Raw genomic sequence first — 224,123 nt, 5'->3', positions numbered from 1 at the left:
AGTCCGCGGCCTTCCTGCTGCTCCGCGAGCACCTGGAGGCCGTGCTGTCGACGCTCGGCGAGCGCGAACGCAAGGTGGTGCAGCTGCGGTACGGACTGGCCGACGGCCGCCCGCGCACGCTGGAGGAGATCGGCCGGATCTTCGGGGTGACGCGGGAGCGGATCCGCCAGATCGAGTCGAAGACGCTCAACAAGCTCCGCGACCACGCCTTCGCCGATCAGCTGCGGGGCTATCTGGACTAGCGCCGCCGACCCCGCCGAGGCGGCCCGGGCCTCACGGGGCCTCGTACCCACCGGCCTCGTACCCACCGGCCTCATACGCGCCAACCTCATACCCACCGGCCGCCGCATGGCCCGCGGCCTCCTGATCGCCGGCCCCGGGCTCGAACGCGCCCGGCTCGAACGCCCCGGGGTGGATCTGCTCCCGCACCGCCACGTACTGCTGCCGCACCGACTGCCCCACCGGCAGGTCCTCGCCCGGCTCGAAGACCTGGCTCGCCGCGGCCGGCCAGCGCGGCGGCTCATGCGGCGAGAGGGTGCCGTGCGAGACGCCCAGCGCCCACGCGGCCTGGCGGGCCGCGCCCAGTGCGGCGTAGTCGGCGGGCTGGGGCACCACGACCCGCGCGCCCAGCACCGCGGGCGCGATCGCGCGGACGGCCTGGAGGTCGGCCGCGGGCCCGAGCAGGAAGACGCGCCGCACCTGGACGCCGCGCCCGCGCAGCACGTCCAGCGCGTCCGCGAGCCCGCACAGCATCCCCTCGAACGCGGCCCTCGCCAGATGTTCGGGCTTCATCGACTCGCGCCGCAGCCCGGTCAGCGTCCCGGCCGTGTGCGGCAGGTGCGGGGTCCGCTCGCCCTCCAGATACGGCAGCAGCACCAGCCCGTACGAACCCGGGGTGGACTTCATCGCGAGCGCGGAGAGCCCCTCGAGATCCGTGCCGAGCAATTCCGCCGTACCGCGTAGGGCCCGTACCGCGTTGAGCGTATGCACCACCGGCAGATGCATGCCGGTGGCGTCTGCGTACGACAGGATCGTGCCGGTCGGATCGGCCAGCGCCTCATGGTGGACGGAGAAGACCGAGCCGGAGGCGCCCAGGGAGATCACCGCGTCGCCGACCCCGACCCCGAGCCCGAAGGCGGCGGCCATGGTCTCGCCCGTACCGGCGGAGATCAGCAGCCCCTCGGGGGTGTGCCCGGCGGCGTCGGCCGGGCCGATCACCTCCGGCAGCCGCACCTGGTGACCGAGGGCCAGCTGGACCAGATCGGGGCGCCAGGACCCGCTCGCCGCCGACCAGTAGCCGCTGCTGGAGGCCGTACCGCGGTCGGTCGTACGCCGCGCAGGGCGTCCCAGCAGCTGCCACACCAGCCAGTCGTGCGGCTGCATCAGCTCGGCCACGCGGTGCGCCGCGTCCGGCTCGTTCCGCGTCAGCCAGCGCAGCTTGGCCACCGGCTGCGAGGCGGTCGGCACGGCGCCGACCGCCTGGGCCCACGCGGTGCGGCCGCCGAGCGCCTCGGTGAGGTCGGCGGCCGCGGACTGGGCGCGCTTGTCGTTGCCCACCAGCGCGGGGCGCACCAGCACCCCGCCCGCGTCCAGCGCCAGCAGCCCGTGCTGCTGCGCCGAGACGCCGATGGCCTGGACCCCCTCGAGCAGCCCGCCCTCGGCGGCCTCGCCGAGGGACATCAGCCACGCCTGCGGGTCCACATCGCCGCTGCCGCCGACCGGATGCGGGGCGTACCCCTGTTTGATCACGGCACCCGTATCGGTGTCACAGACGACGATTCGTGTGCTCTCGGACGAACTGTCCAACCCGGCGACTATCCCCATGGATCAGATCATGCCACCGCCGGGTCTAGGTGTTGCTGGTGCCCCAGTCGTCCTCGCCCACCGCGCGGGGCTCGCGCTGCCCGATCTTCTCGCGCAGCGGCCGGACCTTGTCCAGCGCCCGCACGGCGGCATGCCGGCCTCCTTGCGCGGCCGATTCGGCGGTATTGCGGACGGCCGGGTTCCGTGCGAACTTCTGCGCGCACGCGCGCAACTGCTCGTACCGCTCGCGGCCGGCCCGCGTGCCCAGCACGTAACCCACAGCCATCCCGGTGATGAACGTCAGCCGGTAGCGCATCGACCTGCCCTTCTCGCTGTCCTTCACATCTGGACCCCGGGTCGTGCCGCACGTCTACCCGCCCGTGCCGCAGATCACCCAGGATCGCCGAGAAGATCATCCCTGGATCGGCCGAGGATCGCCCGGGGATCGCCCGAGGGCGGACGCGGCGAACCGATTGGCGGAGCACCCCCCTGCTTGCGCTAATGTATGTGTCGCAGCGAGCGCACGCCGTCCGGGAGATCCGGTCGGGGTCACGGTCGCGGCACACGGAGCAATCCCCTGTAGCTCAATTGGCAGAGCAGCCGGCTGTTAACCGGCAGGTTACTGGTTCGAGTCCAGTCGGGGGAGCTCGGTCCCCTGTAGCTCAATTGGCAGAGCATTCGGCTGTTAACCGGAGGGTTACTGGTTCGAGTCCAGTCGGGGGAGCAGGGAGGAGGACCCCGCACCGGGGTCCTTTTTCATTTCCGGCCCCCTCCGGACGTGATCTACGTCATGATCGCAGCCAGGGGGCCCGGCCCTCCGAAGCAGCAGATCGTATGAGCGGCTATGCTGCGGCAGACGGCGCGCGCAGATGTGTACGACACGCCGTTACGGGGCGGTAGCTCAGCCGGTTAGAGCAGCGGACTCATAATCCGTCGGCCGTGGGTTCGAGTCCCACCCGCCCCACCAGGGCACTACGCGGGCAGACCCATCCTGACCTGCGAAGACACAAGAACGGGAGTCGCCGCGCTGACGCGGGGGCTCCCGTTCATCCGTTCAGACCAAGATCCAGGGGACACGCAGGGGCCCGGAGGGTCCCGCTCGGGGCACGATGTCGACGTCTGAGCAGGGTCGGGGACCGGCAGAGCGTCTGCCGCCGCGCCGGTCCCCGGTCCTCCTCAGGGCGTGCGTCCGCTGTCAGCGGGCAGCGTTCCACACCGTGATGTGGCCGGCGTAGTTCCCGCTGTCCTCGTCGAACGCTCCTGCGGTGACCGCGGCGATGCGTCCCTTCCTGGACTTGACGCAGTATCGCTGACCAGCAGCGATCGGCAAGGTCTCCGAGCCTTGTGTAGTGATCAGCTCCGAGCACTGTTGCCGCGTCGGCTTCGCGGTTCCGTCCCAGCGGGCGACAGTCGGTTTGGTTGTGAAGAATCCACCCCCGACTCCGAATATCTCGTCTTCGCGGACATCGCCGGTCTGGTCGTAATGGATCCAGAAGCTGGCTCCGGTATTGCTCGACAGCACGGACGGTGGATCCGAGTCGAGGTTGATGTAGGTCAGTCTCATCCCGCCCGACCACAAAGGGGTGTCTGCCCGCGGACTGGGCGACTCGGTAGACTTTGGCGCGTTGGTCGATGGCGCGGCGGACGCCGGGGTGGGTGTGCCGTGGGACTGGTCGTGGGACTGTGCGGAGTCGCTGGGGCGTGGTGATCGTCGGCTCTCTGTATCACCTGCCGTCGATGACCCGGCGAACTTGACCACCAGCACCGCGACGACGGCGACCAACACGCCACTGACGAGCACCATGATCTGATTCACCGGGTAGTGATGGTGATGTTCAGTGTGCTGGTCGATCTGCTGGTCGCGACCCGCTTGATTGACTTGTCCGTGCCCGGACGCACGTCCATGGCTGCGAACCGAGCTCTTGGGGTGTTTTCCTTGCCCTTCTGGCTGCGGACGGCTCATCGCTCGGTGATGTGCTGGTCGCGACCTGCCTGGTAAACGCGGCCCTTTCCCGTCGAGCGGGCGGTCATACGAACCTCTCCGACATCCGCGCTCCTGCCCGAGGGCGCCGGGTTCAGTTCGTCCAGGAGCTCACGAAGCGTGGCGGCGATGTCGGGTCTGTCCACGAGCAGGCGTCGCACGCGCCCCTGCCATTCCGCACGCAGTTCCGCCTCGGACAGCTCATCACCGTTCTCACGGGCAGCGAGCAGGTCCGCACGCCCGGCTTCGAGTTCGGCCCCGACGGTTTCGGCGCGTTCGGGATGAACGCGCCGCCACAACGCGACGAATCCATCCCGCGTCTGGTTCCAGGTATCTGTTGCCATCGCACCGACGAGCGCCGCTCCAGCTGTGCGCGCCAAGTCCATGGCCATCTCCGGGCCCATCATGCCCCCTGTCTCCCTAGCGCTACGTTGCACAGTTGACATAGTCAATGAGAGATAGTAAGGCGTTTCCGCCTTACGAGGGGCGGAAGTTGACTTGGACGTCGCCGCATGTGGCGTGCTCGGTAGTCCGGGCTGGTGCTGATCGTGGAACGCTTGGTGCCGGACGAGTTGTACGACCTGTTCCGGGTAGCCATCACGGGCCACACCTGGCGGCAGCTGCCGCCGGTCAGCCTGCTATTCCGGTTTGCGAGCCATGAAGCTGGCGATCGTTCCCTTGATCCCTTCGCCGGGCGCTTGCACTAGTCGCGCGGTGACAACCAGCCCGGCGTCCTCCAGCAGTTCGGAGATTCGATCCGCCGGCAGCCGGTAGGACTCGAAGTGCGCCGGGTGGTTCCCATAGGCAAGGGTCCGACGCAGGTGCTCAGCCTTCCCAACGCGGCAGACGAGCATCAGGCGGCCCCCAGGCGCCAGGGTGCGGTGGAACTCGGCGAACACGACCGGCAGCAACTCCGGGGGCGTGTGGTGAGTGGAGTAGTACGCCAGAATGCCGCCCAGCTCGTCGTCGCCGATCTCCAACGCCGTCATAGAGCCCACTGCGAACCGCAGGTTCGGATGAGCCTCCCGGGCCAGTTCGATCATCTTCGGCGACACATCGATACCGAATGCCGAGAGCCCCAGCTCCGTCAGGTGCGCTGTCACCTTGCCAGGACCACACCCCACGTCCGCGACCGGTCCGCGCCCGGTTGCCCGCACGAGTTCAGCGAACGCGGCCAGCATCGCGCGCGACAGCGGATCCAGTTCGGCAGGGGCCTTGACGCTTGCCGCGTAGTCGGCGGCCACGGTGTCGTACGACTCCCGGACCGCGGCGAGGTAGGGGGTGTCAGTCACCCCGCAAACCTAGTCGCAGGTTCACCGAGGACGCGCGGGAATCTGCCAACCCTCATGGTGGCGACGTCTCCGGCGGAGTCCATCAGTCGAAGGGCGGCCCGGTATGCGAGATCTCGTGCTTGAGTACCTGGTCGTCCTTGATGTCGACGGATACGGAGGGGCGCGGGGCCACCGCACGGAAGGCGTCGAGGGCCTCCTGCGACTCCCAGTGCTCGAAGTTGTTCACGCGGCCCGGCTCGATCGGGTCGGGCGAGATGGACAAGTCGAGGCAGCCCGGGCGGCTGCGGGCCGCCTCCACGATGGGGCGGTGCCCCTCGATGAAGCGGTCCCTGTCCTTGGGATCCACGTACAACTTACCGGCAACGATCAGCGACATGCCGCTCTTCCCTTTCTCTGGGTTCCCGTATATGGACTTCCGGCATCCGTGAAACTCATCGCCCGACATGGTCAGCGGCTTGGGCAGCTTGCGGCCTCAAGGCGGTCGCGTTCTCACCTGCCGGACGGCTGCTGGCGAGCGCCAGTGCCGGGCAGGAGCCGACGGCTACGGGTCCGCCCTGGCCTCCTACACTCACGGCATGGACAACAACACGTGCACCCATTGCGGCACCGTCGGCCTGGCGGAAGGTTTCATCGAGGACGCCGGCGAGCACTCGCGTGGGTACGCGCGCTGGATCGAGGGCGCGATGGAGCGGGGATTTTTCGGGGGTGCCAAGCGGACGGGCCGGCCCCGGCGGCAGATAGTGGCGTACCGCTGCCCCGAGTGCGGGCACCTCGAGCTGTTCGCGACCGGCGAGGTGTAGCCGGTCCTCGTTGCCCCGGACGCACGGACACCCGGACGCCCGGACGCCCGGACGCACGGACACCCGGACGCACGGACACCCGGACGCACGGACACCCGGACGCACGGACACCCGGACGCCCGGACGCCCGTGCGCGCGGTCGCGCGTCGCGCACCGGGGCCTCATCCGTGCTGCTCGTGGCGCCGCCACTCGCATCGGTCAGGGGCTGGTCCAGGCTCCGGGCCGTGCCCCGTTCGCCGACGGCGAGGCGGATGGCGTGGTCCGGCACCCCGGCCGGGGCGCCACGGTGCGCGTGGCGGGGCGGTAGACGAGGGTCGGCTCCAGCCCGGCGGGCAGGACATCGCCGGGGCGGGTGCGCAACGGGGCCTCGGCGATGACGGCCTTATACGGCTTGCCGCGTACGTCGAGGGCGTACGCTCCCTCCGCTCCCTCTCCCGGCGGCACCCGCACGAAGCCCCCGCGCACCCCCTTGAACGCGGCCGGCGCCAGCGCCGCACTTGCCGCAGCCATGCGTCCGGCCGTCCGCCTTCCGCGCTTCCTCGGCCACGCCATCGCCACATCCTCGCGCATGAGGCGGCGGACGCCTTGGCGGGAGCCTTGAGAGAACGTGCGAAGCGCGTCCAGAGTGAACGTATGGGTATGGGTGAGGAGGTTGACGGCGCGTCGGCAGTGGTCGGACGCTTCGGATCGGGGGCGGGACGCGATGAGTGAATCGGGGGCGGGACGCGATGAGTGACGCACCACTGCGGGGTGCCCTGCGGCTGCCTGACGGCTGCTGGGTTCGGGGGCGCGGTCTGCGGCATCCGCGGCCGGAGGGGCCGCTGCCCGGGTTCGGGCTGTATCTGGGGTCCACCCGGTTGCGTCAGCGGCATGACGGGGAGTTGGAGTGGGAGCGCGCGTGGGTCGAGTGGCCCGATTTTCGGCTGCCCCGTGACCGCGACCTGGCCGTGCGGTGGATTCGCGCGCTGCATCAGCGGGCCCGGGCGGGCACGCCCGTCGAGGTCGCCTGCGGGGGCGGCGTCGGCCGGACCGGGACCGTCGTCGCCTGCCTGGCCGTCCTGGCGGGAGTGGCCCCCGCCGACGCTGTCGCCTGGGCGCGGGCCCACCATCACCCCCGGGCCGTCGAGACGCCTTGGCAGCGGCGTTGGGTGGCTCGGTTTCCGGTCGGCTGACGTAGACGTAGAAAGACACGCGGCCCTCGGCGGCCGCCGGGCCCGGCGCGTCCAGTGGACAGCGGAGCCCTGGCGGGGAACGGCGCGGGTCAGTTCGCAGCCGGGGAAGCGGTGTCGTCCGCCTTGACGTCGAAGTTGACCTGGTCGCCGTCGACGGAGGACACCGTGACCGATACGCCCAAGGTGCTGCCGTCGTCCGCGGTGAGCTCGCATCGGGTGGTGTTGCCGACCTTGCCGACGAGGTCCTCGGGACAGGCGATGTCCGGCTTCGGCCGGCCCGTCGTGGCGGCGAGCTTTTCGGCGACTACGGTGGCCAGCTTGTCCGCCGACACTTTCGGCGTGGACTTCTCGACGCTGACCGAGGCCGAGCAGCCGACGAGCAGCACGCCGGCGGCTACGGCCGAGAGGATCGAAGTCGCCGCGGGCAACCGGGTTGTGGTCATGGTGGGCTCCGGCCTGGTGGGATCATGACAAGAACAGGCAGGAAGCATACGTCGCGGTGCGGACCGGTTGTCTCCAGAGATGCCGGACCGGCATCAGCCTGGCGCCGCTCGCGGCGAACTCAGTTCGCGTGCGGGCGACCGTCTCGGACCCATGTCACCACGACCAGAGCCGCGGTGACGTACATCAGGACGCTGAAGGTGGCCACGGATTCGACGTACTGCTCGTAGCCGTCCGCGCGCAGTTGGAGCGCGAGGGAACCAAGCGCGGTCCCAAGCGCCGCGGTAGCGGCGGACATGGCGACGAACGGGGCCTTCGTCATGGGCCCCGCGGCGGCCCCCGTTCTCCCGTTTGGTCCTATGGCGCGGTCAGCCCTTCACCGCGCCCGAGAGCATGCCGGAGATGAAGTGCCGCTGCAGGAAGACGTACGAGGCGACGACCGGCAGGGCGACGATGATGGACGCGGCCGCCAGCACGGAGTACTGGGTGGTGTGCTCGCTCTGGAAGAAGGCCAGGCCGAGCGGCGCGGTGCGCTTGCCCTCGTCGGTGATCATGACCAGCGGGAGCAGGAACTCGTTCCAGGTCCACATGAACACCAGCATCGCCATCGTCACCAGCGCCGGACGGCTGGTGGGGACCAGGATCCGCCACAGCAGCCGCCAGTCGGACGCCCCGTCCAGGCGCGCCGCCTCGATGACGCTGACCGGCACCGAGCGGAAGAAGTTGCGCATCCAGAAGACGCCGAAGGCGAGGGACTGGGCGGTTTGCGGGAGGATCAGCGACCAGTAGGAGTCGGTGAGTCCGGTGTCGCGCAGGTTGAAGTAGAGCGGGATGACGAAGGCCTCGGGCGGCACCATCAGCCCGATGAGGGTGACGTAGAAGAGGACTGATCGGCCGGGGTAGTCGAAGTGCGCGAAGGAGAAGCCGGCAAGGATCGCCAGGACGGCCGTCAGGACCACCACCGACACCGCGACCAGCAGGCTGGAGGTCAGATAGGTGGCGAAGTGGCCCTGGCGCCAGGCGGTGGAGAAGTTGCCGAGGTCCAGGTGGCGAGGCCAGGTGAAGGAGGGCCCGGACTCCGCGGCGGGGGTCAGCGCGGAGGACACCACGCCGATCAGCGGCAGCAGGGCCAGCGCGGCGAAGAGGGTGAGGATGGCGTAGTTGAGCGCCCGTTCGCGGCCGGAGATCACGTCTCGTCCTCCTGTGGCTGGACCTTGGTGATCAGGAAGGTGAGCAGGAGGATCACCACGGTCAGGGTGACGGCGATGGCGCAGGCCGAGCCGACCTGGCCGGTGCCGAAGGCCCGGTTGTAGACCTCGTAGGCGGGCAGGCTGGTGGCGTTGCCCGGGCCGCCGTGGGTGGCGACGTACACCAGGTCGAAGGTGCGCAGGGCGGCGATCACGGTGAGGGTGAGCGCGACGGTGATCTGCCCGCGCAGCCCGGGCAGGGTGACGGCGAAGAACTCCCGCACCGCGCCCGCCCCGTCCAGCTTCGCCGCCTCGTACAGCTCCGCCGGGATCTGCCCGATGCCGGCGATGAACAGCACCAGGCAGAGGCCGATCTCCAGCCAGGTGCCGATGAGTCCGACGGCGGGCAGGGCGGTGGAGAAGTCGCCGAGCCAGGGGCGGGCGACCGCCTCCAGGCCGATGGCGCGCAGTGCGGTGTTGAGCACGCCGTCGGGCGCGTAGATCGCCGTCCAGGCGGTGGCGGTCACGACCATGGCGACCACCTGCGGCAGGAAGATCATCGCGCGGAAGACGGAGACGCCGCGCAGCCGGCCGGCCCGCGTGGTGACCGCGGCCAGCACCAGGGCGAGCGCGATCGGGATGACGGAGAAGAACAGGATGAGGACGAAGGAGTGGAGGAAGCCCGCGCGTAGCTGCGGGTCGCGGGCGATCTCGGTGTAGTTGTCGAACCCCGCCCAGGTGGAGACGGAGATTCCGTCCCAGTGGAAGAGGGAGATCTGCACCAGCTGGCCGAGCGGGACCAGCAGGAAGACCGTGAGGACGATCAGGGCGGGAAGGGCGTAGAGGTAGCCCTTCCACTGGACGACGCGGCCGCGGCGCCGGACCGGCTCCCGGGTGGGGGCGCCGGCCGGGCGCTTGCGTGCCGTCGGGCGGTGTGCGGTGGCGGCCATGAGGTGGGGGTCTACCTGCTGTTCTGGAAGGACGAGTAGTCGGACTGGAGCCGGGTGGTGAACGCCTTGGGGGTGAGGTGTCCGGCGGTCAGCTCCTGGACGGCGGCGGTGAGGGTGTCGTAGAAGGTCGGGGTGGTGTAGTCGAGGTAGGGAAGCAGTCCATCCTTCTCGCTCACGGCCTTCCACCGGGTGAGGATGTCCGCGTCGACGGTGCCGGGTGCCGGCTTGTAGTCGGCCGGGGGAAGGGTCGGCAGGTTGCCGTGGGCGGCGGCGACCTTCATGCCGTTCTTGTTGACGAGGAAGTCGATGTACGCGCCGGCGACGTCCGGGTGCTTGGACTTGGAGGTCACGGACCACGCGAGGCCCTCGCCGCCCTGGGTGAGCGGGGGCTGCCCGGCGGCGGGGCTGAGCGCGGTGAAGCCGACGTTCTTCTTCATCTTCGGGGCGAGGACGGCGGACTGCCAGGTGCCCTCCAGGAGGAACAGGGACTTGCCCTGGCCGAAGGAGGCGACGGCCTGGTCCTTGCTCTTGCCGTTGAATCCGGAGCCCAGATACCCCTTGTCGGCCCAGCGGCGCAGTGTGGTCGCGGCCTTGAGGGAGCCGGAGTCCGTCCACTTGGCGTCGCCCTCGTCGAAGACGAGCTTGCGGACCTCCGGCTTGCCGGCGGTGAGGGCCTGGATGACGCCGAAGATGTGGATGCCGGGGCTCTTGTCGGCGTCGCCGTAGGAAAGGGGCTGCAGGCCCGACGCCTTGGCCTTGGCCAGGGCGGTCTCGAAGCCGGTGAGCGTGGTGGGCAGGGGCAGGCCGAGCGACTTCAGCTTGGCCTTGTTGTAGTAGACGCCGATGATCTCACCGGTCTGCGAGACGCCGTACAGATTGCCGGTCTCCCAGGTCTTGCCGTCGGGGGAGAAGCGGTTGAGGTCGAGCAGCTGGGACGGGAAGGCGGTGTCCCAGCCGTAGGCCTTGGCGTAGCGGTCCACCGGCTGGAGCAGCCCGGCCTTCACGAAGGCGCCCATGTCGGGGTAGCCCTGGTTCGCCTGGACGACGTCGGGTGGGTTGGCGGAGGACAGCGCGAGCTTCAGGGTGGTCTTGAGGTCGGCGAAGGACCGGGAGACGCGCTTGATGGTGACGTTCGGGTACTTCGCCATGAACGCCTTGTTGAGCGCCTCGGTGGAGGCGTTGGCGCCCGGGTCGGTGTTCTGGTCCCACACGGTGAGGGTGACCTTCCCGGCCTTGGCGGGGTCGGTGGAGACCGGGCCGGAGGTCTTCGCGCTGGTGGCCGATCCGCCGCTGGGGCCGGGGGAGCAGGCCGCGACACCGGTCAGGACACCGGTGGCGAGCGCCGCCGCGGCGATGAGGCGCCGACGGGGGTGTCGTGGGGTTCTCTCGGCCATGGGGTGGTCCTCCTGGTGCTGGGGGTGCTGGGGGTGCAGTGGGTGCCGGGGGTGCTGAGGGTGCCGGGGGTGCGGCCGTCCGGGGCTGAGGGTGTGGCCGCCCGGGGCCGGGGCGGTGGCTGTCGGATGTGGGGGGCGCGGTCCTCCGACCCGGACCGGGTCGCGGGAGCTAGGGGGCGTCCGGCGGATCTTTCCCCTCCCCGCCCCTTCCCGTTACTGGGGCTCCGCCCCAGACCCCGGGGTCCAGGGGCGAAGCCCCTGGTAACGGGAAGGGGCGGGGAGGGGAGCAGCCCGCCGCAGGTGTCAAGGTCTGTCGGACACCCCCTAGGGCTTGATCGCACGGATGCGGATGAGGTCCGCGTCCGGAATCCCGGGGGTGCGTTCGAGGAAGGCGTCGATCGCCTCCCACCGCGGTGCGCTGTTCGCGCCGCCCAGGCTCTGCACCGACAGGGCGGCGCACAGTCCGCCGAAGCGGAGCCGGGTGGCGAGGGGCCAGCCGTGGCTCAGGCCGGTGATCAGTCCCGCGGTGAACACATCACCGGCGCCGGTGGGATCGACGGCCGCTACCCGGGGCACGGCGACCCGGACCAGCTCGCCGGTGGCGCCGTCCACCGCCACCGCGCCGTTCCCGCCATCGGTCACGACGACGTCGGGCACGTGGTCGGCGAGGACCTTCACGGCCTCCTCGACCGTGCCGGTGCGGGTGTAGCTCGTCGCCTCGACGGCGTTGCAGACGAATACGTCGACCTCGGCGAGCCGGGTGAGCAGATCCCGTGACCACCGGCCGGTGGGGTCCCAGCCGACGCCGCCCACCACCCGGGTGCCCCGGGCGCGGAACTCGGCCGCCCAGGCGGGCAGCGGCCGTCCGATCCCGAGCTGCAGGAAGCGGACGGCGGGCAGCTCGCCCTCCCACACCTCGGGGCGCAGCGCCCCCTTCTCCTCGTAGGTGAGGAAGGCGCGGTCGTGTTCCTGGGTCGCCGCGACCGTGACCGGGGTGTGGACGGCGGGATCGCGGCGCAGCCAGGTGAGTTCCAGGTTCTTCTCGGCTTCGAGCCGGGTGGCGAGGTGCGCGCCGAAGAGGTCGGTGCCGATCACTCCCAGGATCCCGGTCCGCAGGCCGAGGCGGGCGGTGGCGACGGCGCGGGTCGCGGTTCCGCCGGGGGAGACGGCGAACCGGTCGGCGTACACCTCGGTTCCCGGGGTGGGCAGGTGGGGGATGCCGCCGAAGACGAGGTCGCAGAAGACCTCGCCGGCGAAGAGCACGTCGAGCACGGAGACCGCCTCTTTCCGGTGCGACCACGGTGAAGTGCTCAACTATGAGCACCACCCCTACTGAATGACAAGAGTCGATCAGCAACGAGAATGTCTCTTGTCTTGATGACTGACTTCAGTCATGCGGTGCTATCTTCGATGCGTGACTTCACGCAAACGCCATGCGAAGATCGTCGAGTCACTCCGGTCGACCGGAGTGGCCTCGGTACGCGAGCTCGCCGAAAACCTCCAGGTCAGCGAGTCCACGATTCGCCGGGACCTGACCCTCCTCGACCGCAACGGCGAACTGCTCCGCACCTACGGCGGAGCGGCCCTGACGCCGCACGGGGTCGCGGAGGCCGCCGGTGCGGAGGTGGACGAGACCCCGTTCGACCTGGTCATCTCGCGTGACGAGGCACTGAAGGAGGCGATCGCCGAGGAGGCCGTGAAGCTGGTCGAGGACGACAGCGTGATCGTCCTCGACATCGGAACCACCCCGCTGGCCATCGCTCGCCGACTGCGGGGCCGTCCCGTCACCGTCATCACCAGCAGCCTGCCGGTGCTCGACGTGCTCCGCGACGACGACGCCGTACGGCTGGTGATGCTCGGTGGCGTGCTGCGCCGCAACTACCAGTCCCTGGTGGGCTCCCTCACCGAGCAGGCACTCCGCCAGGTCAGCGCCGACCTGCTCTTCCTGAGCTGCACCGGGGTGCGGCCCAACGGTCATGTCGTGGACAACATGGCCGTCGAGGCCCCCCTGAAACAGGCCATGATCGAGACCGCCGGAAAGGTCGTCCTGGTCGCCGTCGAGACCAAGTTCCCCGGCACCGGATCGCTGCGCGTGTGCTCGCTCTCCGACGTCGACGTCCTGATCACCACCAGCGGTGCCGACCCCAACACGCTCCAGCTCTGCCGCGAGGCGGACGGAAAGGTGATACTCGCATGAAGTTGACCGTCCTCGGCGGCGGCGGGTTCCGCGTGCCCTATGTCTACCAGGCCCTGCTGCACGATCAGGGCTCCCCCCGTATCGACGACGTGTGGCTGTACGACACCGACCCGGCCCGGCTCAAGGCCATGGCCGAAGTGCTCGCCCAGTTCGCCGACGGCCATGCCGACGCGCCCAGGGTGACGGTCACCACGTCGCTCGACGACGCCCTGGAGGGCAGCGACTTCGTGTTCGCCGCCATCCGCGTGGGCGGTCTTGCGGGGCGGGTGTGCGACGAGCGGGTCGCCCTCGACCTCGACGTCCTCGGCCAGGAGACCACCGGCCCCGGTGGCCTGGCCTATGGGCTGCGCACCATACCCGTCATGCTCGACATCGCGCACCGGGTACGGCGCCTGGCCCCGCACGCCTACGTCATCAACTTCACCAACCCGGCCGGCATGATCACCGAAGCGATGCAGAGCGTCCTCGGCGATCGGGTCCTCGGCATCTGCGACACGCCGTCAGGTCTGGGACGCCGCATCGCCACGACCCTCGGCCTCGACCCGTCCCGGGCCCAGTTCGACTACGTCGGTCTCAACCACCTCGGCTGGATGCGCCGGGTTCTGCACGACGGCGAGGACATCCTGCCCCGGCTGCTCGCCGACGACCGGCGCCTCGGCGACCTGGAGGAGGGCGTGGTCTTCGGGCGCGAGTGGCTGCGCGACCTCGGCGTGATCCCCAACGAGTATCTGTACTACTACTACTTCAACCGGGAGGCCGTACGGTCCATCCTCGACGCTCCGCAGACCCGCGGTGAGTTCCTCGCCCGCCAGCAGCGGGAGTTCTACCAGCGGGTGACGGAGGCCGCCGGGGGCGCGGCCGTGTCGCTGTGGCGGAAGACCATCGCCGACCGCAGCGCCAACTACATGGCCGAGGCCAAGGGCGCCGTCCAGGGAGAGGCCCAACCGGACGCGGACTTCCGGCCGGACCCCGCGCACCAGGGGTACGCCGGGGTCGCCCTCGCGGTGATGGCCGCGATCAGCCGCAATGAACGCGCCACGATGATCCTCAATGTGCGCAACGGAACCACCGTCTCGGCCCTTCCGCATGACGCCGTCGTCGAGGTGCCCGTGACCGTGGACGCCAATGGGGTCCACCCGCTCACCATCACCCAGCCCGACCTGCACCAAACCGGCCTGATGCAGCAGGTCAAGGCGGTCGAGCGGCTGACCATCAGCGCCGCCGTCACCGGCTCCCGGACCGATGCCGCGAAGGCGTTCTCCCTCCACCCGCTGGTCGACTCGGTGACCGTCGGCCGCAAGCTGCTCGACGGCTACATCGACCGCATCCCCGAAGTGGCCGAGGTCTTCGGCGGCCGAACGTCCTAGGTGTCCCTAGCGGCGAGAGGGCCCGGCGGCCGCCTTGGCCGCCGGGCCCTGGGCGCAGCCTGCGGCACACCGCTTCCTTTCGCGGCGCCTTCCGCCGCGTCGATCCGTGAGGTCACTTCACCATGGGCACTGACGTCCAGAGTTTCGCCGTAGCCAACCTCCGCCGCCGCCCCGTGCTGGTCGAAACCGGGGGCTTTGTGGCGGGGTTCGAGCCCGGCACCACCAGCCCGTACATCAACTACGCGACCCCTCTCCCCGGCGCCCGGCCCACCGCCCGGGACGTCAGGGAGCTGATCGAGGCGTTCCGGGTGCGCGAACTCAAGCCCCGGCTCGAGTTCGCGCCGGACGCCGCGCCCGCCGTGGAGCCCGCGCTGCGGGAGGCGGGGTTCGGCGTGGAGGCCACGCACGCGTATCTGGTGTGCACTCCGGAACGGCTCGCCGTTCCGCGGGGCACGGCGGCCGTTCCGGTGGCGGTTCCGGCCACGGACGAGGACTACCGGGCGATCGACGCCGCGCTGTCCGAGGCGTTCACCAGCGAGTTCACCGCCTCCCCGGAGGGGGCGGCCCGGCTGCGCCGCGTCCAGGAGGACGGGGGCGCGGTGCGGTTCGTCCGGGCGCCCGACGGGGGCTGCGCCGGTGGGGCCACCTGCTCGGCTCCCGCCGTGGGCACCGCGGAACTGGCGGCCGTGGGCACCCGGCCCGCCTTCCGCGGCCGGGGCATCGCCGCCGCGGTCACCGCCGCGCTGGCCGAGACGATGTTCGCCCGGGGAGCTCGGTCGGTCTGGCTGGAGTACTCGGGGGAGGGCTCCCGCCGGGTCTATGAACGCGTTGGGTTTCGGCCGCGGGGGACTCGTCTGTACATGAGTCTCGAGAGCTGAGGTCCAGGGGGGCGGATCTTTCCCCTCCCCGCCCCTTCCCGAAACTGGGGCTCCGTCCCAGACCCCGGGGTCCAGGAGCGGAGCGCCGGACTCGGCGGAGCCCCGGGCTCGGGGGAGCCTCGGACTGGGGGGAGCCCCGGGCTCGGGGGGCGCCGGACTTGGCGGAGCCTCGGACTCGGGGGCCCCGGGCTCGGGAAGCCTCTGGGTCGGGGGAGCCCCGGGCTCGGGGGCGCCGGGCTCGGGGGAGCCCCGCCACGTGGCGGAGCCGCATATCGATGCTGTGGGAAGGGGCGGGGTGGGGAACAGCCCGCCGCAGGCGTCACCATCCGTCGGACGCCCACTACCGCGGGGCCGCCGCCTCCAGTTCGTCCACGCTGCCGGACATGATCGTGCGGACATGGGCGGTGAGGTGCTCGATCGGCCAGTCCCACCAAGCCACGGCCAGCAGCCGGGCGATGTCCTCGTCGTCGTAGCGGCGGCGGATGAGCTTGGCCGGATTGCCGCCGACGATGCCGTAGTCGGGAACGTCGTCCACGACCACGGAACCGGAGGCGATGACCGCGCCGTGGCCGATGCGGACGCCGGGCATCACCATCGCCCGGTATCCGAACCAGACGTCATGGCCCACCACGGTGTCGCCCCGGCCCGGCAGGCCGGTGATCAGGTCGAAGTGGTCGGCCCACGAGCCGCCCATGATGGGGAACGGGAACGTGGACGGGCCGTCCATGCGGTGGTTGGCGCCGTTCATGATGAACCGCACCCCTTCGCCCAGCGCGCAGAACTTCCCGATGACCAGCCGCTCCGGCCCGTAGTGGTACAGCACATTGCGGGTCTCGAACGCGGTGGGGTCATCCGGGTCGTCGTAGTACGAGAACTCCCCGATCTCGATCAGCGGCGAGGTGATCAGCGGCTTGAGCAGCACCACCCGTGGCTGCTCGGGCATCGGGTGCAGCACGGTCGGGTCGGCGGGTATGGCCGGCATCGCGCATCGCCCTTTCTCGTCCAGGGGCCGGGGGCCGGGGCCAGGGGCCAAGGTTCAGGGGTCATGATCGCAAGGTCGGCGCGCGGTGTCGCGGGCATTCCGCGGCGGCCGCGCCGCGAGGCAACCCGAGCGCGCTCCCTGGAGTCCTTGACCGGTGAAGCCCGTCCGCCCGATCCGCCTTGCGAGGTGTCGCCGTGCGTTCGTCCGTTCCCGTTCCTGTTCCCGTCGCCGCCGTGGCCGTGTCCGTGCTGCTGCTCGCCGGGTGCAGCGAGGGCGGCCACGAGGGGCGGAGGCCGGTGGAGGGGGCCACCAAGGGGGCCGCCGGTGCCTCGCTCGGGGACTTCAACGGCGACGGTTACGACGACTTCGCCACCGCCATCCGTCCCACCAGCGCCTCCCGGGGACCGCTGCCCGCCCGGCTCGCGGTGGTCTACGGCGGGCCACACGGCCTCGACCCGCGCCACCGCCTCGTCGTGAACGGCGCCGAGGACGACTACGTGGGGCCCCTGCTGCGCACCGATCTCGACCGGGACGGATTCACCGACCTGGTGACGGCGCGGTTCCGGCACGGCAGTTCGCCGCGGGCCGAGCGGACGGGGGAGACAGTGGTGCTGCGCGGCGGCCCCCGAGGGCCGGCCGTGCCACGCCCGCTCGGCGGCGGCGCGGCCGGATTCCTGGCGCTGGCCGTGGGGGACTTCGACGGGGACGGCGCGGCCGACCTGCTGGCCTCGGCGGCGGACGGCCGGGGTGACGGCCGGGGTGCCGTCCGCGTGCTGTACGGGCCGTTCGGCGCCAAGGCGCACCCCGCCCGTACCGCCCCGCTCCGCGGCGGCCCCACCGACCGACCCCGCCGTACCGCACCCGCCACCGCCACGGCCGGGGACTTCAACGGCGACCACCGCACCGATGTGGTGCTGACCTACCGCTACGGCGTCGGCCCGGCGGATGAGCCGCTACACGCGGATGAGCCGCTACACGCGGATGAGCCACTACGCGCGGACGAGCCGCTACACGCCGATGAGGCGCAACGCCCGGACGAGCCGCAACGCCCGGATGAGCCGCTTCGCGCTGACGGCCCCGAACCCGGCGTCACCGCCCCCCTCGACACCCCCGTCGCCTACTACCGCGGCGGACCCGAGGGCCTGGTGCGGGACAGGCGGCCCGAGGCGCGCCTGGCCCACGCCCTCGGCACGGAGGACGGTCCGCGCGAGCCCGCGGCCGGGGACGCCGACCACGACGGGATCGACGATCTGCTCGCGCCCGGCCAGGGCACTCTCGGCCCCGGCCGCCACCGCGGCTCCGGGCGGCTGACCGTCGTCCACGGCGCGAAATCCGGCCTGGGCCGGGGGCGTTCCGACCTCACCGTCGATCAGTCCGGTCCGGGCATGCCCGGCGACGCACGGCGCGGCGACGGCTTCGGCGGCTCCCCGGCCGTCGGCGACATCACCGGCGACGGCCGCCCCGACCTCGTCGTGGCCACCCCGGAGAAGAACAACGGCAACGGCCGGCTCACCCTGCTGCCCGGCTCACGGCACGCGCGCGGCGGCGAGTACGCCCCCCACCCGGCCAAGGGCCCGCACAGGGAGCACGGCCGGGAGCGCGCCGGGATCCAGTCCCTGGACCTGGACACCCCGGGCGTGCCCGGTCGGCACACCCCGTACGGCTTCGACGCTTTCGCCCCGCAGCCCCCGCTGCTCGACGTCGACGGGGACGGACACGACGATGTGATCGCCGCCGCGCCCGGGTACGGCCACGGCAGGACGGGCGGCTTCTGGATCTTCCGGGGGACCGATCACGGGCTCTCCACCAGGGACGTACGCCGCTTCACCCCGGCCGACCTGGGCATACGCTTCCGGACGGGCTAGCTGGCGGGTGTCCGGCGGTACGCGTACGCCTGCGGCGGGTCGGCCCCCACCCCGCCCGTTCCCGATGCCAGAGGCTCCGCCCCTGGACCCCGGGGCCTGGGGCGGAGCCCCGGTTGTGGGAAGGGGCGGGGAGGGGAACGGCCCGCCTGCAGGCGTACGCGTACCCCCGGACACCCCGTAGCGCTCCCGTAGCGCTCGAAGCGGCCGTGCGGCCGCCGCAGCCCCGAGCCCCGCCACCGCCCAGGAATATCGGTGGGCGGTGGCGGGGTTACCGTGCATGTGGCATCTGCCGATGTACGGAAGCGGGTAACGCAGGCATGAGCACTAGCACCGTCGAGCTCACCAAGGACAACTTCGACGAGATCGTGTCCGGGAGCGAATTCGTTCTGATTGATTTCTGGGCCTCCTGGTGCGGGCCGTGCCGGATGTTCGCGCCCATCTACGAGAAGGCCGCCGAGCGCCACCAGGATCTGCTGTTCGCCAAGGTCGACACCGAGGCCCAGCCCGAGCTGGCCGCCGCCTTCGACATCCAGTCCATCCCCACGCTGATGATCGTGCGGGAGAACATCGCGGTCTTCGCCCAGCCCGGCGCCCTCCCCGAGCCGGCCCTGGAAGACCTCATCGGCCAGGCCCGCGACCTGGACATGGACACGGTGCGCGCCTCCATCGCCGCCGCGGCGAACGAGAAGCACGCCATCGACGAGGAGAAGCAGCAGGGCGCCGCGGGCGAGGAGAAGGCATCCGGCGGCCGTGGCTGAGCTGCTGCTGGTCCGGCACGGCGAAACCGAGTGGAGCCGGTCGCACCAGCACACCAGCTGGACCGATCTGCCCCTGACCCCGCGCGGTGAGGAGCAGGCACGCGCCCTGCGCCCGCTGCTCGCCGCGCGGAAGATCGGGCTGGTCCTGGTCAGCCCGATGGACCGGGCGGTGCGGACCGCGCGGCTCGCCGGGCTCGAGGACCTGACGCTCGAGCCCGACCTGCGCGAATGGGACTACGGCGGCTACGAGGGCATCACCACCGACGAGATCCACCGCACCCGCCCCGACTGGAACCTGTGGACCGACGGCGTGCCACCGGCCGGTCCCGACCACCCCGGGGAGTCACCCGAGCGGATCGGGGCCCGGGTGGACCGGGTGCTCGCCCGGATCGCCCCCGAGCTAGAGGCGGCGGACGGCGCGGACGGCGCGGACGGCGCGGACGGCGCCGATGTGGTGCTGGTGGCGCACGCCCACGTACTGCGGGTGCTCACCGCCCGGCGGCTGGGCCTGCCCCCGTCCGCCGGTGCGCTCTTCCGGCTCGACACCGCGACCGTCAGTCGACTGGGAAGTGAGCATGGTCGCCCGGCCATGGTCGCCTGGAACGTAGGCTCGGAGGCGATCTCCGGACAGGGTGCGAACGCACGCGGTGGCACCCCCGCCGGTTGATCATCTCCGACCGTATACGCATACCGCACATCCGACAGGAAGCAGGGAACAGCGAGCATGGCTACGACGCGTACCGCGCACACCGTCTGGCAGGGCAATCTGGCCGAGGGCAAGGGGACCGTCACCTTCGACTCCTCCGGCATCGGCGAGCAGCCGGTCTCCTGGCCGTCCCGCGCCGAGCAGGCGAACGGCAAGACCAGCCCCGAGGAGCTGATCGCGGCGGCCCACTCCAGCTGCTTCTCGATGGCGCTCTCGCACGGCCTCACCCAGGCGGGCAACCCGCCCACCCAGCTGACCACCCAGGCCGAGGTCACCTTCCAGCCCGGCACCGGGATCACCGGTATCCACCTCACCGTCGAGGGCACGGTGGAGGGCCTGGACGAGGCCGCGTTCGTCGCGGCGGCCGAGGACGCCAAGAAGAACTGCCCGGTGAGCCAGGCGCTCGCCGGTACGGAGATCACGCTGTCGGCGAAGCTGGCCTGACGTCCTCCATACGCTGCAGCAGTCCCCAGGTGAACTCCGCCACATAGTGGCGGAGTTCACCGTTCTCCGCCTCCGGCGCGTCGAAGGCGAGCCGCCAGCGGGTGGGCGCCGAGCCCTCCATGGGCCGCGCGGGCGCGAAGGCGCGCGCCACCTCGTCCACCGTGCAGGACCAGGGCAGTAGATCGGCGGCCGTACGCAGCCGCGGCCCGGGCGCGCCCGGAGCGCGCACCAGCCACTCGTTCCACACCGCCCCGTTCGGCGCGGTGAGCACCTCGAACCGCAGATCCGGCCACAGCGGCACGGACCAGCTCAGCGCCTCGCAGGTCAGATCGCCGATCCGGCGGGTGGCGGTGGACTCGGGCGGACCCAGCACGGCGCGGTAGCGGGCCACCGCCGAGCGCCGCCGCGGCGAGCGCCGCATGGCCTGCCAGCGGCGGTTGGCCTCGCGCATCACCGCGCGCCCGAAGCCCAGCTCGCGCAGCGCGTCCTCGACCAGCCCCGGCTGGTGGTCGGCCATCCGGCGCAGCAGCACGAGGACGAAGGGGAAGGGGGAGGGGAACGAGTCGGGCTGGGCGAACGAGTCGGGCGCGGAATCCATGGCTCCTATCGTGGCGTACGGGCTCGCCGTGCGGTGGCGTACGGGCTCGCCGTGCCGTGGTGTGCCGTGGCGTACGGGCTCGCCGTGCGCCACCGTACGGGGCGTCCCCGTACGGTGGCGCAAGCGCTTCCCGGCACATCGTGCCTTTGCCGGACCATTGCCGAGGGAAGTCCCCTCCGCATAACCTGTGTTCGCGATACCGGCCACCGGCCGGAATCTCGAACGCTTGCCATCTGAACCAGAAGGGGAGGGCGAGCACTATGGGACGCCTGGTGCCCGCGGTGACACGGGCTCTGGACATACTCGAGCTCTTCCTGGACGGAGACGGCACACTCTCCGCGCCCGAGATCACCCGTCGACTCGGGCTGCCCCGTACGACGGTCCATGAGCTGGTGACCACTTTGGCCGCCCGCTCCTATCTGGTCCAGGTCCCCGACCAGCCCGGCCGCTATCGGCTCGGGGTGCGGCCGTACCAGCTGGGCAGCCGCTACGCCGAGCAGCTCGACCTGGCCGCCGAGGGCCAGCACGTGGCCCGGAGCGTCGCGGAGACCTGCGACGAGACCGTGCATGTCGCGATCCTCGAGGGCAGGGACGTCATCTACATCGCCAAGGTCGACTCCACCCACGCCGTCCGCATGGTCTCCGCCGCGGGCCGCCGGCTGCCCGCGCACTGCACCTCGGTCGGCAAGATGCTGCTCGCCTCCCTCCCGGAGGACGCCCTGGCCACGCGGCTGTCCGGTGATCAGCCGCTGGCCGCGATGACGGACAACAGCATCACCTCCCCCGACGAACTGCGCCGCCACCTCGCCACCGTGCGCGAGCGCGGCATCGCGGTCGAGCAGCGGGAGTCCAACCCGGATGTGAACTGCGTGGCGGCCCCCGTACGGGACTCCACGGGGAAGGTGGTCGCGGCGCTGTCGATCTCGGTGCCGACGATCCGCTGGAGCGATGAGCGCCAGGCCGAGCTGGAGGAGCTGGCGGCCAAGGGCGCGGGTGAACTGTCAGCGCGGCTGGGTCATCGGAGGCGGGACATATGAGCACACGGCCATTGAGCACACGGCCATCGCTCGAGATCGCGGTGCGCGCGAGCGCCGTGCTCGGTGAGGGACCCACCTGGGATGCCGCCGCCCAGCGGCTGATCTGGGTGGACATCCTCTCCTCCCGCGTCCACACCTATGACCCCGCCACCGGCCGCCGCACCACGCTGGGCACCGAGCAGCACGTCGGCGCGGCCAAGCCCCGCGCGGGCGGCGGCCTGGTGGTCAACCTCCGCGACGGCATCGGGGTGTACGGCGCCGACGGCGGCTTCGACTGGCTGTTGCGCGAGGCGGTCCCCGGCCGCCGGGGCAACGACGCCGCCGTCGCGCCCGACGGCTCGCTGTGGGCGGGCACCATGCGCTACGACGAGGGGACCGGCGGCGGCACGCTCTCCCGGATCGGGTCCGACGGCTCCCATACGGAGTTCCTGCCGGAGGTGACCGTCAGCAACGGCATCGGCTGGAGCCCGGACGGCCGCCTGATGTACTACATCGACACCCCCACCCGCCGTATCGATGTCTTCGACGTCGATGGCTCCTATGACCCCGATGGCCCGGTGGTCTCGGGCCGGAGGCCGTTTGCCGAGGTCGAGGAGGGTGCGGGCTTCCCGGACGGGCTGTGCGTGGACGCCGATGGCGCGGTGTGGGTCGCCCTGTGGGACGGCGCCGCGATCCGTCGCTACGCCCCTGACGGGACACTCGATCGGGTGGTGGAGCTGCCGTTCCCGCGTCCGACCGCGTGTGCCTTCGGCGGTGCGGACCTCACCGATCTGTATCTGACCTCGGCACGCGTCGGCCTCGGCGCCGCCGCGCCGCCGCTCGCCGGGTCGCTGCTGGTCATCCCGGGTGTGGGGCAGGGTCTGGCGCAGCCCGCCTTCGGCGGCTGAGCGAGGCGGGTCGGACCCGGGCCGTCCCCGGGGCAGCGGCCTGACGAGGGCTTTCGTGCCGTTCTTTGCACAGGATCCTCACACCCCGCGTCCTGCTGGCCCTCCTGTTGGTCACATAACCTGCCCGGCGAAATGGATTACTGCTCTCCCTGCCGCCGCCATCTCAACGGTGCCGTCTCCTGCCCTGGATGCGGGAGGCCCGTCGAGGACCTCGGGCTGCCCTCTGCCGTGCCGGATGCGGCGGGCGGGGCGGGCGGGGGCGGCGGGTTCGAGGTGCCCGCAACGCGGGCGGAACGGCGGGCGGACCGGCGTACGGCGCAGGCGTCCCGTGCCACCGGCGCCGCGCGCGCCTCGCGCCGGAAGCCCAAGTCCCGCGGTCTCTTCGGCCCCCGCGCCCGCCGGGCCCGCCGGGGCCGGGGACGCCGGGTGGCGATCCTGGCGTCGGTGCTCGGCCCGGTGCTGGCCGCGGTGTTCGTGGCCGAGCTGGCCACCGAGGGGCACTGGCGGGAGTCCTCCCCGGCGCCCAGGCGGCAGGCGCCGGTGGCCGACCGCGACGGCGGGGTGACGGAGTCCGCCGAGACGATCGTCCAGGACACGACCGCCCCGGGCGCGGGACCCTCGGCGGCGGACGGCGAGGACGGAAAGCCGTCCAAGGGCAAGGGCAAGGGCAAGGGCAAGGACGGCGGGGCGTCCAAGGGCGAGGAGGACGACGGGCCCGCGCCCGATCCGGACGACGCCTCGCCCTCCGACCCGTCGGACGACTCCCCGTCGGCCCCGGGCGGCTCCGGGGCGACCCACCGGCCCACCACCCCGCCGAACCCGAGGCCCACCGCCCCGGCGACGGTCGTACCGACGCCGACCCCGACGCCTACGGAGACCTGTCAGCGCTTCCTGTGGTGGTGCACGTAGGGGGTGTCCGGCCGGTCGTGCCGCCTGCGGCGAGCTTTTCCCCTCCCCGCCCCTTCCCGAACCCGGGGCTCCGCCCCAGACCCCGCCGGGGCTCCGCCCCGAACCCCGGCGGGGCTCCGCCCCAGCCCCGGGCCGGGCTTCGCCTCAGACCCCGATCGGGGCTCCGCCCCGAACCCCGGCGGGGCTCCGCCCCAGCCCCGGGCCGGGCTTCGCCTCAGACCCCGATCGGGGCTCCGCCCCGAACCCCGGCGGGGCTCCGCCCCAGCCCCGGGCCGGGCTTCGTCTCAGACCCCGGGCCGGGGGCTCTGCCCCAGGCGCCGGACTGGGGGCTCTGCCGCCCCAGACCTCGGGCCCGGGGCTGCGCTCTAGACCTCCGGCCCGGGGCTCCGCCTCAGACTCCGAACCCGGGGCTCCGCCCCAAACCCCCGGCCGGGCTCCGCCCCTCCCGCTGCATAGGTATGCGGCCCCGCCAGCGTGGCGGGGGCTCGGCTCCAGACGTCGGGGCCCGGGGGCGGAGCCCTTGCCACGCGGCGGAGCCGCATACCCACGTGGCGGAGCCGCGTACCCGCGCTGTGGGAAGGGGCGGGGAGGGGAGAGATCCCGTACCCCGGTCTCCCGGCGATGGGCATGACGCGACGCGCCCCGCGGCGTCGGCCTTACGGCGTGGTGCCCAGCATCCGTTTGAGCAGGTCGCGCAGGACCGTCCGCTCCTCGTCCGAGAGTTCCGCCAGCGGTTCGCGGGCGAAGTCGAGTGAGCCCCGGAGTCGTTCGGAGGTCTCCCGGCCCGCCTCGGTGGCCGCGGCCAGCTTGACCCGGCGGTCGGCCGGGTCCAGGCGGCGCTCGGCGAGGCCGCGCGACTCCAGGCGGTCCACGATCCCGGTGACGTTCGACGGCTCACACTTCAGCTGCTGGGCGAGCCGTCGCATCGGCGTCGGACCGTCGGCCAGCAGGCCCAGCACCCGGGCCTGTGCCCCGGTCAGGGAGTGCTTGGCCGCCGCCTCCTCGTATTCCTCGTGATAACGGGCCACGATGGTGCCAATGAGCTCGACGACCTCGAGGGTCAGCGGGTCGATGCGGGACGTCATGCCCACCAGGGTACCCATTTACTTGACAGCATGAAATATCCAGCAGCATGATTGTTTCATCTGCTGAAACGTAGGAGAGGCCCCTTCCATGTCCGTCATCCCCCCCACCGGCCGTGAATGGCACCTGGTCGCCCGCCCCCAGGGGTGGCCGAAGCCGGAGGACTTCGCACTGCGCGAGGCCCCGGTCTCCCAGCCGGGCCCCGGGCAGGCGCTGGTCCGCAACCTCTACATGTCGGTGGACCCGTACATGCGCGGCCGCATGAACGACGTGAAGTCGTACACGCCGCCGTTCCAGCTGGACCGGCCGATGGAAGGCGGCGCGGTCGGCAAGGTCGTCGCCTCCAACGCGGAGGGCATCTCCGTCGGCGACCACATCCTGCACTTCGGCGGCTGGCGCGAATACGCGACGGTGGACGCCAAGAGCGCCGTCACCGTCGACCCCGAGGTCGCCCCCCTCCCCGCCTATCTCGGCGTCCTCGGCATGCCGGGCCTCACCGCCTACGCGGGGCTGCTGGAGGTCGCGTCCTTCAAGGAGGGCGACGCGGTCTTCGTCTCGGGCGCGGCGGGCGCGGTCGGCAGCGAGGTCGGCCAGATCGCCAAGCTCAAGGGCGCCTCGCGGGTGATCGGCAGCGCCGGTTCGGACGAGAAGGTCCGGGTGCTGCTCGACGAGTACGGCTTCGACGCGGCGTTCAACTACAAGAACGGCCCGGTCGCCGACCAGCTCAAGGAGGCCGCGCCGGACGGGATCGACGTCTACTTCGACAACGTCGGCGGTGAGCACCTCGAGGCCGCCATCAGCCGCCTCAAGGTGCACGGCCGGGTCACCGTCTGCGGCATGATCTCGCAGTACAACGCCACCGAGCCGACCCCCGCCCCGCGCAACCTCGCGATGGTCATCGGCAAGCGGCTGCGGATCCAGGGCATGCTGGTCGGGGACCACCAGCACCTTCAGGAGCAGTTCTTCCAGGAGGTCGGCGGCTGGATCCGCGAGGGCAAGCTGCACTACCGCGAGACCGTCGTCAAGGGCGTGGACAACGCGGTGGACGCCTTCCTCGGGATGCTCCGGGGGGAGAACACCGGCAAGATGATCGTCGCCTTCGAGGACTGACGGTCTGACGGTTCGTGGATCGATGGTTCGACCGCCCCCGCCACCCGTGTGGCAGGGGCGGTCCCGGCTATCGCAGCACCACCGTCGTCAGCGAACGCCCCGGCAGCTCCACCGCCAGCCGTCCGTCGCGCACCCGCGCGGTGCCGACGCGGCTGAGTGCGTGCGTCTCGTCCGTCCGGTAGACCGCGCCCCGCGCGTGCCCGCCCCCACTCGCTCCGCCACGCAGCGCGTAGTCCGCGCGCACCGCCTCCTCACCGGTGTTGAGGATCTCCAGGACCCGCCGGCCGTCCCGGTTCCGGAAGGCCGTCGTCCGCACGCCCTCCGCCCCGGAGTCCGCCGCGACCCGTACCGCCCCGGGCCGGATGAAACGGCTGTACGCGGCCAGGGCCCACAGCCGCTTGGAGACGTGGTAGTCCGGGCCGTCCAGCTGGATCAGCCCCCGGGTGGCGCCCACCGACGCGCCGAACCAGTACACATACCCACTCGCCCCCGCGTCCGCGAGCGTCGTGTGGATCGCCTCCGCCACCGCCAAGCCGTCATAGCCGGAGCGGTCGTCCCACGCCTCGTTCCACGTCGTCCCGTTGGGGCTCCACTCCGACATCCAGGTGCGGCGGCCCGTCGGCAGGGGCTGGTCGGAGGGGGTGACGTAGGGATGGCCCGTGTGCACCGCGACCTGGTGCGCGGCGGTGCTGTCGGCCTCGATCGCGGCGGAGAACGACGCCTGCTCGTCCCATCCGGCCGCGTCGCAGCACACCAGGTTGATCCCGGCCCGCCGCACCGTGGGGCCGATCGCCTTGATCACCTCGACCGCCTGGTCCGGGGTGAACCGCATCGAGGCGTAGGACGTGGCGAGGTCCGGCTCATTGGTGAAGCCGAGGTCGGTGATGCGGACGCCCTCCTGGCGGTAGAACGTCGCGTACTGCACCAGGTAGTCGGCGTACGCCCGTCGCCACTCCTCCTTCAGCGTCCCGCCGTATCCGTCCGTCCCGTTCGTCTTCATATAGCCCGGCGCGCTCCAGGCGTCGGCGTAGAAGCGCTTCACGCCGTACCGCCGCGCCTCCTTGGCCAGCCACACCTGGCCCCCGTCGTCGCCGTCCCACTCATAGCGCGGGGGCGCGTCCGGGCCGCCCGGGTCGGTGGGCTGGATGGACTTCATGTGGTCGTAGACCTCGTCGGAGGACGAGCCGATGCCGAGGCGCAGAATGCTCAACCCGGCGCCCGTGGTGCGGTTCAGCAGCAGGTCCAGCACTTCGCGCTGGTGCTCCGGGGTCAGCCCCTGGGCGCCGTGCATCAGATCGGCGCGCTGGAACGCCTGGGAGAAGCCGAAACCGTCGATGGGCTGGAGGTGCCGTCCGAAATCCACGGTGCCGCCGCGGAGTGGTTCCGCGGCGGCGGACGGTGTGGTGAGCGGGAGCAGTGCGGCGGCGAGCGCGCCGACGAGGGCCGTGCGGACCGAAGTGATCACGAAAACTTCCCTTCCCGGCTCCGAAAAGTTCCGGAACGTTTCCGTAACGTCGGCCGCACGGTAGAGGCGGCGGTGAGGCGGGTCAAGGGATCGCTCACGAGGTGATGGGCCGGGGGCGGGCGGGTACCCGGGGGCCGAAAGAGCTCGGAGCGACGGAAACGACGGGAAAGCGACGGGAAAGGTGGCCCCCATGTCCACGACGGCCGGTCCGGAACAGCCTCGGTCCGCCTCGCAGGTGCTGGTGGCGGTGAGCGGAATCTCGCGGGACGACGCCGAGGCCGTCTTCGGTGTGCTGCGCACGGCTTACGCGTCCGACCAGGCGACGGCGGAACTTCCGCAGGACGCGGGGGAGGGGCGGCCCACGGTGTGGACGTCCGTCTTCGAGGTGGCCGACCCACGCGCGGAGCCGCGCCCGGCCTCCCTGACGGCCCCCGTCACCGCCGACCTCCAGGGCGGCCCCCTCCCGGTGCGGCAGATGGCGGAGGTCCTGGCCCGCGCCTTCGAGGTACGCGAGCAGGGCGCGGTGGCGGGCGACCAGGAGCGGGAGCTCCGGCTGCGGCTGTCCAACACCGGCATCCGCCCGTCGTAGGGGGGTGGTGTCGCCGGGCGGGGCGAGGTGCCTGGGAGGCCGGTGGCGAGCGCATAATCGGTTGCCTGCCGGCGATCGCGGCGGATGCAATGTCCGGCATGGTCACCCAGGCGCGCCCGCCACGGCGAGACGGATCATCCATCCGGATCGGCGCTCTCGTTCCGCTGACCCGGCCCGGCTGGGTCGAGGCGGGCCAACACGTGCTCGCCGGACTCGAGCTGGCCGTCCGCGACGTCAATGCCGACGGCGGGATCGCCGGAAGGCCACTCGAGCTGGTGGTCCGCGACACCGCGGCCGATCCGCGGAAGGCCGCGGCGGCCGTGGACGAACTGGCCCGCCTGGGCGTGGCCGCCTTGGCGGGGGAGTACCACAGCGTCGTCGCTCGTGCCGCCGCCGCACGGGCCGACGCCCTCGGCCTGCCGTTCCTCTGCTCGTCGGCGGTTCTCGACGCGCTCACCGAACGGCCGACGGAATGGGTCGCGCGCCTCGCCCCGGCGCAGTCCCACGGCTGGCGGATCTACGCGGACTTCCTCCTCGGCGCGGGCCACCGTCGCATCGCCGTGGCGGCCGAGCCGAGTGTCTACTGGGCGTCCGGGACCCGTATCCTGCGGGACCACCTCGCTCCGCGCGGCGGCACCGTCATCGAACTCGACATGCGCGCGCTCGCGCCGGCGGCCGTGTGCGACGAACTCGTCGCCCATCGCGCGACAGCCCTCCTGCTGCTGGTCGGCCACCCGGAGCCGGCCGTGCCGATCGTCACGTCCGTCCGCCGCGACCAGCGCCTCGCCGAGATCATGGTGGGTGCCCCGGCCGGGCAGCCGGAGTTCACCGAATGGGCGGCGTCGCTGGGCCAGGACGGCGCCGCGATCCCGTTCCTGCGCTACCTGCCCCAGCGCCTCGGCCCACTCGGCACACGGGTCGAGGCGGCCCTCCGCGAGCGGCTGGCCGCGACGCCCTCCTTCGTCGCCTTCGAGGGCTACGACGCGGGCCTCGTCCTCGCCGAGGTGCTGCGTGCTCAGGGCACGGACCCCGCCGCCGGGCGCGCCATTCCGAGCCGGGCGGGCATCGCCGCGTCCTGGCCGCGCGTCGCGGTCGAAGGCACCCGCGGGCGGATCCGCTTCTCCCGCACGCCAGGCATCAGCGTCTGGCAATGGGCTTGGCCGCCGGTCCAGGTCGTCGATCGGGATCCGGCGGAGCCCGATCGCTTTCGGATCCTCCACACCAGCTGAGCGAACACGGAGGTCCGGCCGCCCGGCGCCTCCGCTCACCGGGCGCCGGGGCTCCCGGCGCTCCCCAGCGCGGACCGCTCGGCTCGGACACCCAATGCTCGGCTCGGGCGACCCAATGCTCGGCTCGGGCGACCCGACGCTCGGCTCGGGCGACCCGACGCCCGGCTCGCACACCCCGCCGCTCAGCTCGGGCAACGGGCAACCCGGCGCCGTCCTGCCATTGACGCACGCCATGGCGAGATCTTACGGTCGCGTTCGAAGAAACGAGCGCTGGTCGATATGTCGAATAGTCGCGTGCTCGCGCGCTCCCGCACCCGCGTGGCCGCGACACCCGAAGAGATGGGCCGTCATGCCGCAGACCGATTCCGCCCGGTTCACCCTCGACCCCGCCTTCGCCGTCGGCGACGTCAACCCCCGCCTCTTCGGCTCGTTCGTCGAACACCTCGGACGCTGCGTCTACACCGGCATCCACGAGCCGGGCCACCCGGCCGCCGACGAGGCCGGGCTGCGCACCGATGTCCTCGCGCTGATCCGGGAGTTGGGCGTCACCGTCATCCGGTATCCCGGGGGCAACTTCGTCTCCGGCTACAAGTGGGAGGACGGGGTCGGGCCGGTCGAGGAGCGGCCGCGCCGGCTCGACCTGGCCTGGCGTTCCACCGAGACCAACCGGTTCGGGCTCTCCGAGTACATCGACTTCGTCCGTAAGGTCGACGGCGAGCCCATGATGGCGCTCAACCTCGGCACCCGCGGCGTCGCCGAGGCCCTTGAGCTCCAGGAGTACGCCAACCACCCGTCCGGCACCGCCCTCGCCGACCTCCGGATCGGCCACGGCGACAAGGATCCGTACGGCATCGGGCTGTGGTGTCTGGGCAATGAGATGGACGGCCCCTGGCAGACCGGCCACAAGACGGCCGAGGAGTACGGACGGCTCGCCGCCGAGACCGCCCGCGCGATGCGGCAGATCGACCCGGGCGTGGAGCTCGTGGCGTGCGGCAGCTCCAACCAGTCGATGCCGACGTTCGCCACCTGGGAGGCGACGGTCCTCACACACACCTACGACCTGGTGGACCACATCTCCCTGCACGCCTACTACGAGGAGCGCGACGGCGACCGCGACTCCTTCCTCGCCTCGGCCGTGGACATGGAGTCCTTCATCGAGAACGTCGTCGCCACCTGCGATCACATCGGCGCCCGGCTGAAGTCGAAGAAGAAGATCAACCTCTCCTTCGACGAGTGGAACGTCTGGTACCAGACCCACTTCCACAACGCCGAGCCGCCCAACTGGGAGGAGGCCCCGCGCCTCCTGGAGGACAACTACTCCGTCACCGACGCCGTCGTGGTCGGCTCGCTGCTGATCGCCCTGCTCCGCCACGCCGACCGCGTCACCGTCGCCTGCCTCGCCCAGCTGGTCAACGTCATCGCCCCGATCATGACCGAACCGGGCGGCCCCGCCTGGCGGCAGACCACCTTCTACCCCTTCGCGCAGGCGTCGGCCCACGGGCGCGGGCGGGTGCTGCAGGTCAACGTCGACAGCCCGACGTACGAGACCTCCGTCTACGGCGAGGTGCCGCTGCTGCACGCCACCGCCGTCCTCGACGAGACCACCGGCGCGGTGACGGTCTTCGCGGTCAACCGCGACCAGCGCCGGCCGCTCCCGCTGGAGATCGCCCTGCACGCCCTCCCCGTGACCCGCGTGGTCGAGCACACCGTCCTCGCCGACGCCGACCCCGAGGCCCGTAACACCCTCGCCGACCCCGAGCGCGTCACCCCGCGTCCCGGCGCGGGCACGGAGCTCGCGGACGGCGCCCTGCGCACCACGCTGGACCCGATGTCCTGGAACGTCATCCGCCTGGCCTGAGCGTCAGGGCGTGCCCGTCAACCTCTCGAACGGGCCAACTCCCTTGAACCGTAACGGGTGTTGACAGCCCCACAAGCGCTTACTAGCTTCTTCCGGGACGGCCGCTGGCCGCCGGGGCGATCCCGACCACATCGCCTGGCGCCAGGGCCCCGCACCGTCAGAGCCGCAACCTTTGGCGATCTCCACCGGCCTTTGTGATCAGCGTGCTTGCCGCTCACCCCCGCTCATCCCGCAAGCGATTACCCCTCCCGTGTGGAGATCCTCCGAATGAGAGGACTCCCCCTTGCGCTCGACGCACGACCACGGCACCACGGACGGCACCACGGACGACACCACGGACAGCACCGTGGACGCCGACGACGTCATGGACGCCACCCGCGTCACCCCCCGCGACCGACGCCGGCTGACCGCGGTCGCCGCGGGCGTCACCGCGGCGCTCGCCCTCGGCGGCCTCTCCACCGTCTCCGCCCACGGCGCGGACGCGGCCGACTCCGCACGCTCCGCCACGGGGGCACGTCCCACCGCCGAGACCACCCCCATCGGCTTCGGCGCCGGCACCACGGGCGGTGGGAACGCCACCGCCACCACCGTGACCTCCCTGGCCGCCTTCACGTCCGCCGTCACCGGCGACAAGGCCAAGGTGGTCAAGGTCTCCGGGCTGATCTCCCTCACCGGCCAGGTGGACATCGGCTCCAACACCACCGTGCTGGGCGTGGGTTCGGGCTCCGGCTTCACCGGTGGCGGACTGCGGCTGAAGCAGGCGACGAACGTCATCGTCCGCAACCTCACCATCAGCAAGCCCCGGAAGCCGTCCGACGGCATCACCGTGCAGAAGTCCACCAAGGTGTGGATCGACCACAACACCTTCTCGGCCGACCGCGACCACGACAAGGACTATTACGACGGACTGCTGGACATCAACCACGGCTCGGACGACATCACCGTCTCCTGGAACAAGTTCGCCGACCACTTCAAGGGCAGCCTGGTCGGCCACAGCGACAACAACGCGAGCGAGGACACCGGTCACCTCAAGGTGACGTACCACCACAACTGGTTCTCGGACGTGTACTCCCGCATCCCCAGCCTGCGCTTCGGCACCGGGCACTTCTACGACAACTACGTCCAGGGCGCGGAGACCGGTGTGCACTCCCGGATGGGCGCGCAGACGCTGGTCGAGAACAACGTCTTCCGCGACACCGAGGTGGCCGTCACCACCAGCCGGGACAGCGATGTCGACGGCTACGCGGTGCTGCGCGGCAACGACCTGGGCGGGGCGGCCACCGAGATCTCCCGGACGGGCAGCTTCACCACCCCGCCGTACGCGTACACGGCGGAACCGGCGTCCTCCGTGGTGGCCACGGTCACCGCCCAGGCGGGCGTGGGCAAGCTCTGAACCGCGTCAGCACCGGCCCCCGGTCATGCTCGTGGCCGTGGTCGTGGCCGTGGCCGTGGCCGTGGTCGTGGTCGTGGTCGTGGTCGTCAGGACGGCAGCACCCACATCGGGTTGGCGTAGAACCACAGGTCGCGCCACGGATCCGCATCGCCCGGCACATCCATCGCCGGGCCGTGCGGATCCACCGCCGCGCCCCGCGCGCCCACCGCCACGCGGTTGCCGTCGGTGCCGCGCAGCCGTACGTACAGCGGGCGGTCCACCGGGCCGAGGTCGTAGGAGAGCCGGACCGTTCCCGTCGTGCGGCCGACCTCGAAGGACTTCACCACCCGGGTGCGCGGCGCCGCGAACGTGTCACGGTCGTCCACCGCGCCCGTGACCTCGCCCTGGATGACGTCCACCCGCGCCAACTTAGGTACGAAACCGGCCCAGTTGGGGCCGTTCGCCAGGGCGATGTCCAGCTCCAGCCGCACCCGGGTGCCGCGCTCCACATGCAGTGTGCCGCCGAGGGTGACCGAGCGGCCACTCCCGCCACCGCTGAGCCGCGCGTCCAGGCCGCTGATCAGCCCGCCGTGGTCCACCCAGACCCGGCCCGCCCGGATGCCGTCCATGACGGCGGCGTACGAGAAGTCCTCGGCGCCCACATGGGTGCGGCTGTACTGGCCCGGCCAGTAGTCGTTCTCCTCCAGGTCGAGCCCACCGCCGTACACCGGGTCGTTCTGCCGCCCGTTGGTCTCGTAGTCGCTGCCGGGGCCGCGCACCGCGGTGTCGGCGTAGACGTTGTGGGAGTCGGAGTTGGCGGTGATCCACCACGGCTTGCCCTCGCTGAGCAGACTGTCCCACAGCCCGCCCACCGTGGCCGTCATCCAGTCGAAGCCGCCCCAGGTGCGGTACGACTCGGCCGGGTACGCGGCGAAGGACTGCGGCCCCGGCGCGTTCTCGTACAGCCCGCGCGCACCGCCCGGGCCGTGCGCGGAGGCCGGGATCCCGGCGGCCTGGTGGCCCGGCGCGCCCTCCATGCCCACGGCGATGTGCGGCTGGGCGTCCCGCCACCCGCGGATCTCGTGCGGGGAGTCCAGGCCCTTGCGGGCGGGGTGGTTGGCGAGCATCAGCGCGGCCCGGACGCGCCGCCGGCGCACCGCGTCGGAGAGGAAGTCAAGACCGGCGATGGCCAGGGCCTCGTTCCGCGGGGTGGAGTCCCCGGCGTTCTTGACCGATCCGTCGAAGGAGGCCTCGAACTCCTTGAGCACCGCCACCTCGTCACGGCCGGGGTGGACGAAGACCGTGCCGTGCTCGGCGCCGGGGATGTTCCACTCCAGCCCCTGGAAGACCAGCGCGTCCCGGTGGGTCGCGCGCGCCTCGCGGATGTCGGGGTTGACCTTCTCGACCCCGATCCGGGCGTGGGTGACGTTCCCGTGGTCGGTGATCACCATCCAGTCCAGGCCGTGCCGGGCACCCTGCCGCACCTGGTCGATGACCCGGTACTTGCCGTCGTTGCTGTACTGGGTGTGGATATGGTGGTCCCCGGCCAGCCACAGATAGCCGCCGCCGGGCCGGGAGCCGGGCGTCGCCGCGCCGTTCGCCGCGACGGCGCGCGCGGTGCCGCCGTCCAGTACGGTCACGGCGCCGAGCCCCGCGCCCAGCAGCCCCGCGCGGCGCAGCATCGAGCGCCGGGAGAGCTGGTCGGGGGTCAGCTCGTCGTCCCGTACGGACAGGTCGAGAGCCGGGGGCAGGCTGTGCACCGCGAGTTCATCGTGAGGGTGGTGATGTCCGGGGGCCATGAGCGCGAAGGTAAGGACCGCGGTTGAACACCAGCCGAACACCGCACGCCCAACAGCCCATCGTCACCGGTCAACAACTGAGAGGACGCTCCCTTGAGACACATCGGACGCTCGGCCAACACACGCTCGGCCAACACACGCTCGGCCATCACACGCTTAGGCGTAGCCGCCGCGGCGGCGCTCACCCTCTGTGCCATGACATCCGGCGCCACGCCCGCGGTGGCGGACACCGGGGCCCACCTGGCCACCTCGGGCACGTTCAACGTCCTGACCTACAACGTGGCGGGGCTCCCCGAGGGCCTGTCCTCCAGCCACCCCGCCAAGAACACCCCGCTGATATCGCCCCGGCTCGGCGCGTACGACATCGTCAACGTCCAGGAGGACTTCAACTACCACGCCGCGCTCTACGCCGGTGACGACCACCCGTACCGCACCCCCACCAGCGGTCCCGCCGTTTTCGGCGATGGTCTGAACACCCTCTCCGACCTGCCGTACGACGGCTTCGAGCGGGTGAAGTGGAAGCGGTGCAACGGCACCGACTGCCTCACCCCGAAGGGGTTCACCTTCGCCCGGGTGCGGCTGACCGAGGGCGCGTACCTCGACCTGTACAACCTGCACCCCAACGCGGGGACGACGGACGCCGACCTGGCCGCCCGCCGCGCCAACATCACCCAGCTCTCCGACTACATCGCCGCCCACTCCGCCGATAACGCGGTGCTCGTCATGGGCGACACCAACACCCGCTACACCCGCGCCGCCGACAACATCCGCGACCTCGCCACCCGCAACGGCCTCACCGACGCCTGGGTGGACCTGGTGCGCGGCGGCTCGGCCCCGCCCGCCGGTTCCGACGCCCTCGTCTGCGACCCGGACAACGTCACCGACACCTGCGAGGTCGTGGACAAGGTCCTCTACCGCTCCGGCCCGCGGCTCTCCCTCACCGCCACCCGCTACCACAACGCGCACACGGCCTTCCTCGACACCGACGGCAAACCGCTGTCCGACCACTATCCGCACACCGTCGACTTCACCTGGCGGACCGAGCAACCCGGCGTCGCTTTCGGGCCACGCTAGGCCAGTAGGCTTCGGCCCATGCGTGATCTTGTGAGCGGCTTCGGTTATCTGATGAAGGGGCAACGCTGGGCGGCCCGGCACGGGAGATGGTGGGGGTTCGGGATGATTCCCGCCCTGATCACCCTCGTCGGATACGCGGCGGCCCTCGTCGCCCTCTTCTTCTGGACCGATGACGTCATCGCATGGGCCACGCCCTTCGCCGACGACTGGTCCTCACCCTGGCTCGGCGTCTTCCGCGGCGCGCTCTCGATCCTCTTCGCCGCCACCTGCCTCTTCCTCGCCATCATCACGTTCACGGCGGTCACGCTGCTGGTCGGCCAGCCCTTCTACGAGTCGCTCTCCGAAGCGGTCGACCGCTCCGAGGGCGGCGCGGTGCCCGAGTCCTCCATGTCCACCTGGGCGGAGCTGTGGATCGGCCTGCGCGAGGCCATCGCGCTGCTCATCCGCGTCACCCTCTGGAGCGTGCTGTTCTTCGCGCTCGGCTTCATCCCGGGGGTCGGCCAGACCGTGATCCCCGTCCTGGCCTTCTGCGTGACCGCCTTCTTCCTCACCGAGGAGTTGACCTCGATCGCCCTGCTGCGCCGCGGCATCCTGCTGAAGGAGCGCCGCCGCCTGCTCCGCTCCCGCCGCCTGCTCTCCCTGGGCTTCGGCGTCCCGCTGTCCGTCCTCTTCCTGATCCCGCTGGTCGCGGTCTTCCTGATGCCGGGCGCGGTCGCGGGCGCGACCCTGCTCGTACGCGACCTCACGGGCGAGGACGAGGAGCCCGCGCCCTCGCGGGGCGAGACGGCGGCGGGCCCGGCGGGGGCCTTCAACGGCGCGTCGTAACGGCGTACGCCCGAGTGGGCTACCAGGCCATCTTGGGCGTGGGCCACCAGCCAGCCCGCTCGGCCGGGGTCGCAGACGAGCCGGTGACCGGCGCCGCATTGTCACGGAGCTCGTGGCCGCACCGAGGACGTCGAGCGCTCCCGCTCCTCGTGCCAGACCCCGGTCAGCAAGTTGACCATGACCCACCACTTCAAGGTCCTGTCCGACTCCGGCCTCATCCGCACCACCGACTACGGCAACCGCAAGGGCGTGACCCTGCGCCGCACCGATGGAACACCCGCTTCCCCGGCCTCCTCGACCTCCTGGCCTCCTAAGCGACCCGTTAGCCCTACGGCGTCATCCTCCTCATCACGCGGCGCGCCGGACGGCACTCACGTGCGCTTGCCGTCCTGCTCCCCCCACTCCTCGCGAAGAACCCCATAGACGATGGAGTCACGCCATGCGCCGCGCACGTGGACATGGCCGCGAATGCGCCCTTCTTCCGTCAGGCCGGCCGCGAGCAGTGTCTTCTCCGAGGCGACATTGAGAGGAGCTCGGGCCGCCCAGACACGGTGAAGGCCGAGATCGGCGAAGGCGAGGCCGAGGAGAAGGCCGACTGTCTCCCGTCCGTATCCCACTCCCCAGGTGTCCGGACGCAAGGCGAATCCGATGGTCGCCGCGCTTTGTTGGTGGGGGTCCAGTGCAAGGCGGGCAAAGCCCACCAGTTCACCGCCGCTGCGCTCGGCCACTGCGAGCGCGTACTCGTCGCGTGGGGTTGCCGACGCCGAGGCAACGGAGCGTGCGACGATGCCTCCGACTTCGGTACGCGAGCGGGGTGTGAAGCTCAGGTGCTCGGTGGCTTCCGGGCTGCCGTAAATCATGAGAACGGCATCCACGTCATCGATGGTGAGTTCGCGCAGCGAGAGGCGAGCGTCGTCGCGAAGGACCGGATACATGGCGGGACTCTACCTCTGGCTGTTCAGCTGGGCAGGGCGAGCGCGGGACGGCTACTGAAGACCGCGATCTCCGCACGCAACTCCCGCGCCGCGCTGGCATCCCGGACCATTCCGCGCATGAGCGATGAGCGCACGCGCTGAACAGAGCCGATGATGCCGGCGTTGCGCTGGTTGGGCGGGAGGTCGAGTACTGGCTGGACCGCTTCAACGGCTCCGTCCAGATCACCCGTGGAGAGGCGGGCGAGAGCCAGGTCCGACTGCGTTCCGGCCAGGTCGCCGAATGCCCAGTACGGGTCGTTGGGGTCGCTGAAGCCGTGTACGGCTTCCTCGGCACGGGCGACGAGACGTGGGTTGCCATCACCGAGCAATACGCACGCTTCGACTTCGTAGTAAGCCTGCTTGACCTGTGGAAAAAAGAAGTTTCCGCCAAGCGCGTCCAAGTCGTCCGGCAGGGTGCGTTCCCGCAGGTCTTCTGCGCGGCGGTTCGCCGCGTGGACGGATTCCGCATCGCCCAGCAAGCCCGCCGCTCGCGCTTCCAAGCCCGCCAGCCACACATTGACACTGCCGCGCAGGTTGCCTCCGGTGGAGGTTCCCTTACGGGCATAGTGCAGGGCGTCCTCGGGACGATCAGCCCAATAGGAGATCAATGACTGGAGTCCTCGGACCCATGCGGCCATTCCTTGGTGCTCGGCCTGGTCGGCGCAGACAGCGGCAGTTCGGGCCTGCATCATGGCCGACTGGGGATCACCGAGGTCGTGTGCAGCCTTGGCCAGCATGCCCGACTGGAGTGAAGCGAGAAGGTACAGGTCACGGATCTGTGAGGGCCTGGCGTGGCCGCTCTCCAGCAGACGGAATGTCTCGTCCTGCAAGTGGGTGAGATCATCCAGGATCATTCCAAGGGGGACACGAACGTAGATCTCAGCAATGCGGCGAACCTCGTCCTGGAGATGCGCCAGCGTTTCCTGCCCTACTTCGTTTCGTTCCGCACCGATGGCAAATCGGATTGCGCGCCTTGCGGCCATAGCTGCGTGCCTTTCCATCCAGGGAAGGTCCGCGTCGGGACCGACGCGGCATTCGACGTGCTGCGAGTTAGCGGCGATGCGCCCGCCTTCGGGAGGTACGGGTTCGACCGCAGGCGGTACCTCGGCGAGGAGTTGGGTGATGGGCCGTTTGAAAAGGTGACTGAGTACACGTCGTGCGTCGTTTTGTGGCGTCACCTTTCCGAAGTACCAGCGTTCGAAAGTGCTCTCCGAGAGGGTGAGCGTGGCCAGAGACGGCTCTTCTGTCTCCTGGGCCAGACTTCGAGCGGCCAGCCGGTACTGATAGGCGAAGGCCGCATAGTCCTTCCAGCCCTGTTCGTCCAACAGGACCCGGAGGAGCGTTGTCATCGGAGCCCCCTTGCGCCGTGGTTCCCAAGCCCGTGTAGCGACGGTACGGCCGTTATTCCCGCGACGTCGCGTGCTCACCGGTAAGTCAGTGACTCTGACCCAACTCTGACCGGAGTCTGCTCAAAGGCGTTCGTTCGGCTGCCCAGACTGACGGCGGTCTGACGGTGGATCTGCACCGGAAGTGGTTGCGACGCTCGGTCCAGTACCTCGTTACGTGCACGAATGGCGACTGACCGTAGTCGCCTTGGGGTCGTAACAAGACCGCAAGCAAAACGCCTGGAGAGGGCCATGGACCAGCCCGAACGCTTCGTCGTGTCCTGCGCGCGCACACCTCAGCAGGTGGCGCGGTTGCGTCGTCTTGGAGCCGCGCATCTCAGATTGTGGGGGCTCCGCGACTGTGTTGAGACAGCGAAGCTCCTCATCAGCGAGCTTGTCACCAACGCAGTCCGGTATGGAGAGGCGGATGAGATCGGCTTCTCCATTTTCCGTTGGAGGGGCGAACTCCGCATCGAGGTGAGTGACGGCAGCCCCGGCCACCCCAAGGTCAAACGCCCAAACCCGGGAGAGGAAAGCGGCCGCGGGATGCTCATCATCGACGCCCTTGCCAAGAATTGGGGTACCAGCCTGGATGGCACCCGGACCTGGTGCACTATCGCCGCGCCGGACCCCATCGCACTGTCGCCAGGGATCTGGTGCGAGTGGCGTTCGGGTGACGGAACACGGCTCGCCTCGAACGCATTGCCATCGCCGGACGCGGCGATCCACTGGGCTCGCGTTCAAGGGCGCGTCGTCGCGGTCGCTATAGGAGTACCGGCCGTCGGCTACTTCTGGGACTTGCTGTCCGATGCGTGGCGTGAGCCGACGGAGGCATTGAAGCGGGGCGAGGCATTCACGCTTCGCATGACGGCCGGGCCGTACACCTTCATCTGGCATGCACGCCCTGCGGTCTTCCTGCCGGTCGTCGAGGGCACACCGTCCCCTCATCATCCGCAAGGAGCGGTTGTCCTTCCTCCTCTGCACTCCCATTGAGTCCGCCCACCTTTACGGAGGTTGTCGTGGCCCACACGCCTGCCCCACTCGCCGCGTCCGACGTCGACTGGACCGCCTTACAGAACTTCGCCGCCCTTCGCGGCCAGTTGAGGGTCTCGTTCGGCCCTCGCTGCAACATTGCCTGCTGGTTTTGCCACAACGAGGGGGACGTTCCGCCCCCGCTGACCCGTGCGGATCGCTCGCGGCAGCCCCGGCCCCGCCGTCTCGACGCGGATGGGTACCTCACCCTGATCACCGCTTTGATGAGGGCGGGGATGAAACGGGTCTACTTCACCGGCGGCGAGCCGTTGACCTCGCACCTGGCCCGCCCCGTATTGGCGCGGCTTCCCGAGCCCGGCCCCGATGTCTCGTACACGCTGATCACCAATGGCACCCGTGTCCGCACACATCGGTCATGGCTCGCCAGGACCCACCTGGACAAGGTGAAGGTGTCCTTGCACTACTTCTCCGACGAGTCCCTGCACGCTATTGCGGGGACTCGCGTGGGGATCAAAGCGGTCCTCGACGGGATCGAAACAGCACGGGAGATCTTTGAGCGGGTCGAGCTGAATACACTCCTGCAGAGGGAGAACGCTCATGAGGTCCGACAAATCCTGGACTTCGCACTGGAGCGGCGGATGCCGGTGCAGTTCATCGAACTCGTCGGTACTGACTTCAATGAGAGCCGAGCCTCTTCGGCGCTGCCCGCTGACGAGATCATCGCGCATCTGCGCACACTCACCGCCGATGAGCACACCGAGGTGGCCGGCGTAGGGCAGGGCCGCCGCGTCTTTCGTATCGACGGTGTCGAGATCGACGTTATCCATCGGAACCTGGGCCGCCACCACGTCGGCCAATGTGGAACCTGTCCACTGCGCTCCAAGTGCGTCGAGGGCTTCTGGGCCTTACGGATTGACCATGACGGCGGCCTCCAGCCCTGCCTGCTGCGGGACGACCTGCGCTTGGACGTAAAGGCGAGCCTGGCCGATCCTGCGCGGCTCGCCGCGGTCGTGGCCCGGCACATCGCTTCGTTCACGGAGGGCACACTGTGAGCCTGCCATTCGCCTATCAACCCCTCGGCTCGGGCGGACCTCGAGGCCCGCTCGTCGTCCTCGAAGGTGTCTCCGGGATCGGCAAGTCGACGCTCGCCCAAGCGCTGACCAGGCGACTCGGCGGGACGGTGCTGCACACTCTGCCCCGCCCGCATTCCGGCTGGTCTGCTGCGGTGAATTCCCGACTGCGCTCTCTGCCGCAGTTCGCGTTCTACCTCTCCGGTCTCCTGCACGCTTCCGATGCGATCCGCCATTGCGGGGCGATCGGGCCGGTGGTCGCCGATCGCTATGTCTCGTCGGTGATCGCGTGTCACGCCGCCGTGCACGGTGTCGAGATTGAGACGGTCGCAACCCTCCTCGAACCTTTCCGCTCCTATCTGGAAACTCCGACACGCACCGTCTACCTGCGCTGCTCGGAGTCGGCTCTTCGGGAGCGGATGGCGAGCAAGGACGACGTGAAGCAGGACGACACAGAACTCTTTGCCGTTCCGGGTCGTCTGGCTCGCCTACTGATCAACTTCCAACAGATCGCCGACTCCGATCCCACAGCCGCACTGGTCGACACAGATGGCAGGACGCCCGACGACCTGGCCGACCAGATCATCGCTCAGCTGGAGGCGTAGGGTGCTCAATCCCATCGACGTCGCAGCCGTCATCCGTGACGGTGGTGCGATCGGCCGGTTCCCAGACGAGATCCACGAAGGGGTTGCCTGGTGGATGGGTGCCGGCCTCGTCGTCGTCACCCGAGCTGACCGGATCGTGGTCGCTCACGACGGTCATCCGACCAGCTCCAGGTTCCACGAGCGCTTTTGCCGGGGTGCTGTCAATGCCCGACACTTCGGCTGCGTTGTTGTGGACCTCCTCGTCACCGACGAGTCCGGGTTGATGCGGGCCAGGCAGGAATTCGGCGCGGTGCCCGGCGCCCTGATCACCACCACTGGAGACGGCGTCGAGACGGTCAGGATCTCGCTGTACGACGGCGGGGGGCATCCGCTCGGCGAAGAATCCGGGGTGGCTGCCATTCGCGACATGATCGCTGAGGATCGGGTTCCGATTCCCGTCAACGAACAGGCCAGGGGGCGAGTGGAACGGTATCGGTCGTCAGCAGCCGGAGGAGGGGCAGCGGAGTGATCAGCGCGGCAGAGATCATCCGTGCCGGTACCAGCATTCTGTTCGTCACTCTCGACTCACTGCGGTACGACGTGGCCCGCACTGCGTACGACGACGGCCTCACCCCAAATATGGGGAGCCTGCTACCGGAAGGGGGCTGGGAGCGTCGGCACACCCCTGGCAGCTTCACGCTCCCGGCACACATGGCGTTCTTCTCCGGGTTCCTGCCCAAGCTGCCACAGCCCGAGCAACCGCCTCGCCTGTGGGAATGCCGTCCACCCGCCTTCAAAGCCGTCGCCGAGGAGACGTTCGTCTTTGAGGCGCCGAACCTCCTTCGTGGCCTTGCCGGACATGGCTATCGAAGCGTCTGCGTGGGCGGCGTCACGTACTTTTCGCGCGAGACACCGCTTGGTTCCGTCCTGCCCGACCTGTTCGACGAGGATCACTGGCGCCCCGAGTTCTGCTCCCCGGAGATGAACTCGACCCGGCACCAGGTCGACCATGCCCTGGAGATCGCCGAGCGATACGGCCATCGCCCGCTATTTCTCTTCGTCAATGTCTCGGCCACTCACGTCCCCCACGGTCACTACATCGGCGAGAGTAGCGATACCTGCGCCTCGCAACGTGCCGCACTCGCGTACGCGGACGAACACCTGGGACGGCTGATCACCGTGCTCACGGCGAAGCGACGCTGGCTGGTCATCATGTGCGCCGATCACGGTGATGCCTTCGGCGATGACGGATTTCAGGGTCGGGGAATCGCTCATCCTGTCGTGATGAACGTGCCGTACGCGGCAATGGTGCGGTGACGGCCGCTACGCTCGCCGAGCATGAGCGACGACATCCGGGACCAGAGGCCGGTCCGCGACGCCTCCGTCGTGGTTGCCCGCGACGCCGATGGGCTGGTGGCCGTGTTGAGCGCGGACTTCCCCCGCCATGGCGGTGAGTACCTGTTCCTGCCGGGCGGGCGCACGGAGGCGGGGGAAACGGCGGAAGAGTGCGGGCGGCGGGAGCTGCGGGAAGAGGCGGGTATCACGGCCGAGACGTGGCGTTCGCTGGGGTCGTACGCGATGACCCTTGGCTCGACGGCTCGCGTGCATCTTTTCGAGGCCCGACGGCTGACCGTCGGGCCTCAGGAACTCACCCCTACTGAGGAGGACTTCAAGCTTTCGTGGTGGTCGATGGGCGACGCGATCGACGCGGTCTCGCAGGGCCGCTTTCTGCTTCCGGCCGGGCCCTTGGCTCTGCTGCTCGCCGAGCGCCCGGCCCGGGGCGTCAACGGGTCGTAGCCGCGACCACCGTGAGGATCGAGCGCACCTGGGCGGTGATGGCCTCGCGGTTGTGGACGAAGTCCGGGTCGGTGACCTGGCCCGTGGCGGGGTCGGTGTTGCCCGGGCCGAACTGGAGGACCGGGGTGTGGAGATGGCCGCCGGGGGCCTTCAGGCCGACCGCGTCGCGCAGCAGGGTGGCGCGGTAGGCGATCTCGTTGGAGAGGTAGTCGCCGCCACCGCCGGCGCGGGCCGTCGAGCCGGGGGTCGGGCCGTCCGGGCGGACCACGGGGGTGGTGCCGCCCGCCGGGATCTCGGTGACGGTGGTGTTGTCATAGACGGGGACCGGGCCGGTGTTCGCCGCGACGATCCGCTCGTAGGGGAGGGTCGTGGTCGTCCACTGCGGCTGCGGATGCGGGGTCGGCACACCGGCCGGGATGGGCACGGTCTCGGTACGGGAGATGTTCGCGTTGTCCGGATAGCCGCCCCGCCAGGCGCCGTTGGTGCGCTCGACGTCGAACCGGCCCACCCGCCCCTGGCTCACGGTCAGATACGCGTCCACCCGGCGCGGGCCCGGGCGGAAGGCGGGCAGCAGGGCGCGCTCGACCGTGCCGTCCGCGAAGTCCGCCCAGCGGACCGGGAAGACGGCCGTCTCGACGCGCGCCGGGCCGCTGTCCGTACGGATCGTCGTCCCGTCCAGCGCGAGTGCCGCCGCGCCGGAGGGGTTGGAGCGGCGTACGTCGGCGTCCAGCTGGAACGGGTCGAAGCCGGTGACCACGATGCGCTTGATGTTCGTACCGGCCGGGAGGTCGAGCGAGTCCTGTCCGCGTGAGGTGCGCTCCAGCGTGTCCACGAGCGCGGCGCGGCGGGCGTCGGTGAGCGGGAAGCCCGGCTGCCACTCGCCCAGCGCGCGGGTCATGCCGAGCCGCGCCCAGTACAGCGGCCGGTCGTCGTCCCGGCTGAGGTCCCCGCCCGCGGGCCCCCGGCCCTGTACCCGGTCCACCGCGTGCTTCCACAGCGCCCGGCCCTCGCGGGTGACCACGCGCTCGGCCTCGGTGGCGGAGTGCGTGCCCGCCAGGGCGCGGGCGAAGTCCGGCGCCACCTCGTCGAACCCGCTGCGCCGCAGGATCTCCTGCGGCGCGGCCTTGTCGAGCCGCTGCTCCTCGATGGTGGGGGTGGCGGTGGTGTCCGGCGCGGCCACGGCGGGGGTGGCGATGGCCAGGGGAGCGGTGGCGAGCAGGGCGGCGCCGAGCAGGGCGAGCCGGGGGCGTATCGATCTCATGCGGGGTCCTCTCGGGTGAGGAGTGACGGTGGTCGGAGGCCGGGGACTGGGGCCGGGGCCTGGGGGAAACGACAACCCCTCCCGTCCCGGGCTCTTGAGCTCGGGACGGGAGGGGAACCGGTGAGCTACGGGGCCGCGCGCGGCGGAGCCGCTCAGCGGGTCGAGAACGAGTGCACCGTCGTCGACCGGTACGTCTGCCCCGGCCGCAGCACCGTCGAGGGGAACGACGGCTGGTTCGGCGAGTCCGGGAAGTGCTGGGTCTCCAGGGCGAAGGCGTCGCCCTGCCGGTAGACCCGCCCCGACGTGCCCGCGAACGTGCCGGTCAGGAAGTTGCCGGTGTAGAACTGCACACCAGGCTCGGTCGTGGCGATCCGCATCACCCGGCCGGACTCCGGCTCGGTCACCGTCAGGAAGTGCTCCGGACGGCTGGTGATGCCCTTGTCCAGCACGAAGTTGTGGTCGATCCCCTGCCCGTAGAGCACCTGCTGGTGCGCCTCCCGGATGTCCCGGCCGATCTCCTTGGCGCGGCGGAAGTCGAACGGCGTCCCGGCCACCCGGGCGAGTTCGCCGGTGGGGATGAGGGTCTTGTCGACCGGGGTGTAGCGGCTGGCGGCGATCTCAAGACGGTGGTCGTAGATGGAGCCGCCGCCCTCCCCGGCCAGGTTGTAGTACGTGTGGTTGGTGAGGTTCACGACCGTCGCCTTGTCGGTCGTGGCCTCGTAGTCGATGCGGAAGTCGCCCGCCGCCGTGAGCGTGTAGTCCACCCGCACGGTGAGCGTGCCGGGGTAGCCCATCTCGCCGTCGGGGCTCACCCGGCGCAGGGTGAGCCCCACGTCCGCGCCCTTGCGGAACGGCTCCACGGACCAGACGTGCTTGTCGAAGCCCTTGTCGCCGCCGTGCAGGCTGTTCGGCCCGTCGTTGATCGGCAGCTGGTACTTCTTGCCGTCCAGCGTGAAGGTGCCGCGTGCGATGCGGTTGCCGTAGCGGCCGATGAGGGCGCCGAAGTACGGGCTGTCCGCCACATAGGAGTCCAGGTCGTCGAAGCCGAGCGAGACATTGGCGCGGCGGCCGTGGCGGTCGGGGATCTCCAGGGCCTGCACGATGCCGCCGTAGCTGAGCACGCGCAGCCGGGTGCGGCCGTTCTCGATCGTCCAGCGGTCGACCCGCGTGCCGTCCGCGAGCGTGCCGAAGTGCTCCTTCACCGCGCCTCCCTTTCCCGCGGAGTCCCCTCCGCCGGCTCCGTGGGCGGTGCCGGTCGTGGCGGCCGAGGCCGCCAGTCCGGCCGCCGCCGCCGTGATCACCGTGCGTCTGCTCGTGGTCATATGCGGCTCCGTAAGGCTAGATCCATGAGGGACAGCAGATGGGTTACGACCCGACCTTGCGCTTGTTCCAGACATCGAAGCCGACCGCGGCCAGCAGGACCAGACCCTTGATCACCTGCTGGTAGTCGGTACCGATGCCGACCAGCGACATACCGTTGTTGAGCACGCCGAGCACCAGGCCACCGATGATCGCGCCGAGCACCGTGCCCACACCGCCGCTGGCCGAGGCGCCGCCGATGAACGCGGCGGCGATGGCCTCGAGCTCGAAGTTGAGGCCCGCACTGGGGGTGGCGGAGCCCAGCCGGGCGGCGAAGACCAGACCGGCGAGGGCGGCCAGCACACCCATGTTGACGAAGACCAGGAAGGTGACGCGCTTGTCCCGGACACCCGACAGCTTGGCCGCCGGCTGGTTGCCGCCGAGGGCGTACACATGCCGCCCGACCACGGTGTTGCGCATCACGAAGCTGAACAGGACGAAGAGCACGGCCAGGATCAGCAGCCCGTACGGCGCCCCGTGCCAGCTGGACAGCGTCATGGTGAACGCCATCACCGCGGCCACGATCGCCGCGCACTTGACGAAGAACAGCCCCAGCGGCACCACGTCCAGCTCATAGGCCGTCCGCTGCTGCCGGGCGCGCCACTCCTGCCAGACGGCGGCGGCGCAGACGACGAGGCCGATCACCATCGTGGGGTTGTGGTACTGCGTGTACGGGCCCATCTCCGGGATGAAGCCGGTGCTCATCTTCTCGAAGCCGTCGGGGAACGGCGACAGGGACTGACCGTCCAGCAGGATCTGGGTGCCGCCGCGGAAGGCCAGCATTCCGGCCAGGGTGACGATGAAGGACGGAATGCCTATGTAGGCGATCCAGAAGCCCTGCCAGGCCCCGGCCACCGCGCCGAGCAGCAGACAGAGGACGACCGCGAGGCCCCACGGCATATCGTGTTTGATCATCATGACGCCGGCGGCCGCGCCGATGAAGGCGACCAGTGAGCCGACCGACAGATCGATATGCCCCGCGATGATCACGATCATCATGCCGATCGCGAGGATGAGGATATAGCCGTTCTGCTGCACCAGGTTGGTGACGTTCAGCGGCCGCAGCAGGATGTCGTCCGACCAGATCTGGAAGATGACGATGATCAGGGCGAGCGCGACCAGCATTCCGTACTGCCGCATGTTGGACCGCAGGCCCTGCAGCAGCAGCGTCCCGACGCTGGGCGAGCCCTCGGCCGGCGGTGGGGCCGGGCTCTCGGTCTTCTGGGTGGCCGTGCTCATCCTTCGTCTCCTCTGTCCCTCGTCATGTGGCGCATCAGAACTTCCTGCGTCGCCTCGGCCCGGGGAACCTCCCCGGTCAGCCGCCCGGCCGCCATCGTGTAGATCCGGTCGCACATCCCCAGCAGCTCGCCCAGCTCGGAGGAGATGAAGATGACGGCCTTGCCCTGGGCCGCCAGGTCGTTGATGACCGTGTAGATCTCGTACTTGGCCCCGACGTCGATGCCCCGGGTGGGCTCGTCGAGGATGAGCACTTCGGGACCCGCGAAGATCCACTTGCTGAGGACGACCTTCTGCTGGTTGCCGCCGCTGAGCCGGCCGACCCGCTCGAAGACCGTGGGGGCCTTGATGTTCATGGTGGTGCGGAACCGCTCGGCGACCCGCGACTCCTCGTGCTCGTTGACCACGCCGCGGCGCGCCACCTTGGTCAGCGAGGAGAGCGAGACATTGCGGCTGATGGTGTCGTCGAGGTTGAGCCCGTAGTGCTTGCGGTCCTCGGTGACGTACGCGATGCCGTGGTCGATCGCCTCCGGCACGGTGCGGGTACGGACCTCCCGGCCGTCCCGGAACACCCGGCCGCCCGCGTACCGCCCGTACGCCCGCCCGAAGACGCTCATGGCGAGCTCGGTGCGGCCGGCGCCCATCAGCCCGGCGATGCCGACGATCTCACCGCGCCGCACGTTCAGCGACACCCCGTCCACGACCTTGCGCTGCTGGTCGATGGGGTGGTGGACGGTCCAGTCCTCGACGGCCAGGGCCACCTCGGAGGCGTCCTCGCCCTCGTACGGGGTGCGGTCGGGGAAGCGGTGGTCGAGGTCGCGGCCGACCATGCCGCGGATGATGCGGTCCTCGGAGATCTCGGGGCTGGCCTCGGGGGTCTCCCGGACGGTCAGGGTTTCGATGGTCTGGCCGTCGCGCAGAATGGTGACGGAGTCGGCGACCCGGCGGATCTCATTGAGCTTGTGGGAGATCAGGATGCAGGAAATGCCCTGCGCCTTGAATTCCAGCAGCAGATCGAGGAGTTTTCCGCTGTCCTCGTCGTTGAGCGCCGCGGTCGGCTCGTCCAGGATGAGCAGCTTCACTTCCTTGGAGAGCGCCTTGGCGATTTCCACCAGCTGCTGTTTGCCCACGCCGATATCGGTGACGCGGGTCTGCGGCGAATCCGTCAGACCGACCCGCTTGAGCAGCGCGGTGGCGTGTCTGAGGGTTTCGTTCCAGCTGATGAGGCCGCGCCGGGAGTGTTCATTGCCGAGGAAGATGTTCTCGGCGATGGACAGATAGGGGATCAGCGCCAGTTCCTGATGGATGATGACGATGCCGCGCTGCTCGCTCGCGCGGATGTCCTTGAAGGCGCACGCCTGGCCGTCGAAGAGGATCTCGCCCTCGTAACTGCCGTGCGGATGGACCCCGCTGACCACCTTCATCAGGGTGGACTTTCCCGCGCCGTTCTCCCCGCAGAGCGCGTGGATCTCGCCCTGGCGGACACGGAGATTGACATCGGAGAGCGCCTTGACACCGGGGAACGTCTTGGTGATGGAGCGCAATTCGAGAATGGTGCTCATAGCCCGGTACCGCCCTACTTCAGCTGCGACGCGGTGTAGTAACCCTGGTCGACCAGCACCTGGGTGTTGGACTTGTCGACGCTGACCGGGTTGAGCAGGAAGGTCGGCACGACCTTCTCGCCGTTGTCGTACGACTTGGTGTCGTTGACCGGGGGCTTGCCGCCCGTCAGCTCCGCCTTGGCCATCGCCACGGTGGCCTTCGCCAGCTTGCGGGTGTCCTTGTAGATGGTCTGCGTCTGCGCGCCCCGCATGATGGACTTCACGGAGGCGAGCTCGGCGTCCTGCCCGGTCACCACCGGGTACGGCTTGGACTTGGTGCCGTAGCCGACGCCCTTGAGCGCGGAGAGGATGCCGATGGACATGCCGTCGTACGGCGACAGCACGGCGTCGACATCGCGGCTGCTGTACGCCTTGTTGAGCAGGTCCTCCATGCGGTCCTGGGCGGCGCTGCCGCTCCACTTCTCGGTGTAGAGCTGGTTGAGCTTTGTCTGCTTGGAGCGGACGACCAGCTCGCCCTTGTCCATGTACGGCTTGAGCACCTTCATGGCGCCGTTGAAGAAGTACTTGGTGTTGTTGTCGTCCGAGGACCCGGCGAACAGCTCGATGGAGAACGGGCCCTTGCGGCCCTTGGACAGCCCCAGCTTGTCGGCGATGTACTGGCCCTGGAGCCTGCCGACCTTCTCGTTGTCGAAGGTGGCGTAGTAGTCGACGTTCTTGGTGCCCAGGAGCAGCCGGTCGTAGGAGATCACCGGGATGTTGGCCTCATGGGCCTGCTTCAGGACGTCGGAGAGGGCCCCGCCGTTGATCGGCGCGATCACCAGCAGCCGGTGGCCCTTGGTGATCATGTTCTCGATCTGGGACACCTGGGTACGGACGTCGTCCTCGCCGTACTGGAGGTCCGTCTTGTAGCCCGCGGCCTGGAACTGCTTGGCCATGTTCCGGCCGTCGGCGATCCACCGCTCGGAGGACTTCGTCGGCATCGCGATGCCGATCGTGCCTCCCTTTTCCTTGCTCTTGTACCGGCTGCCGCCGACCGCCTCCTGGCCACAGGCCGTGGCGGTCAGCGAGAGCGCGAGGAGGCCGGCGCCTATCGCCGCGGCTCGTGCTCCTCTTACCGTGCGCATGGTGTTGGGGTCCTTCCCTGGGGCGTCGTTGCGTCAGGAACTGGGGAGGTCCGCGTCGGCGGTGAAGCGCCGCAGCGGACCCGGCAGCCGGGAGCCGAGCGGGGACATCCCGCCGTCCGCGCCCAGCCGGGTGAGCAGGTCGAGCACGAGCCGCCCGCGGCGCACCCGCTCGCGGGCGCTGCCCAGCGCCACGTCCCGCAGCTGGGCGCCGTACGGGTAGATCCCCGGGGATTTGCTGAGCCCGAACTTCAGATAGATGGGGGCGCCGCGCCGGATCAGCTCCGCCGCGTCATAGATCCGCACATAGCCGCCGAGGTCGTCCGGGGCCTCGACATAGAAGTCCATCGGGGCGCGGGAGACCCGGCGGATCTCGGTGAGGTGCTCCAGCGTCAGGTCCGACGGGATGTTGATGGAGTCGGCCCCGAGCTGCTCGTACACCGCGAACGAGGCCGGGTTGACCGGGCCGACCAGCGCGGACAGCTTGAAGGTGGTGTCCGCGGGCAGCTCGCCGCTCGCCCGCAGCCGGTTCAGCAGCCACAGCACCCCCTCGTCGGCCACCAGCAGGCACTTCACGCCCAGCGAGACCGCGCGCAGCGCGTCCTCCACGCATCCGGCCACCGCGTCATGGCCACGGGCGCGCAGCCCCCCGCCGCCGGAGTCGGAGCGGGTCGCGGCGCCGATGTCCCAGGTGCCGCGGGGGCCGGTGAACAGGCACAGCTCGGCGTTCCGCTCGGCGCAGGACTCGACCATCTCGGTGATCTCGGCATCGGTGAGCATCCAGACGCCGCTGCCCTGGCTGATCCGGTGGATCGGCACATCCAGCCGCCCGGCCTCCTTGAACACGGTGGCCAGCGCCTCCGGGCCCTCGACGGAGGGGATCTCGGTGCGCCAGGTGCCGCCGTCGGGGAAGGTGTGCGCGGAGGTGTCGGCGGGGTCGGGGGCGGGCGCGGCGTGGCCGAGCGACGCGAGGGCCGCGTCGGCGGGGCGGCGGGGACCGGAAGAGGCGGGTGAGGCGGCGGTCACGGTGCTCCCTGTGGAGTGATGGCCGGTGGTTCGGCGTCCGGCTGGTGCTGCCCAGGACATCGTTGTCCGGGTGGGGCTGGGGTGATGACTAGAGACGGTGCGGAGGGCTGGTGGGATGGCTGGAGTCGGGTCCGAAAGGCTGGTGGGACGACCGGAGTCGGGGGCGGGAGGCTTGCCACGAGTGCCCCGACGCGCTAGTTGGGGCCCTGTGGACGCAGCAGCACCTTGCCGACGCCCGGATCGCCGCTGCCGACCAGCTCGATCGCCGTGGCGAAGTCGGTGAGGGGCAGCTCATGGGTGATCAGCGGCCGCAGGCTCAGCAGCCCCGCGTCGAAGACCCGTACCGCGTGTGACCAGGCGGCGGGCGGGGCCCCGAAGACGGTCTGCACCTCGATCTGGCGGACCACCAGGTCGGTGGGGTCAAGACCCTCCGCGCCCGCCGCCGGGATGCCGGTGAGCACCAGCCGGCCGCCCCGGCGCAGCAGGGAGGCGGAGGTACGGGCGGCGGAGGCCGATCCGGCGGTCTCGATCACCACGTCATAGCCCGAGAGCTGGTCGGACAGCTGGTCCCGGGTGCGGAACTCGGTGCCGCCGAAGGACAGCGACAGCCGCTCCCGGTCCGGGCGGGTGCCCACCACCAGCAGTCGCGCGGGGGAGACGGCGGCGAGGAACTGCACGGCGATCATGCCGAGCGTGCCGGTGCCGACCACCGCGACCCGCTCACCGGGCTGGGCCCGGGCCTTGAGCGCGGCGGCGGCGATGCACGCGGCGGGTTCCAGCAGCGCGGCCGCGCCCAGGTCGGCGTCGTCGGACAGCGGGTGCAGCAGCCGGGCGGGCAGGGCCAGGGTGTCGGCCATCGCCCCGGGCTGGGTGAAGCCGGTCTCCTCGTACCCGGCCGTGCACAAGGTGGTGTCCCCGGCGTGACAGCGGTCGCACACCTGGCAGTTGCGGAACCCCTCGCCGACGACCTTGCGGCCGACGAGCGCCTCCGGGACGCCCGCGCCGACCGCCTCGACCGTCCCGGACCACTCGTGGCCGGGGGTGACGGGGTAGCGGACGTACCCCTCGGGCCGGTTGCCCTGGTACAGCTCGCGGTCGCTGCCGCAGATCCCGGAGGCGTGCACCCGCACCCGCGCGTCGCCGGGGCCGGGCGCGGCCGCCTCGGCGGCGGCGGGGGTCTCGACGAGACGGAACGCGCCGGGGGCGTCGAGGACGAGCGCGGTCACTGCCGTCCGCCCTTCGGGTCCCGCTTCTCCCAGCCCTCGGCCCACAGGTCGAAGTGGGCCTGCTGCTGCGGGAATTCGGCCGCCGCGTCGGTGTCCAGCTCCACGCCGAGACCGGGCTCGTGGGAGAGCTGGAAGTAGCCGTCCACGACCTGCGGGGCGCCCTTGACCACCTTCTTGATCTCCGCGTCGGCGAAGTCGTTGAAGTGCTCAAGGATCTTGAAGTTCGGGGTGCAGCCGGCGAGCTGGAGCGAGGCGGCGGTCAGCACCGAACCGCCCACGTTGTGCGGGGCGATCAGCACGTAGTGGGTCTCGGCCGTGGCGGCCAGCTTGCGCGCCTCGCCGATGCCGCCGATGTGGCCGACGTCGGGCTGGATGATGTCGGCGGCCTGCGACTCGAACAGCTCGCGGAACTCGATCCGGTCGTGGATGCGCTCACCCGTGGCGATCGGCAGCCGCGTCTTCTCCGCGACCTTCGCGAGCGCCTTGAGGTTCTCCGGCGGCACCGGCTCCTCCAGCCACGACGGGTGGAACCGCTCCAGCTCGCCCGCGATCCTCACGGCCGTCGCCGGGCTGAACCGCCCGTGCATCTCCACCAGCAGCTCGGTCTCCGGGCCGATCGCGTCCCGTACGGCCTCCACGAGGGAGAGCGAGTGCAGGGTCTCGGCGTGGTCCAGCTCGAAGTGGCCGGTGCCGAAGGGGTCCAGCTTCAGCGCCCGGTAGCCGCGCTCGACCACCGTGGAGGCCGCCTTGTGGAACGCCTCGGGGGTGCGCTCGACGGTGTACCAGCCGTTGGCGTACGCCTTGACCCGGTCCGTCACCTTGCCGCCGAGCAGCTGCCAGACGGGCACCCCGAGCGCCTTGCCCTTGATGTCCCAGCAGGCCATCTCCACACAGGCGATGCCGGACATCACGATCTCGCCCGCCCGGCCGTAGTCGCCGTACTTCATCCGGCGGACCAGGTCCTCCACCGCGAACGGGTCCGACCCTGCGAGGTGATTGGTCTCGGCCTCACGCAGATAGCCCAGCAGCGCATCGGTCCGCCCCAGCATGCGGGTCTCGCCGACGCCGGTGATCCCCTCGTCCGTATGGACCTGCACATAGGTGAGGTTGCGCCAGGGGGTGCCGACGACATGCGTACTGATACCGGTGATGCGCACAGCAATCGACCCTTCGCGATGTTCGATATTTCGTCACTCGTTCGAAATCTTGACGTGACGGTAATAAGGGGCCATCAGGGGTGTCAATGGCTGTGCGTCGAATGACGTGCGAACGTGACAACCCCTCATGACCGATCAAGAACCATCATGACCGATCATCTCGCCGGACAACATGCCTGCCGGAATGTTCGTTGGGGGCGCCTGTGTGGGGGCTCAGTCCCGGGTGTGCGGGAGCAAACGGGTCGGGGTGACCTCTTGGGCATGGAGGACGGCATCGCGCCAGTCCGCGAGCGATAGGCGTCCAGCGCGGTGCCTCCCAAGATCGCGTCAGCGAACTCCGCGGGTGGCGCCGGTAGCCTCGGACATGAACCGGGGTTGAGGTCGGGCCAAGGGGCGACGGCGGCTACGCACCGCTTCGCTCCAAGGGGCGACGGCGGCTACGCACTGCTTCGCTGCGCCTCCACCAGGACCTCGCCCGCCGTCGTCCGGTCGTACAGAACCGATCGCCCCACCCGGCGCCTGCGGACCAGGCGGGCCTCGCGCAGGACGCGCAGATGGCGGCCGACCGAGCCCAGCGTCTGGCCGGTGAGGGCCACCAGGTGGGTGGTGCTCTTCGGGGTGTCGAGGAGGAGCAGGACGCTCGCGCGGGCCGGGCCGAGGAGACGGGCGAGGGGGTCGGCGGCCGGTCGCGGGTCGGATGCGGCGAGGGCGCCGGCGCAGGGGTAGATCACGGCGTAGCGGTGCGGGGCGTCCCAGGCGACCCAGCCGGTGAAGGGGGTGACGGGGACGAAGAGCAGCTGGGCGCCGTGGATCGCGCGGGGCGGGTTGTCGTGGGCGTTGATCTGCAGTCGGCTGCCGCCCAGCCAGCGCATCCCCGGGCGCAGGTTGTCCAGCGCCGCCGCCCAGCCGCCCTGGCTCACCTGGCCGGTGCGCGCCACCACATCGGCCTCGATGATCCGGCGGCGGCGCGGCCATGTGGGCCGTACGGCTTCCGTCCACACCCACGCCAGCAGCTCCGCGAGCCGCCCCGGCAGATCGTCGCGGCGCAGCGCGGCCGGGAGCGGGGTGCGGCCCAGGGAGACCGTGAGGTCGCCGCGGGCGGCGGCGGGGGCCGTCGTACGGATGCGGGCCAGCTCCTCCTCGAAGGACGGCTCGCCCTCGCCGGGCGGCGCCTGGGTGAGGAAGTCCGCGAGCCAGGTCCGGCCGAGCGCGGCCCGGACGAGCAGCGCGGTCACCGGGTCGTCGGCCAACCGGGCCCGGTAGGCGGGCAGATGGGCGTCGAGCCAGGCCCGCTCGCCCGGGTGCGCGGCGCTCGCCCGCTCCAGGGTGATCAGGGCCGCGGTGGTCTCGGCCAGGGCGGAGCGGACGAACCGGCCGCCCGCGAGCGTGTCGGCGTCCACCAGCCACAGCCCCATCCGGCCACCTCCGCCGCCACCCCGTGGTCGCGCGTCGTCGCGCGTCGTTCCGTGTCGTTCCGGTCGTTTCGCGTCCGGGCGAAACATTAACGCCGTCGCGCGGCGACTCCCGAGCCTGAAGGCCATGCGCACGTATCGAGAAGTGTTCCGGGTCCCGGAGTTCACCCCGCTGTTCCTGGTCTCCGCCACGCAGGTGGCCGCCTCGACGGCGAGCGGCCTGGCCCTGGGCACCCTGGTCTACGCGGCGACCGGCTCGCCGCTGCTCTCCGCGCTCAGCATGTTCGGCCCCTCGCTCGCCCAGGTGGCGGGCGCGCTGGCGCTGCTGTCGGCGGCCGACCGGCTGCCGCCGCGCGCCGCGCTGTCCGGGCTGTCGGCGCTCTTCGCCCTGGGGACCGTCGCGTTGGCCCTCCCCGGGCTGCCCGTGGCGGCCGTCCTCGCCATCGTGTTCGGGCTGGGCGCGGCGGCCTCCCTCGGCGGCGCCGTCCGCTACGGGCTGCTCACCGAGATCCTGCCCAAGGACGGCTATCTGCTGGGCCGTTCGGTGCTCAACATGTCGAGCGGCACCATGCAGATCGGCGGATACGCGGCCGGTGGCCTCCTCGTGGCCACCCTCTCGGCGCGCGGCACCCTGCTCACCGCCGCCGCGCTGTACGTACTGGCCGGGGTCACCGCACGGTTCGGGCTGAGCAGGCGCGCGGCCCGGTCCGGAGGGCGGCCCTCGGTCGCCGAGACCTGGCGTGTCAACGCCCTCCTGTGGTCCTCCGCGCCCCGACGCCATGTCTACTACGCGCTCTGGGTGCCCAACGGGCTGATCGTCGGCTGTGAGTCCCTCTTCGTGCCCTACGCGCCCCGGCACGCCGGGCTGCTCTTCGCCGTCGGCTCCCTCGGCATGCTGATGGGGGACCTGCTCACCGGGCGGCTGCTGCCGCCGCACCGGCGGGAGCGGTTCGCGGCGCCCCTGCGGCTGCTGCTCGCCGCGCCGTATCTGGTCTTCGCCCTGCACCCGCCGCTGCCGCTCGCGCTGGCCGCCGTCGCGCTCGCCTCGGTCGGCTTCTCGGCCACGCTGGCACTCCAGCAGCGGCTGATGGCCCTGACGCCGGACGAGATGAGCGGCCAGGCCCTGGGGCTGCACTCCTCCGGCATGCTCACCATGCAGGGGGTGTCCGCCGCCCTCGCGGGCGCGCTGGCCCAGCCCACCTCCCCGGCGGTGGCGATGGCCACGCTGGCGGCGGTCTCCGTGGCCGTCACCCTGGCCCTGGCCCCGGGGCTGCGGGGCGATCCCGGGGCGCGTCGGCCTCAAGCGGCTCCGGCGGAGGGGACGGTCGAGGGGGTGGCCCGGGAGGGGTGAGCACCGTAAGGGCGGGGGCGGGCACTGGAGCGGTCTGGGTGGGCACCGTAAGGGCGGCGGTGAGCACCGTAAGGGCGGGACGAGTTCCGTATGGGCAGGGGCGAGTCCCGTAAGAACGCGGGTGAGCACCGTAAGGGCGTCACCGGGGTCAACCGGGCGCGGCGCTCCTCGGTCAACCGGACGCCCGGTGGCCACCCGTTGGGCGGTGCCGGACACGCCGCACGGGGGTGAGGTTCCCCCGGACGAGTTCGGGAGCCCGGTAGCTGTACGGGCAACTGAACTCCCGCTCACGGGCATCCGTTCGGCGACTCCGCTCGGGAGGACGCGGCGGAACCCGGGCGGGAGTCCGCTCCCGCCCCAGGAGGTATGTACGACCATGCGCAACCGCCGCCGCGCCCTCGGCGCCCTTACCGTTCTCCTCATGGCGGCGCCGGCCGCCCACGCCGCGCCCGCCGGGCACGGTGGGTTCGACCGGCCGCGTCTGCCCCTGCCCTGGACCGACGATCTGACCATCGACCGCACCGGGGACGTCACCCGGGACGGGTCCGTCACGCTGTACGGCAGCTACCGATGCGTCCGGGAAGGGATGGAGTACACGCGGGCGAGCGTGCTCGTCACCCTCACCCAGGGCCGGGAGCGGCACGGCCTCGGCGGCTATCACGCGATCTGCGACGGACAGCGGCACCGCTGGCTGATCGACGCGGTGGACGTGGGACGGTACGAACCGGGACCGGCGGAGGTCGAGGGCACGCTGTTGAGGTTCGACACCAACGGCACCTTCGTACCGGTGCCGAGGAACACGGCCGGGGTCGAGCGGGGGATCAGGCTGGTGGGCGGCGACGGCTGAGCCACCGCCACGAGACGGCCCGCCCGCGCGGCCGTCACCCCTCGGCCGCTTCGTCTCCCTGCCCCAGCAGGGAGACGAAGGCCCGGAAGAGGGCGGGCATGTCCACCGCGTCCCGGTCGTGCAGCCACTGGAACTGGAGCCCGTCCATCACCGCCACCAGCAGCGGCGCGGCGGCCTCCGGGGTGAGCCCGCCGGGGAGCCGGTCGCCGAACTCGCCGCGCAGGATGGCCGCCATGTCGGCGCGCACCTTGTCATAGCGCTGGGTGAAGAAGCCGCGCGCGGGGTGGTCGTCGGTGACGCTCTCGCCGAGGAGTGCGGAGAAGGTCTGGACGATGCCGGGGCGCATCGCGTTGTACTCCACCAGCGAGCCGAGCAGGTCCAGCGGCCATATGTGCCCTCCGTCGCGCCGCGCGGAGCCGGTGTCCCACTGGTCGCGCTCCTCGAGCACGGCGATGAGCAGCGATTCCTTGGTGGGGAAGTAGTGGAGCAGCCCCTGTTGGGTGAGGCCCACCCGCTCGGCGACCGCCCCGAGGGTCGCGCCCCGGTAGCCGCGCTCGGCGATCACTTCGAGCGCGCGGCGGACGATCTCCGCCCGTCGTTCCTCACCACGCCTGGTACCGCGCTCGGCCGCCCTCTCCATGCTCGTACCGTAGAGCATGTTTGGTAACGAGTCGATAACGGTACCTACCTGGCAACAGGTTCTCGGGTCCACGATGGCCTCGGACGAGAACCGGACGGGACCCGCACCGGGAGGGGCGAGCGATGGCGGACGCGATCGGCGAGGGCGGCACGGCCGGCGAGGGCGGCGAGGGCGGCGAGGTTGGCACGGCCGAGGTTGGCGAGGGCGGCACGGCCGAGGTCGTGGAGAAGGCCCTCGGGCTGCTGGATCTGGACACCAAGGCGCGGCTGCTGTCCGGGCAGGACATGTGGAGCCTGCCCGCCGTTCCGGCGATCGGGCTGCGCTCCCTGGTGATGTCGGACGGCCCGATCGGCGTCCGCGGCGTCCACTGGACCGCCGACGACCCCTCCATCGCCCTGCCCAGCCCGACCGCGCTCGCTGCGACCTGGGACCCGGAGCTCGCCCGGCGGGCCGGGCGGCTGCTCGCGCAGGAGGCGCGGCGCAAGGGCGTCCATGTGCTGCTCGCGCCGACGGTCAATCTGCACCGCTCCCCGCTGGGCGGCCGCCACTTCGAGGCGTACAGCGAGGATCCGTATCTCACCGGCGAGATCGGCACCGGCTATGTGACGGGTGTGCAGGACGGCGGAGTGGGCACCACCGTCAAGCACTTCGTGGCCAACGACGCCGAGACCGAGCGCTTCACCGTCGACAACCAGGTGGGCGCGCGGGCGCTGCGCGAGCTGTATCTCGCCCCCTTCGAAGCCATCGTCAAGAACGCCCGCCCCTGGGGCGTCATGGCCGCCTACAACGGGGTCAACGGCTCGACCATGACCGAGCACCGCGAGCTCCAGCAGGGGGTGCTGCGCGGTGAGTGGGGCTTCGACGGCTTCATCGTCTCCGACTGGATGGCGGCCCGTGACACCGTGCGGGGGCTCAAGGGCGGGCTCGATGTCGCGATGCCCGGTCCGCGGACCGTCTACGGCGAGGCGCTGGCCGCCGCGGTGCGCGACGGCCGGGTGAGCGAGGCGGAGCTGGACGCGGCGGTGCGGCGGCTGCTCACCCTGGCCGCCCGGGTCGGCGTCCTGGACGGCGCGGCCCCGGCCGTCGCCCCCGCCGACCGGCCCGGCCCCATCGACGGGGACGCGCTGGCCCGCGAGATCGCCCGGCGGTCCTTCGTCCTGCTGCGGAACGAGGGCGCGGGCGGCCGGGACGCGGTGCTGCCCCTGGACGCGGGCGCTCCCGGTGGTGTGCGGTCGCTGGCCCTGATCGGCGCCGCGGCGCGCGACGCCCGGGTGCTGGGCGGCGGTTCGGCGGTGGTCTTCCCCGACCATGTGGTCTCACCGCTCGACGGGTTGCGGGCCGCGCTGCCGCCGGGCGTCGAGCTCAGCTACGCCGTGGGCGCCGACCCCACCGACGAACTCGCCCCCGCCGCCCAGGGGTTCGCGCTGCGCGCCGTGGTCCGGGCCGCCGACGGGCGGGTGCTCGGCGAGTCCCGGCTGGCCGACGGGCAGGTGCAGTGGATCAGCGACTTCCCCGACGGGGTGAGCTTCGAGGAGCTGCACACCGTCGAGACCGTCGGCACCTTCACCCCGCGCGAGAGCGGCGCCCACTCCTTCGGCACCAGGGGGCTGGGTGGCCTCCGGCTCGCCGTGGACGGCAAGGTGCTCTTCGAGGGGGAGGAGCACCCGCAGGACGTCGGCGACCCCTTCGAGGCGTTCATGGGCGCGCCCGTGGCCCGGGGCCAGGTGGAGCTCACGGCGGGCGAACCGGTGGAGGTCAGCCTCACCTGCGCGGTGGTCCGCCCCGAGGACGCCCTCCTCGACGCCGTCTGCTTCAGTCTGCTGCACCGGGCGCCGGAGCGGGACGCCGAGGAGCTGATCCAGGAGGCCGTCGCCGCGGCCTCGGCGGCCGAGGCGGCCGTGGTGGTGGTCGCCACCACCGAGCGGGTCGAGAGCGAGGGGTTCGACCGCGGGCATCTGCGGCTGCCGGGCCGTCAGGACGAGCTGGTGCGGCGGGTCGCCGCCACCGGCACCCCCACCGTGGTGGTGGTCAACGCGGGCTCACCGGTCGAGATGGCCTGGCGGGACGAGGTCGCCGCGGTGCTGCTGAGCTGGTTCCCCGGCCAGGAGGCGGGGGCCGCGCTCGCCGACGTCCTGCTGGGCGCGGAGGAGCCGGGCGGCCGCCTGCCCACGACCTGGCCCCAGCGCCTCGAGGACGCCCCGGTCAGCGCGGTGACGCCCAGCGAGGGCCGACTGGTCTACGACGAGGGCGTGTTCATCGGCTACCGCGCGTGGGAGCGGCGGGAGGGGATCGCTCCGGCGTACTGGTTCGGGCACGGCCTGGGCTACACGGACTGGGCGTATGAGGCGATGGACGTCACTCCCGCGGAGGGCGACGGTGAGGCGCTGGGCACGGTGACCGTGCGGGTCCGCAATACGGGGGCCCGGGCGGGCCGTGAGGTGGTGCAGGTCTATCTCGCCGTGCCTGAGGACGAGGCCGAGGCCGGTGCCCATGACGGCGCCCATGACGGCGCCGAGGACCGCCCGGTGCGGCGCTTGGCGGGCTTCGCCTCGGTCACCGCGGCCCCGGGGGAGACGGCCGAGGCGACCATCCCCCTGCCCCGCCGGGCCGCGGAGATCTGGGACGAGGCGAAGGGCGCCTGGCGCCTGATCCCGGGCACCTACGCGGCGGAGGCGGGCCGCAGCGTCGCCGACCGCCGCCTGTCGGTCCCGGTGCCGGTGCGGACGACGGCCTGAGCTACGCCGTCCGGCGTGCGGTGGGGCTGCGGCCCGCTTCCGCCGGTCAGAGGGTGACCGCCGANGGGGCTGCGGCCCGCTTCCGCCGGTCAGAGGGTGACCGCCGAATCGTGACGCCTGCGGCGGGCTGTTCCCCTCCCCACCCCTTCCCGAAACCGGGGCTCCGCCCCAGACCCCGGGGCGGGGCTCTGCCTCAGGCCCCCGGGCGGGGCTCCGTCTCGGAGCTCGGGCCGGGCTGCGTCCCAGGTCCCCGGGGCCGGGGCGAAGCCCCTGCTATGCGGTGGAGCCGTATAGCAGATCCGCCGGACACCCCATGGCCCACCTCGCCCGGCCCGGAGGGCTCGCGCCTCGCGGCCCGCGCTCGGCTTCCGGCCCTTGGCCGGGAGCCGAGCGCGGGGCGGGGTCAGGGCGCGGAAGCGGTGATGCGGCGGTAGGCCATTTCGGCCAGTTGTGCCTGGCCCGCCTTGCTGGGGTGGAACCAGTCCCATTTGCTCAGCTCATGCGTGGTGAAGCGGTATTCGTGCACCGCCGGGTCGTACCGGCACAGCACATCCCGCCCGCATACGTCCTTCAGCACCTTGTTGTACTCGGTCACCCGGTCCGCCACCCGCTGCCGGCGGTCGTTGGAGGCCGCGTCCAGGTCCTGGGAGTCCTTCAGCATCGACGGGCAGATGCCCAGCTTCCAGATCTGCCGCCCGAAGACGTTCTTCCGCCCCTCCGACCACAGCCGCTTCAGGTCCGGCACGCTGGCCACGTACACCTGGGTCTTCGGCAGATCACGGCGCAGCCGGGTCAGCGCCGAGGTGAAGGTGGTGCGGAACTGCTCGGTGGAGGTCATGTCGTCCACCGAGTCCCGGCACGCGTCATTGGCGCCGATCATCACGGTGATCAGCTTCGGCTTGCGGGCCGCGGCCGCCTCGATCTGGCCGGGGAGGTCGGCCACGACCGCGCCGGTCTTGGCGAAGTTCCAGGCGTGGGTGCCCGCGCCGGCGGTGGTGGAGGGCAGCAGTCGCTGGGCGAGGCTCTTCACATCGGTGCCGGTGGACCACGACACCTCGGGGCAGTCGGAGAGCACCGAGCAGGCGTCGAAGCCGCGGGTGATGGAGTCGCCCAGGGAAGCGATCGAGGTCGGCCGGGTGTTCCAGACGATCGTCCGCTTGGCGCCTGGGGTCTTCCCCGCGCGGGTCGGCCCGTGCCGGGAGGGGTCGTCCGAGCTGCCGAAACAGCCCGCGGAGCTCAGTACGGCGGCGGTGGTGAACAGCACCACGCCGGTGCGCCCGGCGGAGCGCGAAAGAGCGCGCCCGGCGGTGCGCTCGGCGGAGCGCTCAGCGGTGCGCCCGGCGGAGCGCGATGTAGTGCGCGAGGACGGGCGCACGATCGTACGCGTGGTCGAGGAAGCGGCCGCCGATCGCTTCCGGCGTGTCGCGCTGACCCGCATGGCTGTTCCCCCTCCGGCTGTTGGGTGATATCTATCCGGACCGACGGTACGTCACTCCTCCGGCTGGATCGCACGGTACGTTTTTCTTGTGCCAGATGAGCGTCGTCCCCGCGACATGGCGCGCCATGCGGTACCAGCACATTACGCCCCGTCACATCCTGTCCACTTTCTTAAGAATTCTGCACGATAAATTTCACTGAAGGTGACGTCGAGACTGGTGTGGGAGTGATCACTAGGGCAGAATGTGATCCGATGTCCCGGGCGGGACCGGTACGGGCGCGAGGCCGCTGGGGAAGGCGCACCTCGAACCGCACAGGAGGCACCGGTGACGACCCGTGGAGTTCTGTATGTGCACTCCGCTCCGCGCGCGCTGTGCCCGCACGTCGAATGGGCGATCGCGGGCGTCCTCGGCGTGCGGGTCACTCTCGACTGGATCAAGCAACCGGCGGCGAACGGCACCTGGCGTGCCGAGTTCTCCTGGCAGGGCGAGGTCGGCACGGCCTCCAAACTGGCCTCCGCGCTCCGCGGCTGGCATCTGCTGCGCTTCGAGGTGACCGCCGATCCCTGCGCCACCGCCGAGGGCGAGCGCTACAGCTCCACCCCCGAGCTCGGCATCTTCCACGCCGTCACCGGAATGCACGGCGACATCCTGATCCCCGAGGACCGGCTGCGCGCCGCCCTCGCCCGCTCCGCCCGCGGCGAGAGCGACCTCGAGGCGGAGATCGCCAAGCTGCTCGGCAAGCCCTGGGACGACGAGCTGGAGCCGTTCCGCTACGCGGGTGAGGGCGCCCCGGTCCGCTGGCTGCACCAGGTCGTCTGAGCCCTGACGCGCCGCCAGCCCTTTGACCGGTAGCCCGCTTCGGGTTTTAGCGTGGCGGAATGACCGAACAACACCCGGCAACGTCCGTCGCGGTCCTCGGCACCGGCATCATGGGCTCCGGAATGGCCCGCAACCTCGCCCGCTCCGGGCTCGAGGTCCGTGCGTGGAACCGCACCCGATCCAAGGCCGAGCCGCTCAGCCAGGACGGCGTACGCGTCACCGACACCCCGGCCGAGGCCGTGGACGGCGCCGATGTCGTCCTGACCATCCTCTACGACGGCGCCGTGGCGCTCGAGACGATGCGGCAGGCCGTCCCCGCGCTGCGCCCCGGAACCGCGTGGGCCCAGGCCACCACGGCGGGTCTTGAGGCGCTGGAGTCGCTCACCGCGTTCGCCCGCGAGAAGGACCTCGTCCTCATCGACTCACCCGTCCTCGGCACCAAGCAGCCCGCGGAGAGCGGACAGCTGCTGGTGCTGGCCGCCGGGCCCAACCCCGTCCGTCCGGTCGTCTGGCCGGTCTTCGACGCCATCGGCAGCCGTACGGTGTGGGTCGGCGACAGCGCGGAGGGCGCCGCCGCCACCCGGCTCAAGCTGGTGCTCAACAGCTGGGTCCTCAACGTCACCCACGCCACCGCCGAGGCGGCCGCCCTCGCCAAGGGGCTGGGCGTGGACTGGCAGGGATTCCTGGACGCGGTCGAGGGCGGCCCGCTGGACAACGGCTATATGCGGGTCAAGTCGGCCCAGCTGCTCCGGGGCGACCTCGAGCCCAGCTTCGCCACCAAGACCGCGGAGAAGGACGCCCGGCTGATCGTGCAGGCCGGGGAGCGCGCCGGAGTGCGGCTGGACCTGGCGGCCGCGGGCGCGGAGCGGTTCCGCCGCGCGATCGAGGCGGGCCACGGCGACGAGGACATGGTGGCCTCGTACTTCGCCAGCTTCGACGGCGAAGCCCCCTGAGGCAGGCGAAGCCCCCTGAGGCAGGGGGAGCCCCCCGAGACGTAGGAAGCTCCCCTGACGCCCTGACGCCCTGTCGCCCTGACGCGGAAGCGGCCCGCCCCCGGCCGGAGCCGGAGGCGGGCCGCCCCCACATATCGGCGCCGCACGGCGCCGAGCGGTCAGACCGAGCGGAAGGCCAGCACCACATTGTGGCCGCCGAAGCCGAACGAGTCGTTCAGCGCCACGATCGGGCCCTCGGCCGGCAGCGCCCGCGCCTCGCCGGTCACGACGTCCGCGTCCGCCTCCGGGTCCAGCGAGCCGATGTTGATCGTCGGCGGGGCCAGCCGGTGGTACAGCGCGAGCACGCTGGCCACCGTCTCCACACCGCCCGCGCCGCCGAGCAGATGGCCCGTCATGGACTTGGTGGCGGAGACCGCCATGTGGTCCACGTCGTCGCCGAACACCTTGCGCAGCGCCTTGATCTCCGCCAGGTCGCCCTGCGGCGTCGAGGTCGCGTGCGCGTTGACGTGCGCGATCTCGGCACCGCTGATGCCGGTGTTCTCCACCAGGTTCTGCAGCGCGTTCCCGATGCCGTTGCCGGACGGCTCCGGCTGGGTGATGTGGTGGGCGTCGGCCGAGATGCCCTGGCCGATGGCCTGCGCGTACACCCGGGCGCCGCGCGCGGCGGCGTGCTCCGCCGACTCCAGGACGATGGCGCCCGAGCCCTCGCCCATCACGAAGCCGTTGCGGTCGACGTCGAACGGGCGCGAGGCGCCCTGCGGGTCGTCGTTGTTCTTGGACATCGCCATCATGTTGCCGAAGGCGACCATGGGCAGCGGGTGGATGGACGCCTCGGTGCCGCCCGCGACGACCACATCGGCGCGGCCGCTGCGGATCATCTCGATGGCGTAGCCGATGGCCTCGGCGCCGGACGCGCACGCGCTCACCGGGGTGTGCGCGCCCGCGCGGGCGTTGAGGTCGATGCTGACGTTCGCCGCCGGGCTGTTGGGCATCAGCATCGGCACGGTGTGCGGGGAGACCTTGCGGACGCCCTTCTCGCGCAGCACGTCGTACTGGTCGAGCAGGGTGGTGACCCCGCCGATGCCGGAGGCCACGACCGCGCCGAGCCGGTCGGGGTCGATCGAGGAGTCCTCGCCCGCCCTGGCGGTGAAGCCCGCGTCCGCCCAGGCCTCACGAGCCGCGAGCAGCGCGAACTGCGCGGAACGGTCGAGCTTGCGGGCCTGCGGACGCGGAATGATCGTGCCCGGCTCCACCGCGATCTTCGCGGCGATGCGGACCGGCAACTCGGCCGCCCATTCCTCCTCCAGGAGGCGGACGCCGGACCGGCCGGCCAGCATGGCCTCCCAGGTCGACGGGGCGTCGCCACCCAGCGGCGTCGTGGCACCAACACCGGTGACGACCACGGTGCGATTGGTCGAGTTCACAGGAATTCCTACTCCACGTGTAGAAGGTGCTGGACCTGCCACCGCACAGGTGGCGACGACCGGCCTTGATACGGGCTCAGCCCTGGTGCTTGAGGATGTACTCGACGGCGTCGCCGACGGTCTTGAGGTTCTTGACGTCGTCGTCCGGGATCTTCACGTCGAAGCGCTCCTCGGCGGCGACGACCACCTCGACCATGGACAGCGAGTCGACGTCCAGGTCGTCGGTGAAGGACTTGTCCAGCAGGACGTCCTCGGTCGGGATACCGGCGATCTCGTTGACGATCTCGGCGAGACCCTCGAGGATCTCTTCCTGAGTGGCGGCCATTGCGGCGCTCCTTCTTCGGTGTGTTGCGGTGGTGGCGCAGCGTCCGACTTCTACGGGGCTGCGTGGATATGGACTATGGAGCCTAAGGGAGGGTAACGACCGTCGCTGCGTAGACGAGACCCGCTCCGAATCCGATGACGAGCGCGGTGTCGCCGCTCTTCGCCTGCCCCGTCGCCAACAGCCGCTCCATGGCGAGCGGAATGGAGGCGGCCGAGGTGTTGCCGGTGGTCTCCACGTCACGGGCGACCGTGACGTGCTCCGGCAGCTTGAGGGTTTTGATCATCGAGTCGATGATCCGCATATTGGCCTGGTGGGGGATGAACGCGTCGAGCTCGTCCGCGCTGACCCCGGCCTCGTCCAGGGCCTGCTGGGCGACCTTCGCCATCTCGTAGACCGCCCAGCGGAAGACGGCCTGGCCCTCCTGGCGCAGCGCCGGGTAGCGCACGTCGGCGGCGTCCTGCCCGCGGTAGACGTCCCAGGGCAGCGTCTGGGTGATGGTGTCGGACTTGTCGCCCTCCGAGCCCCAGACGGTCGGGCCGATCGCGGGCTCCTTGGAGGGGCCGACCACCACGGCGCCGGCGCCGTCGCCGAACAGGAAGGCCGTCGCCCGGTCCTCCAGATCGGTCAGGTCCGAAAGCCGCTCGACCCCGATGACCAGCACATGCTCCGCCGTGCCGTCGGTGATCATGCCCTTGGCGAGGGTCAGCCCGTAGCCGAAGCCCGCACAGCCCGCCGAGATGTCGAACGCGGCCGGCTTGCCGGTGCCCAGCAGATGCGCGATCTCGGTGGCGACCGCCGGGGTCTGCTTCAGGTGCGAGACCGTGGAGACGATCACGGCGTCGATCTGCTCCGGCGTCACACCGGCGTCGGCGATGGCCTTGCCTCCGGCCTCCACGGACATGGCGGCGACCGTCTCGTCCGGACCCGCCCAGTGCCGGGTGGCGATGCCCGAGCGGGAGCGGATCCACTCGTCGGAGGAGTCGATGTGCTTGAGGATCTCCTCGTTCGGCACCACCCGGGTCGGACGGTAGCCACCGACGCCGAGAATGCGCGCGTACGGGGCGCCTTTACTGGGCCTGATCTTCGCGGTCATGCTTCTCGGAGCTCCTCTTCGGCCGGTGTGTCGACGGGAACGGCGTGCTCCTCGATCAGCGCACGGGCCGTGTCGAGATCATCCGGAGTCTTCAGCGCCACATTGGTGACGCCCGGCAGCGCGCGCTTGGCGATGCCGGTGAGCGTGCCGCCCGGGGCCATCTCGATCAGCCCGGTGACGCCCAGCTCCTGGAAGGTCTTCATGCACAGATCCCAGCGCACCGGGTTGGACACCTGGGCGACCAGCCGCTCGATCACCCCGGCCCCGGTCGTCACGACCCCGCCATCCCGGTTGGAGACGTAAGCCGTGCGCGGATCGGCCACCGGGACGCCCGCGACCAGGGCCTCGAGGGCGGCGACCGCCGGGGCCATGTGGCCGGTGTGGAACGCGCCGGCCACCTTGAGCGGTACGACGCGCCGCACCCCCTCCGGCTTGTCCTCGGCCAGCGCCGCCAGCTGCTCGGCGGTGCCCGCGGCCACGATCTGCCCGGCGCCGTTGACGTTCGCCGGGGTCAGTCCGTGCTTGTCGAGGTGGGCGACGACATCGTCCTGCTCGCCACCCAGTATGGCGGCCATTCCGGTCTCGGTGCGGCTCGCGGCCTCCGCCATGGCGAGTCCGCGGCGGCGGACCAGCACCATGGCCGCTTCGTGGTTAAGCACACCGGAGGCCGCGGCCGCGGTGATCTCGCCGACGCTGTGGCCCGCGACCGCGCCGATACGGTTCGGCAGCTCCGCGAGTCCGGTCGCGCCCTCGAAGCCCTCGCCGAACAGCGCGTGGGCGGAGACCAGACCGGCGGCCACCAGCAGCGGCTGGGCCACCGCGGTGTCGCGGATCTCCTCCTCGTCGGCCTTGGTGCCGTAGTGGATGAGGTCCAGACCGGAGACGGCCGACCACCAGGTCAAACGTTCGGTGACGCCGGGGAGGTCGAGCCAGGGGGTCAGGAAGCCGGGCTTCTGAGCGCCCTGGCCGGGAGCGACGAGTACGAGCACTCTCACACTCTCTCTTGTGGACGGTCCGGCTCGCCCGTGAGGACAAGGACGAAGAACCGTCAGGGGAATTGTGGGGGTCCAACAAACGGTCAGGGCAATATGTTCGCGTCGGCGAGACGTCCCAGGATCAGGGCTATGCGCAGAGTAAACGCCGACCTGACGTCGGAAGGTGACCATCCGGTGACGTCCGTCACACGTCGTAGCCGGTAGCGGACGGTGTTCGGGTGAACGAAGAGCATGCGGGCCGCCCCCTCCAGACTGCTCGCCTGTTCGAGGTACACACTCAGTGTCTCCAGCAGCGCCGAACCGGCTTCCTCCAGCGGTCTGTAGATCTCCTCCACCAACTGCTCACGGGCAGCGGGATCCCCGGCCATCGCGCGCTCGGGCAGCAGATCGTCGGCGAGCACCGGGCGGGGCGCGTCCGGCCAGGCGGTGCACGCCTTCAGCCCGGCCGCCGCCGCCCCCGCCGAGCGGGTCGCGGCCAGCAGGTCGGAGACCACGGGACCGGCCACCACCGGACCCGGGGCATACGGCCCGATCAGCGCCTTTGCCGCCTGGAGCGGATTGTCCGAGCCGCCCGCGACCACCACGAGACGGTCGCCCAGCACCCCGGTGAGCACCTGCAGCTTGGCGTGGCGGGCGGCCCGCCGGATCGCCTCGACGGTCAGCTCGCTGTCCCCGTCCGGGGCGGTGCCCAGCACCACGCACACATGCTCGGGGGAGTTCCAGCCCAGGGCGGCGGCGCGGGACAGCGCCCCCTCGTCCGCCTCACCCGACAGCACCGCGTTGACCACCAGCGACTCCAGCCGGGCGTCCCAGGCGCCGCGCGCCTCGGCGGCCTGCGCGTACACCTGGGCGGTGGCGAAGGCGATCTCCCGCGCGTACACCAGCAGCGCCTCGCGCAGCACCGACTCATCGCCCGGGGCCGCCACGTCGTCGATCGCCGACTCCATGACCTCGATGGTCGTGCGGACCATCTCCACGGTCTGCCGCAGGGTGATCGCCCGGGTCAGCTCGCGCGGGGCGGTGCCGAACACGTCGGTGCTGATCGCCTGGGGTGCTTCGGGGTGGCGAAACCATTCGGTGAAGGCCGCGATGCCCGCCTGCGCCACCAGCCCGATCCAGGAGCGGTTCTCGGGCGGCATCGCGCGGTACCACGGCAGCTGCTCGTCCATGCGCGCGATGGCGTTGGCGGCGAGCTTCCCGGAGGACTTCTCCAGGCGGCGCAGGGTGGCACTGTGCGGATGCGGGGTGTTCGAGGCTGGTTCAGGCACGAGGACAAGACTGCCTTATCGGGTGGTGAGCGCTGGGGGCGGGAGGCTACGCGGGGGTATACGCGGGGGTAGGGACGGGGCGGGGGCGGACGGTCCGGGGCGCACTACCGTGGACCGGGTGATGTGGATACAGCGGTCCGGTGCACGGTATCCGGGCGGGGAGGGCGCGGGCATCGAGACGCGCCACGCCTTTTCCTTCTCTGGGCACTACGACCCCGACAATGTCCGGTTCGGGTCCCTCGTGGCCTGCAACGAGGAGCGGCTCGCCCCCGGTGCGGGCTTCGCCGAACATCCGCACCGCGATATGGAGATCGTCACCTGGGTCGTCGAGGGCGAGCTCACCCACGAGGATTCCACCGGCGCACGGACCGTCGTGCGCCCCGGCGACGTCCAGCGGCTCAGCGCCGGAAGCGGAGTGCGCCACACCGAGCGCAACGCGGGTGCGGAACCCCTCACCTTCGTCCAGATGTGGCTGGTGCCGGGCCCCGGTGCCGCGACGGATCCGGCGTACGAGGTGGTGCGCGGCATCGCCGACGGCACCCCGTACGCACTGGAGCGCACCGAGGCGGTGCTGCATGTACGGCGGCTGGTGGCCGGTGAGCGCACCGCGCTGCCGGACGCGCCCTGGGTGTACGCGCACGCGGTGCGCGGCGCGGTGCGCATGGACGGGCAGACGCTCACACCCGGCGACGCGGCCCGGATCTCCGCTGCGGAGGGGTTGGAGGCGCGCGCCGAGGGCCCGGCCGAGCTGCTGATCTGGGAGATGCACGCGGAGCCGGGCTACGGCTGAGGGGTGCTGTGGGCTACGGGGCGGTCGGGCGGCTCCGCCGCGCGGCAGGGGCTGCGCCCCCTGGACCCCGGGGGCTGGGGCGGGGCCCCGGTTGAGGGAAGGGGCGGGGAGGGGAGCGGCCCGCGGCGGGCACCACGATCCGTTGGCGCCCCCTGGGCCCATGGCGACCCCTGGCCCGTGGCGCCCCTTAACCCGTGGCGCCCCCTAACCCATGGCGCCCCCTAACCCATGGAGACCTCTAGCGCAGCTCTAGCCCAACTCGGCCAGGACCGCGTCGGTGAACGTGGGCCAGACCTCGATCGCCCACGGGCCGAAGGCCCGGTCGGTCAGGGCCACACAGGCGGCGCCCGCGTCCGGGTCCACCCAGAGGAACGTCCCGGACTGGCCGAAATGCCCGAAGGTGCGGGGCGAGGAGGAGGCGCCGGTCCAGTGCGGCGACTTGCCGTCGCGTATCTCGAAGCCGAGCCCCCAGTCGTTGGGCCGCTGATGTCCGTAGCCGGGCAGCACACCCGTGAGACCCGGATGGACCACGGAGGTGGCCCCGGCCAGCGTCTCGGCCGCCAGCAGCCGCGGGGCCTGCAACTCCCCCGCGAAGCGCACCAGGTCGTCCACGGTCGAGACGCCGTCCTTGGCGGGCGAGCCGGGCAGGTCGGTGGCGACCATGCCGAGCGGCTGCAGCACCGCCTGGCGCAGATACTCCGGGAACGGGATGTCCGTGGCCTTGGCGATGTGGTCGCCCAGCACCTCGAACCCGGCGTTGGAGTAGAGCCGGCGGTTGCCGGGCGCGGCGACCGAGCGGTGCTCGTCGAAGGCGAGCCCGGAGGTGTGGGCCAGCAGATGGCGCACCGTGGAGCCCTCGGGCCCCGCCGGTTCGTCCAGCTCCACCGCGCCCTCCTCGACGGCGACCAGCGCGGCGTAGGCGGCGAGCGGCTTGGTGACCGAGGCGAGGGGGAACCGATGGCCGGTCGGGCCGTACGATCCGGCCAGGGTGCCGTCCGCGCGCACGACGGCGGCCGCCGCCGTCGGAACCGGCCAGTTCTCGATCATCCGCAGGCTCTCCATGCCCAAGAGCCTACGGGGTGCCCGGTGGGGCCCCGCGGCGGAGCCGCATATCGACGCTCCCCCTCCCGAACCAGGGGCTCCGCCCCTGGACCCCGGGGGGCGACGGGCCGACCGTCGCCCCGATCGGCTCGCCGGCCAGGGCCCCGACCGCGCCGCCTGCGACGCGGTGCTCCGCCCTGGGCCCCGGGGGCCCGCGCCGCCTGCGACGCGGCGGTCGAGCGGCGGCTGGCCGGTGCGCCCGGGTCCAGGGCGGCCGCAGGGCGGGCGCTGTTCGCGGCGGGCGGCGAGGGCCTGAGCACCTGCGTCAGCAGGCGGTCGGCGCGCCGGGGGCTGGGGCGGAGTCCCAGTTGAGGGAAGGGGCGGGGAGGGGAACAGCTCGCCGCGGGCGCCAAGGTTCCCCCAAATCTTCGCTTGCTTGGAGTGCACTCGAACTCCATAGCGTTGAAGACGTCGACGAGGTGTGCGGATCCGCGACCCGCGAGAGGTGAATCGGCATGACCGTGATGGAGAGCGCCCCCGTGAAGGCGCGGAAGAACTGCGCGGGGAGGAGCGGCCACCCCCGGCCCACCGGGCAGGACCGGTACTCGATCAGTGAGGTCGTCGCCCACACCGGGCTGACGGCCCACACCCTGCGCTGGTACGAGCGGATCGGGCTGATGCCCCACGTGGACCGCACGCACACCGGCCAGCGCCGCTTCACCAACCGCGACCTGGACTGGCTCGACCTCGTCGGCAAGCTGCGGCTGACCGGGATGCCGGTCGCGGACATGGTCCGCTACGCCGAGCTGGTGCGGGAGGGCGAGCACACCTTCGCCGAGCGCGAGGAGCTGCTGACCACGCACCGCGAGAACGTGCGGGAGCGGATCGCCGAACTCCAGAGCACGCTCGAAGTCCTCGACTTCAAGATCGATGTCTACGCTGACGCCCGGAGGGCGTCTGAGAGGTTTGACCGTTCCTAAAGACTGAGCGGCAGTGAGTCCTGTCGCCAGGACTCATGCTCAGCCGCGTGCCCCGAACGGTGCTGGGCACACTGGTCACCCGCGTTCGCTCCGCATCCGGCGCGCATGGATCGTGTCCGTGGTCCGGGGATGCGGGGGCGGGGTTCCTCACGCCTCGGAGCGCCCGGTCGGGCCTGGACGGTCCGATGCCCCACACGATCGCTCTGGTCGTGTGGGGGCGGTGTCGTCCGTCGCCGGATCGGGTGTCCCAGGGCGCGCCTGCCGATCGCCACGGCGGCTGCGTCGTGGCGGGTGGTGGTGCGGTTCTTACAGGTGAGTGGCTTCTGCCAGTGCTGGGCGCCCCAGCGGCTGGTGTAGGCCGGGTCGACGGCGATGACGGTGATGCCGAGTTCGGCCGCCATGCTCACGAGCCGGGCCCGCAGTCTGCTGACGGGCATGCCGGAGATGAGGTTGCGGAACTTCTTGCGGCGGCCGTGCTTCTCGCGGGTCTTGTCCGCGGTGAAGTCGAGGTCTTCGATCGCGACTGCGAGGCCGTGGCGTTTGGCCCAGTGCAGCAGGCTGATCAGGGCATGCCGGACCTGGGCGTCACGGTGGGCGGCTGGGCCGGACAGGTCGAAGCCGAACCGGACGGGCGCGCCGACTGGGTTGCCGTGTGTGTCCAGACGCCAGGCTGCGAGGTGATCGGCGTTGGTGTCGACGCCAACCAGGCCGCCTCTGTGGGCTGCGGCCAGGGGCACGGTCTTCACCGGGGGGACTGTCCACGATGCGGTGAGGTACCAGCGCCCGCATGATGTGTCTTCGTGGATGCGGTAGGCGACGGCGCGGTTGGCGGTGACCCGGTCGCGCCACTGCTCACCCCGGTGCGCGAACGCCACCCGCGCGGCGAGCACGTACCGGCCGCGCGGGGCGTTGGCCAGATGCGCCAGCGGGGCGGGCAGTTTGAGGGAGACCTCGCCGTCGGGAGTGACACGGATGGTCTCGTTGCCGAACCGCTTGCCGGACTCGCCATCGGCCTCAAGGAACCGGCGCACGGCCTGCCAGCGCGTGCGCCACCGCTCCTCGGTGAGCCCGGCGGCCCGCAGGTGGTGGCGGGCGTTCAGCAGCCCCTTCCCGCCCCGCACCACACGGACGACTCCCGCCTCCCAGTCCGCCCGCGCCGCCTGAAGCCGGTCTTCGAGCACGCGCAGACGGCGGGCCTTGGCATGCCACTCCCGCCTGCTGCGGTAGCCGCCCGGAGCGCGCTTGCCGCCCTTCTGCCCGATCGGCAGAGACAGCCGGTACGCGACCATGCGCACATCCGCTTCCAGGCTCTGGATGTATGCGAGCTGGCCGCGCCTGGCCAGCGCCCATTGATCATGGGTGGCCTTGGTGATCGACCCGGCCCATCGGGAGGAGGACTCCTGCGTCAGGGTCCTCTTGCGCGCGGCCCACTGGCCGGTGTCATGGTCCAGCCCGGCCGCGCACCGCGCTTTCAGATCCCGGGAGGCGAGCGTGCCCAGATGGTCACCGATCAGACGAAGAACCTCCTCATCCTCCACACTCAGGTGCTTGAGCCGGTCGCGGACCGCGACTCCGGACGGGCCAAGGGCGATGAACGGTGCCGCCATCTCCCGTAGCCCGCCCATCCCCTCACCCCCGTCCCCACGCCGGCTGAAAAACCCCTCACCACGCTCAACGACCACCACGGGCAAAGGTCACACATTCGACCAAGGAACCTTCGTTCTCACTCATGGGGCCGCACATGCCGCAGCCCGCACACGCACTCATGCACGCCAGAACACGCTATGCGCAGTCAATCGCCAGCAGTTCACAACCCCGTATGAGCGACAGCGCCAACGAGACCATCGCGGCGTACCGGGCATGGCGGTGCCGCCGGTGCCCGGCGCGGCAGGGTGGGCGGCCAGGGCTCGGCGGGTGGCCGACGGCGCCGGGCGCCACCGGATGCCGGGCGGACGGCGGTCAGATGAGGCCCTGGCGGCAGTCCGGCCCCGTGCCCGGACCGCCGCCGTCCTCCCCCGCGCACCGCACCCCGTCGAAGTCCCCCAGCGCGATCCGCGAGAAGTTGCGCAGCGAATCCGTCCCCGGCGCGAAGTAGCCGGTGTGGCCGTGGGCGCTCTCGGAGGAGACCACCCGGGCGCCGAAGGACGGATCGGTCGGGTCGTCGCCGTGGCCCAGGCCCAGGAAGTCATAGCCGGTCACCCGGCGGATCCAGTCGGTGCGGTCCCGCGCCGCCCAGACCCGGGCCCCGGTGCGCAAGGCGTCGGCGCTGTCCGCGCGCATCCCCGGGCTGCCCAGCACCACCAGGTCGGAGACGCGGGCGCGGTCCATCGCGGAGGCGGCGAGACCGCAGACCACCGAGCCGTAGCTGTGGCAGAAGACGGCGGGCGGGGCGTCGGCGGTGGCCGCGGTGGTCACGGCGAGCCCGGCCAGAAACCGGTCCAGGCGGGGCGCGCCCGCCTTGGCCAGGCGGCTGGTGGCGGCGTCCGGGCCCAGCCCGACCGGGGTCGTGTAGCCGACCCAGGCGATGACGGCGGTCGGCGTCGCGGGCGCGTCCTTGGCCATCTGCGCCCGCAGCGACCGGGCCATCCCGGCCGGGGCGCCGTACGGGTCGCCCGTGCGGTCGAAGTCCTCCAGGTCGATGTCCGAGCCGGGCACGATCACGGCCGTGCGCCGGGCCGCCGCCAAGTCCCCGTACACCTCCGCCACCTGGCCGCGCCCGCGCGGATCGAAGGCGAGGATCTGGCGGCCGGGCTCCAGCAGCGCCGCGTACCGCTCGGCGAGCGGGCTCTTCGGGTCGGCCTTCCGCTCCTTGTGCCAGGCGGCCCGGATCGCCCGGGCGTTGGCCTCGTACCGCAGGCCCAGCGGTGCCCCGTCCAGATTGCCCACCACCTCCGGGTGCCGGATGACCAGCGCCTTCCGCTGGACCTCGGTGAGCCGGTCGAAGAACCGGGCGACCCCGGCGGGCGAGGTGGTGGCCGGATCGGGCAACTCGCGCCCGGCCCCGCCCAGCGAATGGTCCGCCAGCCACGCGGCGGTCCCCGGCGGTGGCCCGGTGATGGCCTGCTCCTCGTGGGCCACCGTCCAGCCGGCCGTCCCCGCCATGACGGTGATGGTGAGCGCCGCGGTGATCAGGCGCCGTGCGTAGTGCCTGGTGCGTAGCGTCTGGGACATGGCGGCGGCTTTCCCTCTTCCGTCGGTGGACCTGCCCGTCGGCGGATCCGTCGGTGGCGGAGGGAAAGGTAGAGAGGTGTCGGGTGGCGGTACGTCACCCCCCGGTGCCAAGTGGGATGTCATACCCCAGTAGGGGGTTGAGCGATATTGGCTGGTCCGGACAGCGAGAAGCCCCTGCCGTCCGGATGTGGGGAGTGGAACGACAGGGGCGAGAGGGGATTGATGGGTAGCTCGTGGCTACTGCCAGGTGAGGCGCTGTCCATCGGATTCCACGTGCAGCCTCAGCCGCTCGGCGGGCGGCCTGTCGGCATGGTGCCACTGCCTGATCCGGTCGCTGATGGAGTCCCATAGGCGGGCTGGGCCGCCCTGGCGGACCATCCATTGCCCGCCGTCCTCGAACACGGCTGCCCATGCTCCGGCCTCCACGTCGATGATGACGTGTTCGTCTCGGCCGTTGCGGGACAGCGTGAAGCGCTGGGCCCGTGGCGCCGCGAACTGCGCGACGAACCGCGCTGTCCAGTCGTCCAGTACGTCACCGCCGATGTCCGTCGGCATGGCTTCCCCCGAGTCGAGATCCGGCAGTGTTCCCAGAGCCGGAGGGGTGTGGGGCCGCGCGAGCATGAATGAGACTTTTCCGCCAAGAACAGGGCCATTTGCTGTTCCGTCTTCTGCCACGGTCAGGCGTACCAGCTCAGACGCGTTCATCCACCCGCAGACAGTCACGAGGATTTCGCCTCCTACGCGAGTCTGAGTGATCCACTCAGAGGGGACTGTGTGCACTCCACATGTCGCGATCACGCGGTCATAGGGTGCGCTCTCCTCATGACCGGCCAGTCCGTTACCGACAATCAAGTCAGGCCAGTAACCGAGTCCACCCAGGGCAACACCAGCGCGAGCAGAAATATCCGGGTCCACCTCAACTGACGTCACGTTATCCCCACCGGCCACATGCGAGAGAAGCGCCGTTGAGTAACCCGTTCCAGTGCCGATTTCGAGTACCCGGGTGCCCTCATCTACGTGAAGCTCTTCGAGCATGCGGACCACGAGACTCGGGAGGGTGGAAGATGAGGACGGACGGTGCGAGATACGTCCCTCGATTTGACGCGGGGTCACCGACTCCGCAACTTGGGTGGTCAGCGTGTCATCTTCATAGACGCGGCGTAGCCGCTCGGGATTGTCGGCGAGGAACACGGGGCGGTACCAGCCCTCGTCTTCGTACTCGAACCATCCATCGGATAGAAATGTTTCGCGGGGAACGGCCATCATGGCGGCTTCCCATTCCGAACTTCGCAATGCTCCGGATTCGGTAAGTTGCCGGGCGAGAGCCGCCCGCAGCCCCTCAGAGGAAAAGTCGTCGGTCATGCGTTATTCTCTCCGTTCTCCAACAGGTCCGCGATAGCTGTCGTGATGGGAAGTCCCGCCGCATCTTCGAGCCACGCCCACTGTCCATTCGGGTTGCATTCGAGAAACCACCATGTGCCGTCTGTGGTCACCGCGAAATCGAATGCTCCAAAGTTGAGCCCGAAACGAGCGAGGAACCGAACCAGTGTGCGCCGCATGCCGTCCGGGCATTGGATCGGTTCGTACGTCAGGTTCCGGTACTCGGCGCGCCAGTCGAGCACGCCAGGCGGGGAAGTAATTCGTGCGCAGAAAATCCGTTCACCAACAACAACCGTTGACTGAAGGCGTGGGGCCGGAGCGGGGAGTAAATCGGTGTGTACGCGTCTCACCTGTTTCCTCTAATTCGACCAGGGAGTCGCAATCGCCATCTTTGACGGGCGGCTGACCAGATCGCGGCAACACATCTCGATGGGATACACGCCGTTCAGCGCGCGGCACAGCGATGCGTGATGTAACTCCGCCTCAGCCAGCGTCAGCTCCAGTTGGTAGAGGGCTCTGCCCAAACCAGGCCGTGAAAGCCAGAGCTTCAGCGCCACGCCCTTTTCTGTGCGGACAAAGCGCTCTGCGGGATCGAACTCAATCCCATACGAGTCATAGTCGGGAATGTCCATCTCTTGCTCCTCGCTCACCTCCTTCACCACCTAGGCTTGTAAATCTGCTCTTGACAGTTCGGGCAGTGCGTCGCCCTCGGCGGAAATGGACCCTCATGCAGGCACGTCTTCGGCTCCTCGGACGACTTCGGCGACTTAGGGGGATCAGGGAGCTTCGGAGGCTTCAACTTCCTCACTGCCCGCCCCCTTTCGAATAGCGACGGTAATTCGACATGCGTCACTCACCCGACCACACCCCCCGTGTGCGGGCGCCCCACACGACGCACGCGAGCGCACCCGCCCACCATGGGCACTGACGGGGGCATGGACACCGAGTTGGGCACTCGGGGCAACACCAGTGTGGGCCGGTCCAACGGCCGATACGGGGGCAGCGGATCGCCGCAGCGATGCCGACCGCAGCCGCGCCGTAACCGGCCACGTACCGCCTTCCAGAGCCTTGAGATACGGTGGCTCACGCCAGCGCTCCCTTCCGAGCCTGGCCACGCCCCCGGACCGCTCGCAGCGCGGTCGCGGGGGTCTTGCGTGGCTGTCCAGTTGTCGACTTCGCCCTGTAGTGGGGCGTGTCGATACTTGCGCTGAACATCGGCTGAGCCCATCCCACGGGCCTATAGGGCAGCCCTATATTTGAGACATGGGAGACGATCCCGGGGCCCTCTGGTCCCATCCGCAACTAGCGGCAGCCGTCCTCAGCGAAGATTGGGGCGCTGTCTTTCGCGCGTATCGGAAGCTCACCGGCCTCAGCCAATCGAGGCTCGGGGAACGCGTCGGACTGGTCCAGCCTGACGTGTCGGATATCGAACGCGGGCGTCGTCATGTGACCTCCGTAGAGGTTCGACAACGCATCGTGGAGGGGCTGGGCATACCCCCCCGTCTCCAAACGGCAGCCGCCCCAATGACCACCGGCAAAGCCCCCGTCGCGAGCCTGACGCTATCCGGTCCTGCTCCCGACGAAGACCTATTGGCCCGTGTAACGAGCGTGGTTGACTCCGCTCACCGCGTGGACGCCGCCACCCTGGATTGGCTCGATGGGTTGCTTGCCGCACATCGCCGAGCCGAAGACCGAATCGGGGCTCGGCCGCTTGTCGACGTGATGCGCCAGCAACTTCGTACAGTCGTCGACATGTACTCAGGCGCACGCGGGCCGCTCGCCAATCGCGTGGTACGGCTGGCCGCCGAACACGCGCAATTCCTGGCATGGATGGCACAGGATCAGGCAGAGACGGCCGCCGCACTCGCCTGGTACGACCGTTCACACGAATGGGCTTTGGAGGCTGGGGACGCCAACATGGCCGCCACGACGCTCAGCATGAAGGCGCACATGGCGTGGTCAGGCGGGCGCGGCGGCCGGTGTGTACGACTCGCTGAGGCTGCCCGCTGGTCGGCCCCGGGCACATCGCTCGGCGTGCAGGGTATGGCCGCTCAGATGGCTGCAAGGGGGCACGCGCTCGACGGTGAGGCCGACAGCGCCCGCCGCATGCTGGATGAGGCACAGGGGCTCATCAGCCAGGCGTCCGAGCATCCCGAGGACGAGCCCGTGTGGATGTACTTCTACGACGAAACATGGTTCACCCTGCAACGCGGCATGGCGGCTATGCATCTGCGCGACTGGCGAACTGCCGTCGAACACATCACGGTTGGACTCGACGCATTGCCAGATGAGTACCGACGTGACAAGACCTGGTATCGCGCCTGTCTCGCACATGCGCTTGCTGAGATGGGTGAGTCGACTGAAGCCGCCTCTGTGGCAATGGCGAGCATCCCCGACGCCGCCGCTGTCGGCCGCCCACATTCGTGGAACGAGTTGCACGCTATGGCCGCTGTGCTGCTGCGCCGAGGGGCGAAAGAGAGTCAACAGACCATCGCCATGCTTCGCGAGTACGACTGAAGAACGATCAGTGCCACGGACCGCTCAGTAGGGGGCCGCCCGGCCGGGGTCACTGCCCCGGTGTCACCAGGCCCGATTCATAGGCGAAGATCACCGCTTGGGCGCGGTCGCGCAGTCCCAGCTTGGCCAGCACCCGGCCGATGTGGGTCTTCACCGTCTGCTCGGCGAGTACCAGCGACTCGGCGATCTCCTGGTTGGACAGGCCGCGGGCGATCAGCTCGAGCACCTCGGTCTCCCGCGGTGTCAGCCCGCTGCGCCGCAGGGCCGGGCCGTCGCGGCGCGGGGCGGGGCGCTGGCGGGCGAAGTCGGCGATCAGGCGGCGGGTGACGGATGGGGCGAGGAGCGCCTCGCCCGCGGCGACCACCCGGACCGCGGAGATCAGATCGGCCGGCGGGGCGTCCTTCAGCAGAAAGCCGCTGGCCCCGGCGCGCAGCGCCTCGTAGACGTAGTCGTCCACGTCGAAGGTGGTGAGCATCAGGACCTTGGGCCGGTGGGTGACCCCGCGCGGCGGGTCCAGCAGTTGCCGGGCCGCCTCGAGCCCGTCCATCTCGGGCATCCGGACGTCCATGAGCACCACATCGGGGTGGGCGCGGCGGCTGACCTCCACGCCCTCCCGCCCGTCCGGCGCCTCGCCGACGACGTCGATGTCGCTCTGCGCGGCGAGCAGGGCGGCGAACCCCGCCCGCACCATCGCCTGGTCGTCGACGATGATCACCTTGATGGTCATGACGGGTCCGTCTCTTCGAGGTCTACCAGGGGGAGGCGGGCCGCGACGCGGAAGCCGCCGTCGGGCAGCGGGCCGGTGTCGAGCATGCCGCCGACGAGTCGTACGCGCTCGACCATGCCGACGAGGCCGTGGCCGGTGCCGCTGGTCTCCAGGGGCTTGGTGGGCGCGCTGTCGGGCGGGCCGTTGACCACCAGCAGGGTCAGCGCCGAGCGGTCCTCGGCGGAGATGGCCACCCGGGTGGCGGCGCCCGGCGCGTGGCGCACCACATTGGCCAGCGCCTCCTGCACGATGCGGTACGCGGACAGCCCCACGGCCTGCGGCAGCGGTTCGAGCTCGGCCACGTGGTCCGCGATGGTCAGCGTGGTCGGTATGCCGGCCCGTACGGTGGCCTCGACCAGCTGGGGCACCTGCCGCAGCCCCGGCTGCGGTGCCCGTTCCCCGCGGGTCTCCTCGCTGCGCAACACGCCCAGCAGCCGCCGCATTTCGGCGAGCGACTCGCGGGCGGTGGCGGCGATGGTGGAGAACTCCCGCTCCGCCGCGGCGGGCAGACCGCCGATCCGGTACGGGGCGCTGTCCGCCTGCACGGTGATCACCGACATGTGGTGGGCGACCACGTCGTGCAGCTCACGGGCGATCCGGGTGCGCTCCTCCAGCAGGGTGCGATGGGCCCGTTCGGCCTCGCTGATCGTCTCCTGCTCGGCCAGCCGCCGCTGGGCGTCCCCGCGCTCGCGCAGCGCCCCGGCGACGAGCAGCACCACGCCGCCGAGCACGAACAGCACCACATTGCTGCCGTTGCTCTTGTCCGGGAAGGCCATGCCGAGCGCCAGTCCGGCGGCGCCGGTGACCAGCCACACCGCCACCAGGGTGCGGCGCGGTTCGCGCAGCGCGAGGGCGAGCAGCAGGAAGAGATAGCCGATGATGGCGGGCGGTATCCAGGGCCACACCCGGCGGTCGAGATCCGCGGTGCCCAGCACCAGCAGGGCGCACAGGACGTCGGAGAGGAAGACGATCCACCACGCCTGCAGGGGGCGGGTGACGGACAGCAGGAGTGGGGTGGCCTGGGCGATGCCGAGCAGCGTGGCGACGCCGCCGCCCACCCCGTAGTCATGGGAGAGGACCTGGGCGGTGACGGGCACCAGGATCGTGGTGAGGGTCATCGCCACGCCGTACGGCACCCTGCGCAGCCAGCGCCTGGGCGACTGGACGAACAGCGGCGTCGCCGGGTAGCTGGGGGTCACCAGGGCCCGGGCGAGACCGCTGGCCTGCCGCCAGGCGGCCTTGGGCAGGCTCTCGTGCGCGGTGGAGGAGGCGGCGGCGGTGGAGGAGGCGCCGGCTGAGGATGCGGCGGCCGACGAGGCGTCGGCGGCCTCGCCGGCCGGTGCGGAGGAGGGACCGGACACTTACAGCTCCGCCAGCAGCTCGGCCTTCTTCGCGCTGAACTCGTCGTCGGTCAGCAGCCCGGCCGTGTGCAGCTCACCCAGGTGACGGATGCGCTCGGCGATGTCGGCGGGGTCGCGGCGCGGGGCGGTGGCCCGGTTCGGGGCCGGGGCGCCCTCGGCGCACGGTACGGGGGAGGAGGCCCGTACGGCCTCCAGGACGGCCGCGGCGAACGGCAGCGACTGGTGGACGAGGCCGTAGCCCATCCCGAAGACGACGGCCGCCGGGTCCCGGTCGGGGCGCTCGGCGGGCCGACCCTCGGCGGAGCGCCGCAGCAGCCGCAGATAGCCGTGGCCACCGCCCTTGGGGGAGGCCTTGCCGGTGCCGTTCCCGGCCGTGCCGTCCTTGGCGGAACCCTCTTTGGCGGCGCCGGTCTTGGCGGAGCTCTCCTTGGGGGCGGTGCCCGCCGAGCCGCGGCTCTCCGGTGAACGCCACTCCACACCGGTGAGTTCGTCGATCCGGAAGCGCTGGTCCCCGACCTTCCACTTCTCGGAGGAGGCGCCGGTCCAGAACCAGCGGAAGGAGACGGCCTTGCCGTCGAAGGACGCCTTGCCGTCGTACGCCTTGAAGGACAGCGGCGGCGGGGGCACGGTCACCAGATGCGCCTCGGCCGGGATGTCCGCCTCGGGCCCGAGGGACTCGCGTATCCGCTCGGCGTAGTAGTCGGCGAGGGTCTCCCGCTCGGCCGGCAGCACCAGGCGGTACGGGTCGTACGCCTCCCTGAGCTGGCCGTCGGCGGCCTCCATCAGCGGGTCGGCGCCCGGTCTGGGCACGGCGCGCAGCACCACCGTTCCGCGTTTGCCCACGGTGAGCTCCACCCCGGACAGCGCCTCGAAGGGGATGCGGCGTTCGCCGAGCGCCTGGAGCAGCTTCGGCGTGCGGATCCCCCGTTCGAAGCGGATGAGCATGGAGTCGGTGTCGAACTCCCAGACGGTCTGAAAACCGGCCAGCACATCACCCATGCGGCTCATCGTATGCGGCGGTGGCCCGCCCGTCCCCCTTTGAGGCTACGCGCGTCACTAGAGTTTCCGGTGTTTATGCCGGGCCTCAGCGTAGCCCCGCGGTGCAGTCGTCGCCGTCGCCGCAGCTCACGGACTGGACAGCACCGATTCCCACCCGCGCGAAGTTGTCCAGGCTGGTCGTGCCCGGTTCGAAGTACCCGGCGTGTCCATCCGCCCCGTCCGCGGCCAGCACCCGGGCGCCGAAGCCGGAGGAGACCGGGTCCGCGCCGTGGCCGAGCCCGCCGAACTCCAGATGCGGAATGTCCTCGATCCAGTCGCCGGAGTCGCGCATCGCCCACACCCGGGCGCTGGTGCCCAGGTCGGAGACGCGGCCGGCGCGCATCCCGGGGCTGCCGGCCACCGCGATATCGGTGACCTTGGGCGGCAGGTCGCGGGCGGCGACCCCGCACACCACCGAGCCGTAGCTGTGGCACATCAGCGAGACCCGGGAGAGCGAGGGCAGCGCGTTGACCAGCGCGCGCAGCCGGACCGCGCCCTGGGCGGCCAGCTTGCCGGTGGCCGCGTCCATGCCGATCCCGGCCGGGCTGGTGTAGTCGGCCCAGGCGATGACGGCGGTCTTGATGTCCGGGGCGTCGGCCCGCTCGTTGTCGTAGAGCGCGCGGGCCATCCCGACCGTGGCGGTGTACGGGCGCTCGGTCTTCTGGAACGTCAGGATGTCGGTGTCCACGCCCGGCACCACGATGGAGACCCGGTTGGCGTGGGCGAGGTCCCCGAAGACCTCGGCGGCCCGCCCGGCCCCCGAGGGGTCGAAGGAGAGGATCTGCCGCCCGGCGCCCAGCAGGTCCTCATAGCGGTGCATCCGGCGTGTCGCGTCCGAGCGGCCCATCGGGGTGAGCCGGGGGTCGTGCATCCGCTTGCGCTCGTCGGCGCGCGCCCGGAGCAGGGCGACGCGGTTGGCGCGGTAGCGCAGGGCCACCGGCGCGCCGTTGAGATTGCCCACGGCCAGCGGATAGCGCCGCACCACACGGTCGGTCTGGGCCTTGGTGAGCGAGTCGAACCAGCGGCCGAGGGTGCGCGGCGAGCCGTACGGATCGGGCAGCGCGCGGCCACCGAGCGATCCGTGGCGCCAGGCGTTCATCGACGCGGTGAGCGCGTCCGGGGCTCCTCTGTGGCTCCGTACGGCCGTCCAGCCGGTCGTGGCGAGGAGGACGAAGACCACCGCCAGCGCGAGCAGGGCGCGCCAGGCGGTGGAACCGGGGGAGGGGGAGCCGAGCTCCGAGAAGGAAGTCACCGCGGGACACCCTAGGAGAAGCGCGGCGCCGCGTGCCAAATCCCGTGATTCATATCACGTTTGAAAGCGGGAATCCTTGGGAGCTATGCCGGTATTGGTGCTATTTATCCCATTTCTCGGCGAGAGCGGGGCCCACGTAATCAAGATGGAACGCGGTGATGTCTCGCAATGTGACGACGCTGTCCTCGTCACCCTCGGTCCACAGCTTCCCGGCCACCCGGATCACCCCGCCGAACATCGCGACCAGCAGCCGCGGCCGCGGGTCGGTGTCGATGTCCAGCCCCTCGCGGCGGGCGATCTCGCGCGTCAGCCGCTCCTCCATCTCCGCGATGCGGCGCAGGTGGACCGCGAGCAGGCTGGGCGTGGACTCGATCACCCGGTACATCCGCATATGGAGCTCGGGCGGCACCAGCTGCTCGATGGTCTCCCCGATGCTCCCCCAGGCGTCGAGGACCGCCCCGCGCAGCGCGGCCAGCGGCGCCTCGTCCGGGGGGCGCCCGCACAGGGCGGCGAAGAAGTGGCACTCGGCCGACTCCTGGCTGGCGAAGGCGACCTCCTCCTTGTTGGCGAAGTACCGGAAGAAGGTGCGCTGGGAGACCTCGACCGCCTCGGCGATCTCGTCGACCGTAGTCCGCTCGTATCCCTGACTGGTGAACAACTCCAGCGCGGAGCGCACCAGGGCGCTTCGCGTCCGCTGCTTCTTGCGCTCGCGCAGCCCGGCCGGTGGCGGCGTCCTCATGTCCGCCACTGCCTCGTCCGTCGTCACCTATCGGCTCGCTTTCTCCCGGTGTGGGGCCGCATCGCGGCTGCTCAGGATACCTGTGACAAAAACGTCAGTTACCGGCGGATGAATCGGTTTGTCAATTGTCAGACGCTGACATTAGCCTCCGGTCATGACCTCTTCGACCACCGTCGCCGATTCGGCGTCGGAACCTCCCATAGCCGATGCCCCGAAGGGGCTTCGGGGTCATCCATGGCTGACGCTCCTCACCGTCGCCCTCGGCGTGACGATGGTCGCCCTCGACGGCACGATCGTCGCCATCGCCAACCCGGCCATCCAGAAGGACCTCGGCGCCTCGCTCGCCGATGTGCAGTGGATCACCAACGGCTATCTGCTGGCCCTCGCCGTCGCGCTGATCACGGCGGGCAAGCTGGGTGACCGCTTCGGCCACCGACAGACCTTCCTCATCGGCGTCATCGGCTTCGCCGTCTCCTCGGCCGCCATCGGCCTCTCCGGCGAGGTGTCGCTCGTCGTGGCGTTCCGGGTGCTGCAGGGCCTGTGCGGCGCGCTGCTGATGCCCGCGGCGCTCGGGCTGCTGCGCGCCACCTTCCCCGCCGAGAAGCTCAACATGGCGATCGGCATCTGGGGTGCGGTCATCGGCGCCTCCACCGCCGCCGGGCCCATCGTCGGCGGACTGCTCGTCGAACACGTCAACTGGCAGTCGGTCTTCTTCATCAACGCGCCCGTCGGCGTCCTGGCGCTGGTCCTCGGGCTGCTGCTGCTGGTGGACCACCGCGCCGAGAGGGCCCCGCGGTCCTTCGACCTCCCCGGCATCGTGCTGCTGTCCGGTGCGATGTTCTGCCTGATCTGGGCGCTGATCAACGCCGCCGACTGGCACTGGGGCGACCAGCGCACGCTGCTCTTCCTGGGCCTGGCGGCGGTCTGCTTCGCCGTCTTCGTCTTCTGGGAGAACCGGACGGCGGAGCCACTGCTGCCGCTCAGCATGTTCCGCTCGGTGCCGCTGAGCGCGGGCACCGTGCTGATGGTGCTGATGGCCTTCGGCTTCATGGGCGGGCTGTTCTTCGTCACCTTCTATCTCCAGAACGTGCACGGGATGAGCCCCGTCGACAGCGGGCTGCGGCTGCTGCCGCTCACCGCGATGATGATCGTCGCCTCGCCGCTGGCCGGTGCGCTGATCACCAAGTTCGGGCCGCGGGCGCCGCTGGTGGGCGCCATGGTGATCACCGCCGTCTCGATGTTCGGCCTGTCCCGGCTGGACGCGGACAGCGGCGGCCTCGAGATGGCCGTGTGGTTCGCCCTGCTGGGCCTCGGCCTCGGCCCGGTCATGGTCGGCGCCACCGAGGTCATCGTCGGCAACGCCCCGATCCAGCACGCCGGTGTCGCCGGCGGCCTCCAGCAGGCCGCGATGCAGGTCGGCGGCAGCCTCGGCACGGCCGTCCTGGGCGCGGTCATGGCGGGCCGGGTGGACAGCGACCTGCCGGAGAAGTGGGCCGGCGCCGGGCTGCCGCCGATGCCCAAGGGCTCGGAGTCCCAGGTGTCGGACGCGGTCGAGGTCGGCATCGCTCCGGTCCCCAAGGGCACGCCGCCGGAGATCGCGGGCAAGATCACGGCCGTCGCGCATGACACCTTCGTGTCAGGGATGGGGCTCGCCTTCACGGTGGCCGGCGTCGTCTCGGCGGTCGCGGCGCTGGTCGCGGCGTTCACCAAGCGCGGTGAGAACGCGGACGCGGCCGGGGGCGCCGTTCACATCTGACCCCTCGCGGTCAACCCCCTATCAGGGTGGACCTTGATCGACCCCATGGTGGCGAACGGGAGCCGGCGACAGGCTGGCTCCCGTTCTGTTCTTTCCACACGGGGAGCGACATCGTTATGCGCAAGATCATTACGGCCGCCGTCGCGGCGCTGGCCCTCACCGCCACCCTCGCCCCGGCCGCGGCGTCGGCCCGGCCCGCCGCCCCGCCACGGCTGGGGAACTGCGCCGCCGGTCAGCTGTGCCTGTGGCGGAGCGGGGGCTTCGCGGGGGCGCGCCAGATCCATGAACTGGCCGACGTCGACATCGAAAGCTGTGTCCCCCTGCCGTCCGGCACCACCGCCGCGTCCCTGGCGAACCGCACGGGCCGTCCGGTGACGGCCTATCAGAGCCGGGAATGCGCCGAGACGGCCGAGTTCCACACCTACCCCACTGGCTCGTGGGCCCCCGAAACCCCGTACCAGGTCCGGGCCTTCAAGATCTGGGAGCGCTGACCGGCGGTCCGGGGCACACACCGGATCCCGGCGCGCGGGTGCGGGGCCTGGGGCCTGAATGTTCCCCGCCCCGCCCCTTCCCGAACCAGGGGCCCCGCCCCTGGACCCCGGACGTCCTCCGGCCGTACCCACAGGCGTCCCGCCGGACGGTGGCGGGGTCTCGCCGCCGCCCGTGGGGCTCCACCCCGTTCGGCGCGGCTCTGCCGCGGGCCCGGTCGAAGTGCCAGGCTCGGCGCTCTGGGCCCGACGTCTGGGGCCTGGGGGCCGGGGCTGGACGGCCGGGGTCCGACGTCCGGGGCCTGGCCCTCGGGCCGTACTCACAGGCGTCCCGCTGGACGGTGGCGGGGTCTCGCCGCCGCCCGTGGGGCTCCACCGTTCGGCGCGGTTCCGCCGCGGGCCCGGTCGAAGTGCCAGGCTCGGCGCTCTGGGCCCGACGTCTGGGGCCGGGGGGCCGGGGCCTGGGGGCCGGGGCTGGGCGGCCGGGGTCTGACGTCCGGGGGTCCGGGGCTGGACGGCCGAGGTCTGACGTCCGGGGCCTGGCCCTCGGGCCGTACTCACAGGCGTCCCGCTGGACGGTGGCGGGGTCTCGCCGCCGCCTGTGGGGCCCCACCGTTCGGCGCGGCTCCGCTGCGGGCCCGGTCGAAGTGCCAGGCTCGGCGCTCTGGGCCCGACGTCCGGGGCCGGGGGGCCGGGGCTGGACGGCCGGGGTCCGACGTCCGGGGCCTGGCCCTCGGGCCGTACTCACAGGCGTCCCGCTGGACGGTGGCGGGGTCTCGCCGCCGCCCGTGGGGCTCCACCGTTCGGCGCGGTTCCGCCGCGGGCCCGGTCGAAGTGCCAGGCTCGGCGCTCTGGGCCCGACGTCTGGGGCCGGGGGGCCGGGGCCTGGGGGCCGGGGCTGGGCGGCCGGGGTCTGACGTCCGGGGGTCCGGGGCTGGACGGCCGAGGTCTGACGTCCGGGGCCTGGCCCTCGGGCCGTACTCACAGGCGTCCCGCTGGACGGTGGCGGGGTCTCGCCGCCGCCTGTGGGGCCCCACCGTTCGGCGCGGCTCCGCTGCGGGCCCGGTCGAAGTGCCAGGCTCGGCGCTCTGGGCCCGACGTCCGGGGCCGGGGGTCCGGGGCTGGACGGCCGGGGTCCGACGTCCGGGGCCTGGGGGCCGGGGCTGGACGGCCGGGGTCCGACGTCCGGGGCCTGGGGGCCGGGGCTGGACGGCCGGGGTCCGACGGCCGGGGGGCCGGGGCTGGACGGCCGGGGTCCGACGGCCGGGGGGCCGGGGCTGGACGGCCGGGGTCCGACGGCCGGGGGGCCGGGGCTGGACGGCCGGGGTCCGACGTCCGGGGGGCCGGGGCTGGACGGCCGGGGTCTGACGTCCGGGGCTGGACGGCCGGAGTCCGACGTCCGGGGCCTGGGGGCCGGGGCTGGACGGCCGGGAGCCGACGCCCGATGTCCGGGGCGTGGGTCCGGGGGTCGGGGGCGATGGTCTGGGATTCCAGGGCCGGGGCGGAGCCCCTGGACCGGGTGGCGGGAGGGCGGGGGCGGCGCCCCCGCCCGCAATTACCCCTGGCGCCCGGGGCACACGACAACGTGGGGCGGGCTGGAGGTCCAGCCCGCCCCACGTTCAGCTCGCGTTCCCGTCGTGGGCGGCTACCGCGTCACCGGTCCGTGCCGTCGCAGACGGCTACGCGTCGCCGCCTGCCGGGCCCGGGTCGGCGGCGGCCACGTCCAGGAGCTGGTAGCGGTCGATCGCCTGCTTGAGGGCCGAGCGGTCGATCTTGCCGTCGCGGGCGAGCTCCGTCAGGACGCCGAGCACGATCGACTGGGCGTCGATGTGGAAGAAGCGCCGTGCCGCGCCGCGGGTGTCGGCGAAGCCGAAGCCGTCCGCGCCCAGCGACTGGTACGTGCCGGGCACCCAGCGCGCGATCTGGTCGGGAACCGCCCGCATCCAGTCGGAGACGGCCACCTTCGGGCCCTCCGCGTCCGCAAGCTTCCGGGTGACGTACGGAACGCGCTGCTCCTCCTCCGGGTGGAGCAGATTGTGCTCCTCCACCTCGACGGCGTCCCGGCGCAGCTCGTTCCAGGACGTGGCCGACCAGACGTCCGCCTTGACGTTCCAGTCCTCGGCCAGGATGCGCTGGGCCTCCAGGGCCCACGGCACCGCGACACCGGAGGCGAGGATCTGCGCCGGTACGGAGCCCTTCTCGCCCTGCCGGAAGCGGTAGAGGCCCTTGAGGATGCCCTCGCGGTCAACGTTCTCCGGCTCGGCGGGGTGCTGGATCGGCTCGTTGTAGACGGTGAGGTAGTAGAAGACGTCCTCACTGTTCTCGCCGTACATCCGGCGCAGACCGTCCTGGACGATATGGGCGATCTCGAAGCCGAACGCCGGGTCGTAGGCGACGACCGCCGGGTTGGTCGAGGCCAGCAGCTGGGAGTGGCCGTCCGCGTGCTGGAGACCCTCACCGGTCAGGGTCGTACGCCCGGCGGTCGCGCCCAGTACGAAGCCGCGCGCCAGCTGGTCGGCCATCTGCCAGAACTGGTCACCGGTGCGCTGGAAGCCGAACATCGAGTAGAAGACGTAGACCGGGATCAGCGGCTCGCCATGCGTGGCGTACGCGGAGCCCGCCGCGATCAGCGAGGCCGTACAGCCCGCCTCGGAGATGCCGTCGTGCAGCATCTGTCCGGTCGGCGACTCCTTGTAGGCCAGCAGCAGCTCACGGTCGACCGACTCGTACATCTGGCCCAGCGGCGAGTAGATCTTCGCCGAGGGGAAGAGCGAGTCCATGCCGAAGGTGCGGTACTCGTCGGGCGCGATCGGCACGAACCGCTTGCCGATCTCCTTGTCCCGCATCAGGTCCTTCAGCAGCCGCACGAACGCCATGGTGGTGGCGATCTGCTGCTGACCGGTGCCCTTCTTCAGCGTGGCGTAGGTCTTGTCGCCCGGCAGCTGAAGCGGTTTGGCGCGCACGACACGGGTCGGCGCGTAGCCGCCCAGCGCCTTGCGGCGGTCGTGCATGTACTGGATCTCCTCCGAGTCCCGGCCCGGGTGGTAGTACGGCGGGAGGCCGGACTCCAGCTCCTTGTCGGGGATCGGCAGGTGCAGCCGGTCGCGGAAGCGCTTGAGGTCGTCGACCGTCAGCTTCTTCATCTGGTGGGTCGCGTTGCGGCCCTCGAAGTTCGGGCCGAGCGTCCAGCCCTTGACGGTCTGCGCGAGGATCACCGTCGGCTGGCCCTTGTGGGCCTTGGCCGCCGAGTACGCCGCGTAGATCTTCTTGTGGTCGTGACCGCCGCGGCCCAGGTGCAGGATCTGGTCGTCGGTCATGCCCTCGACCATCTTGCGCAGCCGCTGGTCGTCACCGAAGAAGTGGTCGCGGATGTAGGCGCCGGTCTCGGTGGCGTACGTCTGGAACTGACCGTCCGGCGTCGTGTTCAGCCGGTTGACCAGGATGCCGTCGCGGTCCTGCGCCAGCAGCGGGTCCCAGGTGCGGTCCCAGACCAGCTTGATCACGTTCCAGCCGGCGCCGCGGAACTGCGACTCCAGCTCCTGGATGATCTTGCCGTTGCCGCGCACCGGGCCGTCGAGCCGCTGGAGGTTGCAGTTGACCACGAAGGTCAGGTTGTCCAGGCCCTCACGGGCGGCCAGGGAGAGCTGGCCGAGCGACTCCGGCTCGTCCATCTCGCCGTCGCCCAGGAACGCCCAGACGTGGGAGTTGGAGGTGTCGGCGATGCCGCGTGCCTCCATATAGCGGTTCATCCGCGCCTGGAAGATCGCGCCGAGCGGGCCCAGGCCCATGGAGACCGTCGGGAACTCCCAGAAGTCCGGCATTGACCGCGGGTGCGGGTAGCTGGACAGCGCGTGACCGAGCTTGGACTTCTCCTGACGGAATCCATCCAGGTGGTCCTCGCTCAGCCGGTCGAGCAGGAAGGCGCGGGCGTAGATGCCGGGGGAGGCATGGCCCTGGAAGAAGATCTGGTCGCCGCTGTCGTGGTCCTTGCCCCGGAAGAAGTGGTTGAAGCCCACGTCGTACAGCGAGGCGGACGAGGCGAAGGTGGCGATGTGGCCACCGACCCCGATGCCCGGGCGCTGGGCCCGGGAGACCATCACCGCCGCGTTCCAGCGGGTCGCGTTGAGGATCTTGCGCTCGATCTCCTCGTTGCCGGGGAAGAACGGCTCGTCCTTGGTGGCGATGGTGTTGACGTAGTCCGTGCTGCGCATCTCGGGCACGGCGACGCGCTTCTCGCGGGCGCGCTCGATCAGGCGAAGCATCAGGTAGCGGGCACGTTCCCGGCCTCGCTCATCGACGGCTGCGTCGAGCGAGTCGAGCCATTCCTGGGTCTCTTCGGGATCGAAGTCCGGGACCTGGCTGGGAAGGCCGCCAATGATGATCGGGTTGCGATCGGATCCGGAAGCCACGCTATTCCTTCGCTTTTCGGTCGTGCTGTGCACGGACATGGATTCGTGCTCTGCTGCTGTCGCGCCGTTCTCCATCGTGTACCTCGGGTACGGGATACGTCACCTCTACCGAGTGGTAACCATCACCAGGTGAGACGGGGCGCTCCGGCGGCCGTCTCACGTGCGACGGCCGAATCGCAACCTTACGCCCACGACCGGGGTCGTCTGCGTACGACCGTTCGGCACGGGACCGGCGTAGGGTGGCTAGACACACACGTAAGCCGGACATCTTCGGGCAATCCGGTCGGCCGCGCGCCGTTGCGCGTCGTTCCTCCATGATGGGAGTTGCGGCGACACGTCAACGTTTGGGCGGGATCGCTGGCCGGGTACTTGCGCGATCCGCCCGGCCCGTGTGGACTACGCCCAAGCCCCCGCGTACGCGCGCGGGACGCACAGACTCGAAGAGTGAATGAAAGATGACAGGAGGCAATCCGTGAGCGCGACCGCGGACCACGCGGAGGAGCGGACCAACCCTGCCGCGAGGCTGGGTTTCCAGCCCGAACAGGTGGTCCAGGAGATCGGCTACGACGACGATGTCGACCAGGAGCTCCGCGAGTCCATCGAGGAGATCACCGGCCAGGAGCTCGTCGACGAGGAGTACGACGATGTGGCCGACGCCGTTGTGCTGTGGTTCCGGGAGGACGACGGCGATCTGACGGACGCGCTGGTGGACGCCATCCAGATGATCGACGACGGCGCACCGGTCTGGCTGCTGACGCCCAAGACCGGCCGTGACGGCTATGTCGAGCCGAGCGACATCAATGAGGCGGCGACCACCGCCGGCCTGTCCCAGACCAAGAGCTTCAACGCGGGCAAGGACTGGACGGGCAGCCGCCTGGTCACGCCCAAGGCCGCGCGCAGCGGCAAGCGCTGAGGCCGGCGGATCCACACCCCAGAGCCCCCCTCCGTATCCCTACGGAGGGGGGCTCTGAGCGTAGGCTGGGCCGCGCACCACATGATCAATTCACACCGTGATCATGCCGAACATGATCACGCCGAACGTGATCTTTCCAGACATGATCTTTCCGAAGTAGTGAGCGAAGGGATGGCTCCCATGGCGATAGAGGTCGGCGCGAAGGCCCCCGACTTCCAGCTGAAGAACCAGCACGGCGAGTCGGTCAGGCTCTCCGACTTCCGGGGCGAGAAGAACGTCGTGCTGCTCTTCTACCCGTTCGCCTTCACCGGCGTGTGCACCGGCGAGCTGTGCGCGCTCCGCGACGAGCTGCCGACGTTCGTCAACGACGACGTCCAGCTGCTGGCGGTCTCCAATGACTCGCCCTTCAGCCTGCGCGTCTTCGCCGAGCAGGAGGGCCTGGAGTACCCCCTGCTGTCGGACTTCTGGCCGCACGGCGAGACCAGCCGCGCCTACGGCGTCTTCGACGAGGACAAGGGCTGCGCGGTGCGCGGCACCTTCGTGATCGACAAGGAGGGCGTGGTGCGCTGGACGGTCGTCAACGGCCTGCCCGACGCCCGGGACCTGAACGACTACGCCAAGGCCCTGGAAGCCCTGTAGTCAGGGCCCCGAAACCCTGTAGCGGTCGGGAACCGCTCACTAGGATCGACGCGTTGATCCTGATGGGAAACCTTTGATGAAGGGGCACGCAGTGCTCCTGACGAACCTTTTTTGGGAGGACTCGTGGGAGTCAGCCTCAGCAAGGGCGGCAACGTCTCGCTGACCAAGGAAGCCCCGAACCTGACCGCGGTCGTCGTGGGCCTTGGCTGGGACGCCCGCACCACCACGGGCACGGACTTCGACCTCGACGCCAGCGCCCTGCTGACCAACGCCGAGGGCAAGGTCGGCAACGACCAGAACTTCGTCTTCTTCAACAACCTCAAGAGCCCTGACGGCTCCGTCGAGCACACCGGTGACAACCTCACCGGTGAGGGCGAGGGCGACGACGAGCAGATCAAGGTGAATCTGGCGGGCGTCCCCGCCGATGTCGCCAAGATCGTCTTCCCGGTGTCGATCTACGACGCCGAGACCCGTCAGCAGAGCTTCGGCCAGGTGCGCAACGCCTTCATCCGCGTGGTGAACCAGGCCGACGGCAACGAGCTCGCCCGCTACGACCTGTCCGAGGACGCCTCGACCGAGACCGCCATGGTCTTCGGCGAGCTGTACCGGAACGGCGCGGAGTGGAAGTTCCGCGCCATCGGTCAGGGGTACGCCTCGGGCCTGCGCGGCATTGCGCAGGACTTCGGCGTCAACGTCTGAGCGACGTCCGAGCGGGCCGTCGAAGGCCGCCGAAGGCCGTCGACAGGGCACACATCATTCCGGCGCCGCACCCCCCGCGCCCCAGTGGCAGGGGTGCGGCGCCGGACGCGTATCACCCACGCAACACCCGGGGAGGAAACAGCATCATGGGCGTCACACTCGCCAAGGGGGGCAATGTCTCCCTCTCCAAAGCCGCTCCGAACCTCACACAGGTGCTCATCGGCCTGGGCTGGGACGCGCGCTCCACCACCGGAGCGCCGTTCGACCTCGACGCCAGCGCCCTGCTGTGCCGGTCGGGGCGGGTGCTCGGCGATGAGTACTTCATCTTCTACAACAACCTCAAGAGCCCGGAGGGCTCCGTCGAGCACACCGGCGACAACCTCACCGGCGAGGGCGAGGGTGACGACGAGTCCCTGCTGATCGATCTGGGCAAGGTCCCGGCCGAGGTCGACAAGATCGTCTTTCCGGTCTCCATCCATGAGGCCGAGGCCAGGCGCCAGACGTTCGGGCAGGTCAGTAACGCCTTCATCCGGGTGGTGAACCAGGCGGACGGCCAGGAGCTGGCCCGCTACGACCTCTCCGAGGACGCCTCCGGCGAGACCGCGATGATCTTCGGCGAGGTCTATCGCTACGGCGGCGAATGGAAGTTCAGGGCCGTGGGGCAGGGGTACGCGTCGGGTCTGCGAGGCATCGCTCTAGACTTCGGAGTCAACGTTTCGTAAAACCGCGTAAAGCGCGCGGGGGAGACCTTACGACGAAGGATTGGGTAGGCAGTGCTCCTGAAAACCTTTGGTTGGTCGTTCGCCGTCACGGCGATCGGTCTGGCCCTGGCCGGCGTCCTCTGGGGGTGGCAGGGGCTCGCCATCGTCGGGATCCTCTCGATCCTGGAGATCTCGCTCTCATTCGACAACGCGGTCATCAACGCGGGCATTCTGCGCAAGATGAACGCCTTCTGGCAGAAGATCTTCCTGACCGTCGGCATCCTGATCGCCGTCTTCGGCATGCGGCTGGTCTTCCCGGTGATCATCGTCGCCGTCACGGCCAAGATGAGCCCCATCGAGGCCGTCGATCTGGCGATCAACGACAAGAACCAGTACGAGCACCTGGTCACGGCGGCGCATCCGGCGATCGCGGCCTTCGGCGGGATCTTCCTGCTGATGATCTTCCTCGACTTCATCTTCGAGGAGCGGGACATCAGGTGGCTGGGGTGGCTGGAGAAGCCGCTCGCCAAGCTGGGCAAGCTGGACACGTTCTCGATCGTGGTCGCCCTGCTCGCGCTGCTGATCGTCGCCACCACCGTGGCCACCGACGTGGCCCACGGCGGCGGTGACAAGAGCGCCACCGTCCTGTTGTCTGGCGTCGCCGGTCTGCTCACCTATCTGATCGTCGGCGGCATCTCCGGCTACTTCGAGGACAAGCTCGAAGAGGAGGAGGACGAAGACGAGGACGACGAGACCGCTGAGGCCAAGGGCGAGGACGGCGAGGCCGCGAAGGCCGCCGCGAACGCCCAGCTCAACGGCAGCGGCGGGCGTGGCTCCGGCGGCGCCACCGTGGTCGGCATGGCCGGCAAGGCCGCGTTCTTCCTCTTCCTCTACCTCGAGGTCATCGACGCGTCCTTCTCCTTCGACGGGGTCATCGGCGCCTTCGCGATCACCAACGACATCTTCGAGATGGCGCTGGGTCTGGGCATCGGCGCCATGTACATCCGGTCGCTGACCGTCTTCCTGGTCCGCAGGGGCACCCTGGACGACTACGTCTACCTGGAGCACGGCGCGCACTACGCGATCGGCGCGCTGGCCGTGATCCTGCTGGTCACGATCAAGTACGAGATCAACGAGGTCATCACCGGCCTGGTGGGCGTGGTGCTGATCGCCGCCTCGTACTGGTCCTCGGTGGTGCGCAACCGCCGGGAGGCGGCCGCCGGGGAGGATGCGGAGGCCAAGACGGAAGTCACCTCCGGAGTCTGACCGCCGGGAGTGTGACACGGCGGCGTTTGAGGAACGCTCTGAGCGGGGCGGCCGAGGTCTTCGACCTCCCGGCCGCCCCGCGGCGGTTGAGCGGCTTGCCGGGCGGCTTGTCGGGCCGTTTCCCGGGCAGCCTTCCGGCAGCTTCGAGGCAGCGAGCGACGAAGGGTGGGGGTGCGCACCATGGCGTTCTGGAACAACTGGGGACGGTCCGCATGGCGTCAGTTCGACAGTGGTGACGCGTCCGGTGTGGTCGAGCTGACCAAGCGGCATGCGTCGATCTCGCTGACCAAGCAGGGGGCCGCCACCGGCAATCTGCGCATCAACCTCTCCTGGCAGATGCGCACCTCGGACTTCAACAGCAGGGCGCCGCGCGGCTCGCTGCGCCATCCGCTGCAGATGTTCAAGCCCGAGCCGGTGCAGGCCCAGGGGCCCGCGTTGGTCAATGTCGACCTCGACCTCGCGGTGATGTACGAGCTGAAGAGCGGCTCCAAGGGCGTGGTGCAGCCGCTGGGCGAGTTCTTCGGCAATCTCAACGAGCCGCCGTACGTCAAGCTCAGCGGCGACGACCGGTTCGGCTCCGGGTCCGGTGAGACGGTCTACGTCAACATGGACCACAAGGACGACATCAAGCGACTGCTCGTCTTCGTCTACATCTACGACGGCACCCCCGCCTTCGACCGCACCCACGGCCTGGTCACGCTCTATCCGAGCAATGGGCCGCGGGTGGAGATCGCCCTCGACGAGCGCGCCCCGCAGGCGCGCTCCTGCGCCGTCGTCCTGATCGAGAACGTCAAGGGCGAGATGATGGTCCGCCGCGAGGTGAAGTACGTCTACGGCTTCCAGGCGGAGCTGGACCGGCTGTACGGCTGGGGCCTCCAGTGGGGCCGGGGCTACAAGTCCAAGGTGTGACCCCGGTCCGCCCCGCGGCCCCGTCCCCGTCCGCTCCTACCTGTTCTGGTTCTGGAACTGCGGGCCCTGCGGCGGCAGGACGAAATGGGGGTCCGGCACCTGGGCGGGGATCGGCGGCGGGGGCGGCGGCACCGGCCCCGTCGGCTGCACCTGCTGCGGATAGCCGTACGCGGGGGGCTGCGGATACCCGTATCCCGGCTGCGGCTGCGGATAGCCGTAGCCGGGCTGCGCCGGGGGCTGGGCGGGCGGCTGCGGATACCCCGCGCCCGGGGCCTGTGGGGGCGGGGGCGGCACCTGCGACGGCACATAGGCGTAGCCGCTGTCGCCCTGCGCGGCGGCGGGGTGCATGGGCTGGGTGCGGTGCGGATCCCAGGGGTCGGGCGACACCGGGTGCGGATAGCCGTACGCCGGGGGATGGGCCTGGGTCGTCGCGTCGGACGGCGGCGGGAGCGGAGTGCCGGGGGCCGAAGGGGGCGCGGGGGCCGTGGCGGCCGCGGCGGCCGCGGGCTCAGGGGCGGGGGCCGGGGTTTCCGGGGCCGAGGGCTCGGCAGCGGCGATGGCCTCCGGCTCGGCCGCGGCGTCGTCCTCCGGGCCGCCCTCGCCGTCCTCCACCGAGATCCCGTACTGCGTGGCCAGCCCGACCAGCCCCGACTCATAGCCCTGTCCCAGGGCCCGGAACTTCCAGCCGTCGCCGCGCCGGTAGACCTCACCGCAGATCAGCGCGGTCTCCTTGCCGGTGTCCGGCAGCACCGCGAAGATCGCGACCGGCTCGGCGTCCGCGTCGTCCGGCGCACCGGGCGAGGCGTCGTACAGCAGCAGGCTCAGATCCCGTACCTGCCCGAAGGTGCCGCCGTCGGCGGACGCGGCGATCACCACCCGGCGCACCTCCGGCTCCAGCCCGATCAGCTCGGCCTCGATGGTGTCCGTCAGCGCGTCCTGGTTCGACTTCTTGGGCAGATGCCGGACCAGGCCCGAGGGGTGCCGCGGCTGGTTGTAGAAGACGAAGTCCTCGTCCGAGCGCACCCGGTCGTCCGGCCCCAGCAGCAGCGCCGAGGCGTCCACGTCGGGTACGTCCGTGCCGGGGGTCCAGCGCAGCACCGCGCGTATGGCCGTGGCCTCCAGCGGGATGTTCGATCCCTTCAGCATCGCCTGCGTCATGGCGGCAATCCTGCCTTCCCGGTGGGTGCGGGGACAACGCAGGGTACGCGGCGGGCGGCGGCGCGGGGGTGGTACGGGGCGGCGGGGCGGGCATGCCGGACACCACGCGGACGCACATGGGTTACGTGATTTTCACGCCCTTGGGGAACTTTTGACCCATGGCCGCACGTACGATTATCGGCCAACCGCGGGTCGGCGTGACCCAGGCGGCGTACCGGCAGTGCGGGGAGTTGTATGCGGCATTTCGAACATCTGCCGGACGACGTGCGAACGAACCTCTTCCACCGGGAGCCCGGTGAATTCAGCGTGGACTCGCCCACCCGGACGCTGGCCGTCGCCCTCGGCGCCACCCTGTACTGCCCGGCGACCCGGCCCCGGCTGGCCGAGGACATCGTCAAACAGGCAGGTCGTGGCGTGGTCTCCATGGTGCTGTGCCTGGAGGACTCCATCGACGACGCCGAGGTGGCGGGCGCGGAGGAGAACCTCGTACGGCAGTTCGCGGAGCTGTCCGGGCGCGGCCCGGGCACCTCGCTGCCGCTGCTCTTCATCCGGGTCCGCACCCCCGAGCAGATCGTCGATCTCGTCTCCCGGCTCGGCGCGGGCGTGCGGCTGCTGTCCGGATTCGTACTGCCGAAGTTCACCGAGGAGCGTGGCGGAGCCTTTCTCGAGGCGCTGATGTCGGCCGAAACCGCCCAGGTGACCGAGGAGTTGGGCGGACGGCGGCTGTTCGCGATGCCGGTCCTCGAATCGCCGGAGCTGATGCACCGCGAAACGCGCACCGACAGCCTCGGCGGCATCAGCCGGATCGTCGACAAATACCGGGAGCGGGTGCTGGCGCTGCGCCTCGGGGTCACCGATCTGTGCTCGGCGTACGGGCTGCGCAGGGCGCCGGACATGACCGCCTACGACGTCCAGCTGGTCGCGTCCGTGATCGGGGACGTGGTGAACATGCTGGGCCGGGCCGATGGCACGGGCTTCACGATCACCGGGCCGGTGTGGGAGTACTTCAAACCGCATGAGCGGATGTTCAAGCCACAGCTGCGGATCAGCCCCTTCAGCAGCGGCCGGGCCGAGTCGCTGCGCACCGCGCTGATCGAGCACCACATGGACGGGCTGCTGCGCGAGATCGAGCTGGACCGGGCCAACGGTCTCCAGGGCAAGACCTGCATCCACCCCAGCCATGTGGCCCCGGTGCACGCGCTCTCCGTCGTCAGCCACGAGGAGTTCAGCGACGCGGTGGACATCCTCGAGCCGCAGCGCTGCGGGGGCGGTGTGCTGCGCTCCTCGTACACCAACAAAATGAACGAGGTGAAGCCGCACCGGGCCTGGGCCGAGCGGACCCTGCTGCGCGCGGAGGTCTTCGGGGTGGCCCGGGAGGATGTGAGCTTCGTGGAGCTGCTGGCGGCGAGCCTGCGGACGTAGGGCGAACCGGGCCCGGCACGGGCCCGGGGGCGAGGGACGAGGGACGAGGGAAACGAGGCGCAGGGCGGCGTGAGCGGCGTGAGCGTGGGCAACGTGTGGTCGGGACAGTGGGTCGCGGACCGGCTCGGAGTACGGCTGGGCGTGGCCGGGACCGGGACCTGGGCCGGGGCCGGGGCCGGGGGCTGCGACGGCGACGGCGACCAGGACGGTGTCGGCAGCCGGAACGGCGACGGCGTCGGCAGCCGCAACGGCGACGGCGACGGCGGCGCGCGGTTGCGCGAGCTGCTGGGGCTGGCCCTGCGGCGCAACCCCAAGCGGGCCCATCTGCTGGTCTCCAACGTGCTCGGCAAGCACGTCCCGCAGCGCCCCGCCACCGTCCACGGCGCGGGCGTGCGGCTCGGCCGCCGGGTGCGGGAGCTGCTGGGCGATGAGGCGGCGGCGCGCGCGGTGGTGCTCGGATACGCGGAGACCGCCACCGGCCTCGGCCACAGCGTGGCCGACGGGCTCGCCCTCGCCCCGTACCTCCACTCCACCCGCCGCCCGGTCCCGGGCGTCGCCACGGTGGGCGGTTTCGAGGAGGAGCACAGCCACGCCACCTCCCATCTGCTGCTCCCCGAGGACCCCGGGTTCCTGGCCTCGACGGGACCGCTGGTCCTCGTGGACGACGAGTTCTCCACCGGCCGTACGGTCCTCAACACCATCGCCGCCCTCCACCGCCGCTTCCCCCGCGACCACTATGTGGTGGTCGCCCTGGTGGACATGCGCTCGTCCGAGGACCGCGCCCGCCTGGACGCCTTCGCGGCCGACCTCGGCGCCCGCGTCGACTTGGTCGCCGCCGCGGCCGGAGCGGTTCACCTGCCCGACGACGTCCTGGAGCGCGGCGCGGAGCTGGTGGCCGCGCATGAGGCGGCCGCCGAGGGCCGTGAGGCCGCCACCGAGGGCCGTGAGGCCACCGTCGGGCGCCGTAAGGGCGCCGCCGAGGGCCGTGAGGCCGCCGTCGGGCGCCGTAAGGGCGCCGCCGCCCTCCACGCGGACTCCGCCCTCCACGCGGACACCTCCGCCGTCCGCGTGGACCTCGGCTGGCCCGAGGGGCTTCCGGATGGCGGCCGCCACGGCTTCACCCCCGCCCACCGCACCCGCCTCGAAGCGGCCCTCCCCGCCATGGCCACCCGCCTCGCGGCGGCGCTGGGGGAATCGCCGGACGCCTCTGCCGCGCCGGCCGGTACCGCCCCGGCGGCGCCCGCGGGACACACCGCGCCGACCCCGGACCACGCGGGCGCGTTTACCGCGCCAGATGCACCGGCTGCGCCGGACGACCCGGGCGCGCTTGCCGCGCCTGCCGCACCGGGCCATGCGGCTGCGCCGGGCGATTCGGCTGCGCTGGGCCATGCGGCTGCGCCGGGCGATTCGGCTGCGCTGGGCCATGCGGCTGCGCCGGGCGATTCGGCTGCGCTGGGCCATGCGGCTGCGCCGGGCGATTCGGCTGCGCTGGGCCATGCGGCTGCGCCGGGCGATCCGGCTGCGCCGGGCCACGCGGCCGCACCGGCCGCACCGGCCGCGCCAGACGCACCGGCCGCGCCTGCTGACGGCCCGGCGGCAACCTCATGCCGGGCCGCGCCCGCCCTGGGCGGGCCGGGCGGTGAAGCGGGCGGCCCCGGCGCCGGTGGCGCCCCCGCCCCGCCCCGCCCCCTCCGTCGCGTCCTCGTCCTCGGGTTCGAGGAGCTGATGTACGCGCCGTTGCGGATCGCGGAGGCGCTGGACGAGGCGCTCGACGGCGTCGAGGTGCGGTATTCGACGACCACCCGCTCGCCTGTGCTCGCCGTCGACGACCCCGGGTACGCCATCAGGACCCGGCTGACCTTCCCCGCGCACGACGAGCCCGCCGACGGCCCCGGGCCCCGCTACGCCTACAACGTGGCGCCCGGCGCCGACCCCGGCCGCCGCTTCGACGCCGTCGTCGCCGTCGTCGACTCGACCGCCGACACGCCCGCGCTGCACGCCCCCGACGGGCTGCTCGCCGGCCTGAGCGCGCACACGGACCGGCTGGTGCTGGCCGTGGTGCCGTCCTACCGCCCCCAGACCCCACCCACCCCCCGCACCCCCCGCACCGTCCCCGAACGACAGGCACCGCCCATGCACCGACCGTCGTACGAGCCCCTGCGCGGGCCGGACTTCTCGTCCTACGCCCCCGAAGAGGTGGGCTGGCTGCTCCAGGACTTCTCCCACGTCACCCTCGAAGCGCCCACCGAGGAGCGGGAGGAGGCGATCCAGAGCGGGGGCGCGCACTACGCCGAGTCGCTGCCCGTGGAGTACCAGCCGAGCGAGCGCTACCAGGAGCTGTTCCGGGCCGCCCTCGACACCTCCGCCGCCCGGATCGCCCGCGCGGTCGGCGCGGTCACCGAGACCGTGCTCGCCGAGCGCTCCCCGCGCCCCGTCCTCGTCTCGCTCGCCCGCGCCGGCACCCCCGTCGGGGTGCTGATGCGCCGCTGGGCGCGCCACGCCCACGGGCTGGACCTCCCGCACTACGCGATCTCCATCGTGCGCGGCCGCGGCATCGACACGGCCGCGCTGCGCTGGCTGGCGGACCACCACGACCCGGCCGACGTCGTCTTCGTCGACGGCTGGACCGGCAAGGGCGCCATCACCCGCGAGCTGTCGGACGCCCTCGCCCCGTACCCGGACTTCGATCCGCGGATCGCCGTCCTCGCCGACCCCGGCCGCTGTGTGGACACCTACGGCACCCGTGACGACTTCCTCGTCCCCTCCGCGTGCCTCAACTCGACCGTCTCCGGGCTGATATCGCGTACCGTGCTCCGCGCCGACCTCGTCGGCCCGAACGACTTCCACGGCGCGAAGTACTACCGCGAACTCGCCGGCTCGGACGTCTCGGAGCACTTCCTGGACACCGTCTCGGCCCGCTTCGCCGAGGTCGCCGAGGCGGCCCTGGCCGACGCCGAGCGGCTCGCGGCCACCGACCGCACCCCCACCTGGGAGGGCTGGGCCGCGGTCGAGCGGATCAGCCAGGAGTACGGCATCCACGACGTCAACCTCGTCAAGCCGGGCGTCGGCGAGACCACCCGGGTGCTGCTGCGCCGCGTCCCGTGGAAGATCCTCGCCCAGCGCGGCGCGGGCGCGGACCTGGACCATGTGCGGCTGCTCGCCGAGCAGCGCGGAGTGCCGGTCGAGGAGGCCGACGACCTCCCGTACACCTGCGTCGGGCTGATCCACCCGCGCTACACCCGGGGCGCCACCGGGGCCGACGGAAAGACGGTCGGCACGGCCTCCGACAAGACGGCCGACAAGGCGAACACGGCGGGCATCGCCGCCAACAGAGACGAGAGAACGGTGGCGGCACGATGAGCGTTCTGGTGGCAAGCGACCTCGACCGCACCCTGATCTACTCCGCGGCCGCGCTCGGCCTCGAGATGCCGGACGCCGAGGCCCCGCGGCTGCTGTGCGTCGAGACGTACGAGGGCAAGCCGCTGTCGTACCTGACCGAGACCGCCGCCGGGCTGCTCGCCGAGCTGGTCCGCACCTCCGTCTTCGTCCCCACGACCACCCGTACCGTCGAGCAGTACCGCCGCATCCGCCTCCCCGGCCCCGCCCCCCGCTTCGCGATCTGCGCCAACGGCGGCCAGCTGCTGGTCGACGGCGAGCCCGACGCCGACTGGCACCAGCGGGTGCGCGGCGCCCTCGACGACGGATGCGCCCCCCTGGAGGAGGTGCGCGCCCACCTCAGCGCCACCGCCGACCCCGCCTGGCTGCTCAAGGAGCGGGTGGCCGAGGAGCTGTTCGCCTATCTCGTGGTGCGGCGGGAGCTGCTGCCCGAGGGGTACGTCAAGGAGCTCACCCAGTGGGCCGACCCGCGCGGCTGGACGGTCTCCCTTCAGGGCCGCAAGATCTACGCCGTGCCCAAGCCGCTCACCAAGAGCGCGGCCGTCGCCGAGATCAAGAGCCGCACCGGAGCCGACGAGGTGCTCGCCGCGGGCGATTCGCTGCTCGACACCGATCTGCTGCTCGCGGCCGACCGCGCCTGGCGCCCCGGCCACGGCGAACTGGCCGACATCGGCTGGTCGGCGCCCCAGCTGACCGTGGTCGAGGAGAAGGGCGTCGCGGCGGGCGAGGCCATCGTCCGTGCCCTGGGCGAGCGCTCCTCCGTCACCTGGGCGCGCGCCCGCAGCCAGATCATCCGCGCCGTCTCCCGCGGCCGGGACTGAGCAGCCGTACCGCCACCCATCCCAGCACCGCGAGCGCGGCCGCGCCCAGCACCGCCTTCGAGTAGACCGAGACGTAGTCCGTGACGTCGCGCCAGTTGTCCCCCAGCGCGTAACCCGCCAGGACGAACCCGGAGTTCCAGATCGCGCTGCCGAGGGTGGTCAGGACGAGGAAGACCGGGAGGGGCATCCGCTCGATACCGGCCGGGACCGAGATCATGCTGCGGAAGATCGGCACCATGCGGCCGAAGAAGACCGCCTTGGTGCCGTGGCGCCCGAACCAGCGCTCGGTCCGGTCGATATCGGCGGGCCTGACCAGCGGCAGCCGCTCGGCGATCGCGACGGTCCGCTCCCGGCCGAGCAGCGCGCCCACCCCGTACAGCGCGAGCGCGCCCAGGACCGAACCGGCGGTGGTCCACAGCAGCGCGCCCACCAGGCTCATCCGCCCCTGCCCCGCCGCGAACCCGGCGAGCGGCAGGATCACCTCGCTGGGCAGCGGCGGGAAGAGGTTCTCCAGGGCGATGGCGGCGCCCGCGCCCGGCGCCCCGAGGGCGTCCATCAGGCCGGTGGCCCAGTCGGTGATCCGATCAGTCATGGCCGGAACGCTAGGAACCGGCCGCACCCGGCGGCCATGAGGCCGACCGTCCGGTTCCCCGGCCGTCCACCGCACCGGCAACCTGCGGAAATCCTCAGTGTCCCGGCCGCCCCCGGCCGCTAGCGTTTCCACCATGGGTGCCACTACGGGGAGATGGCCGCGGCGCGCGGCGCGGCTCGCCGCCGGGCTGCTGGCGGGGGCCGGTACGGCGCTCGTCGCGCTGCCGTTCCTGACGGCGGTGGGGCTGACCCTGCTGGCCGTGGGCTGGCCGGGCGCGCGGCGGTGCGTCCTGCGGCCGTTCACGGCGGGCGCGGCGCGGCTGACCGAGCTGGAGCGCCGCAGACTGGCCCGGTTCCTGGACCTCGAGGTCACCTCCGACTACGGCGGCCGCCAGGCGCTGCGCTATCTCGCGGCGCGCACCGCCGTGGGGCTGCTCGGCGGTCTCGTGCTGCTGGCCGGGCTCATCGGCATCGCCTACGGCACCTTCCTCCTCTGGGGCCGGCTGCTCGGCTTCGCCTTCCACGACCTGGTCACCGTCGTGACCAGCGGTGTCGGTGGCCTCTTCCTGCTGTTCCTCGCCGTCCAGGGGGTCTTCGGCGTGGCCGACCTCGAGGCGCGGCTGGCGCGCGGCGTCCTCGGCCCCGAGACCCAGGACGCGCTGCGGCACCGCATCGAGGAGCTGGCCGCCAGCCGCGCCGGGGTCGTCGAGGCGGTCCACGACGAACGGCGCCGCATCGAGCGCGATCTCCACGACGGCGTACAGCAGCGGCTGGTGGCGCTCGGCATGCTGCTCGGCCGGGCCCGCCGCAGCCAGGACCAGGCCAAGGCGCGCGCCCTGCTGACGCAGGCCCACGAGGAGAGCCGCCAGGCGCTGGACGAGCTGCGCGAGGTGGCCTGGCGGGTCTATCCGACCGCGCTGGACGAGGCCGGGCTGCGGATCGCCCTGGAGACGGTCGCCGAGCGCTCGGCCATCCCCGTACGGCTCACTTACGGGCTCACGGCCGAGCCGGTCACGGCGGTGCGCACCGCCGCGTACTTCGTGGTGGCGGAGGCGCTGACCAACGCGCTCAAGCACTCGGGCGCGGACCGGATCGACGTCGCGCTGACGGCCGTGGCCCCGGGCACGCTGACCGTCCGCGTCACCGACGACGGCACCGGCGGCGCCGACCCGGCGGGCGGCGGTCTGCTCGGCCTGGCCCGCCGGGTCGCCGCCCTCGACGGCCGGCTGAGCGTGGTGAGCCCGCCCGGCGGCCCCACCACCGTCACCGCGGAGCTGCCCGCCCCGTCCCTGGGCGGTGTGCCGTGCGGGTGATCCTGGCCGATGACTCGACCCTGCTCCGCGAGGGCCTGGTGCGGCTGCTCGCCGAGGAGGAGCACGAGGTGGTGGCGGCGGTGGGGGACGGCGCCGCGCTGGTGGCGGCGGTCGAGGCGGCACCGGACGTGGACGCGGTGGTGGTGGACGTACGGATGCCGCCGACGCATACGGACGAGGGGCTGCGGGCGGCGCTGGAGATCCGGCGGCGGTGGCCGGGGGTGGGCGTGCTGGTGCTGTCGCAGTACGTGGAGAAGCGGTACGCGACGGAGCTGCTGACAGGGGAGGGGGCCGCGGAGGGGGCTGACGAGAGGGCTGACGGGGCCGGGCCTTCCGGCGCGCGGTCCGGGGGAGTCGGCTATGTGCTCAAGGACCGGGTGGTGCAGGTCGACGAGTTCCTCGACGCGCTGGAACGGGTCGCCACGGGCCGCGCCGCGTTCGACCCGGAGGTCGTCCGCAGACTGCTCGCACGCTCCACCCGCACCGATCCGCTGGGCCGCCTCACCCCGCGCGAGCGGGAGGTGCTCGACGCGATGGCACAGGGGCACGCCAACGCGGCGATCGCCGAGCGGCTGTATGTGTCCCGCAGCGCGGTCGAGAAGCACATCAACGCCATCTTCGAGAAGCTCGAGCTGCCGGGGAACGCGGGGTACAGCCGCCGGGTGCTCGCCGTACTGCGCTATCTGGGAAGCTGAAGGTGAAGCTGAAGCTGAAGCCGAACGGATCGGGACGGACCGAGCTGATCGGATCGAAATAGATCGGCATAGATCGGGACGGAACCGGTCGGGGAGCCCAGGAGCCGAAAAGGGAGGCCGTGATGGCCGAGAGCAAGAGCACACCGATCACGGCCGAGCTGTACGACTACGTCCTGCGGCACAATCCGCCGCTCGACCCGGTCCTGCGCGAGCTCGTCGAGGTCACCCACCGCAACCTCCCCGGCCACGCCGGGATGCAGTCCGCCGAGGAGCAGGCCCCGCTGCTGGCCTTCCTGGTCCGGCTGGTCGGCGCCCGCCACATCGTGGAGGTCGGCACCTTCACCGGCTTCTCCGCGCTGGCCATGGCCCAGGCGCTGCCCGCCGACGGCCGGCTGATCGCCTGCGATGTGTCGGAGGAGTGGACGGCGTACGGGCGGAAGGCGTGGGCCAAGGCCGGTGTCGAGGACCGCATCGACCTGCGGATCGCGCCCGCGCTGGACACGCTGCGCGCGATGCCCGCCGAGCCCCATATCGATCTCGCCTATCTCGACGCGGACAAGCAGAACTACATCCCGTACTGGGAGGAGCTGGTCCCGCGGATGAACCCGGGCGGTCTGATCGTCGCGGACAACGTCTTCTACCACGCGCAGGTCATCGAGGCGGCGCCCTCGCCCGGGGGCGCCGCGATCCAGGCGTTCAACGACCATGTGGCGGCGGACGCTCGGATGGAGGCGGTCATGCTCACCGTCGCCGACGGCCTGACGCTCGCGCGCCGGGTCAGCTGAGCCGCCGGCCGCGGATCCGCTGCCGGACCCGGGCCCAGCGCCCGGGGGTCCCGGGCCGGCCGGTGGGCTCGGCGGGCTGGGCTTGCTCGGTGCCACCGGGCTGATCCAGCTTGCCCCACTTGCCGGGCGGCTGACCGGACCGTTCAAGGGGCCCACCGGGGGCGCCCGGCCCACCGGGGGCGCCCGGCCCACCGGGGGCGCCCGGCCCACCGGGGGCGCCCGGCCCACCGGGGGCGCCCGGCCCACCGGGGGCGCCCGGCGGGGCGCCCGGCCCACCCGGGGCGCCCGGGACCTCGGGTGTGAGCGGGGCGCCGGGCTGGACCTGGACGGCCGTACCGCCCCGTTCGGCGGCCCGCTCCCGCGCCGCGACCAGCTCACGCGCGTGGGCGGCCTCGCGCTCGGCCTGCTCGGGGTGGCGGGTCACCCAGTACGGATTGTCATGCGGCAGCCCGCCGCTGACCCGTCCGTACATCCCGAACCACATCAGCAGCAGCCCCACCACAAAGCTGAACAGCACGTTCTGCATCCGGAACGCCAGGAAGTTGTACGGGGTCTCCAGCAGCGCCAGATTGACGAACCCGCTCAGCAGGAAGAGCAGCCCGAGCACCATGTTGAGCGACGAGGCGAAGTTGCCGCCGATGAGCATGCCGATGAACAGCAGCAGCCCGATGACGATGGAGAGCACGCTCAGCGTGCCGTTGGTGTTGAGTCCGGCGACCGTGTTCGCGCCGGTGTCGAAGAAGCCGACCCGGTGGACCAGGCCCAGGATGCCGAAGGCGACGAGCACCAGCCCCATGAGCCCGGCGCCGACGCGATAGACCTTGCTGAGCCGGTGATCGACGGGCAGATGCTCATCGAGCGTGGTGTGCGCGCCGATCCGCTCCGGGAAGTGCCGTGCGACTCCGGCGGGATGAGGACCGATGGGGGAGGGGCGGCCCGTAGCCATCTCCGGCCTCCTTGCTGCTGGCGCCGGACCTCGGCCGCGCGCTCGTCGCGGTCGAGGCCGTACCCGTGGAACGCCACGTCACCGTCGCGTACACGGCGTGCGCGCGCACGATCGGAAGGCGCGGCACGGGCACGTATCTCCAGGATCCGCCCCGCCCCCTGAAGGCTCAACCGCAGCAACCGCCACCGCAGCAGCCGCCACCGCCACCCCCGCCGGACGGGGGCCGGGCCGAGGAAGGGGAGGCGGAGGACGACGAGGACGCGGCGCCGGTGACGGCCACGGTGGAGAGCAGCTTCACCGTGTCGCCGTGCCCGTCCGGGCAGGACGCGGGAGCGGAGGACTCGGCCATGGGCCGGTTCAGCTCGAAGGTGGTGCCGCAGGCGCGGCAGCGGTACTCATAGCGAGGCATGGCAGGAGCATAACCGCCGAACCGCAGGTCAGCCCCCCGAATGAGCCGGGGCTTCGCGCGGGCTCAATGCCCCCCGCCCCGCTCGTCCCGGATCTCCTGGACGACCCGGGCGGCGGTCTGCCGTACGGCCTCGGTCTCGGAGAGGAAGTGCCACCAGTCCGGATGCCGCCCCTCAAGGCCGGCGATGGCCCGGTCGAGGCGCTCCACGGCGTCGTCCAGCGGGCGCGCGTGGCGGGGATCGGGGGTGCTGCGCCCGGCCATGGCCAGCCGCTGTGCGTCGCGGATCGCGAACCGGGTGCGCTCGATCTCCTTCTGCTGGTCGTACGACACCTCGTCCAGCCGCCGCAGCCGGTCCCCGGCCGCCGAGACGGCCTCGTCCGTACTGTTCAGCAGCGCCCGTACGGTGGCCAGCAGCGCGGTGGCGTCCGGCCAGCGCTGCTCCTCGCGCGCCGCCTGCGCCTCCTTGAGCTTCTCCTCGGCCTGCGCCACATCCCGCGCCGCCTGCGCGGGGACGGGCTGCAGATCCTGCCAGCAGGCCGCGGTGTAGCGGCGGCGCAGCTCGCTGAGGACGGGCTCGACCCCGGCGGCCCGGGTGGTGATCGCCTGGGCGCGGGTGCGCAGGGACACCAGCCGCTTGTCGATCTCCGTCGCCCGCTCCGGCAGCCGCTCGGCCTCCCCGCGCACCGCCTCGGCCCTGCGCAGCACATCATCGGCGCGCCGCAGGGTCTCCTGCACACCGTGCTGCCCGGCCCCCTGGTTGAGCTTGGTCAACTCGGGCGACAGCGCCGCCAGCCGGGCCGCCAGATCGTCCGCCCGCAGCCCCGACGCACGCACCGCGTCCAGCGCGTTACTCGCCGCGAGCAGCGCCTGCCGCGCCCGCTCCACCGCCGGCGCCAGCCGCGCCAGCCGCGTCTCGGCCTGCTCCAGCAGCGGCCCCAGCCCCTGCGCGAACCGGTCCAGATCCGCCTTCGTCCGCTCCAGCGCGTCCTTCGCCCTGGTCAGATCGGCACGGGCCCGGGAGGCCGTCGCCGCGTCCAGATCGTCCCGATCCAGATCATGGGCGTCCACCGCCGTGATGTAGTCCTGGCTGACCTGGTCGATCCGTCGCTCCAGCGCCGAGAAGTCGGCCGCGGTCCGGCGCGCGGCGGGCGAATCGTCCACGGCGGTGATCGTCTCGATGGAGATCCGCAGATCCCGCTGCGCGGTGTCCAGCTCGTAGAACGCCGCCGCGGCGGCGTCCTTCGCCGCCTGCGCCTCCGCCCGCTGACTCTCCCCCCGCCCCCCGAACCACCGCCGCCCCCCGCCCCCACCGGCAAACGACAACGACCCCACGGCGACCAGCAACGGCACGGGCAGCAACACCAGCCCGAGCACGGAGGAACCACGCGACGGACGCGACCGACGCACACGGACGAGCCGGGCAAAAGCGGCGACCGGGGCAACACGGTCGGCCGGACGACGCGGACGGCGCGTTGGACGCGCAGACTCTGCAGATGACGCCGCCACTTCCCGCTCCCGATGGATCGCCCAGGTCCGAATGTCATTCTCCCACCCGACACTGACGAGCACAGCGCTCGGTCCGGTTCGCGATCTCCGGACTTCTCCACCTCCAGCCCGCCCCTCCGCGGCCTCCTCCCCACAATTGCGGCACCACCCCGGAAACCCTGTAGGCTGACAGCTCCCCTGGGGCGCATAGCTCAGCGGTAGAGCGCTGCCCTTACAAGGCAGATGTCGGCGGTTCGAACCCGTCTGCGCCCACCCTCTGGACCAGCGCGGATCCCGCTTCGGCGGCCCGCGCTGTTCGCCGTAGCCATGGCATTAACCATGGACAGGTTCCGCAGCCATGGCGAACACCCAGTCCACACGCCGCCCGCGCGGCAGCATCCGCCCCAACGGGGCCGGCTTCCAGATCCGCGTTTACGCGGGCACCGACCCGCTCACGAAGAAGCCGCTCTACCTCCACGAGCAGGCCGCCACCCTGCCCGAAGCCGAGAAGGCCCGCACGCGCCTGCTGGCCAAGGTCGACGAGCAGCGTCACCCCAAAGGGAAGATCACGGTCACCAAGCTGCTCGACCTGTGGATGGACGTCGCCCGCATCGAGGAGAGCACCCGTGACCGCTACGTCATCGCCATCGACCAGTACCTCAAGCCCACCTTCGGCGAACTCCAGGCGGCCAAGCTCGGCCCGACACGACCTCGACTGGGGCACGCTGCTCTTCCTCATCATGGTCACCGGCTGCCGCCGCGGCGAACTGTGCGGACTGCGCTGGCAGAACGTCGACTTCGACACCAACGTCATCACGGTCCGCCGGGATCAAGCGCCGCGACGCCGTAGCCGCTTCCCGCCGCTTCCGCACCGTCGCCCAGGTCGACCCGGCCCTCGCGCTTCTCGAGTCACACGGCTACCTCCGATCCGAGTCGGGCAGCCAGACCCGCCGCCGCGGCCGCGCGGAGACGACCACATACCGTGTGCACCCCTCTCTTCACACCCCTGCGGACGGACCAGATCCCCACTGACCGTCAGCAACGTCAGCACAAAACGCTGACCATCGGGAACTCCTGCTTCCCTTTGATGCAGCGGCCGTCTGTGAGCGTGGCGTCGATGGGGAACTCCGGCCGGGGGAAGTCGTCGTACGTCACACTGGACGGCTCGATGCGTGCTCCATCCTTGTACGAGAGCGCCCACGGACTGTTGGAGACGGGGAAGCTGCCCTTGGTGCTGCAGACCTTGACTTCAAGTGCGGCCCAGACGTAGCCCTCGGACCGCTGGGACGCGCTCCCTCCGCAGCCGGGCTTTCGCCGGTACCGTCGCCCGCAGCTGCGCGAAGTTGACCCCTACCGCCGGGTGATGAACTGCGCGGTGCCCAGGGTGGCGAACCACTTCCGGATCTGGCTCTGGTCATCCGTCGCGGCGAGCGAGAGGAGGAGCAGCAGACGGGCCTTCTGCGCGGTCAGGTCCTCCGCTCCGATGACGCCGTCGGTGTGGTCGTCGTAGACGGAGCCGTTGCCGGTGCGGGTCGTGGAGGCGAACAGCACACCGTTCTTGACGGCGTCCTCGCGCGCTTTCGACATGGCCGGGGAGATGCCGCCCGCGCCGGTTCCGGCGGTGACCACGCCGTCCGCGCCGGAGTCGGCGAACGCCTTGACGGCGTCACCGCTCGCGTCCTGGTAGCTGTAAGCGATCTCGACCTTCGGCAGCGCTTTCTTGGCGATCCGGTCGAGGTCGAACGGCGTCTTCCAGGTCTTCTTCCCGCACTTCTGGACCCGGGCGGGGGCCCGGTTCAGCCGGATGTTGTCCTGGTCGATGACGCCGAGCTCACCGCTGTCCCCGCTGGTGAAGGTGTCCATCCGCAGGGCGTTGGTCTTACGGACCTCGCGGGCGGCCTGGATCTGGTCGTTGAGCATCAGCACGGTGCCGTAGCAGGTCGTCTTCCGGCTGGCGGCCAGGTGGATGGCGTTGTAGAGGTTCGCGGGGGCGTCCGTGCCGATCACCGTCCACGGGCGCATGGCGCCGGTGAGGATCACGGGCTTGTCGCTGCGGACCGTCAGATCCAGCCAGTACGCGAACTCCTCCATCGTGTCGGTGCCGGTGGTGACGACGGCCGCGTCGTTCTTCTCCAACTGGGCGTCGACCGTGGCAGTCAGCCGGCGGTAGTCGGCGATCGAGTAGCCGCTGGAGCCCTTGTTGCCGAACTGCTCCGTGGTGACGTCGGCGACGGAGTCCACCTCCGGCTTGAGGTCGCCGACGAGCTTCGCTATCGGCAGCTTGCCCGCCTCATAGTCCTGGAAGGACACCCGGCTCTTGCTGACACCGGCGATGGTGCCTCCCGTGCCGATGACGGCGACCTTCGGAAGGGCCTTCTTCTCCTGTTCCGCGCCGGCGACCGGCGCGGTCGTGCCGACGGCGGCGGTCAGGAGGGTGAGCAGCACGGTGGAACGGCGGGTGAGCATGCGCATGGGCGGCGTTCTTCTCCTCGGCGGGATGTGCACTGCCACGACCTGGACGGATGCGGCGGAAAGAAACATTCCGCATGCATGTTTCTCGGGAATTCGGTGATCGTGAACAGATGATTGCGGCACGACTCGCACACCATGTCGAGTTCGAGCGTCATCGCCCCGCACGCCGGAGACCCGCCCTGTTCCCTCCTCACCCGCGGCCCCGACAGCCGTGCCCGCCGTGTCGCCCGCTCGGCCGCGGCGAACCACCAACCTGCGGCGGTTGGGGGCGTGATGGCTGGGCACTCCCCAGGGGCGCGTCGGGTGATACGACGACCGTGCCGACCCCGGGAGGACGATCACGCACCGGCAGTCGGGGCCTGGCTGTGATGCGGGCGGTTGCACGGTCGTAGCCATGGATTTAGCCGTGAACCACAGGCGAAAACCGTGCCCACAGTGCTTCCAGATGCCAGACTGGCAACGAAAGAAGCAGCGACGCTTGTCCGTTGGCCCTACACAGCGATCCTGTTCGCACGTCCCAATCAGCGGCCGAGTCGTTTTGGGACGCCAGGCGGCCAAGCAGCCAGAGCCACGGTCGGCAGCCTAAAGCGAGCCACGGTTGACGATGTGGTGGGCCTGGACGGCGTAGCCGCCTGCGAGGGCGTATCCGTAGTCCTCGGCGAGAGCATCCAGTCCGATGCGGATCAGTTGGCGGTGCAGCTCGTCCACTAGGCAGCTGCCGTCGTGCTGGACCCGCGGAGTTCGGGGAAGCGAGCTTCCCAGGCTGCCCGGATTGGGGAGGGCAGGAACAAGTCTCGCCACACTTCTCGCAGAGGCGTGGTGTGCAGATAAGTCTTGAGGTCGTCGCGCGTCTGGGCCTCGCGGATGACGCGCTCGTACATCAGCCGGAAGTCTGCTTCGTCGGCCAGGTCGTAGACGTAGCGCGGTCCCCAGTCGATGTGGCGCGGCAAGGTGACGCTGCCGGTTGTCGGCCCGTTCAACTCGGCGAGCGATTCCGGCAGTACGTACGGCTTCGCTGCTGCATACCTGCTCATGGGTCCAGCATGTCCGATGAGGACTGCCGAGGATATCGGCAGTCCGGATGAGCGCCCGAGGGAGTGAACGCGGTCGCTGGGGCGCGGAACGGTATATGGCGCGAAACGGACACGGAGGCTTAGGGAGGTCTAGACAACAAACAAGGCCCAGGTCGCTGACCTGGGCCTTCGCTATGGAGCGGGTGACGGGTATCGAACCCGCGCCCTGAGCTTGGGAATCGCGGGGCGTTCGGTACGAAACGCCCCCTCCGGCCCGTAGGCCAGAGGGGACGGACTTGCGTTTCGCATCCGTTTCGTGGACTCGGGCGGTGAGGCGCGCCGGGTGGGGGCGCCCCCGCTTGGCCTAGCCGTCCACCTCGTACTGCCCCACCTCACGGAAGTGGCGCAGGGTCTCCGGGGAGCCGTCGTCGAGGGCTGCGTTGGCTGCGGCGCGGAGGGCATCGCTGATGTCCGGGTTCGCGAGCATGCGAGCTATGTAGACGGCGTCGTCCTCGGCTTGGGCCAGTCGGTAGCCGGTCTCCAGCCAGGCGCGCATCTCCTCCGGGGAGTCGTTGTCGAGGAGCTTGTTGGCCTCCTCGATGACTCGCTTGTCACTGTTCCGCGTTGCCGCGTAGAGGATGCGGGCGATGGCGACCCGGTCGTCCTCGGCCTGGGCCAGTCGGTAGCCGGTCTTCAAGAAGGTGCGCATGTCATCCACGGTGCCGTTGAGGGCCTCATTGGCCTCTCGGACGACCGCCCGGCCGCTGTCCTCGTCCGCCAGGATGGCGGCGATCGCGGCCCGCAGTTCGTCCTCCGACATCTCGTCCACCGCGGTGTCTGACGTGGCCGCCACGGTCGTGGTGGTGGTCACGGCCGTGGCGGTGGTCACGGCCGCCGAACCGTTGGCAAACGCCGGGGCGGTGAAGAGGAGGGCTGGGGTCAGGGCGGTGGCCACGACGAGCAGAGCGGCACGCGTCGGTCTCATGAATATATGCCTCCGTGTTCGAACTTCAGGTATGCAGATGATCAGCCATGCGCGCGAAAATCGCATAAGGAATCGGTTATTCCGGAAAACCGGACAGCGATGTGGAGCTGTACCAGATCGCGCTGTATCTGAAGGCGTTCGAACGGCTGCGCCCCTCGTCCGGCCCGAAAACCAGACGAGGGGGCGGGGGCGGACCGGCTTATGATCCGGCCGTGGACATCCCCGACAGACTCATCGGACTCCAACGCGCGGCCGACGCCGAGCGCCCCCAGGCGGTCGGGGCGTGAGCACCCTCGCGGCCCAGGGCATCAGCACCAGGCGGCTGGACCTGCTGCCGCTGCACGTCGGGCACGCCGAGGAGATGGCCACCGTGCTCTCCGACCCGGCCCTGCACCTGTTCATCGGCGGCGCTCCGGACACCCCGCAAGCCCTGCGCTCGCGCTACCAGCGCATGACCGCGGGCTCGCCCGATCCGGACGTCTCCTGGCTGAACTGGGTGATCCGGCTCCGTGACGTGTCCTGTCTGACGGGCACCGTCCAGGCGACGGTCAGCCCCTCCGGCCACGGGCCCGTCGCCGAGATCGCCTGGGTGGTGGGGACCCCGTGGCAGGGAAGAGGCATCGCCACCGAAGCGGCCCGAGGGCTTGTCGACTGGCTCGGCCGGCAGCCGGTGCACACCGTCATCGCCCACATCCACCCCGAACACCGGGCATCCGCCGCCGTCGCCGGCGCCGCCGGACTCACCGCCACCGACGAATGGCGCGACGGCGAGATCCGATGGCACCGGAGCATCGGACGATGACGTCGCCGATCCGCGGCGGATCTTGTCGGCACCCGGCCTCGGCTCACGACGCCCGCATGCCGCCGTCGACGGAGAGAACCACTCCGGTGACGTAGGAGGCGCGGTCGCTCAGCAGCCAGGCGGCGGCCTCGGCGACCTCCTCGGGTTCGGCGGCGCGGCGCAGTGGGGTGCGCGCGTTGAGCTGGTCGATCACGCCCGGCGATGCCGCTTCCCAGCCGCGCATCATCTCGGTCAGCGTGGTGCCGGGGGCGATGGCGTTGACGCGGATGCCTTCCGGGCCGTAGGCGACGGCGGCCGACTCGGTGAGGCTGTGGACACCCCGCTTCATCGCGCTGTACGCGGGCAGTACGGGGTTGCCCCTCCAGCCGCCGACGGACGAGGTGTTGACGATGGCGCCCGTGCCGGCGGTCGCCCTGATCGCGGCGACCTGAGCGGCCAGGGCCAGCCAGACGCCCTTGAGGTTGACGCTGTACTGCTCGTCGAAGTCCGCCTCCCGCGCCTGGTCCATCGGGCCGATCCGCCGCGTGCCGAGCGCCCCGTTGTTGAAGGCGACGTCGAGTCGGCCGTACGCCTCCACGGTGCGGTCGACGGCGGCGCGCACGCTGGTCGCGTCGGCCAGGTCGCACACCGCGTACTCCGCGGTGCCGCCCGCCGCCTGGATCTGTTCGGCCACCGCTTCGAGCTGGGCCTCCGTGCGGGCCGCGAGCAGGACCCGGGCGCCTTCCCGGGCGAACAGCCGTGCCGCGGCGGCGCCGATGCCGCGGCCGGCTCCGCTGATGAAGGCGACCTTGTCGGCCAGCAGGCCCTTGCCCGCCAGCAGGCCCTTGCCCGCCAGCAGGCCCGAGGCGGCGGGGGTGGTGTCGGTGGTGCGGGTGTTGTCCATGCCGACGAGCCTGTGTCCGGCCGCGCACCTCATCCAGGCACCGGCGGTACCTGGATCGGCTCCGCCGGCCCCGTGCACAGTGGAGTGCATGGACAGACGTGAGCTGGCCGGCTTCCTGCGCAGCAGGCGCGAGCGGATCACCCCCGCCGATGTGGGGCTGCCCGCCGGGCCGAGGCGTCGTACCCCGGGGCTGCGGCGCGAGGAGGTGGCGCAGCTGGCGTACATCTCGACCGAGTACTACACGCGGCTGGAGCAGGCCCGTGGCCCGCGCCCCTCGCGCGAGGTGCTGGCCGGTCTGACCCGTGCCCTGCGCCTGTCGGACGCCGAGCGCGTCCACCTGCACTACCTCGCCGGCGCCCCGCCCGCCCCGCCGGCAGGACCGTCCCGCGAGGTGCGCCCGAGCATCCTGGACCTGCTGCGGCGGCTCCCGCACGCCGCGGCACTCGTCCTGTCCGCGACCTACGAGGTGATCGCCCACAACGACCTGGCGGCCGCACTCCTGGAGGACTTCTCCGCCCTGCCCCGGCACGAGCGCAACTTCCTGCGCCGTACCTTCCTCGATTCGGGCGCGGGGGAGCGGCAGTGGTACAGCCGGTCCGGCATGGACATTTTCGGACGTACCGCGGCCCGGCACCTGCGGGCCGCCGCCGCCCGCTACCCCGACGACCCCGAAGTGGCCACCCTGGTGAGGGATCTGCTCACCGGCAGCGCGGAGTTCGCCCGGCTGTGGGACGCGTACGACATGTCGGTCGAACCCGCCCCGCACAAGACCTTTCGGCACCCCCTGATCGGTCCCATCACGCTCAACTGCGATGTCCTGGACATCACTGACCGGGACCAGCGAGTCGTGATCTACACGGCCGATCCCGGCTCCCCGGCGGAGGAGGCTCTGCGGCTGCTGTCGGTGATCGGCACACAGCGCATGGACGTACCCGGCTGAGTGCGGACGGTCTGGTGACGTCGTTGGTCGAGCTGATCTCGCTGCCCCAGATGCTCGAGCTCGCTGCCGCGCATGGTCATCTGGCCGACGATCCCGAGGCGTTGGCGGCCGAAGATGCCCGTCGAACGCACCGTGGCAAAATCAGCGGGTGCAGATCGGGATGCTGGGGCCACTCGAGGTTCGCACGGACGACGGCGGGCTGGCCGACGTGCCGGGTGCGCGGCTGCGCGGACTGCTGGTCGCCCTTGCGCTCAGGCCGGGTCAGGTGGTCCCGAAGGCGTCGCTGGTCGACTGGATCTGGGGAGAGCATCCGCCCGCCGATGCGGCGAACGCCCTGCAGCGCCTGGTCTCCCGGCTGCGGAAGGCGCTGCCGGGCGGGGCGATCGAGGGGCAGCCGGACGGCTATCGGCTGATGGTGGAGCCTGGCGCCGTCGACGCCGTGCGGTTCGAACGGCTCGTCGTCGCGGGTCAGGCCCGTGCCGAGGACGAGTCTCGGCGGGTGCGGCTGTTGCGCGAGGGCCTTGAGCTGTGGCGCGGTGCGGCCATGCAGGACGTCGGTTTGCGGGACAGCGCCGCGTTCGACGCCGCGGTCGTACGGCTCGAGGGGTTGCGGCTGACCGCCACGGAGGAGCGGGCCGAGGCGGAGGTCGCCCTCGGGCGCGGTGCGGAGCTGGTCACGGAGCTGACCGACCTGGTGGCCGCGCACCCGGTGCGGGAACGGCTCGTCGGCGCGCTGATGCGGGCCCTCGCCGCGTCCGGTCGGGACAGCGAGGCGCTGCAGGTGTACCAGCGCGCGCGGGAAGCCCTGGCCGACGCGCTGGGCGTCGATCCCTCGCCGGAGCTTGCCGCGTTGCACGTCGCGCTGTTGCGGGGCGAGCTGGGGCGGCGGGAGGAAAGGCGGGACGAACGGCGGGCGGAAAGGCGGACGGAACGGCGGGAGGAGACGCGGGCGGAACGGCGGGACGAACGGCGGGAGGGAAACCGTAAGAGCAACCTGCGCGCCGAGCTGACCAGCTTCGTCGGCAGGGGCGCCGATGTCGCCGCGGTCCGCGGGCTGATCGCCGAGCACCGGCTCACCACCGTGATCGGGCCGGGCGGTGCCGGAAAGACCAGGCTGGCCACGGAGACCGCGCGCACGCTGCTCGGCGAGGGCGAACTGCCGGACGGGGCCTGGCTGGTGGAGCTCGCCGCCATCGGCGCGGACGGCGACGTGGCGCAGTCGGCGCTCGCCGGGCTCGGCCTCCGGGACGCGCTGCTCGGCGCGGCCCCGAACGCGGAGCTGACGGACCGGCTCATCGCCGCCGTCCGCGAGCGGGAGGCGCTGCTGATCCTGGACAACTGCGAGCACGTGATCGAGTCGGCGGCGGTGTTCGCCCACCGGGTGCTCGGGGAGTGCCGGCGGCTGCGGATCCTGGCGACGAGCCGGGAACCGCTCGGCATCACCGGGGAGGCGCTGTGGCCGGTCGAGCCGCTGGCCCTGCCGGAGGGGGACGCGGGCCCGGGCGAGATCGGGTCCTCGCCCGCCGTCCAGCTGCTGCGGGACCGGGCCGGGGCGGTGCGCCGGGGCCTCGCGGCGGACGCCCACACGCTGGCGACGATGGCGCGGGTCTGCCGGGCGCTGGACGGGATGCCGCTGGCGATCGAACTGGCCGCGGCCCGGCTGCGCACCATGTCCGTCGATCAGCTCGCCCACCGGCTCGACGACCGGTTCCGCCTGCTGACCAGCGGCAGCCGCACCGCGCTGCCACGGCACAAGACGCTGCGCGCGGTGGTCGACTGGAGCTGGGAGCTGCTCACCGACGCCGAACGGAGGGTGTTGCGAAGACTCTCGGTGTTCTCGGGCGGGGCGAGCCTGGAGGCGGCCGAACGGGTCTGCGCGGGCGACGGAGTCGAGCCGGAGCAGGTGCTGGAGCTGCTCACCGCGCTGACCGAGAAGTCGCTGCTGGTCGCCGAGGGCGGCGGCGCCCCGCGCTACCGCATGCTCGGCACGATCAAGGAGTACGCCGGGCACCGGCTCGCCGAGGCGGGGGAGTCGGACCTGGCGCGCCGTGCGCATCTCGCCCACTTCACCGAGCTCACCGAGACCGCGGAGCCGCGTCTGCGCCGCGCCGAGCAGCTGGAGTGGCTGGCCGTGCTCGAGGCCGAGCACGACAACATCGGCGCGGCGATGCGCGGCGCGCTCGCGGCGGGCGAGGCGTGGGCGGCGATGCGGCTCGCGGCGGGCGCGGGCTGGTACTGGTGGCTCGGCGGGCGCAGGACCGAGGGCCTGGAACTGCTCACCGCGGCCACCAGGACACCCGGGGAGGTGCCCGACGACGTACGGGCCATGGTGTACGCGCTGATCGTGCACTTCGTGACCTCCGGGCGGAGCGACGAGCGCCAGGCCGCGAAGTGGATCCACGAGGCGCACCGGCTCAGCCGGCGCGGCCACCACCACCCGGGGGTGAAGTTCATCGCGGTGCTGGAACACATGCTGCGGGCGCCCGAAGCGGCCCTGACCGCGTTCGCACCGATGCTGGACGACGAGGACCCTTGGGTGCGCGCGCTGGCCCGGTGGCACATGGGCAAGATGCGGATCATGTTCGGGCGAGACGGGCGAGACGGGCGAGACGGGCAGGAGGGCCGGGACGGCCGGGAGGGGCAGAACCAGGACGGGCAGAACCGGCCGGATGGCCAGGACGGCCAGGACCGGCAGGACGGCCGGGACGGCCAGGACCGGCAGGACGGCCCCACCGCGGAGGCCTACCTGGAGGCGGCGCTCGCCGAGTTCCGGGCGCTCGGCGAGCGGTACGGGATCTCGCTCGTCCTGACCGAGCTGGCGAACCTGCTCGCCGTACGCGGCGACTTCGCCGGTGCGTGCGAGCACTACGAGCAGGCGATCGCGGTCGTCAGCGAGGTCGGTGCCACCGAGGACGTCATCCGGATGCGGTCGCGGCAGGCGCAGCTGTACCGGCTGCTGGGCGACGAGGACGCCGGCGCGGCCGCCATCGCCGAGGCGCGGCGGTGCGCGGAGCGGGTCACCTGGCCGGACGCGCTGGCCGAGCTGGCCTTCGCGAGGGCGGAACTCGCCCGGTGGGACGGCGACGCCGAGGAGGCACACCGGCAACTCGGCCTCGCGACGGCCATGCTGGGCGACGAGGCGGAGCGGGCGGAGATCCGCGCGGCGACGCACGATCTGCTCGGCTACCTCGCCAACGACCTCGGCGAGGCCCGGGCGCACCGCGCGGCGGCCTGCGAGGCGGCGTCCGAGGTGGGACACGCGCTGCTGATCGCGTACGTGCTCGTCGGGGTCGCGGACCTGGCACTGCGCCGCGACGAGCATGAGCAGGCCGCGCGGCTGCTCGCGGCGAGCACGGCCGTACGCGGGCGGCGGGACCACGCCCACCCGGACCTGGCCCGGATCGAGCGGGCCGCGCGGTGCCGCCTCGGCGACGCGAAGTTCGCCGAGGCGACCCGGGACGGGACGCGCATAGGCTGGTCCCAACTGGTCGAGGTCACGCTCGCTTCCTGAACGTGGCGACCGCCCACACGTACCCGACGAGCGCGAACCCGACGCACCAGGCGACGGCCGCGAACGCGTCGCCGGTCGACGGATGGCCGCCCGACAGCAGCCCGCGCAGCGTCTCGATGATCGGGGTGAAGGGCTGGTACTCCGCGAACTGCCGCACGCCGGCCCCCATCGTGTCCGCGGGCACGAACGCGCTGCTCAGGAACGGCAGCATGATCAGCGGCACGGTGGCCATGCCCGCCGACTCCACGGTCTTCGCGGCCAGGCCCATGGCGACCGTGAGCCAGCTGGTGGCGAAGGCGAGCAACAGCATGAGGCCGATCACGGCGAGCCACTGGAGGAAGCTCGCGTGCGGACGGAACCCCATCGCGAAGCCGACGCCGACGATGACCGCGTCGGCGATCAGACTGCGCACCGTGGTGGAGACGACATAACCGGCCAGCACGGCGCCGTGGGAGACGTCCATCGCCTTGAACCGGTTGTTGATGCCCTTCGTCATGTCGCCGTTCACGGCCGCCGCGGTCGGGCCCAACCCGTATGTGATGGCCATGACGGTCAGGCCCGGCACGGCGTAATCGACGTACTCGCCCGTGACCTTGAAGGCGCCGCCGAAGACGTAGACGAACATCAGCATCATCACGACGGGGAACAGGACCGCCTGGAAGACCGTGACCGGATTCCTGACCGTGTGCTTGAAGTTGCGACGCAGCATGATCGCCGCGTCGCCGAACGACGTCGAGACAGTGCTCATTCCGCGATCGCCTCCGTGGTGGCGTGTGTGGTGTCCGCGGCCTGTGTGGCGTGACCGGTCAGGGCGAAGAAGACGTCATCGAGGTCCGGTGTGTGGACCGAGAACTCATCCGCGGTGATCGTGTGCTCGTCGAGCTTGTCCAGCAGGGCCCGCAGCGACGTCGAGTCACCGTTGCTGGGCACCCGCAGGGTCAGCTCCTGGTCGTCCCGCGTGGACCCGGGCAGGGCCCCCGCCGCCGCGTCGAGTTCGCGGAGACCGGCGAACCGGAGCCGGACGTGGGTGCCGGGGACCTGGCGCTTGAGCTCCTCGGAGGTGCCCTGGGCGACCAGGCGGCCCTGGTCGAGCACCGCGATCCGGTCGGCGAGCTGGTCGGCCTCGTCGAGGTACTGGGTGGTGAGGAAGATGGTGGTGCCCTCGGCCACCAACTCGCGGACGATCCCCCACATCGCGCGCCTGCTGCGCGGATCGAGACCCGTCGTCGGCTCGTCCAGGAAGATGATCCGCGGGTTGCCGACCAGCGTCATCGCCAGGTCAAGCTTCCGGCGCATACCGCCCGAGTAGGTCGCCGCCATCTTGTCCGCCGACTCCGCCAGGTCGAACCGCTCCAGCAGCCGCCTGACCACCTGGTCGCCGGAGCGCACGCGCTTCAGGTCCGCCATCAGCTGCAGGTTCTCCCGGCCCGACAGCAGCTCGTCCACGGCGGCGAACTGACCGGTCACGCCGATGACCGCGCGCACCTCCTTGATCCCGGTCACCACGTCGTGCCCGGCGACGCGCACCGTCCCGGCGTCGGCCTTCATCAGCGTCGTCAGAACGTTCACCGTCGTCGTCTTGCCCGCCCCGTTCGGGCCGAGCATGGAAAAGACCGATCCCGCGGCGACCTCGAAGTCGATGCCGTCGAGCACGACTTTGTCGCCGTATGTCTTGCGCAGCCCTGAAACCGCGATTGCCGAACTCTTCATGTCCAACACGGTCCCGGCCGGGCCTGACACCCGGCTGTCACGCCCCTGACACGGGTACTGACACGGATCCTGACACGGGCCCTGACACGGCGTTGTGCCTCAACAGGCCGGCGCGGAGGTCAATAGGTGAAGCGACGTACGGTCTCCGGGTGGATGACGAGACGAACCTGCTCGGTGGCCAGGATCCCGGCGAGGTCGTCGGCGCGGACCGGGTCGTCGAGATCCCAGTAGCGAGCGGCCAGACGGGTGCACAGCTCGTGCGCTCCCTCGGGTTCCACCGTGGTGCGGCCGGCGACCGACAGCCAGCGCTCGCGTTCACCCACGGGGGCGGCGACGACGATCGAGGCGCGGGGGTCGCGGCGCAGGCGCCGCACCTTGACCGAGTCCGGGGCCGTGAACAGCTGGATCGTGCCCTCGGCCGTGGCCTCGAACCACACCGGTCGGGGCTGCGGCGGAACCGGTCCCTCGGCCACGGACAGGAATCCGTGCAGGGGGCGTCGCAGGAACTCGAGGTCCTGGGCGGTCAGCGAACTGGTGTCGTTGCTCATGGCGTCGATTGAACACGGCCGACTCGGACGAACCCATAGGTGAAGAGCCGGATCGCCTGTGTATTCGTCTAAACTCGCCGGGGTGGACGCGTTCAGTGACCTGATCCGCGGGGTGCGAGCCCACGGCTCGTTGTTCGGCAGCTCGACCCTGTCCCCGCCCTGGGCACTCCACTTCGTGGACGGCGCGCCGCTGCCCCTGTGCACCGTCCTCACCGGGGCGGGCTGGATCGTGCCGGAGCGCCGTCCACCCGAGCCGCTCCGCGCCCGAGAGACGATCGTCGTACGCGGCCCCGGGACGTTCACCTTCGTCGACGAGGTCGGTACCCGGGCCGAACCGATCGCCTGCGGCGAGCACTGCGCGACGCCTGAGCAGGGCGGGACCAGGCACCGTCGCGGCTGGCACGACGACGGCGGGGACATGGGTAACGGGGACGACGGTGGCGGGGGCGCCGGTGGCGGGGGCGCCGGTGGCGGTGCGACGACCCTGATCGTCGGCGCCTATCCCGTACGCGGCGAGATCAGCCGCCGGCTGCTGGACGCGCTGCCCGTCGTGTTGCGCGTGGACGCGGGCGGCACGGCCGACCCCGTGCTGGACCACCTCGCCGCCGAGGTCGCCGTCGACACGCCGGGCCAGCAGGTCGTCCTCGACCGGCTGCTGGACTGGATGCTGGTCTGCACGCTGCGCGAGTGGTTCGACCGGCCCGGCGGTGAGCCCCCGGCCTGGTGGGCCGCCCAGCGGGACCCGGTGGTCGGCCACGCGCTGCGCCTGCTGCACGCCGAACCGGCGGCGCCCTGGACGGTCGCCGCGCTGGCGGAACGCACCGGGGTGTCGCGTTCGACGCTGGCCAAGCGGTTCGCCGACCTGATCGGCGAACCGCCGCTGACCTACCTCACCCGCTGGCGCATGACGCTGGCGGCAGATCTCCTGGTCGAGCGGGAGGCGGCGACCGTCGCGGACATCGCCCGCACCGTGGGCTACTCCGATCCGTTCGGATTCAGCGCGGCGTTCAAACGGGTCCGAGGCATCAACCCGAGCGACTTCCGCCGCACCGCGACCGCCCCCTGAAAGACGCCGGAACGACGGTTCGACTCAGCCCCGGTGGACTCGGGCTCGGACCCAGCCGCGTTCATCGATGAGCGGCCAGCACTGCCGCGAGGCCTTCTTGCAGATCCTTGACGAAATACTCGGGAACCTCCAGCGACGGGAAATGTCCCCCGCTTTCGGGCGCCCGCCATCGGACGATCTGTCGGTACCGCTCCTGTGCCCAGGGGTGCGGACACTTCTCGACGTCGCGGGGATACATAGTGAGTGCTGACGGGACGTCGACCCGAAGTTCGGGATCGAGCGAGTTGTGGCTTTCGTAGTAAATGCGGGCCGCCGATGCGCCGGTCCGCGTCAGCCAATACAGGGTGACGTCGTCAAGAACGCGGTCTCTGGAAATCGTCTCGAACGGGCTGTCTTCCGTGTCTGACCACTCGGCGAACTTGTCAAGAATCCAGGCGAGAAGCCCGACCGGTGAGTCGACGAGCGAGTAGCCGATGGTCTGCGGTCGGGTCGCCTGCTGCTTCGCGTACGCCGCGCGGTGGCGCCAGAAATCGCGGGTTTCCTCGACCCATGTGCGCTCGATCGCCGTAAGCCCGTCCGTTGTCAACCCGGGCGGTCCCTCCGCGAACGTTGTGTGGATGCCGAGAACGTGCGCCGGGAACCTGCCGCCGAGGACCGTGGTGATATTGCCTCCCCAGTCGCCGCCGTGGGCCACGAACGTGCTGTAGCCGAGCCTTCCCATCAGTTCCACCCATGCGGCCGCGATCTTTTCGGTTCCCCACCCGGTGGTGGCCGGCTTGTCGCTGTAACCAAAGCCTGGTAGCGACGGGACCACGACGTGGAACGCCGGCGCGTCCGCGTCTTTCGGATCCGCCAGCTCGTCCACTACGTCGATGAACCGAGCAATGCTGTCTGGCCAGCCGTGCGTCAAGATCAGAGGAGTGGCATCCGTGCGCGCGGATCGGCGGTGCAGGAAATGGATTCCCAGATCATCAATGGTCGTGCGGAACTGGCCGATCCGGTTAATGCGCTCTTCGAACGACCGCCAGTTGTACCCGGTGCGCCAGTAGTCCACGACGTCGGTGAGGTCGGCGAGCGGAACGCCCTGTTCCCATCGGCGGGGGCCGGGCGCGGCGCGATGGACCGTCTCGGCTTCCGGTAGCCGCGCCGCGGCCAATCGCGCGCGCAGATCGTCGAGGTCAGCGTCAGTCGCGTGGGCTTCAAACGCTTGCACGTCGCTGGGCATGAGACCTCCTGGTCATCGTGGAACCGGCTTGGACCTGCAGCGAACCGGCTAAGGCGGTTCTAGCATGCCTCGATGCCGACGAGCAACCGGCTAAGGTGGTTCCATGCATGCTCGGTTCCCTGACTTCCGTCTCGGTAAGGTGCTGGCGACCAGCTTCACGGCGACGCTGACGGAGCGGTGTGGCAACGCCGTGGAACGCATTCCCACGCCGCGGCGACTCGTCGACTGGCTGGCGGTGAGTGGCCTCGCCGTGGAGTCCTGCACCACCGCCCAGCTCGAACTCGCCTGGGAACTGAGGGAATCAATTCACGCCGCCTTGACGGCGGCCGCGACCCAAGACCCTCTCCCCGCGTCTGCTGTCCAAGTCATCAATGACCGCAGCATTCAGGGGCGGGCCGCGGCTGTTCTGACGCCCGAGAACAATCGGCAATGGCGACTTAGCTCGGCTTCCTGTGTAGAAGATGCGCTAAGCGTTATCGCCGCCGACTCGATCAGCATCCTCGCGGGTGAACGAGACGGAAAATTGGCCTTGTGCGCATCGCCAACCTGTCGAGCCGCCTTCTTCGACACCAGTCAAAGTCGTACCCGCAAATGGTGCGAAATGAATACGTGCGGGAATCGTCAGAAGAAGGCACGCTTCAATGCCAACAAGAGCAAAAACCCCGAATCGGCAAAGTGATGTCCGACATCACCGCGCGCACAGCCGGTCCAATGCCGACTGGCTCTCATCGTCCGCGGCGCGGTAGATCAGCAACCGCTGGTCCGGATCTTGAAGTGGCATCAGCACTTCGAAATGCAGTGCGAGCGCACCGACGTCAGGACGCCGTATCTCCTTGTGCCCGCGGCCGTTGACCTTGACGTCTCGCTCGGCCCACAAGCGCGCGAACTCCTCGTCATGCGTGGTGAATTCTGCGATGAGGCCGGTCAGCGCCTTGTCCTCCGGATGCGCGGCCCACGCGGCGCGCAGATGGGCGATTCCCTCCCGCACGACGCGTTCGCGGTCGACGTAGAACTCACGTATCTCCGGATGCATCAGACACAGCCACATCGCATTGCGCCGCGCCGGCGGCAGGGTGTCGAAATCCAGGAGCAGCCTCGCCATTTCGTCGTTCCAGGCCAGGATGTCGTAGCGGTGGTTCATCAGCATGGCCGGCAGCGGCGACAGGTCGGCGACCAGCCGGGCCAGCGTCGGCTCCGCGGTGGTGGCGGGCGCGTCGGCGGTGCGGGGGCGGCGCTGCTGTGCCAGGTCGAAGAGGTAGGCGCGTTCGTCGGGGGCCAGGCGCAGCGCCCGGGACAGCGCCTCCACCACGTCCGCCGAGGGCCGCAGCCCGCGGCCCTGCTCCAGCCGCACGATGTAGTCGATGCTGACCCCGGCCAGTTCGGCGACCTCTTCGCGGCGCAATCCCGGGGTCCGCCGGAACCCTCGACGCGACGGCAAGTCGAAATCGTGCGGGTCCAGGCGTTCGCGCCGGGTCCGCAGGAACGCGGCCAGCTCCTGGGTCGCGTCCACGGTGCGGGTCGTCATGTTCGATCCAACAGCCAGGGTGGGACTGGTGTTCCCAGGAACTTCCTTCCCTTATCCCCGGCTCCCGGTGGTCACAGGCTTGTTTTCGGCAACGGATCACAAGCACAGGAGGACACGATGTCGCTCACCCTCGATACCTACCGGCTGCTGGGCCGCTCCGGGCTGCGGGTCTCACCGCTGGCGCTGGGCGCGGCGACCTTCGGCACCGAGTGGGGCTGGGGCGCCGAGCGGGAGGAGGCGCGCAAGCTGTTCGACCTCTACGTCGAGCGCGGCGGCAACTTCATCGACACCGCCAACACCTACACCAATGGCAGCTCCGAGCGCCTGCTGGGCGAATTCACCCGCGACAACCGCGAAAGCCTGGTGCTGGCGACGAAATACACGACGCTGCGCCGGCCCGGCGATCCGAATTCCGGGGGCGCGCACCGCAAGAGCCTGTTCGCGTCGGTGGAAGCCAGCCTGCGACAGCTGAATACGGACTACATCGATCTGCTCTATCTGCACGTGTGGGATTTCACGACGCCGGTCGAGGAGATCCTGCGTGGCATGGACGATCTGGTCCGGCAGGGCAAGGTGCTGTACGTGGCGATCTCCAACGCCCCGGCCTGGCAGGTGTCGCGCATGCAGGCGATCGCCGATCTGCGCGGCTGGTCGCCGCTGGTCGCGCTGCAGATCGAATACAACCTGATCGAGCGCACGGGGGAACGTGACCTGATCCCCATGGCACGCGAGATGGGGCTGGGTGTGGTCCCGTATTCACCGCTGGCCGGCGGGGTGCTCACCGGCAAGTACGGCCGCGACGACCTGGCCGCGGCGAACGTCGCGTCCGGCGACGGCACCCGCAAGGGCTTCAACTTCGCGTTGGGCGCGGTCACCGAACGTAACCTCGCCATCGCCGACGTCCTGAAGGAGGTCGCCACGGAACTGGGCCACACCCCCGCCCAGGTCGGGCTGGCCTGGACGCTGCGGAACCCGGGCGTGACCGCACCGATCATCGGCGCCCGCACCCCCGCGCAGCTGGAGGACAACCTGGGCGCCCTGGAGGTCGACTTCACCGCCTCCCAACTGGCCCGCCTCGACGAGGCCAGCGCGATCGAACTCGGCGCCCCGCACGGTCTGCTCGCCAGTGACCACATCCGCAATGTGACCAAAGGCGACCTGAAGATCGAACCCCGCCGGTGATACCCGATCCGGTGTGTCGCTATCAGGATTCGGCAGGCCGGGGCACGATGCTCACCGCGCGGTAGTCGTACCCGTCCTGTTCGAAGCCGGGGGCTTCCCATGTGAGGTCCACCTGCTGTCCGGGCGACAGCGTGCGGAGGCCGGTCATCTGGATGTCGGAGAAGTGGCCGAAGCAGCCGCCGGGAGTCTCGGGGGAATCGAGCACGCCCCACCCCTCCTCGTCGCTCCACTCGCGGACAGTGGCAATCACCATGGGATGGACCCTACGGGCCCGGTCCGGCCGCGTCTCCGTATTTATATCGTCCGCGCGCCCGATGCCGCGTTCCAGGGGCGGGCGCCACCATGCTGGTGAGACCCGCGGAGAGGAGCGCATCATGTCGTACCCGGAATTCCTCGAATACCCGGAGCCCCGCTACCACGGCGACAAGGGCGAGGTGAACGCGGCCTTTCGCCCGGCCCGTACCCCGCCGGACATCTCCTCGCCCGGTGGTGGCTCTACGCACTACCTCGCCACCAACGAGTCGACCGGCGGCGAATTCGGGCTGTACAAGGTGGAGTTGGGGGCGCGGGCCGCCGGAGCCAAGACGCACGTCCACAAGGCGATGTCGGAGTCCTTCTACATTCTCTCCGGCGAGCTGGAGCTCTACAACGGCGAGAGGTGGGTCACGGGCCGCGAGGGCGATTTCCTGTACGTACCGGTCGGTGGTCTGCACGCCTTCAAGAACGTCACCGATGAGCCCATGTCCATGCTCCTGCTCTTCTCCCCGGGCGCCCCGCGCGAGGAGTACTTCGAGCGGGTCGCGGAGATGACGCGGCGCGGTGGCGAGGAACTCAAGCGGTTTCGGATCCGGCACGACAGCTACTTCGTGGAGGATTTCGAGCCCGAGGGGGAGTAGGAGCTCATAGCAAAGCGGTAGTCGCCACTCGCTCAACCTACGGCGGTCACACGGTCATTGGGCGTGATCCTTTCCGATGAACTCGCTGAACGCGCTGACCAGGCCGTGGGGCGCGTCGTCGCCGAACATGAGCTCGTCGCTGCCGACGCCTTCGGCGGCGACCTCGGCGCTGCGGGGGAACATGGCCCGCTCGTACTCGGCGAGCGCGGCCTCGACGTCGTCGGGGTGCGCGGCGAGGGCCTTGCCGAGTTCGGCGCCGTCGAGCATGGCCAGGTTGGCGCCTTCGCCGTTCGGCGCCGTGAGGTGGGCGGCGTCGCCGACCAGGGTCACCCCCGGCACCCGGTCCCACCGGTGCTCGATCGGCAGGGCGTAGTGGGGGCGCAGGACCGGCGGGGTGTCGGCGTCGGCGATCAGCGCCGTGAGCTCCGGCACCCAGCCGTCGAACTCCCGCGCGATCCGCGCGGTGGCCGCGGCGGCGTCGGTGAAGTCGATCGCGGCGAACCAGTCCTGCGTCCTGGGGAGCAATACGTAGGTGTGCAGGGTGTCGCCGCTCTCCCGGTGCGCGTGGATCGCCCTGCCCGGCGCATGCGCCATCATCGACCCGCCGCCGACGGCTTTCGCGGCGGCGGGGTGCCGGGTGTCGGCGTCGTACAGGTACGTCTCGACGAACGACAGACCCGTGTACTCGGGTGTGGCGGTGGACAGCAGCGGCCGAACCCGTGACCACGCGCCGTCCGCGCCGACCAGCAGGCTCGTGACGACGGTGCCGCCATCGGCGAACGTCACCTCGTGGCGGCCGTCGCCGAGGGCGCGCGCCCCGCTGACCTTGTGGCCCCACCGGACGGTGCCGTCCGGGAGCGAGTCGAGCAGCATCTGTCGCAGCTCGCCGCGTTGCACCTCGGGGCGTCCACCCGTGCCGTCGTCGGCTTTCTCGAACAGGACGGTCCCTTCGCGGTCGAGGACCCGCATCGCCTGGCGGCCCTCCAGGACGAGGCCGTGGAACTCGTCCATCAGACCGGCCGCCCGCACGGCCAGTTGGCCGTTGTAGTCGTGGATGTCCAGCATCCCGCCCTGTGAACGCGCCGTCGCGGAGGCCTCCGCCTCGTAGACGGTGGCCGGGATGCCGTGGACGTGCAGGACGCGCGCGAGCGTGAGGCCGCCGAGTCCGGCGCCGATGATCGTGACGGGAGTGCGCATCGTGACTACTCCTTCGGAATCGAGGCCGTCCGGTACCGACCCGGGCAACCTCGCTGGTATGCGATTCCAGTACTGGAACGCCGCTCCATGTTGGAACAGTGCTCCAGTTATGTCAAAATGGCGGCATGGCACCACGGACACGCCGGCCCCAGCGGCGCACAGAGGCGCTCTCCCGCGAGCGCATCGTCGAGGCCGCCGTCGAACTGCTCGACGCGGCCGGTGAGGGCGGGCTGACCTTCCGGGCACTGACCGAGCGCCTGGCCACCGGGCCCGGGGCGATCTATTGGCATGTGGCGAACAAGGACGAACTGCTCGACGCCGCGACCGACGCGGTGATCGCCGCCGCCTTGTCGCTCGCGCCCGCTGAGCCTGCGAAGCCCGCCGAGCCCGCCGAGTCCGCTGGCTCTTCTGGGCCCGCTGGGCCCGCCAAGCCGGCCGAGTCCGCCGAGCCTGCCGGGCCAACCGAGCCAGCCGAGTCCCCGGACTCGCCGCAGGACAAGATCCGCGCCGTCGCGTTCGGCCTGTTCGACGCGATCGAGGACCACCCGTGGCTCCCCACGCAGCTCGCCCTCCAGCTCTCCCGCAGCCCGTGGGGGTCGGTGACGCCGCGGATCTTCGAAAGCATCGGTCGGCAGGTCCGCGCCCTGGGCGTGCCTGAGGGCCACTGGTTCACCGCGACCTCGGCGCTGGTGCACTACATCCTCGGCGCCGCCGGCCAGAACGCCGCGAACACCGCGAGCGCCCGCGCCTTCCCGCCCGACGTGGACCGCGCCGAGTTCCTCGACGCCGCGTCGAAGGCCTGGGAAGAGCTCGACCCTGACGACTACCCCTTCATCCGGGCCGTCGCGGCAGAGATGCGCGAGCACGACGACCGCGAGCAGTTCCTCGCCGGGATCGACCTCGTCCTCACCGGCATCACGGCTCTCCACCTGCCCGGCGAACGGGGAAGCACCCCACCACCTGCCCCCTAAGCGGGGTGCGGCCCAGCGTGGACTGCGGGATCCGCATCCGCAGACGGGCCGCGATCACCCTCCGAGTTGACGCCGAGCGTTGACGGGCTACGGCCAGAAGAGCTTCACGGACTCTCTCGGTTGTCGCTGAGTGCCCACTTTCGGTGGCTCAACCGTGTAGCCCAGGAGGCGTAGCACCTCTGCGGCAGCCTCCGGAGCATCTCGTACGGCAGACTTCAGCTGTGTCAGCCGCCAATCGGTCAGATGCTCAACGATCACCGTGCGCCAGTTATCCGTCGTGTCGATCGCGAACTCGCGCTTGAGGAAAAGCAGCACGTCCTCCAACGACGGACGCATCCGGTGACCGCCGACGGGCAGGTGCATCTCGGCGAGGCGAGGCAGTCGATCTCGACGCAGCCCTTGTTTGGGCCGGCCCGAGTCGGCCAGCCGCAGCAGGTAAGCCATTTCGTCGCGGTGCGCATGAACCTGGATGTGCGCGCCTGGCGGGTCTTCACTGCGTCGAACGTACTCGAAACGAATCAGGGGGTCTGGGACCTTGTCGTAGAACAGCTTCAGGTCTGCCTGATCCGTCGCTAAGAACATGCTGGCGTTGTCCCAGCAGCAGTAGTAGCAGGCTAAAAGGCTGAGCCTCGACCGGCCGGCGATGGAGATAGGGATGCGGCTCACTCGCTCCGCTTCGGATATTGGTGAGACGCGGATGCGCGATCCGGTGTTCACGGCGTGAAACCGCGGGGAGTCCTCGCCGAGGACTCCCCGCGTCAACGCTGTGAGCTTGTCGGCGAACTCCATCGCCATGTCGTCCAGGGTCGGTGCCCCTTCAGCAGTCACCTGCTAGAAGGTAGTCGATGCCCTCGATGGTGTGCCAAACGTCAAGCTCATCCATGCTCAAGCTGTACGTCTCAGCACGCTCGCGGAGCTCCTCGTAGGACATGTTTACCTCGGCGAGAAGCTGCGCGCGTTGAGCTCGTAACTCGGACGGGGTCCTGTGAATCACTGTTGGCATTGTCCGCTCCCCACTGTTGCTGAGGCTCAGTCAACCAGGCCCCACTGACAACGATGAGGCAAAGATGGAAGGTTGTCACCCAGCTGGAGCAGATCCACGTTGACGTCTTGGCAAGGCGTCCGGTCACGGCGTCCGCCCATCGGTGTGGATCTTCCTGCGAGGGGACTCCGGCCCCGCGGTCCCATGTCGGGGCCGGAGTCCCTGCCCTGCGGTCGGCGGCTATGCCTGGCCGCGCCGACCGCAGGCGTCTGGGAGGGCAGTAGCAGGTCCGGGCGGGTGGCGTGGAAGACGAACGGTGCGGCCCGCGCGGTGGGGAATGCTCGTCGTCGCTTCATGACTCGCCGCCGGACCGGACCTCGCGCGTGGCTTCCTCGTAGGCGTGCAACGGCCGCTCGCCCTCCTGGCAGCCGGCGCCGGGCGTCCGGCAAGCCAGGCAGCCTGCTGCGTGCTCGATGGCCGCGCGCCATGCCTCGTCGGCGAATGGGTCAGTGGCCGGGGTGGCGGCTGGCCCCGGAATTGATCGCCGAAGACCGCCAGCCGTCGCCGCGCTCGGCATGGCGGTGAAGACGACGGCGGAGGGCTGCTGGACGGTCTGGCCGCGCAGCAGGGCGTAGAGGGTGAGCAGGGAGTCGTCCGAGAACATCACGGGGCGGCCCATGAACGTCTCGTTCAGGTAGCTGTCGAGGTTGTCCCGGACGACGTCGGCCCGGTACGCGGCGAGCGGCCCGCTGTTGACGAGGACGCTGCCCATGGCGGACAGGGCGCTGCGATCAACCAACTGCCCGGTGACAAACCACAGATCCGTGATGCTGGCGAGCAGGTTCGTGCGTCTCGCGCGCCCCCGCTTCGCTACCTCGTGCCCCTTGTCATTCCGTGTCCACGGGATTTGGTTTCGATTGATACGGTATCGAACGAATGAATGGCTGTAATGTGGCCCCATGAGCGCCGATCTCCCTCACCGCACCACCGCCTCGCGGGCGACCGGCCGGGCCGGGGATGCCTCGCCGTTCGCGCTCGGGCTGCTGCTGCGGCGGGCGCACTGGCGGGCGGCGGCGGTGATGACGGAGGCGCTTCGGCCGCTCGGCATTGAGCTGCGGCACTTTGCCGTGCTGATCGTGCTGGTCGACCGCGGGCCCACGGTGCAGCGGGACCTGGCGGCGGCGACGGGGTCGGACAAGGCGGGGATCATGCGCGTCGTGGACGACCTGGAACGCAAGGGGCTGGTGGTGCGCAAGGCCGTGCCGGGGGACCGGCGGGTGCGGGCGGTGGAGATCACGCCTCAGGGGCTTGAGCTCTTCGACGCGGCCCATGTGGCGGCGGAGCCGCTGGCCGAGCGGCTGGTCGGCGAGCTGGGGTCCGATGAGGCCGAGCGGCTGAAGGATCTGCTGACCCGGTTCGCCTATCCCGTGGAGGGCGGGGCGTAAGGGCGTTGTGTGTCGGTCCGCGCACCGGATGGGGTGGGCTGACGCCGTCCATGCGTCGGCGGTGACCATGGACTTTCTCCCAAGAGTGCTCGGTGATGGTTGAGAGTAAGATGGTATCGAATGATACTGTCGCGAGCGTAACGAAGATTCGGCGTCGCCTTGAGCGGATGGGAGGTGGGCGATCTTGGACGTCTACGAGGCCGTCACGAGCCGACGGGCGGTGCGCGGATTCACCGACCGGCGGGTCCCGAGGGAGGTGCTGGAGCGGGTGCTGTCCGCGGCGGCTTGGGCGCCGTCCGCGTCGAACCTCCAGCCGTGGCACGCCTACGTGCTGACCGGCGGACCGCTGGCCGAGCTCAAGCAGCGCGCCGGTGAGCGGCTGGCCGCGGGCGACCCCTGGGACGCGCCGGAGTACGAGCAGTACCCGCCCGCGCTGAAGTCCCCGTACCGCGAGCGCCGATCCGCCTTCGGCGAGCAGCGCTACGGTGCGCTGGGCGTCGCACGCGAGGACCTGGAGGCGCGCCAGCGGGCCGCCTCCGCGAACTGGCAGTGTTTCGGCGCGCCCGCCGCGCTGTTCTGCTACATCGATCGCGACCTGGGCGCACCCCAGTGGTCCGACGTCGGCATGTTTCTGCAGACCGTCATGGTGCTGCTCCGCGCCGAAGGGCTGCACAGCTGCACGCAGATGGCGTGGGCGAAGTACCACAAGACCGTCGCGGAGATCGTGTCACCGCCGGAGGGGCTCATCCTCTTCTGCGGCATGTCGATCGGGTACGAGGACGTCGCCGTGAGCCGCCCCCGTACGGGGCGGGCGCCGCTCGGCGAGACGGTCACGTTCGTCGGCGGCTGCTGAGGGGCCTCAGGGTTGCGGTGTGGTCAGCCATGCGCCGACGCGGGCCAGTGCGGTGGGGCCGGAAGTGGAGGCGACGTCCTGGGCCAGGTCGGCGATCGAGACGGTGCGTAGTGCTTCTCGCCAGGCCGCGTCCGCGCCGCCCATTACGCGGGCGATCGGGCACGGGGTGGTGCATGCCTCGGCCGGGGTGGCCAGCGGGCCCCGTTGGCGGATCTCCGTGCAGGTGAACGCCGGGCTGGGGCCGTCGACCGCTTCGACCACGTCGAGCACGGTGATCGAGGCGGGTTCCCGGGTGAGGACGTAGCCGCCCGCCTTGCCCTGGACCGAGCGGATGAGCCCGGCCCGGGAGAGCGCCTGTAGCTGTTTGGCCAGGTAGCTCGCCGAGACGTCGTGCAGTTCCGCCAGCTTGGTCGCGGGGACGGGCTCCTCGACGGACGTGAGCACGACGCAGCAGTGCAGGGCCCATTCGACTCCGCCGGACATCTTCACCCGCCCCACTCTAATCAGCTCCCTTGCTCGGGCTCATCAGCCCGCTTACTCGGACATCTTCTGTCCGGGTATTTTCTCGGACAAGATGTGTCCGAGTTTGGCGGACGGCGCGGCCACGTGGTGGTTCCCGCGCCGTATCCAGGCAGGCGCCATGCGCACCACTGACGACGGAAGGCATGTCATGAAGTTCGCGGTCATCGGCGGTACGGGGCTGATCGGGTCCCGGGTCGTGGAGAATCTGAACGCCGCCGGGCACGAGGCGGTACCGCACGCGCTGTCCACCGGCGTCGACATCATCAGCGGTCAGGGGCTGGACGAGGCGGTGGCGGGGGCCGACGTCGTCGTCAACCTGACGAACTCCCCGACCTTCGACGAGGCCTCCCCGGCCTTCTTCAGGGCCTCGATGGACAACCTGCTGGCCGCGGCCGAGAAGGGCGGCGTCGGCCACTTCGTGATCCTCTCGATCGTCGGCGTGGACCAGGTGCCGGAGCTGGACTACTACCGGGCCAAGGTGCTCCAGGAGGAGATCCTCGCGGCCGGGCCGATCCCGTACTCGATCGTCCGGGCGACGCAGTTCATGGAGTTCATGGACGCCGTTCTGTCCTGGACCGCCGACGGCGATACCGTCCGGCTGTCCGCCACGCCGATCCAGCCGATCGCCGCCGAGGACGTGGCCGCCGCGGTGGCGGAGGTCGCCGCGGGCGCCCCGCTGCGGGGCATGCGCAACATCGCGGGTCCCGAGGTCTTCCCCCTGGACGAGCTGGGCCGGATCACCCTGGCCCACAAGGGCGACCCCCGCACCGTCGTCACCGACCCGGCCGCCGGGATGTTCGCCGTCGTGCGGGGTGACGTCCTCACGGACATGGGTGCCCACCTCGCCCCCACCCGTTACGCCGACTGGCTCTCCTGACCCGCGCGCGGCCTCGCGGGGCGCGCGCACCGTTTTCAGGGAGCCGAGCCCCGCCCCGCCTGGCGTTACGGCCCCGGCGGGCGGGGCTTGCTCGGTCCACCGCCCGCGCAGACCTCCTCCATTTTCGGAATGACTGATCCAGTTTGACGGATCCCGTCGTGGCTCGTCAATATCGGATCGATCGATCCGTAATTGATGGAGGGACCACCCGATGACCTCGACGTTCCCTGCTGCCGCTGACGCCCCTGCCACGCGATCACGCGAGCCGCTTCCCGTTCCGGCGCTGATCGTGATGGCGTGCACCGGTTTCATCGTGATCATGACCGAGACGCTGCCGGCCGGGCTGCTCCCCCAACTCGCCGATGGGCTCGGCGTATCGGAGGGCGGAGCCGGTCAGCTCGTCAGCGCCTATGCGATGGGAACGGTGCTCGCGGCGATACCCGCGATCATGCTGACCCGCGGGGCCCGGCGGAAGCCGCTGCTCCTGGCCGGGCTGGTGGGATTCCTGGTCGCCAACACCGTCACCACCCTCTCGCCCTCGCTCCCCGTGGCTCTCGGTGCCCGCTTCGTCGCGGGAGCCTTCTCCGGCCTGCTGTGGGGCATGCTCGCGGGATACGCGCGGCGTATCGCCGCGCCGGAGTACGCGGGACGCGCACTCGCCATCGCCATGACCGGAACCCCGGTCGCGCTCTCGGCCGGGACGCCGCTCGGCGCCTGGCTCGGTTCGACGGTCGGATGGCGATGGGCCTTCGCCGCGATGTCCCTGCTCACCGCCGTCGTCATGGTCTTCGCATGGTTCCTGGTGCCCGACATTCCGGGTCAGCGGGCACAGACGCGGGTGCCGCTCGCCCGGGTGCTGGGCATTCCGGGCGTGGCGACCGTCCTCGTCGTCGTCTTCGTCTGGATGCTGGCGCACAACCTCCTCTACACCTACATCGCCCCCTATCTGCGGCAGACGCATCTCGCGCTGCGGCCCGACCTCGCCCTCGTCGTCTTCGGTGTCGCGGCGCTCGGGGGGATCTGGATCACCGGCGTCTTCATCGACCACGCACTGCGCAGGCTCACCCTGGTGAGCGTGAGCCTGTTCGTCGTCTCCGGGGCGACGTTCGTCCTCGCCCGGCAGTCCCTGGTGCTCACCCTCCTCGCGATCGTCCTGTGGGGCATCGCCTTCGGCGGCGCGGCGACGCATCTGCAGACGGCCATGGGAGAAGCCGCCGGCGAGAACGGCGACGTTGCGAACGCCCTGCTCACGACGTCCTTCAACCTGGCGATCTTCGCGGGTGGCGCGCTCGGCGCCGTCGTCGTCGACCGCCTCGGCGCATCGGTCCTCCCCATGGGGATGATCGTGCTCGCGCTCATCGCACTGGTGACGGTCGGTTGCGGCCGTCGCGCGGCCTTCCCGGCGGGGCGGTGACTCCCCGGGCAGGCGGTGATCCCCGCCGGTCGCGGGTCGTCAGTCCAGCGGTGCTCTGCGACGGCCGGTGTGGCCGTTGCCCGCGCCGTTGAGGGGGAGCAGGGACTCCAGGGTGGCGCCCCGCACCCAGGCGCCGAGCAGGTTCCGGTGCAGGGCGAGGATCCCGTGCTTCAGCGCGAGCTTCTCCGCCTCCCGGGTGAAGGCGCAGGTGGCGACGAACACCGCGACGTCCGCGCCGTGTTCGGCCCTCGCGGTGCCGAGGAACTTCTGCATGTCGCCGCTCGGCACGGTGCGATGGGGTGCGTAGTGCTTGCACTGGATCACCAGCAGGCGGCCGTCCGGCATGCGGCCGATGACGTCCGCGCCCAGGTCGCCCGACTTCCCGGAGACGACGACCTGGGTGCAGCCGTCCCGGCGGCACAGCTCCGCGACGTAACTCTCGAACCGCTGCCAGGTCATGGCGTCCACCTCGGCCATGGACCGCTCACGTGCCGCGTTCTCCTGCTCGGTCTGCCAGGCGCGGTGTCGCGCGACGGTGCGCAGATGCGTCTTCCGTAGCCACCAGCCGATGGCGCCGAGCAGGCCGACGAGGACCGCCCCGACGACGTACGGCCATACGGTCTGCCAGGCCAGGGCCAGCGCGAGGGCCGCCGCCGCGCCGCCGCTCCAGGCCGTGCGGCGCAGCCGTGCCCTGATCCGCCGTAATGCCGTTTTACGCCGCCGTCGCTGTCGTTGTCGTCCTGGCTGTCGCCCTCGCACGGTCATTGTTCGCGCCCCCCTGTCGGCTCGTTTCCCCTGCTGGCTCGTTTCCCCTGTCGGCTCGTTTCCCTCCCGCAGTGTCGGGAGCGGCGGGACGCCCCCGCAAGGCCGCCCCTCGCGCAGCGGCGGGGTCTGCCGTGGGCGAATCTGCTGCGGGCCGAGATTCCTTACCGTGCGGGCGAATTGGGTCGATGGTGAAAGGACCGCGACGGTGTGGATCGCGGTATTCACAGGGAGGTCCGATGGGAACATTCGCCACCGGCTGGGAGCCGGCAATGAGTCCGCGAGCCGCGGACGGGGACACGGCACCCACGCGGTTCGACGATCACCTGGCCGCGCAGCTGCTGACCCAGCGCATCGTCTTTCTCGGCACGCAGGTGGACGAGGTGTCCGCGAACCGGGTGTGTGCGCAGATGCTGCTGCTGTCGGCCGAGGATCCGCGGTCGGACATCAGCCTCTACGTCAACAGCCCGGGCGGCTCGGTGACGGCGGGGCTGGCGATCTACGACACGATGCGGCTGATTCCGAACGACGTCTCCACGCTCGTCATGGGATTCGCCGCGAGCATGGGTCAGTTTCTGCTCACCGTGGGAACGCGGGGAAAGCGCTACGCACTGCCGAATTCCCGCATCATGATGCATCAGCCCTCCGCCGGTATCGGGGGGAGCGCGGCCGATATCGCGATCCAGGCCGAGAACCTGGAATTCATGAAGCGGTCGATCGAGCGGATCACGGCGGAGCACACCGGACAGAGCGTGGAGACCATTTCGCGCGACGGTGACCGCGACCGGTGGTTCACACCGGAGCAGGCGAAGGAGTACGGAATGGTCGACCGGGTCGTGGAGTCGCTCGCGGACGTACGGCCCGCCGGTACGCGGCGCAGGATGGGGATCTGACATGGGGCAGTACACGATTCCGACGGTCGTCGAGCGCACCACGCAGGGGGAGCGGGCGTACGACATCTACAGCAGGCTGCTGTCCGAGCGGATCATCTTCCTCGGTACGGAGATCGACGACGGCGTGGCCAACGTCGTCATCGCGCAGCTGCTCCACCTCGAATCGTCGAGCCCGGAGCAGGAGGTCGCGATCTACATCAACTCACCGGGCGGCTCGTTCACCTCGCTGATGGCGATCTACGACACGATGACGTTCGTGTCCGCGCCCATCTCCACGTTCTGCGTGGGGCAGGCGGCCTCGACCGCTGCCGTGCTGCTGGCCGGGGGAGACCCCGGGCGGCGGTTCGTGCTGGAGCACGCCCGGGTGCTGCTGGGGCAGCCGGTGAGCGGTGGTCAGCAGGGCACGGTCTCGGACCTCAGCCTCCAGGCCAAGGAGATGCTCCGGATCCGCTCGCAGGTCGAGGAGGTGCTCGCCCGCCATACGCCCCACGACGCCGCCACGCTCCGCGCCGATATGGACCGCGACAAGGTCTTCACGGCGGAGGAGGCGGTGGCGTACGGGCTCGCCGATGAGGTGCTGAGTCGGCGGATGGCCAGGGCGTTTTGAGGCTTGGTGCCTCAGGCGGCCAGGCGTACGTCGCCCTGCCGCCCCGCGTGCCGGGCCCCGCGGTCCGCGACGGACGTGGCGGAGGTGACGGATGTGTCGGAGGCGATGGACGTGGCGGAGGCGATGGACGTGGCGGAGGTGACGGACGTGAGGGACGTGACCGACATCGCCGCGCCGCCGCGCCGCCGCGGGCCGGAGACGAGCCGGATCAACTCGCCCTGGGCCATGGCGAGGAGGTCGGCCAGGCCGAGGCCGAGTGCGCGGGCGGCGGCCGCGAGGACCTCGGACGACGCCTCCTTGCGGCCCCGCTCGAGCTCGGAGAGGTACGGCATCGAGATGCGGGCCGCCTCGGCCACGTCCTTGAGCGTGCGCTGCTGGGCGAGGCGTTCGCGCCGCAGCACGCCACCCACGACATCCCGCCACAAGGGCTCCTTCACCGGCTCCCGGCCGGGCTGCTCCGGCCCGCCCGGCCCGCCCGGCCCGCCCGGAACGGCGGGGGCCGCCGGGGCGGGGGCGGCCGCGGGGGCTCCGGCCCCGGCGGTGGCTCCCGCCCGGGGCGCCGGGTCGGCGGTGGCCGGACGCAGGGGAATGACGCGGGCTCGGTTCGACGCGTGGCTGCTCACCCCCTCAGGGTAGGAGCGTCGCGCCCGACGGGAAGGGGACAACGTTCTGCCCTTGGCGAATCGCTCATGCGTTCGGCCCGGGGCGGATGGCGCACACGGGGCCGCGCACACCCCGCGCATCCCCGGCGAGGAGCCCCGTTGTCAGTGCCGGGCCCTAGCGTATGGCTGTCCTTATTCACGCTTGCTGGGCTGCTTGCGTAACTCGGACACGGCGGGGGCCGGGCCCAACAGCGCGGGTCCGGCCCCCGACGGAAAGACGGCTCGACCGCCCGGGGCCGCGGGGGCCGCGGGGCCACGGGGCCGGGCCAGCAGCGGGCCGCGGGCGCGCTCTTGGGGAGGGAAAGCGATGGACGAATGCGAGCAGGAAGTCGGCGGAATCGGCGGGCAGTTCGGCTCGCCGGGGCGTGTACGGCACATAGTCCCCGGCCGGTTCGCAGACATGGGCCGGTACGCCGTCGAGTTGGTCGCCGATCAGCCGGGCGGTCTCGGCCGCCCGGGGCAGCGGGCCGCGGATGACGGGTTCCGGCGGCGCCGGGCCCGTTCCAGGGGTACCTGAGGGCGCGTCCGCCGGCATCTGAGGGCCCGTTATGGCGGCGCCCGGCCGTCTCGGCGGCGCCCCCCGGGCCCCGTTCGGCCGCACCGGCACCATCAGCCACGTCATCGACAACACGGGCGGGCCGCCCAATTCCGGCAACAATGTGGCGAACCTCGTGAACTATCCGTAGCACCCTCCGCCACACGGACGGCCACGTGCCCCCGATGCGGCCCCTCCCCGGGTCGTATCGCGGGCACGCATATGCGCACCGGGCTTGCCCACCCGAAGCGGGAGACGTCACCGTTGTCCCTCACGGGCACGCGCCGCGCGCCCGTATTCGACTGGGACCGGAGGTGCCATGGGACCGATCGTTCCACCCCTCGTTCCACCGTACGAAACCGTCGGCGACGGGCCGCACCATGTGATCGCGGTGCACGGCTGGTTCTCGGACCGGGCCGCGTACGCCGCGATGCTGCCGCACGTCGACCGGCGCGGGTTCACCTATGTGCTGCCCGACCTGCGCGGCTACGGCGAGGCGCGCGACATCCCCGGCGCGTACACCACCGGCGAGGCCGGGGGTGATCTGCTCGCGCTCGCCGATCACCTCGGCTGGGAGCGGTTCTCGCTCATCGGCCACTCGATGGGCGGGGCGGTCGTCCAGCGTGTCGTGGCGGCCGCCCCGGAGCGGGTCCGCCGGCTGGTCGGGGTCGCGCCGGTACCGGCCAGCGGGGTGCCGATGGAGGGCGAGCAGTGGCAGCTGTTCGCGGCCGCCGCCGACCGCCCGGAGAACCGCCGGGAGATCATCGACCTCACCACCGGCGGCCGCCACCCGGACGCCTGGCTGGATCTGATGGTGCGGCACTCAGTGGAGCACAGCGACCCCAAGGCGCTCCGGGCATGGCTGGACTCCTGGGCGCTGGAGGACTTCCACGAGGACATAGCGGGCGCCCAGGTGCCGGTCCGGATCGTGGTCGGCGCCCACGACCCCGCGCTCACGGCGGAGGTGATGCGGCAGACCTGGCTGCGCTGGTACGTCAACGCCGAGCTGGTGGAGCTGGAGTACGCCGGGCACTACCCCGCCGATGAGACACCGCAGGAACTCGTACGGGCCGTGGAGGACTTCATCACGGCCGACGCGTAGCCGCCGGTGAGGAGCCGGAGGCGGGCCCGGACGGATCGCCGGAGGGCGAGGGGGAGGGGGAGGCCGGTGCGGAGGGTGAGGCGGAGGCACCGCCGGTGTGCTTCCCCTCGCTCCGCTGGTACTTCTCCTCGCTCTCCTGGTACTTGGGCAGCAACTCCTTCAAGATCTTGTCGACATACTCCCGCGTCTCGAGGATCTTCGGGATGCCGCGCGCCCGGAGTACCGCGTTCGGCCCCGCGTTGTACGCCGCGAGCGCGAGCCGGGTCGAGCCGAGCCTGGTCCCGCTGCCCGGGACCGCCTTGACCACCTCGTACAGATGACACATGTAGCGGGCCTGCGAGGGGATGGCGTCGCGGGGCTCCCAGACGTCGGCCTTGCCGTCGCCGTCGCCGTCCTGGCCCCACTCCTTCCAGGTGACCGGGGAGAACTGCGAAATGCCCTGGGCGTGCCCGGAGTCCGCGTCCCGGCGCCAGCCGCTCTCCGCGTCGATCTGGGCGGCCAGCAGCGGCACGCTCAGCGGGGAGCAGGCGCGGGCCGCGGACTCCACGACGGGGCGCCTGGCATCGGGGATCACCGGCAGCTCGGGCTCCGAGGGCTCGGTGAGATGCCGTACGACCAGGACCGCGGCGACGATCAGGGCGAGGCCGGCGAGGAACGCGGCGACCATCCCGGCGGCGCGGGTCAGCATGCCGGAACCGGCACGGTGGGGGTACGCATGCAGGGACCGTAGCGGCAATCGCGGGCCGATCCGTAATCGGTCGCCGACACGGCCCTACCGCGCCTGGTGGACGCCGGGCAGCGGCTGCCCGGCCGGGCCCGCGGGGAGCGGACCCGTCTCACCCTCACCGGGGCGCTTCATCACGTACGCCGCACCGGCGCCCGCCGCGAACAGCGCGAGCACCGAGACCGCCGTGCCCAGCCAGGTGGCGCCGAGCCACTGGCCGCCGACATAGCCGAGCGCCACGCTGTACGCCGCCCAGGCGAGCCCGGCCACCGCCGACCAGGGCAGGAACTCCTTCACCCTCCGGTGGGCCGCGCCCGCGCTCAGGCTGACGACCGAGCGCCCCGCGGGCGCGAAGCGGGCTATCACCACGAGCGGACCGCCGCCGCGCACCAGCGCGGTGCCCAACTTCTCCTGGGCGGAGGTGAGTCGGCGGGAGCGGGCGATGGCGCGGTCGAGCCGGTCGCTGCCGCGCCAGGCCAGCCGGTAGGCGACCATGTCCCCGAGGACGGAGGCGGTCGCGGCGCACAGCATCAGCCCGAACATGGCGGGGAAGTCGGCCGCGCCGGCCTGGCGCACCACGCCGACGGCGTCAACGGTGGTGCCGGCGGCCGCGGTGGCGGCCGTGATGACCAGAACTCCGCTGGGCAGAACGGGCAGGAAGACATCGAGCAGGACGGATGCCCCGATCACCGCATAGATCCATGGGGTGTTGGTCAGCGACCCCAAATGTTCCAACAACGTACTACTCCCGATCCCGGTCCCCCCGCTGCGCATGTCGCCGGGAAGCGGCAGGCGTCAGCCTGTAACAGCCATACAGCGTACGCCTGTGACTGAAGAGGATAACGGTAAGGGGTGTGATGATGTTGTTCGAATCACGCCATGCGGGGCGTTCGACCCCGCATGGCGTGATGGGTGACCTCATGTCGAATGCGCGGAACTGACGGCCGGACGACGTGACGTCCGGCCGCCGTCCGTCAGACCCGGGACGGCTCGCGCGGCGCTTCCGGCGCCGCCTCGCTCGCGCGGGCCGAGCCGAATATCCGGTCCAGCGCCAAGGGGCCGGGGCCGGTGAAGACGATCAGCAGCAGGGCCCAGCAGAACATCGCGGCGGGCTCGCCGCCGTTCTGGATGGGCCACAGCTTCTCGGGCTGGTGCTCGTGGAAGTACGCGTAGGCCATCGAGCCCGAGGAGATGAAGGCCGCGCTGCGGCTGCCGACGCCGAGCATCACCAGCGCGCCGCCGACGAGTTGGATGACCGCCGCGTACCAGCCCGGCCAGGTGCCGGCCTCGACGGTCTTGCCGGTGCCCATCATGCCGCCGAACCAGCCGAGCAGCGACGAGGCGCCATGGCAGAAGAACAGCAGTCCGACCACGATGCGGAAGAGGGAGAGGACGTACGGCCTGGCGCTGTCGAGCGCCTCGCCGAGGGTGCGGGGGGTGGGGGAAGAAGGCATGGGAGGGGAGCTCCTTGCTCCTGGGGACGGGGAACAACGGAACGCCAGGTTAGGTTCCCCTCATCTTTTGTTGCAAGTTCAAGTTCCTGCCAATGTGAGTGCCCCGGAAGCCTTCTCCTGACGCCCCGAATCCGCTCCTCAGAGCCCCGCGGCGCACATCGGGGCACCTTCCTGCCGGGTCTCCCGCGCGGTCGTCAGGCGCAGCACCGCCCGTGCTACCGCGTCCGTGTCGCAGAGGGTGACCGAGTTCACGCCCGGCCGCGCGCCCGCGGCCGTCACCCAGTGGACCCCCTCGGTCGGCACCCCGATGGCGAACCGCCGCGGATGCGGGCGGCCCTGGGCGTCCACCAGCCGGTAGGGGGCGGTGGTGACGTCGAGGCCGCCGGTCTCGTAGCCCTCCACCCGGTGCGGACGGCACTGCCCGGTCGCCAGCAGATGGATCAGCAACTCATCGGCGGTCCGGCGCACATCCGGCTCCGGCAGTCGCGCCTCGATCAGCGTCGTGGCCACCACCGGCGGACCCGGCACCTCGGCCGAGCGCGCCGCGAACCCAGCCGCTCCGCCCCCTTGGTCCGGACGTTCCAAGGTCACCTCGAGCCGTGGGCCGAGGACGTCCAGGATCCCCGCCTCGATCAGCGCGGCCATCTCCTCGATCCGGCGGCGCGGCGGGCCGATCGAGAGGAAGGCGTTGAGCGGGGTGTACCAGCGGTCCAGATGGGCGCGGCGGGACGCCCCCGTCAGCCCGCCGTGGTCGACGATCAGACGCAGCTCGTTGCGGAGGTCGCGCAGCACGTCGAGCGCCGCCTTGACCGGGCCCTCGACATTGCCCAGCCGTGCGTGCGCCACGTCCTGGTGGGCGTAGCCCAGCAGCCACCGCCGGAAGTCCTCACGCCCCGTGAACCGGCGTCCGCGGTACGGCTGGGCCACCGTGTCCCAGGACCAGCGCTGCGCCTCCGGAATGCCGTACTCCGCGAGCAAGGCGGCCTCTTCGGGGCTTCCGTGCTCGATGGCCAAAAAGTGACGTCTGAAGTGTGCCGGGGTGAGCGGGGCGGGGGTTCCGGAGCCGGACTCGGCGGCGTCCGGGGCTTCCGGTACGGCGGGGATATGGGTGTCGGGGGCGCGGAGGGCCAGCAGCGCCTCGTAGTAGACCGTCTCGGCCTCCTTGGCCACCAGTGGCCATATCTCGGTGAGGAAGTCCGGCGGATCGCCGGCGTCCGCGCGCTTGCGGAAGCGGCCGAGCACCTCGGGGGTCAGCAGCAGCGGGGTGTGCCGGCCGCACGGCCCCTTCGCGTTGTCGCCCCGCGCGTGGTACGGGATGCCGCGCCGGGACCCCGCGTACAGCCGTGGCTCGAGCCCCGAGGGCCGGTAGACCAGACCGCCGTGCGCCTTCGGGACGAACGTGCCGCCCCGGCCCGCCGTCAGCAGCGCCATGTGGTCGAAGAAGTTGAGGCCGAGGCCGCGCAGCAGCACCGGCTCGCCCGGCGCGATGAGCGACAAGTCGACATCGGCGGGGTTGGCGGGCGGGTAGTAGCGCAGCCCGTGCCGCTCCGCGTGCGCCGCGTACCGCCGCTCCGTGGCGTCGGTGGCCGCCGGCAGATGGCCCTGCGCCAGGACGACCGCGCGCAGCCCCTCCAGTCGGCTCCCGTCGTCCAGCGTCAGCACCTGCGTGCCGTCGGCCCGTTCCTCCAGCCGTACGGCGCGGGCCCGGTGCGCCCGGACGGTCACGGTGTCCGGCGCGCCCCGCACCACCTCGGCGAACACCCACTCCAGATAGCGGCCGTAGAGCGCGCGGCTGGGGTAGTCGTCCGGGCCGAGGCCGGGCGCCAGACCGCGCGCGGTGACCCATTCGTACAGGCTCGGTCCGGTCCGCACCGGTCCACCGCATTCGACGCTCGCGTCGGTGAACAGGGTCACCTGCGAGGCCACGGTGTTCATCAGCAACTCGTCCGGCTGGGCGGTGCGCCAGACCCGTCCCGCGCCGGGCGGGGAGGGGTCCAGCATGTGCACGGTCAGCGGGATGCCGGGCGCCAGCTCCGGGGCCGAGGCGCACAGGCGCTCCAGTACGCTGGTGCCGCGCGGCCCGGCGCCGACGACGGCTATCGCGTGGGGGTCTCCGGCCAAGGCTGTGTCTCCCGGGGCAGATGTGACGCACGATGCGCGCCCATCATGCCGCCCGCCCGACACGAATCGACCCGGTCTCCGGTACGTACCCCTCCGTTGTGGTCTGTATCACGTGGCATATGCCGCGCAACGGCACTCAAGGGGTCGGCCGGCCCGCCCAGTCCGTCTCCAGCGCCGCCACCAGCCGGGCGCCGCCGCCCGAGGGGTCCGACTGCGCCTGGTCCAGCCGCAGATGGGCGGTACGGCCCCGAAGGGTCAGCGTCATCAGCTGGTTGCCGAACCAGGGCCCACCCGTCTTGTGCCAGCTCAACCGGGGGTGCGGCACCCGGCCATGGCGCCGGAACGCCCGGCCCAGGGCACGGCCCGCCGCGCTCCAGCCGAAGCGGAAGCCGAGCCGTATGGAGGCGTAGATGCTGTTGTGCACCGGGGAGCAGGTCAACTGGCGCACCTGGCTGCGGGGCGGCCGGGACGGCCACCGCGACCAGTCCGGGGCGGCCACATAGGCGTGGTGCACATCGCCGGAGAGCACGCTGATCGTGGCGGGCGCGCCCGGCGCGCCGCCCACCTCGGCGATGGTGTCGGTGAGCGCGTCGAAGGACTCGGGGAACGCGGCCCAGTGCTCCAAGTCGCCGCGCTGCCGCAGGTCCTCGCCGATCCGCGCCCAGCGCCCACCGCGTCTGCCGCCGCACAGCGAGGCGTTCCACGCCTCCACGTCATGCACGAAGTGCGGCAGCAGCCAGGGCAGCGAGGTGCCGAGCAGCAGATGGTCGTAGCCGCCGTCATGGCCGCCGTCGTAGCCGCCGTCATGGCCGCCGTCATGGCCGCCGGAGGTCTCGGGCCCCGCGGAGTCGGGGAAGCCGCCCACGCCGTCCATGGCCTGCTCGCGCACCCAGGCGAACTCCTTGTCGGTCAGCATCGCCCGTCGGCCCTCCTCGAGCACCCGCGCCGCGCGGGTGTCGACCATCAGCAGCCGGGTGCGGCCGAAGTCGCGGCGGTAGCTCCAGCGGGTGTACCCCGGATCGGCGTCGGCGCGGGCGGCGAACTCCCGCAGCGCCTCGGTGCCGTCCTCCGCCGCGCGCACCTCCGCGTAGAGCGGGTCGGCGGCCAGTTCGGCGGGGGAGAGGTTGCCCAGGTGCTGATGGACCCAGTAGGACATCAGCCCGCTCAGTATCCGCTCCCGCCACCACGGCGTGGCGCGCATCCGGCGCTGCCACGCCTCGCTGGTGTTCCAGTCGTCGATGACGTCGTGGTCGTCGAAGATCATGCAGCTGGGGACGGTGGACAGCAGCCAGCGCACCTCGGGGTCCAGCCAGGACTCGTAGTAGAGCCGGGTGTACTCCTCGTAGTCCGCCACCTGCTCGCCCGGCGGCTCGCTCAGATCGCGGCGCTCGGCCAGCCAGCGGCGGGTCTCGGCGGAGGTCTCGTCCGCGTACACCTGGTCGCCCAGCAGCACCAGCACATCGGGGCGCGGGGCCTCCGGGGCGCGGGCGAGCGCCTGCGCGAGGGTGTCCAGCGCGTCGGGCCCCACCGGGTCGTGCGAGGCGTCGGAGGGCGGCGCGGCCCACCGGCAGGAGCCGAAGGCCACGCGCACGGGCGGAGGGTCCGTGGCGTCGGCGCCCGGGGCGGGGGTCGGGGTCGGGGTCGGGGTGCGGATGGTGCTGGCGGGGAATGAGGAGTCCGGCAGCGGCCAGACCTGCTCGCCGTCCAGCAGCACTCGGTAGGCGGTCTCCGCGCCCGGCCGCAACCCGGTGACCGGGATCAGGGCGTAGTGGTGACCCGCGATCTGCCAGGTGCGGGCGGTGCCGCCCGCGCCGTCAGGGCACCGCACCTCGGCCTCACAGGGCCGGTCGGTCTCGACCCAGATGGTCGCGCCGGTGCCGGTCTCCCAGTCGACATGGCGCAGCAGTGGTCCCAGGCGCAGCCCGGCCATCCGGACCTCCTCCGTCGTTCTTCGATGTGCTCGTCATGCGTACGGTACGGAACGACGGAGGAGGTGCGGCGGTTCCTGGGCGGTGCGCCGGGTGGAGTGGTGCCTCAGCAGCCGTTGAGGATGCCGCTGAGCGCGGACTTCTCGGCCGAGTCGAGGGAGAGCTTGTAGGTGTACTTCACCGAGACCCACATGCGGGCGTACATGCAGTGGTAGGCGGTCCGGGGCGGCAGCCACTCGGCGGGGTCCTGGTCGCCCTTGGACTGGTTGACGTTGTCCGTCACGGCGATGAGCTGGGAGTGGGTCAGGTCGTTGGCGAACGACTGGCGCTGGGCGGTGGTCCAGCCGCTGGCGCCGGACTTCCACGCCTCGGAGAGCGGCACGACGTGGTCGATGTCCACGTCGGAGGCGACGGACCAGGTGGCGCCGTCGTACTCGGAGTACCACTTGCCGCTGGTGGCCGCGCAGCTGGAGTCGGTCTGGACGTTGGTTCCGTCCCGCTTGAGGACTTCCTCGCGGGTGTTGCAGGCGCCGCTCTGGGTGATCCAGTGCGGGAACTTGTCGCGGCTGTAACCGTCGGACGAGCCTTCGGCCTTGACGGTCAGCGAGGCCAGCTGGGTGCGGGCGGTGGCGGCGCTGGGCGGGGTGGGCGGGGAAGCCTCGGCGGCGGGTCCGCTCAGCACGAGCGTGCCGAGCAGGGCGACGAACCCGCCGAAGACGGATGCGCGACGCGCGTAGACGCGACGGCGAGTAGACGTGTCCGACATGCGAACTCCCTTGAGGGGTGGGGGGCGTTGGCCGCTGGTGCCCGGCCATGGTTGCGGCGCCGGGTTTCTGTGGGGTGGGCGCCAGGTAACAGGGTGACGACGCGGTCATGTCAACGCAAGGGGTTCCAGAGGGTTCCAGGGGGCAGTTGGTGCCACGTACGTCCATCCGGCGCGGCGGTCGTGGGGTCGCGCTGTGGCTGTGTATCGCGTGCGCCCGCGCCCGGGGTGATCCGGGGTGATGGCGTTGCCGCCGGTCAACGCCGTGCCCGGGGCGGCGCTCGCGGCTCCGCCGCCCGGTGCGCGTGTTCCCGCGCCGGGCGGCCACCCGCGAGACGGGCGCGCGAGCGCGAATGGCGCTCCGGGCGGCGACGGCCCTCCGGGCGGCCTGGGAGTGCCCGGCGGATCGCGACGCCTGCGGCGGGCTGCTTTCCCCTACCCGCCCCTCCCCGAAACTGGGGCTTCGCCCCAGGCCCCCGGACGGGGCTCCGCCCCAGGCCCCGGTCGGGGCTTCGCCCCAGGCCCCGGTCGGGGCTTCGCCCCAGGCCCCGGTCGGGGCTTCGCCCCAGGCCCCGGTCGGGGCTTCGCCCCAGGCCCCGGTCGGGGCTTCGCCCCAGGCCCCGGTCGGGGCTTCGCCCCAGGTCCCTGGGTCGGGGCTCTGCCCCAGGCTCCGGGGTTGGGGCTTGGCCCAGTCCCTGGGTCGGAGTTGTGCCCCGGGCCTTGGATTGGGGTTGTGCCCCGAGTCCCCGGGGCGAGGCTTCGCCCTAAGCGCTGGAAGTGCCGCGATGCGTCGTCGGCCGGCTGCGGCGCCGTCGTGGCTGGTCGCGCCCGCGCGGCGGAGCCGCACATCGACACAGCCCCGCGCCCCTTCGGGGCGCTGCCGAACCATAGCGGACTTCCTCCGACCTGCTGAGGTCCCTGGGTCGGAGCTTGGCCCCAGGCTCCGGGGTTGGGGCTTGGCCCAGTCCCTGGGTCGGGGTTGTGCCCCGGGCCTTGGATTGGGGTTGTGCCCCCGGGTCCCTGGGTCGGGGCTTGGCCTCAGGCCCCGGATGGGGGCTCCGCCCCAGCCCCCGGATTGGGGTTCCGGCCCAGGCCCCGGGCCAGGGCTCCGCCCCTTCCCGTGGTGTCGGTATGTGGCTCCGCCGCGGGGCCTCCGGGGTTCAGGGGTGGGGCCCTTGCCGCGCGGTGGAGCCGCATGTCGACGCTGTGGGAGGGGCGGGGTGGGGAAAGCCGGACGTAGGCGGTGGCGGGCGCGATGGCGGCGGGGGCGGAGGCCCGGGGGTTGGGTGCGGCGGGGGTCCCGTATCCTTTGTGGAAGCAGAAGGGGAGTAGCTCCTCGCCGGACCGTCGACATACTGCCCGCCCCTCGAGGTGCGGGCCGGCGCCCGGAGCGTACGGATCACCGCGGGACGCGGAGGCCGTGCGCCAGCGAGACCTTCGGCCGCAGTGTCCGACGCTGCCGTGCCGAAGCGATCCCTCCCCGGGGCCCTTGGCGCGGCCCGACCTACGAGGTATTCATTCCGTGTTCAGCATCACCGTCGCCGCCGTGGTCTTCGGCGTCGTCTTCCTCGCCGAGCTGCCCGACAAGACCGCCCTGGCCGGGCTGATGCTCGGCACCCGCTACCGCGCGTCGTACGTCTTCGTCGGCGTGGCCGCCGCCTTCGCCCTCCACGTCGGGCTCGCGATCGCGGCGGGCAGTGTGCTCACCCTGCTGCCGCACCGCCTGCTCCAGGCGATCGTGGGGGTGCTCTTCCTCGGGGGAGCGGCCATGCTGCTCTTCAAGAAGGACGACGACGAGGAGGAGATCCGCAAGCCCGCCGACCAGAGCTTCTGGAAGGTCTCCGGGGCGGGCTTCACGCTGATCCTGATCGCCGAGTTCGGCGATCTGACCCAGATCATGACCGCGAACCTCGCCGCCCGCTACGACGACCCGCTGTCGGTGGGCGTCGGCGCGCTGCTGGCCCTGTGGGCCGTCGCGGGCCTGGGCATCGTGGGCGGCCGCACCCTGATGCGGTACGTACCGCTGCGGCTGATCACCAGGATCGCGGCCCTGGTGATGCTGGCGCTGGCCGGTTTCAGCCTGTACGAGGCCATCGCGGCCTGATCGGCCGGGTGACCTGGGTCCGGGTGCCTGGACGGCCGGGTGCCCGGGCTCCGAGGCGGCGCCGGTGACGACGGTCGGCCCGGGCCACCGAGCCCGGCGGCGTTGCGGCCGGTGCGCTCGGTGCGCCGGGTCGCGGTCGACCGAGACCGCCCGGCGGATGCGGTGGCCGGGCGGCCGGGGCGGGGACTGCCAGAGCCCGGGTGTCCGAGGCGCCTGGACGCGGCCGCCGGTGCGCGGCTGCCCGGGCGCGGCCACCGCGCGAGCGCCGGGTCCGGCGCTCAGTCCGAGAAGTGCAGCCGCATCGTGCCGTCCGGCAGGGCCTCGACGCGCACCTGCTCCAGGTCCCGCACATGCGCGTCCGGGGCGTGGGCCCCGGCGCGCGGGCCGATGCCGACGACGCGCATTCCGGCCGCCCGGCCCGCCGCGATCCCGGCCTCCGAGTCCTCGAAGACCACGCAGTCGGCAGGGGCGAAGCCGAGCTCGGCGGCGCCCTTCAGGAAGCCCTCCGGGTCGGGCTTGCTCGCGCCGACGCGTTCCGCGGTGACCCGTACCTCCGGCATCGGCAGTCCGGCGGCGCCCATGCGGGCGCGGGCGAGGGCCTCGTCGGCCGAGGTCACCAGGGCGTGCGGGAGCGCGGCCAGCGCGGCCATGAAGGCGGGCGCGCCGGGGATCGGCACGACGCCGTCGAGATCGGTGGTCTCGCGCTCCAGCATCCAGCGGTTGTCCGCCAGGTTCCGCTCCATCGGGCGGTCCGGGAGCAGCACGGCCATCGTGGCGTGCGCCTGCCGGCCGTGGACGACCTTGAGGACCTGCTCGGGGTCGAGCCCCTGCTCGGCGGCCCAGATCCGCCAGTAGCGCTCGACCACGGCGTCCGAGTTCACCAGGGTGCCGTCCATGTCGAGGAGGAGTGCGCGGGCGGTGAGGGACATCGGGACTCCTGGTCGCGAGCGCGGAAAGCGGGCCGTGGGAAGCGGGCCGCGGGAAGCGGCCGCGGACCGCGGGAAGGCGCAACGGAAAGACGCAACGGAAAAGGGAAACAAGCGGCTCCGCCCGCCGGTCAGGGAAAACGGGCGGAACCACTTTGTTCCTTCACGATACAAAGCAGGGCCGCTCCGCGCCAGGGGGTGGGGCCCTTGGAGTGTCTCCGGTGGATCGTGACGCCTGCGGCGGGCTGTTCCCCTCCCCGCCCCTCCTCACAACTGGGGCTCCGCCCCAGACCCCGGACCCGGGCTCCGCCCCGTCCTGCGGCATCGATCTGCGGCTCCGCCGCGTGGCAGGGCTTCGTCCCCAGGCCCCGGGGTCCAGGGGCGGAGCCCCTGCCACGCGGCGGAGCCGCACATGGACGCTGCGGGAAGGGGCGGGGAGGGGAAGGATCCGTCGGGACCCCTACGGCTCGTCGGTTCTCGATTCGAGGTCACGGCGGGTGTTCTCGCCGTAGACGCCGTCCGGATCGCCCGTGATGTCGTGCTGGTCCTGGTAGCTGGAGACGATCCTCCGCAGCCCCGCGTCGTACTTCCCGTCCGCCACGCCGATGTACTGCAGCAGCTGGGTCAGTCGTTGCTGGAGCTCGACCACCTCGGGCCCGCTGTCGCCCTCGCGCAGCACCGGCGGGCCGGACGGATCGGGGGTGCTGGACGGCGCGGAGGTCGGGCCGCCGGACGCGCTCGGCCCGGGCTTCGTCGCCGAGCCGGTCGCGGAGGCCGACGCCGAGGGGCGGGCCGAGCCCGAGGGGCCGCCCTCGCTCGGGGTCGCGCTGGCCCGCGCCGAGCCGGACGCGGAGGGGTGGGGCGTCGCACTCGACGAGGGGGAGCCGGACGGCGTGCCGGGTCCCTCGACCGGCAGCTCCTCCTCGACCGGGGGGCTGGCGGTGCTGTCGGCGAGCGTCTGGTCGCTCGCGGCGCCACCGCCGCCGTCCTCCTTGTGGTCACCGCCGAGCAGCCCGGTGCCGACCGCCAGCGAACCGGCCACCGCCACGGCCGCCGCGCCCGCGAGCACGGCCGCCACGACCTTGCGCTTGCTCTTGCGGTGACGGCCGGGGGCGGAGCCGGGGGCGTCGGCGTCGCCGTCGGCCCCGTTCCCCTCGTCCCCGCCGGGTCTCTCCTCGACGCGGTCGATCACCCGCGTCTCCTCGCCGTCCCCCTTCCCGGTGTTCCCGGTGTTCCCGGTGTTCCCGGTGTTCCCGGTGTTCCCGGTGTTCACGGCATTCCCGGCGTTCGCCCCCTTCGCCGAGCTCTTCGCCTCCGCCGCCTTCTCCGCCTCGTCGAAGAGACGCAGATCACGCGGATCGGGGCCGGCCGGGCGCTCCTCCGGGAGCGTCACCTGGGGGTTCGGCCGGGTCTGGTCATCGGTCGCACCTGCCGTCGCGATGGACGCGGCGGCGCGTTCGGCACACGTACAGCCCGGGCGGCCGTTGGCTCGCGCCGGTGCGAAGCAGTGCGGGCAGGACTCTGCCGTCACGGAACTTTCCCTCCCTGGAGTTCGCAGCGATTATGCGCATCCGATCGCCCTCCGCGCAGGTGTTCGCCCGCCGTGCGGACCGGCCCGGCGGGCCGTAACAGGGCATAAAGGTGAGGATGGGATGAGGATGAGGAGGGGACGGAGGGGAGCGAGGAGGAGTCGCCATGGCGCGGGACGCCGGCCGCCCGGCTCCGGCCCCAGGAGGCCCAGAAGGGGCAGAAGGCCCAGGAAGCCCCGGCGCCGCGACCCCCGGCCCGGGAGCGGGCCGGGACCCGGGCCGGGGGCCGCGGCGCACGGTCCTGGTGGCCATCGGCGCGCTGCTGCTCGGCATGCTCCTCGCCGCGCTCGATCAGACGATCGTCTCCACCGCGCTGCCCACCATCGTCAGCGACCTCGGCGGCCTGGAGCATCTGTCCTGGGTCGTCACCGCGTATCTCCTGGCCTCGACCGCGGCCACCCCGCTGTGGGGCAAGCTCGGCGACCAGTACGGCCGCAAGAAGCTCTTCCAGACCGCGATCGTCATCTTCCTGATCGGCTCCGCGCTGTGCGGGATCGCCGGGGACATGGCGGAACTCATCGCCTTCCGCGCGCTGCAGGGGCTGGGCGGCGGCGGCCTCATCGTGCTGTCGATGGCCATCGTCGGCGATATCGTCCCGCCCCGCGACCGCGGCCGCTACCAGGGGCTCTTCGGCGCCGTCTTCAGCGCCACCAGCGTGCTGGGGCCGCTGCTCGGCGGGGTCTTCGTCGACCGCCTCAGCTGGCGCTGGGTCTTCTACGTCAATCTGCCCGTCGGCATCGTCGCCCTCCTCGTCGTCGCCTCCGTCCTGCACATCCCGGTGCGCCGCACCTCGCACACCATCGACTACCTCGGCACCTTCCTGATCGCCGTGGTGGCCGCCGCCCTCGTGCTGATGACCTCCCTCGGCGGCGTCACCTACGGCTGGGGCTCCTGGCAGATCGTCGGGCTCGCGGTGGTCGGCATGGTGCTGCTGGCCGCCTTCGTACGGGTGGAGACCCGCGCCGCCGAGCCCGTGCTGCCGCTCACCCTCTTCCGCAGCCGCACCTTCACCCTCTGCGCGGTCATCGGCTTCGTCGTCGGCTTCGCGATGTTCGGCAGCATGACCTTCCTGCCGACCTTCCTCCAGATCGTGCAGGGCGTCTCGCCGACCATGTCCGGCGTCCATCTGCTGCCGATGGTCCTCGGCACCCTGGTCTCCTCCACCGTCTCAGGGCATCTGGTCAGCCGCACCGGCCGCTACAAGGTCTTCCCGGTCCTCGGCACCGCCGTCACCGCCGTCGGGCTGCTGCTGATGCACCAGCTGCGGGAGTCCAGCGGGGTGGCCGAGATGAGCGCGTACCTCTTCGTCTTCGGCTGCGGTCTCGGCCTGGTCATCCAGGTGCTGGTACTGATCGTGCAGAATTCCGTCCGCTATCAGGACCTGGGCGTCGCCACCTCCGGCGCCACCTTCTTCCGCTCGATCGGCGCCTCGTTCGGCGTCTCCGTCTTCGGCACGATCTTCGCCAACAACCTCGGCCCCCACATCGCCGACGCCCTCGCCGGACGGCGCCTGCCACCCGGCGTCACCTCCGGCGCCCTCACCTCCGATCCCCGCACCCTCGGCCGGCTGCCGCCCGTGGACCAGGCCGCCGTCCGGCACGCGTTCTCCGTCTCCATCACCGACGTCTTCCTCTACGCGGTGCCGGTCGTGCTGCTCGCCTTCCTCCTCGCCTGGTTCCTGCGGGAGGAGCCGCTGCGCGGCAGCGTCACCGCGCCCGACGGCAGCGAGATACTCGCCAGCAACCCCGTGGAACGCACCTCGCGCGACGAATGCGCCCGCGCGCTGTCCCTGCTGGGCAGCCGGGAGGGCCGCCGGCAGGTCTACGTGGACATCACCCGGCGCGCCGGTCTCGACCTCAGACCGGCCGCGAGCTGGATGCTGCTGCGCATCCAGCACGACGGCTCGGTCGAACCCGCCCTGCTCGCCGAGCGCACGCCCGTACCGCTGCGGGCCATCACCGAGGCGGTCCGGCAGATCGAGGAGCGGGGCCTCGGCCGCCGCTACGGGCTGGAGCTGATCCTCACCGACGACGGCCGCGAGACCGCGACCAGGCTCTACCGGGCCCGCGAGGCGTCCCTCGCGGAACTCCTGGGCGACTGGTGGTCACCCGACCGCCCGATCGATCTGACCGAGCTGGTGGACGAGCTGACGCGGGAGCTGTGCGGCTCGGACGCGGAGCAGCCGAGGGAGGGCACGCCCCGCCCGGACCACCGCAGACCACCGCCGCCGCGCGGCGCGTGACCGCGGTGCGTGGGGCCTGGCCGCGGTGCGTGGGGCCTGACCGCGGTGCGGGCCCTGGGGTTCTGGGGCCCTGGGCCGTCAACCCAGCTCCTTGGCCATCCAGACCTCGGCGTACGGCCCGTCCGTGAAGGCCGGAACCTCCCGGTAGCCGTGGCGCGCGTACAACCCACGGGCCTCGACCAGATCGAGGCGGGTGTCGAGCACGATCCGCCCGGCGCCCAGGCCGTCCGCCGCCGCCTCGACGGCCGCGAGCAGCGCGGCGCCCCCGCCCAGCCCCCGCTTGGCGGGCCGTACGTACACCCGCTTCAGCTCCGCCGTGCGCGCGTCCAGCAGCCGCAGCCCGGCACATCCGGCGAGTGCGCCCTGATGGTGCGCCAGCAGGAACACCCCGTGCGGCGGGGCGAGGTCGTCGCTGGGCATCTCGGCGAGCGCCTGCTCGATCTCCTCCGGGGTCGAGTCCCGCTCCTCGTGGAGCTGGTAGTAGCGGTCGGCGACATCGACGAGGTACTCGCGCAGCAGCATGGCCGAGACGGGGTCGTCGACGGGGCGCGCGGCGACCGTCCACGCGGAGGGTGCGGAGGGCACGGAGGACGCGGGGGCCACGGAGGACGCAGAGGACGCGGGGTCCACGGAGCCCGCTGAGGACACCGGAGACACCGGAGACACCGGAGACACGGGGCACGCGGGGGCGGGCGAACCGGCATGGGCGCGTGGCGTACTCGTCATGGTCCGCATCCTGGCACCCGCCGCACCCCTGACGCACCGCAGTTTGAGGGCCGAAGACCGGGCTACCCGATGAGAGGAGCCCCCCGAACGCGGAGGGGGAAGCCAGCGGGAAGGCAGAAGCAGACCATGTCAACTGGTGCGATCAGCATCGTGGTTGTCGTCGCGGTCGTCCTGGCGGCCGCGCTCGTCATCCGCGTCGTCCGCGCGGGCGCCAGCCGCAGGGAACGCGCTCTGCGACGCCGCTTCGGGCCCGAGTACGAACTGAACGTCGCTCAGCACGCGGGCGACACCAAGGCGGCGGAGCGGGAACTCGAGGAACGGCTGCGGCTGTACGGCGATCTGAGGACCCAGCCGCTGCCCGGTGAGCTGCGCGAGCGGTACGTGGCCGAGTGGGCCGGTATGCAGGAGATGTTCATCGAGTCTCCGGAACACGCGGTGACCGGCGCCGATCAGCTCCTGGCCCGGCTCGCCCACGACCGCGGTTACCCGTCGGGCCGTTACGAGGAGCAGGTGGCGGCGCTGTCCGTGCACCACGCCGGGCACGTCCAGGGCTACCGGCAGATCCACGACACGGCGGCCCGCGCCCGCGAGGGGCGCGCGGACACCGAGGAGCTGCGCGAGGCCGTGGTGCACGCTCGCCCGTTCTTCGAGGATCTGGTCAGGCCGCCGCACCACGGCGCCCCGAGCCGATCCGAGACCGCGCGGCAGCACCACCACGGCGGGCACCACCACGGCGAGCGGCGGAGCGGGAGCGGCCGCCGGAAGTGGCTGCCCGGGGCCGGGACGGGGACCGGCCATACGCGGTTCGGCCACACCAGGAAGGGCGGCGCGTGGTGACGGACCCGACCGACCCGACCGACCCGAACGGCCCGACGGAGAACGACGGGCAGCGGCGTCATGGGCTGGAGAAGCACGAGGTGGCTCCGCTGTCCCAGCGGCCGGGGAACGCGGAGGCGGCGGAACCGATGACCTCCTGGCACGCGACGACGCCGAAGCACGAGCCGACGAACGGAAGCCGACCGGCACCGACGGACGGAAGCTGGCCGACGCCGACGGACGGAAGCCGGCCCACGCCGACGCACGAGTCCTCCGCCCAGCCGTCGGGCGAGCCGTCGAACACCCCGAACGGCCCCAGCTTCCCCGTACTGCCCACGAGCGAGCACGACAAGCTGACCCAGCGACTGCGGTACGCGGTCAGCGGCTTCGTGGACTCCCCACGCGGCGCCGTGGAGGAGGCCGACGCCCTGCTCACTGAGGTGGCCACCCGCCTCACCGAGCTCCTCGCCGAGCGCCGCGCCACCCTCCGTGCCGCCTGGCACGAGGACGACGCGGCCAGCTCGGAGACGGAGGAGCTGCGCCTGGCGATGCGGGGCTACCGCAATGTGCTGGAGCGCCTCATCAGCATCTGAAGCATCTGAGTGCCCCAGCTCACCCTTTGGCCGCCGCCCGGACCTCTGCCGGGCGGCGGCCAAGGCGTATCGGCCGGGGGCCCTCGTAAATCGTTCGAGGTGGGGGCGGGGTACGGCCTACCGTGGCGCGGTTGTGGTCACGCGGAGTTCATGAAGGGCCGGGGGCGATGAAGCCGTACAGCGGGTGGGTCGATGAGGGGTTCGGCGGTGTCGCCGATGTGTTCGCGCGGAACTTCGAGGAGTTTCCCGAACTCGGGGCGGCCGTCACCGTCTTCGTCGGCGGGCGCAAGGTCGTGGAACTGTGGGGCGGGGTCGCGGATGAGGGGACTGGGCGGGGGTGGGAACGGGACACCGTCGTGCCGGTGTTCTCCTGTGCCAAGGGCCTGGTGAGCGTCTGCGCCCATCTCCTCGCGCAGGAGGGGCGGCTGGATCTGGACGCCCCGGTGAGCCGGTACTGGCCGGAGTTCGGCCGGTACGGCAAGGAGGCCATCACCTGCCGTATGGTCCTCGGGCACCGGGCGGGGGTCCCCGTGCTCGACGGGGTGCTGACGTTCGAGGAGATCGCAGACTGGGCGCCGGTGGTGCGCGCCGTCGAGGAGCAGACGCCGCTGTGGGAGCCGGACACGGCGTACGAGTACCACGGCCATGTCTTCGGCTTCCTCATCGGTGAGGTCATCCGGCGGATCACCGGGCACACCCCGGGCGCGTACTTCCGCCGGGCCGTGGGGGACCCGCTGGGGCTGCGGGCCTGGATCGGGCTGCCCGGGGCGGAGATGGCCGGGCGGGCGCGGCTGGTCGAGGCCGAGGGGCGGCCCGGGATGCCGGGGCCCGAGCATCTGCTGACCCGCATCGTGACCATGAACGGCGCGCTGGTCTTCCCCGGCCTCGACGAGCCGCACGGCTGGAACGACCCGGCGTTGCTCGGCATGGAGCTGCCCGGCGCGGGCGCCACCGCGTCGGCGAGCGGGCTCGCCGGGCTGTACGCGGCGGCCGTGACCGGCATCGGGGGCCGGCGCCGGCTGCTGGCCCCCGAGACCGTGACGGACGCGGTCCGCGAGGTCTCGTCCGGCAAGGGCTGGCTGGGCTTCGACATGGGAGCGCGCTGGGGCTCGGGCTTTCTGCTCGACTCGCCGTCCTTCCGGCCGATGCTGGGGGAGCGGAGCTTCGGCAATGACGGGGCGGGCGGGCAGTTCGCCTTCGGCGACGACGAGTTCGGGGTGGGCTTCGCGTATGTGGCCAACCGCATGATTGGGCACGGGGATGCGCGTGCGTCGCGGCTCGTCGCCGCCGTGCGGAAGCGTTTGGGCGGCTGACAGTCCCCCACCCCGCCCCTCCCCGAAACCGGGGCTCCGCCCCGGCCCCCCGGCGGGGCTCCGCCCCGGCCCCCCGGCGGGGCTCCGCCCCGGCCCCCCGGCGGGGCTCCGCCCCGGACCCCGGCGGGGCTCCGCCCCGAGCCTCGGGCGGGGCTTTGCTCCGGGCTTCGGGTGGGGTTCCGTCCCGGGCTCTGGGTGGGGTTTCGTCCCGGGCTCCGGGCGGGGCTTTGCTCCGGGCTTCGGGTGGGGTTCCGTCCCGGGCTCTGGGTGGGGTTTCGTCCCGGGCTCCGGGCGGGGCTTTGCTCCGGGCTTCGGGTGGGGTTTCGTCCCGGGCTTCGGGTGGAGCTTTGCTCCGGGCTCCGGCTGGGGCTCCGTCCTGGGCCCCGGGTGGGGTTCCGCTCCGGCCCCCGGGCGGGGCTTCGCCCCGGGCCGCGCTCCTCAATCGCCGGAGGGGCTGGGATGGGTAACGCCGCAGCATCGATATGCGGCTCCGCCGTGGGCCAGGGGCTTCGCCTCCGGACCCCGGGGGTCGGGGCGGAGCCCAGCAGGGTTGAGGGTGGAGCCCCAGTGAGGCCCGGGGGCGGAGCCCCGCCGGGGTCCAGGGGCGAAGCTCGCGCCGGGGTCCGGGGCGGAGCCCTGCTGGGGTCCAGGGGCGGAGCCCCTGCGGGGGCTGGGGCGGAGTCCCCGTTGTGGGAAGGGGCGGGGAGGGGAAAAAGCCCGCCGCAGGCGGCGCGAACCCTCGGACGCCCCCTACTCCGCATCCCACAGCTCAGCGCCGTGCCCCCGCACCAGCGCCCCGATCCGGGCCAGCACCTCCCCAACCGGTAGCGGGTCCAACCGGCGGCCGTCCCGCAGCCGCAGAGCAACCCGGCCGTCCGCGGCCTCCCTGGCGCCCAGCACGGCCTGGTACGGGACGAGGCGGGCCGCCCGGATGCGGGCGCCCAGGCTGCCGCGTTCCGGTCCGACCAGCTCCGCGCGCAGCCCGAGCTCCCCGCACCGCCGGACGAGCTCCTCGGCCCGCGCCAGCTCGGGCTCGGAGATCGGCAGGGCCACCAGCTGGGTGGGGGCCAGCCAGGCGGGGAAGGCCCCGCCGTGCTCCTCGATGAGATGGGCCACGGCCCGCTCCACACTGCCGATGATGCTGCGGTGGACCATGACCGGACGGTGCCGGGCGCCGTCCGGGCCGATGTAGTGCAGATCGAACCGCTCGGGCTGGTGGAAGTCGACCTGCACGGTGGACAGGGTGGACTCGCGTCCCACACCGTCGGCGACCTGCACATCGATCTTGGGGCCGTAGAACGCGGCCTCGCCCTCCACCGCCTCGTAACTCAGCCCGGAGCGGTCCAGGACGTCGGTCAGCAGGGCGGTCGACCGGCGCCACATCTCGGGTGCGGCGACGTACTTGCCGCCGGGGCCGGGGAGGGAGAGCCGATAGCGGGCCGGGGTGATGCCGAGCGCCTCGTACGCCCGGCGGATCATCTCCAGGGCCGCCCCCGCCTCGTCGGCGACCTGGTCCAGGGTGCAGAAGATATGGGCGTCGTTCAGCTGGATGGCCCGGACCCGGGTCAGCCCGCCGAGCACCCCCGAGAGCTCCGAACGGTACATCCCGCCCAACTCGGCCATGCGCAGCGGCAGTTCGCGGTAGCTGTGGGCGCGGGAGCGGTAGATGACCGCGTGGTGGGGGCACAGGCTCGGGCGCAGGACCACCTGCTCCGAGCCCAGATCCTCCGAGCCCAGATCCATCGGGGGGAACATGTCGTCGCTGTAGTGCTGCCAGTGCCCCGACAGCTCGTACAGCTCCCGTTTGCCGAGCACCGGCGAGTACACGTGCCGGTAGCCCGCCCGCCGCTCGGCGGCGCGGATGTACTCCTCCAGGGTGTGCCGTACGGTCGCGCCGTCGGGCAGCCAGTACGGCAGGCCCGCGCCGATCAGCGGGTCGGTGTCGAACAGGCCCAGTTCACGGCCCAGTTTCCGGTGGTCGGGCATCGCGGTCTCCTCGTGGACGTCGGTGGACGTCGGTGGACGTCGGTGGCATCGGGCGAGTGACCGCACGGCGAAGCCCCGGGGCACTCGCCCCGGGGCTTCGGATCAGAACGTCGATCAGCGCGCCGGGACACTCTCCGGCGTCGTCGTCATGGCAGCGCGCTTCATGCCGGTCACCGTAGCAAGGCCCGGCGCGGCCCGCCCGGCGATTTTCCGGGCGCACGCCACACCGGGCCACGGCCCGCTCACGCGGTACCCGCACACGCGGTACCCGCTACGCGCCCTCGCGGTACCCGCTACGCCCCCTCCGGCAGCAGCTCCCCCACCGCGTCCCGCCACGCCGCCCGCGTCGCGACCGCCTGCCGCCACGTGCGCACCGCCTTCGGCGGCATCCCGACGGCCAGCACACCGGCCACCCGGTCCCCGGAGCGGTAGGCGGCCAGGAACTTCCGCTCCTCCGGCTCGCCCTCCACCACCGCGACCTCCTCATGGCCGCGCAGATACCCGTGCGCCTGGATCCGGACGTCGTACTGGTCCGACCAGAAGTACGGCACCGGGGCGAACGGCCGCCGTTCGTCCGGGCGGAGGAGGTTGCGGGCCACGGCCATGCCCTGTTCGGTGGCGTTGGTCCGGTGTTCGATCCGCATCGCCGTGCCGAACAGCGGATTGTGCCAGCGGGCCACGTCCCCCGCGCCGTACACACCCGGCGCGGCGGCGCTGTACTCATCGCACTCCAGGCCGTCGCCCAGGGTGAGCCCACTGCCCTCCAGCCAATCGGTGTTGGGCACCGAGCCGATCGCGACCAGCACCTCGTCGGCCTCGACCAGCGTGCCGTCCGTCAGCCGCACCCCGCCGTCGGCCACCTCGGCCACCGCGACCCCGGTGCGCAGATCCACGCCGTGGTCGTGGTGGGCCTGGGCGAGCATCCGGCCGACCCGCTCGCCGACCGCCGGGGCCAGTGGCACCGGCGCCGGTTCCAGCAGCGTCACCTCCGCGCCCAGCCCCCGCGCGACGGCGGCCGCCTCGGCGCCGAGGAACCCGGCGCCGACCACCGCCAGCCGCCGCCCCGCGCCCAGCCGGTCCCTCAGGGCCAGGGCGTCGTCCAGGGTGCGCAGCACATGCGCGCGCTCCCCGCCGTCGCCGGGCAGCCGGCGCGGGCGGACGCCGGTGGCGATGACCAGGCCGTCGTACGGCACCCGCGCCCCGTCGGCCAGCGCGACCGTACGGCCCGCGAGGTCGAGCCCGGTCGCGGCGACGCCGAGGCGCAGCTCGAGGCCGAGCGCGTCCAGATCGGCGGGGGCGCGCAGCGGCACCCGGTCGGGTTCCCACTGCCCGCCGAGGATCTGCTTGGACAGCGGTGGCCGGTCGTACGGGTGGTACGGCTCATCGCCGATGAGCGTGAGCGTGCCCTCGTAGCCCTCCCGGCGCAGCGTCTCCGCCGCCGCCAGACCGGCGGCGGAGGCGCCGACCACCACCACCCGCTTCACTTCTCGATCACCCGTATCGCCGCCGCCGGGCAGACCACCGCGGACTCCCGCACATCGGCGTGGAGTTCGGGGGCGGGCTGCTCGTCCAGCAGGACCACGATGCCGTCCTCCTCCCGCTGGTCGAACACATCGGGTGCGATCATCACGCACTGCCCCGACGCCACACACTTGGGCACATCGACTTCCACACGCATGGTGACTCCCTTGCCTTCGCCGCTGCTCTCGCCGCCGCCTTCGCCGCTCATGACGTCCAGGTGACGGGCAGCTCGTAGACGCCGTAGACCAAACCGTCGTGTTTGAACGGTAGTTGGTCGATTCCGGTGGCGAGCCGCAGGGTGGGGATACGGCGGTAGAGCGTGCCGTAGACCACTTGCAGCTCCACCCGGGCCAGCGGCTGGCCCAGGCACTGGTGGACGCCGAAGCCGAACGCCATGTGGCGGCGGGCGTCGCGGCCGATGTCCAGCCGCTCGGGCTCGGCGAAGACCTCCGTGTCCCAGTTGCCGGTGCCGGTGTAGACGATGATCCCGTCCCCGGCGCGGATGGTCTCGCCGCCGATCTCGATGTCCTCCAGGGCCACCCGGCGACGGCCGTTGTGCACGATGGTCAGATAGCGCAGCAGTTCCTCGACGGCCCGGGCGATCACCTTCGGGTCCTCGGTCTCCCGCAGGACGGCGAGCTGGTCGGGGTGCTCGAGCAGGGCCACGGTGCCGAGGGCGATCATGTTGGCGGTGGTCTCATGGCCCGCGACCAGCAGCAGTACGCCCATGTTGGCGGCCTCGCGCTGGGTCAGCTCACCGGCCGTGACCCGGGCGGCCAGCTCGGAGAGCATGTCGTCGGCGGGGTCGGCGAGTTTGGCGGCGACCAGCCCCTCCAGATAGTCGGTCAGCGCCTCGTTGGCGCCGACCACCTCCTCGGCCGGGGAGTGACGGTTGATCATGAGCGAGCTGTTCCGCTGGAAGAAGTCGTGGTCCTCGTACGGCACCCCGAGCAGCCGGCAGATCACCAGCGACGGCAGCGGCAGCGCGAGCGCGCGCACCAGGTCCGCCGGGGCCGGCCCGGCCAGCATGGTGTCGATCAGCTCATCGGTGATCTTCTGGATCTCGGGCCGCATCGCCTCGATCCGCTTGATGGCGAACGGCCCGGTGACCATCCGGCGGATCCGGGCGTGCTCGGGGTCGTCCATGGTGATGAAGGACCGCCGCCGCCCGGCGTTCTCGCGGAAGCCGGCGCTCGCGTGCGGATACCCGGGCAGCGTGGCATCGGAGCTGACCCGCGGGTCGGCGAGCAGGGCGCGCTGGTCGGCGTACCGGGTCACCAGCCAGGGGGTGCTGCCGTCCCACAGCCGTACGCGCGCGACCGGCCGTTCGGCGTGCAGCGCCCGTGCGGTCGGGGGAGGGGCGAAGGGGCAGCCGGCCGCCCGCGGCATCGGAAACTGCGGAAGCGGCTCTTCCGCCTCGGGTGCGGTCTCTGCCAGCGTCTCGGTCATGTCTCTCCTCGGGTGGGGGTTCCGATGGGAGCGGAGCGTGAACCTTCGGGTCGGTGGGGACGGGTGTCTTCGCGTTACGGGGCGACGCGAATCTTCGCCTTACGGGGAGGCGAATCTTCGCGTTACGGGAACGCGAACCTTCGCGTTGCGGGGACGTGGTGACCAGCGAACCCGCTCGACCTGACGCCCCCCGGTCAGTTTGCTGACGAAACGCTGACAGTGGGGAAGGCCACGGTGACCGTGGTGCCGCGGCCCGGTGCGCTGCGCACGTTCACCTCGCCGCCGTGCCGCTCGACGACCCGTCGCACGATGGTGAGGCCGATGCCGCCGCCCTGTTCGATCCGGCCGTCCTCGTCGCGCGGGGAGGTGAGCCGGGCGATGTCCCGCGGGCCCATGCCCGGCCCCTGGTCGCTGACCGACAGCTCGACGCGCGGCGTTCCCTCGGTCCCGGTCCCGGCCGCCGCCCCGGCCCCGACCCCCGCCCCGGCCACCGGACCGCGCACCGCCACGGTCACCGGGGACCCGGCGGGGGTGTGGCGCAGCGCGTTGCCCAGCAGATTGCGCACGGCGTGCCGCAGCATGCGGTGGTCGGCGACGAGGGTCGTCCGGCCGGAGTTCTCGCGGGCGATGGGGCGTTCGGGGTCGAGCAGCCCCAGATCCGCCACCGCCTCGTCGGCCACGTCCCGCAGATCCACCGGCTCCGTCTCCAGCGGCCGTACCCAGGAGGCGTCCGCGCGGGGGAACACCTGCTGGACCGCCCGGTGCATATGGTCGGCCTCGTCCTGGATCCGGCGCAGGGCGCGCACCATCAGCTCGGGGTCGTCGCTGAGCCCCTGGAGCGGGAGTTCGGCCCAGCCGCGGATGGTGGTGAGGGAGGTGCGCAGCTCGTGGAGCAGGACCTCCAGCCGCTGCTGGCGCTCGTAGGCATCCTCGCTGTGGTCCTTGCCGCTGCCCTTGCCGCGAGCCTCGCTGTGGTCCTTGCCGCGGTCCTCGCCGCGGTCCTTGCCACGAGCCTCGCCGTGGGCCTCACCGCGGTCCTCGCCGCGGGCTGGGGCGTCCCCACGGCGCTCGTCCGCACAGCGCTCGCCCCCGCAGCAGCCCTCGTCCCCATGGCGCTCGCGCATGCTCATCCGGAGGCGAGCCCGCCGAGCCAGTAGCCGAAGCCACGGCGGGTGTGGATCAGCGCCGGCCCGGCCTCGTCGACCTTGTGGCGGAGGCGGGAGACCAGCTTCTCGATGGCGTTGTCGCCGTAACGCCGGTGGTCCGCCACCCACAGATGCTCGCCGATCTGCTCCTTGGACAGCACCTGCCCCGCGTTGACCAGCAGATAGCGCAGCAGCCGGAACTCCGCCGGGGTCAGCTCCAGCGCCCGCCGCCCGCGCCGCGCCTGACGGGTCGTGTCGTCCAGCACCAGATCCGCGTAGTGCGGCGACGGCTCCTCCCGCCGCCGGTTGCGGGTGCGCAGCAGGGCCTGCACCCGGGCCAGCACCTCGGCGATCCGGAACGGCTTGGTGACGTAGTCGTTCCCGCCGATGCCGAGGCCGGTGACCAGCGATTCGAGCGAGTCGCGGGCGGTGAGGAAGAGCACCGGCGGATGGTTCTCGTCGGCCGCCACCAGGCGTCGGCACACCGTGAAGCCGTCCAGGTCCGGCAGCATCACATCGAGGATCACCAGGTCGGGCCGGTCCCGCCCGACCCGGTCGAGCGCCTCCCCGCCGGTGGCCGCGGTGCCGACCCGGTAACCGGCCAGTTCGAGGGTGGTCGAGAGCAGTTCGGCGATTCTCGATTCATCGTCGACGACCAGGATGTGCTGACCGTTGCCACGGGCCGGCGCTGGTTTCTCGCTGACACTCCCGTACACGCCATGACAGTACGTGAACCGACCGTTCCGGGGCACGGGGGCCTTGACCGCGACCGATGAGATCCGGACAGGTCGGGGCGACGACGACACCCCACGCCCGCGCCAAGAGCCGTCGGCTGTCCGGGGCGGAGCCCCGCCCACACCGCTCAGCTAGCATGATCCGAACTCACGACGAGCGCCCCCATCGCCCGCCCTTCACCGGAAAACCGTGCTATCCGGTGCGAAGAGTGACCTATAACCCACATCGAGCAAATCGGCCAAACAATTGATACCTACAGCATCGCGGGTGTTTTCGCGTATAAACAGCAGAATAACGTTCGCCGCGTGGCGCCGACCAATGGCGGTGCTGTGGGTCACGGCTGGTGTGGCGGTTCTCGGGTTCCTCGTCGCGATGGAGATCGCCGCGCGTCGTTACGACCTGTCGGGGCCGATGACCACCCAGGCCCAAGAGGTGGTATTCGCCCCCAAATCGGGCTTTCTGCTGTACGGCGGTATGGCCTTGATGATGGTGGTGCTCACCCGGCGGGAGCGGTTCATCGCGGCCGGTGCCGCGATCGGCATCGACATCGTCATCTTCCTGGTGCGGTGGGTGGCCGACGCGAGGGTGACCGAGGGGCACCCCTTCGGCAACGGCGCGTTGTGGGTGATGATGGGCTCCGCGGTCATCGCGGTCACGCGCCGCACCGGCCGGGAACGCGCCCTGCTACTGAAGGGCGTCGGGCTGGGGCTGCTGCTGGTGGCCGGTCGTAAGACCGGCGACACCTGGCTGCTCATCACGGCGAAGACCCGCCCGACGGTGCTCGACCCGTACCTGGCTGCCGCCGATCACGCGCTGGGCAACCCGTCGTGGGTGGTGGGCCGGATCGTCGAGGCCATGGGCCCGATCGGCGCCCACGTTCTCGACTACGTCTACATTCAGCTTCCGGTGGCCGCGGTCGTCGTCTCGCTGTACCAACTGCGCAAGGTGGCGGTCGAGCGCCGCTTCCCGCGCCACCATCTGGTGCGCACCTTCCTGGCCATCGGCCTCCTCGGGCCGGCCATCTACATGATCTTCCCGGTGGTCGGGCCGGTCTTCGCCTACGGCACAGGCGCCTTCGGCACCGGCGGCGAGCACTGGGCGCTGGCCGAGCTGTGGCCGCACACGCCGCCGCCCATCAGCGCTCCGCACTCGATGCCGTTCGACGGGCTCACGCCGCGCAACTGCATGCCCAGCCTGCACACGGCGTGGGCCACCGCGATCTTCATCCACTCCCGCCAGGGCCCACGGGTCCTGCGGTTCGCGGGAACGTTCTGGCTGGTCGCCACGCTCGGCGCGACCCTGGGATTCGGCTACCACTACGGCGTGGATCTCGTCGCGGGCGTGGTGTTCGCGCTCACGATCGAGGCGGCGCTGCGCTCCCTCGCACGGGGCTGGGACCGGTCGGGGACCCAACTGGTCGCCCACGGCGCGGTGGTCTTCGCCGCCCTCCTGGTGGCCTATCGCTATCTGCCGGTGGAGATGGCCAGACACCCGTGGGTGTTCGGGCCCCTTCTCCTGCTGGCGATGGGCTCGGTGATCCACGGCTACGTACGGACCACCAGGCTGTGGGAGCCGAAGGCCGCACCGGCGCTGCAACCGGAGCCGCAGCCCGAACCGGTGTGACGAGTCGTGCTGACCGTAAGGCGGCCATGAGGCGGCCATGAGGCGGCCACGGGGCGAGGGCGGTTAGCGACGCGTTAGCCGATCGGCAGAGGATCATCAGCGGCGGCGGACAGCCTTGGTGTCACGGGCCCCCGAAGGACAGGGACGGGGGCCACCCGCGACACAGGGGGGAGTCTCATGTCACGCCGCACCGGACATCACCACGCTCGTAAGGTCGCCGTCGCCGCGGTGGCCGCCGTCGCCGCGTTCGGGCTGACCGCGTGCCAGGACACTTCGGACGGTGCCTCTGGAGCCGCATCCTCCGCCGCCTCCCAGGACTCCGGCTCCCCCGACGCCTCCGCGAAGAGCGGGGCGGCGGGCGACGCCGCGGAGTCGTTGCGGAAGACGGCCCCGACCCCGCTGCGCGACGGCGCGGGCCTCTACCCCCGGGCGATCCGGCTGGAGCACAGCGGGAAGGACAACGGCCGCGTGCTCGCCTCGACCGTCGTCCCGGGCGGCGGCAACGGCATCGGCGCCGTCCAGGAGAGCACCGACGGCGGAGCGAGCTTCAGCCAGGTGGGCACCATCGCCGACCCCGCGTCCGCCGACGGCCGCGGGCTGTGCTGCGCGACCCTCTACGAGCTGCCGCGACAGGTCGGCGACATGCCGGCCGGCACGCTGCTGTGGGCCGCCTCCTTCGGCCAGGACGTACCCAAAGCCGACCGCCACATGTCGATACGCGTGTTCAAGAGCACCGACGTGGGACGCAGCTGGACCTATCTCTCCACGGTCGCCACCGCGACGGACACCAAGGGGCTGTGGGAGCCGGAGTTCTCCATCGACGCGGAGGGCAACCTGGTCTGCCACTACTCCGACGAGACCGATCCGCGCCACAGCCAGAAGCTCGTCGCCGTACGCTCACGGGACGGCGTCTCGTGGAGCGGCCTCCACGACACCGTCGCCAGCGCCCCCGCCTCCGACCGCCCCGGGATGGCGGTCGTACGGAAGCTGCCGAACGGCACGTACGTCATGACGTACGAGATCTGCTCCGACGACCCCAAGTTCTCGTGCGTCGTGCACTACCGCACCTCACCCGACGGCTGGGACTGGGGCGACCCCACCAACCTCGGCATCCGCCCCCAGACGGCGGACGGCAAGTACTTCAAGCACGCGCCGACCCTGGCCTGGGCGCCGGAGGCGGGAAATCCGCAGGGCAAGCTGCTGCTGGTCGGCCAGGCGATGTTCAACGCGGACGGCAGCAAGGCCGAGGGCAGCGGCCGCACCATCTGGACCAACAGCAAGGGCGGAGAGGGCACCTGGAAGGAGATCCCGGCCCCCGTCGCCGTGACGTCAGACAAGGTCGACTTCTGCCCCAACTACAGCTCCAGCCTCCTGCCTTCGGCCGACGGGCACCAGCTGCTGGAGATCGCGACCGACTACGACGGCGGAGTGTGCCGCCCGTTCCACGCCACTGATGGCATGTGACCAGGCAGAGGACCGCAGAAGTCGGCTCCCACCGATATCCGCTGTACCGGCCGCCCACGGGCCGAAAGACTGCCGGGCATGGAGTTCTTCTGCTACCACCGCGACCGGCCCGGCTCGCTCGCTCTGCGCCAAGAACTGGTCGAACAGCATTGGTCCTACATGGATCGGTACGCGTCGGAGATGATCGCCCGAGGACCGACCCTCTCCGTCGCCGACGGGACCCCGACCGGCAGCGTCCACATCGTCGACCTGCCCGACCCGGCCGCCGCCCGCTCCTTCGCCTTCGACGAACCGGGCTACCAGGCCGGTGTGTACCGGGACGTACTGCTGCGGCGGTGGCGCAATGTGCTGGGGCGCACGATGTGGGAATTCCCCGGGGGCCGGACCGGGGGCACCCGATTCCTGGTGCTCGGCCTGGGCGCGGGCGAGGCCGCCGACCTGACCCCGCCCGCCGACCGGGATGAGCTGATCGCCTACGGACCACTGCTGTCCGACGACGAAAGCACCTGGCTGGGTACGGCGGCACTGGTCCGAGCACCCGACCCGGAGACGGCCCGCGCCGTCCTGCCCCCGGCCCGGTACGCGGACATCGAGGTCCACCGCTGGCAGTTCGGCGGGCGGCCGTCATGACCCGCCCACTCGGACCCGTCGCCTGGCCGCCTACACCGATAAGGACCGAACGCCTCCTGCTCCGCGCGTCCGAGGCCCGGGACCGTGCGGCGTTCATCGACCTGCTCGCCTCACCGGAGGTGCATACCTACCTGGGTGGGCCTCGACCGCGTGCTGAGCTCGACCGCGCGGTGCCCGAGATACCCGGGCGGCAGCCGGGCCTCTTCGTGATCGATTTCGACGGAGCGATGATCGGCATGGTCAAGCTCGATCGGCACGACGCGGAGAGTCCGGGCCACATCCGGCCGGATATCGGAGGGGCCGAGATCGGCTACCTGTTCCTGCCGGAGGCGTGGGGACGCGGGTACGCCGCCGAGGCGTGTGCGGCGGCACTCGACTGGTTCGCCGACGCGCTTCCCGGCAAGTCGGTGGTGCTGCGCACCCAGACCGCCAACGAGCGCTCGATGCGCCTTGCGGCAAAGCTGGGGTTCACCGAGGTGGAACGGTACGAGGCCTACGACGCCGAGCAGTGGTTCGGCGTGTGGTCCCCGGTCACGCCGTCCGGTTGAGCGGTCTTCCTGGCGGTTCGAGAGGGGCGTCCTCGCCGCCGCGCTGGTGGGCCGCCTTCATGGGGTCCGCGATCACGTGCGAAGTCGGGAACGGTACTCGCCCGGTGCCATGCCCCGGGCGCGTCGGAAGGCACGGCTGAAGGCGTGCGGAGAGGCGTAGCCGACCGCGTTGGATATCGACTCGACCGGCTCATCGGTATCGCGGAGCCGGACGGACGCCAGGTCGATGCGCCACTGCGTCACGTACGCGCCCGGCGTCTGTCCGAGGGCGGACCGGAAGTGCCTGGCCAGCGTCGCCCGGGAGACGCTTGTCGCGGCGGCCAGGGTCTCCGTGGTCCAGGGGCGTTCCGGTTGGGCGTGGACACATGCCAGGGCGTCGCGCACGACCGGGTCACGCATCGCGCCCAGCCATGAGCCGGGCCCTTCCTCCGGGTGGCGGGCCAGCCAGGCGCGTACGAACTGGACGAACAGGAGGTCGACGATGCTGTTGACGGCGGCGGTGGTGCCGATCTGCGGCTGTGCGAGCTCCGCGGTGAGAAGTTCGACGATCCTTCTGAGCTGCGCGTTCTCCCGGGCCGCGACGTGCATCGGCTGGGCGAGGGAGGTGAGCACCGGTGTGCTCACCTCCGGGTCCTGCTCATAGTGCAGGGTGATCGCTTCCGTCTGCGCCGGTGCCGAGCCGAGTTGGAGCGCTCTGCCTGCGGCGAGGGCCCGGGCCGCCGCCTCCCGGTCGCAGGGAGGCATCGTCATGCTGGAGCCGCCGGCTATCCCGTGTGCGGTGCCCGGCGACACCAGGACGGCGCCTCCGGCCTGAACCTCCAGGGGTTTCTCGCCCGGGACGTGAAGCCACATCGTGCCACGGGACACCACGTGCAGTGCCGCTCCCGGATAGGAGTCCAGCCACTGACCCCAGGCTCCTCCGGCCTTCAGGATGAGCCCGATCGCCCCTCGCGCACCCGAAACACGCAAGACCTCCGCGAGTACGTCCATGGTTCCATTCTCGTTCGACGGGCGTCAGACCACGTCAAGAACGATCTTTCCGTGCACCTTCCGCGCGAACAGTGCCTGGATGGCGTCGTCCACGTCCTGCCAGTCGCCTCGCAGTCCGACCGGTGCCGAGAGCTTCCCGGCGGCCATGAGGCCCAGCAGGTCCGTCAGATCCCCGCTGGTCGGCGTCATGTCGCCGTAGGTGGCGATGGAGCGGGGTTCGCCGAAGCCGAACAAGGCCCCTGACGGGAACGTGGTGTCCTGCCCCGAGGAGTAACCGACCAGGTGGATGGTGCCGCCCTCGGCGAGGGAACTCCACGCCTGGGCCACCAGCGGTCCACCGACCGTGTCCAGGACGAGGTCGAACCGGTCCTCGGTCTCGGCCAGGTCGGTCACGACCTTGTCGGCCCCGAGTGAGCGGAGTCCGGCGGCCCGGTCCGGCGAACCGACGAGTGCCGTCACCCGGGCGCCCGCCAGCGCCGCCAGCTGGACGGCGAAGTGTCCCACGCCCCCGCTGGCGCCGGTGACCAGGACGTCGCGCGCCAGCAGGGAACGCTTGCGCAGCACCCGCAGTGCGGTGACCCCGGCGATCCCCAGCGCGGCACCGTCGGCCAGATCCAGGCCCTCGGGGACGGTGCCGAGCGAGGCGGGGCTGACTGCCACCCGCTCCGCCCACGCGTGGGGAGCCATTCCCACCGCGACGCGCGTACCTTCGGGCGGCCCCGAGCCGTCGGACGCGGCGCGCACCACGACGCCGGCCGCGTCGTGACCGTGCACAGTGCCGGCCGGCCACTGGTGCACGTAGTTCAGCTCTCCGAAGTTGAGACCGATGTGCCGTATCTCGACCAACGCCTCGTCGCTGGACGGCACGGGCTCATCGACATCGGCGAACCGGACGGGTCCGGCCTCGCCGTGCTCGACCACAAGGGCGCGCATAAGGTGTGATTCCTTCTCTCGTGGAGGCGCCTGAACGCTCGGCGCGGTAGCGGGCGGCAGCGGATCGAGTGCGCGAATGCCGCACCGCCGCCTTCGTAAAACCCTTACGCACGGCCGGGACGGCGACCAGTCCCGTGAGAATCAACCAGTTGACGATCTGTGTCAGTGCGACCTGTGTCGGTGCGACCTGTGTCGGTGCGACTCGCGGCGGCTCGATCGCATCCGACGCACGGCCCGCTTTCGCGACGCGAAACCGCAGCCCCCCGGCCAGGGCCAGGGGGCTGAGGTGTTCGCAAGGGGCCCGGCTCAGCCCTGCTTGGGCGCGGCCTGCTGGACGACCTCGAAGGACCACAGCGTGGAGCCGGACGCGGCGGGCTTCTGCTGGGGGGCGTCCTCGCCGCCGCGCTGGTGGGCGGCCTTCATCGGGCCTCCATGCCCAACTCGGTTACCGCAGCACAGCTGACAGGCGCTTGAGCGCGGCGCGAAACAGCTGACGAGAGACCTGCCCCTTCGAACGCTGGGCCAGACAGTGTCCCCAGGCCGGTCCAGGGTGTATTAAGAGCCACCGCATTTAGCTACCCTGGGTGGGTCCGTTGTGCCGCTGTGTACGGGGACTTCAGCGGCTGGTGAAACTCCAGGGGGATGACGCCATGTCCGTGGACGTGGTCCAGCTCGCGCAGGACCTCACGCCGTACGCCACTACGGCCATCACCGCTTACGGGGCCGCAGTCCTGGCTCGAGTCGAGGGCGACGCCGCCGATGCCACCATCTCCTTCGGGCAACGCATTCTGCGACGTCTCACCGGCCGCGACACCCCCGGCAGTGAAACCTCCGCCGAGCAAGAAGCCCTCGCCGACACGGTCGTCGAACTGGCCGACACTCCCGGTGACGCGGATCTGGCCGCCGTACTCCGCGTGCAGATCCGCCGCCTGATGACGGCCCATCCGGACATCGCCGCTGACATCGCCGGGTGGGCACGACCCGCCGCGCCCACCACGGTCACCATCACCACGTCGGGGGACAGATCACCGGCTGTCCACAGTAACTACGGCACCATCAACACTGGCGACTCCACTACATGAACCCGGCAGGGGCGAAGCTTTTATGGACAACACCTCACCGGAGCCCCCAGGACTCGCAACGGCGGGTGACCGATCCCCCGCCGTGGGTATAAACCAGGGCATCGTCAACACCGGAGACACCACCGTCCAGGTCCCCCTGGTACTCCCATCACCCGCCGATGTCCCCGCGCCCCACGGAATGCACAATCTCCCGCGGCCCGTCGGTCACCCGTTCGTTGGTCGCGTGGCGGAGATGGCCGCCCTGGAACGTGCGCTGCAGCCCCGGAACGAGCGGGCTGCCAGGCACGTCGTCACCCAAGCCGTGTCCGGGCTCGGCGGCATTGGAAAGTCCACACTGGCACTGCACTTCGCCCACGGCCATCGCTCCGACTACACAGCGGTCTGGTGGATCGACGCCGAGACCCCCGAGACCATCACCAGTTCTTTAGGCCAACTCACTGTCCGGGGCAACCCCGGCACCAACACCAGCGGCGTACCCAGCGCAGTCCTGGCCGAATGGGCGCTGGCCTGGCTCGATACCCACCCTGGCTGGCTCCTCGTCTTCGACAACGTCACCCACCCCGACCACGTCGCCCCGTATCTCGCCAGACTCACCAGCGGCAACCACCTGATCACCAGCCGCCTCACCTACGGCTGGCACGACCTGGACGCAACGCCGCTGCACCTGGACGTCCTCACACCATCGGCCGCCACCAGCCTGCTACACCAACTCGCGGGACTCGACGACAGCAGCGAACCCACAGCAGCTCGGGAACTAGCCGACGAGCTGGGATGCCTCCCTCTGGCTCTGGAGCAAGCCGGTGCGTATATCCGTCGCACGCGCGACACCTACTCCAGCTACCTGCACCGCTTCCGCACCAAAGCCGCCCGGATGCTGGGCACCCCCGGCAACGGCGACCCCCACGGCGTCACTATCGCCCGGACCTGGCGCGTCACCCTCGACACAATCGCCGAACGCGACCCACTCGCCGTTCGCCTGCTACACGTCATGGCCTGGTTCGCCCCCCACGCCATACCCCGCGCTCTACTCGCCAATGCATCCGATGAAGAAGACGCGGAGCTCGATGCCCTCGCTCTCCTCAATGACTTCAGCATGATCACCCTCAGCGAGAAAACCGCTGACATTCACCGCCTTGTTCAGGCCGTTGCCCGAACAGCCGACGCCGATGATCCTCACCGCACCGAACTCGCAATCCAGGAAGCTCAATTCACTTCGGCTACCTTGCTCCACAACGCGCTGCCCAACGACCCGACAGCTAACCTTGCCGGATGGCCATGCTGGCGAGCCCTGCTGCCCCACATCGATGCGTACCTCACCCATACTCACCCCAACACAGATACCACCGACACCTTTAAGATCCTATTCCAGACTTCGCAATTCCTTTGGAGTCAAGGTCAAGTCACTCAAGCCGCCAGATATGCAAATCGCTCTGCGGCCACATCAGCACGAATAAAGGGCGAAGACCACCGCGTTACCCTGGCCTCCCGCATGAACCTCGCAGACATCTACCGGGACGCGGGAGATCTGGATCACGCCATCCCGCTGTACGAGCAGATTGTGTCCGACAGCATCCGGATCTTCGGCAAAGACCACTCCAATACCCTGGCCGTGCGCAACAACCTTGCTTATGCATATCGAGAAGCGGGAAAGCTGGAGCAAGTGATCCCAATACTCAAGCAGAATCTTGCTGATCGAATTCGGATTCACGGCCCGGACCATCATGACACTCTAAGCGCTCGTCACAATCTCTCAGGTGCCTACCGGGAGGCCGGAGATCTGGGCCGTGCCTTGCCGCTGCTGAAACAGGATCTTGCCGACAGCGTCCGCGTCCTCGGCGAAGACCACGAACATACCCTGAGGTGTCGTGAAAACCTTGCAGACGCTTACCTGGAGGCAGGGAACCTGAGCCAAGCCTTATCCCTCCTCAAGCGAACTCTGAACGACACCATTCGAGCCTTCAGCCAGACCCATCCTCGTACCGTACACCTCCGCTTCCACCTTGCCCACGCTTACCTGGAGGCGGGGAATCTGGGCCGGGCTATCCCGCTGTACGAGCAGGCTCTCGCCGAGGGCATCCGCGTCCTCGGCGAAGACCACGCCGATAACCTCGCTTATCGTAGCCACCTTGCCGCCGCTTACCTGGCGGCGAGGGACCTGGGCCGGGCGATCCCGACGCTCGAGAAGAACCTTGCCGAGAGCATCCGTGTTTTCGGCGAAGATCACCCAAAGACTCACGAGGCGAGGGATAGCGTGGAGTACTTGCGTACTATTCTCGCGCAGATATTTCAGCGAACTCGCCCGTGACTCGTTTAGCACAGAATGGCCCCAAGTGGGTGCATGTGAGCTGACAACAGGCCGCAGGCAGTCGAATTGGCGCCGCAGCCGCACCCCCTTCTTCGGTTGTTGCGCGTGATTTCGTCGAGCGACCTCAGTACTTCTGTCGGCCACCCGGGTAGTGCACCGGCTTTCGGCACTCCGGCGCGTGCTCAGGCGCGGGCTTGTCGCCGAGCGCGTAACACAAGGCGGCGTGCAACTGCTCCGCTTCCACCACCGTCAGCACCAGCGAAGCCAGGGACGCGCGGCCGGGACGGAGCACGTGAAGTGGCAGTTCAAGCAGACCGTCTTTCCCCGGGCGCAGACCGTGCCCCGGTGCGGGGCCGACCTGCCAGCCATCTGACGCCCGGATCATCCGCCCCCCTCGTTCGCTTGAGTCGGTCCGTCGGTCTCGCACTCGTCGTCGGACACCGGCAGGCGCTCGCCGCGACTCTCCGCGATCCGGAGCGCGTCTTGTAGCGCTTCGATCAGGCGGTTCGAGAGGTAGCGGAGTTCTCGCGGGTCCGCCTTCCGGTCGCGGAGCAGTAAGCGAGCGTGCCCGATGAGTTCAGCGCCCATCTGAAGCTGGACCGCTTCCGTCTCGTCGGCCAGCCGCGACAGATACCCCGTGCCGTCCTCATCCGACATCAAGTAACACGGCTTCCCGGCAGGGCCGGGCCACGGAAGCAATCGCGGTTGCGCACTCACCTGACCACCACCATCCCGTGCGGCGCGCACAACAGCTCCACCCGAGGCACGTCCTTCCGGCGCTCATGAGCCACCAGATACGGCCGGACAAGCTGCACGTCCTCGCCGCGCAGCACAGGCTTACGCGACATCTGGTGCACACGAGGCAGTTGCAACGTCGGGGCGTCAGCGCAGTGCACCGGCTGATGTGTCCCAACCGTGCGATGACGTCCCCGGCCGGGCTGTAGCACTCTCACCAACGGTTCGAAGACCCTGCCGATACAGTTCCGCATGTCGACCTGCTTCCTCAGGTTGGCCACGCCCCGGGGCGCACGCCCGCGTCGCCGGGGTCCTGTGGCGGATGAAAAACCGGCTGAGTATTCATGCTGGTGACATGCGAAGCCCCCAACTTTCACAGTTGAGTGAAAGCCGGGGGCTACTGCGGTGAAAGTGTCAGAGGCCCACCCAAGCGGCCAGGTGATCCAGGTTGTCCGGGGTGCGACGGGACAAGTGGATCAGGCCCCGGATGGTCTCGCGAGCGCCCGCGTGGTACCTGGTCTGCTGCGGCGCCAGCTTCCGCGCGGTCACGATCGATTTCAAGGCTGCCTCAGAGCGTCCCGCTTCCATCTGGGCGCGTGCCTGGTCCACGTAGAAGTGCGCGGCGCGGGAGACAGCCCAGTCCTGCGGTATCCGCACCTTCGCGGCATCTCGCAGAGCTTCGCCGTAGTGCCGCATCTCGACATGGGCTGACACCGCGTGCACGGTGACATTCGTGGGGCCGAAGGACAGCCAGTGCACGTCCGTCGCTTCGCCTGTCCGGTCCGCGTAAGACCGGGCCTCGGTGAGGTGGTTCTTTACCGCGTCTTCGTCATGAGCGCGGGCAGCGATGATGCTTGCTCCGAGGTGAAGCTGCCCGGCAACGGCCTGTCGCTCTCGCGTGTGCGGAGACTGCTCCAACAGCCCTTGCCCGGAGGCTACGAGCCGCTGACCGATGGTGTACTCGCCCTCTCGGAAGTAGACGAGGGCGCGCATGTACTGGCGCACTGCGGAGAGCAACGGATCGGATGCCCGCGAGGCAGCCCAGTCCATACGGTCCAGAGCTACCGTGGACAGGTCGTAGTAGCCCAGCTTCACGGCCAGGTCGTGGGCGGTGCGGTAGGTGCTCGACAGGGCAGCCCACAGCTCGGACGACGGCGTCCGATACGCGGCTGTAGTGATCTCCGCCATCGCGCCTGGAAGATCAAGAGCAGCATCATGGAGCTTCGTGGCCCGGACCTGCTGACACAGTGCTTGCGCAGCGGCGACGAGCTGAGGAGTGGGGCGCGGTGTGATCGCCGGATCGGCCCCCAGGTCGTAGAGGTCGAGGGCTTCACGGATCGGGCGGACCAACGCGGCCAACCGGTCCTGTTGTAGCTCGGTCACGTAGGGCTGGCCGGTCAGCGCCGTGACGTCGATGCACAGTGCTTTCGCTACAGCGGCCACCAGGTCGGGGCTGGCTGGCTTGTGCCCGGACTCAACTTGGGTGAGCAGGCTGTAGGAGTAGGGGACTTTCTGAACCAAGCCTCGCTGAGTCAGCCCAGCCCGTTTCCGGTGATGTGCGATCCGAGCGCCCGTGTGCTCGTCGTCGGGGAGCGGCATGCACGCCTCCCTCTCGTGACTCACTCAACGGAAACGCTACCCGCCCGGCCACAGCAGAAGACCGTGAACGGCGATCTCAACCCCGAGCGTGCAGCGTTTGCGGGGGGAGGGTGCCGCACGGTGGACTGCCCGCATGACCGCGAACCGTGTCCTCTACCTGTTCGGAAGCGCCGCCCCACCCGTGCTGAACATCGCCGGCGTGGTCGAACGTGCGCAGGCGGCTGACTGGGATGTCTGCCTCGGATTGACCCCCACGGCCGCACGCTGGCTTGACGACGAGCTACCAGGGTTGGAGGAGCTGACCGGACACCCGGTGCGCAGCCGATACAAGCTGCCCTGGGAGCCGGACGTCTGGCCTCCCGCGGATGTCGCGGCCTTGGCACCCGCCACCTTCAACACGATCAACCAGTGGGCCCTGGGGATCACCGAGAAGTTCATCGTGGGATTCGTGGCCGAGGCCATCGGCAAGGGCATCCCCACCGTGACCATGCCATGCGTCAACGCCGCCTACGTCCAGCACACCCAGTTCGACACCAGCGTTGCCACGCTCCGCGCGATGGGCGTACGCGTGCTCTACGGGGAAGGCGGATTCGTGCCCAACAAGCCGGGCCAGGGCCGACCGGAGAACTATCCGTGGCACCTGGCCCTCGAAGCCGCCGCGTCAGCCGCCAGCGGGCGCGATCCCCGCGGTGCATGAGCCGCGCCCGGACAGTGCAGCCAATGGGCAGGCGAGCTCACAGCCGCCTGACGGGCACAGCACGAAACCACTAGCCCCCTGGCCTGGGGCAGGGGGCTAGCACTGGTTCCAAGGGCCCGGTCAGCCCTGCTTGGGCGCGGCCTGCTGGACGACCTCGAAGGACCACAGCGTGGAGCCGGACGCGGCGGGCTTCTGCTGGGGGGCGTCCTCGCCGCCGCGCTGGTGGGCCGCCTTCATGGGGCCCTCCATCCAGGCTTGGAAGTCCTCTTCGCTGCGCCACCTCGTGTAGACGAGGTACTGGTCGGTCCCCTCGACCGGGCGCAGCAGCTCGAACCACTCGAAGCCGTCGGAGCCCTCCACGGCCCCGGCGCGCGACGCGAAGCGCTTTTCCAGCACCTCGCGCTGTTCCTCCGGCACGGTCAGGACATTGATCTTTACGACGCTGGGCACAGGACACCTCTCACGCGGCGGGCGCCGGGTCGGCGCCCTGGTCTGGACTCTGTGCGCGCAGTCTCCTACATCCGGCGGTCAAGGGCGTGTGAAGGCCACGGTCAGTGGGTGATGACGACCTTGCCGAAGCGCGGGCCCTTCTCGAAGTGCGCGAACGCCTCCGGGGCCTGGTCGAACGGGAAGACGCGGTCGATGACGGGCCGGAGCCGGTGCCGGTCGATGGCCTTGTTCATCCGTTCGAAGTCGCTCCGGCTGCCGACGCTGATCGACCGGAGGGTCGCGGCCCGGCGGAAGAACCGCGTCACGTCCATGCCGCCGCCCGCCGCCAGATTGCCGACGAGGGCGATCTGCCCGCCGTGGGCGACGGCGTCGATGGACTGGGAGAGCGTTCCGGCGCCGCCGATCTCGACGACGCGGTCGGCGCCGCCGCCGGTGAGTTCCCGTACCCGCGTGCCCCACTCCGGTGTGCTGGTGTAGTCCACGACATCGGACGCGCCGAGGGCGCCGAGGCGTCGTGCCTTGGCGTCGCTGGACGTCGTGGCCAGGACGCGGGCGCCGGCCAGGCGGGCGAACTGGAGCGCGAAGACCGATACCCCGCCCGAGCCCTGGACCAGGAGTGCGTCCCCCGGGCCGACTCCGCTCACGGCCGACCACGCGGTGAGCGCGGCGCACGGAAGCGTGGCGGCCTCCTCGAAGGACAGCTGGTCCGGCACGGCGACCAGGCTCTGTTCGTCCAGGGCGAGGTATTCGGTGAGCCAGCCGTCGCGGTGCGTACCGCGCAACCGCCCCCACTCGGGGAACGGGCCGTACAGCCAGGCCGGATGGAAGGTGCCCACGACGCGGTCCCCGACGCGGAACCGCGAGACCCCGTCTCCGACGGCCTCCACGACGCCCGCGCCGTCGGAGAGCGGGACGCGCCCCGGCGCGATGTCGACGGAGTACCGGCCGGTGACGATGAGCAGATCGCGTGCGTTGAGGGAGCTGGCCTTCACCCGTACGAGTACTTCGCCTGCTGACGGGCTCGGCACCGGGCGCTCCGCCGAGGTGATCGGACCACCACCCGCTCCCACCTGGAATATGCGCATTTCCCACCCTTCGTTTCGTATGTCGCCTCCACGATAGGTGCGCCCGGCTGGACGATCTGTATCTTGGCGTCCACTGTTTGGCGCAGATCGTCCAGGAGGGGGCAGGGGTGACCCAAGGGAGTGGGAATGGATCCGGTTGACGACCTCCTCGCCACGATGAAGATCGAGGACGCGCGGTATGTGCGGGTGGACGCCCGTGCGCCATGGGGCATCTCGTTTCCTCCCCGGCACCTCGCCCGGCTGGTCCTGATCTCCAGCGGCTCGTGCCTGCTCGTCGCGGACACGCTCGCCGGGCCGCAACGGCTGGAGACGAACGACTGCTTCCTGGTCCGCGCGGGGGTGGGGTTCACGCTTCAGGACGCGGCGGGCAGCGAGGTCGTGGACTGCGACGGACTGGTCTCCCGGGCCCCCGGCGGCTCGGCGCGGGTCGGGGGCGGCGGTGAGCTCACGCGGATCGTCTCCACCCGGTTCGCCTTCGACTCCGTGGCGGCGGAACCGCTCTTCGCGCTCCTGCCGCCGGTGTTCCGGCTGAACCTGGACGACGCGTCCAGTCAACTCCTGCGCACCACGTTCGACCTCATCGCGCGGGAGAGCGCGGCGGGCGGGCTCGGCGGTGGCTTCATCATGAGCCGGCTGTCCGATGTGCTCTTCGTCCAGGCGCTGCGGACCTGTTGCGCGGATGTCGGCGGCGGAACCGTCGGCTGGATCGCCGCGCTGCGGGACCCGCGGCTGGCGGCTGCCATGCAGGAGTTGCACGCGGACCTGGCCCATCCGTGGACGGTCGACGAACTCGCCCGGACGGCGGGGATGTCACGCTCGGCGTTCGCCGCCCTGTTCAAGGAGAGGACGGGGGACACCCCGCTGGGCTACCTCACGGCATGGCGCATGTACCGGGTCAAGGTCCTGCTCCGCGAGACGCCGCTGAGCGTCCAGGAGATCGCCGTCCGCGTCGGATACGACACCGGCAGCGCGTTGAGCCGTGCCTTCTCGGGCAGGGAGGGCGTCACCCCCGGCGCCTGGCGGAAGCTGACGGGCCCTTGACCTGTGTGGGGCCGTCATGGCCTTGGCGCCCAGCCCTCAGCCGTGCAGCCGCAAGCCCTTCGTCACCTTGTCCACCTGGCCGCGCGGCCCGTAGACCGCGAGACCCACCAGGTTGAGCGCGTCGGCCTCGACGGCGCGGACCGTGGCGCGGTTGTCGTCCTCGTTGTCGGTGGCGAAGAGCTCCTCGGTGTAGAGGGACATCGGCAGGCCGCGGGAGAGGGCGCGGGCGTGGGTGCGGGTGAGGGCGGGGGCGTCGGCGGTGTAGACGAGGACCGGTTCGCGGAACATCGGGAGGTAGGCGTTGCCCGAGGCGTCCTCGTACGGCTTGCCGACGATCCCGTCCGTGGCGTGCGCCAGGCCGCTGGAGAGGAAGGCGGTCACATTCAGCTTCTGCCAGTCGGCGAGGTCGGAGCGGACAATGACGGCGATCTTGGTGTCGAAGCGCATGCCGTCACTCTCGCCACTGCCGCGACCTGCGGTCTTGAACGCTCGTGCGCCACGGCACAATGGATCCGTGAGCGCCGTCGGAGAAGGGGAGCGGGGCCGGGAGGACTGGGCCCGGTACTGGCGCGATCCCGACCGGCCCGTGGAGGCCATGCACGCGCACTTCTTCAGCCATCGGTTCCATCCCCACAGCCATGACACCTACTCCTTCGCGGTGACCGAGGTCGGCGCCCAGCGCTTCCGGTGCCGGGGCGCGCTGCGCACCAGCGGGGCGGGGATGGTGATGGTCTTCAATCCCGACGATCCGCACGACGGGGAGGCGGCCGCCGAGCTCGGTTACAAGTACCGCATCGTCCACATAGGTCCCGATGTGGTGCGGAACGTCCTCGCTGATGTGGCCGACAGCGCGGACGGCCGGGCGGCGCTGCCGCTGTTCGACCGGCCCGTGGTGTCCGATCCCCTGCTGCCCCGCGCCCTGCTGCGGCTGCACACCGCCCTGGTCGGCGGCGCCGGTCCGCTGGTGCGGGACGAGCGGCTGACCGCGGCCGTCGGGGCGATGGTGCGGCGCGGAGCCACCGGGCCGCTGTACACCCGGGAGCTTCCGGACGGGAGCGGCGAGCAGGTCCGGGCGGCGCGGCGGGCCAGGGCGCTGCTGGAGGAGGCGTACGCCGAGGAGATACCGGCGGTGCGGCTCGCGGAGGCCGCCGGGTGCAGCCGCTTCGCGCTCTACCGGGCGTTCCGCGCCGCGTACGGGATGGCGCCGAGCGACTTCCAGCGCCAGCTCCGGCTGCGCCGGGCGCGCGGGCTGCTGGTGGCGGGCAGCAGTGCGGCGGAGGCCGCGGCCCAGGCCGGGTTCGCCGACCAGAGCCACTTCCACCGCTGGTTCGTGCGGTGCTTCGGAGTGACGCCGGGAACATTTCAGCGCGCGGCGAGTCCCGATTCGCGGCACACCCCGCGGCCCTGATGAAATTGGCCCGGACCATACGGACCCATACGGACCCACGCGGACCGCAAGGACCCTGCCAAAGCCTGACATCTTTCGGACAACCCCGGACGACAGTCAGGTGAAGAGGGGGTGTTCGGCGTCTGAGTAGTGGGCTCAGTAGGGTCTCCAAACATCCGGGACAGATGAAGAGGGCGAGTGGGGGAGCGGCACGGCGTGGCGAACGTGGAGCGGAGCGGACTGGGGAGAAGCCCGGACACGGGGCCGGCCCCCGGTGCCGTAGGGGCGCGGACGTCACGGACCAGAATGGGGCTCGCGGCCCTGTGGCTCCTGGCGGGCCTGCTGGCGGTACGTCAGGCGGCGGCGGTGCTGCGGCTGCCGCCCGATGAGCGGCTGACCGACCTGGAGACCTGGATCGGCGACCAGGGCGTACTGCACGTCAGCGGGTCGCTGTACGACGGGGGCTCCTTCACCGGGACCCCGTTCTCCGGACTCGTCCTCAAACCGCTGACCCGGGCCGCCGAGCAGAGCCTCGGGGTCGCCTGGACCTTCGGCACCCTGCTGCTGGTCGTCGTCCTCGGGCTGGTCGTGGCCCGGTCGCTGCCCGGCCCGGTCTCCCGCCGCACCTCGCTGATCGCCGCACCGCTGGCCATCAGCCTGCTGGTGCTGTCGCTTCCGGTGCGCAACACCTTCACCCTCGGCCAGACCAGCATCATCCCGGTGCTCCTGGTCGTCCTCACCGTGCTGCCCAGAACCTCCGGGCGGCAGGCCGGTGTGCTCATCGGAGTGGCCGCGGCGCTCCAGCCCGCGCTGCTGCTGTTCGCCGTCGTGCTGTGGCTGATCGGACGGCGCCGGGCCGCCGCGCTCGCGGGCGCCACCTTCGCCGTGTGCACCGCGCTCGCCTGGGCGGCCATGCCGCACGACTCGTGGACGTACTGGGGGCACCACATCGGCGGCTTCGGGCTCGGCGCCCCCGCCGACAGCCTGGCCAACCAGTCGCTGCACGGGCTGCTGCTGCGCATCGGCCTCGAGGGCCCGGTGGAGCTCGCGCTGCTGGCCGTGCTCGCGGTCGCGGTCGCGGTGATCGGCCTGCGGCGCGCGGTGCGCTACGCGAGGGACGGGCAGTTGCTGCTCGCCGCCGCCATCACCGGCAGCGTGGCGCTCGCGGTCTCGCCCACCTCCTGGCAGCACCAGCAGCTATGGATCCTGCTGGCCGTGGTCGGCCGGGTGGGGCGGCGCGGCTCCGACCGGCTGGTGTGGCCGGTTCTGGTCGTCCTGGCGATGTCGCTCAACCGCACCGCGCTGCTGCCCGATATCGAGATCCTGGGGCATATCGGCTACAATGCGCCGCTGCTCGCCGCGCTCGCCGCCGCCTGTCTGGTGCCGTTCCTCCCCCGCACCTCGCCGCGGTGGGACGACCCCGAGCCGACGCCGGTCGCCGAACCGGCCAGGAGCCGCTTCGCCTGGGTGCCGCTGCTGCGCGTCCTCAAGCGGCCGCTGTCCCGCCCGAACCTGATGCTCGAGCTGATGCTGATCCGCGTCGGCTACTTCGCCTACTCGTGGATCCGCGGCCACGCCCCGGACGAGCGCAGCGTGGCCGAGGGCCATGGACACCAGGTGCTCACCCTCGAGGGCTGGCTGCACATCGACATCGAGCACTGGTTCAACGCCATCGTGGCCGACACCGGATGGCTCAAGGACTTCATGAACTGGTACTACAGCACCTTCCACTTCCTGATTCCGCTGTCCCTGCTGGGCTGGCTGTATCTGCGCCGCCCCGCGACCTACCGCTGGGCCCGCACCCCGCTGGCCTTCGCCACGCTGCTCGCCCTGGTCGGCTTCTGGCTCTACCCGCTGGCCCCGCCGCGGCTGATGGGGCTCGGGTACGTGGACACCGCCCACGGTCCGCAGGACCTGAACAACCCGGACTTCGGCGCGCTCACCAAGCTGTCCAACCAGTACGCGGCCATGCCGTCGCTGCACGTGGGGTGGTCGCTGTGGTGCGGGGTGGTCATCGCGATCGTGGCGCCGTACGTCTGGGCGAAGGTGCTCGGCATCCTGTATCCGCTGCTGACCACGGCGGTCATCGTGGGCACCGCGAACCACTATGTGCTGGACGCGATCGGCGGCGCGGTCATCGTCACGGCCGGGTTCGCGCTGCAGTACGTGTTCCTCGGCGTGGGCAGGCGCCCGCACGAGGAGGCGCCACCGCTGTCGGCGACGATGGGCGCCGCCGTCGCCCGGGCCAGGGGCCTGGTCCCCGGGCTGGTACGGCAGCGCGGCGGACAGCACGACGACGCCGAGCCCGCGGAGCGGGGCGGCCGGTCAGGGGGCGGCGAGTCCCCCGAAAAGGGGGCTGGGGCTCGCGTTGAGCGGCGTGACCAGCGGGTCTAGCGTGGTGAGAAGGGGGCGCGAAGGCGTGAAAACGCGTTAAACGGGGGGATCCGGGAATCGAGACGGGGAGCGGGGCCCCGACCGAGGAGGGATCGAGGATGTCCCTGGTGAAGGCAGTAACCGCGGCGGTCGCGATGGGCGCGTCGATGGCCATGGCGACCCCCGCGGTCGCCGCGCCGCCGCACCCCTTCGTCTTCGTCCACGACGGGTTCCAGCCCGCGTCGCAGGCGAAGACCGCCGGTGCGGTGACGTACGACAAGTCGCTGGTGCCGACGTCGGCGTCGGTGTTCGTCGCGGAGGCGCGGCTGGGCGGCAAGGGCATGGAGAAGTACCACGAAGGTGGGGAGCACGGCCACCACTGGATGCACAAGGGCACGTTCGTGTTCATCAGCGTGCGTGGCCTCGCGGCCGATCACCACTTCGGGGTCCACGTCCACACGAAGCCGTGTGGCACCAAGCCCGACTCGTCGGGGCCGCACTACCAGAACACGAAGGACCCCAAGCAGCCCTCGACCAACCCGAAGTACGCCAACCCGCACAACGAGGTGTGGCTGGACCTCACCACCAAGGGCAACGGCAAGGGCTGGGCCAAGTCCTGGGTGAAGTGGAACTTCCGGTCCGGTGAGGCCCGTTCGGTGGTGATCCACAAGCATGCGACGGACACCACGTCGGGCAAGGCCGGGCAGGCCGGCGCCCGGGTGGCGTGTGTGAACGTGCCGTTCAAGTAGCGGCGTGCCGTTCACATGGCGGCGGTCGGGGCGTCGGCGGCATTCCGCGGCGTCCCCGGCGCTCGGCGGTGGGCGGCAGGGCTCACGGCGGCAGCAGTCCGCCCTCCACCGATGCGTCTCTGATCTCCTCGTACAGCGCCCGTAGCGTCTCGCTGACGGCGATCCGCGGCAGGTGCAGCCGGTCCAGCGCCTCCGCGTCCACCGGGGCGTTGGTGTCCGTGGCCACGTCGCCCCACCCCTGCCCGGTCAGGCACCGCATCAGCGCGGGGTTGAGCCGGTCCACCCCGCGCACCAGGCACGCCTCGGGCGTACGGCCCTCCTCGTACTCCCGCCACAGCGCCAGGAGTTCGGCCCCGAGCGGCGCGGGGAGCGAGGCGAAGCGCGGGGGCTCGCCGCCCGCGGCGCCCCGCTCCACCGCGTCCATCTCGACGAGGTCGTGCATCAGGCACAGCTTGAGCATCTTGGTGAGGTCGAGCCGCTGCCCGGCCTCGCGCTCGAACTCGGCGTGCAGGATCCAGCACACCATCGCCAGGTGCCAGGAGTGCTCCGCGACGCTCTCCTTGCGCTCCGGGGTGGCGTTGTTGGCGCGCTCGATCTCACGGAGGCGGGCGGTGAGGGCTATGAAGTCGAAGAGTCTTCGACGCTCGCCCGCCGCGCCGTGCGGGCCGTACATCTCGCTCATGGCGGTCAGTGTGCCCCCGCCCGGTGGGTTGTGGGACTCCTGGCGCGGCACGAACAGCTCACGCTTACGCGTACGTCACCCTGAGCTCCTTGATCCCGTTCAGCCAGGCCGAGCGCAGCCGCCGGGGCTCACCCGCGAGCCGGATGTCCGGGAGGGTGTCCGCGATGGCGTGGAAGATCAGCCGGATCTCCAGCTCCGCCAGGCTCTTGCCGAGGCAGAAGTGCGGTCCGCCGCCGCCGAAGCCGAGGTGGGGGTTGGGGTCGCGGGTGATGTCGAAGACCTCGGGGCGGTCGAAGACCTCGGGGTCGTTGTTGGCGGAGGAGTAGAAGACGCCGACCCGCTGCCCCGCCGCGACGCGCTGCCCGCCGAGTTCGGTGTCCTGGGTGGCGGTGCGCTGGAAGGACATCACGGGGGTGGCCCAGCGCACGATCTCGTCGGCGGCGGTGGCGGGGCGCTCGGCCTTGAACAGCTCCCACTGGTCGGGGTGGGTGAGGAAGGCGTGCATCCCGTGGCTGATGGCGTTGCGCGTGGTCTCGTTGCCGGCGACGGCGAGCAGCAGCACGAAGAAGCCGAACTCGTCCGAGCCCAGATTGCCCTCGTCCTCGGCGGCCACCAGCCGGCTGACGATGTCCTTGGCCGGGCACGCCTTGCGGTCGGCGGCGAGGTTCATGGAGTACGAGATCAGCTCCATGGCCGACTCGGCGCCGATCTCCTCGGTGATGGCCAGCTCCGGGTCGTCGTACGCGACCATCTTGTTGGACCAGTCGAAGATCTTGGACCGGTCCTGCTGGGGGATGCCGATGAGTTCGGCGATCGCCTGCAGCGGCAGTTCGCAGGCCACATCGGTGACGAAGTCCCCGCTGCCGCTCTCCCTGGCCCCGGTCACGATGCGGGTGGCGCGGTCGCGCAGGGCGTCCTCGAGGGCGCGGATGGCGCGCGGGGTGAAGCCGCGCTGGACGATCTGGCGGACCCGGGTGTGCTCGGGCGGGTCCATGTTCAGCATGATCAGCTTCTGGACGTCGATCTGATCGCGCTGGATGTGCTCGTTGAAGCGGATGATCGCGGTGTTGGCGTGGGAGGAGAAGATCTCCGGCCGGGTGGAGACCTCCTTGACATCGGCATGACGGGTGATGGCCCAGTAGCCGTCGTCGTCGAATCCGGCCACGCCGTGTGGCTGGGGGATCCAGCACACGGGCGCCGTCTGCCGCAGCCGGGCGAGCTCCGGGAGTGGCACCCGATGCTGATGGAGGTCGGGGTCGGTGAGGTCAAAGCCTTCGGGGAGCGCTGGGCAGGACATCGGCCACTCCAGAGATCTGACGGCCTATCAGAAGTGTCCGCAAGGTAGTAACGGGTTCTACAAGTAGCAAGAGAAATCGCGGCCATTGTTTCGGAGGGTCGGCGCCCCTCATGGTCCGCTCAACCCCTGCACAACCCTTGCGCCGCCGGGCCGGACCTCAGCAGACTGAGCTGAAGAACTAGAACGCGTACTAGTTCTGACTGCGGGCGCTGCCGGGAGCCCCGTGGATGCGATGAGAGGACGAGACAGCCATGGCCGCCGAACCCGTCATCGTCGAAGCCGTCCGCACGCCCATCGGCAGGCGCGGAGGCGCGCTCGCCAACCTCCACCCCGCCTATCTGCTCGGCGAGACCTACCGCGAACTCCTCGCCCGCACCGGCATCCAGCCCGACTGTGTCGAGCAGATCGTCGGCGGCACGGTCACCCACGCCGGGGAGCAGTCGATGAACCCCGCGCGCACCGCCTGGCTGACGATGGGGCTGCCGTACGAGACCGCGGCGACGACGGTCGACTGTCAGTGCGGCTCCTCGCAGCAAGCCAATCATATGGTGGCCAACATGGTCGCCACCGGTGTCATCGACGTCGGCATCGGCTGCGGCGTCGAGGCCATGTCGAGGGTGCCACTGGGCAGCGGCTCCAAGCACGGCCCGGGCAAACCGTTCCCCGAGGAGTGGAACGTGGATCTGCCCAATCAGTTCCAGGCCGCCGAACGGATCGCCCGCAACCGCGGCCTGACCCGCGAGAGGGTGGACGCCCTCGGGCTGATCTCCCAGGAGCGGGCGGCACGGGCCTGGGCCGAGGAGCGGTTCAAGCGCGAGACCTTCGCGGTGCAGGTGCCCACGACGGAGGAGGAGCAGACGGCCGGCGAGGGCATGTGGCGCGCCGTCGACCGGGACGAGGGGCTGCGCGACACCAGCATGGAGGCGCTGGCCGGGCTCAAGCCCATCATGCCCACCGCCGTGCACACCGCGGGCAACTCCTCCCAGATCTCCGACGGCGCCTGCGCGGTCCTGTGGGCCTCCAAGCGCATGGCCCGCGCCCTCAAACTCCGCCCCCGCGCCCGCATCGTGGCCCAGGCCCTGGTCGGCACCGATCCGCACTTCCATCTGGACGGGCCGATCGACGCCACGAAGGCGGTCCTGGGCAAGGCCGGGATGACCTTGAAGGACATCGACCTGATCGAGATCAACGAGGCGTTCGCCTCGGTGGTGCTGTCCTGGGCGCAGGTCTTCGAGCAGAACCTGGAGAAAGTCAACGTGAACGGCGGCGCGATCGCCCTGGGGCACCCGGTGGGGGCCACGGGGGCGCGCCTGATCACGACGGCGCTGCACGAACTGGAGCGCGCGGACAAGGAGTTCGCGCTGATCACGATGTGCGCGGGCGGTGCGCTGGCCACGGGCACGATCATTCAGCGGCTGTAGTGACAGTCGAGCGCTGATCGACCGGAATCCGGGGCTTGGATTTCGGCGGTATCGATTCCTCGGCGGTGCCCCTTGGGGCGCCGCCGTTTTCGTATGCCTGGAATCGTCAATCCACGGTGACCGCCATCGCTGTAACGGGGGCTGTTTCGCATATGAGTTCATATACGACGAGCACATGAAAAGCATTTAAGGACGGCTAATCTCTGGGATGTCATCGGATTGGCCTCTTGAGGTGTTTTGCGAGGAATCGTACACCTTGTGTGGCCAGAGTCGAAGGGAAGCGACGACATGTCAGCTCGCCGAATGCTCACCGGTACGTTCCTGGGGCTGGGAGCCCTGGCCCTGGCCGCCACGGCGGTCGCCCCGGCGGCCAACGCCGCGCCCGTCCCCGTGACGAGCCTCAACTGCGACGGCGATACCTATAAGTGCACGGCCAACCTGCGGTTCGGTGACGGAAGGTGGGTCGCGCAGTGGAATGTGAACGTATTCCACCAGAGCGCGGCGAGCCATCAGCGGGCCACCCGGTCGGCGGACGCGCGGCACATCGCCGCGGCCCCGGTCCCGGTCACGACCCTCACCTGTGACGGGGACACCTACAAGTGCACCGCCGGGCTGCAGTTCGGCGACGGCAGGTGGGTCGCCCAGTGGAACGCCAATGTGTTCCACCAGGCCGTGTCCCATGCCGTGTCCGCCGCGTCGGCGAAGACGGTCAAGGCGCCGCGGGAGGCCGCCGCCCCGGTGCCGGTGACCGCCCTGAACTGCGACGGTGACACCTACAAGTGCACGGCCAACCTGCGGTTCGGGGACGGCAGGTGGGCCGCCCAGTGGGACGCCAGCGTCTTCCACCAGAACTGACGCGCCACCAGGAGTAATCAGGAACCAGGACGGAGGGCGGGCCCGGTGCGGATGACGCGCCGGGCCCGTCCGGCTATCTGTCCCCGAACGCCACCGGCGCCTCGAACGCCGCCCGGCGCGTGGCCCGGCGCAGCGCCCGCAGCACCGGTCCGCCGAGGGTGAGGGTGAGCACCATCGTGACCAGGGCGCGCGGCAGGTCCCAGCCCAGCGAGGTGGCCAGGCAGTACGCCACGAAGCGGGCGAGGTTGTCGCCGAGCGGGTCGCCGGGGACGTAGGAGATCCCCGAGGCCATGCCCTGCAGCAGGGTCCAGCCCTGGAGGTTCATGACCGTTCCGTAGGCCACGGACGCCACCGCCCCGTACCCCGCGAGCAGCAGCGCCTCCGCCCGGCCGCGCAGCCGGGCGGCGCCGGGGAGCAGCCCCGCGCCCATCGCCACCCAGCCCATCGCCAGCATCTGGAACGGCATCCACGGGCCCACCCCGCCCGTGAGCAGCGCGGACGCGAACATCGAGACGGCGCCGAGGACAAAGCCGAAACCGGGGCCCAGCACCCGTCCCGACAGCACCATCAGGAAGAACATCGGCTCGATCCCGGCCGTCCCCGCGCCCAGCGGCCGCAGGGCCGCGCCCGCCGCCGCCAGCACCCCGAGCATCGCGACGGCCTTGGCGTCCAGACCGGTGTCCGCGATGGTCGCCACGACCACGGCCAGCAGGAGCGGGAGCAGCGCGGCGAACAGCCAGGGCGCGTCGGCGGCGTGGGTGGTGATCCCGGAGTCGCCCGGTGCGAACAGCGGCCAGCCGAAGGCGACGACACCGATCGCGGAGACGAGCGCGAGCGCCGCCACGGAGCGCGGGCCGAGGCGTATGGCCTTCGTCCTGCCGCCGCGTTCCCGCTGTTCCCGTTGTTCCCGCTTTTCCCGCTCCGCCCGGTGCGGCCCGCTCGGTGATGTCCCGCTCACGGCGCTGCCTCCAGCGCCTCGCGTATCTGCGGCACCGTCAGCCACGGCAGGGGCGCGAGCACCTTGGCCACCTGCGGTGCGAAGGCGGGGGAGGAGACCACCACCTCCGCCGTGGGGCCGTCCGCGACCACCTCGCCCTCGGCCAGGATGACGACGCGGTGGGCGAGTTCGGCCGCGAGTTCCACATCGTGGGTGGCCAGTACGGTCGCGTGGCCGTCAGCGGCCAGCCCGCGCACCACCTCCACCAGGCGCGCCTTCGCCGCGTAGTCGAGCCCGCGCGTGGGCTCGTCGAGCAGCAGCAGGGGCGGGCGGGCGGTGAGGATGACGGACAGGGCCAGCGCCAGCCGCTGCCCCTCCGACAGATCGCGCGGATGGGCGGTGTCCGCCACCTCAGGCAGCAGCCGGCCCACCAGCTCACGGCAGGTGCCGGGCGCCGCGCCCGCGTCCCTGTCCGCCGCCGCGCACTCGGCGGCGACCGTGTCCGCGTAGAGCAGATCGCGCGGCTCCTGCGGTACGAGGCCCACCTGGCGCAGCAGTTCGGCGGGGCGGGTGCGGTGCGGTACGACCCGGCCCGGGCCGACGCGCACCGAGCCCGAAGCCGGTTCGTGCAGCCCGACGAGACTGGCCAGAAGCGTGGACTTGCCCGCGCCGTTGCGCCCCATCAGCGCCACCGTCTCGCCCGGCCGCACCGTCAGGTCCACCCCGCGCAGCGCCTCCACCCGGCCGTGGCGGACGACCAGCCGCGCCACCTCGCCCACCGGCTCGCCCGGCGGCGGGTCGGCCACCGCCCGCGGGGCGAGCGGCGCCAGCCGCTCCCGCAGCGGCCCCGCCTTGCGGCGCGCGTCCCGTACGGACAGCGGCACCGGCGAGGGCCACCCCGCGAGGGCGCCCAGCGCCACCACGGGCGGCCGCACGGGCGACAGCGGCAGCAGCTCGGCCGGTGCGCCGGTCAGCGGGGCGGCGCCGGGGGAGGGGAGCAGGATCATCTGGTCCGCGTACTGCACCACGCGCTCGAGGCGGTGTTCGGCCATCAGGACCGTGGTGCCCAGGTCGTGCACCAGCCGCTGCAGCACGGCCAGCACCTCCTCGGCGGCGGCCGGGTCGAGCGCGGAGGTCGGCTCGTCGAGGACCAGCACGCGGGGGTGGGGGGTGAGCACCGAGCCGATCGCCACGCGTTGCCGCTGCCCGCCGGAGAGCGTGGCGATGGGACGGTCCCGCAACTCGGCGAGGCCCAGCAGGTCCAGCGTCTCCTCGACCCGGCGGCGCATGGTGTCCGGGGCGACGCCGAGCGATTCCATGCCGTACGCCAGCTCGTCCTCGACGGTGTCGGTGACGAAGTGGGCGAGCGGATCCTGGCCCACGGTGCCGACGACGTCGGCGAGTTCGCGCGGCTTGTGGGTACGGGTGTCCCGGCCCGCGACGGTGACGCGGCCGCGCAGGGTGCCGCCGGTGAAATGCGGTACGAGACCGGAGACGGCCCCCAGGAGTGTCGACTTGCCGACTCCGGACGGGCCCACGAGCAGACACAGCTCGCCCTCGGGAACGGTCAGGTCGACCCCCGCGAGGGCGGGCCGCGCCGCACCGTCGTAGTGGACCGACACCTGATCGAAGCGGATCACTGCGTGCTGCCCTCCTCGGGCCCCGCCCCGGCTCGCGCATCGCCATGGGCGCGGGGTCGGGTGTGTGCGGTGGGGTGGTTGTCGTCGGGGGCCGGTGCCGGGGCGGGTGGCGTCCCGGGGGCCGGGTCCGGGCGCGGCTCCGCCGCCGTGCCGTGCGGCCCGGGGTGCGGCCCGGGGTGCGGCCCGGCAGCGGGCCGGGGGCCGGTGCCGGAGTCCGGGGGCTCCGCGTGCTCAAGGTTCCGGCCTCGGGCCGGTCCGGTGGGGGTGTCGTGTGCCGGGGCCGACCCAGCGGACGCGGCCCGTGCCGGGGCCGGGGCCGCCAGTGCCGGGAGGAGGCCCAGGAGTACTCCCGCCGCGGGCCACAGCGGCAGGGTCGGGGTGGTGAGCGGGACGACCGATGGTTGAAGGGCCTGTGGGGCGTAGGAGGCGGCGCGGATCATCAGCGCCGCGACCGCCGCTCCCGACCCCGCCACCAGCCACGCCCGTACGCCCCAGCGGTCCGGGCGGTAGCGGCTGCGCACCGAGCGGCGGCCGCCCAGCCACAGGCCGCCGAGCGCGGCGGCGAGCCCGGCGAGCAGCAGCGGCAGTCCGTAGCCCGCGCCCTCCGCCGCGAGCAGGCCGTACGTACCGCAGCAGACGCCGAGCAGCCCGCCCAGCGTCAGCGCGGTGGTGGTACGGGCGACGGCGGGCGGGACCTGGGCGGTGCGGCCGTAGCCGCGCGCGTCCATCGCCGCCGCCAGGGCCACCGACCGTTCCAGCGCGCCCTCCAGCACCGGCAGGCCGACCTGGAGCAGCGCCTTCACCCCACGGTCGGGGCGGCCGCGCAGACGGCGGGCGGAGCGCAGCCGAGTGACGTCCGCCACCAGATGGGGTGCGAAGGTCATCGCCACCACGACCGCGACCCCGGCCTCGTAGAGCGCGCCGGGCAGCGACTTGAGCAGCCGCGCCGGGCTGGCGAGCGCGTTCGCGGCGCCGACGCAGATCAGCAGGGCGGCCAGCCGCAACCCGTCGTACAGCGCGAACACCAGCCCCTCGGCCGACACCCGGCCGCCGATGCGCACGCCCTGCGCCCAGTGGGGCAGCGGGACTTCGGGGAGCGTGAAGAGCACCCGCGTCCCGGGGATCGGCGAGCCGAAGAAGACCGCGAAGAACAGCCGGATGGCCAGCACCACGAGGCCCAGCTTGAGGAACGCGGTGTACGAGCGGGCCCATGGCGCGTCCGTGCGGCGCACGGCCACCACATAGCCCGCGACCGCGATGAGCAGCCCGAGCAGCAGCGGGTTGGTGGTCCGGGACGCGGCCGTGGCCAGCCCGAGCGCCCACAGCCACCAGGCCCCGGCGTGCAGGGCGCTGCCGCCGCGCGGGGTGCCGGCTCGCAGCCGGGCGCGGAAGCCGTTGCGGAACCCATTGCGAAGCCTGCTGCGGAAGCCGACGCCGGGGCGGCGCGGGGCCGTGGCCGTGGCCGCGGTCGTGGCCGTGGTGCGCGGTGGCATGGCGGTCTTCCGTGCGCTCATACGCGACGGCGGCGCGCCTGCCAGACCGCCGCGGCGCCGAGCAGGACGACGGCGGCGAGCCCGCCGATCAGCCCGGCCGAGGGGCCTGAGCCGCCGTCGCCCGCCTTGCCGCCATCACCCTTCGGGGCGGCGTGGGCGTCCACGGAAGTGCTCACCTTGTCCCCGCAACCCGTCTCCGGATAGCCGGAGATGGCGCACAGCAGCGCGGCGGAGTTGTAGCGCAGCGGCTTCGCGACGGCGGCGAGCGCGTCTCCGGCCGTCGCGTCCTCGCCGACCCGCGCGCATTCGGTACGGGGCGCGGGCGGCGTCCGGCGGTCGGGCGCGTCGGTGGCCGTACCGAAGTCGATGACGACCGCGACCCGTTTGGTGCCGTCCGTGGCCGGGGTGTCGGCACAGACGGCGGCGAAGTCGGCCATGCCGCGCGGCCGGGTGGCGTCGTCCGAGTCCTCACTGACCGCGAAGCGGAAACCGACCATGTCGCCGTCGTCAGGCCGCGCCGAGGAGGGCCCCTGCGTGGCATAGCTCCAACTGCCGCCGTCCCCGCCCCGCTGCCAGAACGACCAGTAGCGATACCCGTCGTCGGCCTGGGCCTGGCCCGCGCCGACCATCGCGAACAGGGCGACGACGGGCAGCAGCAGGGCGACGGCGGTCAGCGACAGCCGCGCCGCGCGGCCGCACCGGGCGAAAGGCGCACGGGTACGTGGTGGGGAAGCCGCGTCCGCGCGCGGGGCCGGGGCCGGGCTGTTGTGCGGGGCCCGGGGCGCGTCGGCGCGCGGGGTCGGAGCCGTCTGGGTGGCGCGCCAGGCGGAAGTCGCTCGGGGGCGCGTCGGGGCCGCATCCCTGCGCGGGCTCAAAGCTGTCGCCTCTTCCGGCCGCTCAGGAGGAAGCCGATGCCCATACCGGCGACCGCGCAGACGCCGACGGTCCACCAGACGCCGCCGATCCCGCCGCCGCTGTCGTCCTTCTTCTCCTCGCTCTTGCCGTTCCCGTCCGACTCCGCGCCCGGGGCCGCCGCTTCGGGCCTCGGGCCGGTGGCGTTCAGTTGGCGGACGAGGTCGGCGCCGCCGAAGTCGCGGGGGTTGGCGCCGGCCGCGTGGGCCGCGAGGATCAGTTTGGCGAGGGCGCCGGGGTCGCCCTTGGCCCAGGCCGCCGCGCCGCTGTCCTTGCTCTGCAGCCACTGGAGGGGCTTGCCCGCGGCCGCGCTGTGCTCACCGGCGGCGAGCGCCACCACCGCGTCGGCCGTGCCGCCGAAGTCGGGCTGGTCCTTGGCGCCGGGCATGGCCGACTTCAGGTGTGCGTCGGTGTCGGACATGACGCGGGAGAGGTGGGCCAGGGCGGCCTCGGCGGCGTCCTCGGGCGAACCGGCCCCGCCCTTTCCGCCCGCGCAGCGCAGCGGCTTCGGCTCGGCGCCGCTGTCCTTGCCGACGGTCTCGAAGACGAAGCCCTTGCCCCGCGCGGCCAGCGCGGCGCTCGCGGTGGCCAGTTCGTTGGCGACGGGCTCGCCCTTGGCCGCCGTGTACGCGAACGCCCCGCGCTCCTCCGCCTTCGCCGAGCAGTCCAGTTGCAGGCCGAGCAGGGCGTCGTACGGGGTCTTGCCGCCCTTGCCCGAGGCCGGCGTCACCTTCGCCGGGTCCTGGCCGGTGGCGGCGAAGGCGCCGATCGCCGCCGCGGTGGAGTTGGCGTCGCTCGGGCCGCCCGGGTTCATGCCCCAGCCGCCGTCCTCGTTCTGGTGGCGCTTCAGCCAGCCGATGCCCTTCTCCACGGTGCCGGAGCGGCCGCCCACCGCGGCCAGTGCCTGGACCGCCGCCGCCGTCGCGTCCGTGAACTCGCCCTTCTTCGGGTCGCACGCCGTGGACGGGTCCGCGCGGTACGCCGCGAAGCCGCCGTCCTCGCACCCCTGCCCGGCCAGCCAGTCGACGGCCGACTTTGCCGGGGTGACGCCCACCGCGTCCTGGGCGAGCAGCGCCAGCGACTGCCGCCACACCCCGTCGAACTTCGGGTCCTTGGCGCCGTAGAGCCCCTTGGCACGCCCGGCCGGGCCGTCGTCGGCCACGGCGGCGGGCGCGGCGGCCGCGCCCAGGACGGCGCAGGCGGCGCAGAGGGAAAGAGCCGCCACGCTGCGGCGAATGTTCATGGCTGTGGTGCCTCTCGGTCGGTGGACGGGCGCACGCAGCCGCGCACGGCCGTCCAGCCGCGCCGCACGCGGAAACGCTCCGCGGCACGCCTGGCACCCGGCTCAGCTCCGCATACCTCGACGGTGCCGCCGCCGGTCGTCCGGCGGCGGGAGCCTGCGTCGTCGCGCCCGCCCGGGTGTTCCGGCTCGTACGCCCCGTAGGGCGCGCTCACGGTTGCGGGTCAGCGCCGGAATCGCACCGGCTTCCCCCGATCGGACGCGTATGAAGTTTACGGACAGCTTATCGGCCGACTTATCGGGCGCTCTCAGCCGCCCACGGATGGGGCCGGTCGACGGCCCTCGCCCCGGACGACCGTGAGACAGCGCGTCGTCGTGCCGTCGTCCTCCTCGACATCACGGCGGTGCGCGAAGCCGAGCCGGGTGAGCAGGGTCAGCGACGCCTCGTTGGCCGCCATGACCGTGGCGTGCACCTCGCTCAGCCCGAGCGCGCCGAAGCCGTGGCCGACGACGGCCTCGGCCAGCTCGCTCCCCAGACCGCGCCCCCACGCCTCCGGCGCCAGCGCGTAGACGATCTCGTGGCCGCCGACGGCCTCGGTCGGCTTGATCTCGGCGTGGCCGACGTACCGGCCGTCCTCACGGACGGCCCATACGTCGAACAGCCGCCGGGCGTAGACCTTGGTGAAGATCCGCCCGAAGAGCGCCCGGTCCTCGGCCTCCGGGGCGAGCCTGCCGTCCCCCAGCCAGCGGCACACCCGCCGGTCCTGGAACAGCGCCACGAAGGCGTCCTCGTCCTCGGGCCGGTACGGCTCGAGCAGCAGGCGCGCGGTGCGCAGCGTCGGGGTCATGCGCCGCGACGCTACGCGGCCGGGCACCACCCGGCAATCCGATACCGCGCACCTGCTGGACCCGGCTCTCCGCTACCCGCGGCGCCACCACTGGGCCAGGGACTTCCACCAGCGGCGCCGGGCCTCGTGCTCGGCGCCGGATTCGGCTTCCGGTTCCGGCTCCGTGGTGGCGGACGCGGGGTCCGCCGAGGGCGCGGTCCCGCCGGGGCCGTCGTCCGGGGCGTCCGCCCGGGCGGCCGGGGGCGTCCTGCCCACGGCCCCCGAGATGGCCGCGGTCGCCGCGGCCGCCATCTCGGCCAGCGCCTCATCGGACTTGGCGGCCGTCCGGGGGAAGCGCACCGGCAGCGCGGCCAGGGCCCGGTGGAAGGGGCCGGGCCGCCACTCCAACGCCTCGGCGGGAACGGCCAGTTCGAGATCGGGCAGCCGGTCGAGCAGCTTCTCGATGGCGACGGAGGCGATCAGCTGGGCCGGGTCCTTCGCGGGGCAGGTGTGCGGGCCCGCGCTCCACGCCAGATGCGCCCGGTTGCCACGCCGGTTCGACAGCAGGTACGGGTCGTTGTTGGCGGCTGCGAGGCTGATGACGACGGGGTCGCCCTTGGGCAGCCGGTGCCCGTCGACCGTGACGTCGTGGCGCGGGTAGTGGACGCAGAAGTTGGCCAGCGGCGGGTCCTTCCACAGGACCTCGTTGAGCGCGTCCTCGATCAGCATGGTGCCGCCCGCGAGATCGCCCCGGAACCGTTCGTCGGACAGCAGCAGCAACAGCCCGTTGCAGATCAGGTTCTGCTGGGGCTGGGTGCCCGCGCCGACCAGGACGACGATCTGGTGGATCAGCTCCTCGTCGGTGAGCTCGGCGGGGTGGGCGATCAGCCAGGACGTCATGTCCGGGCCCGGCTCCTGCCGCTTGAGGGCGACGAGCTGGAACAGGGTCTCCGCGAGGAGGGCGTTGGCCTGCTCGGAGTCCTCGGTGACGTCGAAGAGCGCCGAGAGCGCCCGGACCAGCTTGTCGCTCAGCTCGGGCGGGCAGCCGAAGAGCTGGTTGAAGACGAGCAGGGGAAGCCGGGCGGAGTACTCCTTGAGCAGATCGGCCTCGCCCCTGGGGCCGAAGAGGTCGATGAGGAAGTCGGCGCTCCGCTCCACGTAGCGGCGCAGCGCGTGGATGTCCAGGCGGTCGAGGGTGTCCGAGATCGCCGAGCGCAGCCGGTGATGCTCCTCGCCGTCGCTGCACAGCGCGTTCGGCCGGTACATCATCATCGGCACCACGGGGTTGTCCATGGGGATGGTGCCGTCGGCGAGGGCCTGCCAGTGGCGCGCGTCCTTGGAGAACGTCTCGGGGCCGCGCAGGATGTCCAGCGCGGTCTGATAGCTGGTGACGAGCGAGACGGGGACGCCGGGCGCCAGCTCCACGGGCGCGATCCGCCCGTACTCCCGCAGGCGGGCGTACGTGGCGGCCGGGTCGGCGGCGAACTCGGGGCTGTGCAGCGACTCGAGCCTGTGCCCGGCCGGGGCCTGGCCGGAGTGCGCGGGGCAACCCGGGGGCGGGGCCGGATCAGCGGCCGGATCTGCCGGGCCTGCCGCCGGATCTGCCGGGCCTGCTGCCGGATCTGACGGGCCTGCCGCCGGATCGGCCGTCGGAGTCGGGTCGGAATCGCGGGTGGGGCTTGTCACGCATGCTCCTGCTGATACGGCTGTTACGGGGTGTGCGCGGGCGTGTGCGCCAGGTCGGTAAGGCTAGCTTCCGGTTCGTCGAACCGGCACCCCATGCGTCACTCACATCGCCTGGTACACCACGGGATCGCTGCCCGGCACCGCTTCCGCCCTGCCCAGCTTCACCAGCCGGCGCAGATGCGCCTCCGCCTCCGAGACCGCGATATTGCGGGAGCCGAAGGGGATCTGCTCCCACGGGCGGTTCCACTCCATGGCCTCGGCCAGCCGCCACGGGGTGAGCGGGGTGGTCAGCAGCGCCAGCAGCCCGGCCAGCCGCTCCTCGTGGTGGTCCAGCAGCGCCCGCACCCGCGCCGGGGCGTCGGTGAAGGCGTACTGATGGGCGGGGAGCACCTCGGCGGGGGCGAGGGCGGCGACGCGTTCGAGGGAGTCGAGGTAGTCGCCGAGCGGATCGGTGACGGTCGCGTCGTCGGGGTCCTCGTAGAGCCCGATATGGGGGCTGATCTCGGGCAGCAGATGGTCCCCGGAGAACAGCCGGCCATGGCCGGGCAGCCCCTCCCCGGCGGCCGGATGGGCCTCTTCGAGGTGGAGGCAGACATGGCCGGGGGTGTGGCCGGGGGTCCAGATGGCGCGCAGCCGGCGGCCCGGCAGTTCGAGGAGCTCACCGGGGACGATCTCGCGGTCGGGGAGCGCGGCCCGCTGCCCGGGGAGGCCCGTACGGCCGGACGCGCGGGTGGCGCGCAGCGGGGCCAGATGCTCCTCGGGCGCCCCGGCCGCGCCGAGCTTCTCCTCCAGGTAGTCCAGCCAGCGGGAGGGCTCGGCCTCGCGGGTGCGCCGGACGACCTGGGCGTCGGCGGCGTGCATGGCGATCCACGCCCCGGACGCCTCCCGCACCTGGCCGGACAGCCCGTGGTGGTCGGGGTGGTGATGGGTGACGAGGACGCCGTGGACATCGGCGACGGAGGCGCCGCACGCGGCGAGCCCGGCGGTGAGGGCGTCCCAGGCCGTGGGGTCGTCCCAGCCGGTGTCGATCAGGACCGGGCCGCGGTCGGTGTCGAGGAGGTGGACCAGGGTGTGCCCGAGCGGGTTGTCGGGGATCGGGACCGGGATGCTCCACACTCCGCCGCCATGGTCGGTCACCCGCGTCACCTGCGCCATCGGCTCCCCCTCTCCTCGACACAAGCATTGCCCACTATAGCGAGAACTGGTATCAGTTCTGATGCAGCGTCAGATATTGGCTGCCCCTCTCGGGGCCCCGGCCCCTGGGCGGGCCGGCCGTACGTACCCGTACCCCCTCAGTCAGACCCACCCCTCAGTCATCGGCCGGAAGGCATCAGCGATGGACGACCTCATCGAGCACGGGCAGCTCTTCATCGGCGGCGCGCTGGCCGATCCGGCGGGCGAGGACACCATCGAGGTCGTCTCGCCGCACACCGAGCAGGTCATCGGCCGGGTGCCGCACGCCTCCCGCGCCGATGTGGACCGGGCGGTCGCGGCGGCGCGTACGGCGTTCGACGAGGGCCCCTGGGCCCGGACGAGCCTGGACGAGCGGATCGCGGTGGTCACCCGGATCAAGGACGCCATCGCCGTACGCCACGAGGAGATCGCCCGCGTCATCAGCGCGCAGAACGGCTCCCCGTACTCCTGGAGCGTCCTCGCCCAGGCGCTCGGCGCGATGATGGTGTGGGACGCGGCCATCACCGTGGCCCGCGACTTCGTCTACGAGGAGCGGCGGGCCGGGGTGCTCGGGCCGCTGCTGGTGCGGCGGGAGCCGGTCGGGGTGGTCGCGGCCGTGGTGCCGTGGAACGTACCGCAGTTCGTGGCGGCCGCGAAGCTGGCTCCCGCGCTGCTCGCGGGGTGCTCGGTGATCCTCAAGCCGTCGCCCGAGACGCCGCTGGACTCCTACATCCTGGCGGAGATCGCGGCCGAGGCGGGGCTGCCCGAGGGGGTGCTGTCGATCCTTCCGGCCGACCGCGAGGTCAGCGAGTACCTGGTCGGCCACCCGGGCGTGGACAAGGTGTCGTTCACCGGCTCGGTCGCGGCCGGCAAGCGGGTGATGGAGGTGGCCTCGCGCCATCTGACCCGGGTCACGCTGGAGCTGGGCGGCAAGTCGGCCGCGGTGATCCTGCCGGACGCGGACCTGGAGGCGGCCGTCGCCGGGATCGTGCCCAACGCCTGGATGAACAACGGACAGGCGTGTGTGGCCCAGACCCGGATCCTCGCGCCGCGCACCCTCTACGACGAGATCGCCGAGCGGTTCGCGGCCGCCGCCTCCGCCCTGGTCGTCGGCGACCCGCTGGATCCGGCCACCCAGGTCGGGCCACTGGTGGCGCGGCGGCAGCAGCGGCGGTCGCTGGACTACATCGCGCTGGGGCAGCGGGAGGGCGCCAAGGTGCTGACCGGCGGCGGCCGTCCGGAGGCCCAGGAGACCGGCTGGTACGTGGAGCCCACGCTCTTCGGCGACGTCGGCAACGACATGCGGATCGCCCGTGAGGAGATCTTCGGCCCGGTGATCTGTCTGCTGCCGTACGGGGACGAGGAGGAGGCGGCCCGGATCGCCAATGACTCCGACTACGGGCTGTCCGGCTCCGTCTGGACGGCGGACGTCGGGCACGGCATCGACTTCGCACGGCGCGTCCGCACCGGCACCTACTCGGTCAACACCTTCAGCCTCGACATGCTCGGGCCGTTCGGCGGCTACAAGAACTCCGGCCTGGGCCGGGAGTTCGGCCCGGAGGGGTTCTCCGCGTACCTGGAGCACAAGATGATCCACCTGCCCCAGGGCTGGGACGGGGAGCCGAGCTGATGGGGGACCGCTGGCGGATCGAGGTGGACCGTGGCGTGTGCATCGGCTCGGGGATGTGCGTGAGCACCGCCCCCGGAGGCTTCCGGCTCGACGGGGCGCGGCAGTCGCATCCGGTCGAGACGGAGGCCGACGCTTCCGAGGCGGTGCTCGCGGCGGCCGAGGGCTGCCCGGTCGAGGCGATCGCCATCCGGCTGTCGGAAACCGGTGAACAGGTCTTTCCCCCCGACGAGTAGCTCCGCCGGCCGCCGCCCGCCGGAGCAGCGGCCCCCGTGCCCCGATCTCAGACCCAGCCCTCGCACTGCGATATCCGTATGGCGTCCACGCGGTTGCGCGCCCCGGTCTTCCGGGTGATCGCGGCCAGGTAGTTGCGGATCGTCCCGGTGGACAGGTGCAGCGTACGGGCGATCTCCGGTATGGAGGCGCCGTCGGCGGCCAGCGACAGCACGCCCAGCTCGCGCTCGGTCAGCGGGATCTTGGCCGCCTGGAGGAAGCCGTAGCCGAGCGCGTCGTCCACGTACCGCTCCTTCTTCGCCACCTGTCGTATGGCCTCGATCAGCCGTTGTGGCGGGGCGTCCTTGTCGACGTAGCCGAGCGCCCGGGCCTCATGGGCGCGGCGCAGCGGACCCGGCCGCTCCGAGTTGACCAGCACCAGCAGTCCGCAGTCCCCGCCCTGCCCGGAGGCGGATGCCACGAACTTCCCCCACTCGCCCTTCCGCGCCGCCTTGTCGGCCGCCGGGCTGTCCGTGTCCACCACGCACACCTGCGGCTGTAAGGAACGGGCTCTGCTACGCGCGTCGCGCCAGGAGCACGCGGTCGCCTCGATGTCCGGTTCGGCCCCTATCACGGATGCCAGGGCCGATCTCAGCAATCCAGAGTCGTGTACCAGAAGCAACCGGATCACGAACTTCTCCACCCCCCACGATGCGGTTTTCTCGTCGCGCGCCGTTGTCGCTCTGTCGCGTGCCGTTCATGAATACCGGGATTGGGCAGGGCGTGAACGCGGAATTTGAGCCAATGGGGGGCGCAAGGGCGCACAAACCCCGTCCAGAAGCTCGAGGGGGCGCAGGAATTGGCGTGCGCGCCCCTGATGTGCCGTCCGTCCGGCTACCGGGCCGGGGCGGGGGCGGTGAGGTCGATCAGACGGCAGACGGTCTCGATGTCGATCTTCACCTGGGCGATCGAGGCACGCCCCGAGAGCCAGGTGATCAGCGCCGAATGCCAGGTGTGCTCGATGACGCGGACCGCCGAGAGCTGTTCGGCGGTCGGGGCCTCGTCCAGGCCCATCGCGTCGAGGATGATCGCGGTGGTGAGCCGGGAGACCGTGTCCACCTCCGGGCTGACCGACCGGTCGGCGAAGGTGAGCGCGCGCACCATCGCGTCGGCCAGATGGGGTTCGCGCTGCAGCGCGCGGAAGGCGCGCATCAGGGTCTGGGCGACCCGGGCGGCCGGCTCCTCCTCGGTCGGCGGCCGCTTGCGCAGCGTCTCGTGCATGTGCTGGAGCTGATCCTGCATCGTGGCGACCAGCAGATGGACCTTGGAGGGGAAGTAGCGGTAGAGGGTGCCGAGCGCCACCCCGGAGTTCTCCGCGACCTCGCGCATCTGGACCGCGTCGAAGCCGCCCCGGCTGGCCAGCCGGGCGCTGGCGTGCAGGATGCGCCGGCGGCGCGCCTCCTGCCGCTCGGTCAGCTGCAGGGCGGCCGGCTTGACTTCTGCGGTCATTTGTCCCACTTCGAATGTGTTGCGTCTGCGGGTCGGCGACAAGCGGACATCGTGCATGATGGCAGGACCGTCCCGGGCCTGCGAGTCACTGGAACTCGTTCTAGGCTAGCGCGGGTCCTCCCCGAAGCGCCCGTGTCCGCGCAGTTGGGACACGTTGCCGCCGGGCGGCGCCCACGGTCGCGTTGGCGGTCGCGTCGGCGAGGGCGCACCCGGTGCACACCCCCGTCGTCAACTTCTCCTCATGTTCCGGCTACCGAGTGGTAGGGATCACCTGCCCGGGCCCTGGAGAGGTCGCCCGGGGCAGGTATCTTCGTGACTCCTCGGACGATGCGTTAGTGAAACTTGTTCTAGATAAACGGAAGCGGATACGCTCCCGCTGAACTGCACCAAGGAGGGGGCGCGAGTGACCGCAGAGGCCGCGCAGGAGACCGGGGTCGACCCGGATCGAGCAGGGCCCCCCACCGCCACCGAGGAACGGCCGCTGCGCATCGCGCTGCTCAGCTACAAGGGGAATCCATTCTGCGGGGGCCAGGGCGTCTATGTGCGCCATCTCTCCCGCGAGCTCGCCCGGCTCGGCCACACCGTCGAGGTCATCGGCGCCCAGCCGTATCCGGTGCTCGACGCCGAGGCGGGCGTCACCCTCACCGAGCTGCCCAGCCTCGACCTCTACCGCCAGCCCGACCCGTTCCGCACCCCCCGGCGGGAGGAGTACCGGGACTGGATCGACGCCCTGGAGGTCTCCACCATGTGGACCGGCGGCTTCCCCGAGCCGCTCACCTTCAGCCTGCGCGCCCGCCGCCATCTCGCCGCGCGCGCGGGCGAGTTCGACGTCGTCCACGACAACCAGACCCTGGGCTACGGGCTGCTGGGCCTGGAGAGGCTCGGCTTCCCGCTGGTGACCACCATCCACCACCCGATCACCGTCGACCGCCGGCTGGAGCTGGACGCCGCCGACGGCTGGAAGCGCCGGTTCTCCGTGCGCCGCTGGTACGGCTTCACCCGGATGCAGAAGCGGGTGGCCCGGCGGCTGCCCTCGGTGCTCACCGTCTCCGGCTCCTCCCGCCGGGAGATCGTGGACGACCTCGGGGTGCGGCCGGACCGGATCCATGTGGTGCACATCGGCGCGGACACCGGCCTGTTCTCGCCCGACCCCGCCGTCCCGGAGACCCCCGGCCGCATCGTCACCACCTCCAGCGCGGATGTGCCGCTCAAGGGTCTGGTGTATCTGGTCGAGGCGCTGGCCAAGGTCCGCACCGAGAACCCCGAGGCCCATCTGGTCGTCGTCGGCAAGCGGCCGCAGGAGGGGCCGGTGGCCACCACCATGGCGCGCCACGGGCTCGAGGGCGCCGTCGAGTTCGTCAAGGGCATCAGCGACGCCGAACTGGTGGACCTGGTGCGCGGCGCCCAGATCGCCTGCGTGCCCTCGCTGTACGAGGGGTTCTCGCTGCCCGCCGCCGAGGCCATGGCCACCGGCACCCCGCTGGTCGCCACCACCGGCGGCGCGATACCCGAGGTCGCCGGGGTCGACGGCGAGACCTGTCTGGCCGTACCGCCCGGCGACGCCGACGCGCTCGCCGCGGCCCTGACCCGGCTGCTGGGCGACGCCGACCTCAGACGACGGCTGGGCGCGGCCGGCCGGGAACGGGTGCTGCGGCGCTTCACCTGGGAGCAGGCCGCCCGCGGCACCGTCGAGCAGTACCGCCGGGCCATCGGCGCCTCCGCGCGGGCCGCCGCCCGCCGCTGAGCTCCCGCCCCGCCCCTGCCTCTCCCGACTCCCGCCTCTCCGATCCCCCGACGCCTCCCGACTCCCCGACGCACCCCCCGACTCCCGACCTCTCCCTTCCTCTCCCGCCTCACGAATCCGCCGGACGAAAGCAGACCCCCGTGCTGACCGTCGATTTCTCCCGCTTCCCCCTCGCCCCCGGCGATCGCGTCCTCGACCTCGGCTGTGGCGCCGGACGGCACGCCTTCGAGTGCTACCGGCGTGGCGCCCAGGTCGTGGCGCTCGACCGCAACGGCGAGGAGATACGCGAGGTGGCCAAGTGGTTCGCCGCCATGAAGGAGGCCGGTGAGGCCCCGGCGGGCGCCACGGCCACCGCCATGGAGGGCGACGCCCTCGCCCTGCCCTTCCCCGACGACAGCTTCGACGTGGTCATCATCTCCGAGGTGATGGAGCACATACCCGACGACAAGGGCGTGCTCGCCGAGATGGTGCGGGTGCTCAGGCCCGGCGGCCGGATCGCCGTCACCGTGCCCCGCTACGGCCCGGAGAAGGTCTGCTGGGCGCTGTCGGACGCCTACCACGAGGTCGAGGGCGGCCACATCCGCATCTACCGCGCCGACGAGCTGCTGGAGAGGATGCGCGAGGCCGGGCTGCGGCCGTACGGCACCCACCACGCCCACGCGTTGCACAGCCCCTACTGGTGGCTCAAGTGCGCCTTCGGGGTGGACAACGACAAGGCGCTGCCGGTGCGCGCGTACCACCAACTGCTGGTGTGGGACATCATGAAGAAGCCGCTGGCCACGCGGCTCGCCGAGCGCGCCCTGAACCCCGTCATCGGCAAGAGCTTCGTGGCGTACGCGACCAAGCCCCACGCCCCGCGTGAGGAGCGGGCGTGACGGCGCTCGGACCGCGCCCCGGCCCCCGCCCCGGCCCCCGCACCGAACGGCTCGCGCTGCCCGGGGTGCTCAGCCCCGAACAGGTGCTGCGCACGGTCGAGGGCATCGCCGCCGTCCAGCGCGCGGACGGCGCCATACCGTGGTTCCGCGGCCACCACCTCGACCCCTGGGACCACATCGAGTCCGCGATGGCGCTGGACGCGGCGGGCGAGCACGAGCGCGCCGCGGCCGCCTACCGCTGGCTGGCCCGGCACCAGAACCCCGACGGCTCGTGGTACGCGGCCTACCCCGACACCCCGGACGGCGTGGCCGCCGCCGACCCCACCGACCGCGGCCGGGAGTCCAACTTCTGCGCCTACGTGGCGGTCGGCGCCTGGCACCACTACCTCTCCACGGGCGACGACGCCTTCCTCGACCGGATCTGGCCCACCGTCTTCGCCGCCATCGAGTTCGTGCTCGGGCTGCAGCAGAGCGGCGGCCAGATCGGCTGGCGGCACCGCGCCGACGGCACCGTGGACCCCGACGCCCTGCTGACCGGCTCCTCGTCCGTCTACCAGGCGCTGCGCTGCGCCCTGGCCATCGCGGAGCACCGCGAGGAGCCCCAGCCCGACTGGGAGCTGTCGGCCGGGCTGCTCGGCCATGCCCTGCGCCACCACCCCGAGCGGTTCCTGGACAAGCACCGCTACTCGATGGACTGGTACTACCCGGTCCTCGGCGGCGCGGTCACCGGCGCCGCAGCCAAGGAGCGCATCGAGGAGGGCTGGGACCGCTTCGTCGTCCCCGGGCTCGGGGTGCGCTGCGTCTCGCCCAACCCCTGGGTCACCGGCGGCGAGAGCTGCGAACTGGCGCTCGCGCTCTGGGTGATGGGGGAGTCCGACCGCGCGGTGGACATCCTGCGGTGGATCCAGCCGACGCTGCGCGCCGAGGACGGCATGTACTGGACCGGGTACGTCTTCGAGGACGACGCGGTCTGGCCGGAGGAGCGCACCACTTGGACGGCCGGGTCGCTGCTGCTGGCCGTGGCGGCGCTGGGCGGTGACGAGGCGACCACGGCCGTCTTCGGCGGTGAGCGCCTGCCGCGGGGGCTGGACTCGGACTGCTGCGCCTAGGTGTGCTGACCGGAGGTTGGTGACGCCTGCGGCGGGCTGTTCCCCTACCCGCCCCTTCCCACAACTGGGGCTCTGCCCCAGACCCCGGGGGCGAAGCCGCATATCGATGCTGCGGGAAGGGGTGGGGCGGGGAAAGGTCCGCCGGGCACCCGGTAACGCTCCACGGAAGTGCCTCGCCACGCCGTCGGTCATCCCCGACGCCGTCGTGGCTGGCCGCGCAGTTCCCCGCGCCCCTTCGGGGCGGAGCCGGGCCCCCCGGGGGGTCTGTGGCGTGGTCCCAGTTGTGGGATGGGGTGGGTGGGGGAAGTGCCTCGCCATGCCGTCGGTCATCCGCGGCGTGGTCGTGGCTGGTCGCGCAGTTCCCCGCGCCCCTTCGGGGCGGAGCCGCATGTTGTCAGGTGAGTGTCTTGCCATGCCGTGGATCTTCCGCGGCGTGGTCGTGGCTGGTCGCGCAGTTCCCCGCGCCCCTTCGGGGCGGAGCCGGGCCCCCGGGGGTCTGGGGCGCAGCCCCAGTTGTGGGAAGGGGCGGGTAGGGGAAAGGGCCGCCGCGGGCGTGCCTAGCCGCGGCGGAGTCGGCCGGCGATGGCGTGGCCGATGAAGAGGTACACCACGGCCGGCAGGCCGTAGTTGAGGACGGTTCGGAGCCAGTCCGTGTCCATCGTGAAGAGGTCATGGGACCAGCCCGCGAGCCAGCTCGCCGCGTCGTGGACCACCGTGACGAGGTCGTTGGCGCGGTTGGCGTCGAGAAGGGCGAACAGGATCCAGAGGCCGAGGATCACGGCCATGACGTCCGCGACGACCGCCACGACGGTCGCCGCCTGGTTGCTTCCGTGGCGATAACTTCGTGACATGCCTCACGTGTTGCCGCCCTAAGAACTCCTAACGAATTGATCTTCGAGGTGGTTGGATCGCTCTGGGATCGTTGATCGGGGTGCGGAGTGGCTCGGCCGAAGCCGTGGGAAGTCGATGACGAGTTGTGGGCGGTGATCGAGCCGCTGCTGCCCAGGGTTGAGCGTCGAGTCCGGCATCCAGGACGGAAGCGGCATCCGGACCGGCTGGTCTTCCAGGGCATCTTGTTCGTGCTGCATACCGGGATGGCCTGGGAACACCTGCCGCAGGAGCTCGGCTTCGGTTCGGGCATGACGTGCTGGCGGCGCCTGGCCGAGTGGACCGAGGCCGGCGTATGGCCCCGGCTCCACGAAACGCTCCTGGCCAAGCTCCGCAGCGCGGGCGCCCTGGACTTCTCCCTGGCGGCCGTCGACGGCTCCCACATCAGGGCGCTAAAAGGGGCCCCAAGACGGGACGAAGCCCAGTCGACCGGGGCAGGACGGGCAGCAAGCACCACCTGATCACCGATGCCACCGGCATCCCGCTCGCCGTCACCCTGACCGGCGGCAACCGCAATGACGTCACCCAGCTCATCCCCCTGCTCCAGGCAGTGCCGCCCGTTCGGGGCAAGCGGGGCCGGCCCCGGCGTCGCCCCGACGCCGTTCTCGGTGACCGCGGCTACGACCACGACAAATACCGCCGCCTCGTCCGCGCGCTCGGAATGAAGCCACTGATCGCACGACGCGGCACCGAACACGGCTCGGGGCTCGGCACCCAACGATGGGTTGTCGAGCGCGCCTTCGCCCACCTGCACTGGTTCCGCCGCCTGCGGATCCGCTGGGAGATCCGCGACGACATCCACGAAGCCTTCCTCACCCTCGGATGCGCACTCATCTGCTGGCGACGCCTGTCACAGCAGGTCCGAGCCCTCGCCCTCCCGCAGTAGCCATTCCCTGACCGAAGGAGCACGATCGAGCAGTTCGCCGACCTGTGTCCCCTCTTCGCGTGAGGTCACCCTCGGCAGCGGGATGAAGGTGTCGGGAAGCACGTCCAGCAGGCTCCGCACGCGGTCTCCCGCGCGCAGAGTGATCAACAGCTCGCACCGCAGGTGACGTGGAACGTCCGGACGGTGCGACAGGCTGTGCCACAGGGCCGGCCACAGGTAGTGGGCTCCGTCGGGCGCCGCATTCGCCTGCACCCACGCTGGGTCCAACCGCTGGCTCAGACCGAGGCCATGCGCCCGCTCCTCCAGCCGGAACAGCGAGGCTGAATCGATGACCTTCACCTCGCGAGGCAGCGGCTGATCGAAGTCCATCGCCCCATGCTGCCCGACAACACCACACGCCGGGCAGCCAACCCCAAAAGGTCATTCCGTTAGGGGTTCTAAGTGGAGCCAAACCCAGCGCGGCCGCACACCCGTGCGAGGCGGTTCGGCCGGCCCGGGCACGAGGCGGTCGGTCGGACCGCGTACGAGGCGGTCGGTCGGACCGCGTACGAGGCGGTCGGTCGGTCGGGCCGCGTACGAAGCGGTCGGTCGGCCCGCCTGCGACGCGCTTCAGCCCGCCAGCTCCGCCAGCACCCGCAGCGTACGGACGTCCGGCGCCAGCGCCAGCAGATCCGTGATCGGGCCCTTGCGCCACAACTCCAGCCGTTCCGCGATCCGTTCACGCGGCCCGACCAGCGAGATCTCATCGGCGAAGGCGTCCGGCACCGCCTCGATCGCCTCCGCGCGCCGCCCCGCCAGGAACAGCTCCTGCACCCGGCGCGCCTCGGCCTCGTAGCCGAAGCGGGCCATCAGATCGGCGTGGAAGTTCCGGGCCGCGTGGCCCATTCCGCCGATGTAGAAGCCGAGCATCGCCTTGACCGGCTTCAGCCCCTCCGCCACATCGGCGCACACCCGCACCTGTGTCATCGGCGCCACCATGAAGCCGTCGCGGGCGTCGGCCAGCGTCGCCTGGTAGAGGTCCATCCGGGACGGCGACCAGTACAGCGGCAGCCAGCCGTCGGCGATGCGCACGGTCTGTGCGATGTTCTTGGGCCCCTCGGCCCCGAGCAGCACCGGGAGGTCGGCGCGCAGCGGATGGACGATGGGCTTGAGGGGTTTGCCGAGGCCGGTGGCGTCCGGCCCGGCGTAGGGGTGCGGGTGGTAGCGCCCGTCGAGCCGCACCGGCGCCTCGCGGTTCAGCACCTGCCGGATGACCTCGACGTACTCGCGGGTCGCCGTCAGCGGGCTCTTGGGGAACGGGCGCCCGTACCAGCCCTCGACCACCTGCGGCCCGGACAGCCCCAGCCCCAGCATCATCCGGCCGCCGGAGAGATGGTCCAGGGTGAGCGCCTGCATCGCGGTGGCGGTGGGGGTGCGGGCGGCCATCTGCGCCACCGCCGTGCCGAGCGCGATCCGGGTGGTGTGGGCGGCGAGCCAGGTGAGCGGGGTGAAGGCGTCCGAGCCCCAGGACTCGGCGGTCCACACCGAGTGGTAGCCCAGTCGCTCCGCCTCCTGGGCGAGTTCCAGATGGCCGGGGTCGGGGCCGCGGCCCCAGTAGCCGAGCGCCAGACCGAGCCGCATGTCAAGCCCCCTCGTTCCGCCGGACAGAATGGAGAACGGCGGCTGACGGCACGTCAGCCACACACCGGCCGGACTGTACGGGCCGGGGCCGCACATGGCAACGGCCCCTCGCCCGAGCGTATGCGGGCGAGGGGCCGTGGGTGCGTCATGCGACGCGCACGGTCACGTCATGCGACGCGCACGCGCGGGTCAGCCGCGCTGGATCCCCGTGGTGTCCTGGAGCACACCGCGGCGGCCGTCCTGCGTCTGGGCGACCAGCGCCTGACCGCGCTGTTCCACCGCGAGGTACCAGGTGCCGGGGGCCAGTTCGGCGATGGTGCTCGACGAACCGTCCTCCGCGTACAGCGGACGGGCCACCGGCACCGCGAACCAGAACGGGGCGAAGTCCCCGCCACCCGCGGCCGGCGGGGTGGGGGCCGGAGCCTGCTGGCCGCCGAAGGACTGGCCGGGCTGCGGCTGACCGGGCTGGCCGGGCTGGGGGGTGCCGTACGGCGCGGGGGCGCCGGGCTGGGCACCGCCCGGGCCCGGGTAGCCGTACCCCGGCTGCGGGCCCTGGGCGCCGTACGGGGACGGGGCCGGGGCGGAGGCGTTCATCAGCGGGGCCTTGAGGGCCGGGACGCGCTGGGTGAGCAGCGCGACGGCCGCCATCGCCAGGGTGGCGACCAGGCCGAGGATCTGCCCGACGCCCTTGTCGACTCCCTCCGGGCCACCGATGATCGTCCACAGCGAGCTCCAGGCCGCGAAGACCGCGAGCGCCGAACCCCACTGGTCGAGCGAGAGCCCGAAGAGGTTGCGGCCCGCGGGCTGGAAACGTGCGGCGACGATGAGCGCCGCGGCGATCAGACCGGCCAGGAAGATCGACGGCAGTACGGGGAAGAAGTCGGACTTCCATCCGTTCTCACCGGCGTCCTTGCAGAAGCTGCTACCGCCGCAGTCGACGGTGTAGAAGTCGAGGAAGGAGGCGATGAACAGCAACACCGCTGCTCCGATCACCACGCCGTCGCCTCGAGTGAGCGAGCGGATGTTCAACGTGAGGTCCTTTGTCGGTTTCGTCTGTACGAGCGCTGCCGCCAGGCGCGTAGCGCGAAGGCGTCGGGGGTGGGCCCCATCGTACGGGTGAATCCGTCGGCGGAGACCGGGGGTGTCCCATCGGTATCCCGGTCGTGACCTCCCGTTCGGTTGTGGCGGCGCTACTCGTTCAAGAAGTCCGTAATGCCCTGTGCGATACCACGCGCCGCGCGCTCGCGCCACGCAGTATCGGTCAGTTCGGCGGCGTCCTGGGAGTCGCGCATGTTGCCGCACTCGATGAACACCTTGGGAACGGTGGAGAGGTTGAGCCCGCCCAGGTCGCCCCGGACGTCCAACCCGCTGCCGTCGCCGATGTACTGCGCGGGCGCGCTGCCGGTGGCCTTGGCGAACTCGCCGCGCAGCCGCTCGCCGAGTTGGCGGGAGGGCGCGGTGATGGCGGAGGTGTCCGCGCCGCCGCCCCGTACGGACTTGGGCAGGATCACATGGAAGCCGCGCTCCCCGGCGGCCGCGCCGTCCGCGTGCACGGAGACCACGGCGTCGGCGTGGGCCCTGTTGCCGATCTCCGCGCGCTCGTCCACGCACGGTCCGTACGGCCGGTCGCCGTCCTGGGTGAGCCGCACGGTGGCGCCGCGCGCCTCGAGCAGCGTGCGGGCGCGGCGCGCCGCATCGAGGGTGAAGGAGGCCTCGGGGTAGCCGGAGTTGGTGGCCGTGCCCGTGGTGTCGCACTCCTTCTTCTCGGTGCCGATGTCCACGAGCCGGGCGATCCGCGAGGGATGGTCGCGGTTGTGGGGATTGTGTCCGGGGTCGATCACCACGACCTTGCCCTTGAGGGGGTCACCGGGCTTTCCGGACTGCCCGGAGTGCCCGGACTGCTCGGATGGCGCGGACGGTGCGGACGGGGTGGACGCGCCGGACGACGGGGGCGGCGGGGAGGACGTCGAGGAGGTCGTGGGCCCGCTCGCCCCGCCCGCGCCGTCGTCGTCCTTCGAACCGCCCAGGGAACTCCACAGCAGCCAGCCGACGAAGCAGGTCGGTATCAGCGCCACCAGAACGATGGCGAGGGTGCCGCCGCGGCGACCGGGCTCTGAAAAAAAGCTGCCGTTGGACACGCGGGCGATGGTAGCGGCCCACCCGACGCATCTCGGTCGCCGGGCGGTCGGCGGCCCCGGCCGGGTCGGGCGCCGGGCGGCTGTGCCTCGGGCGCCGGGCTGGTGGTGGCCGCGGCGGTCCTGGCCGCTCGGCCCCGGACGGCCCCGGTGGACCTGGCGACCCCGGCCCCGGGCGGCCGCGCCGTCTCGGCCGGGTCAGGCGGGCGGGGCGGCCGTGGTGCGGCGCAGGACGCGGAGTGAGCGGGTGGCGGAGACCTCGGTGAAGGCGCCGGAGGCGAGCGCGCGGCGGTAGATCCGGTACGGCGCCTGGCCGCCGTCGGCGGGGTCGGGGAAGACGTCGTGGATCACCAGCAGCCCGCCCGGCGCGACATGCGGCGCCCAGCCCTCGTAGTCGGCGCTCGCGTGCTCGTCGGTGTGGCCGCCGTCGATGAACACCAGCCCGACCGGCTTCCCCCACACCGCCGCGACCTGCGGGGACCGCCCGACCATGGCGATGACGTGGTCCTCGAGGCCCGCCCGGTGGAGGGTGCGGCGGAAGGTGGGCAGCGTGTCCATCCGCCCCACCTCGGGGTCGACCACCTCCGGGTCGTGGTACTCCCAGCCCGGCTGCTGCTCCTCGGAGCCCCGGTGGTGGTCCACGGTCACGGCGACCGTCCCGGCCGCGCGGGCGGCGTCGGCCAGCAGGATCGTGGAGCGCCCGCAGTACGTGCCGACCTCCACCAGCGGCAGCCCAGGCGCCGCCGCCCGCACGGCCGCGGCGTACAGCGCGAGCCCCTCGTCCAGCGGCATGAAGCCCTTCGCCGCCTCGAAGGCGTCGAGCACGGTGCGGTCGGGGGCCGCGGAAGCGGCAGCGGCGGCAGCAGACTGGGTCACCCGCTCATCCTGCCGCACCGCCACCGGCCCGCCGCGCCCGGGGCCACGGCCCCGTGACGGGTGCCCACCGGGGACGTACACGGGTGTCCACCGGGGACGTACGACGGGTGCCCACCGGGGACGTCCTAGGTCTCGCGACGTACCCAAATGCGCGGAAACGCCGATGCGCAGGACCGGCTCCGGGTGCGAGCATCGCCATCATGTCCACCCCAGCGCCCCTCCCCTCGGAAACCGCAGCCACCGCCCCGGCCCCGCGCGCCTCGCCCCCCATCTGGGCGGTCCTGCTGGCCGCCTGCGCCGGACAGTTCGTGGTGGTGCTCGACATATCGGTGGTGAACGTCGCGCTGCCGTCGATGCGTACGGACCTGGGGCTCGGCGGGACCGCGCTGCAGTGGGTGGTGAACGCCTACGCGCTCACCTTCGCCGGGTTCCTGATGCTCGGCGGGCGCGCGGCCGACCTCTTCGGGCGCAAACGGGTCTTCCTCGCCGGGCTCGGCCTGTTCACCGCGGCCAGCCTCGCCGGTGGCGCGGCCCAGGAGCCCTGGCAGCTGATCGCCGCCCGCGCGTTGCAGGGCATCGGCGCGGCCGTGCTCTCCCCGGCCACCCTCACCATCCTCACCACCACCTTCCCGACCGGCGCGGCCCGCACCCGGGCCATCGGCACCTGGACGGCGGTCGGCGCGGGCGGGGGCGCGGCGGGCGGGCTGGTCGGCGGTGTGCTCACCGAGTACCTGTCCTGGCGCTGGGTGCTGCTGGTCAACGTGCCGGTGGGCATCGTGGTGCTGGTGGCCGCGGCGGTGTGGCTGACCGAGGGCCGCTCGAGAGTGGCACGGCGGCTCGACATACCGGGCGCGGTGCTGGTCACGGCGGGCGTCGCGGCGCTCGCGTACGGCATCGTGCAGACCGAACCGCACGGCTGGACCGCCGCCGCCTCGCTCGGCCCGCTGCTCGCCGGGCTCGTGCTGCTCGCGGTGTTCGTGGCCGTCGAGGCGCGTACGGAGGAGCCGCTGATGCCGCTGCGGCTGTTCCGGATCCGGGCGGTGTCGGCGGCGAACGCGGTGATGGTGGTGTGCGGCGGCGGCATGTTCGCCATGTGGTACCTCATGTCGCTCTACCTGCAGAACGTGTTGCACTTCAGCCCGGTGAAGGCCGGGCTCGCCTTCCTCCCGCACAGCCTGTCGATCGTCCTCGGCTCGAAGCTCGCGCCCCGGCTGATGGCCCGGGTGGACGGCAAGCTGCTGGCGATCGCGGGTGGTTCGCTGGCCGTCGTCGGCTACGCGTGGCAGAGCCGGATGGGCGCCGACGGCACCTATGTGGGGACGGTCCTGGGCCCCGCGATCATCATGTCCCTGGGGTCCGGGCTGATGATGACCCCGCTCGCCGCCTCCGCCACCTCCGGCGCCGCCCCCTCCGAGGCGGGGCTGGTGTCGGGGCTGGTCAACACCTCACGGCAGATCGGTGGCGCGCTCGGCCTGACCGTGCTGGCCACGGTCGCGGCCGAGCGGATCGCGGCGCACGGCGGGGCCGGGCCGGAGGCGCTCGCGGCCGGGTACGGCCACGCCTTCGCCGTGGCCACCGGGATCATCGCGACGGCGGTGGTGCTGATGGCCGTCCTGCTGCCGCGCACGCCCGCGGTCGCGGTCACCCGCGGCTCCTCATAGCCTCATGGCCTCGGTTCCCACTCTCACAGCCAGCCGTTCTGGCGGGCGGCGCGGACGGCCTCCATGCGGTTGCGGGTCTGGGTCTTGCCGATGGCCGAGGAGAGGTAGTTGCGCACGGTGGCGGGGGAGAGGTGCACCTTGGCCGCGATGTCCGCGACCGTCGCCCCGTCCACCGCCGCCGAGAGTACATCGCGCTCGCGCTGGGTCAGCGGGTTGGGGCCCGCACTGAGCGCGGCGGCGGCCAGGCCCGGGTCGATCACGCGCTCACCGGCCAGCACCCGCCGGATCGCCACGGCCAGATCCTCCACCGGGCCGTCCTTGACCAGGAACCCGGCCGCCCCCGCCTCCATCGCCCGGCGCAGATAGCCGGGGCGGCCGAAGGTGGTCAGGATCAGCACCTGGCACTCCGGCAGCGCCTCGCGCAGCGCGGCGGCCGCGTCCAGACCGCTGCGGCCGGGCAGTTCGATGTCGAGCAGCGCCACATCGGGCCGGGTCTCCAGGGCCTGGGGCACGATCTCGTCCCCGTTCCCGAGCCGTGCGACGATCTCGAAGTCGTCCTCGAGCCCGAGCAGCAGGGCGAGCGCGCCCCGCATCATCCCCTGGTCCTCGGCGAGCAGGAGCTTGATCACGCCGTTCGCGCCGCTCGCCCCCTTCGCCTGGTTCATGCCCTCCGCGTCCTTCGCGCCCTGCGCGTTCTCCGCGTCGTCCACGCCCTTCGCGTCGTTCACGCCGTCCGGGCCCCCTCGAACTCGGCCTCCACCACATCCTCCGTATCCACCGGCAGTTCGGCGACGAGCCGGAAACCCCGGCGCCCGCCCGGGCCGAACTCCAGCGAGCCGCCCGCCGCGGACAGCCGCTCGGCCAGGCCCTTGAGCCCCGTACCGCCGATCGCGCCGTCCGCGCTCATCGCGCCCTCCGCGCCCTCCGCGCCGTCCGCGCCGTCCGCGCCGTCCGGGCCCGCCGTGTTCGCCGCGCCCGCCGCGCGCGTACCGGTGGCTCGGGAGCCTACGCCGCCCCCGTCGTCCGTGATCTCCAGCCGTACCCGGTCCATGCCACCGCGGACCTCGATCTCGCACCGGGACGCCCCGCTGTGCCGCACCACATTGGTGACGCCTTCGCGCACCACCCACCCCAGCAGCGCCTCGGTCTGCGGGGCCAGCGGCGGCCCGTCGCGGCGGACGGCGGCCTCGATACCGGCGGCGTCCAGCGCCGAGCGGGCCCGGTCCAGCTCGGTGGCCAGGCTGCCCTCGCGATAGCCGGTGACGGCCTCGCGGATCTCGGTGAGCGCCTGCCGCCCCACCGCCTCGATGTCCGCGGCCTGCCCCAGCGCGGCCTCCAGGTCCCTCGGGGCGAGCCGGCGCACCGCCTCCGCCTTGACCACGACGACCGACATGGTGTGGCCCAGCAGGTCGTGCAGATCGCGGGAGAACCGCAGCCGCTCCTTCTCCACCGCCGTACGGGCCAGTTCCTGGCGGGTCGCGCGGAGCTGGGCCACGGTCTCGAAGAGCGACAGGATGGCCGCCGTCACCAGACCGGACAGCATGGTGCCGTAACCGACCGTGAGCGAGTCCGAGGGGCCGCCGCGGAGCCCGGCGATGACTCCCGCGGAGCCGGACAGCACGATGATGACGGGCCCCAGCGGCCGCCTCCCCCCGCGCAGCACGATCCCGGAGGCCAGCGACAGCAGCGGGAAGCACAGCAGCCAGTTCCCGGCGTAGCCGATGCCCAGCGCATAGGTGACCGCCGCCAGCCCGGCGAGCGCCAGGAACGGGGTCCTGGTGTGGCGGCGGCGCTCGTCGAGGCCGCTGAAGACGGTGGTGAGGTAGAGCGCGACGAAGGCCGCCACCCCCGCGCCGCCGAGCCACGGCAGTGGCGTCTTCCCCTTGAAGAGCCCCTGTACGTCCCCCGAGAGCATGAAGAGCCAGGGCACGAAGGCCGGGCGGCCCGGCGGCTTGAGGCGCTCGATGCGCGCGGCGGTGGCATGCATGCGTCCGACCTTAGGGATCCCCGTATGAGCTGGGCAGATGCGGATGTCGGGGGATGGCCGTGACATTTGTCCCAGGGGCTTTGGCACCCCGGCCACCGCCACCTGACGGGCCGTCAGTACACGTCGTCCGCACCCTTCCCCCTTCGGGGCGATTGGGCTATACAGGGTGCCATCGGCTAGAACGCGTTCTACATGTCCACGCGGACGACGTGACCCTGCCGACCAGCGACGACCCCGGCACGGCCGACGGTGCGGACGGGCGGGCCGGGGTCTTCGGACCGTGGCCAAGCGAGCGGACCAAGGAGTGGTGTCGCCCCATGCCCATCGATGTCGCGAAGGCCGTCTCGGCCGAACCCCGGAGCACGGCTCTCATCTGGGGGCAGAAGGACATCCAGCTCTACCACCTGGGCATCGGCGCCGGAATCCCCGCCACCGACCCCCAGGAGCTCCGCTACACCCTGGAGAGCAAGCTCCATGTGCTCCCCAGCTTCGCGACCGTCGCGGGCGGCGGGATGGCGGTCGCCGGGGGCATGGCCGCACCCGGTATCGACGTCGACCTCGCCGCCGTCCTGCACGGCGGCCAGACCGTCGAACTGCACCGGCCCATCCCGCTCGGCGGGGACGCCACCCAGACCTCGAAGGTCGCCGCCGTCTACGACAAGGGCAAGGCGGCGGTCATCGTGCTGCGCTCCGACGTGGCCGACGCGGACGGCCCGCTGTGGACCTGCGACACCCGGATCTTCGTCCGGGGCGAGGGCGGCTTCGGCGGTGAGCGCGGCCCCTCCGACCGCCTGGAGCCCCCGGCCCGCGAGCCGGACCGCACCGTCGAGCGGGCCATCCGCGAGGACCAGGCGCTGCTCTACCGGCTCTCCGGGGACTGGAACCCGCTCCACGCCGACCCCGAGTTCGCCAAGCTGGCGGGGTTCGAGAAGCCCATCCTGCACGGGCTGTGCTCGTACGGGATGGTGCTCAAGGCGGTCGTGGACACGGCGCTGGACGGGGAGGTGGACCGGGTGCGCTCGTACACCACCCGCTTCGCCGGGGTGGCCTATCCGGGCGAGACCCTGCGCGTCCGGATGTGGCAGGACGAGGGGCGCGTCCAGGTGACGGCGACCGCCGTCGAGCGGGACGACGCGCCGGTCCTCACCGACACCGTCGTCGAACTCGCCTGAGACCACGCACGCCCGAACCCCTGAGACCACGCACGCCCGAATTCACCGACCCCCGAATTCACCGACCCCCGCATCCACGCACGCATGAGATCACGCACGCTCGAACATCACGAGGAGCCGCTGTGCGCGCAGCCGTACTGCACGAGACGGGACAGGACAAGCTCGAGGTCCTCGACGACATCGAGGCGGTGGGCTTCGGCCCCGGCAAGGTCCGGCTGCGGCTGAGGGCCACCGGGCTGTGCCACTCCGACCTCTCCGCGATGGCCGGGGTGCTGCCGCAGCCCGCGCCGTTCGTCCCCGGCCACGAGGGCGCGGGCGAGATCCTCGACGTGGGCGACGGGGTGACCGGGCTGAGCGCCGGCGACCGGGTGCTGGTGTGCTGGCTGCCCGCGTGCGGCGGCTGTCCGTCCTGTCAGCGCGGTCAGACCGAGCTGTGCCTGACCGGGTTCATGAACGCCGGAACGCCCAACTTCCGGCGCCCCGGCGGCAGTCCGGAGGACGTCTTCGGGATGTCCGGGACCGGCACCTTCGCCGAGGAGATCGTTCTGGCCGCGCCCTGCGCCGTGCCGATCCCCGACGACGTCCCGTACGACATCGCGGCCCTCATCGGCTGCGGGGTGACCACCGGGCTCGGGGCCGTCTTCAACACCGCCCGGGTGGAGGCCGGTTCGTCGGTCGCGGTCATCGGCTGCGGCGGGGTGGGCATCAGCGTCATCCAGGGGGCGAGGGCGTCGGGCGCCGCGCAGATCGTCGCCGTCGACCCCGTGGAGTCGCGGCGCGAGGCCGCGCTGCGCTTCGGCGCCACCGAGGCGGTGACGCCGGACGGCCTGGACAGCGCCAAGAACAGCGTCACGGCGGGGGAGGGCTTCGACTACGTCTTCGAGGTCGTGGGCCGCTCCGCCACCGCCCGCCGGGCGTACGAGATCACCCGGCGCGGCGGCACGCTGTGCGTCGTCGGCGCCGGGGCGCTGGACGACTTCCTCCAGCTCAACATGTTCGAGCTGTTCTTCGACGAGAAGCGGATCCTGCCCTCGCTGTACGGCGGCGGCGATGTGCTCCGCTCCTACCGGCGCACCATCGACCTGTGGCGGGCGGGCCGGATCGACCTCGAAGGGCTGATCACCCACCGGGTGCGGCTCGCCGAGATCAACGACGCGATCGGCCAGATGCGGACCGGGGAGGCGCTGCGCACATGCATCGACATGTGACCGGCCCGCTGGCCGGGAAGACCGCGATCGTCACCGGCGCCGGGCGCGGCCTCGGCCGCGCCGAGGCCCTGGAGCTGGCGCGGCTGGGCGCCAGTGTCGTCGTCAACGACTACGGACAGGGCGGACGCGACGGCAGCGGCGAGGCATCGGCGGGCCCCGCCGAGCAGGTCGTCGAGGAGATCCGCGCGGCCGGCGGCCGGGCCACGGCCCACGCGGGCGACGTGGCCGACTTCACACAGGCGGGCGAGCTGGTCCGGCTCGCGATCGACACGTACGGCGCACTGGACATCCTGGTCAACAACGCGGGCATCCTGCGCGACCGGATGGTCTTCTCGATGAGCGAGGACGAGTGGGACGCGGTGATTCGCGTCCATCTCAAGGGCCACTTCAACACCATCCGCTTCGCCGCCGCGCACTGGCGCGAGCGGTCCAAGGCGGCGGACGGCGGCCCGGTGCACGGCCGGATCGTCAACACCTCCTCCGAGGCGTTCCTCGTCGGTTCGCCGGGCCAGCCGAACTACGCGGCGGCCAAGGGCGGCATCGTCGGGCTCACCATCTCCACGGCGGCGGCCCTCGCCAAGTACGGGGTGACGGCCAACGTCATCTGTCCGCGCGCCCGCACCCGGATGACCGAGGACGTCTTCGCCGACTTCGAGCCCCCGGAGGACGGCCGCCTCGACGCCCTCGCCCCCGAACACGCGGCCCCGCTGGTCGGCTATCTCGCCTCACCGGCCGCGGCGAAGGTGAACGGCCAGGTGTTCGTGGTGCACGGCGGCATGCTGGCGGTCCTGGAGCGGCCCAAGGTGGCGGCGAAGGTGGACGCGAAGGGGGACGCCTTCGGCTTCGAGGAGCTGGACGCGGCGCTGACGCCGTACTTCGCGGAGCGGGGCGGGGAGGGCTTCGCGGCGGTGGAGGTGCTGGGGCTCAAGCGGGGATGAGGTGCCGCGTCGGCCGGGGGCTGGCCGGGGGCACCCCGCGATCGCCGGACGGGCCGGACTTCCGGAGGAAATCCAGCCCGTCCCGCGATCGGGGACGAGCCTGAGGTTGTGCTGACCCTGAGGTTGCCCTGAGGTTGTGCGGACCCTGAGGTCCTCAGGAGCCGTTCTCGTTCGGGCGGCGGTGGCGGCCGTGGGCCGGTGCCTGGGTCTCCTCGGACGCGGCCTGCCCCCGGTGCTTGCCCTGACCGCCATCGGCCTGGGCCGCGGCGGCGTCCCGCGGGCGCGCCTGGGTCGTGTCGATGTGGGTTTCGGACATGGTGGGTACGTCACCCCGTCAGATCGCTTTGTACTGTGCGAAAGGGGCTGACCACGATGTCGCACGACGTTCCATGCGCATCACCCGGGGCGTCCCGCGCGTGACGGAACGCAGGGACGCGCAGCCCCTGCCAGAGTCTAACCAAGTGGGTGATCCCGGACCCAGCGGGGTGGCCGGGGCCGCGGTGGCCGCGCGAGCGGCGCCTGCTGCAGCGGTACGGGCCGCAGGGCGGGGGTCAGACCGGTCCCGGGAGCGGGCTCCGGCTCGGGCCCCATCTCCTGCTCGACCCCGGCCCACGACCCGGTCCCGCCCCACGGCTCGACCCCGGACCCGCACTCGGGCTCCGGCACCCGCTCGTGCACGGCCATCGGCACCGGCTCGTGCACGGCCATCGGCACCGGCTCGTGCACGGCCATCGGCACCGGCTCGTGTACGGCCATCGGCACCCGCTCCCGTAGCGGCATCGGCTCGGGTGCCCGCGACGGGGACGGCGACGGGGACAGCGACGGGGACGGCGACGGCATCGGCTCAGGCGTCGGCCCGGACGCTCGCACGGAGGCGGACGCGCCGGGTCCGCCGACCCGGGTCCACGGTGTGATCCTGGTCGGGATCCCGGCTGGGGGCGTCATCGTCCGCGTCCGCGACGCCTGAACGCCCCGCGCTTCGGCCGCGGCCGGGCCGGATGCCCGCGTCACCCCCGCGATCCGCCGCGCCCCGGACGCCTCGCCCGACCCCCACGGCGCCGCCGCGTCGTCCGACGCCCACGGCCCCGTCGCGTCGTCCGGCCGCCATGGTGCCTCCGCCGCCCGACCCGAGGGCTCGGGCACCGCAGTCACCGGCGCGATCCGCCGGGCTCCTGTCGCGTCGTCCCGTCGCCACAGCGCCTCGGGCGCCCGGGTCGTGGCCGGGTCGGGCGGCTCCGCCACCCGGCCGGACGGCTCGGTCACCGGTGTCACCCCCGCGATCCGCCGCGCCCCGGTCGCCTCGCCCGGCGCCCACGGCGCCGCCGTGTCGTCGGGTCTCCACCGCGCCTCCGCCGACCCGAACGGCCCCGACCCGAACGACCCCGTCCCGGACGGTTCCGCCGCGCTCGCGGTGCTGTGCGTGGCGTTGCTCGTGGCACCACCCGTACCGCCCGGCGCCGCCGTCACCCATGAGCCCCCCGACGACCTCGGCGCCGACCCAGCGGCCCCCGCCGCTTCCGCCGACCCCGCCGCCCCGGGCGGGCGGACCCGGGCCAGCCCGCAGGGCACCTGGGGGGTGACGTACGGCAGTCGCAGTTCGCCGTCCCTCGTCCACAGGCCCGCGCCCGGGAGCCAGCCCTCCGGGGCCGGGAACTCGCGCAAGCGCCGCTCCGCCGGGCGCCAAACGCCCACCCACGGCCGCCCGGACCCGAACCCGCCCCGTCCGTCGATGCGGAAGGCCACCGCGCACACCTCGGGCGTCAGCACCTGCCCCGGCTGCACCGCGAACGGCGTGGCCTCCGACCACCCGGCGGGCCGCAGGCAGTCCGGGAACCGCACCGGCCGGGTGCTGCCCAGCACGCCCCAGCCCAGCCGCTGCTCGCCGGGCGCGTCGGACCGTACGAGCAGCAGACCGCTGTCGGGGTCGGCGAGCAGCAGCCGGTCGTCGCTGCGCTCGGTGATCTGCAGCAGCGGGCTGGTCTCGCCGCCGCGCCGCAGGTCGACCACCACGGTCTTGGTGCGGCCGTCGAGTTCGCGGTCGAGGGCCAGCAGCCGGCCCGTACGGTCCAGCCAACTGCCGCCCGTACAGCGGCCGGGCACCTCGGCCAGGTGCTGGGGGGCGAGGACGCCGCCGCCGAACAGCAGCCAGACGGAGGTGGACCGCGGCCCGCGCCCCAGCGCGAACGCGCACAGGCCGCCGGGCGCGGGCGGCAGCAGCGAGACCTCGGCGCGGTCGATGGCGCCGAGCGGGCGCTCGCCGGTGCCGGGGCCGGTCGGGTAGAGCAGCGAGAAGGCGTGGTGGCCGGCCACCCGGCGGTGGATGAGCACCTGCCCGTCGGCCAGCGGCAGCAACTCGCTGTCCGGCTCCTCGGGCTGGGCGGCGGGCAGCGGCACGGCGTAGGGCTCCGGGCCGTCCAGCGTCCAGCGCTCCGGGTACCAGCGGCCCGCCTCCCCGCTGAGCGCGAGCCGCGCGCCGTACGAGCGGTCCGAGGCGATGGTGAAACCCCCTCGTGGCCGGTCGCCGACGCCCCCGGTGAGGGCGGTGTCGAAGGCACAGGCAGTCATCGGTCAGTCACCTCCGGCCACTGAACGTAGTTTTCGCACTCGCTGCCGAAGGCCGTAATGGGCGTGCTCCACCCGTAAGTGTGGCGCTTGCCCGATTCGCCTGAGAGGTCGGGGGTGAATGTGCTGTAAGCGACGCGGGGATGGTTTGTGATTAAAGTAAGGCACACCTAAGTGCGATCGGCGCGCCCGTGCGGACGGGCGCGCCCGGCTATCCCTGGAGCTCCGTCATGTCCCTGCGCGTCCGCGGCAGTGCCGCCCTCGCCCTCGCCCTGGCCGGGGCGCTCTCCCTCACCGCCTGTGGCTCGTCGGACGACGGCGCGGACGGCGGCAAGCGCAACGGCGGGGGCGGGAAGTCCGTCGCCCAGGGCGGCAAGGACTTCGGCAAGGCGGCCGAGGAGACCGCGAAGCTGGGCACGGACGCGCGGCCCGGCGCGTTCCCCCGCACCATCACCCACGCGATGGGCAAGACCGAGCTCAAGAGCAAGCCGAAGCGGGTCGTGGTGCTCGACGTCGGCGAGCTCGACAACGTGGTCTCGCTGGGGCTGAAGCCGGTCGGCTACGCACCCTCCGAGGGCGACCAGGCCATACCCGACTACCTCAAGAAGGACGCCGGGAACCCGAAGAACGTCGGCACCATCAACAACCTCAACCTCGAGGCCATCAACGCCCTCCACCCCGATCTGATCCTCGGCAGCAAGCTGCGCGCCGAACCGCTCTACGACGAGCTGAAGCAGATCGCCCCGACCGTCTTCTCCATCCGCCCCGGCTTCACCTGGAAGGAGAACTACCGCCTCAACGCCGCGGCCCTGGACCGCACCGCCGAGGCCGAGCGCTCCCTCGACGCGTACGAGAAGAAGGCCAAGAAGCTCGGCGAGGACATCGGCGCCGACAAGCCGACCATCACCATGCTCCGCTTCATGCCGCAGGCCACCCGGCTCTACGCCAAGGCGTCCTTCATCGGCACCATCCTCCAGGACGTCGGCCTGCCGCGCCCGAAGAACCAGCGGATCAACGACCTCGCCGCGGAGATCGGCCCGGAGCGGATCGACGAGGCCGACGCCGACTGGATCTTCACCGGCGTCTACGGCGACCCCAAGGCCACCAAGCGAGACCAGGCGCAGTCCAACCCGCTGTGGAAGAAGCTGAAGGCGGTCAAGGTGGGCCGGGCCAAGGACGTCGACGAGGAGACCTGGTACCTGGGCCTGGGCGTCACCGCCGCCGACCGGGTCCTGGACGACCTGCGCGGCTACCTCGTCCACGGATGAGCGTTTCCGCTCGGGAACTCGGGGCGCCGCCCGAGAGCGAACTCCGGAGCGGGCGGCCCGCCGTCGGCGTCCGCGCCAGGCCGGCCGGACCGTGGTTCCCGGGCGGAGCCCGCGTGGCGACCGGGCGTCGCGCTGGTCGCGTTGAGTGAAGCCCGGGGCAGGGCTCAGCCGTGATCCGGGAGGTAGCCTTGCCCCGTGCCCGCACTCAACGACGTCCTCGCCGCACTCGACGCCCTCTGGCCGCCCGAGCGGGCGGAGCAGTGGGACGCCGTCGGCACGGTGTGCGGTGACCCCGACGCCGAGGTCACCCGCGTGCTGTTCGCCGTCGACCCGGTCCAGGAAGTGGCCGACGAGGCGGTGGACCTCGGCGCCGATCTGCTGATCACCCACCATCCGCTCTATCTGCGGGGGACGACCACGGTCGCCGCCTCCACCTTCAAGGGCCGGGTGGTGCACACACTGATCAAGCACGACATCGCCCTGCACGTCGCGCACACCAACGCCGACACCGCCGACCCCGGCGTCTCCGACGCCCTCGCCGGCGCGCTCGACCTGCGGATCGTCGGCCCGCTGGTGCCCGACGCCACCGACCCCGAGGGCCGCCGCGGACTGGGCCGGATCTGCGAGCTCGACCACCCCGAGACGCTGCGGGAGTTCGCCGAGCGCGCCGCCGCCCGGCTGCCCGCCACCGCGCAGGGGATCCGCGCCGCGGGCGACCCGGACCGTACCGTCCGCCGGGTGGCCGTCAGCGGCGGCTCGGGCGACAGCCTCTTCGACGCGGTGCGCGCGGCCGGGGTCGACGCGTTCCTCACCGCCGATCTGCGCCACCACCCGTCCTCGGAGGCGCGGGAGCACAGCGATCTCGCCCTGCTGGACGCCGCGCACTGGGCCACCGAATGGCCCTGGACCGAGCAGGCCGCGGCCCAGCTGGACGAGATCTCCGACCGGCACGGCTGGGGTCTGCGGACGCATGTCTCCCGTATCGTGACCGACCCCTGGACGGCCCACGCCGCGGCCCCCGCCGCCCCCCGCTCGACTCCCTGACCTCGTTTCCGTTCCCACTCGACTCCCCTGGAGCCCCACGCTGAATGCCGCGCCCGCCGATCAGATCCGCCTTCTCGACGTCCAGGCGCTCGACGTCCGGCTGTCGCAGCTCGCGCACAAGCGCAAGACGCTGCCCGAGCACGCCGAGATCGAGACGCTGAACGCCGATCACACCCAGCTGCGCGATCTGCTCATCGCCGCGCAGACCGAGGAGAGCGACACCGCCCGCGAGCAGACCAAGGCGGAGCAGGACGTGGAGCAGGTGCGCCAGCGCGCCGCCCGCGACCAGAAGCGCCTGGACTCCGGGGCCGTCACCTCGCCGAAGGACCTGGAGAACCTCCAGCACGAGATCGCCTCCCTCGCCAAGCGCCAGGGCGACCTGGAGGACGTCGTCCTGGAGGTCATGGAGCGCCGGGAGTCCGTCCAGGAGCGGGTCGCCGAGCTGACCGAGCGGGTGGAGTCCCTCCAGTCGAAGATCGCCGACGCCACCGCGCGCCGGGACGCGGCGGCCGAGGGGATCGACGCCGAGATCGCGACCGTCACCAAGGAGCGCGAGGTGATCGCCGGGACCATCCCCGCCGATCTGCTGACCCTCTACGACAAGCTGCGCGAGCAGCAGGGCGGCATCGGCGCGGCCCGGCTCTACCAGCGGAGCTGCGACGGCTGCCGCCAGGAGCTCGCCATCACCGAGCTCAACGAGGTGCGCTCGGCGGCCCCCGACACGGTGGTGCGGTGCGAGAACTGCCGCCGGATCCTGGTCCGTACGCCCGAGTCGGGGCTGTAGGCCGATGGCGCGGCGCTTCATCGTCGAGGCGGACGGCGGGTCCCGGGGCAACCCCGGGCCGGCCGGTTACGGCGCCCTCGTGCGCGACGCCGAGACCGGTGAGACGCTCGCCGAGGTGGCCGAGTACCTGGGCACCGCGACCAACAACGTGGCCGAGTACAAGGGCCTGATCGCCGGGTTGCGGGCGGCGTACGCCCTGGACCCGGTGGCCGAGGTCCGGGTGCGGATGGACTCCAAGCTGGTCATCGAGCAGATGTCGGGCCGCTGGAAGATCAAGCACCCCGATATGCGGCCGCTCGCCGCCGAGGCCAAGGGGATCGTCCCGCCCGGCCAGGTGAGGTACGAGTGGATCCCGCGCGAGAACAACAAGCACGCGGACCGGCTCGCCAACGAGGCGATGGACGCGGGCAAGCGGGGCGAGCGGTGGCGGCCGAAGGTGCCGCCCGGCGGCACGCTGGCGGCGGGCGCGCCGGAGGCCGCCGCGCCCGCCGACGACGCCCTCGCCGAG

General features: G+C 71.5%; 211 protein-coding genes, 4 tRNA genes, 3 pseudogenes and 1 riboswitch (1 of these 219 running past the window's edge). Of the genes and pseudogenes, 102 read left to right on the top strand and 116 right to left on the bottom strand.

The window, feature by feature from the left end; translation table 11 throughout:
* Positions 1-242, top strand: the 3' portion of a protein-coding gene (locus IEJ02_RS03420) for an RNA polymerase sigma factor (protein ID WP_370466957.1). 1,117 nt of this gene lie to the left of the window's left edge; 242 of the gene's 1,359 nt are visible here — the last part of the coding sequence; its start codon lies off the left edge, out of view; it ends in the stop codon at positions 240-242.
* Between the two features lie 31 nt (positions 243-273).
* Here IEJ02_RS03420 and IEJ02_RS03415 read toward each other — a convergent pair whose 3' ends face one another.
* Both IEJ02_RS03415 and IEJ02_RS03410 read right to left on the bottom strand, forming a co-directional pair.
* Positions 274-1,824, bottom strand: coding sequence for an FGGY family carbohydrate kinase (locus IEJ02_RS03415; RefSeq protein WP_191063295.1), 1,551 nt, complete (start codon positions 1,822-1,824; stop codon positions 274-276).
* A 25-nt stretch (positions 1,825-1,849) separates the two neighbouring features.
* Positions 1,850-2,119, bottom strand: a complete 270-nt coding sequence (locus IEJ02_RS03410) for a YtxH domain-containing protein (RefSeq protein WP_137980718.1) — start codon at positions 2,117-2,119, stop codon at positions 1,850-1,852.
* 257 nt (positions 2,120-2,376) lie between these two features.
* On the opposite strand from IEJ02_RS03410, the gene IEJ02_RS03405 reads away from it, so the two are divergent.
* The 3 genes from IEJ02_RS03405 to IEJ02_RS03395 all read left to right on the top strand — a co-directional run bounded on the left by IEJ02_RS03405 (position 2,377) and on the right by IEJ02_RS03395 (position 2,770).
* Positions 2,377-2,449 (top strand) — tRNA-Asn (locus IEJ02_RS03405).
* Positions 2,450-2,454: 5 nt separating this feature from the next.
* Positions 2,455-2,527: transfer RNA gene (locus IEJ02_RS03400), tRNA-Asn, on the top strand.
* Between the two features lie 166 nt (positions 2,528-2,693).
* Positions 2,694-2,770: transfer RNA gene (locus IEJ02_RS03395), tRNA-Ile, on the top strand.
* A gap of 228 nt (positions 2,771-2,998) precedes the next feature.
* Here IEJ02_RS03395 and IEJ02_RS03390 read toward each other — a convergent pair.
* The 4 genes from IEJ02_RS03390 to IEJ02_RS03375 form a co-directional block, all read right to left on the bottom strand.
* Complete coding sequence (locus IEJ02_RS03390) at positions 2,999-3,766, bottom strand: hypothetical protein (protein WP_191063294.1); 768 nt, start codon at positions 3,764-3,766, stop codon at positions 2,999-3,001.
* Positions 3,763-4,188: a hypothetical protein gene (locus IEJ02_RS03385; protein ID WP_191063454.1), complete on the bottom strand. Its 426-nt coding sequence runs from the start codon at positions 4,186-4,188 to the stop codon at positions 3,763-3,765. Before IEJ02_RS03385 ends, IEJ02_RS03390 begins: the two co-directional genes overlap by 4 nt.
* Before the next feature lie 234 nt (positions 4,189-4,422).
* Positions 4,423-5,076: a class I SAM-dependent methyltransferase gene (locus IEJ02_RS03380; RefSeq protein WP_191063293.1), complete on the bottom strand. Its 654-nt coding sequence runs from the start codon at positions 5,074-5,076 to the stop codon at positions 4,423-4,425.
* 82 nt (positions 5,077-5,158) lie between these two features.
* A complete protein-coding gene (locus IEJ02_RS03375; RefSeq protein WP_191063292.1) occupies positions 5,159-5,452 on the bottom strand; it encodes a putative quinol monooxygenase in 294 nt (97 codons plus the stop codon).
* A 199-nt stretch (positions 5,453-5,651) separates the two neighbouring features.
* On the opposite strand from IEJ02_RS03375, the gene IEJ02_RS03370 reads away from it, so the two are divergent.
* A complete protein-coding gene (locus IEJ02_RS03370) occupies positions 5,652-5,876 on the top strand; it encodes a hypothetical protein (protein ID WP_137977833.1) in 225 nt (74 codons plus the stop codon).
* A gap of 198 nt (positions 5,877-6,074) precedes the next feature.
* Here IEJ02_RS03370 and IEJ02_RS03365 read toward each other — a convergent pair whose 3' ends face one another.
* Complete coding sequence (locus tag IEJ02_RS03365; RefSeq protein ID WP_191063291.1) at positions 6,075-6,386, bottom strand: hypothetical protein; 312 nt, start codon at positions 6,384-6,386, stop codon at positions 6,075-6,077.
* 218 nt (positions 6,387-6,604) lie between these two features.
* On the opposite strand from IEJ02_RS03365, the gene IEJ02_RS03360 reads away from it, so the two are divergent.
* Complete coding sequence (locus IEJ02_RS03360) at positions 6,605-7,048, top strand: protein-tyrosine phosphatase family protein (protein ID WP_191063290.1); 444 nt, start codon at positions 6,605-6,607, stop codon at positions 7,046-7,048.
* An 89-nt stretch (positions 7,049-7,137) separates the two neighbouring features.
* Here IEJ02_RS03360 and IEJ02_RS03355 read toward each other — a convergent pair whose 3' ends face one another.
* From IEJ02_RS03355 to IEJ02_RS03330, 6 genes are all read right to left on the bottom strand, one after another.
* Complete coding sequence (locus IEJ02_RS03355; protein WP_191063289.1) at positions 7,138-7,491, bottom strand: DUF4333 domain-containing protein; 354 nt, start codon at positions 7,489-7,491, stop codon at positions 7,138-7,140.
* Between the two features lie 119 nt (positions 7,492-7,610).
* Positions 7,611-7,811 carry an SCO3870 family protein gene (locus IEJ02_RS03350; RefSeq protein ID WP_191063288.1) on the bottom strand — a complete coding sequence of 67 codons (201 nt, stop codon included), beginning with the start codon at positions 7,809-7,811 and terminating at the stop codon, positions 7,611-7,613.
* A 46-nt stretch (positions 7,812-7,857) separates the two neighbouring features.
* Positions 7,858-8,679, bottom strand: a complete 822-nt coding sequence (locus IEJ02_RS03345) for a carbohydrate ABC transporter permease (RefSeq protein ID WP_191063287.1) — start codon at positions 8,677-8,679, stop codon at positions 7,858-7,860.
* Positions 8,676-9,626 carry a carbohydrate ABC transporter permease gene (locus IEJ02_RS03340; protein ID WP_191063286.1) on the bottom strand — a complete coding sequence of 317 codons (951 nt, stop codon included), beginning with the start codon at positions 9,624-9,626 and terminating at the stop codon, positions 8,676-8,678. Before IEJ02_RS03340 ends, IEJ02_RS03345 begins: the two co-directional genes overlap by 4 nt.
* A gap of 11 nt (positions 9,627-9,637) precedes the next feature.
* Positions 9,638-11,020 carry an extracellular solute-binding protein gene (locus IEJ02_RS03335; RefSeq protein ID WP_191063285.1) on the bottom strand — a complete coding sequence of 461 codons (1,383 nt, stop codon included), beginning with the start codon at positions 11,018-11,020 and terminating at the stop codon, positions 9,638-9,640.
* Positions 11,021-11,344: 324 nt separating this feature from the next.
* On the bottom strand, positions 11,345-12,334 hold the full coding sequence (locus tag IEJ02_RS03330) for a carbohydrate kinase family protein (RefSeq protein ID WP_191063284.1): 990 nt from the start codon (positions 12,332-12,334) through the stop codon (positions 11,345-11,347).
* A gap of 100 nt (positions 12,335-12,434) precedes the next feature.
* Here IEJ02_RS03330 and IEJ02_RS03325 point away from each other — a divergent pair, with 100 nt between their 5' ends.
* The 3 genes from IEJ02_RS03325 (at position 12,435) to IEJ02_RS03315 (ending at position 15,462) form a co-directional block, all read left to right on the top strand.
* Entirely contained in the window at positions 12,435-13,217 is a 783-nt protein-coding gene (locus tag IEJ02_RS03325; protein ID WP_191063283.1) for a DeoR/GlpR family DNA-binding transcription regulator, read from the top strand.
* A complete protein-coding gene (locus IEJ02_RS03320; RefSeq protein WP_191063282.1) occupies positions 13,214-14,584 on the top strand; it encodes a 6-phospho-beta-glucosidase in 1,371 nt (456 codons plus the stop codon). The genes IEJ02_RS03325 and IEJ02_RS03320 overlap by 4 nt, the downstream gene beginning before the upstream one ends.
* A gap of 122 nt (positions 14,585-14,706) precedes the next feature.
* A complete protein-coding gene (locus IEJ02_RS03315; protein ID WP_191063281.1) occupies positions 14,707-15,462 on the top strand; it encodes a GNAT family N-acetyltransferase in 756 nt (251 codons plus the stop codon).
* Positions 15,463-15,802: 340 nt separating this feature from the next.
* Here IEJ02_RS03315 and IEJ02_RS03310 read toward each other — a convergent pair whose 3' ends face one another.
* Positions 15,803-16,444: a CatB-related O-acetyltransferase gene (locus IEJ02_RS03310; RefSeq protein ID WP_191063280.1), complete on the bottom strand. Its 642-nt coding sequence runs from the start codon at positions 16,442-16,444 to the stop codon at positions 15,803-15,805.
* Between the two features lie 194 nt (positions 16,445-16,638).
* Here IEJ02_RS03310 and IEJ02_RS03305 point away from each other — a divergent pair, with 194 nt between their 5' ends.
* The 4 genes from IEJ02_RS03305 to IEJ02_RS03290 all read left to right on the top strand — a co-directional run bounded on the left by IEJ02_RS03305 (position 16,639) and on the right by IEJ02_RS03290 (position 20,217).
* Positions 16,639-18,309 carry an FG-GAP-like repeat-containing protein gene (locus IEJ02_RS03305; RefSeq protein ID WP_191063279.1) on the top strand — a complete coding sequence of 557 codons (1,671 nt, stop codon included), beginning with the start codon at positions 16,639-16,641 and terminating at the stop codon, positions 18,307-18,309.
* 317 nt (positions 18,310-18,626) lie between these two features.
* A complete protein-coding gene (gene trxA, locus IEJ02_RS03300) occupies positions 18,627-19,067 on the top strand; it encodes a thioredoxin (protein WP_191063278.1) in 441 nt (146 codons plus the stop codon).
* Positions 19,060-19,734: a histidine phosphatase family protein gene (locus IEJ02_RS03295; RefSeq protein WP_191063277.1), complete on the top strand. Its 675-nt coding sequence runs from the start codon at positions 19,060-19,062 to the stop codon at positions 19,732-19,734. The genes trxA and IEJ02_RS03295 overlap by 8 nt, the downstream gene beginning before the upstream one ends.
* A 57-nt stretch (positions 19,735-19,791) precedes the next feature.
* Complete coding sequence (locus tag IEJ02_RS03290; protein WP_137977820.1) at positions 19,792-20,217, top strand: OsmC family peroxiredoxin; 426 nt, start codon at positions 19,792-19,794, stop codon at positions 20,215-20,217.
* Here IEJ02_RS03290 and IEJ02_RS03285 read toward each other — a convergent pair.
* Positions 20,192-20,815 (bottom strand): hypothetical protein, encoded by a 624-nt coding sequence (locus IEJ02_RS03285; RefSeq protein WP_191063276.1) that lies wholly within the window; start codon positions 20,813-20,815, stop codon positions 20,192-20,194. The genes IEJ02_RS03290 and IEJ02_RS03285 overlap by 26 nt on opposite strands.
* A 260-nt stretch (positions 20,816-21,075) precedes the next feature.
* Between IEJ02_RS03285 and IEJ02_RS03280 the strand changes: the two genes are divergently transcribed.
* The 3 genes from IEJ02_RS03280 to IEJ02_RS03270 all read left to right on the top strand — a co-directional run bounded on the left by IEJ02_RS03280 (position 21,076) and on the right by IEJ02_RS03270 (position 23,648).
* A complete protein-coding gene (locus IEJ02_RS03280) occupies positions 21,076-21,852 on the top strand; it encodes an IclR family transcriptional regulator (protein ID WP_191063275.1) in 777 nt (258 codons plus the stop codon).
* 11 nt (positions 21,853-21,863) lie between these two features.
* Positions 21,864-22,739 (top strand): SMP-30/gluconolactonase/LRE family protein, encoded by an 876-nt coding sequence (locus IEJ02_RS03275; RefSeq protein ID WP_223863294.1) that lies wholly within the window; start codon positions 21,864-21,866, stop codon positions 22,737-22,739.
* Positions 22,740-22,871: 132 nt separating this feature from the next.
* Positions 22,872-23,648, top strand: coding sequence for an SCO2400 family protein (locus IEJ02_RS03270; RefSeq protein ID WP_191063273.1), 777 nt, complete (start codon positions 22,872-22,874; stop codon positions 23,646-23,648).
* A 656-nt stretch (positions 23,649-24,304) separates the two neighbouring features.
* Here IEJ02_RS03270 and IEJ02_RS03265 read toward each other — a convergent pair.
* The gene (locus tag IEJ02_RS03265) at positions 24,305-24,733 is read right to left on the bottom strand and encodes a MarR family winged helix-turn-helix transcriptional regulator (RefSeq protein ID WP_191063272.1); all 429 of its coding nucleotides are present in this window, start codon (positions 24,731-24,733) and stop codon (positions 24,305-24,307) included.
* Between the two features lie 88 nt (positions 24,734-24,821).
* Here IEJ02_RS03265 and IEJ02_RS03260 point away from each other — a divergent pair, with 88 nt between their 5' ends.
* A complete protein-coding gene (locus IEJ02_RS03260; protein ID WP_191063271.1) occupies positions 24,822-25,841 on the top strand; it encodes an NADP-dependent oxidoreductase in 1,020 nt (339 codons plus the stop codon).
* A 67-nt stretch (positions 25,842-25,908) separates the two neighbouring features.
* On the opposite strand, the gene IEJ02_RS03255 is transcribed toward IEJ02_RS03260, so the two are convergent.
* On the bottom strand, positions 25,909-27,306 hold the full coding sequence (locus IEJ02_RS03255) for a glycoside hydrolase family 30 protein (protein ID WP_191063270.1): 1,398 nt from the start codon (positions 27,304-27,306) through the stop codon (positions 25,909-25,911).
* A gap of 190 nt (positions 27,307-27,496) precedes the next feature.
* Here IEJ02_RS03255 and IEJ02_RS03250 point away from each other — a divergent pair, with 190 nt between their 5' ends.
* The 4 genes from IEJ02_RS03250 to IEJ02_RS03235 all read left to right on the top strand — a co-directional run bounded on the left by IEJ02_RS03250 (position 27,497) and on the right by IEJ02_RS03235 (position 32,375).
* The gene (locus tag IEJ02_RS03250) at positions 27,497-27,895 is read left to right on the top strand and encodes a hypothetical protein (protein ID WP_191063269.1); all 399 of its coding nucleotides are present in this window, start codon (positions 27,497-27,499) and stop codon (positions 27,893-27,895) included.
* Between the two features lie 89 nt (positions 27,896-27,984).
* Complete coding sequence (locus tag IEJ02_RS03245; RefSeq protein ID WP_191063268.1) at positions 27,985-29,124, top strand: ABC transporter substrate-binding protein; 1,140 nt, start codon at positions 27,985-27,987, stop codon at positions 29,122-29,124.
* A gap of 349 nt (positions 29,125-29,473) precedes the next feature.
* The gene (gene arfA, locus IEJ02_RS03240) at positions 29,474-30,982 is read left to right on the top strand and encodes an arabinosylfuranosidase ArfA (protein WP_191063267.1); all 1,509 of its coding nucleotides are present in this window, start codon (positions 29,474-29,476) and stop codon (positions 30,980-30,982) included.
* A gap of 364 nt (positions 30,983-31,346) precedes the next feature.
* Positions 31,347-32,375: a pectate lyase family protein gene (locus IEJ02_RS03235; protein ID WP_191063452.1), complete on the top strand. Its 1,029-nt coding sequence runs from the start codon at positions 31,347-31,349 to the stop codon at positions 32,373-32,375.
* A gap of 86 nt (positions 32,376-32,461) precedes the next feature.
* Here the strand turns inward: IEJ02_RS03235 and IEJ02_RS03230 are convergent, their stop codons facing one another.
* Complete coding sequence (locus IEJ02_RS03230; RefSeq protein WP_223863293.1) at positions 32,462-34,153, bottom strand: PHP domain-containing protein; 1,692 nt, start codon at positions 34,151-34,153, stop codon at positions 32,462-32,464.
* Between the two features lie 195 nt (positions 34,154-34,348).
* Between IEJ02_RS03230 and IEJ02_RS03225 the strand changes: the two are divergent.
* Positions 34,349-35,188: pseudogene (locus tag IEJ02_RS03225) on the top strand (exonuclease/endonuclease/phosphatase family protein); the annotation flags it as partial.
* 57 nt (positions 35,189-35,245) lie between these two features.
* Complete coding sequence (locus IEJ02_RS03220; RefSeq protein ID WP_191063266.1) at positions 35,246-36,052, top strand: EI24 domain-containing protein; 807 nt, start codon at positions 35,246-35,248, stop codon at positions 36,050-36,052.
* 371 nt (positions 36,053-36,423) lie between these two features.
* On the opposite strand, the gene IEJ02_RS03215 is transcribed toward IEJ02_RS03220, so the two are convergent.
* Together IEJ02_RS03215 and IEJ02_RS03210 are read right to left on the bottom strand one after the other, a co-directional pair.
* The gene (locus IEJ02_RS03215) at positions 36,424-36,987 is read right to left on the bottom strand and encodes a GNAT family N-acetyltransferase (RefSeq protein WP_191063265.1); all 564 of its coding nucleotides are present in this window, start codon (positions 36,985-36,987) and stop codon (positions 36,424-36,426) included.
* A 23-nt stretch (positions 36,988-37,010) separates the two neighbouring features.
* Positions 37,011-38,375 (bottom strand): NsdA family TPR-like regulatory protein, encoded by a 1,365-nt coding sequence (locus tag IEJ02_RS03210; protein WP_223863292.1) that lies wholly within the window; start codon positions 38,373-38,375, stop codon positions 37,011-37,013.
* A gap of 288 nt (positions 38,376-38,663) precedes the next feature.
* Here IEJ02_RS03210 and IEJ02_RS03205 point away from each other — a divergent pair, with 288 nt between their 5' ends.
* From IEJ02_RS03205 to IEJ02_RS03180, 6 genes are read left to right on the top strand one after another with little or no spacing between them, the layout of a single operon-like run.
* Positions 38,664-39,404, top strand: a complete 741-nt coding sequence (locus IEJ02_RS03205) for an ATP-binding protein (protein ID WP_191063264.1) — start codon at positions 38,664-38,666, stop codon at positions 39,402-39,404.
* A gap of 26 nt (positions 39,405-39,430) precedes the next feature.
* A complete protein-coding gene (locus IEJ02_RS03200; RefSeq protein WP_191063263.1) occupies positions 39,431-40,456 on the top strand; it encodes a radical SAM protein in 1,026 nt (341 codons plus the stop codon).
* Positions 40,453-41,079: a dTMP kinase gene (locus IEJ02_RS03195; RefSeq protein WP_191063262.1), complete on the top strand. Its 627-nt coding sequence runs from the start codon at positions 40,453-40,455 to the stop codon at positions 41,077-41,079. Before IEJ02_RS03200 ends, IEJ02_RS03195 begins: the two co-directional genes overlap by 4 nt.
* A gap of 1 nt (position 41,080) precedes the next feature.
* Positions 41,081-41,587, top strand: a complete 507-nt coding sequence (locus IEJ02_RS03190; RefSeq protein WP_191063261.1) for a phosphohexomutase domain-containing protein — start codon at positions 41,081-41,083, stop codon at positions 41,585-41,587.
* The gene (locus IEJ02_RS03185; protein WP_191063260.1) at positions 41,584-42,375 is read left to right on the top strand and encodes an STM4013/SEN3800 family hydrolase; all 792 of its coding nucleotides are present in this window, start codon (positions 41,584-41,586) and stop codon (positions 42,373-42,375) included. The genes IEJ02_RS03190 and IEJ02_RS03185 overlap by 4 nt, the downstream gene beginning before the upstream one ends.
* A 21-nt stretch (positions 42,376-42,396) precedes the next feature.
* On the top strand, positions 42,397-42,855 hold the full coding sequence (locus IEJ02_RS03180) for an NUDIX hydrolase (protein ID WP_191063259.1): 459 nt from the start codon (positions 42,397-42,399) through the stop codon (positions 42,853-42,855).
* Here the strand turns inward: IEJ02_RS03180 and IEJ02_RS03175 are convergent.
* From IEJ02_RS03175 to IEJ02_RS03135, 9 genes are all read right to left on the bottom strand, one after another.
* A complete protein-coding gene (locus IEJ02_RS03175) occupies positions 42,842-44,116 on the bottom strand; it encodes a pyroglutamyl-peptidase I (protein ID WP_191063258.1) in 1,275 nt (424 codons plus the stop codon). The genes IEJ02_RS03180 and IEJ02_RS03175 overlap by 14 nt on opposite strands.
* A gap of 152 nt (positions 44,117-44,268) precedes the next feature.
* Positions 44,269-45,438, bottom strand: a complete 1,170-nt coding sequence (locus IEJ02_RS03170; RefSeq protein ID WP_191063257.1) for an aldose epimerase family protein — start codon at positions 45,436-45,438, stop codon at positions 44,269-44,271.
* Between the two features lie 43 nt (positions 45,439-45,481).
* The gene (mmsB, locus tag IEJ02_RS03165) at positions 45,482-46,714 is read right to left on the bottom strand and encodes a multiple monosaccharide ABC transporter permease (protein WP_137977806.1); all 1,233 of its coding nucleotides are present in this window, start codon (positions 46,712-46,714) and stop codon (positions 45,482-45,484) included.
* The gene (gene mmsA / locus IEJ02_RS03160; RefSeq protein WP_191063256.1) at positions 46,711-48,273 is read right to left on the bottom strand and encodes a multiple monosaccharide ABC transporter ATP-binding protein; all 1,563 of its coding nucleotides are present in this window, start codon (positions 48,271-48,273) and stop codon (positions 46,711-46,713) included. The genes mmsB and mmsA overlap by 4 nt, the downstream gene beginning before the upstream one ends.
* Positions 48,274-48,287: 14 nt before the next feature.
* Positions 48,288-49,397, bottom strand: a complete 1,110-nt coding sequence (gene chvE / locus IEJ02_RS03155; protein ID WP_191063255.1) for a multiple monosaccharide ABC transporter substrate-binding protein — start codon at positions 49,395-49,397, stop codon at positions 48,288-48,290.
* Positions 49,398-49,430: 33 nt separating this feature from the next.
* Positions 49,431-50,420 carry a hypothetical protein gene (locus IEJ02_RS03150; RefSeq protein WP_191063254.1) on the bottom strand — a complete coding sequence of 330 codons (990 nt, stop codon included), beginning with the start codon at positions 50,418-50,420 and terminating at the stop codon, positions 49,431-49,433.
* A 194-nt stretch (positions 50,421-50,614) separates the two neighbouring features.
* On the bottom strand, positions 50,615-51,646 hold the full coding sequence (locus IEJ02_RS03145) for a zinc-dependent alcohol dehydrogenase (protein WP_191063253.1): 1,032 nt from the start codon (positions 51,644-51,646) through the stop codon (positions 50,615-50,617).
* Positions 51,643-52,803 carry a mandelate racemase/muconate lactonizing enzyme family protein gene (locus IEJ02_RS03140; RefSeq protein WP_137977803.1) on the bottom strand — a complete coding sequence of 387 codons (1,161 nt, stop codon included), beginning with the start codon at positions 52,801-52,803 and terminating at the stop codon, positions 51,643-51,645. The genes IEJ02_RS03145 and IEJ02_RS03140 overlap by 4 nt, the downstream gene beginning before the upstream one ends.
* A gap of 437 nt (positions 52,804-53,240) precedes the next feature.
* Positions 53,241-54,218, bottom strand: coding sequence for an ArsR family transcriptional regulator (locus IEJ02_RS03135; RefSeq protein ID WP_191063252.1), 978 nt, complete (start codon positions 54,216-54,218; stop codon positions 53,241-53,243).
* A 124-nt stretch (positions 54,219-54,342) separates the two neighbouring features.
* Here IEJ02_RS03135 and IEJ02_RS03130 point away from each other — a divergent pair, with 124 nt between their 5' ends.
* The 3 genes from IEJ02_RS03130 to IEJ02_RS03120 all read left to right on the top strand — a co-directional run bounded on the left by IEJ02_RS03130 (position 54,343) and on the right by IEJ02_RS03120 (position 56,413).
* On the top strand, positions 54,343-55,566 hold the full coding sequence (locus tag IEJ02_RS03130) for an MFS transporter (RefSeq protein WP_191063251.1): 1,224 nt from the start codon (positions 54,343-54,345) through the stop codon (positions 55,564-55,566).
* 90 nt (positions 55,567-55,656) lie between these two features.
* The gene (locus IEJ02_RS03125) at positions 55,657-55,797 is read left to right on the top strand and encodes a hypothetical protein (RefSeq protein ID WP_191063250.1); all 141 of its coding nucleotides are present in this window, start codon (positions 55,657-55,659) and stop codon (positions 55,795-55,797) included.
* 145 nt (positions 55,798-55,942) lie between these two features.
* A complete protein-coding gene (locus IEJ02_RS03120; protein ID WP_191063249.1) occupies positions 55,943-56,413 on the top strand; it encodes a DUF6299 family protein in 471 nt (156 codons plus the stop codon).
* Between the two features lie 34 nt (positions 56,414-56,447).
* Here IEJ02_RS03120 and IEJ02_RS03115 read toward each other — a convergent pair whose 3' ends face one another.
* On the bottom strand, positions 56,448-57,053 hold the full coding sequence (locus tag IEJ02_RS03115) for a TetR/AcrR family transcriptional regulator (protein ID WP_137980712.1): 606 nt from the start codon (positions 57,051-57,053) through the stop codon (positions 56,448-56,450).
* Between the two features lie 122 nt (positions 57,054-57,175).
* Between IEJ02_RS03115 and IEJ02_RS03110 the strand changes: the two genes are divergently transcribed.
* On the top strand, positions 57,176-59,788 hold the full coding sequence (locus IEJ02_RS03110; protein WP_223863290.1) for a glycoside hydrolase family 3 protein: 2,613 nt from the start codon (positions 57,176-57,178) through the stop codon (positions 59,786-59,788).
* 403 nt (positions 59,789-60,191) lie between these two features.
* Here the strand turns inward: IEJ02_RS03110 and IEJ02_RS03105 are convergent, their stop codons facing one another.
* Entirely contained in the window at positions 60,192-61,226 is a 1,035-nt protein-coding gene (locus IEJ02_RS03105; protein WP_191063248.1) for an SGNH/GDSL hydrolase family protein, read from the bottom strand.
* A gap of 325 nt (positions 61,227-61,551) precedes the next feature.
* Here IEJ02_RS03105 and IEJ02_RS03100 point away from each other — a divergent pair, with 325 nt between their 5' ends.
* Complete coding sequence (locus IEJ02_RS03100; protein WP_137977799.1) at positions 61,552-62,046, top strand: DUF3145 domain-containing protein; 495 nt, start codon at positions 61,552-61,554, stop codon at positions 62,044-62,046.
* 59 nt (positions 62,047-62,105) lie between these two features.
* Positions 62,106-62,999 (top strand): NAD(P)-dependent oxidoreductase, encoded by an 894-nt coding sequence (locus tag IEJ02_RS03095; RefSeq protein ID WP_191063247.1) that lies wholly within the window; start codon positions 62,106-62,108, stop codon positions 62,997-62,999.
* Between the two features lie 158 nt (positions 63,000-63,157).
* On the opposite strand, the gene IEJ02_RS03090 is transcribed toward IEJ02_RS03095, so the two are convergent.
* The 5 genes from IEJ02_RS03090 to IEJ02_RS03070 all read right to left on the bottom strand — a co-directional run bounded on the left by IEJ02_RS03090 (position 63,158) and on the right by IEJ02_RS03070 (position 68,104).
* A complete protein-coding gene (locus IEJ02_RS03090) occupies positions 63,158-64,423 on the bottom strand; it encodes a beta-ketoacyl-[acyl-carrier-protein] synthase family protein (RefSeq protein ID WP_191063246.1) in 1,266 nt (421 codons plus the stop codon).
* Between the two features lie 76 nt (positions 64,424-64,499).
* Entirely contained in the window at positions 64,500-64,748 is a 249-nt protein-coding gene (locus IEJ02_RS03085; protein ID WP_014060365.1) for an acyl carrier protein, read from the bottom strand.
* Positions 64,749-64,830: 82 nt separating this feature from the next.
* Complete coding sequence (locus IEJ02_RS03080) at positions 64,831-65,841, bottom strand: ketoacyl-ACP synthase III (RefSeq protein WP_191063245.1); 1,011 nt, start codon at positions 65,839-65,841, stop codon at positions 64,831-64,833.
* Complete coding sequence (locus IEJ02_RS03075) at positions 65,838-66,830, bottom strand: ACP S-malonyltransferase (protein ID WP_191063244.1); 993 nt, start codon at positions 66,828-66,830, stop codon at positions 65,838-65,840. The genes IEJ02_RS03080 and IEJ02_RS03075 overlap by 4 nt, the downstream gene beginning before the upstream one ends.
* A gap of 89 nt (positions 66,831-66,919) precedes the next feature.
* Entirely contained in the window at positions 66,920-68,104 is a 1,185-nt protein-coding gene (locus IEJ02_RS03070) for a PucR family transcriptional regulator (RefSeq protein ID WP_020871571.1), read from the bottom strand.
* Between the two features lie 121 nt (positions 68,105-68,225).
* On the opposite strand from IEJ02_RS03070, the gene IEJ02_RS03065 reads away from it, so the two are divergent.
* Positions 68,226-68,894, top strand: a complete 669-nt coding sequence (locus tag IEJ02_RS03065; RefSeq protein ID WP_191063449.1) for a pirin family protein — start codon at positions 68,226-68,228, stop codon at positions 68,892-68,894.
* 249 nt (positions 68,895-69,143) lie between these two features.
* Here IEJ02_RS03065 and IEJ02_RS03060 read toward each other — a convergent pair whose 3' ends face one another.
* Entirely contained in the window at positions 69,144-69,956 is an 813-nt protein-coding gene (locus IEJ02_RS03060; RefSeq protein ID WP_191063243.1) for a serine hydrolase domain-containing protein, read from the bottom strand.
* A 494-nt stretch (positions 69,957-70,450) separates the two neighbouring features.
* Between IEJ02_RS03060 and IEJ02_RS03055 the strand changes: the two genes are divergently transcribed.
* Positions 70,451-70,915: a MerR family transcriptional regulator gene (locus tag IEJ02_RS03055; RefSeq protein WP_191063242.1), complete on the top strand. Its 465-nt coding sequence runs from the start codon at positions 70,451-70,453 to the stop codon at positions 70,913-70,915.
* Here IEJ02_RS03055 and IEJ02_RS03050 read toward each other — a convergent pair.
* The 5 genes from IEJ02_RS03050 to IEJ02_RS03030 form a co-directional block, all read right to left on the bottom strand.
* Entirely contained in the window at positions 70,912-72,540 is a 1,629-nt protein-coding gene (locus tag IEJ02_RS03050; protein ID WP_191063241.1) for an IS200/IS605 family accessory protein TnpB-related protein, read from the bottom strand. The two genes, IEJ02_RS03055 and IEJ02_RS03050, sit on opposite strands and share 4 nt — an antisense overlap.
* Positions 72,541-72,874: 334 nt before the next feature.
* Positions 72,875-74,086 (bottom strand): alpha/beta hydrolase, encoded by a 1,212-nt coding sequence (locus IEJ02_RS03045; protein WP_191063240.1) that lies wholly within the window; start codon positions 74,084-74,086, stop codon positions 72,875-72,877.
* Between the two features lie 237 nt (positions 74,087-74,323).
* Complete coding sequence (gene tgmC / locus IEJ02_RS03040; protein ID WP_191063239.1) at positions 74,324-75,448, bottom strand: ATP-grasp peptide maturase system methyltransferase; 1,125 nt, start codon at positions 75,446-75,448, stop codon at positions 74,324-74,326.
* Positions 75,445-75,708 carry an MvdC/MvdD family ATP grasp protein gene (locus IEJ02_RS03035; protein WP_223863289.1) on the bottom strand — a complete coding sequence of 88 codons (264 nt, stop codon included), beginning with the start codon at positions 75,706-75,708 and terminating at the stop codon, positions 75,445-75,447. Before IEJ02_RS03035 ends, tgmC begins: the two co-directional genes overlap by 4 nt.
* A 117-nt stretch (positions 75,709-75,825) precedes the next feature.
* Entirely contained in the window at positions 75,826-76,098 is a 273-nt protein-coding gene (locus tag IEJ02_RS03030) for a hypothetical protein (protein ID WP_191063237.1), read from the bottom strand.
* Between the two features lie 631 nt (positions 76,099-76,729).
* On the opposite strand from IEJ02_RS03030, the gene IEJ02_RS03025 reads away from it, so the two are divergent.
* On the top strand, positions 76,730-77,983 hold the full coding sequence (locus IEJ02_RS03025; protein WP_191063236.1) for an NsdA family TPR-like regulatory protein: 1,254 nt from the start codon (positions 76,730-76,732) through the stop codon (positions 77,981-77,983).
* A gap of 49 nt (positions 77,984-78,032) precedes the next feature.
* Here the strand turns inward: IEJ02_RS03025 and IEJ02_RS03020 are convergent, their stop codons facing one another.
* The 5 genes from IEJ02_RS03020 to IEJ02_RS03000 all read right to left on the bottom strand — a co-directional run bounded on the left by IEJ02_RS03020 (position 78,033) and on the right by IEJ02_RS03000 (position 83,139).
* Complete coding sequence (locus IEJ02_RS03020) at positions 78,033-78,710, bottom strand: response regulator (RefSeq protein WP_137977794.1); 678 nt, start codon at positions 78,708-78,710, stop codon at positions 78,033-78,035.
* Positions 78,707-80,110: a sensor histidine kinase gene (locus IEJ02_RS03015; protein WP_191063235.1), complete on the bottom strand. Its 1,404-nt coding sequence runs from the start codon at positions 80,108-80,110 to the stop codon at positions 78,707-78,709. The genes IEJ02_RS03020 and IEJ02_RS03015 overlap by 4 nt, the downstream gene beginning before the upstream one ends.
* Positions 80,111-81,109, bottom strand: coding sequence for a DUF4429 domain-containing protein (locus tag IEJ02_RS03010; protein ID WP_191063234.1), 999 nt, complete (start codon positions 81,107-81,109; stop codon positions 80,111-80,113).
* An 85-nt stretch (positions 81,110-81,194) separates the two neighbouring features.
* Positions 81,195-82,400, bottom strand: coding sequence for an alpha/beta hydrolase (locus IEJ02_RS03005; protein ID WP_191063233.1), 1,206 nt, complete (start codon positions 82,398-82,400; stop codon positions 81,195-81,197).
* Positions 82,401-82,500: 100 nt separating this feature from the next.
* A complete protein-coding gene (locus IEJ02_RS03000; protein WP_191063232.1) occupies positions 82,501-83,139 on the bottom strand; it encodes a TetR family transcriptional regulator in 639 nt (212 codons plus the stop codon).
* Between the two features lie 154 nt (positions 83,140-83,293).
* Between IEJ02_RS03000 and IEJ02_RS02995 the strand changes: the two genes are divergently transcribed.
* On the top strand, positions 83,294-84,895 hold the full coding sequence (locus tag IEJ02_RS02995) for an MFS transporter (protein WP_191063231.1): 1,602 nt from the start codon (positions 83,294-83,296) through the stop codon (positions 84,893-84,895).
* Between the two features lie 116 nt (positions 84,896-85,011).
* Positions 85,012-85,386: a peptidase inhibitor family I36 protein gene (locus IEJ02_RS02990; RefSeq protein WP_191063230.1), complete on the top strand. Its 375-nt coding sequence runs from the start codon at positions 85,012-85,014 to the stop codon at positions 85,384-85,386.
* Positions 85,387-87,062: 1,676 nt separating this feature from the next.
* Here IEJ02_RS02990 and aceE read toward each other — a convergent pair.
* Positions 87,063-89,792, bottom strand: coding sequence for a pyruvate dehydrogenase (acetyl-transferring), homodimeric type (gene aceE / locus IEJ02_RS02985; RefSeq protein ID WP_191063229.1), 2,730 nt, complete (start codon positions 89,790-89,792; stop codon positions 87,063-87,065).
* 472 nt (positions 89,793-90,264) lie between these two features.
* Here aceE and IEJ02_RS02980 point away from each other — a divergent pair, with 472 nt between their 5' ends.
* The 6 genes from IEJ02_RS02980 to IEJ02_RS02955 all read left to right on the top strand — a co-directional run bounded on the left by IEJ02_RS02980 (position 90,265) and on the right by IEJ02_RS02955 (position 94,919).
* Positions 90,265-90,705 (top strand): DUF3052 domain-containing protein, encoded by a 441-nt coding sequence (locus IEJ02_RS02980; protein ID WP_014060347.1) that lies wholly within the window; start codon positions 90,265-90,267, stop codon positions 90,703-90,705.
* Between the two features lie 180 nt (positions 90,706-90,885).
* Entirely contained in the window at positions 90,886-91,344 is a 459-nt protein-coding gene (locus IEJ02_RS02975; RefSeq protein WP_137977789.1) for a peroxiredoxin, read from the top strand.
* 123 nt (positions 91,345-91,467) lie between these two features.
* Positions 91,468-92,043 (top strand): TerD family protein, encoded by a 576-nt coding sequence (locus tag IEJ02_RS02970; protein WP_037962225.1) that lies wholly within the window; start codon positions 91,468-91,470, stop codon positions 92,041-92,043.
* 146 nt (positions 92,044-92,189) lie between these two features.
* The gene (locus tag IEJ02_RS02965; RefSeq protein ID WP_191063228.1) at positions 92,190-92,765 is read left to right on the top strand and encodes a TerD family protein; all 576 of its coding nucleotides are present in this window, start codon (positions 92,190-92,192) and stop codon (positions 92,763-92,765) included.
* 51 nt (positions 92,766-92,816) lie between these two features.
* On the top strand, positions 92,817-94,010 hold the full coding sequence (locus IEJ02_RS02960; RefSeq protein WP_191063227.1) for a DUF475 domain-containing protein: 1,194 nt from the start codon (positions 92,817-92,819) through the stop codon (positions 94,008-94,010).
* A gap of 180 nt (positions 94,011-94,190) precedes the next feature.
* A complete protein-coding gene (locus IEJ02_RS02955; protein ID WP_191063226.1) occupies positions 94,191-94,919 on the top strand; it encodes a TerD family protein in 729 nt (242 codons plus the stop codon).
* Positions 94,920-94,955: 36 nt separating this feature from the next.
* Here IEJ02_RS02955 and IEJ02_RS02950 read toward each other — a convergent pair whose 3' ends face one another.
* Entirely contained in the window at positions 94,956-96,077 is a 1,122-nt protein-coding gene (locus tag IEJ02_RS02950) for a TerD family protein (RefSeq protein ID WP_191063225.1), read from the bottom strand.
* A 234-nt stretch (positions 96,078-96,311) separates the two neighbouring features.
* Here IEJ02_RS02950 and IEJ02_RS02945 point away from each other — a divergent pair, with 234 nt between their 5' ends.
* The 3 genes from IEJ02_RS02945 (at position 96,312) to IEJ02_RS02935 (ending at position 101,716) form a co-directional block, all read left to right on the top strand.
* Positions 96,312-97,499 (top strand): HpcH/HpaI aldolase/citrate lyase family protein, encoded by a 1,188-nt coding sequence (locus IEJ02_RS02945; protein ID WP_191063224.1) that lies wholly within the window; start codon positions 96,312-96,314, stop codon positions 97,497-97,499.
* A gap of 273 nt (positions 97,500-97,772) precedes the next feature.
* A complete protein-coding gene (locus IEJ02_RS02940) occupies positions 97,773-100,859 on the top strand; it encodes a phosphoribosyltransferase (RefSeq protein WP_223863344.1) in 3,087 nt (1,028 codons plus the stop codon).
* Entirely contained in the window at positions 100,856-101,716 is an 861-nt protein-coding gene (locus IEJ02_RS02935; protein ID WP_191063223.1) for an HAD family hydrolase, read from the top strand. Before IEJ02_RS02940 ends, IEJ02_RS02935 begins: the two co-directional genes overlap by 4 nt.
* Here the strand turns inward: IEJ02_RS02935 and IEJ02_RS02930 are convergent.
* Positions 101,685-102,308 carry a DedA family protein gene (locus IEJ02_RS02930; RefSeq protein WP_191063222.1) on the bottom strand — a complete coding sequence of 208 codons (624 nt, stop codon included), beginning with the start codon at positions 102,306-102,308 and terminating at the stop codon, positions 101,685-101,687. The two genes, IEJ02_RS02935 and IEJ02_RS02930, sit on opposite strands and share 32 nt — an antisense overlap.
* Before the next feature lie 133 nt (positions 102,309-102,441).
* On the opposite strand from IEJ02_RS02930, the gene IEJ02_RS02925 reads away from it, so the two are divergent.
* The 3 genes from IEJ02_RS02925 to IEJ02_RS02915 all read left to right on the top strand — a co-directional run bounded on the left by IEJ02_RS02925 (position 102,442) and on the right by IEJ02_RS02915 (position 105,100).
* Positions 102,442-103,620, top strand: a complete 1,179-nt coding sequence (locus tag IEJ02_RS02925) for a sensor histidine kinase (RefSeq protein WP_191063221.1) — start codon at positions 102,442-102,444, stop codon at positions 103,618-103,620.
* On the top strand, positions 103,611-104,315 hold the full coding sequence (locus IEJ02_RS02920) for a response regulator (RefSeq protein WP_191063220.1): 705 nt from the start codon (positions 103,611-103,613) through the stop codon (positions 104,313-104,315). The genes IEJ02_RS02925 and IEJ02_RS02920 overlap by 10 nt, the downstream gene beginning before the upstream one ends.
* Positions 104,316-104,437: 122 nt before the next feature.
* A complete protein-coding gene (locus IEJ02_RS02915; RefSeq protein WP_191063219.1) occupies positions 104,438-105,100 on the top strand; it encodes an O-methyltransferase in 663 nt (220 codons plus the stop codon).
* Positions 105,101-105,491: 391 nt separating this feature from the next.
* On the opposite strand, the pseudogene IEJ02_RS51340 reads toward IEJ02_RS02915, so the two are convergent.
* The 3 genes and pseudogenes from IEJ02_RS51340 to IEJ02_RS02900 form a co-directional block, all read right to left on the bottom strand.
* Positions 105,492-106,046 (bottom strand): annotated as a pseudogene (locus IEJ02_RS51340) (DUF4383 domain-containing protein); the annotation flags it as partial.
* A gap of 166 nt (positions 106,047-106,212) precedes the next feature.
* Entirely contained in the window at positions 106,213-106,455 is a 243-nt protein-coding gene (locus tag IEJ02_RS02905) for an FmdB family zinc ribbon protein (RefSeq protein WP_191063217.1), read from the bottom strand.
* Positions 106,456-106,518: 63 nt separating this feature from the next.
* Complete coding sequence (locus IEJ02_RS02900) at positions 106,519-107,862, bottom strand: coiled-coil domain-containing protein (RefSeq protein ID WP_137977779.1); 1,344 nt, start codon at positions 107,860-107,862, stop codon at positions 106,519-106,521.
* A gap of 279 nt (positions 107,863-108,141) precedes the next feature.
* On the opposite strand from IEJ02_RS02900, the gene IEJ02_RS02895 reads away from it, so the two are divergent.
* A tRNA-Val gene (locus IEJ02_RS02895) sits at positions 108,142-108,213 on the top strand.
* An 85-nt stretch (positions 108,214-108,298) separates the two neighbouring features.
* A complete protein-coding gene (locus IEJ02_RS02890; protein WP_191063216.1) occupies positions 108,299-108,790 on the top strand; it encodes a hypothetical protein in 492 nt (163 codons plus the stop codon).
* A gap of 500 nt (positions 108,791-109,290) precedes the next feature.
* Here IEJ02_RS02890 and IEJ02_RS02885 read toward each other — a convergent pair whose 3' ends face one another.
* From IEJ02_RS02885 to IEJ02_RS02875, 4 genes are all read right to left on the bottom strand, one after another.
* Complete coding sequence (locus tag IEJ02_RS02885; RefSeq protein WP_191063215.1) at positions 109,291-110,412, bottom strand: asparaginase; 1,122 nt, start codon at positions 110,410-110,412, stop codon at positions 109,291-109,293.
* Positions 110,413-110,994: 582 nt separating this feature from the next.
* Entirely contained in the window at positions 110,995-111,120 is a 126-nt protein-coding gene (locus IEJ02_RS49695) for a hypothetical protein (RefSeq protein WP_263407903.1), read from the bottom strand.
* Positions 111,120-111,446 carry a hypothetical protein gene (locus IEJ02_RS02880; protein ID WP_191063214.1) on the bottom strand — a complete coding sequence of 109 codons (327 nt, stop codon included), beginning with the start codon at positions 111,444-111,446 and terminating at the stop codon, positions 111,120-111,122. Before IEJ02_RS02880 ends, IEJ02_RS49695 begins: the two co-directional genes overlap by 1 nt.
* 343 nt (positions 111,447-111,789) lie before the next feature.
* Complete coding sequence (locus IEJ02_RS02875) at positions 111,790-112,410, bottom strand: ALF repeat-containing protein (RefSeq protein ID WP_191063213.1); 621 nt, start codon at positions 112,408-112,410, stop codon at positions 111,790-111,792.
* 101 nt (positions 112,411-112,511) lie between these two features.
* Between IEJ02_RS02875 and IEJ02_RS02870 the strand changes: the two genes are divergently transcribed.
* Both IEJ02_RS02870 and IEJ02_RS02865 read left to right on the top strand, forming a co-directional pair.
* Positions 112,512-112,697 carry a hypothetical protein gene (locus IEJ02_RS02870; protein WP_191063212.1) on the top strand — a complete coding sequence of 62 codons (186 nt, stop codon included), beginning with the start codon at positions 112,512-112,514 and terminating at the stop codon, positions 112,695-112,697.
* On the top strand, positions 112,694-113,212 hold the full coding sequence (locus tag IEJ02_RS02865; RefSeq protein ID WP_191063211.1) for a GNAT family N-acetyltransferase: 519 nt from the start codon (positions 112,694-112,696) through the stop codon (positions 113,210-113,212). Before IEJ02_RS02870 ends, IEJ02_RS02865 begins: the two co-directional genes overlap by 4 nt.
* 43 nt (positions 113,213-113,255) lie before the next feature.
* On the opposite strand, the gene IEJ02_RS02860 is transcribed toward IEJ02_RS02865, so the two are convergent.
* Positions 113,256-114,095 (bottom strand): SDR family NAD(P)-dependent oxidoreductase, encoded by an 840-nt coding sequence (locus IEJ02_RS02860; protein ID WP_191063210.1) that lies wholly within the window; start codon positions 114,093-114,095, stop codon positions 113,256-113,258.
* Between the two features lie 88 nt (positions 114,096-114,183).
* Between IEJ02_RS02860 and IEJ02_RS02855 the strand changes: the two genes are divergently transcribed.
* Together IEJ02_RS02855 and IEJ02_RS02850 are read left to right on the top strand one after the other, a co-directional pair.
* Positions 114,184-115,035, top strand: coding sequence for a helix-turn-helix transcriptional regulator (locus IEJ02_RS02855; protein ID WP_191063209.1), 852 nt, complete (start codon positions 114,184-114,186; stop codon positions 115,033-115,035).
* 148 nt (positions 115,036-115,183) lie between these two features.
* On the top strand, positions 115,184-118,546 hold the full coding sequence (locus IEJ02_RS02850) for an AfsR/SARP family transcriptional regulator (protein WP_191063208.1): 3,363 nt from the start codon (positions 115,184-115,186) through the stop codon (positions 118,544-118,546).
* Here the strand turns inward: IEJ02_RS02850 and IEJ02_RS02845 are convergent.
* The 3 genes from IEJ02_RS02845 to IEJ02_RS02835 all read right to left on the bottom strand — a co-directional run bounded on the left by IEJ02_RS02845 (position 118,530) and on the right by IEJ02_RS02835 (position 120,804).
* Positions 118,530-119,294, bottom strand: a complete 765-nt coding sequence (locus tag IEJ02_RS02845) for an ABC transporter permease (protein WP_191063207.1) — start codon at positions 119,292-119,294, stop codon at positions 118,530-118,532. The genes IEJ02_RS02850 and IEJ02_RS02845 overlap by 17 nt on opposite strands.
* Positions 119,291-120,256 (bottom strand): ATP-binding cassette domain-containing protein, encoded by a 966-nt coding sequence (locus IEJ02_RS02840; RefSeq protein WP_191063206.1) that lies wholly within the window; start codon positions 120,254-120,256, stop codon positions 119,291-119,293. The genes IEJ02_RS02845 and IEJ02_RS02840 overlap by 4 nt, the downstream gene beginning before the upstream one ends.
* 119 nt (positions 120,257-120,375) lie before the next feature.
* Positions 120,376-120,804: a pyridoxamine 5'-phosphate oxidase family protein gene (locus IEJ02_RS02835; RefSeq protein WP_191063205.1), complete on the bottom strand. Its 429-nt coding sequence runs from the start codon at positions 120,802-120,804 to the stop codon at positions 120,376-120,378.
* An 82-nt stretch (positions 120,805-120,886) separates the two neighbouring features.
* Here IEJ02_RS02835 and IEJ02_RS02830 point away from each other — a divergent pair, with 82 nt between their 5' ends.
* Positions 120,887-121,870: a cupin domain-containing protein gene (locus tag IEJ02_RS02830; protein WP_191063204.1), complete on the top strand. Its 984-nt coding sequence runs from the start codon at positions 120,887-120,889 to the stop codon at positions 121,868-121,870.
* A 61-nt stretch (positions 121,871-121,931) separates the two neighbouring features.
* Here the strand turns inward: IEJ02_RS02830 and IEJ02_RS02825 are convergent, their stop codons facing one another.
* Positions 121,932-123,095, bottom strand: a complete 1,164-nt coding sequence (locus tag IEJ02_RS02825; RefSeq protein ID WP_191063203.1) for an epoxide hydrolase family protein — start codon at positions 123,093-123,095, stop codon at positions 121,932-121,934.
* 103 nt (positions 123,096-123,198) lie between these two features.
* Here IEJ02_RS02825 and IEJ02_RS02820 point away from each other — a divergent pair, with 103 nt between their 5' ends.
* Positions 123,199-123,774, top strand: a complete 576-nt coding sequence (locus tag IEJ02_RS02820) for a CGNR zinc finger domain-containing protein (protein WP_191063202.1) — start codon at positions 123,199-123,201, stop codon at positions 123,772-123,774.
* Between the two features lie 9 nt (positions 123,775-123,783).
* Here IEJ02_RS02820 and IEJ02_RS02815 read toward each other — a convergent pair whose 3' ends face one another.
* A complete protein-coding gene (locus IEJ02_RS02815; protein WP_191063201.1) occupies positions 123,784-124,620 on the bottom strand; it encodes a helix-turn-helix transcriptional regulator in 837 nt (278 codons plus the stop codon).
* 117 nt (positions 124,621-124,737) lie between these two features.
* On the opposite strand from IEJ02_RS02815, the gene IEJ02_RS02810 reads away from it, so the two are divergent.
* A complete protein-coding gene (locus IEJ02_RS02810; RefSeq protein ID WP_191063200.1) occupies positions 124,738-125,802 on the top strand; it encodes an aldo/keto reductase in 1,065 nt (354 codons plus the stop codon).
* Between the two features lie 22 nt (positions 125,803-125,824).
* Here the strand turns inward: IEJ02_RS02810 and IEJ02_RS02805 are convergent, their stop codons facing one another.
* Positions 125,825-126,055, bottom strand: coding sequence for a cold-shock protein (locus IEJ02_RS02805; protein WP_191063199.1), 231 nt, complete (start codon positions 126,053-126,055; stop codon positions 125,825-125,827).
* Positions 126,056-126,176: 121 nt separating this feature from the next.
* Here IEJ02_RS02805 and IEJ02_RS02800 point away from each other — a divergent pair, with 121 nt between their 5' ends.
* Complete coding sequence (locus tag IEJ02_RS02800) at positions 126,177-126,698, top strand: cupin domain-containing protein (protein WP_191063198.1); 522 nt, start codon at positions 126,177-126,179, stop codon at positions 126,696-126,698.
* A 54-nt stretch (positions 126,699-126,752) separates the two neighbouring features.
* Here the strand turns inward: IEJ02_RS02800 and IEJ02_RS02795 are convergent, their stop codons facing one another.
* A complete protein-coding gene (locus tag IEJ02_RS02795; RefSeq protein ID WP_191063197.1) occupies positions 126,753-127,895 on the bottom strand; it encodes an FAD-dependent oxidoreductase in 1,143 nt (380 codons plus the stop codon).
* Between the two features lie 125 nt (positions 127,896-128,020).
* Here IEJ02_RS02795 and IEJ02_RS02790 point away from each other — a divergent pair, with 125 nt between their 5' ends.
* A complete protein-coding gene (locus IEJ02_RS02790; protein WP_191063196.1) occupies positions 128,021-128,866 on the top strand; it encodes a TetR family transcriptional regulator in 846 nt (281 codons plus the stop codon).
* A gap of 87 nt (positions 128,867-128,953) precedes the next feature.
* Here IEJ02_RS02790 and IEJ02_RS02785 read toward each other — a convergent pair whose 3' ends face one another.
* Together IEJ02_RS02785 and IEJ02_RS48170 are read right to left on the bottom strand one after the other, a co-directional pair.
* Positions 128,954-129,661 (bottom strand): hypothetical protein, encoded by a 708-nt coding sequence (locus IEJ02_RS02785; RefSeq protein WP_223863287.1) that lies wholly within the window; start codon positions 129,659-129,661, stop codon positions 128,954-128,956.
* A 539-nt stretch (positions 129,662-130,200) separates the two neighbouring features.
* A complete protein-coding gene (locus IEJ02_RS48170; protein WP_223863286.1) occupies positions 130,201-130,647 on the bottom strand; it encodes a glycosyltransferase family protein in 447 nt (148 codons plus the stop codon).
* A 160-nt stretch (positions 130,648-130,807) separates the two neighbouring features.
* Here IEJ02_RS48170 and IEJ02_RS02770 point away from each other — a divergent pair, with 160 nt between their 5' ends.
* On the top strand, positions 130,808-131,293 hold the full coding sequence (locus IEJ02_RS02770; RefSeq protein ID WP_191063194.1) for a MarR family winged helix-turn-helix transcriptional regulator: 486 nt from the start codon (positions 130,808-130,810) through the stop codon (positions 131,291-131,293).
* Positions 131,294-131,477: 184 nt separating this feature from the next.
* Positions 131,478-132,146 carry a nitroreductase gene (locus tag IEJ02_RS02765; RefSeq protein WP_191063193.1) on the top strand — a complete coding sequence of 223 codons (669 nt, stop codon included), beginning with the start codon at positions 131,478-131,480 and terminating at the stop codon, positions 132,144-132,146.
* A 6-nt stretch (positions 132,147-132,152) separates the two neighbouring features.
* On the opposite strand, the gene IEJ02_RS02760 is transcribed toward IEJ02_RS02765, so the two are convergent.
* Entirely contained in the window at positions 132,153-132,629 is a 477-nt protein-coding gene (locus tag IEJ02_RS02760) for an RrF2 family transcriptional regulator (protein WP_191063446.1), read from the bottom strand.
* Positions 132,630-132,816: 187 nt separating this feature from the next.
* On the opposite strand from IEJ02_RS02760, the gene IEJ02_RS02755 reads away from it, so the two are divergent.
* Together IEJ02_RS02755 and IEJ02_RS02750 are read left to right on the top strand one after the other, a co-directional pair.
* Positions 132,817-133,545, top strand: coding sequence for an SDR family oxidoreductase (locus IEJ02_RS02755; protein WP_191063445.1), 729 nt, complete (start codon positions 132,817-132,819; stop codon positions 133,543-133,545).
* 211 nt (positions 133,546-133,756) lie between these two features.
* Complete coding sequence (locus IEJ02_RS02750; RefSeq protein WP_191063192.1) at positions 133,757-134,959, top strand: MFS transporter; 1,203 nt, start codon at positions 133,757-133,759, stop codon at positions 134,957-134,959.
* 39 nt (positions 134,960-134,998) lie between these two features.
* Here the strand turns inward: IEJ02_RS02750 and IEJ02_RS02745 are convergent, their stop codons facing one another.
* On the bottom strand, positions 134,999-135,724 hold the full coding sequence (locus tag IEJ02_RS02745) for a restriction endonuclease (protein ID WP_191063191.1): 726 nt from the start codon (positions 135,722-135,724) through the stop codon (positions 134,999-135,001).
* A gap of 236 nt (positions 135,725-135,960) precedes the next feature.
* Between IEJ02_RS02745 and IEJ02_RS02740 the strand changes: the two genes are divergently transcribed.
* Both IEJ02_RS02740 and IEJ02_RS02735 read left to right on the top strand, forming a co-directional pair.
* Positions 135,961-136,614, top strand: coding sequence for a ClpP family protease (locus tag IEJ02_RS02740; RefSeq protein WP_191063190.1), 654 nt, complete (start codon positions 135,961-135,963; stop codon positions 136,612-136,614).
* A gap of 1 nt (position 136,615) precedes the next feature.
* Positions 136,616-137,221: a ClpP family protease gene (locus IEJ02_RS02735; protein WP_137977758.1), complete on the top strand. Its 606-nt coding sequence runs from the start codon at positions 136,616-136,618 to the stop codon at positions 137,219-137,221.
* A gap of 11 nt (positions 137,222-137,232) precedes the next feature.
* On the opposite strand, the gene IEJ02_RS02730 is transcribed toward IEJ02_RS02735, so the two are convergent.
* The gene (locus IEJ02_RS02730; RefSeq protein ID WP_191063189.1) at positions 137,233-137,844 is read right to left on the bottom strand and encodes a helix-turn-helix domain-containing protein; all 612 of its coding nucleotides are present in this window, start codon (positions 137,842-137,844) and stop codon (positions 137,233-137,235) included.
* 893 nt (positions 137,845-138,737) lie between these two features.
* Here IEJ02_RS02730 and IEJ02_RS02725 point away from each other — a divergent pair.
* Complete coding sequence (locus IEJ02_RS02725; protein ID WP_191063188.1) at positions 138,738-139,520, top strand: alpha/beta fold hydrolase; 783 nt, start codon at positions 138,738-138,740, stop codon at positions 139,518-139,520.
* On the opposite strand, the gene IEJ02_RS02720 is transcribed toward IEJ02_RS02725, so the two are convergent.
* The 6 genes from IEJ02_RS02720 to IEJ02_RS02695 form a co-directional block, all read right to left on the bottom strand.
* On the bottom strand, positions 139,504-140,208 hold the full coding sequence (locus tag IEJ02_RS02720) for a lytic transglycosylase domain-containing protein (RefSeq protein WP_191063187.1): 705 nt from the start codon (positions 140,206-140,208) through the stop codon (positions 139,504-139,506). The genes IEJ02_RS02725 and IEJ02_RS02720 overlap by 17 nt on opposite strands.
* Before the next feature lie 84 nt (positions 140,209-140,292).
* The gene (locus IEJ02_RS02715) at positions 140,293-140,982 is read right to left on the bottom strand and encodes a DedA family protein (protein ID WP_137977755.1); all 690 of its coding nucleotides are present in this window, start codon (positions 140,980-140,982) and stop codon (positions 140,293-140,295) included.
* A gap of 236 nt (positions 140,983-141,218) precedes the next feature.
* Positions 141,219-141,698: a DoxX family protein gene (locus IEJ02_RS02710; RefSeq protein ID WP_191063186.1), complete on the bottom strand. Its 480-nt coding sequence runs from the start codon at positions 141,696-141,698 to the stop codon at positions 141,219-141,221.
* A 138-nt stretch (positions 141,699-141,836) separates the two neighbouring features.
* Positions 141,837-143,819 carry an FAD/NAD(P)-binding protein gene (locus tag IEJ02_RS02705; protein ID WP_191063185.1) on the bottom strand — a complete coding sequence of 661 codons (1,983 nt, stop codon included), beginning with the start codon at positions 143,817-143,819 and terminating at the stop codon, positions 141,837-141,839.
* A 136-nt stretch (positions 143,820-143,955) separates the two neighbouring features.
* On the bottom strand, positions 143,956-145,749 hold the full coding sequence (locus IEJ02_RS02700; protein ID WP_191063184.1) for an alkaline phosphatase D family protein: 1,794 nt from the start codon (positions 145,747-145,749) through the stop codon (positions 143,956-143,958).
* Positions 145,750-145,853: 104 nt separating this feature from the next.
* Complete coding sequence (locus IEJ02_RS02695) at positions 145,854-146,513, bottom strand: HNH endonuclease family protein (protein ID WP_191063183.1); 660 nt, start codon at positions 146,511-146,513, stop codon at positions 145,854-145,856.
* 1,519 nt (positions 146,514-148,032) lie between these two features.
* Between IEJ02_RS02695 and IEJ02_RS02685 the strand changes: the two genes are divergently transcribed.
* A complete protein-coding gene (locus IEJ02_RS02685; protein ID WP_037947190.1) occupies positions 148,033-148,614 on the top strand; it encodes a TMEM165/GDT1 family protein in 582 nt (193 codons plus the stop codon).
* Between the two features lie 278 nt (positions 148,615-148,892).
* On the opposite strand, the gene IEJ02_RS02680 is transcribed toward IEJ02_RS02685, so the two are convergent.
* Both IEJ02_RS02680 and IEJ02_RS50225 read right to left on the bottom strand, forming a co-directional pair.
* Complete coding sequence (locus tag IEJ02_RS02680) at positions 148,893-149,543, bottom strand: HAD-IA family hydrolase (RefSeq protein ID WP_191063181.1); 651 nt, start codon at positions 149,541-149,543, stop codon at positions 148,893-148,895.
* Positions 149,544-150,000: 457 nt separating this feature from the next.
* Positions 150,001-151,071, bottom strand: a complete 1,071-nt coding sequence (locus IEJ02_RS50225) for a peptidoglycan-binding domain-containing protein (protein ID WP_191063180.1) — start codon at positions 151,069-151,071, stop codon at positions 150,001-150,003.
* Positions 151,072-151,235: 164 nt separating this feature from the next.
* Between IEJ02_RS50225 and IEJ02_RS02670 the strand changes: the two genes are divergently transcribed.
* Positions 151,236-153,371, top strand: coding sequence for an MDR family MFS transporter (locus tag IEJ02_RS02670; RefSeq protein WP_191063179.1), 2,136 nt, complete (start codon positions 151,236-151,238; stop codon positions 153,369-153,371).
* Between the two features lie 78 nt (positions 153,372-153,449).
* On the opposite strand, the gene IEJ02_RS02665 is transcribed toward IEJ02_RS02670, so the two are convergent.
* On the bottom strand, positions 153,450-153,956 hold the full coding sequence (locus IEJ02_RS02665) for a GNAT family N-acetyltransferase (RefSeq protein ID WP_275561169.1): 507 nt from the start codon (positions 153,954-153,956) through the stop codon (positions 153,450-153,452).
* A 267-nt stretch (positions 153,957-154,223) separates the two neighbouring features.
* Between IEJ02_RS02665 and IEJ02_RS02660 the strand changes: the two genes are divergently transcribed.
* The 3 genes from IEJ02_RS02660 to IEJ02_RS02650 all read left to right on the top strand — a co-directional run bounded on the left by IEJ02_RS02660 (position 154,224) and on the right by IEJ02_RS02650 (position 156,819).
* Entirely contained in the window at positions 154,224-154,934 is a 711-nt protein-coding gene (locus IEJ02_RS02660) for a hypothetical protein (RefSeq protein ID WP_191063177.1), read from the top strand.
* Positions 154,928-155,506 (top strand): hypothetical protein, encoded by a 579-nt coding sequence (locus IEJ02_RS02655; RefSeq protein WP_191063176.1) that lies wholly within the window; start codon positions 154,928-154,930, stop codon positions 155,504-155,506. Before IEJ02_RS02660 ends, IEJ02_RS02655 begins: the two co-directional genes overlap by 7 nt.
* Before the next feature lie 167 nt (positions 155,507-155,673).
* Positions 155,674-156,819 carry a serine hydrolase domain-containing protein gene (locus IEJ02_RS02650; protein ID WP_191063175.1) on the top strand — a complete coding sequence of 382 codons (1,146 nt, stop codon included), beginning with the start codon at positions 155,674-155,676 and terminating at the stop codon, positions 156,817-156,819.
* Positions 156,820-157,569: 750 nt separating this feature from the next.
* Here the strand turns inward: IEJ02_RS02650 and thrS are convergent.
* From thrS to IEJ02_RS02620, 6 genes are all read right to left on the bottom strand, one after another.
* Positions 157,570-158,871 carry a threonine--tRNA ligase gene (thrS, locus tag IEJ02_RS02645; RefSeq protein ID WP_370466948.1) on the bottom strand — a complete coding sequence of 434 codons (1,302 nt, stop codon included), beginning with the start codon at positions 158,869-158,871 and terminating at the stop codon, positions 157,570-157,572.
* A 227-nt stretch (positions 158,872-159,098) separates the two neighbouring features.
* On the bottom strand, positions 159,099-160,289 hold the full coding sequence (locus tag IEJ02_RS02640) for an NAD(P)/FAD-dependent oxidoreductase (RefSeq protein WP_191063173.1): 1,191 nt from the start codon (positions 160,287-160,289) through the stop codon (positions 159,099-159,101).
* Positions 160,286-160,483 carry a ferredoxin gene (locus IEJ02_RS02635; protein ID WP_037947342.1) on the bottom strand — a complete coding sequence of 66 codons (198 nt, stop codon included), beginning with the start codon at positions 160,481-160,483 and terminating at the stop codon, positions 160,286-160,288. The genes IEJ02_RS02640 and IEJ02_RS02635 overlap by 4 nt, the downstream gene beginning before the upstream one ends.
* Before the next feature lie 47 nt (positions 160,484-160,530).
* Positions 160,531-161,775, bottom strand: coding sequence for a cytochrome P450 (locus tag IEJ02_RS02630; protein WP_191063172.1), 1,245 nt, complete (start codon positions 161,773-161,775; stop codon positions 160,531-160,533).
* A 194-nt stretch (positions 161,776-161,969) separates the two neighbouring features.
* Positions 161,970-162,899 (bottom strand): sensor histidine kinase, encoded by a 930-nt coding sequence (locus IEJ02_RS02625; protein WP_223863284.1) that lies wholly within the window; start codon positions 162,897-162,899, stop codon positions 161,970-161,972.
* Between the two features lie 2 nt (positions 162,900-162,901).
* Positions 162,902-163,636 (bottom strand): response regulator transcription factor, encoded by a 735-nt coding sequence (locus tag IEJ02_RS02620; protein ID WP_191063171.1) that lies wholly within the window; start codon positions 163,634-163,636, stop codon positions 162,902-162,904.
* Between the two features lie 337 nt (positions 163,637-163,973).
* Between IEJ02_RS02620 and IEJ02_RS02615 the strand changes: the two genes are divergently transcribed.
* The 4 genes from IEJ02_RS02615 (at position 163,974) to IEJ02_RS02600 (ending at position 167,920) form a co-directional block, all read left to right on the top strand.
* On the top strand, positions 163,974-165,278 hold the full coding sequence (locus IEJ02_RS02615; protein WP_191063170.1) for a phosphatase PAP2 family protein: 1,305 nt from the start codon (positions 163,974-163,976) through the stop codon (positions 165,276-165,278).
* A 177-nt stretch (positions 165,279-165,455) separates the two neighbouring features.
* The gene (locus IEJ02_RS02610; RefSeq protein ID WP_191063169.1) at positions 165,456-166,742 is read left to right on the top strand and encodes a sialidase family protein; all 1,287 of its coding nucleotides are present in this window, start codon (positions 165,456-165,458) and stop codon (positions 166,740-166,742) included.
* Positions 166,743-166,820: 78 nt separating this feature from the next.
* Complete coding sequence (locus IEJ02_RS02605) at positions 166,821-167,372, top strand: YciI family protein (protein WP_191063168.1); 552 nt, start codon at positions 166,821-166,823, stop codon at positions 167,370-167,372.
* On the top strand, positions 167,369-167,920 hold the full coding sequence (locus IEJ02_RS02600; RefSeq protein ID WP_191063167.1) for a GNAT family N-acetyltransferase: 552 nt from the start codon (positions 167,369-167,371) through the stop codon (positions 167,918-167,920). The genes IEJ02_RS02605 and IEJ02_RS02600 overlap by 4 nt, the downstream gene beginning before the upstream one ends.
* A 72-nt stretch (positions 167,921-167,992) precedes the next feature.
* Here IEJ02_RS02600 and IEJ02_RS02595 read toward each other — a convergent pair whose 3' ends face one another.
* The 3 genes and pseudogenes from IEJ02_RS02595 to IEJ02_RS51005 all read right to left on the bottom strand — a co-directional run.
* On the bottom strand, positions 167,993-168,910 hold the full coding sequence (locus tag IEJ02_RS02595; protein ID WP_191063166.1) for an AraC family transcriptional regulator: 918 nt from the start codon (positions 168,908-168,910) through the stop codon (positions 167,993-167,995).
* Between the two features lie 24 nt (positions 168,911-168,934).
* Positions 168,935-169,843, bottom strand: coding sequence for a zinc-binding dehydrogenase (locus tag IEJ02_RS02590; protein WP_191063165.1), 909 nt, complete (start codon positions 169,841-169,843; stop codon positions 168,935-168,937).
* A 306-nt stretch (positions 169,844-170,149) separates the two neighbouring features.
* Positions 170,150-170,272 (bottom strand): annotated as a pseudogene (locus IEJ02_RS51005) (antibiotic biosynthesis monooxygenase); the annotation flags it as partial.
* Positions 170,273-170,493: 221 nt separating this feature from the next.
* On the opposite strand from IEJ02_RS51005, the gene IEJ02_RS02580 reads away from it, so the two are divergent.
* Both IEJ02_RS02580 and fxsT read left to right on the top strand, forming a co-directional pair.
* A complete protein-coding gene (locus tag IEJ02_RS02580) occupies positions 170,494-170,925 on the top strand; it encodes a hypothetical protein (RefSeq protein ID WP_191063164.1) in 432 nt (143 codons plus the stop codon).
* Positions 170,926-170,947: 22 nt separating this feature from the next.
* A complete protein-coding gene (gene fxsT, locus IEJ02_RS02575) occupies positions 170,948-173,230 on the top strand; it encodes an FxSxx-COOH system tetratricopeptide repeat protein (RefSeq protein WP_317985702.1) in 2,283 nt (760 codons plus the stop codon).
* Positions 173,231-173,611: 381 nt separating this feature from the next.
* Here fxsT and IEJ02_RS02570 read toward each other — a convergent pair whose 3' ends face one another.
* The 3 genes from IEJ02_RS02570 to IEJ02_RS02565 all read right to left on the bottom strand — a co-directional run bounded on the left by IEJ02_RS02570 (position 173,612) and on the right by IEJ02_RS02565 (position 175,564).
* Positions 173,612-173,887, bottom strand: coding sequence for a hypothetical protein (locus IEJ02_RS02570; RefSeq protein ID WP_223863283.1), 276 nt, complete (start codon positions 173,885-173,887; stop codon positions 173,612-173,614).
* Between the two features lie 56 nt (positions 173,888-173,943).
* Positions 173,944-174,078 (bottom strand): hypothetical protein, encoded by a 135-nt coding sequence (locus IEJ02_RS49690; protein WP_263407901.1) that lies wholly within the window; start codon positions 174,076-174,078, stop codon positions 173,944-173,946.
* Positions 174,079-174,379: 301 nt separating this feature from the next.
* Positions 174,380-175,564: a helix-turn-helix domain-containing protein gene (locus tag IEJ02_RS02565; RefSeq protein ID WP_191063161.1), complete on the bottom strand. Its 1,185-nt coding sequence runs from the start codon at positions 175,562-175,564 to the stop codon at positions 174,380-174,382.
* Positions 175,565-175,697: 133 nt separating this feature from the next.
* Here IEJ02_RS02565 and IEJ02_RS02560 point away from each other — a divergent pair, with 133 nt between their 5' ends.
* Complete coding sequence (locus tag IEJ02_RS02560) at positions 175,698-176,261, top strand: flavoprotein (RefSeq protein ID WP_191063160.1); 564 nt, start codon at positions 175,698-175,700, stop codon at positions 176,259-176,261.
* Between the two features lie 120 nt (positions 176,262-176,381).
* Here IEJ02_RS02560 and IEJ02_RS02555 read toward each other — a convergent pair whose 3' ends face one another.
* Both IEJ02_RS02555 and IEJ02_RS02550 read right to left on the bottom strand, forming a co-directional pair.
* Entirely contained in the window at positions 176,382-176,711 is a 330-nt protein-coding gene (locus IEJ02_RS02555; protein WP_086880911.1) for an antibiotic biosynthesis monooxygenase family protein, read from the bottom strand.
* Between the two features lie 101 nt (positions 176,712-176,812).
* On the bottom strand, positions 176,813-177,796 hold the full coding sequence (locus IEJ02_RS02550) for a zinc-dependent alcohol dehydrogenase family protein (protein WP_191063159.1): 984 nt from the start codon (positions 177,794-177,796) through the stop codon (positions 176,813-176,815).
* Between the two features lie 126 nt (positions 177,797-177,922).
* On the opposite strand from IEJ02_RS02550, the gene IEJ02_RS02545 reads away from it, so the two are divergent.
* A complete protein-coding gene (locus IEJ02_RS02545; RefSeq protein WP_191063158.1) occupies positions 177,923-178,837 on the top strand; it encodes an AraC family transcriptional regulator in 915 nt (304 codons plus the stop codon).
* A 36-nt stretch (positions 178,838-178,873) separates the two neighbouring features.
* Here IEJ02_RS02545 and IEJ02_RS02540 read toward each other — a convergent pair whose 3' ends face one another.
* Positions 178,874-179,284, bottom strand: coding sequence for a DUF2000 domain-containing protein (locus tag IEJ02_RS02540; RefSeq protein ID WP_191063157.1), 411 nt, complete (start codon positions 179,282-179,284; stop codon positions 178,874-178,876).
* A gap of 148 nt (positions 179,285-179,432) precedes the next feature.
* Between IEJ02_RS02540 and IEJ02_RS02535 the strand changes: the two genes are divergently transcribed.
* The 3 genes from IEJ02_RS02535 to IEJ02_RS02525 all read left to right on the top strand — a co-directional run bounded on the left by IEJ02_RS02535 (position 179,433) and on the right by IEJ02_RS02525 (position 183,346).
* Positions 179,433-180,245: an AraC family transcriptional regulator gene (locus IEJ02_RS02535; RefSeq protein ID WP_223863331.1), complete on the top strand. Its 813-nt coding sequence runs from the start codon at positions 179,433-179,435 to the stop codon at positions 180,243-180,245.
* Between the two features lie 285 nt (positions 180,246-180,530).
* Positions 180,531-182,618, top strand: coding sequence for a bifunctional glycosyltransferase 87/phosphatase PAP2 family protein (locus tag IEJ02_RS02530; RefSeq protein ID WP_191063155.1), 2,088 nt, complete (start codon positions 180,531-180,533; stop codon positions 182,616-182,618).
* Positions 182,619-182,716: 98 nt separating this feature from the next.
* Complete coding sequence (locus IEJ02_RS02525) at positions 182,717-183,346, top strand: superoxide dismutase family protein (RefSeq protein WP_191063154.1); 630 nt, start codon at positions 182,717-182,719, stop codon at positions 183,344-183,346.
* A gap of 82 nt (positions 183,347-183,428) precedes the next feature.
* On the opposite strand, the gene IEJ02_RS02520 is transcribed toward IEJ02_RS02525, so the two are convergent.
* Together IEJ02_RS02520 and IEJ02_RS02515 are read right to left on the bottom strand one after the other, a co-directional pair.
* Complete coding sequence (locus IEJ02_RS02520) at positions 183,429-184,028, bottom strand: HD domain-containing protein (protein ID WP_191063153.1); 600 nt, start codon at positions 184,026-184,028, stop codon at positions 183,429-183,431.
* 64 nt (positions 184,029-184,092) lie between these two features.
* A complete protein-coding gene (locus IEJ02_RS02515) occupies positions 184,093-185,325 on the bottom strand; it encodes a cytochrome P450 (protein ID WP_191063152.1) in 1,233 nt (410 codons plus the stop codon).
* Between the two features lie 251 nt (positions 185,326-185,576).
* On the opposite strand from IEJ02_RS02515, the gene IEJ02_RS02510 reads away from it, so the two are divergent.
* Together IEJ02_RS02510 and IEJ02_RS02505 are read left to right on the top strand one after the other, a co-directional pair.
* Positions 185,577-186,746 (top strand): steroid 3-ketoacyl-CoA thiolase, encoded by a 1,170-nt coding sequence (locus IEJ02_RS02510; protein ID WP_191063151.1) that lies wholly within the window; start codon positions 185,577-185,579, stop codon positions 186,744-186,746.
* A gap of 288 nt (positions 186,747-187,034) precedes the next feature.
* Positions 187,035-187,601 (top strand): hypothetical protein, encoded by a 567-nt coding sequence (locus IEJ02_RS02505; RefSeq protein WP_223863282.1) that lies wholly within the window; start codon positions 187,035-187,037, stop codon positions 187,599-187,601.
* Between the two features lie 73 nt (positions 187,602-187,674).
* On the opposite strand, the gene IEJ02_RS02500 is transcribed toward IEJ02_RS02505, so the two are convergent.
* From IEJ02_RS02500 to IEJ02_RS02465, 8 genes are all read right to left on the bottom strand, one after another.
* Positions 187,675-188,466, bottom strand: coding sequence for an ECF transporter S component (locus IEJ02_RS02500; RefSeq protein ID WP_137980703.1), 792 nt, complete (start codon positions 188,464-188,466; stop codon positions 187,675-187,677).
* An 89-nt stretch (positions 188,467-188,555) separates the two neighbouring features.
* On the bottom strand, positions 188,556-190,178 hold the full coding sequence (locus IEJ02_RS02495) for an ABC transporter ATP-binding protein (RefSeq protein WP_191063150.1): 1,623 nt from the start codon (positions 190,176-190,178) through the stop codon (positions 188,556-188,558).
* The gene (locus IEJ02_RS02490; protein WP_317985701.1) at positions 190,175-191,671 is read right to left on the bottom strand and encodes an energy-coupling factor transporter transmembrane component T; all 1,497 of its coding nucleotides are present in this window, start codon (positions 191,669-191,671) and stop codon (positions 190,175-190,177) included. The genes IEJ02_RS02495 and IEJ02_RS02490 overlap by 4 nt, the downstream gene beginning before the upstream one ends.
* A gap of 17 nt (positions 191,672-191,688) precedes the next feature.
* Entirely contained in the window at positions 191,689-192,300 is a 612-nt protein-coding gene (locus IEJ02_RS02485; protein WP_223863329.1) for an SCO2322 family protein, read from the bottom strand.
* A gap of 242 nt (positions 192,301-192,542) precedes the next feature.
* On the bottom strand, positions 192,543-193,826 hold the full coding sequence (locus IEJ02_RS02480) for an SCO2321 family membrane protein (RefSeq protein WP_191063148.1): 1,284 nt from the start codon (positions 193,824-193,826) through the stop codon (positions 192,543-192,545).
* 174 nt (positions 193,827-194,000) lie between these two features.
* Positions 194,001-194,075, bottom strand: a riboswitch (cobalamin riboswitch).
* A gap of 56 nt (positions 194,076-194,131) precedes the next feature.
* Positions 194,132-194,671: a GNAT family N-acetyltransferase gene (locus IEJ02_RS02475; protein WP_191063147.1), complete on the bottom strand. Its 540-nt coding sequence runs from the start codon at positions 194,669-194,671 to the stop codon at positions 194,132-194,134.
* A gap of 72 nt (positions 194,672-194,743) precedes the next feature.
* Complete coding sequence (locus IEJ02_RS02470) at positions 194,744-196,336, bottom strand: cytochrome P450 (RefSeq protein ID WP_191063146.1); 1,593 nt, start codon at positions 196,334-196,336, stop codon at positions 194,744-194,746.
* 102 nt (positions 196,337-196,438) lie between these two features.
* Positions 196,439-197,491 (bottom strand): Strvi_7410 family MBL fold metallo-hydrolase, encoded by a 1,053-nt coding sequence (locus IEJ02_RS02465; protein WP_191063145.1) that lies wholly within the window; start codon positions 197,489-197,491, stop codon positions 196,439-196,441.
* 181 nt (positions 197,492-197,672) lie between these two features.
* Between IEJ02_RS02465 and IEJ02_RS02460 the strand changes: the two genes are divergently transcribed.
* Together IEJ02_RS02460 and IEJ02_RS02455 are read left to right on the top strand one after the other, a co-directional pair.
* The gene (locus tag IEJ02_RS02460; RefSeq protein ID WP_191063144.1) at positions 197,673-199,139 is read left to right on the top strand and encodes an aldehyde dehydrogenase; all 1,467 of its coding nucleotides are present in this window, start codon (positions 197,673-197,675) and stop codon (positions 199,137-199,139) included.
* The gene (locus IEJ02_RS02455; protein WP_037947116.1) at positions 199,139-199,372 is read left to right on the top strand and encodes a ferredoxin; all 234 of its coding nucleotides are present in this window, start codon (positions 199,139-199,141) and stop codon (positions 199,370-199,372) included. Before IEJ02_RS02460 ends, IEJ02_RS02455 begins: the two co-directional genes overlap by 1 nt.
* Positions 199,373-199,419: 47 nt before the next feature.
* On the opposite strand, the gene IEJ02_RS02450 is transcribed toward IEJ02_RS02455, so the two are convergent.
* Together IEJ02_RS02450 and IEJ02_RS02445 are read right to left on the bottom strand one after the other, a co-directional pair.
* Positions 199,420-200,040, bottom strand: a complete 621-nt coding sequence (locus IEJ02_RS02450) for a response regulator transcription factor (RefSeq protein WP_174890135.1) — start codon at positions 200,038-200,040, stop codon at positions 199,420-199,422.
* A 203-nt stretch (positions 200,041-200,243) separates the two neighbouring features.
* Positions 200,244-200,858: a TetR family transcriptional regulator gene (locus IEJ02_RS02445; protein ID WP_191063143.1), complete on the bottom strand. Its 615-nt coding sequence runs from the start codon at positions 200,856-200,858 to the stop codon at positions 200,244-200,246.
* Positions 200,859-201,261: 403 nt separating this feature from the next.
* Here IEJ02_RS02445 and IEJ02_RS02440 point away from each other — a divergent pair, with 403 nt between their 5' ends.
* From IEJ02_RS02440 to IEJ02_RS02430, 3 genes are all read left to right on the top strand, one after another.
* Positions 201,262-202,602 carry a glycosyltransferase family 4 protein gene (locus tag IEJ02_RS02440; RefSeq protein WP_191063142.1) on the top strand — a complete coding sequence of 447 codons (1,341 nt, stop codon included), beginning with the start codon at positions 201,262-201,264 and terminating at the stop codon, positions 202,600-202,602.
* Positions 202,603-202,742: 140 nt separating this feature from the next.
* Positions 202,743-203,477, top strand: a complete 735-nt coding sequence (locus IEJ02_RS02435) for a class I SAM-dependent methyltransferase (RefSeq protein ID WP_191063141.1) — start codon at positions 202,743-202,745, stop codon at positions 203,475-203,477.
* Positions 203,474-204,586 carry a glucosidase family protein gene (locus tag IEJ02_RS02430; protein ID WP_191063140.1) on the top strand — a complete coding sequence of 371 codons (1,113 nt, stop codon included), beginning with the start codon at positions 203,474-203,476 and terminating at the stop codon, positions 204,584-204,586. Before IEJ02_RS02435 ends, IEJ02_RS02430 begins: the two co-directional genes overlap by 4 nt.
* Before the next feature lie 557 nt (positions 204,587-205,143).
* Here IEJ02_RS02430 and IEJ02_RS02425 read toward each other — a convergent pair.
* Positions 205,144-205,437, bottom strand: coding sequence for a hypothetical protein (locus IEJ02_RS02425; protein ID WP_037947102.1), 294 nt, complete (start codon positions 205,435-205,437; stop codon positions 205,144-205,146).
* 87 nt (positions 205,438-205,524) lie between these two features.
* Between IEJ02_RS02425 and IEJ02_RS02420 the strand changes: the two genes are divergently transcribed.
* Positions 205,525-206,360 (top strand): IS5 family transposase gene (locus IEJ02_RS02420; protein ID WP_106969212.1). Its coding sequence is split into 2 segments (ribosomal slippage): positions 205,525-205,870 and positions 205,870-206,360, totalling 837 coding nucleotides; the frame shifts between segments, so codons are not numbered across the junction.
* Here the strand turns inward: IEJ02_RS02420 and IEJ02_RS02415 are convergent.
* The 5 genes from IEJ02_RS02415 to IEJ02_RS02395 form a co-directional block, all read right to left on the bottom strand.
* Positions 206,325-206,729, bottom strand: coding sequence for a hypothetical protein (locus tag IEJ02_RS02415; protein WP_191063139.1), 405 nt, complete (start codon positions 206,727-206,729; stop codon positions 206,325-206,327). The genes IEJ02_RS02420 and IEJ02_RS02415 overlap by 36 nt on opposite strands.
* 240 nt (positions 206,730-206,969) lie before the next feature.
* A complete protein-coding gene (locus IEJ02_RS02410; RefSeq protein WP_191063138.1) occupies positions 206,970-207,980 on the bottom strand; it encodes an LLM class F420-dependent oxidoreductase in 1,011 nt (336 codons plus the stop codon).
* 189 nt (positions 207,981-208,169) lie between these two features.
* Entirely contained in the window at positions 208,170-209,009 is an 840-nt protein-coding gene (locus IEJ02_RS02405) for a DUF5336 domain-containing protein (RefSeq protein WP_191063137.1), read from the bottom strand.
* Between the two features lie 161 nt (positions 209,010-209,170).
* Positions 209,171-210,118 carry an N-acetylmuramoyl-L-alanine amidase gene (locus tag IEJ02_RS02400; protein WP_191063136.1) on the bottom strand — a complete coding sequence of 316 codons (948 nt, stop codon included), beginning with the start codon at positions 210,116-210,118 and terminating at the stop codon, positions 209,171-209,173.
* 195 nt (positions 210,119-210,313) lie between these two features.
* On the bottom strand, positions 210,314-210,907 hold the full coding sequence (locus tag IEJ02_RS02395) for a class I SAM-dependent methyltransferase (protein ID WP_223863322.1): 594 nt from the start codon (positions 210,905-210,907) through the stop codon (positions 210,314-210,316).
* 284 nt (positions 210,908-211,191) lie between these two features.
* Between IEJ02_RS02395 and IEJ02_RS02390 the strand changes: the two genes are divergently transcribed.
* A complete protein-coding gene (locus tag IEJ02_RS02390) occupies positions 211,192-212,652 on the top strand; it encodes an MFS transporter (protein ID WP_191063134.1) in 1,461 nt (486 codons plus the stop codon).
* A 23-nt stretch (positions 212,653-212,675) separates the two neighbouring features.
* Here the strand turns inward: IEJ02_RS02390 and IEJ02_RS02385 are convergent, their stop codons facing one another.
* Together IEJ02_RS02385 and IEJ02_RS02380 are read right to left on the bottom strand one after the other, a co-directional pair.
* Positions 212,676-213,317 carry a response regulator transcription factor gene (locus IEJ02_RS02385; RefSeq protein WP_191063440.1) on the bottom strand — a complete coding sequence of 214 codons (642 nt, stop codon included), beginning with the start codon at positions 213,315-213,317 and terminating at the stop codon, positions 212,676-212,678.
* A gap of 59 nt (positions 213,318-213,376) precedes the next feature.
* Complete coding sequence (locus IEJ02_RS02380) at positions 213,377-214,639, bottom strand: sensor histidine kinase (RefSeq protein WP_191063133.1); 1,263 nt, start codon at positions 214,637-214,639, stop codon at positions 213,377-213,379.
* A 317-nt stretch (positions 214,640-214,956) separates the two neighbouring features.
* Here IEJ02_RS02380 and chsH3 point away from each other — a divergent pair, with 317 nt between their 5' ends.
* The 3 genes from chsH3 to IEJ02_RS02365 all read left to right on the top strand — a co-directional run bounded on the left by chsH3 (position 214,957) and on the right by IEJ02_RS02365 (position 217,957).
* Positions 214,957-215,811 carry an enoyl-CoA hydratase ChsH3 gene (gene chsH3 / locus IEJ02_RS02375; protein ID WP_137980700.1) on the top strand — a complete coding sequence of 285 codons (855 nt, stop codon included), beginning with the start codon at positions 214,957-214,959 and terminating at the stop codon, positions 215,809-215,811.
* A 122-nt stretch (positions 215,812-215,933) separates the two neighbouring features.
* Entirely contained in the window at positions 215,934-217,019 is a 1,086-nt protein-coding gene (locus IEJ02_RS02370) for a Zn-dependent alcohol dehydrogenase (RefSeq protein WP_191063132.1), read from the top strand.
* Entirely contained in the window at positions 217,004-217,957 is a 954-nt protein-coding gene (locus IEJ02_RS02365) for a 3-oxoacyl-ACP reductase (protein ID WP_191063131.1), read from the top strand. Before IEJ02_RS02370 ends, IEJ02_RS02365 begins: the two co-directional genes overlap by 16 nt.
* 154 nt (positions 217,958-218,111) lie before the next feature.
* Here IEJ02_RS02365 and IEJ02_RS02360 read toward each other — a convergent pair whose 3' ends face one another.
* Both IEJ02_RS02360 and IEJ02_RS50220 read right to left on the bottom strand, forming a co-directional pair.
* Positions 218,112-218,273: a hypothetical protein gene (locus IEJ02_RS02360; protein WP_165556244.1), complete on the bottom strand. Its 162-nt coding sequence runs from the start codon at positions 218,271-218,273 to the stop codon at positions 218,112-218,114.
* Between the two features lie 137 nt (positions 218,274-218,410).
* Positions 218,411-220,522 carry a hypothetical protein gene (locus IEJ02_RS50220; protein WP_317985700.1) on the bottom strand — a complete coding sequence of 704 codons (2,112 nt, stop codon included), beginning with the start codon at positions 220,520-220,522 and terminating at the stop codon, positions 218,411-218,413.
* A gap of 227 nt (positions 220,523-220,749) precedes the next feature.
* Between IEJ02_RS50220 and IEJ02_RS02350 the strand changes: the two genes are divergently transcribed.
* The 4 genes from IEJ02_RS02350 to IEJ02_RS02335 form a co-directional block, all read left to right on the top strand.
* Positions 220,750-221,787: an ABC transporter substrate-binding protein gene (locus tag IEJ02_RS02350; RefSeq protein ID WP_191063130.1), complete on the top strand. Its 1,038-nt coding sequence runs from the start codon at positions 220,750-220,752 to the stop codon at positions 221,785-221,787.
* A gap of 195 nt (positions 221,788-221,982) precedes the next feature.
* On the top strand, positions 221,983-222,831 hold the full coding sequence (locus IEJ02_RS02345; protein WP_191063129.1) for a Nif3-like dinuclear metal center hexameric protein: 849 nt from the start codon (positions 221,983-221,985) through the stop codon (positions 222,829-222,831).
* Between the two features lie 40 nt (positions 222,832-222,871).
* Positions 222,872-223,615 (top strand): zinc ribbon domain-containing protein, encoded by a 744-nt coding sequence (locus IEJ02_RS50215; protein ID WP_137980699.1) that lies wholly within the window; start codon positions 222,872-222,874, stop codon positions 223,613-223,615.
* A 4-nt stretch (positions 223,616-223,619) separates the two neighbouring features.
* On the top strand, positions 223,620-224,123 hold a 504-nt coding region (locus IEJ02_RS02335), incomplete at its 3' end, for a reverse transcriptase-like protein (RefSeq protein WP_223863281.1).

It is taken from the genome of Streptomyces sp. 5-10 (genome assembly GCF_014712245.1).
GTDB lineage: Bacteria > Actinomycetota > Actinomycetes > Streptomycetales > Streptomycetaceae > Streptomyces > Streptomyces violaceusniger.
The sequence above is the reverse complement of the archived record's forward strand: the minus strand, read 5'-3'. Positions and strand labels throughout refer to the sequence as shown.

Excerpts from the sequence above, each read along its gene's own strand:
- IEJ02_RS03055 (WP_191063242.1), top strand. The coding sequence starts at position 70,451 with ATGACCGTGATGGAGAGCGCCCCCGTGAAGGCGCGGAAGAACTGCGCG.
- IEJ02_RS03120 (WP_191063249.1), top strand. The coding sequence starts at position 55,943 with ATGCGCAACCGCCGCCGCGCCCTCGGCGCCCTTACCGTTCTCCTCATG.
- IEJ02_RS03230 (WP_223863293.1), bottom strand. The coding sequence starts at position 34,153 with ATGGCCCCCGGACATCACCACCCTCACGATGAACTCGCGGTGCACAGC.
- IEJ02_RS03135 (WP_191063252.1), bottom strand. The coding sequence starts at position 54,218 with ATGGGGCTGTGGCTGGTGGACGCCGACACGCTCGCGGGCGGCCGGTTC.
- IEJ02_RS02755 (WP_191063445.1), top strand. The coding sequence starts at position 132,817 with ATGAAGTTCGCGGTCATCGGCGGTACGGGGCTGATCGGGTCCCGGGTC.
- IEJ02_RS02595 (WP_191063166.1), bottom strand. The coding sequence starts at position 168,910 with ATGGACGTACTCGCGGAGGTCTTGCGTGTTTCGGGTGCGCGAGGGGCG.
- chvE (WP_191063255.1), bottom strand. The coding sequence starts at position 49,397 with ATGCGCACGGTAAGAGGAGCACGAGCCGCGGCGATAGGCGCCGGCCTC.
- IEJ02_RS03000 (WP_191063232.1), bottom strand. The coding sequence starts at position 83,139 with ATGAGGACGCCGCCACCGGCCGGGCTGCGCGAGCGCAAGAAGCAGCGG.
- IEJ02_RS02580 (WP_191063164.1), top strand. The coding sequence starts at position 170,494 with ATGTCCGTGGACGTGGTCCAGCTCGCGCAGGACCTCACGCCGTACGCC.
- IEJ02_RS02565 (WP_191063161.1), bottom strand. The coding sequence starts at position 175,564 with ATGCCGCTCCCCGACGACGAGCACACGGGCGCTCGGATCGCACATCAC.
- IEJ02_RS49690 (WP_263407901.1), bottom strand. The coding sequence starts at position 174,078 with ATGTCGCGTAAGCCTGTGCTGCGCGGCGAGGACGTGCAGCTTGTCCGG.
- IEJ02_RS03180 (WP_191063259.1), top strand. The coding sequence starts at position 42,397 with ATGAGCGACGACATCCGGGACCAGAGGCCGGTCCGCGACGCCTCCGTC.
- IEJ02_RS03025 (WP_191063236.1), top strand. The coding sequence starts at position 76,730 with ATGGGAGACGATCCCGGGGCCCTCTGGTCCCATCCGCAACTAGCGGCA.
- IEJ02_RS02365 (WP_191063131.1), top strand. The coding sequence starts at position 217,004 with ATGCATCGACATGTGACCGGCCCGCTGGCCGGGAAGACCGCGATCGTC.
- IEJ02_RS02770 (WP_191063194.1), top strand. The coding sequence starts at position 130,808 with ATGAGCGCCGATCTCCCTCACCGCACCACCGCCTCGCGGGCGACCGGC.
- IEJ02_RS02520 (WP_191063153.1), bottom strand. The coding sequence starts at position 184,028 with ATGAGCGAGATGTACGGCCCGCACGGCGCGGCGGGCGAGCGTCGAAGA.
- IEJ02_RS03365 (WP_191063291.1), bottom strand. The coding sequence starts at position 6,386 with ATGGCTGCGGCAAGTGCGGCGCTGGCGCCGGCCGCGTTCAAGGGGGTG.
- IEJ02_RS02480 (WP_191063148.1), bottom strand. The coding sequence starts at position 193,826 with ATGAACATTCGCCGCAGCGTGGCGGCTCTTTCCCTCTGCGCCGCCTGC.
- IEJ02_RS03340 (WP_191063286.1), bottom strand. The coding sequence starts at position 9,626 with ATGGCCGCCACCGCACACCGCCCGACGGCACGCAAGCGCCCGGCCGGC.
- IEJ02_RS02360 (WP_165556244.1), bottom strand. The coding sequence starts at position 218,273 with ATGTCCGAAACCCACATCGACACGACCCAGGCGCGCCCGCGGGACGCC.
- IEJ02_RS02615 (WP_191063170.1), top strand. The coding sequence starts at position 163,974 with ATGGCGGTGCTGTGGGTCACGGCTGGTGTGGCGGTTCTCGGGTTCCTC.
- IEJ02_RS03125 (WP_191063250.1), top strand. The coding sequence starts at position 55,657 with ATGGGCAGGGGCGAGTCCCGTAAGAACGCGGGTGAGCACCGTAAGGGC.
- IEJ02_RS02515 (WP_191063152.1), bottom strand. The coding sequence starts at position 185,325 with ATGTCCTGCCCAGCGCTCCCCGAAGGCTTTGACCTCACCGACCCCGAC.
- IEJ02_RS02880 (WP_191063214.1), bottom strand. The coding sequence starts at position 111,446 with ATGAGCAGGTATGCAGCAGCGAAGCCGTACGTACTGCCGGAATCGCTC.
- IEJ02_RS02560 (WP_191063160.1), top strand. The coding sequence starts at position 175,698 with ATGACCGCGAACCGTGTCCTCTACCTGTTCGGAAGCGCCGCCCCACCC.
- IEJ02_RS02490 (WP_317985701.1), bottom strand. The coding sequence starts at position 191,671 with ATGCCACCGCGCACCACGGCCACGACCGCGGCCACGGCCACGGCCCCG.
- IEJ02_RS02760 (WP_191063446.1), bottom strand. The coding sequence starts at position 132,629 with ATGTCCGGCGGAGTCGAATGGGCCCTGCACTGCTGCGTCGTGCTCACG.
- IEJ02_RS02385 (WP_191063440.1), bottom strand. The coding sequence starts at position 213,317 with ATGAACCAGGCGAAGGGGGCGAGCGGCGCGAACGGCGTGATCAAGCTC.
- IEJ02_RS02930 (WP_191063222.1), bottom strand. The coding sequence starts at position 102,308 with ATGACTGATCGGATCACCGACTGGGCCACCGGCCTGATGGACGCCCTC.
- IEJ02_RS02860 (WP_191063210.1), bottom strand. The coding sequence starts at position 114,095 with ATGGACAACACCCGCACCACCGACACCACCCCCGCCGCCTCGGGCCTG.
- IEJ02_RS02535 (WP_223863331.1), top strand. The coding sequence starts at position 179,433 with ATGCACGCGCACTTCTTCAGCCATCGGTTCCATCCCCACAGCCATGAC.
- IEJ02_RS02955 (WP_191063226.1), top strand. The coding sequence starts at position 94,191 with ATGGCGTTCTGGAACAACTGGGGACGGTCCGCATGGCGTCAGTTCGAC.
- IEJ02_RS02530 (WP_191063155.1), top strand. The coding sequence starts at position 180,531 with ATGGGGCTCGCGGCCCTGTGGCTCCTGGCGGGCCTGCTGGCGGTACGT.
- IEJ02_RS02680 (WP_191063181.1), bottom strand. The coding sequence starts at position 149,543 with ATGTCCCTCACCGCCCGCGCACTCCTCCTCGACATGGACGGCACCCTG.
- IEJ02_RS02810 (WP_191063200.1), top strand. The coding sequence starts at position 124,738 with ATGTCGCTCACCCTCGATACCTACCGGCTGCTGGGCCGCTCCGGGCTG.
- IEJ02_RS03130 (WP_191063251.1), top strand. The coding sequence starts at position 54,343 with ATGCGCACGTATCGAGAAGTGTTCCGGGTCCCGGAGTTCACCCCGCTG.
- IEJ02_RS02540 (WP_191063157.1), bottom strand. The coding sequence starts at position 179,284 with ATGCGCTTCGACACCAAGATCGCCGTCATTGTCCGCTCCGACCTCGCC.
- IEJ02_RS02885 (WP_191063215.1), bottom strand. The coding sequence starts at position 110,412 with ATGCGCATGCTCACCCGCCGTTCCACCGTGCTGCTCACCCTCCTGACC.
- IEJ02_RS02790 (WP_191063196.1), top strand. The coding sequence starts at position 128,021 with ATGGCACCACGGACACGCCGGCCCCAGCGGCGCACAGAGGCGCTCTCC.
- IEJ02_RS02750 (WP_191063192.1), top strand. The coding sequence starts at position 133,757 with ATGACCTCGACGTTCCCTGCTGCCGCTGACGCCCCTGCCACGCGATCA.
- IEJ02_RS03335 (WP_191063285.1), bottom strand. The coding sequence starts at position 11,020 with ATGGCCGAGAGAACCCCACGACACCCCCGTCGGCGCCTCATCGCCGCG.
- IEJ02_RS03010 (WP_191063234.1), bottom strand. The coding sequence starts at position 81,109 with ATGGGTGATGTGCTGGCCGGTTTTCAGACCGTCTGGGAGTTCGACACC.
- IEJ02_RS03415 (WP_191063295.1), bottom strand. The coding sequence starts at position 1,824 with ATGGGGATAGTCGCCGGGTTGGACAGTTCGTCCGAGAGCACACGAATC.
- IEJ02_RS02505 (WP_223863282.1), top strand. The coding sequence starts at position 187,035 with ATGTCAGCTCGCCGAATGCTCACCGGTACGTTCCTGGGGCTGGGAGCC.
- IEJ02_RS03065 (WP_191063449.1), top strand. The coding sequence starts at position 68,226 with ATGTGGATACAGCGGTCCGGTGCACGGTATCCGGGCGGGGAGGGCGCG.
- IEJ02_RS02795 (WP_191063197.1), bottom strand. The coding sequence starts at position 127,895 with ATGCGCACTCCCGTCACGATCATCGGCGCCGGACTCGGCGGCCTCACG.
- IEJ02_RS03020 (WP_137977794.1), bottom strand. The coding sequence starts at position 78,710 with ATGACCATCAAGGTGATCATCGTCGACGACCAGGCGATGGTGCGGGCG.
- IEJ02_RS02510 (WP_191063151.1), top strand. The coding sequence starts at position 185,577 with ATGGCCGCCGAACCCGTCATCGTCGAAGCCGTCCGCACGCCCATCGGC.
- IEJ02_RS02800 (WP_191063198.1), top strand. The coding sequence starts at position 126,177 with ATGTCGTACCCGGAATTCCTCGAATACCCGGAGCCCCGCTACCACGGC.
- IEJ02_RS02840 (WP_191063206.1), bottom strand. The coding sequence starts at position 120,256 with ATGAAGAGTTCGGCAATCGCGGTTTCAGGGCTGCGCAAGACATACGGC.
- IEJ02_RS02915 (WP_191063219.1), top strand. The coding sequence starts at position 104,438 with ATGGCCGAGAGCAAGAGCACACCGATCACGGCCGAGCTGTACGACTAC.
- IEJ02_RS02905 (WP_191063217.1), bottom strand. The coding sequence starts at position 106,455 with ATGCCTCGCTATGAGTACCGCTGCCGCGCCTGCGGCACCACCTTCGAG.
- IEJ02_RS02350 (WP_191063130.1), top strand. The coding sequence starts at position 220,750 with ATGTCCCTGCGCGTCCGCGGCAGTGCCGCCCTCGCCCTCGCCCTGGCC.
- IEJ02_RS03210 (WP_223863292.1), bottom strand. The coding sequence starts at position 38,375 with ATGACAACGCTCCTCCGGGTCCTGTTGGACGAACAGGGCTGGAAGGAC.
- IEJ02_RS03095 (WP_191063247.1), top strand. The coding sequence starts at position 62,106 with ATGACCGAACAACACCCGGCAACGTCCGTCGCGGTCCTCGGCACCGGC.
- IEJ02_RS02550 (WP_191063159.1), bottom strand. The coding sequence starts at position 177,796 with ATGCGCATATTCCAGGTGGGAGCGGGTGGTGGTCCGATCACCTCGGCG.
- IEJ02_RS02710 (WP_191063186.1), bottom strand. The coding sequence starts at position 141,698 with ATGCCTTCTTCCCCCACCCCCCGCACCCTCGGCGAGGCGCTCGACAGC.
- IEJ02_RS02630 (WP_191063172.1), bottom strand. The coding sequence starts at position 161,775 with ATGACCGAGACGCTGGCAGAGACCGCACCCGAGGCGGAAGAGCCGCTT.
- IEJ02_RS02380 (WP_191063133.1), bottom strand. The coding sequence starts at position 214,639 with ATGCATGCCACCGCCGCGCGCATCGAGCGCCTCAAGCCGCCGGGCCGC.
- IEJ02_RS02740 (WP_191063190.1), top strand. The coding sequence starts at position 135,961 with ATGGGAACATTCGCCACCGGCTGGGAGCCGGCAATGAGTCCGCGAGCC.
- IEJ02_RS02445 (WP_191063143.1), bottom strand. The coding sequence starts at position 200,858 with ATGACCGCAGAAGTCAAGCCGGCCGCCCTGCAGCTGACCGAGCGGCAG.
- IEJ02_RS03360 (WP_191063290.1), top strand. The coding sequence starts at position 6,605 with ATGAGTGACGCACCACTGCGGGGTGCCCTGCGGCTGCCTGACGGCTGC.
- IEJ02_RS03390 (WP_191063294.1), bottom strand. The coding sequence starts at position 3,766 with ATGAGCCGTCCGCAGCCAGAAGGGCAAGGAAAACACCCCAAGAGCTCG.
- IEJ02_RS02465 (WP_191063145.1), bottom strand. The coding sequence starts at position 197,491 with ATGGCGCAGGTGACGCGGGTGACCGACCATGGCGGCGGAGTGTGGAGC.
- IEJ02_RS03250 (WP_191063269.1), top strand. The coding sequence starts at position 27,497 with ATGTCCACGACGGCCGGTCCGGAACAGCCTCGGTCCGCCTCGCAGGTG.
- IEJ02_RS02965 (WP_191063228.1), top strand. The coding sequence starts at position 92,190 with ATGGGCGTCACACTCGCCAAGGGGGGCAATGTCTCCCTCTCCAAAGCC.
- IEJ02_RS03265 (WP_191063272.1), bottom strand. The coding sequence starts at position 24,733 with ATGACGTCCCGCATCGACCCGCTGACCCTCGAGGTCGTCGAGCTCATT.
- IEJ02_RS50220 (WP_317985700.1), bottom strand. The coding sequence starts at position 220,522 with ATGACTGCCTGTGCCTTCGACACCGCCCTCACCGGGGGCGTCGGCGAC.
- IEJ02_RS03260 (WP_191063271.1), top strand. The coding sequence starts at position 24,822 with ATGTCCGTCATCCCCCCCACCGGCCGTGAATGGCACCTGGTCGCCCGC.
- IEJ02_RS02410 (WP_191063138.1), bottom strand. The coding sequence starts at position 207,980 with ATGCGGCTCGGTCTGGCGCTCGGCTACTGGGGCCGCGGCCCCGACCCC.
- IEJ02_RS02825 (WP_191063203.1), bottom strand. The coding sequence starts at position 123,095 with ATGCCCAGCGACGTGCAAGCGTTTGAAGCCCACGCGACTGACGCTGAC.
- IEJ02_RS03045 (WP_191063240.1), bottom strand. The coding sequence starts at position 74,086 with ATGTCCCAGACGCTACGCACCAGGCACTACGCACGGCGCCTGATCACC.
- IEJ02_RS03385 (WP_191063454.1), bottom strand. The coding sequence starts at position 4,188 with ATGGGCCCGGAGATGGCCATGGACTTGGCGCGCACAGCTGGAGCGGCG.
- chsH3 (WP_137980700.1), top strand. The coding sequence starts at position 214,957 with ATGCCCATCGATGTCGCGAAGGCCGTCTCGGCCGAACCCCGGAGCACG.
- IEJ02_RS02570 (WP_223863283.1), bottom strand. The coding sequence starts at position 173,887 with ATGTCGGATGAGGACGGCACGGGGTATCTGTCGCGGCTGGCCGACGAG.
- trxA (WP_191063278.1), top strand. The coding sequence starts at position 18,627 with ATGAGCACTAGCACCGTCGAGCTCACCAAGGACAACTTCGACGAGATC.
- IEJ02_RS03085 (WP_014060365.1), bottom strand. The coding sequence starts at position 64,748 with ATGGCCGCCACTCAGGAAGAGATCCTCGAGGGTCTCGCCGAGATCGTC.
- IEJ02_RS02610 (WP_191063169.1), top strand. The coding sequence starts at position 165,456 with ATGTCACGCCGCACCGGACATCACCACGCTCGTAAGGTCGCCGTCGCC.
- IEJ02_RS02605 (WP_191063168.1), top strand. The coding sequence starts at position 166,821 with ATGGAGTTCTTCTGCTACCACCGCGACCGGCCCGGCTCGCTCGCTCTG.
- IEJ02_RS03350 (WP_191063288.1), bottom strand. The coding sequence starts at position 7,811 with ATGACGAAGGCCCCGTTCGTCGCCATGTCCGCCGCTACCGCGGCGCTT.
- IEJ02_RS03205 (WP_191063264.1), top strand. The coding sequence starts at position 38,664 with ATGGACCAGCCCGAACGCTTCGTCGTGTCCTGCGCGCGCACACCTCAG.
- arfA (WP_191063267.1), top strand. The coding sequence starts at position 29,474 with ATGCCGCAGACCGATTCCGCCCGGTTCACCCTCGACCCCGCCTTCGCC.
- IEJ02_RS02635 (WP_037947342.1), bottom strand. The coding sequence starts at position 160,483 with ATGCGTGTGGAAGTCGATGTGCCCAAGTGTGTGGCGTCGGGGCAGTGC.
- IEJ02_RS02925 (WP_191063221.1), top strand. The coding sequence starts at position 102,442 with ATGGGTGCCACTACGGGGAGATGGCCGCGGCGCGCGGCGCGGCTCGCC.
- IEJ02_RS03410 (WP_137980718.1), bottom strand. The coding sequence starts at position 2,119 with ATGCGCTACCGGCTGACGTTCATCACCGGGATGGCTGTGGGTTACGTG.
- IEJ02_RS02950 (WP_191063225.1), bottom strand. The coding sequence starts at position 96,077 with ATGACGCAGGCGATGCTGAAGGGATCGAACATCCCGCTGGAGGCCACG.
- IEJ02_RS02735 (WP_137977758.1), top strand. The coding sequence starts at position 136,616 with ATGGGGCAGTACACGATTCCGACGGTCGTCGAGCGCACCACGCAGGGG.
- IEJ02_RS02525 (WP_191063154.1), top strand. The coding sequence starts at position 182,717 with ATGTCCCTGGTGAAGGCAGTAACCGCGGCGGTCGCGATGGGCGCGTCG.
- IEJ02_RS02820 (WP_191063202.1), top strand. The coding sequence starts at position 123,199 with ATGCATGCTCGGTTCCCTGACTTCCGTCTCGGTAAGGTGCTGGCGACC.
- IEJ02_RS03270 (WP_191063273.1), top strand. The coding sequence starts at position 22,872 with ATGGATTACTGCTCTCCCTGCCGCCGCCATCTCAACGGTGCCGTCTCC.
- IEJ02_RS02945 (WP_191063224.1), top strand. The coding sequence starts at position 96,312 with ATGCGGCATTTCGAACATCTGCCGGACGACGTGCGAACGAACCTCTTC.
- fxsT (WP_317985702.1), top strand. The coding sequence starts at position 170,948 with ATGGACAACACCTCACCGGAGCCCCCAGGACTCGCAACGGCGGGTGAC.
- IEJ02_RS03320 (WP_191063282.1), top strand. The coding sequence starts at position 13,214 with ATGAAGTTGACCGTCCTCGGCGGCGGCGGGTTCCGCGTGCCCTATGTC.
- IEJ02_RS02700 (WP_191063184.1), bottom strand. The coding sequence starts at position 145,749 with ATGGCCGGGCTGCGCCTGGGACCACTGCTGCGCCATGTCGACTGGGAG.
- IEJ02_RS02475 (WP_191063147.1), bottom strand. The coding sequence starts at position 194,671 with ATGACCCCGACGCTGCGCACCGCGCGCCTGCTGCTCGAGCCGTACCGG.
- IEJ02_RS02415 (WP_191063139.1), bottom strand. The coding sequence starts at position 206,729 with ATGGACTTCGATCAGCCGCTGCCTCGCGAGGTGAAGGTCATCGATTCA.
- IEJ02_RS03315 (WP_191063281.1), top strand. The coding sequence starts at position 14,707 with ATGGGCACTGACGTCCAGAGTTTCGCCGTAGCCAACCTCCGCCGCCGC.
- IEJ02_RS03215 (WP_191063265.1), bottom strand. The coding sequence starts at position 36,987 with ATGTATCCGGTCCTTCGCGACGACGCTCGCCTCTCGCTGCGCGAACTC.
- IEJ02_RS02390 (WP_191063134.1), top strand. The coding sequence starts at position 211,192 with ATGTCCACCCCAGCGCCCCTCCCCTCGGAAACCGCAGCCACCGCCCCG.
- IEJ02_RS03375 (WP_191063292.1), bottom strand. The coding sequence starts at position 5,452 with ATGTCGCTGATCGTTGCCGGTAAGTTGTACGTGGATCCCAAGGACAGG.
- IEJ02_RS02975 (WP_137977789.1), top strand. The coding sequence starts at position 90,886 with ATGGCGATAGAGGTCGGCGCGAAGGCCCCCGACTTCCAGCTGAAGAAC.
- IEJ02_RS02890 (WP_191063216.1), top strand. The coding sequence starts at position 108,299 with ATGGCGAACACCCAGTCCACACGCCGCCCGCGCGGCAGCATCCGCCCC.
- mmsB (WP_137977806.1), bottom strand. The coding sequence starts at position 46,714 with ATGAGCACGGCCACCCAGAAGACCGAGAGCCCGGCCCCACCGCCGGCC.
- IEJ02_RS02805 (WP_191063199.1), bottom strand. The coding sequence starts at position 126,055 with ATGGTGATTGCCACTGTCCGCGAGTGGAGCGACGAGGAGGGGTGGGGC.
- IEJ02_RS03370 (WP_137977833.1), top strand. The coding sequence starts at position 5,652 with ATGGACAACAACACGTGCACCCATTGCGGCACCGTCGGCCTGGCGGAA.
- IEJ02_RS03220 (WP_191063266.1), top strand. The coding sequence starts at position 35,246 with ATGCGTGATCTTGTGAGCGGCTTCGGTTATCTGATGAAGGGGCAACGC.
- IEJ02_RS02600 (WP_191063167.1), top strand. The coding sequence starts at position 167,369 with ATGACCCGCCCACTCGGACCCGTCGCCTGGCCGCCTACACCGATAAGG.
- IEJ02_RS03030 (WP_191063237.1), bottom strand. The coding sequence starts at position 76,098 with ATGGACATTCCCGACTATGACTCGTATGGGATTGAGTTCGATCCCGCA.
- IEJ02_RS02650 (WP_191063175.1), top strand. The coding sequence starts at position 155,674 with ATGAAGCCGTACAGCGGGTGGGTCGATGAGGGGTTCGGCGGTGTCGCC.
- IEJ02_RS02455 (WP_037947116.1), top strand. The coding sequence starts at position 199,139 with ATGGGGGACCGCTGGCGGATCGAGGTGGACCGTGGCGTGTGCATCGGC.
- IEJ02_RS02590 (WP_191063165.1), bottom strand. The coding sequence starts at position 169,843 with ATGCGCGCCCTTGTGGTCGAGCACGGCGAGGCCGGACCCGTCCGGTTC.
- IEJ02_RS02995 (WP_191063231.1), top strand. The coding sequence starts at position 83,294 with ATGACCTCTTCGACCACCGTCGCCGATTCGGCGTCGGAACCTCCCATA.
- IEJ02_RS03115 (WP_137980712.1), bottom strand. The coding sequence starts at position 57,053 with ATGGAGAGGGCGGCCGAGCGCGGTACCAGGCGTGGTGAGGAACGACGG.
- IEJ02_RS03080 (WP_191063245.1), bottom strand. The coding sequence starts at position 65,841 with ATGACCGCGAAGATCAGGCCCAGTAAAGGCGCCCCGTACGCGCGCATT.
- IEJ02_RS02695 (WP_191063183.1), bottom strand. The coding sequence starts at position 146,513 with ATGTCGGACACGTCTACTCGCCGTCGCGTCTACGCGCGTCGCGCATCC.
- IEJ02_RS03235 (WP_191063452.1), top strand. The coding sequence starts at position 31,347 with ATGGACGCCACCCGCGTCACCCCCCGCGACCGACGCCGGCTGACCGCG.
- IEJ02_RS02785 (WP_223863287.1), bottom strand. The coding sequence starts at position 129,661 with ATGGCGATGGAGTTCGCCGACAAGCTCACAGCGTTGACGCGGGGAGTC.
- IEJ02_RS02625 (WP_223863284.1), bottom strand. The coding sequence starts at position 162,899 with ATGCGCGAGCGCCATGGGGACGAGGGCTGCTGCGGGGGCGAGCGCTGT.
- IEJ02_RS03310 (WP_191063280.1), bottom strand. The coding sequence starts at position 16,444 with ATGCCGGCCATACCCGCCGACCCGACCGTGCTGCACCCGATGCCCGAG.
- IEJ02_RS03245 (WP_191063268.1), top strand. The coding sequence starts at position 27,985 with ATGTCCGGCATGGTCACCCAGGCGCGCCCGCCACGGCGAGACGGATCA.
- IEJ02_RS02460 (WP_191063144.1), top strand. The coding sequence starts at position 197,673 with ATGGACGACCTCATCGAGCACGGGCAGCTCTTCATCGGCGGCGCGCTG.
- IEJ02_RS03060 (WP_191063243.1), bottom strand. The coding sequence starts at position 69,956 with ATGGAGAGCCTGCGGATGATCGAGAACTGGCCGGTTCCGACGGCGGCG.
- IEJ02_RS03355 (WP_191063289.1), bottom strand. The coding sequence starts at position 7,491 with ATGACCACAACCCGGTTGCCCGCGGCGACTTCGATCCTCTCGGCCGTA.
- mmsA (WP_191063256.1), bottom strand. The coding sequence starts at position 48,273 with ATGAGCACCATTCTCGAATTGCGCTCCATCACCAAGACGTTCCCCGGT.
- IEJ02_RS03110 (WP_223863290.1), top strand. The coding sequence starts at position 57,176 with ATGGCGGACGCGATCGGCGAGGGCGGCACGGCCGGCGAGGGCGGCGAG.
- IEJ02_RS02720 (WP_191063187.1), bottom strand. The coding sequence starts at position 140,208 with ATGCTGACCCGCGCCGCCGGGATGGTCGCCGCGTTCCTCGCCGGCCTC.
- IEJ02_RS02660 (WP_191063177.1), top strand. The coding sequence starts at position 154,224 with ATGTCAACTGGTGCGATCAGCATCGTGGTTGTCGTCGCGGTCGTCCTG.
- IEJ02_RS03280 (WP_191063275.1), top strand. The coding sequence starts at position 21,076 with ATGGGACGCCTGGTGCCCGCGGTGACACGGGCTCTGGACATACTCGAG.
- IEJ02_RS02425 (WP_037947102.1), bottom strand. The coding sequence starts at position 205,437 with ATGTCACGAAGTTATCGCCACGGAAGCAACCAGGCGGCGACCGTCGTG.
- IEJ02_RS03175 (WP_191063258.1), bottom strand. The coding sequence starts at position 44,116 with ATGAGATCGATACGCCCCCGGCTCGCCCTGCTCGGCGCCGCCCTGCTC.
- IEJ02_RS02670 (WP_191063179.1), top strand. The coding sequence starts at position 151,236 with ATGGCGCGGGACGCCGGCCGCCCGGCTCCGGCCCCAGGAGGCCCAGAA.
- IEJ02_RS02990 (WP_191063230.1), top strand. The coding sequence starts at position 85,012 with ATGCGCAAGATCATTACGGCCGCCGTCGCGGCGCTGGCCCTCACCGCC.
- IEJ02_RS02395 (WP_223863322.1), bottom strand. The coding sequence starts at position 210,907 with ATGCCGCTGGACGAGGGGCTCGCGCTGTACGCCGCGGCCGTGCGGGCG.
- IEJ02_RS02745 (WP_191063191.1), bottom strand. The coding sequence starts at position 135,724 with ATGACCGTGCGAGGGCGACAGCCAGGACGACAACGACAGCGACGGCGG.
- IEJ02_RS03170 (WP_191063257.1), bottom strand. The coding sequence starts at position 45,438 with ATGACCACGAGCAGACGCACGGTGATCACGGCGGCGGCGGCCGGACTG.
- IEJ02_RS03290 (WP_137977820.1), top strand. The coding sequence starts at position 19,792 with ATGGCTACGACGCGTACCGCGCACACCGTCTGGCAGGGCAATCTGGCC.
- IEJ02_RS03105 (WP_191063248.1), bottom strand. The coding sequence starts at position 61,226 with ATGCGGGTCAGCGCGACACGCCGGAAGCGATCGGCGGCCGCTTCCTCG.
- IEJ02_RS02835 (WP_191063205.1), bottom strand. The coding sequence starts at position 120,804 with ATGAGCAACGACACCAGTTCGCTGACCGCCCAGGACCTCGAGTTCCTG.
- IEJ02_RS02875 (WP_191063213.1), bottom strand. The coding sequence starts at position 112,410 with ATGAGACCGACGCGTGCCGCTCTGCTCGTCGTGGCCACCGCCCTGACC.
- IEJ02_RS02725 (WP_191063188.1), top strand. The coding sequence starts at position 138,738 with ATGGGACCGATCGTTCCACCCCTCGTTCCACCGTACGAAACCGTCGGC.
- IEJ02_RS02815 (WP_191063201.1), bottom strand. The coding sequence starts at position 124,620 with ATGACGACCCGCACCGTGGACGCGACCCAGGAGCTGGCCGCGTTCCTG.
- IEJ02_RS02485 (WP_223863329.1), bottom strand. The coding sequence starts at position 192,300 with ATGGTCGGCGCGGGCCAGGCCCAGGCCGACGACGGGTATCGCTACTGG.
- IEJ02_RS02845 (WP_191063207.1), bottom strand. The coding sequence starts at position 119,294 with ATGAGCACTGTCTCGACGTCGTTCGGCGACGCGGCGATCATGCTGCGT.
- IEJ02_RS02855 (WP_191063209.1), top strand. The coding sequence starts at position 114,184 with ATGGACAGACGTGAGCTGGCCGGCTTCCTGCGCAGCAGGCGCGAGCGG.
- IEJ02_RS02935 (WP_191063223.1), top strand. The coding sequence starts at position 100,856 with ATGAGCGTTCTGGTGGCAAGCGACCTCGACCGCACCCTGATCTACTCC.
- tgmC (WP_191063239.1), bottom strand. The coding sequence starts at position 75,448 with ATGACCGACGACTTTTCCTCTGAGGGGCTGCGGGCGGCTCTCGCCCGG.
- IEJ02_RS03050 (WP_191063241.1), bottom strand. The coding sequence starts at position 72,540 with ATGGGCGGGCTACGGGAGATGGCGGCACCGTTCATCGCCCTTGGCCCG.
- IEJ02_RS02545 (WP_191063158.1), top strand. The coding sequence starts at position 177,923 with ATGGATCCGGTTGACGACCTCCTCGCCACGATGAAGATCGAGGACGCG.
- IEJ02_RS03285 (WP_191063276.1), bottom strand. The coding sequence starts at position 20,815 with ATGGATTCCGCGCCCGACTCGTTCGCCCAGCCCGACTCGTTCCCCTCC.